At 50.7% G+C, this 230,686-nt stretch carries 192 protein-coding genes and 7 pseudogenes (1 of these 199 only partly in view); 112 read left to right on the top strand and 87 right to left on the bottom strand.

Annotated features, from left to right (window positions below):
• The 4 genes and pseudogenes from AC3G3F_RS03745 to otsA all read left to right on the top strand — a co-directional run.
• Positions 1–31, top strand: partial view of a DJ-1/PfpI family protein gene (locus tag AC3G3F_RS03745; protein WP_023248823.1) — the 3' portion only. Its footprint begins 527 nt before the window's first position; 31 of the gene's 558 nt are visible here — the last part of the coding sequence; its start codon lies beyond the left edge, outside the window; its stop codon occupies positions 29–31.
• 271 nt (positions 32–302) lie between these two features.
• Positions 303–872: pseudogene (locus AC3G3F_RS03750) on the top strand (ABC transporter permease subunit); the annotation flags it as partial.
• A 162-nt stretch (positions 873–1,034) separates the two neighbouring features.
• Positions 1,035–1,838 (top strand): trehalose-phosphatase, encoded by an 804-nt coding sequence (otsB, locus tag AC3G3F_RS03755; protein WP_023248821.1) that lies wholly within the window; start codon positions 1,035–1,037, stop codon positions 1,836–1,838.
• Entirely contained in the window at positions 1,813–3,234 is a 1,422-nt protein-coding gene (gene otsA, locus AC3G3F_RS03760; protein WP_488394465.1) for an alpha,alpha-trehalose-phosphate synthase, read from the top strand. The genes otsB and otsA overlap by 26 nt, the downstream gene beginning before the upstream one ends.
• Before the next feature lie 17 nt (positions 3,235–3,251).
• Here otsA and uspC read toward each other — a convergent pair whose 3' ends face one another.
• Both uspC and AC3G3F_RS03770 read right to left on the bottom strand, forming a co-directional pair.
• The gene (uspC, locus tag AC3G3F_RS03765) at positions 3,252–3,680 is read right to left on the bottom strand and encodes a universal stress protein UspC (protein WP_023248819.1); all 429 of its coding nucleotides are present in this window, start codon (positions 3,678–3,680) and stop codon (positions 3,252–3,254) included.
• Positions 3,677–3,793: a hypothetical protein gene (locus tag AC3G3F_RS03770; RefSeq protein ID WP_044136501.1), complete on the bottom strand. Its 117-nt coding sequence runs from the start codon at positions 3,791–3,793 to the stop codon at positions 3,677–3,679. The genes uspC and AC3G3F_RS03770 overlap by 4 nt, the downstream gene beginning before the upstream one ends.
• A 673-nt stretch (positions 3,794–4,466) precedes the next feature.
• Here AC3G3F_RS03770 and flhD point away from each other — a divergent pair.
• The 15 genes from flhD (at position 4,467) to bglB (ending at position 20,114) form a co-directional block, all read left to right on the top strand.
• Positions 4,467–4,808, top strand: coding sequence for a flagellar transcriptional regulator FlhD (gene flhD, locus AC3G3F_RS03775; RefSeq protein ID WP_001804550.1), 342 nt, complete (start codon positions 4,467–4,469; stop codon positions 4,806–4,808).
• Positions 4,805–5,389: a flagellar transcriptional regulator FlhC gene (gene flhC / locus AC3G3F_RS03780; protein ID WP_000605987.1), complete on the top strand. Its 585-nt coding sequence runs from the start codon at positions 4,805–4,807 to the stop codon at positions 5,387–5,389. Before flhD ends, flhC begins: the two co-directional genes overlap by 4 nt.
• Before the next feature lie 124 nt (positions 5,390–5,513).
• Positions 5,514–6,401, top strand: a complete 888-nt coding sequence (gene motA / locus AC3G3F_RS03785; protein ID WP_000906315.1) for a flagellar motor stator protein MotA — start codon at positions 5,514–5,516, stop codon at positions 6,399–6,401.
• Positions 6,398–7,327, top strand: a complete 930-nt coding sequence (motB, locus tag AC3G3F_RS03790) for a flagellar motor protein MotB (protein WP_023248818.1) — start codon at positions 6,398–6,400, stop codon at positions 7,325–7,327. Before motA ends, motB begins: the two co-directional genes overlap by 4 nt.
• A 4-nt stretch (positions 7,328–7,331) precedes the next feature.
• Positions 7,332–9,347, top strand: coding sequence for a chemotaxis protein CheA (gene cheA / locus AC3G3F_RS03795; protein WP_023248817.1), 2,016 nt, complete (start codon positions 7,332–7,334; stop codon positions 9,345–9,347).
• Positions 9,348–9,367: 20 nt separating this feature from the next.
• Positions 9,368–9,871 (top strand): chemotaxis protein CheW, encoded by a 504-nt coding sequence (cheW, locus tag AC3G3F_RS03800; protein WP_000147290.1) that lies wholly within the window; start codon positions 9,368–9,370, stop codon positions 9,869–9,871.
• Positions 9,872–10,108: 237 nt separating this feature from the next.
• Entirely contained in the window at positions 10,109–11,770 is a 1,662-nt protein-coding gene (tar, locus tag AC3G3F_RS03805) for a methyl-accepting chemotaxis protein II (RefSeq protein WP_023248816.1), read from the top strand.
• Positions 11,771–11,931: 161 nt separating this feature from the next.
• A complete protein-coding gene (cheR, locus tag AC3G3F_RS03810) occupies positions 11,932–12,798 on the top strand; it encodes a protein-glutamate O-methyltransferase CheR (protein ID WP_000204357.1) in 867 nt (288 codons plus the stop codon).
• Positions 12,795–13,844 (top strand): protein-glutamate methylesterase/protein glutamine deamidase, encoded by a 1,050-nt coding sequence (gene cheB / locus AC3G3F_RS03815; protein WP_023248815.1) that lies wholly within the window; start codon positions 12,795–12,797, stop codon positions 13,842–13,844. The genes cheR and cheB overlap by 4 nt, the downstream gene beginning before the upstream one ends.
• 17 nt (positions 13,845–13,861) lie before the next feature.
• The gene (cheY, locus tag AC3G3F_RS03820; RefSeq protein WP_000763861.1) at positions 13,862–14,251 is read left to right on the top strand and encodes a chemotaxis response regulator CheY; all 390 of its coding nucleotides are present in this window, start codon (positions 13,862–13,864) and stop codon (positions 14,249–14,251) included.
• Positions 14,252–14,261: 10 nt separating this feature from the next.
• Positions 14,262–14,906 (top strand): protein phosphatase CheZ, encoded by a 645-nt coding sequence (cheZ, locus tag AC3G3F_RS03825; RefSeq protein ID WP_023248814.1) that lies wholly within the window; start codon positions 14,262–14,264, stop codon positions 14,904–14,906.
• 193 nt (positions 14,907–15,099) lie between these two features.
• Entirely contained in the window at positions 15,100–16,251 is a 1,152-nt protein-coding gene (gene flhB, locus AC3G3F_RS03830) for a flagellar biosynthesis protein FlhB (RefSeq protein ID WP_053528942.1), read from the top strand.
• Positions 16,244–18,322 (top strand): flagellar biosynthesis protein FlhA, encoded by a 2,079-nt coding sequence (gene flhA, locus AC3G3F_RS03835; RefSeq protein ID WP_023248812.1) that lies wholly within the window; start codon positions 16,244–16,246, stop codon positions 18,320–18,322. The genes flhB and flhA overlap by 8 nt, the downstream gene beginning before the upstream one ends.
• Positions 18,322–18,714: a flagellar protein FlhE gene (flhE, locus tag AC3G3F_RS03840; RefSeq protein ID WP_023248811.1), complete on the top strand. Its 393-nt coding sequence runs from the start codon at positions 18,322–18,324 to the stop codon at positions 18,712–18,714. Before flhA ends, flhE begins: the two co-directional genes overlap by 1 nt.
• A gap of 260 nt (positions 18,715–18,974) precedes the next feature.
• Positions 18,975–20,114, top strand: coding sequence for a beta-galactosidase BglB (gene bglB, locus AC3G3F_RS03845; protein WP_488394470.1), 1,140 nt, complete (start codon positions 18,975–18,977; stop codon positions 20,112–20,114).
• Between the two features lie 54 nt (positions 20,115–20,168).
• Here bglB and mrdA read toward each other — a convergent pair whose 3' ends face one another.
• Both mrdA and argS read right to left on the bottom strand, forming a co-directional pair.
• Positions 20,169–22,040, bottom strand: coding sequence for a penicillin-binding protein 2 (gene mrdA, locus AC3G3F_RS03850; RefSeq protein WP_053528943.1), 1,872 nt, complete (start codon positions 22,038–22,040; stop codon positions 20,169–20,171).
• Between the two features lie 188 nt (positions 22,041–22,228).
• Positions 22,229–23,962 carry an arginine--tRNA ligase gene (gene argS / locus AC3G3F_RS03855; protein ID WP_114048886.1) on the bottom strand — a complete coding sequence of 578 codons (1,734 nt, stop codon included), beginning with the start codon at positions 23,960–23,962 and terminating at the stop codon, positions 22,229–22,231.
• A gap of 236 nt (positions 23,963–24,198) precedes the next feature.
• Between argS and AC3G3F_RS03860 the strand changes: the two genes are divergently transcribed.
• Positions 24,199–24,768 carry a VOC family protein gene (locus AC3G3F_RS03860; protein ID WP_053508911.1) on the top strand — a complete coding sequence of 190 codons (570 nt, stop codon included), beginning with the start codon at positions 24,199–24,201 and terminating at the stop codon, positions 24,766–24,768.
• A gap of 19 nt (positions 24,769–24,787) precedes the next feature.
• Positions 24,788–25,534, top strand: coding sequence for a copper homeostasis protein CutC (cutC, locus tag AC3G3F_RS03865; protein WP_023248807.1), 747 nt, complete (start codon positions 24,788–24,790; stop codon positions 25,532–25,534).
• Between the two features lie 305 nt (positions 25,535–25,839).
• Here the strand turns inward: cutC and cmoB are convergent, their stop codons facing one another.
• From cmoB to AC3G3F_RS03890, 5 genes are all read right to left on the bottom strand, one after another.
• A complete protein-coding gene (gene cmoB, locus AC3G3F_RS03870) occupies positions 25,840–26,811 on the bottom strand; it encodes a tRNA 5-methoxyuridine(34)/uridine 5-oxyacetic acid(34) synthase CmoB (RefSeq protein WP_070802194.1) in 972 nt (323 codons plus the stop codon).
• A complete protein-coding gene (gene cmoA / locus AC3G3F_RS03875; RefSeq protein WP_023248805.1) occupies positions 26,808–27,551 on the bottom strand; it encodes a carboxy-S-adenosyl-L-methionine synthase CmoA in 744 nt (247 codons plus the stop codon). Before cmoA ends, cmoB begins: the two co-directional genes overlap by 4 nt.
• Positions 27,552–27,591: 40 nt before the next feature.
• Entirely contained in the window at positions 27,592–27,987 is a 396-nt protein-coding gene (locus AC3G3F_RS03880; protein WP_023248804.1) for an MAPEG family protein, read from the bottom strand.
• A 252-nt stretch (positions 27,988–28,239) separates the two neighbouring features.
• Positions 28,240–29,058, bottom strand: coding sequence for a DUF72 domain-containing protein (locus AC3G3F_RS03885; protein ID WP_063390543.1), 819 nt, complete (start codon positions 29,056–29,058; stop codon positions 28,240–28,242).
• Positions 29,055–29,621 carry a hydrolase gene (locus AC3G3F_RS03890; protein ID WP_488394474.1) on the bottom strand — a complete coding sequence of 189 codons (567 nt, stop codon included), beginning with the start codon at positions 29,619–29,621 and terminating at the stop codon, positions 29,055–29,057. The genes AC3G3F_RS03885 and AC3G3F_RS03890 overlap by 4 nt, the downstream gene beginning before the upstream one ends.
• A gap of 324 nt (positions 29,622–29,945) precedes the next feature.
• Here AC3G3F_RS03890 and aspS point away from each other — a divergent pair, with 324 nt between their 5' ends.
• From aspS to ruvB, 6 genes are all read left to right on the top strand, one after another.
• A complete protein-coding gene (aspS, locus tag AC3G3F_RS03895) occupies positions 29,946–31,718 on the top strand; it encodes an aspartate--tRNA ligase (protein WP_053508916.1) in 1,773 nt (590 codons plus the stop codon).
• Between the two features lie 102 nt (positions 31,719–31,820).
• Positions 31,821–32,273, top strand: coding sequence for a dihydroneopterin triphosphate diphosphatase (nudB, locus tag AC3G3F_RS03900; RefSeq protein ID WP_053508919.1), 453 nt, complete (start codon positions 31,821–31,823; stop codon positions 32,271–32,273).
• A 29-nt stretch (positions 32,274–32,302) separates the two neighbouring features.
• The gene (locus AC3G3F_RS03905; RefSeq protein WP_488394476.1) at positions 32,303–33,046 is read left to right on the top strand and encodes a YebC/PmpR family DNA-binding transcriptional regulator; all 744 of its coding nucleotides are present in this window, start codon (positions 32,303–32,305) and stop codon (positions 33,044–33,046) included.
• Positions 33,047–33,080: 34 nt separating this feature from the next.
• Complete coding sequence (gene ruvC, locus AC3G3F_RS03910) at positions 33,081–33,602, top strand: crossover junction endodeoxyribonuclease RuvC (RefSeq protein WP_023248798.1); 522 nt, start codon at positions 33,081–33,083, stop codon at positions 33,600–33,602.
• 81 nt (positions 33,603–33,683) lie between these two features.
• The gene (ruvA, locus tag AC3G3F_RS03915; protein ID WP_023248797.1) at positions 33,684–34,295 is read left to right on the top strand and encodes a Holliday junction branch migration protein RuvA; all 612 of its coding nucleotides are present in this window, start codon (positions 33,684–33,686) and stop codon (positions 34,293–34,295) included.
• Positions 34,296–34,303: 8 nt separating this feature from the next.
• A complete protein-coding gene (gene ruvB / locus AC3G3F_RS03920) occupies positions 34,304–35,314 on the top strand; it encodes a Holliday junction branch migration DNA helicase RuvB (RefSeq protein WP_000568510.1) in 1,011 nt (336 codons plus the stop codon).
• A 51-nt stretch (positions 35,315–35,365) separates the two neighbouring features.
• On the opposite strand, the gene znuB is transcribed toward ruvB, so the two are convergent.
• Together znuB and znuC are read right to left on the bottom strand one after the other, a co-directional pair.
• Positions 35,366–36,151: a zinc ABC transporter permease subunit ZnuB gene (gene znuB, locus AC3G3F_RS03925; RefSeq protein ID WP_023248795.1), complete on the bottom strand. Its 786-nt coding sequence runs from the start codon at positions 36,149–36,151 to the stop codon at positions 35,366–35,368.
• A complete protein-coding gene (znuC, locus tag AC3G3F_RS03930) occupies positions 36,148–36,903 on the bottom strand; it encodes a zinc ABC transporter ATP-binding protein ZnuC (RefSeq protein ID WP_053508920.1) in 756 nt (251 codons plus the stop codon). The genes znuB and znuC overlap by 4 nt, the downstream gene beginning before the upstream one ends.
• A gap of 78 nt (positions 36,904–36,981) precedes the next feature.
• Here znuC and znuA point away from each other — a divergent pair, with 78 nt between their 5' ends.
• The 5 genes from znuA (at position 36,982) to AC3G3F_RS03955 (ending at position 46,315) form a co-directional block, all read left to right on the top strand.
• On the top strand, positions 36,982–37,926 hold the full coding sequence (gene znuA / locus AC3G3F_RS03935) for a zinc ABC transporter substrate-binding protein ZnuA (RefSeq protein WP_488394480.1): 945 nt from the start codon (positions 36,982–36,984) through the stop codon (positions 37,924–37,926).
• Between the two features lie 15 nt (positions 37,927–37,941).
• Positions 37,942–39,261, top strand: a complete 1,320-nt coding sequence (gene mepM / locus AC3G3F_RS03940; RefSeq protein ID WP_023248792.1) for a murein DD-endopeptidase MepM — start codon at positions 37,942–37,944, stop codon at positions 39,259–39,261.
• Positions 39,262–39,377: 116 nt separating this feature from the next.
• The gene (lpxM, locus tag AC3G3F_RS03945; RefSeq protein ID WP_023248791.1) at positions 39,378–40,349 is read left to right on the top strand and encodes a lauroyl-Kdo(2)-lipid IV(A) myristoyltransferase; all 972 of its coding nucleotides are present in this window, start codon (positions 39,378–39,380) and stop codon (positions 40,347–40,349) included.
• Between the two features lie 527 nt (positions 40,350–40,876).
• Positions 40,877–43,498 (top strand): inverse autotransporter beta domain-containing protein, encoded by a 2,622-nt coding sequence (locus AC3G3F_RS03950; protein ID WP_488394483.1) that lies wholly within the window; start codon positions 40,877–40,879, stop codon positions 43,496–43,498.
• A gap of 3 nt (positions 43,499–43,501) precedes the next feature.
• A complete protein-coding gene (locus tag AC3G3F_RS03955; RefSeq protein ID WP_488394485.1) occupies positions 43,502–46,315 on the top strand; it encodes an Ig-like domain-containing protein in 2,814 nt (937 codons plus the stop codon).
• Positions 46,316–46,804: 489 nt separating this feature from the next.
• Here AC3G3F_RS03955 and pyk read toward each other — a convergent pair whose 3' ends face one another.
• Both pyk and AC3G3F_RS03965 read right to left on the bottom strand, forming a co-directional pair.
• Entirely contained in the window at positions 46,805–48,247 is a 1,443-nt protein-coding gene (gene pyk, locus AC3G3F_RS03960) for a pyruvate kinase (RefSeq protein WP_023246238.1), read from the bottom strand.
• Between the two features lie 123 nt (positions 48,248–48,370).
• Positions 48,371–49,240: a MurR/RpiR family transcriptional regulator gene (locus AC3G3F_RS03965; protein WP_001056723.1), complete on the bottom strand. Its 870-nt coding sequence runs from the start codon at positions 49,238–49,240 to the stop codon at positions 48,371–48,373.
• Between the two features lie 341 nt (positions 49,241–49,581).
• On the opposite strand from AC3G3F_RS03965, the gene zwf reads away from it, so the two are divergent.
• The 3 genes from zwf (at position 49,582) to kdgA (ending at position 53,782) form a co-directional block, all read left to right on the top strand.
• A complete protein-coding gene (gene zwf, locus AC3G3F_RS03970; RefSeq protein ID WP_023246237.1) occupies positions 49,582–51,057 on the top strand; it encodes a glucose-6-phosphate dehydrogenase in 1,476 nt (491 codons plus the stop codon).
• 234 nt (positions 51,058–51,291) lie between these two features.
• Complete coding sequence (gene edd, locus AC3G3F_RS03975; protein ID WP_023246236.1) at positions 51,292–53,103, top strand: phosphogluconate dehydratase; 1,812 nt, start codon at positions 51,292–51,294, stop codon at positions 53,101–53,103.
• Positions 53,104–53,140: 37 nt separating this feature from the next.
• The gene (kdgA, locus tag AC3G3F_RS03980) at positions 53,141–53,782 is read left to right on the top strand and encodes a bifunctional 4-hydroxy-2-oxoglutarate aldolase/2-dehydro-3-deoxy-phosphogluconate aldolase (RefSeq protein WP_053508930.1); all 642 of its coding nucleotides are present in this window, start codon (positions 53,141–53,143) and stop codon (positions 53,780–53,782) included.
• A 97-nt stretch (positions 53,783–53,879) separates the two neighbouring features.
• Here kdgA and purT read toward each other — a convergent pair whose 3' ends face one another.
• Entirely contained in the window at positions 53,880–55,058 is a 1,179-nt protein-coding gene (gene purT, locus AC3G3F_RS03985; protein WP_226295779.1) for a formate-dependent phosphoribosylglycinamide formyltransferase, read from the bottom strand.
• A gap of 130 nt (positions 55,059–55,188) precedes the next feature.
• On the opposite strand from purT, the gene yebG reads away from it, so the two are divergent.
• The 4 genes from yebG to ptrB all read left to right on the top strand — a co-directional run bounded on the left by yebG (position 55,189) and on the right by ptrB (position 58,917).
• The gene (gene yebG, locus AC3G3F_RS03990) at positions 55,189–55,479 is read left to right on the top strand and encodes a DNA damage-inducible protein YebG (RefSeq protein WP_023246234.1); all 291 of its coding nucleotides are present in this window, start codon (positions 55,189–55,191) and stop codon (positions 55,477–55,479) included.
• A 67-nt stretch (positions 55,480–55,546) separates the two neighbouring features.
• Complete coding sequence (gene yebF / locus AC3G3F_RS03995; protein ID WP_053508933.1) at positions 55,547–55,900, top strand: protein YebF; 354 nt, start codon at positions 55,547–55,549, stop codon at positions 55,898–55,900.
• 93 nt (positions 55,901–55,993) lie between these two features.
• Positions 55,994–56,653 (top strand): tellurite resistance TerB family protein, encoded by a 660-nt coding sequence (locus AC3G3F_RS04000; protein ID WP_023178693.1) that lies wholly within the window; start codon positions 55,994–55,996, stop codon positions 56,651–56,653.
• Between the two features lie 212 nt (positions 56,654–56,865).
• Positions 56,866–58,917 carry an oligopeptidase B gene (gene ptrB, locus AC3G3F_RS04005; RefSeq protein ID WP_023246232.1) on the top strand — a complete coding sequence of 684 codons (2,052 nt, stop codon included), beginning with the start codon at positions 56,866–56,868 and terminating at the stop codon, positions 58,915–58,917.
• Positions 58,918–58,955: 38 nt separating this feature from the next.
• Here the strand turns inward: ptrB and exoX are convergent, their stop codons facing one another.
• From exoX to AC3G3F_RS04020, 3 genes are all read right to left on the bottom strand, one after another.
• A complete protein-coding gene (gene exoX, locus AC3G3F_RS04010; protein ID WP_023246231.1) occupies positions 58,956–59,651 on the bottom strand; it encodes an exodeoxyribonuclease X in 696 nt (231 codons plus the stop codon).
• Between the two features lie 23 nt (positions 59,652–59,674).
• The gene (locus AC3G3F_RS04015) at positions 59,675–60,331 is read right to left on the bottom strand and encodes a carbon-nitrogen hydrolase family protein (RefSeq protein WP_023246230.1); all 657 of its coding nucleotides are present in this window, start codon (positions 60,329–60,331) and stop codon (positions 59,675–59,677) included.
• Positions 60,332–60,438: 107 nt separating this feature from the next.
• Positions 60,439–60,669 carry a DNA polymerase III subunit theta gene (locus tag AC3G3F_RS04020; RefSeq protein WP_023246229.1) on the bottom strand — a complete coding sequence of 77 codons (231 nt, stop codon included), beginning with the start codon at positions 60,667–60,669 and terminating at the stop codon, positions 60,439–60,441.
• A 137-nt stretch (positions 60,670–60,806) separates the two neighbouring features.
• Here AC3G3F_RS04020 and yobA point away from each other — a divergent pair, with 137 nt between their 5' ends.
• The 4 genes from yobA to AC3G3F_RS04040 all read left to right on the top strand — a co-directional run bounded on the left by yobA (position 60,807) and on the right by AC3G3F_RS04040 (position 63,860).
• A complete protein-coding gene (gene yobA / locus AC3G3F_RS04025) occupies positions 60,807–61,181 on the top strand; it encodes a CopC domain-containing protein YobA (RefSeq protein WP_023246228.1) in 375 nt (124 codons plus the stop codon).
• Positions 61,182–62,057, top strand: coding sequence for a copper homeostasis membrane protein CopD (copD, locus tag AC3G3F_RS04030; RefSeq protein ID WP_072158693.1), 876 nt, complete (start codon positions 61,182–61,184; stop codon positions 62,055–62,057).
• A 16-nt stretch (positions 62,058–62,073) separates the two neighbouring features.
• On the top strand, positions 62,074–62,424 hold the full coding sequence (locus AC3G3F_RS04035) for a YebY family protein (RefSeq protein WP_023246226.1): 351 nt from the start codon (positions 62,074–62,076) through the stop codon (positions 62,422–62,424).
• Between the two features lie 971 nt (positions 62,425–63,395).
• Positions 63,396–63,860, top strand: a complete 465-nt coding sequence (locus AC3G3F_RS04040; protein ID WP_053528959.1) for a helix-turn-helix domain-containing protein — start codon at positions 63,396–63,398, stop codon at positions 63,858–63,860.
• Positions 63,861–64,339: 479 nt separating this feature from the next.
• On the opposite strand, the gene AC3G3F_RS04045 is transcribed toward AC3G3F_RS04040, so the two are convergent.
• Positions 64,340–64,789: a hypothetical protein gene (locus AC3G3F_RS04045; protein ID WP_023245926.1), complete on the bottom strand. Its 450-nt coding sequence runs from the start codon at positions 64,787–64,789 to the stop codon at positions 64,340–64,342.
• Between the two features lie 969 nt (positions 64,790–65,758).
• Here AC3G3F_RS04045 and AC3G3F_RS04050 point away from each other — a divergent pair.
• From AC3G3F_RS04050 to AC3G3F_RS04080, 7 genes and pseudogenes are all read left to right on the top strand, one after another.
• Positions 65,759–65,965, top strand: coding sequence for a phage holin (locus AC3G3F_RS04050; RefSeq protein ID WP_053507936.1), 207 nt, complete (start codon positions 65,759–65,761; stop codon positions 65,963–65,965).
• Positions 65,946–66,296: pseudogene (locus AC3G3F_RS04055) on the top strand (lysozyme); the annotation flags it as partial. The gene AC3G3F_RS04050 and the pseudogene AC3G3F_RS04055, both read left to right, overlap by 20 nt.
• Before the next feature lie 49 nt (positions 66,297–66,345).
• On the top strand, positions 66,346–66,567 hold the full coding sequence (locus tag AC3G3F_RS04060) for a DUF6979 family protein (RefSeq protein ID WP_371113465.1): 222 nt from the start codon (positions 66,346–66,348) through the stop codon (positions 66,565–66,567).
• 814 nt (positions 66,568–67,381) lie between these two features.
• Entirely contained in the window at positions 67,382–67,801 is a 420-nt protein-coding gene (locus tag AC3G3F_RS04065; protein WP_023245929.1) for a subtilase family AB5 toxin binding subunit, read from the top strand.
• A gap of 117 nt (positions 67,802–67,918) precedes the next feature.
• A complete protein-coding gene (locus AC3G3F_RS04070; protein ID WP_220652646.1) occupies positions 67,919–68,377 on the top strand; it encodes a subtilase cytotoxin subunit B in 459 nt (152 codons plus the stop codon).
• Entirely contained in the window at positions 68,374–69,105 is a 732-nt protein-coding gene (artA, locus tag AC3G3F_RS04075) for a pertussis-like toxin subunit ArtA (RefSeq protein ID WP_488394491.1), read from the top strand. The genes AC3G3F_RS04070 and artA overlap by 4 nt, the downstream gene beginning before the upstream one ends.
• A 196-nt stretch (positions 69,106–69,301) precedes the next feature.
• Positions 69,302–69,844: a glycoside hydrolase family 108 protein gene (locus tag AC3G3F_RS04080; protein WP_053507860.1), complete on the top strand. Its 543-nt coding sequence runs from the start codon at positions 69,302–69,304 to the stop codon at positions 69,842–69,844.
• A 177-nt stretch (positions 69,845–70,021) separates the two neighbouring features.
• On the opposite strand, the gene AC3G3F_RS04085 is transcribed toward AC3G3F_RS04080, so the two are convergent.
• The 9 genes and pseudogenes from AC3G3F_RS04085 to AC3G3F_RS04125 form a co-directional block, all read right to left on the bottom strand.
• A complete protein-coding gene (locus tag AC3G3F_RS04085) occupies positions 70,022–70,399 on the bottom strand; it encodes a DUF1353 domain-containing protein (protein ID WP_053507861.1) in 378 nt (125 codons plus the stop codon).
• Positions 70,400–70,557: 158 nt separating this feature from the next.
• Positions 70,558–71,370 (bottom strand): cytolethal distending toxin subunit B family protein, encoded by an 813-nt coding sequence (cdtB, locus tag AC3G3F_RS04090; RefSeq protein ID WP_053529091.1) that lies wholly within the window; start codon positions 71,368–71,370, stop codon positions 70,558–70,560.
• Between the two features lie 716 nt (positions 71,371–72,086).
• Positions 72,087–72,221: pseudogene (locus AC3G3F_RS04095) on the bottom strand (DinI-like family protein); the annotation flags it as partial.
• Between the two features lie 516 nt (positions 72,222–72,737).
• Entirely contained in the window at positions 72,738–73,544 is an 807-nt protein-coding gene (locus AC3G3F_RS04100) for a transcriptional regulator (protein WP_070789210.1), read from the bottom strand.
• The gene (locus AC3G3F_RS04105) at positions 73,531–74,040 is read right to left on the bottom strand and encodes a CaiF/GrlA family transcriptional regulator (protein ID WP_023247746.1); all 510 of its coding nucleotides are present in this window, start codon (positions 74,038–74,040) and stop codon (positions 73,531–73,533) included. The genes AC3G3F_RS04100 and AC3G3F_RS04105 overlap by 14 nt, the downstream gene beginning before the upstream one ends.
• Before the next feature lie 126 nt (positions 74,041–74,166).
• Positions 74,167–75,357, bottom strand: coding sequence for a fimbrial protein (locus AC3G3F_RS04110; RefSeq protein WP_488394494.1), 1,191 nt, complete (start codon positions 75,355–75,357; stop codon positions 74,167–74,169).
• Entirely contained in the window at positions 75,350–76,102 is a 753-nt protein-coding gene (locus AC3G3F_RS04115) for a fimbria/pilus periplasmic chaperone (protein WP_024149646.1), read from the bottom strand. Before AC3G3F_RS04115 ends, AC3G3F_RS04110 begins: the two co-directional genes overlap by 8 nt.
• 60 nt (positions 76,103–76,162) lie before the next feature.
• A complete protein-coding gene (gene stdB / locus AC3G3F_RS04120; protein ID WP_488394496.1) occupies positions 76,163–78,646 on the bottom strand; it encodes a fimbrial outer membrane usher protein StdB in 2,484 nt (827 codons plus the stop codon).
• A gap of 188 nt (positions 78,647–78,834) precedes the next feature.
• Positions 78,835–79,344, bottom strand: a complete 510-nt coding sequence (locus AC3G3F_RS04125) for a fimbrial protein (RefSeq protein WP_232471740.1) — start codon at positions 79,342–79,344, stop codon at positions 78,835–78,837.
• Here AC3G3F_RS04125 and AC3G3F_RS04130 point away from each other — a divergent pair.
• On the top strand, positions 79,322–79,654 hold the full coding sequence (locus AC3G3F_RS04130) for a hypothetical protein (protein WP_226311980.1): 333 nt from the start codon (positions 79,322–79,324) through the stop codon (positions 79,652–79,654). The two genes, AC3G3F_RS04125 and AC3G3F_RS04130, sit on opposite strands and share 23 nt — an antisense overlap.
• A 777-nt stretch (positions 79,655–80,431) precedes the next feature.
• A complete protein-coding gene (locus AC3G3F_RS04135; protein WP_053528964.1) occupies positions 80,432–81,175 on the top strand; it encodes a CZB domain-containing protein in 744 nt (247 codons plus the stop codon).
• Between the two features lie 147 nt (positions 81,176–81,322).
• On the opposite strand, the gene AC3G3F_RS04140 is transcribed toward AC3G3F_RS04135, so the two are convergent.
• From AC3G3F_RS04140 to AC3G3F_RS04150, 3 genes are all read right to left on the bottom strand, one after another.
• The gene (locus AC3G3F_RS04140; RefSeq protein WP_079836761.1) at positions 81,323–82,321 is read right to left on the bottom strand and encodes a hypothetical protein; all 999 of its coding nucleotides are present in this window, start codon (positions 82,319–82,321) and stop codon (positions 81,323–81,325) included.
• 116 nt (positions 82,322–82,437) lie between these two features.
• A complete protein-coding gene (locus AC3G3F_RS04145) occupies positions 82,438–82,938 on the bottom strand; it encodes a hypothetical protein (RefSeq protein WP_488394499.1) in 501 nt (166 codons plus the stop codon).
• A gap of 325 nt (positions 82,939–83,263) precedes the next feature.
• The gene (locus AC3G3F_RS04150; RefSeq protein WP_070801324.1) at positions 83,264–83,659 is read right to left on the bottom strand and encodes a DUF1398 domain-containing protein; all 396 of its coding nucleotides are present in this window, start codon (positions 83,657–83,659) and stop codon (positions 83,264–83,266) included.
• A gap of 691 nt (positions 83,660–84,350) precedes the next feature.
• Between AC3G3F_RS04150 and sopE2 the strand changes: the two genes are divergently transcribed.
• The 3 genes from sopE2 (at position 84,351) to pphA (ending at position 86,396) form a co-directional block, all read left to right on the top strand.
• Positions 84,351–85,073 (top strand): type III secretion system guanine nucleotide exchange factor SopE2, encoded by a 723-nt coding sequence (gene sopE2 / locus AC3G3F_RS04155; protein WP_070801323.1) that lies wholly within the window; start codon positions 84,351–84,353, stop codon positions 85,071–85,073.
• 285 nt (positions 85,074–85,358) lie between these two features.
• On the top strand, positions 85,359–85,523 hold the full coding sequence (locus AC3G3F_RS04160; RefSeq protein WP_023247734.1) for a hypothetical protein: 165 nt from the start codon (positions 85,359–85,361) through the stop codon (positions 85,521–85,523).
• A gap of 222 nt (positions 85,524–85,745) precedes the next feature.
• Positions 85,746–86,396: a protein-serine/threonine phosphatase gene (pphA, locus tag AC3G3F_RS04165; protein WP_488394501.1), complete on the top strand. Its 651-nt coding sequence runs from the start codon at positions 85,746–85,748 to the stop codon at positions 86,394–86,396.
• A 27-nt stretch (positions 86,397–86,423) separates the two neighbouring features.
• Here the strand turns inward: pphA and AC3G3F_RS04170 are convergent, their stop codons facing one another.
• The 5 genes from AC3G3F_RS04170 to yebS form a co-directional block, all read right to left on the bottom strand.
• Positions 86,424–86,615 carry a YdfD/YebW family protein gene (locus AC3G3F_RS04170; protein WP_000457838.1) on the bottom strand — a complete coding sequence of 64 codons (192 nt, stop codon included), beginning with the start codon at positions 86,613–86,615 and terminating at the stop codon, positions 86,424–86,426.
• Between the two features lie 110 nt (positions 86,616–86,725).
• A complete protein-coding gene (locus AC3G3F_RS04175) occupies positions 86,726–86,962 on the bottom strand; it encodes a YebV family protein (protein ID WP_024149645.1) in 237 nt (78 codons plus the stop codon).
• Positions 86,963–87,079: 117 nt separating this feature from the next.
• Positions 87,080–88,519 carry a 16S rRNA (cytosine(1407)-C(5))-methyltransferase RsmF gene (gene rsmF / locus AC3G3F_RS04180; protein ID WP_488394502.1) on the bottom strand — a complete coding sequence of 480 codons (1,440 nt, stop codon included), beginning with the start codon at positions 88,517–88,519 and terminating at the stop codon, positions 87,080–87,082.
• 77 nt (positions 88,520–88,596) lie between these two features.
• The gene (locus AC3G3F_RS04185; RefSeq protein WP_488394504.1) at positions 88,597–91,230 is read right to left on the bottom strand and encodes a PqiB family protein; all 2,634 of its coding nucleotides are present in this window, start codon (positions 91,228–91,230) and stop codon (positions 88,597–88,599) included.
• Positions 91,199–92,482 (bottom strand): membrane integrity lipid transport subunit YebS, encoded by a 1,284-nt coding sequence (yebS, locus tag AC3G3F_RS04190; RefSeq protein ID WP_070801320.1) that lies wholly within the window; start codon positions 92,480–92,482, stop codon positions 91,199–91,201. Before yebS ends, AC3G3F_RS04185 begins: the two co-directional genes overlap by 32 nt.
• A gap of 128 nt (positions 92,483–92,610) precedes the next feature.
• Here yebS and AC3G3F_RS04195 point away from each other — a divergent pair, with 128 nt between their 5' ends.
• The 4 genes from AC3G3F_RS04195 (at position 92,611) to htpX (ending at position 97,035) form a co-directional block, all read left to right on the top strand.
• A complete protein-coding gene (locus AC3G3F_RS04195) occupies positions 92,611–93,108 on the top strand; it encodes a GAF domain-containing protein (RefSeq protein ID WP_001518229.1) in 498 nt (165 codons plus the stop codon).
• Positions 93,109–93,205: 97 nt separating this feature from the next.
• Positions 93,206–93,892 (top strand): RNA chaperone ProQ, encoded by a 687-nt coding sequence (gene proQ / locus AC3G3F_RS04200; RefSeq protein ID WP_000431401.1) that lies wholly within the window; start codon positions 93,206–93,208, stop codon positions 93,890–93,892.
• Positions 93,893–93,911: 19 nt separating this feature from the next.
• The gene (prc, locus tag AC3G3F_RS04205) at positions 93,912–95,960 is read left to right on the top strand and encodes a carboxy terminal-processing peptidase (protein ID WP_023247728.1); all 2,049 of its coding nucleotides are present in this window, start codon (positions 93,912–93,914) and stop codon (positions 95,958–95,960) included.
• Positions 95,961–96,153: 193 nt separating this feature from the next.
• Positions 96,154–97,035 (top strand): protease HtpX, encoded by an 882-nt coding sequence (gene htpX / locus AC3G3F_RS04210; protein ID WP_000984496.1) that lies wholly within the window; start codon positions 96,154–96,156, stop codon positions 97,033–97,035.
• Positions 97,036–97,129: 94 nt separating this feature from the next.
• Here the strand turns inward: htpX and AC3G3F_RS04215 are convergent, their stop codons facing one another.
• From AC3G3F_RS04215 to AC3G3F_RS04225, 3 genes are all read right to left on the bottom strand, one after another.
• Positions 97,130–104,578 (bottom strand): DUF8038 domain-containing protein, encoded by a 7,449-nt coding sequence (locus AC3G3F_RS04215; RefSeq protein WP_488394507.1) that lies wholly within the window; start codon positions 104,576–104,578, stop codon positions 97,130–97,132.
• Between the two features lie 339 nt (positions 104,579–104,917).
• Positions 104,918–105,046, bottom strand: a complete 129-nt coding sequence (locus AC3G3F_RS04220) for a hypothetical protein (protein ID WP_254888655.1) — start codon at positions 105,044–105,046, stop codon at positions 104,918–104,920.
• A 397-nt stretch (positions 105,047–105,443) separates the two neighbouring features.
• The gene (locus AC3G3F_RS04225) at positions 105,444–106,817 is read right to left on the bottom strand and encodes an MFS transporter (protein ID WP_053528970.1); all 1,374 of its coding nucleotides are present in this window, start codon (positions 106,815–106,817) and stop codon (positions 105,444–105,446) included.
• Between the two features lie 175 nt (positions 106,818–106,992).
• Here AC3G3F_RS04225 and kdgR point away from each other — a divergent pair, with 175 nt between their 5' ends.
• Positions 106,993–107,784, top strand: a complete 792-nt coding sequence (gene kdgR / locus AC3G3F_RS04230; protein WP_023247723.1) for a DNA-binding transcriptional regulator KdgR — start codon at positions 106,993–106,995, stop codon at positions 107,782–107,784.
• Positions 107,785–107,994: 210 nt separating this feature from the next.
• On the opposite strand, the gene AC3G3F_RS04235 is transcribed toward kdgR, so the two are convergent.
• On the bottom strand, positions 107,995–108,234 hold the full coding sequence (locus tag AC3G3F_RS04235; protein ID WP_023247722.1) for a YobH family protein: 240 nt from the start codon (positions 108,232–108,234) through the stop codon (positions 107,995–107,997).
• 157 nt (positions 108,235–108,391) lie between these two features.
• On the opposite strand from AC3G3F_RS04235, the gene mgrB reads away from it, so the two are divergent.
• The 6 genes from mgrB to rlmA all read left to right on the top strand — a co-directional run bounded on the left by mgrB (position 108,392) and on the right by rlmA (position 112,751).
• Positions 108,392–108,535 carry a PhoP/PhoQ regulatory lipoprotein MgrB gene (gene mgrB / locus AC3G3F_RS04240; RefSeq protein ID WP_303071969.1) on the top strand — a complete coding sequence of 48 codons (144 nt, stop codon included), beginning with the start codon at positions 108,392–108,394 and terminating at the stop codon, positions 108,533–108,535.
• A 70-nt stretch (positions 108,536–108,605) separates the two neighbouring features.
• Positions 108,606–108,893: a YebO family protein gene (locus tag AC3G3F_RS04245; protein ID WP_023247721.1), complete on the top strand. Its 288-nt coding sequence runs from the start codon at positions 108,606–108,608 to the stop codon at positions 108,891–108,893.
• A 650-nt stretch (positions 108,894–109,543) separates the two neighbouring features.
• A complete protein-coding gene (locus AC3G3F_RS04250) occupies positions 109,544–109,687 on the top strand; it encodes a DUF2627 domain-containing protein (RefSeq protein WP_001537930.1) in 144 nt (47 codons plus the stop codon).
• Between the two features lie 12 nt (positions 109,688–109,699).
• Positions 109,700–109,909, top strand: coding sequence for a transcription antiterminator/RNA stability regulator CspE (cspE, locus tag AC3G3F_RS04255; protein WP_001062678.1), 210 nt, complete (start codon positions 109,700–109,702; stop codon positions 109,907–109,909).
• A 220-nt stretch (positions 109,910–110,129) separates the two neighbouring features.
• Positions 110,130–111,875: a peptidoglycan glycosyltransferase FtsI gene (gene ftsI, locus AC3G3F_RS04260; RefSeq protein WP_023247720.1), complete on the top strand. Its 1,746-nt coding sequence runs from the start codon at positions 110,130–110,132 to the stop codon at positions 111,873–111,875.
• Positions 111,876–111,941: 66 nt separating this feature from the next.
• On the top strand, positions 111,942–112,751 hold the full coding sequence (gene rlmA, locus AC3G3F_RS04265) for a 23S rRNA (guanine(745)-N(1))-methyltransferase (protein WP_023247719.1): 810 nt from the start codon (positions 111,942–111,944) through the stop codon (positions 112,749–112,751).
• On the opposite strand, the gene mntP is transcribed toward rlmA, so the two are convergent.
• The 5 genes from mntP to manX form a co-directional block, all read right to left on the bottom strand.
• Positions 112,748–113,314, bottom strand: a complete 567-nt coding sequence (gene mntP, locus AC3G3F_RS04270) for a manganese efflux pump MntP (protein WP_023247718.1) — start codon at positions 113,312–113,314, stop codon at positions 112,748–112,750. The two genes, rlmA and mntP, sit on opposite strands and share 4 nt — an antisense overlap.
• Positions 113,315–113,723: 409 nt before the next feature.
• On the bottom strand, positions 113,724–114,182 hold the full coding sequence (locus AC3G3F_RS04275) for a DUF986 family protein (protein ID WP_053507876.1): 459 nt from the start codon (positions 114,180–114,182) through the stop codon (positions 113,724–113,726).
• Between the two features lie 58 nt (positions 114,183–114,240).
• On the bottom strand, positions 114,241–115,092 hold the full coding sequence (locus AC3G3F_RS04280; RefSeq protein ID WP_024149642.1) for a PTS mannose transporter subunit IID: 852 nt from the start codon (positions 115,090–115,092) through the stop codon (positions 114,241–114,243).
• A 12-nt stretch (positions 115,093–115,104) separates the two neighbouring features.
• On the bottom strand, positions 115,105–115,905 hold the full coding sequence (gene manY, locus AC3G3F_RS04285) for a PTS mannose transporter subunit IIC (RefSeq protein ID WP_000406918.1): 801 nt from the start codon (positions 115,903–115,905) through the stop codon (positions 115,105–115,107).
• A gap of 52 nt (positions 115,906–115,957) precedes the next feature.
• Positions 115,958–116,926, bottom strand: coding sequence for a PTS mannose transporter subunit IIAB (gene manX, locus AC3G3F_RS04290; RefSeq protein ID WP_000150521.1), 969 nt, complete (start codon positions 116,924–116,926; stop codon positions 115,958–115,960).
• A gap of 316 nt (positions 116,927–117,242) precedes the next feature.
• On the opposite strand from manX, the gene AC3G3F_RS04295 reads away from it, so the two are divergent.
• Positions 117,243–117,410, top strand: a complete 168-nt coding sequence (locus AC3G3F_RS04295) for a protein YoaL (RefSeq protein WP_374956703.1) — start codon at positions 117,243–117,245, stop codon at positions 117,408–117,410.
• A complete protein-coding gene (yoaE, locus tag AC3G3F_RS04300) occupies positions 117,398–118,957 on the top strand; it encodes a CNNM family cation transport protein YoaE (RefSeq protein ID WP_023247715.1) in 1,560 nt (519 codons plus the stop codon). The genes AC3G3F_RS04295 and yoaE overlap by 13 nt, the downstream gene beginning before the upstream one ends.
• A gap of 21 nt (positions 118,958–118,978) precedes the next feature.
• Here yoaE and AC3G3F_RS04305 read toward each other — a convergent pair whose 3' ends face one another.
• The 4 genes from AC3G3F_RS04305 to pabB form a co-directional block, all read right to left on the bottom strand.
• Complete coding sequence (locus AC3G3F_RS04305) at positions 118,979–120,580, bottom strand: EAL domain-containing protein (RefSeq protein ID WP_488394511.1); 1,602 nt, start codon at positions 120,578–120,580, stop codon at positions 118,979–118,981.
• Between the two features lie 137 nt (positions 120,581–120,717).
• Positions 120,718–122,082, bottom strand: a complete 1,365-nt coding sequence (gene sdaA, locus AC3G3F_RS04310) for an L-serine ammonia-lyase (RefSeq protein WP_023185515.1) — start codon at positions 122,080–122,082, stop codon at positions 120,718–120,720.
• A 275-nt stretch (positions 122,083–122,357) separates the two neighbouring features.
• A complete protein-coding gene (locus AC3G3F_RS04315; protein ID WP_023247713.1) occupies positions 122,358–122,936 on the bottom strand; it encodes a CoA pyrophosphatase in 579 nt (192 codons plus the stop codon).
• A gap of 3 nt (positions 122,937–122,939) precedes the next feature.
• Positions 122,940–124,304, bottom strand: coding sequence for an aminodeoxychorismate synthase component 1 (pabB, locus tag AC3G3F_RS04320; RefSeq protein WP_072158641.1), 1,365 nt, complete (start codon positions 124,302–124,304; stop codon positions 122,940–122,942).
• Positions 124,305–124,384: 80 nt separating this feature from the next.
• Between pabB and AC3G3F_RS04325 the strand changes: the two genes are divergently transcribed.
• Positions 124,385–124,564, top strand: a complete 180-nt coding sequence (locus tag AC3G3F_RS04325; RefSeq protein WP_000457328.1) for a YoaH family protein — start codon at positions 124,385–124,387, stop codon at positions 124,562–124,564.
• Positions 124,565–124,569: 5 nt separating this feature from the next.
• On the opposite strand, the gene AC3G3F_RS04330 is transcribed toward AC3G3F_RS04325, so the two are convergent.
• Positions 124,570–124,914, bottom strand: a complete 345-nt coding sequence (locus AC3G3F_RS04330) for a RidA family protein (RefSeq protein WP_000029548.1) — start codon at positions 124,912–124,914, stop codon at positions 124,570–124,572.
• Between the two features lie 130 nt (positions 124,915–125,044).
• On the opposite strand from AC3G3F_RS04330, the gene yoaA reads away from it, so the two are divergent.
• The 5 genes from yoaA (at position 125,045) to rnd (ending at position 131,451) form a co-directional block, all read left to right on the top strand.
• A complete protein-coding gene (gene yoaA / locus AC3G3F_RS04335; protein WP_000128801.1) occupies positions 125,045–126,955 on the top strand; it encodes a DNA repair helicase YoaA in 1,911 nt (636 codons plus the stop codon).
• A 57-nt stretch (positions 126,956–127,012) separates the two neighbouring features.
• Positions 127,013–127,708 (top strand): tRNA (adenosine(37)-N6)-threonylcarbamoyltransferase complex dimerization subunit type 1 TsaB, encoded by a 696-nt coding sequence (gene tsaB, locus AC3G3F_RS04340; protein ID WP_023247711.1) that lies wholly within the window; start codon positions 127,013–127,015, stop codon positions 127,706–127,708.
• 71 nt (positions 127,709–127,779) lie between these two features.
• Positions 127,780–128,361 (top strand): Slp family lipoprotein, encoded by a 582-nt coding sequence (locus AC3G3F_RS04345; protein WP_000290594.1) that lies wholly within the window; start codon positions 127,780–127,782, stop codon positions 128,359–128,361.
• Positions 128,362–128,565: 204 nt separating this feature from the next.
• The gene (gene fadD / locus AC3G3F_RS04350) at positions 128,566–130,251 is read left to right on the top strand and encodes a long-chain-fatty-acid--CoA ligase FadD (RefSeq protein WP_023247710.1); all 1,686 of its coding nucleotides are present in this window, start codon (positions 128,566–128,568) and stop codon (positions 130,249–130,251) included.
• Between the two features lie 72 nt (positions 130,252–130,323).
• Entirely contained in the window at positions 130,324–131,451 is a 1,128-nt protein-coding gene (gene rnd, locus AC3G3F_RS04355; protein ID WP_023247709.1) for a ribonuclease D, read from the top strand.
• 121 nt (positions 131,452–131,572) lie between these two features.
• Here rnd and minE read toward each other — a convergent pair whose 3' ends face one another.
• The 3 genes from minE to minC are packed head-to-tail and all read right to left on the bottom strand — an operon-like array spanning position 131,573 to position 133,386.
• Positions 131,573–131,839, bottom strand: a complete 267-nt coding sequence (gene minE / locus AC3G3F_RS04360; RefSeq protein ID WP_001185666.1) for a cell division topological specificity factor MinE — start codon at positions 131,837–131,839, stop codon at positions 131,573–131,575.
• A gap of 3 nt (positions 131,840–131,842) precedes the next feature.
• Positions 131,843–132,655, bottom strand: coding sequence for a septum site-determining protein MinD (gene minD / locus AC3G3F_RS04365; protein ID WP_023247708.1), 813 nt, complete (start codon positions 132,653–132,655; stop codon positions 131,843–131,845).
• Positions 132,656–132,678: 23 nt separating this feature from the next.
• Positions 132,679–133,386: a septum site-determining protein MinC gene (gene minC, locus AC3G3F_RS04370; protein ID WP_000072523.1), complete on the bottom strand. Its 708-nt coding sequence runs from the start codon at positions 133,384–133,386 to the stop codon at positions 132,679–132,681.
• Between the two features lie 125 nt (positions 133,387–133,511).
• Here minC and AC3G3F_RS04375 point away from each other — a divergent pair, with 125 nt between their 5' ends.
• From AC3G3F_RS04375 to AC3G3F_RS04395, 5 genes are all read left to right on the top strand, one after another.
• Positions 133,512–133,805 (top strand): YcgL domain-containing protein, encoded by a 294-nt coding sequence (locus AC3G3F_RS04375; RefSeq protein ID WP_001525604.1) that lies wholly within the window; start codon positions 133,512–133,514, stop codon positions 133,803–133,805.
• 49 nt (positions 133,806–133,854) lie between these two features.
• On the top strand, positions 133,855–134,514 hold the full coding sequence (locus tag AC3G3F_RS04380) for a fumarylacetoacetate hydrolase family protein (RefSeq protein WP_023247707.1): 660 nt from the start codon (positions 133,855–133,857) through the stop codon (positions 134,512–134,514).
• Between the two features lie 92 nt (positions 134,515–134,606).
• The gene (ycgN, locus tag AC3G3F_RS04385; protein ID WP_001285703.1) at positions 134,607–135,053 is read left to right on the top strand and encodes a cysteine cluster protein YcgN; all 447 of its coding nucleotides are present in this window, start codon (positions 134,607–134,609) and stop codon (positions 135,051–135,053) included.
• Between the two features lie 350 nt (positions 135,054–135,403).
• On the top strand, positions 135,404–135,541 hold the full coding sequence (locus AC3G3F_RS04390) for a hypothetical protein (RefSeq protein WP_001519337.1): 138 nt from the start codon (positions 135,404–135,406) through the stop codon (positions 135,539–135,541).
• A gap of 212 nt (positions 135,542–135,753) precedes the next feature.
• Positions 135,754–135,927, top strand: a complete 174-nt coding sequence (locus AC3G3F_RS04395; protein ID WP_023247706.1) for a GnsA/GnsB family addiction module toxin — start codon at positions 135,754–135,756, stop codon at positions 135,925–135,927.
• Between the two features lie 71 nt (positions 135,928–135,998).
• On the opposite strand, the gene AC3G3F_RS04400 is transcribed toward AC3G3F_RS04395, so the two are convergent.
• From AC3G3F_RS04400 to nhaB, 3 genes are all read right to left on the bottom strand, one after another.
• Positions 135,999–136,340, bottom strand: coding sequence for a TehB family protein (locus AC3G3F_RS04400; protein WP_079795913.1), 342 nt, complete (start codon positions 136,338–136,340; stop codon positions 135,999–136,001).
• A gap of 108 nt (positions 136,341–136,448) precedes the next feature.
• Positions 136,449–136,979, bottom strand: a complete 531-nt coding sequence (gene dsbB / locus AC3G3F_RS04405; protein ID WP_000943479.1) for a disulfide bond formation protein DsbB — start codon at positions 136,977–136,979, stop codon at positions 136,449–136,451.
• Between the two features lie 141 nt (positions 136,980–137,120).
• The gene (gene nhaB / locus AC3G3F_RS04410) at positions 137,121–138,665 is read right to left on the bottom strand and encodes a Na(+)/H(+) antiporter NhaB (protein WP_023247703.1); all 1,545 of its coding nucleotides are present in this window, start codon (positions 138,663–138,665) and stop codon (positions 137,121–137,123) included.
• Positions 138,666–138,883: 218 nt separating this feature from the next.
• Here nhaB and fadR point away from each other — a divergent pair, with 218 nt between their 5' ends.
• Positions 138,884–139,603 carry a fatty acid metabolism transcriptional regulator FadR gene (gene fadR / locus AC3G3F_RS04415; RefSeq protein ID WP_023247702.1) on the top strand — a complete coding sequence of 240 codons (720 nt, stop codon included), beginning with the start codon at positions 138,884–138,886 and terminating at the stop codon, positions 139,601–139,603.
• 46 nt (positions 139,604–139,649) lie between these two features.
• Here fadR and AC3G3F_RS04420 read toward each other — a convergent pair whose 3' ends face one another.
• Positions 139,650–141,182 carry a SpoVR family protein gene (locus tag AC3G3F_RS04420; RefSeq protein WP_053528975.1) on the bottom strand — a complete coding sequence of 511 codons (1,533 nt, stop codon included), beginning with the start codon at positions 141,180–141,182 and terminating at the stop codon, positions 139,650–139,652.
• A 322-nt stretch (positions 141,183–141,504) separates the two neighbouring features.
• Between AC3G3F_RS04420 and AC3G3F_RS04425 the strand changes: the two genes are divergently transcribed.
• From AC3G3F_RS04425 to AC3G3F_RS04435, 3 genes and pseudogenes are all read left to right on the top strand, one after another.
• Positions 141,505–142,803 carry a D-amino acid dehydrogenase gene (locus tag AC3G3F_RS04425; RefSeq protein ID WP_023247700.1) on the top strand — a complete coding sequence of 433 codons (1,299 nt, stop codon included), beginning with the start codon at positions 141,505–141,507 and terminating at the stop codon, positions 142,801–142,803.
• A gap of 13 nt (positions 142,804–142,816) precedes the next feature.
• Positions 142,817–143,887 carry a catabolic alanine racemase DadX gene (gene dadX, locus AC3G3F_RS04430; protein WP_053507883.1) on the top strand — a complete coding sequence of 357 codons (1,071 nt, stop codon included), beginning with the start codon at positions 142,817–142,819 and terminating at the stop codon, positions 143,885–143,887.
• 18 nt (positions 143,888–143,905) lie between these two features.
• Positions 143,906–144,013: pseudogene (locus tag AC3G3F_RS04435) on the top strand (hypothetical protein); the annotation flags it as partial.
• On the opposite strand, the pseudogene AC3G3F_RS04440 reads toward AC3G3F_RS04435, so the two are convergent.
• Both AC3G3F_RS04440 and ldcA read right to left on the bottom strand, forming a co-directional pair.
• A pseudogene (locus AC3G3F_RS04440) lies at positions 143,969–145,684 on the bottom strand (potassium/proton antiporter); the annotation flags it as partial. The pseudogenes AC3G3F_RS04435 and AC3G3F_RS04440 overlap by 45 nt on opposite strands.
• 95 nt (positions 145,685–145,779) lie before the next feature.
• Positions 145,780–146,694 (bottom strand): muramoyltetrapeptide carboxypeptidase, encoded by a 915-nt coding sequence (gene ldcA, locus AC3G3F_RS04445; RefSeq protein WP_053507885.1) that lies wholly within the window; start codon positions 146,692–146,694, stop codon positions 145,780–145,782.
• A gap of 238 nt (positions 146,695–146,932) precedes the next feature.
• Between ldcA and emtA the strand changes: the two genes are divergently transcribed.
• On the top strand, positions 146,933–147,544 hold the full coding sequence (emtA, locus tag AC3G3F_RS04450; protein ID WP_023247696.1) for a membrane-bound lytic murein transglycosylase EmtA: 612 nt from the start codon (positions 146,933–146,935) through the stop codon (positions 147,542–147,544).
• Between the two features lie 13 nt (positions 147,545–147,557).
• On the opposite strand, the gene ycgR is transcribed toward emtA, so the two are convergent.
• The gene (gene ycgR / locus AC3G3F_RS04455) at positions 147,558–148,292 is read right to left on the bottom strand and encodes a flagellar brake protein YcgR (RefSeq protein WP_488394518.1); all 735 of its coding nucleotides are present in this window, start codon (positions 148,290–148,292) and stop codon (positions 147,558–147,560) included.
• Positions 148,293–148,460: 168 nt separating this feature from the next.
• On the opposite strand from ycgR, the gene AC3G3F_RS04460 reads away from it, so the two are divergent.
• Positions 148,461–148,715: a GlsB/YeaQ/YmgE family stress response membrane protein gene (locus AC3G3F_RS04460; RefSeq protein WP_053507886.1), complete on the top strand. Its 255-nt coding sequence runs from the start codon at positions 148,461–148,463 to the stop codon at positions 148,713–148,715.
• Between the two features lie 62 nt (positions 148,716–148,777).
• On the opposite strand, the gene AC3G3F_RS04465 is transcribed toward AC3G3F_RS04460, so the two are convergent.
• The 11 genes from AC3G3F_RS04465 to hyaA form a co-directional block, all read right to left on the bottom strand.
• Positions 148,778–150,490 carry an alpha,alpha-trehalase gene (locus AC3G3F_RS04465; protein WP_023247693.1) on the bottom strand — a complete coding sequence of 571 codons (1,713 nt, stop codon included), beginning with the start codon at positions 150,488–150,490 and terminating at the stop codon, positions 148,778–148,780.
• A 212-nt stretch (positions 150,491–150,702) separates the two neighbouring features.
• The gene (locus tag AC3G3F_RS04470) at positions 150,703–151,977 is read right to left on the bottom strand and encodes a Glu/Leu/Phe/Val family dehydrogenase (protein ID WP_001664093.1); all 1,275 of its coding nucleotides are present in this window, start codon (positions 151,975–151,977) and stop codon (positions 150,703–150,705) included.
• A 394-nt stretch (positions 151,978–152,371) separates the two neighbouring features.
• Positions 152,372–152,461 carry a cytochrome bd-II oxidase subunit CbdX gene (cbdX, locus tag AC3G3F_RS04475; protein WP_023247692.1) on the bottom strand — a complete coding sequence of 30 codons (90 nt, stop codon included), beginning with the start codon at positions 152,459–152,461 and terminating at the stop codon, positions 152,372–152,374.
• 12 nt (positions 152,462–152,473) lie between these two features.
• Entirely contained in the window at positions 152,474–153,610 is a 1,137-nt protein-coding gene (gene appB, locus AC3G3F_RS04480) for a cytochrome d ubiquinol oxidase subunit II (RefSeq protein ID WP_088733903.1), read from the bottom strand.
• Between the two features lie 11 nt (positions 153,611–153,621).
• Positions 153,622–155,166, bottom strand: coding sequence for a cytochrome bd-II oxidase subunit 1 (gene appC / locus AC3G3F_RS04485; RefSeq protein ID WP_053507889.1), 1,545 nt, complete (start codon positions 155,164–155,166; stop codon positions 153,622–153,624).
• 74 nt (positions 155,167–155,240) lie between these two features.
• Complete coding sequence (locus tag AC3G3F_RS04490; protein ID WP_088733904.1) at positions 155,241–156,089, bottom strand: hydrogenase expression/formation protein; 849 nt, start codon at positions 156,087–156,089, stop codon at positions 155,241–155,243.
• Positions 156,086–156,490 carry a hydrogenase-1 operon protein HyaE gene (gene hyaE / locus AC3G3F_RS04495; protein ID WP_023247688.1) on the bottom strand — a complete coding sequence of 135 codons (405 nt, stop codon included), beginning with the start codon at positions 156,488–156,490 and terminating at the stop codon, positions 156,086–156,088. Before hyaE ends, AC3G3F_RS04490 begins: the two co-directional genes overlap by 4 nt.
• Positions 156,480–157,076, bottom strand: a complete 597-nt coding sequence (gene hyaD / locus AC3G3F_RS04500; RefSeq protein WP_000993796.1) for a hydrogenase 1 maturation protease — start codon at positions 157,074–157,076, stop codon at positions 156,480–156,482. The genes hyaE and hyaD overlap by 11 nt, the downstream gene beginning before the upstream one ends.
• Complete coding sequence (gene hyaC / locus AC3G3F_RS04505) at positions 157,073–157,804, bottom strand: Ni/Fe-hydrogenase b-type cytochrome subunit (RefSeq protein WP_000147066.1); 732 nt, start codon at positions 157,802–157,804, stop codon at positions 157,073–157,075. The genes hyaD and hyaC overlap by 4 nt, the downstream gene beginning before the upstream one ends.
• Positions 157,805–157,822: 18 nt before the next feature.
• Positions 157,823–159,616 carry a Ni/Fe-hydrogenase large subunit gene (gene hyaB, locus AC3G3F_RS04510; RefSeq protein WP_053507891.1) on the bottom strand — a complete coding sequence of 598 codons (1,794 nt, stop codon included), beginning with the start codon at positions 159,614–159,616 and terminating at the stop codon, positions 157,823–157,825.
• Positions 159,613–160,731, bottom strand: coding sequence for a hydrogenase 1 small subunit (gene hyaA, locus AC3G3F_RS04515; protein WP_001058306.1), 1,119 nt, complete (start codon positions 160,729–160,731; stop codon positions 159,613–159,615). The genes hyaB and hyaA overlap by 4 nt, the downstream gene beginning before the upstream one ends.
• A gap of 495 nt (positions 160,732–161,226) precedes the next feature.
• Here hyaA and AC3G3F_RS04520 point away from each other — a divergent pair, with 495 nt between their 5' ends.
• On the top strand, positions 161,227–162,492 hold the full coding sequence (locus tag AC3G3F_RS04520; RefSeq protein ID WP_080168671.1) for a DUF4427 domain-containing protein: 1,266 nt from the start codon (positions 161,227–161,229) through the stop codon (positions 162,490–162,492).
• A 266-nt stretch (positions 162,493–162,758) separates the two neighbouring features.
• Here the strand turns inward: AC3G3F_RS04520 and AC3G3F_RS04525 are convergent, their stop codons facing one another.
• Both AC3G3F_RS04525 and AC3G3F_RS04530 read right to left on the bottom strand, forming a co-directional pair.
• The gene (locus AC3G3F_RS04525; protein WP_226302676.1) at positions 162,759–163,475 is read right to left on the bottom strand and encodes an oligogalacturonate-specific porin KdgM family protein; all 717 of its coding nucleotides are present in this window, start codon (positions 163,473–163,475) and stop codon (positions 162,759–162,761) included.
• 32 nt (positions 163,476–163,507) lie between these two features.
• Positions 163,508–165,067, bottom strand: coding sequence for a sulfatase family protein (locus AC3G3F_RS04530; protein WP_024149640.1), 1,560 nt, complete (start codon positions 165,065–165,067; stop codon positions 163,508–163,510).
• A gap of 699 nt (positions 165,068–165,766) precedes the next feature.
• Here AC3G3F_RS04530 and agaR point away from each other — a divergent pair.
• The 12 genes and pseudogenes from agaR (at position 165,767) to AC3G3F_RS04590 (ending at position 178,341) form a co-directional block, all read left to right on the top strand.
• The gene (gene agaR / locus AC3G3F_RS04535; protein WP_023247681.1) at positions 165,767–166,543 is read left to right on the top strand and encodes a transcriptional repressor AgaR; all 777 of its coding nucleotides are present in this window, start codon (positions 165,767–165,769) and stop codon (positions 166,541–166,543) included.
• A gap of 48 nt (positions 166,544–166,591) precedes the next feature.
• Positions 166,592–166,696, top strand: a pseudogene (locus AC3G3F_RS04540) (class II D-tagatose-bisphosphate aldolase non-catalytic subunit); the annotation flags it as partial.
• A 336-nt stretch (positions 166,697–167,032) separates the two neighbouring features.
• On the top strand, positions 167,033–167,530 hold the full coding sequence (gene agaV, locus AC3G3F_RS04545; protein ID WP_023247680.1) for a PTS N-acetylgalactosamine transporter subunit IIB: 498 nt from the start codon (positions 167,033–167,035) through the stop codon (positions 167,528–167,530).
• Between the two features lie 47 nt (positions 167,531–167,577).
• Complete coding sequence (gene agaW / locus AC3G3F_RS04550) at positions 167,578–168,348, top strand: PTS N-acetylgalactosamine transporter subunit IIC (RefSeq protein ID WP_023247679.1); 771 nt, start codon at positions 167,578–167,580, stop codon at positions 168,346–168,348.
• Positions 168,338–169,228, top strand: coding sequence for a PTS system mannose/fructose/sorbose family transporter subunit IID (locus AC3G3F_RS04555; protein WP_023247678.1), 891 nt, complete (start codon positions 168,338–168,340; stop codon positions 169,226–169,228). The genes agaW and AC3G3F_RS04555 overlap by 11 nt, the downstream gene beginning before the upstream one ends.
• Positions 169,229–169,329: 101 nt before the next feature.
• Positions 169,330–169,770 carry a PTS galactosamine/N-acetylgalactosamine transporter subunit IIA gene (agaF, locus tag AC3G3F_RS04560; protein ID WP_053507896.1) on the top strand — a complete coding sequence of 147 codons (441 nt, stop codon included), beginning with the start codon at positions 169,330–169,332 and terminating at the stop codon, positions 169,768–169,770.
• Entirely contained in the window at positions 169,754–169,903 is a 150-nt protein-coding gene (locus AC3G3F_RS04565; protein ID WP_023247676.1) for a hypothetical protein, read from the top strand. Before agaF ends, AC3G3F_RS04565 begins: the two co-directional genes overlap by 17 nt.
• Positions 169,896–170,954, top strand: a complete 1,059-nt coding sequence (locus AC3G3F_RS04570; protein ID WP_023247675.1) for a glycoside hydrolase family 88/105 protein — start codon at positions 169,896–169,898, stop codon at positions 170,952–170,954. The genes AC3G3F_RS04565 and AC3G3F_RS04570 overlap by 8 nt, the downstream gene beginning before the upstream one ends.
• 337 nt (positions 170,955–171,291) lie before the next feature.
• Positions 171,292–172,518 carry an anaerobic sulfatase maturase gene (locus AC3G3F_RS04575; RefSeq protein ID WP_198387314.1) on the top strand — a complete coding sequence of 409 codons (1,227 nt, stop codon included), beginning with the start codon at positions 171,292–171,294 and terminating at the stop codon, positions 172,516–172,518.
• Between the two features lie 13 nt (positions 172,519–172,531).
• On the top strand, positions 172,532–174,157 hold the full coding sequence (locus AC3G3F_RS04580) for a sulfatase family protein (RefSeq protein WP_023247673.1): 1,626 nt from the start codon (positions 172,532–172,534) through the stop codon (positions 174,155–174,157).
• Positions 174,158–174,345: 188 nt separating this feature from the next.
• On the top strand, positions 174,346–175,827 hold the full coding sequence (locus AC3G3F_RS04585) for a DUF2264 domain-containing protein (RefSeq protein ID WP_023247672.1): 1,482 nt from the start codon (positions 174,346–174,348) through the stop codon (positions 175,825–175,827).
• A 765-nt stretch (positions 175,828–176,592) separates the two neighbouring features.
• Complete coding sequence (locus AC3G3F_RS04590) at positions 176,593–178,341, top strand: patatin-like phospholipase family protein (protein ID WP_023247671.1); 1,749 nt, start codon at positions 176,593–176,595, stop codon at positions 178,339–178,341.
• Between the two features lie 493 nt (positions 178,342–178,834).
• On the opposite strand, the gene fyuA is transcribed toward AC3G3F_RS04590, so the two are convergent.
• From fyuA to ybtA, 7 genes are all read right to left on the bottom strand, one after another.
• On the bottom strand, positions 178,835–180,856 hold the full coding sequence (fyuA, locus tag AC3G3F_RS04595) for a siderophore yersiniabactin receptor FyuA (RefSeq protein WP_053507900.1): 2,022 nt from the start codon (positions 180,854–180,856) through the stop codon (positions 178,835–178,837).
• A gap of 130 nt (positions 180,857–180,986) precedes the next feature.
• The gene (gene ybtE, locus AC3G3F_RS04600) at positions 180,987–182,564 is read right to left on the bottom strand and encodes a yersiniabactin biosynthesis salycil-AMP ligase YbtE (protein ID WP_023247669.1); all 1,578 of its coding nucleotides are present in this window, start codon (positions 182,562–182,564) and stop codon (positions 180,987–180,989) included.
• 3 nt (positions 182,565–182,567) lie between these two features.
• The gene (ybtT, locus tag AC3G3F_RS04605) at positions 182,568–183,371 is read right to left on the bottom strand and encodes a yersiniabactin biosynthesis thioesterase YbtT (RefSeq protein WP_488394528.1); all 804 of its coding nucleotides are present in this window, start codon (positions 183,369–183,371) and stop codon (positions 182,568–182,570) included.
• Positions 183,368–184,468 carry a yersiniabactin biosynthesis oxidoreductase YbtU gene (ybtU, locus tag AC3G3F_RS04610; RefSeq protein WP_070801300.1) on the bottom strand — a complete coding sequence of 367 codons (1,101 nt, stop codon included), beginning with the start codon at positions 184,466–184,468 and terminating at the stop codon, positions 183,368–183,370. The genes ybtT and ybtU overlap by 4 nt, the downstream gene beginning before the upstream one ends.
• Entirely contained in the window at positions 184,465–193,956 is a 9,492-nt protein-coding gene (gene irp1 / locus AC3G3F_RS04615; protein ID WP_488394530.1) for a yersiniabactin polyketide synthase HMWP1, read from the bottom strand. The genes ybtU and irp1 overlap by 4 nt, the downstream gene beginning before the upstream one ends.
• Before the next feature lie 87 nt (positions 193,957–194,043).
• Complete coding sequence (gene irp2 / locus AC3G3F_RS04620; protein WP_488394532.1) at positions 194,044–200,151, bottom strand: yersiniabactin non-ribosomal peptide synthetase HMWP2; 6,108 nt, start codon at positions 200,149–200,151, stop codon at positions 194,044–194,046.
• Positions 200,152–200,341: 190 nt separating this feature from the next.
• On the bottom strand, positions 200,342–201,301 hold the full coding sequence (gene ybtA, locus AC3G3F_RS04625; protein ID WP_114048850.1) for a yersiniabactin transcriptional regulator YbtA: 960 nt from the start codon (positions 201,299–201,301) through the stop codon (positions 200,342–200,344).
• A gap of 461 nt (positions 201,302–201,762) precedes the next feature.
• Between ybtA and ybtP the strand changes: the two genes are divergently transcribed.
• From ybtP to AC3G3F_RS04650, 5 genes and pseudogenes are all read left to right on the top strand, one after another.
• Positions 201,763–203,475: a yersiniabactin ABC transporter ATP-binding/permease protein YbtP gene (gene ybtP / locus AC3G3F_RS04630; RefSeq protein ID WP_070789048.1), complete on the top strand. Its 1,713-nt coding sequence runs from the start codon at positions 201,763–201,765 to the stop codon at positions 203,473–203,475.
• A complete protein-coding gene (gene ybtQ / locus AC3G3F_RS04635; RefSeq protein WP_053507907.1) occupies positions 203,462–205,264 on the top strand; it encodes a yersiniabactin ABC transporter ATP-binding/permease protein YbtQ in 1,803 nt (600 codons plus the stop codon). The genes ybtP and ybtQ overlap by 14 nt, the downstream gene beginning before the upstream one ends.
• Positions 205,257–206,537 (top strand): yersiniabactin-associated zinc MFS transporter YbtX, encoded by a 1,281-nt coding sequence (gene ybtX / locus AC3G3F_RS04640; RefSeq protein ID WP_488394534.1) that lies wholly within the window; start codon positions 205,257–205,259, stop codon positions 206,535–206,537. Before ybtQ ends, ybtX begins: the two co-directional genes overlap by 8 nt.
• Before the next feature lie 27 nt (positions 206,538–206,564).
• Entirely contained in the window at positions 206,565–207,881 is a 1,317-nt protein-coding gene (gene ybtS / locus AC3G3F_RS04645) for a yersiniabactin biosynthesis salicylate synthase Irp9/YbtS (protein ID WP_023247659.1), read from the top strand.
• Between the two features lie 480 nt (positions 207,882–208,361).
• Positions 208,362–208,525: pseudogene (locus AC3G3F_RS04650) on the top strand (phage integrase central domain-containing protein); the annotation flags it as partial.
• 103 nt (positions 208,526–208,628) lie between these two features.
• Here AC3G3F_RS04650 and AC3G3F_RS04655 read toward each other — a convergent pair.
• Both AC3G3F_RS04655 and AC3G3F_RS04660 read right to left on the bottom strand, forming a co-directional pair.
• A complete protein-coding gene (locus AC3G3F_RS04655) occupies positions 208,629–211,643 on the bottom strand; it encodes a DEAD/DEAH box helicase (RefSeq protein WP_488394537.1) in 3,015 nt (1,004 codons plus the stop codon).
• 55 nt (positions 211,644–211,698) lie between these two features.
• Positions 211,699–215,730 carry a helix-turn-helix domain-containing protein gene (locus AC3G3F_RS04660; RefSeq protein WP_488394539.1) on the bottom strand — a complete coding sequence of 1,344 codons (4,032 nt, stop codon included), beginning with the start codon at positions 215,728–215,730 and terminating at the stop codon, positions 211,699–211,701.
• A 631-nt stretch (positions 215,731–216,361) separates the two neighbouring features.
• Between AC3G3F_RS04660 and AC3G3F_RS04665 the strand changes: the two genes are divergently transcribed.
• Complete coding sequence (locus tag AC3G3F_RS04665; protein WP_488394541.1) at positions 216,362–221,545, top strand: NACHT domain-containing protein; 5,184 nt, start codon at positions 216,362–216,364, stop codon at positions 221,543–221,545.
• 187 nt (positions 221,546–221,732) lie between these two features.
• On the opposite strand, the gene AC3G3F_RS04670 is transcribed toward AC3G3F_RS04665, so the two are convergent.
• From AC3G3F_RS04670 to AC3G3F_RS04685, 4 genes are read right to left on the bottom strand one after another with little or no spacing between them, the layout of a single operon-like run.
• Positions 221,733–222,068: a hypothetical protein gene (locus AC3G3F_RS04670; RefSeq protein ID WP_001543668.1), complete on the bottom strand. Its 336-nt coding sequence runs from the start codon at positions 222,066–222,068 to the stop codon at positions 221,733–221,735.
• A gap of 30 nt (positions 222,069–222,098) precedes the next feature.
• Positions 222,099–222,458 (bottom strand): acyl-CoA dehydrogenase, encoded by a 360-nt coding sequence (locus AC3G3F_RS04675; RefSeq protein ID WP_488394543.1) that lies wholly within the window; start codon positions 222,456–222,458, stop codon positions 222,099–222,101.
• A gap of 14 nt (positions 222,459–222,472) precedes the next feature.
• Complete coding sequence (locus tag AC3G3F_RS04680; RefSeq protein ID WP_488394545.1) at positions 222,473–223,000, bottom strand: hypothetical protein; 528 nt, start codon at positions 222,998–223,000, stop codon at positions 222,473–222,475.
• A gap of 11 nt (positions 223,001–223,011) precedes the next feature.
• Entirely contained in the window at positions 223,012–223,209 is a 198-nt protein-coding gene (locus AC3G3F_RS04685) for a helix-turn-helix domain-containing protein (RefSeq protein WP_488394547.1), read from the bottom strand.
• Here AC3G3F_RS04685 and AC3G3F_RS04690 point away from each other — a divergent pair.
• The 6 genes from AC3G3F_RS04690 (at position 223,137) to AC3G3F_RS04715 (ending at position 226,649) form a co-directional block, all read left to right on the top strand.
• Positions 223,137–223,289, top strand: a complete 153-nt coding sequence (locus tag AC3G3F_RS04690) for a hypothetical protein (RefSeq protein ID WP_488394549.1) — start codon at positions 223,137–223,139, stop codon at positions 223,287–223,289. The genes AC3G3F_RS04685 and AC3G3F_RS04690 overlap by 73 nt on opposite strands.
• 113 nt (positions 223,290–223,402) lie before the next feature.
• A complete protein-coding gene (locus tag AC3G3F_RS04695) occupies positions 223,403–223,891 on the top strand; it encodes a hypothetical protein (RefSeq protein ID WP_181856183.1) in 489 nt (162 codons plus the stop codon).
• Between the two features lie 354 nt (positions 223,892–224,245).
• Positions 224,246–224,638: a DUF2787 family protein gene (locus tag AC3G3F_RS04700; RefSeq protein WP_488394661.1), complete on the top strand. Its 393-nt coding sequence runs from the start codon at positions 224,246–224,248 to the stop codon at positions 224,636–224,638.
• Between the two features lie 119 nt (positions 224,639–224,757).
• Positions 224,758–225,219 carry a hypothetical protein gene (locus AC3G3F_RS04705; RefSeq protein ID WP_114847925.1) on the top strand — a complete coding sequence of 154 codons (462 nt, stop codon included), beginning with the start codon at positions 224,758–224,760 and terminating at the stop codon, positions 225,217–225,219.
• A 1-nt stretch (position 225,220) separates the two neighbouring features.
• Complete coding sequence (gene radC, locus AC3G3F_RS04710) at positions 225,221–225,673, top strand: RadC family protein (protein ID WP_407131125.1); 453 nt, start codon at positions 225,221–225,223, stop codon at positions 225,671–225,673.
• A 46-nt stretch (positions 225,674–225,719) separates the two neighbouring features.
• On the top strand, positions 225,720–226,649 hold the full coding sequence (locus AC3G3F_RS04715; protein ID WP_488394551.1) for a tyrosine-type recombinase/integrase: 930 nt from the start codon (positions 225,720–225,722) through the stop codon (positions 226,647–226,649).
• A 102-nt stretch (positions 226,650–226,751) separates the two neighbouring features.
• On the opposite strand, the gene AC3G3F_RS04720 is transcribed toward AC3G3F_RS04715, so the two are convergent.
• Entirely contained in the window at positions 226,752–228,041 is a 1,290-nt protein-coding gene (locus tag AC3G3F_RS04720) for an HNH endonuclease (protein ID WP_241176864.1), read from the bottom strand.
• Positions 228,042–228,279: 238 nt separating this feature from the next.
• The gene (locus AC3G3F_RS04725; RefSeq protein ID WP_241176865.1) at positions 228,280–228,780 is read right to left on the bottom strand and encodes a hypothetical protein; all 501 of its coding nucleotides are present in this window, start codon (positions 228,778–228,780) and stop codon (positions 228,280–228,282) included.
• A 217-nt stretch (positions 228,781–228,997) separates the two neighbouring features.
• Between AC3G3F_RS04725 and AC3G3F_RS04730 the strand changes: the two genes are divergently transcribed.
• Positions 228,998–229,183 (top strand): helix-turn-helix transcriptional regulator, encoded by a 186-nt coding sequence (locus AC3G3F_RS04730; protein ID WP_154188293.1) that lies wholly within the window; start codon positions 228,998–229,000, stop codon positions 229,181–229,183.
• 186 nt (positions 229,184–229,369) lie between these two features.
• Complete coding sequence (locus AC3G3F_RS04735) at positions 229,370–230,590, top strand: hypothetical protein (RefSeq protein ID WP_241176866.1); 1,221 nt, start codon at positions 229,370–229,372, stop codon at positions 230,588–230,590.
• Positions 230,591–230,686: the final 96 nt, after the last annotated feature.

Raw genomic sequence — 230,686 nt, forward strand, 5'->3', positions numbered from 1 at the left:
ACAAGCCGGACATATCTATTATTCCTGGTAATCGTTATTTGCCCAGAGACGTAAGGATTAGCTGGCAGATGTGATGCTGGCTTTCCTGCCACTTGTCTGACAAACCTGATCTGGTTTATGTTATTTTCCGCTGAATTTATGTACGCAATTACTGTAATTCAGCGCTGTGCTGCTCTCCTGTGGGGAATCAAGTTCCCACTAAAACTATTCCAGCCATCAGTATTTATCTAACAAGAATCGCTCGATTTTACCCTACATAAAAGAATGCTAAAGCTGGAGTTAACCATGCACAAATTTACTAAGGTGTTGGCGCCGGGCTGCTGCTGGGCGTACTGTGCGGACTGGTCAGTGGCTTTGTGATTGCGCATCTGGAAATTGCCGCACTCGCCACAATGCAGATTGTGCGCAGTCTGGCTTATATCATCTCCGAGGGTAAATCGGTAGGCATTGAAGACGAGCTTTTCTGAACAAAACACTTTCGGGCGTAACACGCTGACGATAGGCGGCAATGAGGAGGCCGCACGGCTGGCCGGCGTACCGGTTGTACGTACCAAAATTATCATTTTTATTCTCTCTGGCCTGGTGTCGGCGGGTATCATTCTGGCTTCGCGTATGACCAGCGGTCAGCCAATGACCTCCCTGGATTATGAGTTAATCATTATTTCTGTGTGCGTATTAGGGGGGCATCCCTGAAAGGCGGTCTCGGAAAAATCTCATATGTGGTGGCGGGGTTACTGATATTAGGGACGGTGGAGAACGCGATGAACCTGCTCAACATTTCACCCTTTGCGCAGTATGTGGTTCGCGGCTTAATCCTTCTGGCAGCAGTCATTTTCGACCATTATAAGCAAAAAGCGAAGGGTACGATTTGATGAATTAACATTCAACTAAACAGTATAGCCCCACGCCATCGCTAACCGCTACCCCGGCTGGCGATGGCCTTTCTAAATGGCGAGCAGCGTCACACTGTCTATACTTACATGACTAATGAGACCGTTTGTGAGTCTCAATATGATGATAAGGAGGAGACCAGGGTGGCAGAACCGTTAACCGTATCCCCCGAACTCACTGCGAACTATGCGTATTTTTTTGACCTTGATGGCACATTGGCAGAGATAAAGCCTCATCCCGATCAGGTAGCGGTACCGCATAAAATCCTTCAGTTGTTAGACCGTCTCGCGGCGCACAACGCAGGGGCACTGGCATTGATTTCAGGGCGTTCAATGACCGAGCTGGATGCTTTGGCGAAACCTTTTCGCTTTCCGCTTGCTGGCGTTCACGGGGCAGAGCGCCGTGATATCAATGGTAAAACCCATATCGTACGCCTTCCTGAATCGGTAGTCCGCGAGGTAGAGGCGTTATTACGTTCGATGCTAGTGGCGCTGCCCGGGGCGGAGCTGGAGACGAAGGGCATGGCGTTTGCGCTGCACTACCGTCAGGCTCCTGAACATGAAGCGGCACTGCTGGCGCTTGCGCAACACGTTACGCAGCACTGGCCACAACTGGCGTTGCAGCCCGGTAAATGCGTAGTGGAAATCAAACCTAAAGGAACCAACAAAGGCGAAGCGATTGCCGCCTTTATGCAGGAAGCCCCCTTTGCGGGACGGATTCCCGTTTTTGTGGGAGACGATTTGACCGACGAGGCTGGCTTTGGCGTGGTGAATCACGCTGGCGGAATTTCCGTAAAAGTGGGCGTCGGGGCAACCCAGGCGGCATGGCGACTGGAAAGCGTACCCGATGTCTGGCGCTGGCTGGAGCAAATCAATTATCCACAACAAGAACAACAAGTAATGAATAACAGGAGAGATGGCTATGAGTCGTTTAGTCGTAGTATCTAATCGAATTGCCCCCCCGGATAATAAAGGCGGCGCCGGCGGCCTCGCCGTTGGCGTGCTTGGCGCGCTAAAAGCGGCTGGCGGGTTGTGGTTCGGCTGGAGTGGCGAGACAGGTAACGAGGATGAGCCATTAAAAAAGGTGACAAAAGGTAATATTACCTGGGCATCGTTTAACCTGAGTGAACAAGATTACGAAGATTATTACTGTCAATTTTCCAATGCGGTTCTCTGGCCTGCGTTCCACTATCGTCTGGATCTGGTGCAGTTTCAGCGTCCTGCATGGGAAGGCTACATGCGGGTTAATGCGTTATTAGCGGATAAGTTATTGCCTCTCGTTAAAGAGGACGACATCATTTGGGTGCATGACTACCACTTATTACCGTTTGCCAGCGAACTGCGTAAACGCGGCGTGAACAACCGAATTGGTTTTTTCCTGCATATTCCATTCCCGACCCCGGAGATTTTTAACGCCTTACCACCGTATGATGAACTGCTGGAGCAGTTGTGTGACTTTGATCTGCTAGGGTTCCAGACGGAAAATGATCGCCTGGCTTTTCTGGATAGCCTTTCAAGTCAGACACGAGTTACGACTCGCAGTGGCAAGCAGCATATCGCGTGGGGTAAAGACTTCCAGACAGAAGTGTATCCTATCGGTATTGAACCCGATGAGATTGCCCTACAGGCTGCCGGTCCGTTGCCGCCTAAACTGGCGCAGCTCAAAGCGGAACTGAAAAATGTGAAGAATATTTTTTCCGTTGAGCGACTGGATTATTCGAAAGGGTTGCCGGAACGCTTTCTGGCGTATGAAGCGCTACTGGAAAACTATCCGCAGCACCGGGGAAAAATTCGTTACACCCAAATCGCGCCTACATCACGCGGCGAAGTACAGGCATATCAGGATATTCGCCACCAGCTTGAGACGGAAGCAGGCCGTATTAATGGGAAATATGGACAACTGGGCTGGACGCCGCTCTATTATCTGAATCAGCATTTCGACCGTAAGCTATTAATGAAGATATTCCGTTATTCAGATGTTGGGCTCGTCACCCCGCTGCGTGATGGGATGAACCTGGTGGCGAAAGAGTTTGTCGCCGCGCAGGACCCCGCTAACCCTGGCGTATTGGTACTGTCGCAGTTTGCCGGCGCGGCGAATGAACTGACGTCAGCGCTTATCGTCAATCCTTACGATCGGGATGACGTAGCGGCGGCGCTTAATCGCGCTTTAACGATGCCGCTTGCCGAGCGTATTTCGCGTCATGCGGAAATGCTTGACGTAATCGTTAAAAATGACATTAGCCGCTGGCAGGAGCGTTTTATTCATGACCTAAAGGAGGTCACGCCGCGCAGCGCGGAGCGTCAACAGCAGAATAAAGTAGCGACGTTCCCTAAGCTGGCCTGATATATCGCGAGCGGCGACTAGTCACCCGCTAACGGCACCAGCAATACATCTACCTGGCTGGCGCTAACCACACTTTTTGCTGAGCAGGACGCTCGCGAAAAGAAGCTGTGGTTATGGTTGCCGCAAATGACCAGATCAACATGGTGTTTGCGGCACACATCCAAAATATGCTGGCTTAGCTCACCATAGGTGATGAAGGTTTGTTCAATCGGATAATCCGCTCTCTCACCCAGCATCTTAAGAAAATTCTCAGTCTCCTCATGCATAACCGCGCGTAAATCCTCCATCATAGGCGCGGCGAATTGGTTATACAGCTCAGGATCGGAAGCAAGGGTAATCAGACTTACTTTCGCCTGAACTGGACGGGCGATAGAAACGGCTTTAGCCAGTAGCTGGTGACTTTCCGGGGTGACGGCAACAGCGACAAGAATATGGGTGTAGCTCATAACTCGCTCCTTAATTGCAAGAATATGAGGTTGTCCTTTAGCTTTACTCTGTTTATCTCATTTCTGCAATGTGGTAATACCACAATAATGTGAAGGGCATCATAATTAATCATTAATTATTCTTATGAAAAGAATAGCGTTATAAGATGCTTTTTACACACCATCAAGATACTTTGATTGAGCCGATGAATAATAAAAGCTAAAAGTTAAATTAATTGAGCTTGTTTTTAATGTGACAGGGCTTGTGCTGGGGTATGATTAATTAATAACATTTAATATTTAACCTGCTGTTTACTAAAGGTAAAATAAAATCGTTTCTATAATAGAAATAATAGCGTGTTATCTATTACCCTGCCGTTATTTTAACACAGAGAAACAAAAAATAATTTGGTGTTGACGTCCCTCTATTCATCAGTGTGGAATAGAAAAAGTGAACATTAGGTGATTAAATAAACAAAATAAAAGCCATGCTGATGGTTTTATCGTAAGTATTCCGCTAAAATATGTGATCTACATCACATATTTTCTAAAATCGCTGTCCCGCTCCGTTGTATGTGACGAAGCTGACGAGTAGAGTTGCGTCGAATTAGGAAAAATCTTAGGCATTTGTAAAAATTGATGTAAACGTGTAAGGCGAATCCCGGCGGGAGGCTGTGTTATACGTCACAATGTCTGAGCACTGCTATGCATTTGACCTTTTTGCTTCTTTTACCGGGCCTTCCCGGCGACATCACGGGGTGCGGCTACGCCGCACAAAAATAAAGTTGGTTATTCTGGATGGGAACAATGCATACATCCGAGTTGCTAAAACACATTTATGACATCAATTTGTCATATTTACTCCTTGCACAGCGTTTGATCGTCCAGGACAAAGCATCTGCGATGTTCCGCCTCGGTATCAACGAAGAGATGGCAAACACACTGGGCGCGTTGACCCTGCCGCAGATGGTCAAACTGGCTGAGACGAATCAGCTAGTTTGTCATTTCCGGTTTGACGATCATCAGACGATCACCCGTTTGACTCAGGATTCGCGCGTCGACGATTTACAGCAGATTCACACAGGTATCATGCTTTCAACGCGTCTGCTCAATGAAGCGGACGATACGGCGCGTAAGAAAAGGGCGTGATAATGAGTGAAAAAAGCATTGTTCAGGAAGCTCGCGATATCCAGTTGGCGATGGAGTTGATCAATCTTGGCGCTCGCCTGCAAATGCTGGAAAGCGAAACACAGCTCAGCCGTGGTCGCCTCATCAGGCTGTACAAAGAGTTACGCGGTAGTCCGCCGCCTAAAGGGATGCTGCCATTTTCGACAGACTGGTTTATGACCTGGGAGCAAAATATTCACGCTTCCATGTTCTGCAATGCCTGGCAATTTTTACTTAAAACTGGCTTATGTAGCGGTGTGGATGCGGTGATTAAAGCTTATCGGCTTTATCTTGAGCAGTGTCCGCAACCGCCTGAAGGGCCGTTGTTGGCGCTGACCCGCGCATGGACTCTGGTGCGTTTTGTTGAAAGCGGATTGCTCGAATTGTCGAGCTGCAACTGCTGCGGCGGAAACTTTATCACCCATGCGCATCAGCCCGTGGGTAGCTTTGCGTGTAGTTTGTGCCAGCCGCCATCCCGCGCAGTAAAAAGACGTAAACTTTCCCGAGATGCTGCCGATATTATTCCACAACTGCTGGATGAACAGATCGAACAGGCTGTTTAACCGAAACGGTGTGGACAAACACTCCAGCAGCGGTAAGTCATTACCGCTGCTTTTTTTTGCCTTACCTTCGCGTTAATCGCCCGACTGCGCATCCTGTCATAGTCAACAGCGGAAGGATGATGTCGTGCTTATCTTATTAGGTTACCTGGTGGTTATCGGTACAGTTTTCGGCGGTTATGTCATGACCGGCGGACACCTTGGGGCACTCTATCAACCCGCTGAACTGGTCATCATTGGTGGCGCGGGGATAGGGGCGTTCATTGTCGGCAACAACGGGAAGGCCATCAAGGGCACAATGAAAGCGATCCCGTTGTTGTTTCGTCGTTCGAAATACACGAAAACCATGTACATGGATCTGCTGGCGTTGCTCTATCGCCTGATGGCCAAATCACGCCAGCAGGGTATGTTCTCCCTTGAGCGCGACATTGAAAATCCGAAAGAGAGTGAAATCTTCGCCAGTTATCCGCGTATTCTGGCTGATGCGGTGATGCTTGATTTTATTGTCGATTATCTGCGTCTGATCATCAGCGGCAACATGAATACGTTCGAAATTGAAGCGTTGATGGATGAAGAGATTGAAACCCATGAAAGCGAGGCGGAGGTCCCTGCCAACAGTTTGGCGATGGTGGGGGATTCACTGCCTGCCTTTGGTATCGTAGCGGCGGTAATGGGGGTGGTTCACGCTCTGGCTTCAGCCGATCGCCCTGCAGCGGAGTTGGGGGCGCTGATTGCCCATGCCATGGTAGGAACGTTCCTCGGTATTTTACTGGCTTATGGATTCATTTCACCGTTAGCTACCGTTTTGCGCCAGAAGAGCGCCGAAACCACCAAGATGATGCAGTGCGTAAAAATCACACTGCTGTCTAATCTGAACGGCTATGCGCCGCCGATTGCCGTGGAATTTGGACGTAAAACGCTTTATTCCAGTGAGCGTCCGTCGTTTATCGAGCTGGAAGAACATGTTCGCGCGGTGAGAAACCCAAACCAGCAGCAGACGACTGAGGAAGCATGAAAAATCAGGCTCATCCCATTGTCGTCGTAAAACGCCGCAAGCACAAACCGCATGGCGGCGGGGCTCACGGTTCCTGGAAGATTGCCTACGCCGATTTTATGACGGCGATGATGGCTTTTTTTCTGGTGATGTGGCTGATTTCCATCTCCAGCCCTAAAGAATTAATTCAGATTGCCGAATATTTTCGTACGCCGTTGGCCACCGCGGTAACGGGCGGTAAGCGGATTGCCAATAGCGAGAGCCCGATACCAGGCGGCGGCGATGATTACACCCAACAGCAGGGTGAAGTGGAAAAGCAACCGAATATCGACGAACTGAAAAAACGGATGGAGCAGAGTCGGTTAAACAAACTGCGCGGCGATCTGGATCAACTGATCGAATCCGATCCCAAGCTGCGCGCGTTACGTCCGCATCTGAAGATTGATTTAGTTCAGGAGGGGTTACGCATCCAGATTATCGACAGCCAGAACCGTCCGATGTTTAAAACTGGCAGCGCCGAAGTTGAGCCGTATATGCGCGATATCCTGCGCGCGATTGCGCCAGTGTTAAACGGTATTCCTAACCGAATTAGCCTGGCGGGCCATACCGATGACTTTCCCTACGCGAACGGCGAAAAAGGCTATAGCAACTGGGAGTTATCTGCCGACCGCGCCAATGCCTCGCGTCGTGAACTGGTTGCTGGCGGGCTGGATAACGGAAAAGTATTACGGGTGGTTGGCATGGCCGCCACGATGCGGCTGAGCGATCGCGGTCCTGATGACGCCATCAATCGCCGTATAAGCCTGCTGGTGTTAAACAAACAGGCGGAACAGGCCATTTTGCATGAAAACGCTGAAAGCCAGAATGAGCCGGTAAGTGTATTACAACAGCCTGCGGCAGTCCCGCCGGCAAGCGTACCCACATCGCCACAAGCCGAACCGAGGTGATAGCGTGAGCATGGATATTAGCGATTTTTATCAGACATTTTTTGATGAAGCTGACGAGCTGTTGGCAGATATGGAGCAGCATCTGCTGGATTTGGCGCCGGAATCCCCGGACGCTGAACAACTGAACGCCATTTTTCGCGCGGCGCACTCTATTAAAGGCGGCGCGGGCACATTCGGCTTCACTATTCTGCAGGAAACCACGCATTTAATGGAAAACCTGCTGGATGAAGCCCGACGCGGTGAAATGCAGCTCAATACCGACATTATCAACCTGTTTTTGGAAACGAAAGATATTATGCAGGAACAGCTCGACGCCTATAAAAACTCCGAAGAGCCGGATGCCGCAAGCTTCGAATATATCTGCAATGCGCTACGCCAGTTGGCACTGGAAGCGAAAGGCGAAACCGCGCCGGCGGTCGTAGAACCCGCGGCATTAAGCGCCGCGATCCAGGAAGAGAACGTAGCCGAAACCGAAACGCCTTGTGACGAGAGTAAACTGCGCATTGTACTTTCGCGGTTGAAAGCCAGTGAGGTCGATCTGCTTGAAGAAGAGTTGGGTAATCTGGCTACTCTGACGGATGTCGTCAAGGGGGCGGATTCACTGTCGGCGACTCTGGATGGCAGTGTTGCGGAAGATGACATTGTCGCAGTGCTCTGTTTTGTCATCGAGGCCGATCAGATCGCTTTTGAAAAAGTTGTCGCCGCGCCGGTTGCAAAAGTGCAAGAGAACATCGAGGTGGCGCCGGTAGCACCTCCGGCGGTGGTTGCGCCTGCCGCCAAAAGCGCGGCGCATGAACATCATGCGGGGCGCGAAAAACCTGCGCGTGAACGCGAGTCCACCAGTATTCGCGTGGCGGTAGAGAAAGTGGATCAGCTCATAAACCTGGTCGGCGAGTTAGTGATTACCCAGTCAATGTTGGCCCAGCGTTCTAATGAGCTGGACCCGGTAAACCACGGCGATCTCATTACCAGTATGGGACAGTTACAACGTAACGCCCGCGACTTACAAGAGTCGGTGATGTCGATTCGCATGATGCCTATGGAGTACGTCTTCAGCCGTTTCCCGCGTCTGGTACGCGATTTAGCGGGCAAACTGGGCAAGCAGGTAGAGTTGACGCTGGTGGGGAGCTCCACTGAACTTGATAAAAGCCTGATCGAACGCATTATCGACCCGCTGACGCACCTGGTGCGCAACAGTCTCGACCACGGGATTGAAATGCCGGAAAAACGCCTTGAGGCCGGAAAAAATGTTGTCGGCAACCTGATTCTCTCGGCAGAACATCAGGGCGGGAATATTTGTATTGAAGTAACCGATGACGGCGCGGGACTTAACCGTGAGCGTATCCTGGCGAAGGCCATTTCGCAGGGCATGGCGGTGAACGAAAACATGACCGACGATGAAGTGGGCATGCTGATTTTCGCGCCGGGATTCTCAACTGCGGAACAGGTCACGGATGTCTCCGGTCGCGGCGTTGGCATGGATGTCGTGAAACGTAACATTCAGGAGATGGGCGGTCACGTTGAGATCCAGTCAAAACAGGGCTCCGGCACCACGATTCGTATTCTGCTACCGCTGACGCTGGCAATCCTCGATGGCATGTCGGTTCGCGTAGCGGGGGAAGTTTTTATCCTGCCGTTGAATGCGGTGATGGAGTCGTTGCAACCGCGTGAAGAAGATCTTCATCCGCTGGCGGGCGGCGAACGAGTTCTGGAAGTCCGCGGCGAGTATTTGCCGCTGGTCGAATTGTGGAAAGTATTTGACGTGGAAGGGGCGAAAACCGAAGCCACGCAGGGCATTGTTGTGATTCTGCAAAGCGCGGGACGCCGTTACGCGCTGCTGGTCGATCAGCTCATCGGCCAGCACCAGGTGGTGGTTAAAAACCTGGAAAGCAACTATCGCAAGGTACCGGGTATTTCCGCCGCGACGATCCTGGGCGATGGTAGCGTCGCGCTGATTGTTGATGTTTCCGCATTGCAGGGTTTAAACCGCGAACAACGTATGGCGATCACAGCCGCCTGATTGAGTGAGAAGGGAATAATATGACCGGTATGAGTAATGTAAGCAAACTGGCCGGCGAGCCGTCAGGTCAGGAATTCCTGGTGTTTACACTGGGAGATGAAGAGTACGGTATCGATATCCTGAAAGTGCAGGAGATCCGTGGCTATGACCAGGTGACGCGCATCGCCAATACACCGGCCTTTATTAAAGGGGTGACTAACCTACGCGGCGTGATTGTACCCATTGTTGATCTGCGCGTGAAATTCTGCGAAGGCGACGTGGAGTATGATGACAATACGGTAGTGATCGTACTGAATCTGGGGCAACGTGTCGTCGGGATCGTGGTGGACGGCGTGTCTGACGTACTGTCGTTAACGGCGGAACAAATCCGTCCGGCGCCAGAATTTGCCGTGACTTTGTCAACGGAGTATTTGACGGGGTTGGGCGCGCTCGGCGAGCGTATGCTGATTCTGGTGAATATCGAAAAACTGCTTAACAGCGAAGAGATGGCGCTGCTGGATATCGCAGCATCACACGTCGCGTAATGACGTTGCCGGATGGCGTTGCGCCATCCGGCAATATTAACCGTTATGCTTCCACCTGCGGTATATTGCCTCTTCATCGCCCACGCCCAGAACTCCTGCATTTTGCGTCAGCATCGCCGCCGCGACACCGGTATGGTCAATATCGCCTTCCGGGATAACGTTTTTCCTTTTCGCAAATGTAAAGTTATCACCGCAGGTGCCGATAACGTTGATAACTCGTTATCAGGAAGGTGCCTTATGTTTAACCGTATCCGCGTTGTCACAATGCTGATGATGGTGCTGGGGGTTTTCGCACTGCTACAGCTTGTTTCCGGTGGTTTGCTGTTTTCTTCATTACAGCATAACCAGCAGGGTTTTGTTATTTCTAACGAATTACGCCAGCAGCAAAGTGAACTCACGTCGACATGGGACTTAATGCTGCAAACGCGCATTAACCTGAGCCGCTCCGCCGCACGCATGATGATGGACGCCTCTAACCAGCAGAGCAGCGCCAAAAAGGATTTACTCCAGAACGCAAAAACGACCCTCGCACAGGCGGCGACGCACTACACCAATTTCAAAAACATAACTCCATTGCCTGCGATGGCGGAGGCCAGCGCCAACGTCGATGAAAAATATCAGCGTTATCAGGCCGCATTAACCGAACTTATCCAGTTCCTGGATAACGGTAATATGGAGGCCTACTTCGCCCAGCCAACCCAGGGAATGCAAAACGCGTTGGGTGAAGCACTGGGCAACTACGCCCGGGTGAGCGAAAACCTGTACCGCCAGACATTTGAGCAAAGCGCTCATGACTACCGTTTTGCGCAATGGCAACTGGGGATTCTCGCGGTTGTGCTGGTGCTGATTTTGGTGGTGGTTTGGTACGGCATTCGTCATGCCCTGCTTAACCCATTAGTGCGAGTGATTGCCCATATCCGTGAAATTGCCAGCGGCGATCTGACGAAAACGCTCACCGTCTCAGGGCGTAATGAAATCGGCGAACTGGCGGGGACGGTTGATCATATGCAACGCTCGCTGATTAACACCGTGACGCAGGTTCGCGAAGGTTCGGATGCGATTTATTCCGGCACCAGCGAAATTGCCGCCGGTAATACTGATCTCTCTTCTCGTACCGAACAGCAGGCTTCCGCGCTGGAAGAGACGGCCGCCAGCATGGAACAACTGACGGCTACCGTGAAGCAAAACGCCGATAACGCTCGTCAGGCTTCGCAACTGGCGCAAAGCGCCTCCGATACCGCGCGTCATGGCGGTAAAGTTGTCGATGGCGTGGTGAACACCATGCACGAAATTGCCGACAGTTCGAAAAAGATCGCTGACATTATCAGCGTTATCGACGGTATTGCTTTCCAGACCAACATTCTGGCGCTGAACGCGGCGGTAGAAGCGGCGCGCGCGGGCGAGCAGGGCCGTGGTTTTGCGGTAGTGGCAGGCGAGGTACGTAATCTGGCCAGCCGCAGCGCCCAGGCGGCGAAAGAAATAAAAGCGTTGATTGAAGATTCCGTCTCGCGTGTCGATACCGGTTCTGTGCTGGTGGAAAGCGCCGGGGAAACCATGACTGACATCGTCAATGCCGTTACGCGCGTCACGGATATCATGGGCGAAATCGCTTCCGCCTCGGATGAGCAAAGCCGGGGTATCGATCAGGTCGCTTTGGCCGTTTCCGAAATGGATCGCGTAACGCAACAGAACGCCTCTCTGGTTCAGGAGTCTGCGGCGGCGGCCGCCGCGCTGGAAGAGCAGGCCAGCCGTCTTACCCAGGCGGTATCGGCTTTCCGCCTGGCGTCGCGACCGCTGGTGGCAAATAAACATGAGACGCGTCCGTCAGTGGACGTTCAGTCTGGCAATACGCCGCGGCCGTTAGCCGCCGGGGATGATGCGAACTGGGAAACCTTCTGATCGACATACGCTGTGTGCTATCGGTTATCGATTAATTTGCGAACCTGCCGATACTTTTCGACTGGTTCGCGATAGATAAAAGCAAAAAATGTGTAATACGGGAAGCATGGCGCTGCCGCAGGGCGCGCCCGTTGTATTTTGAATGTGATTAAGAAGGCGCTATGACATCATCTCTGCCCTCCGGGCAAACGTCATTATTGTTACAGATGACACAGCGCCTCGCGCTGTCCGACGCGCATTTTCGTCGGATATGTCAATTAATCTACCAGCGCGCAGGGATCGTGCTGGCCGACCATAAGCGGGATATGGTTTATAACCGCCTGGTCCGTCGGCTGCGTACCCTGGGACTGGATGATTTTGGCCGTTATCTCAGTATGCTGGAGGCTAACCAAAACAGCGCTGAGTGGCAGGCTTTTATCAACGCTCTGACCACCAACCTGACCGCTTTTTTTCGGGAGGCGCACCATTTTCCGATCCTTGCGGAACATGCGCGTCGCCGCCACGGCGAGTACCGCGTCTGGAGTGCGGCGGCATCGACGGGAGAAGAACCTTACAGCATCGCCATTACGCTGGCGGATGCGTTGGGGATGGCTCCCGGTCGCTGGAAAGTGTTCGCCAGCGATATTGATACTGAAGTGCTGGAAAAAGCGAGAAGCGGTATTTATCGCCTCAGCGAACTGAAAACGTTATCGCCGCAGCAGTTACAGCGTTACTTCATGCGCGGTACGGGGCCGCATGACGGATTGGTGCGCGTGCGTCAGGAACTGGCCAATTATGTTGAATTTTCCTCCCTTAATTTGCTGGAAAAGCAGTACAACATACCCGGCCCCTTTGACGCGATATTTTGCCGTAACGTCATGATCTATTTTGATAAAACGACACAGCAGGACATTCTGCGCCGTTTTGTTCCACTCCTTAAACCTGACGGACTGTTGTTTGCCGGTCACTCAGAAAACTTTAGCAACCTCGTGCGCGAGTTTAGCCTGCGCGGACAGACGGTGTATGCGCTAAGTAAGGATAAAGCATGAGTAAAATCAGGGTATTGTCGGTTGATGATTCTGCGCTGATGCGTCAAATCATGACTGAAATTATTAATAGCCATAGCGATATGGAGATGGTGGCGACCGCGCCGGACCCGTTGGTCGCCAGGGATCTCATCAAAAAATTTAATCCGGACGTATTGACGCTGGACGTTGAGATGCCGCGTATGGATGGCCTCGATTTCCTTGAAAAACTGATGCGTCTGCGTCCGATGCCGGTGGTGATGGTCTCCTCGCTGACCGGTAAAGGTTCCGAGGTGACGCTGCGGGCGCTGGAGTTGGGGGCCATCGATTTTGTCACTAAACCGCAGCTTGGCATTCGTGAAGGTATGCTGGCGTATAGCGAGATGATCGCTGAAAAAGTGCGTACCGCCGCGCGAGCCCGCATCGCCGCGCATAAACCGATGACGGCCCCGGCAACTTTAAAAGCCGGTCCGCTGCTCAGTTCGGAGAAACTGATTGCTATCGGCGCTTCAACGGGCGGTACTGAAGCTATCCGCCATGTGCTGCAACCGCTGCCGCTTTCCAGTCCGGCAGTGATTATTACGCAGCATATGCCGCCTGGCTTTACCCGCTCGTTTGCCGAGCGCCTGAATAAACTCTGTCAAATCAGCGTCAAGGAGGCCGAGGATGGCGAACGCGTATTGCCAGGTCATGCCTACATTGCGCCCGGCGACAAGCACATGGAGCTGGCGCGTAGCGGGGCGAATTATCAAATCAAAATTCATGACGGCCCGCCGGTGAACCGGCATCGGCCTTCCGTGGATGTGCTGTTTCATTCGGTGGCGAAACACGCGGGGCGCAACGCCGTAGGCGTCATTCTTACGGGGATGGGCAACGATGGCGCCGCCGGAATGTTAGCGATGTACCAGGCAGGTGCCTGGACCATTGCGCAAAACGAAGCAAGTTGTGTGGTGTTCGGCATGCCGCGCGAGGCCATCAATATGGGTGGCGTAAGCGAAGTGGTCGATCTTAGCCAGGTAAGCCAGCAAATGCTGGCGAAAATCAGTGCCGGACAGGCGATACGTATTTGAACCAGGAGTAGTATTTTATGGCGGATAAAGAGCTTAAATTTTTGGTTGTGGATGACTTTTCGACCATGCGTCGTATCGTGCGCAACCTTTTAAAAGAGCTTGGATTTAACAATGTGGAAGAGGCCGAAGACGGCGTCGATGCGCTGAATAAGCTCCAGGCGGGCGGCTTTGGTTTCATTATCTCCGACTGGAACATGCCGAACATGGATGGTCTGGAGCTGCTGAAAACCATTCGCGCCGATAGCGCCATGTCGGCGTTACCCGTGTTGATGGTAACGGCGGAAGCCAAGAAAGAGAATATTATCGCCGCCGCGCAGGCTGGCGCCAGCGGTTATGTCGTAAAACCGTTTACGGCAGCGACTCTGGAAGAGAAGCTAAACAAAATCTTTGAGAAACTGGGCATGTGAGGATGCGATGATGATGCAACCATCTATCAAGCCTGTTGATGAAGGCTCAGCAGGAGACATCATTGCGCGCATCGGTAGTCTGACCCGAATGCTGCGCGACAGCCTGCGCGAACTGGGGCTGGACCAGGCGATTGCCGAAGCGGCGGAGGCGATACCCGATGCGCGCGACCGTCTGGATTACGTCGTCCAGATGACGGCGCAGGCGGCGGAACGCGCGCTAAACAGCGTAGAGGCCTCGCAGCCGCATCAGGATGCGATGGAAAAAGAGGCGAAAGCGCTGACACAACGTTGGGACGAGTGGTTTGAAAATCCGATCGAGCTTTCCGACGCCCGTGAGCTGGTGACAGATACGCGCCAGTTTCTCAAGGATGTCCCGGGCCATACCAGCTTTACGAATGCGCAACTGCTGGACATCATGATGGCGCAAGATTTCCAGGACCTGACGGGGCAGGTGATCAAACGCATGATGGACGTGATTCAGGAGATTGAGCGCCAGTTGTTAATGGTGCTGCTGGAAAACATCCCGGAACAGGGCGCGCGCCCAAAACGCGAGAACGAAAGCTTGCTCAACGGCCCGCAGGTGGATACCTCGAAAGCTGGCGTAGTCGCCAGCCAGGATCAGGTGGACGACCTACTGGACAGCCTTGGGTTTTAAGCCTTTTTGACCTGATGGCGCTGCGCTTATCGGGTCTGAATCCGTCAACCAGGCCGGATACGATACCTTCTTATCGTATCCGGTTATCCATATTAACGCCATAAACCCCGCCTTTTTTACCGCTTACTCTGCCCATTGGCGTAAAGCGGTTCTGGCATCATTCTCGCTTATCAATTTATCCAGGGTTTGCTGCGTGGCAGAAGAGAGCGACGACGACAAAACAGAAGCCCCCACACCCCACCGACTTGAAAAAGCGCGGGAAGAAGGGCAGATCCCCCGATCCAGAGAACTGACCTCACTGCTGATATTGCTGGTGGGCGTTTGCATTATCTGGTTCGGCGGCGAGTCGTTGGCGCGGCAACTGGCGGGAATGCTCTCAGCAGGCCTGCACTTCGATCACCGTATGGTGAACGATCCTAACCTGATCCTGGGACAGATAATTTTGCTGATTAAAGCGGCGATGATGGCGCTGCTACCGCTCATCGCGGGCGTGGTGCTGGTGGCGCTTATCTCGCCGGTTATGCTTGGCGGTCTGATTTTTAGCGGTAAGTCACTACAGCCCAAATTTTCTAAATTAAACCCACTACCGGGAATTAAGCGTATGTTCTCGGCGCAGACCGGCGCGGAGCTGCTAAAAGCGGTGTTGAAATCCACGCTGGTAGGCTGCGTTACCGGATTTTATCTCTGGCATAACTGGCCGCAAATGATGCGCCTGATGGCGGAGTCGCCAATTACCGCAATGGGGAATGCACTGGATCTGGTCGGACTCTGCGCGTTACTGGTGGTACTGGGCGTGATCCCGATGGTGGGATTTGACGTTTTTTTCCAGATCTTTAGCCACCTGAAAAAATTGCGCATGTCACGTAAAGATATTCGCGACGAATTTAAAGAGAGCGAAGGCGATCCGCACGTTAAGGGCAAAATTCGCCAGATGCAGCGCGCCGCCGCACAGCGCCGCATGATGAACGATGTGCCGAAAGCGGACGTCATTGTCACCAACCCGACGCACTATTCCGTGGCGCTGCAGTATGACGAAAACAAAATGAGCGCGCCGAAAGTGGTCGCGAAGGGGGCCGGGTTGATAGCGCTGCGCATTCGCGAAATAGGCGCTGAACACCGGGTTCCCACTTTAGAAGCGCCGCCGCTGGCGCGGGCATTATATCGCCACGCCGAAATCGGTCAGCAAATTCCCGGACAGCTATATGCTGCCGTTGCGGAAGTGTTGGCCTGGGTCTGGCAGCTTAAACGCTGGCGGCTTGCGGGCGGGCAACGTCCTCCACAACCTGAGAATCTTCCAGTGCCAGAAGCGCTGGATTTTATGAACGAGAAGACTACTGATGGCTAATCTGGTCGCGATGCTGCGCCTGCCCAGCAACCTGAAATCAACGCAATGGCAAATTCTCGCCGGGCCGATCCTCATTCTGCTGATTTTGTCGATGATGGTGCTGCCGCTGCCTGCTTTTATCCTCGACTTACTGTTTACCTTTAATATTGCGCTATCGATCATGGTGCTGCTGGTGGCGATGTTTACCCAGCGTACTCTGGATTTTGCCGCGTTTCCGACCATCCTGCTGTTTACCACGCTATTGCGTCTGGCGCTTAACGTGGCCTCAACGCGTATTATTTTGATGGAGGGACATACCGGCGCGGCGGCGGCGGGAAAGGTGGTGGAGGCGTTCGGTCATTTCCTGGTCGGCGGTAATTTCGCGATCGGGATTGTGGTCTTTATCATTCTTGTCATTATCAACTTCATGGTCATCACCAAAGGCGCCGGACGTATTGCCGAAGTCGGCGCGCGCTTTGTACTGGACGGTATGCCCGGTAAGCAAATGGCGATTGATGCCGATCTTAATGCCGGTCTGATTGGTGAAGACGAGGCCAAAAAGCGGCGTTCGGAAGTCACTCAGGAAGCCGATTTCTACGGCTCGATGGACGGGGCGAGTAAATTTGTACGTGGCGACGCCATCGCCGGTATTCTCATCATGGTGATTAACGTGGTCGGCGGGTTGCTGGTCGGCGTATTGCAGCATGGAATGAGCGTGAGCAGCGCGGCGGAAAGCTATACCCTGCTGACCATTGGCGACGGCCTGGTCGCCCAGATCCCGGCGCTGGTCATCTCCACGGCGGCGGGTGTCATTGTAACCCGCGTCAGTACCGATCAGGATGTCGGCGAGCAGATGGTCGGCCAACTGTTCAGTAACCCAAGAGTAATGCTGCTTGCAGCGGCGGTACTGGGGCTGCTTGGCATGGTGCCTGGAATGCCTAACCTGGTATTTTTACTCTTTACCGCCGCCTTGCTCGGCCTGGCATGGTGGCTGCGCGGGCGCGAAGAAAAAGCGCCTGAGGAGCCGCAGCCGGTAAAAATGCCGGAGAATAACTCGGTGGTCGAAGCCACCTGGAATGACGTACAGCTTGAGGATTCACTGGGAATGGAAGTCGGTTACCGCCTGATTCCGATGGTGGATTTTCAACAGGATGGAGAATTACTCGGACGTATTCGCAGCATTCGTAAGAAATTCGCGCAGGATATGGGGTTTCTGCCACCGGTTGTCCATATTCGCGACAATATGGATTTACAGCCTGCGCGTTACCGTATTTTGATGAAAGGGGTAGAGATCGGCAGCGGGGACGCTTATCCGGGACGCTGGTTGGCTATTAACCCCGGCACGGCGGCGGGAACACTACCGGGCGAGAAAACCGTCGATCCAGCTTTTGGCCTTGATGCCATCTGGATTGAAAGCGCCCTGAAAGAGCAGGCGCAAATTCAGGGCTTTACCGTAGTTGAAGCCAGTACTGTTGTGGCGACGCACCTTAACCACTTGATTGGCCAATTCTCCGCCGAACTGTTTGGCCGCCAGGAAGCGCAGCAACTGTTGGATCGTGTCTCTCAGGAGATGCCTAAACTCACAGAAGATCTGGTCCCCGGCGTCGTGACCCTTACGACCTTACACAAAGTCCTGCAAAACTTACTGGCGGAAAAAGTCCCGATTCGCGATATGCGAACCATTCTTGAAACGTTGGCGGAACATGCGCCGTTACAAAGCGATCCGCATGAATTAACCGCCGTGGTACGCGTGGCATTAGGACGGGCTATTACGCAACAGTGGTTCCCCGGTAATGAAGAAGTGCAGGTGATTGGCCTGGATACCGCGCTGGAACGTTTGCTGCTTCAGGCATTGCAGGGCGGCGGCGGTCTTGAACCGGGTTTGGCGGATCGCCTGCTGGCGCAGACGCAAGAGGCGCTTTCTCGCCAGGAGATGCTTGGCGCGCCGCCAGTATTGCTGGTTAACCATGCGCTACGTCCATTATTGTCCCGCTTTTTGCGACGCAGTTTACCGCAGTTGGTGGTGTTATCGAACCTTGAGCTTTCCGATAACCGTCATATCCGCATGACAGCGACCATTGGAGGAAAATAATGCGTAAGTGGCTGGCGTTGCTGCTCTTTCCCCTGACGGTTCAGGCCGCAGGCGAAGGCGCGTGGCAGGATAGCGGTATGGGCGTAACCTTAAATTACCGGGGCGTTTCCGTATCGTCTTCGCCGCTGTCGGCGCGTCAGCCGGTTTCCGGTTTGATGACGCTGGTCGTCTGGCGTTATGAACTGAATGGCCCGACACCCGCGGGATTACGGGTACGTTTATGTTCCCAGTCCCGTTGCGTAGAACTTGATGGTCAGAGTGGCACGACCCACGGTTTTGCTCATGTTCCCGCAGTCGAACCGCTCCGCTTTGTCTGGGAAGTCCCCGGCGGCGGCCGACTCATCCCCGCGTTAAAAGTGCGGAGCAATCAGGTGATTGTTAACTACCGCTAACCGCCCATCTTTTCACCAGGCAGCAGGAATACTGCTGCCTGTTTCGCATGTTTGACTCTCCTTTTTTTATAAACAGAAACGCTGTTTTATAAATTGGTGACGTAGGTTGCCGGACTCTTTGTGTTTTTGCCATTTATGCCCTGGCAATGGCAGAAACAAAAAGGTTTCCGCCCAGCTTAGCTTTTACTGTGGCGAATCGACTGCGTCGGCGATAAAACTGCACGCAGCGCTGAATTCGACATTAAACAGAGGGTAAGTAAATGATGGTTTATCCAGTCAAACACAGTCCGTTATTGCGTCAGCCTGAGCATTTTATCGCCAGAGATGAACTAAAAGCCTTGATTCAAAAGGTGACGCATAACCTGGTCAATATTAAAGATGAGACGGGCGAATTTTTATTGCGACTGGACGATGGACGCGTGATCGATACTAAAGGTTGGGCAGGATGGGAGTGGACGCACGGTGTGGGTCTGTACGGAATGTATCACTATTATCAACAGACCGGCGACCAGACGATGCGTAAGATCATTGATGACTGGTTTGCCGATCGTTTTGCGGAAGGCGCGACGACGAAAAACGTTAATACGATGGCGCCGTTTTTAACGCTGGCGTATCGCTATGAAGAGACGCGTAATCCAGCGTATTTACCGTGGCTGGAAACGTGGGCCGAATGGGCGATGAATGAAATGCCCCGTACCGATCACGGCGGGATGCAGCACACCACGCTGGCGGAGGAAAATCATCAGCAGATGTGGGACGACACGCTAATGATGACGGTGCTGCCGCTGGCGAAAATCGGTAAACTGTTGAACCGACCGGAATACATGGAAGAGGCAACCTATCAGTTCCTGCTACATGTGCAGAATTTGATGGATAAAGAGACGGGGTTGTGGTTCCACGGCTGGAGCTATGACGGTCATCATAACTTCGCTAACGCTCGCTGGGCGCGTGGCAACAGTTGGCTGACCATTGTGATCCCGGATTTTCTTGAACTGCTGAATTTGCCGGAAAATAATGCCGTGCGCCGTTATCTGGTCCAGGTACTGAATGCGCAGATCGCCGCGCTGGCGAAATGTCAGGATGAAAGCGGTTTGTGGCATACGCTGCTTGACGATCCGCACTCTTATCTTGAGGCGTCGGCGACGGCGGGTTTTGCCTACGGTATTCTTAAAGCGGTGCGCAAACGCTATGTCGAGCGGCACTATGCGCTGGTGGCGGAAAAAGCCATTCGGGGGATAGTGAAACATATCTCGCCGGAAGGCGAACTGCGACAAACTTCATTTGGCACTGGCATGGGTCACGATCTCGATTTTTACCGCCATATTCCGTTGACCTCTATGCCTTACGGGCAGGCGATGGCCATGCTGTGTTTGACGGAATACCTGCGTAACTATTTCTGATTTATACGCATATTCCGGCCGTATCCTTGTCTGATGGCGCTTCGCTTATTTGATTTATGGAGCCTGGCCCGGCTGCGTGGTATTAGCCTGCGGATCAAACAGATGGTCAAGGATTTTTCGCATGACGGGCGCGGCGGTAACACCGTCGCTTCCGCCGTTTTCCAGAATCAAGGCAATAGCGACCTTAGGGTTTTTATATGGCGCAAAAGCAGTATAAAACACATGATCGCGAAGGCGAATGGGGATCATTTTCGCGTTGTAGGTCTGATTTTCTTTCAGGCTAAACACCTGCGACGTGCCGCTTTTCGCCGCAATGCCGTAGGGCGCGGTGTGAAAGAACTTATAGCCCGTTCCGTTGGGTGCATTCGCCATGCCATACATCGCCTGGCGCACCAGTCCCCAGTATGGCGAAGCCGGATCGGCTATCTGTGACGATGTACCAGAAGGACGATACGGAACCACCGTTTTGCCGCTCTCTTCATTGAGTAACAGGTGAGGGGCGATCACCTTGCCGTTGTTGATGAGCGCTACCATCGCTTTTACCATCTGGATGGGGGTGGCAATCCAGTAACCCTGGCCGATGCCGACAGAGATGGTATCGCCCTGATACCAGGCTTTTTTATGGACCCGCTGTTTCCATGCGCGGCTGGGAAGCAGTCCGTCATACTCTTCATTAAGATCGATGCCCGTCGGTTTGCCATAGCCGAACTGAGACAACATCGTGTCGATACGGTCAATACCCATCATATAAGCGACCTGATAGAAAAAGGTATCCGCAGATTCCTCAATCGCTTTAGTGACATCCAGCATACCGTGTCCGGTTTTTTTCCAGTCCCGGTAATGTCGCTGCGTGCCGGGAAGCGTCCAGGTTGGCGCGCCAAAGAAGGTGGTTTGCGGCGTAATAATCCCGCTTAACAGCGCGGACATCGCCATATAGGGTTTAACCGTTGATGCCGGAGGATAAAGCCCTTGCGTCACGCGGTTGATCAGCGGCAGATTTTTATCGTGCAGCAGTTTGCCGTAATCCTGATAGCTAATACCTTTTACAAAGGGGTTCGGGTCGTAGCTGGGCATAGATACCATCGCCAGCACTGAACCATCGTGCGGATCTTCAACCAGTACGGCAGCACGCTGCCCGGCCAGCAAACTTTCAATGTACTCTTGTAAATGGAGATCCAGCGTCAGGTGAATGTTCTTACCCGCGATGGGGGGAACGTCTTTCAGCAGGCGGACAATACGCCCGTGATTATCAACCTCGACCTCCTGATAGCCAGTTTTACCGTGAAGATCGTTTTCGTAGTAACGCTCAATTCCCTGCTTACCGATGTTATGGTCCGCCGCGTAATTCTCCGCCAGCCCTTTTTGGTCCAGCGCTTTAAGGTCGTTGTCGTTTATCTTTGACACGTAACCGAGAACATGCGCCAGCTCGGCGCCGTAAGGATACTGCCGATCCTGATAGCTATTGATCGTGACGCCGTTGAAATGGAACTGATTGACCGCAAAGCGTGCGATTTCAACATCCGTTAGCGCGTTTTTGAGCACTACCGGACGGTAGCGGCTACTTGATTTTAGCGCATGGCGGAAGTCGGCGATATCATCGGGAGAGAGATCAACAATAGGGGTGAGCTGTTTTAGCAGCGCATCCATATCGGCAATTTTATAGGGCGTAACCGCGATATCATACCAGGTCACGTTACGTACCAGCGGAATACCGTTACGATCGTAAATGATGCCGCGCGTTGGCGCGACGGGCAGCATCTTGATATCGTTCTCATTCGAACGGGTGGTGTAGTAGTGGTGCTGGCGGATTTGCAAGTTATAGAGATTGAAGATCAGGATACCAAAGCAGACAACCACTACGCCAAACGCCACGATTACACGTCTCAGGAAGAGTTTCTCTTCCGCATCAAAGTCTTTAAAAGTCATTACCTGTACCTGAACAATCCGCCGCCTAATGATACGGGGCGGTCAGCGCCAGCACAGGTAAAAGATGTTCCATCTCTCTATAGAAATGTGTCATTCCTTGTGATTTGTTACAGATATACCGCAGTGGCAATAAAAAGGCCTGAGTCCGCTACCCGGAGCCAGGCCTGATGATGTTAACGACGGCGCGTTTACATGCGTTCTACGGTTTCGATACCTAACGTATCCAGACCCAGTTTCAGGGTCTTCGCCGTCAGTTGCGCTAGCTTCAGACGGCTATTGCGAACCGCGTCATTCTCTGCGCTGAGAATGGGGCAGTGCTCGTAGAAGCCGGAGAACAGCCCGGCGACGTCATACAGATAAGCGCACATGACGTGCGGCGTACCTTCACGCGCGACCACCGTCAGGGTCTCTTCAAACTGCAGCAGACGGGCAGCCAGTTGCGCTTCGCGATCTTCGCTGATGATAACCGGCGCGCTCGCCAGCGCCTGCTCGTCGATGTCCGCTTTACGGAAAACAGACAGCACACGCGTATAGGCATACTGCATATAAGGTGCGGTATTGCCTTCGAAAGCCAACATATTATCCCAGTCGAAGATATAGTCAGTGGTGCGGTTTTTCGACAGATCGGCGTATTTCACCGCGCCAATACCGACTGCGTTAGCCAGTTTTTCCAGCTCGTCAGCCGGCATATCCGGGTTCTTCTCCGCCACCAGACGACGCGCGCGCTCCAGCGCCTCATCCAGCAGATCCGCCAGTTTCACCGTACCGCCCGCGCGAGTTTTAAACGGTTTGCCGTCTTTACCCAGCATCATGCCGAACATGTGGTGTTCCAGCGGAACGGAATCTGGTACATAACCGGCTTTGCGCACAATGGTCCAGGCTTGCATCAGGTGCTGGTGCTGACGGGAGTCAATGTAGTAGAGCACGCGGTCGGCGTGCAGCGTTTCGTAACGGTATTTGGCGCAGGCGATATCGGTAGTGGTATACAGATAACCGCCATCTTTCTTCTGAATGATGACGCCCATTGGGTCGCCTTCCTTGTTTTTAAACTCATCAAGGAAAACCACCGTTGCGCCTTCGCTTTCAACCGCCAGACCTTTGGCTTTCAGATCGGCGACAATGCCCGGCAGCATTGGATTATACAGACTTTCGCCCATCACATCGTCACGCGTCAGGGTGACGTTCAGGCGATCATAGGTGATCTGGTTTTGCGTCATCGTGATATCAACCAGCTTACGCCACATCTCACGGAAATAGGCATCACCGCTCTGCAATTTTACGACGTAGTTACGCGCGCGCTCGGCAAACGCTTCATCTTCGTCATAATGCTTTTTCGCATCGCGGTAAAATCCTTCGAGATCCGCCAGCGCCATGTCGCCCGCGTTTTCCTGCTGCTGTTTTTCCAGCCAGGCGATAAGCATACCGAACTGGGTGCCCCAGTCGCCGACGTGGTTAGCGCGAATAACATGATGGCCCAGAAACTCCAGCGTGCGCACTGCCGCATCGCCGATAATCGTAGAGCGTAGATGACCGACGTGCATCTCTTTCGCGACGTTGGGCGCAGAATAGTCGACGACAATCGTCTGACGAGTCGGCTGAGAAACGCCCAGACGATCGGAGGCCAGCGCTTGTTGCACCTGTTCAGCGAGAAAAGCCGGCTCGAGGAAAATATTGATAAAGCCAGGGCCGGCGATTTCAACCTTGCTGGCGATGCCGCTGAGATCCAGATGAGTCAGCACCTGCTCTGCAAGTTGTCGGGGGGCCATACCCAGTTTTTTCGCAACTGCCATCATGCCGTTGGCCTGATAGTCGCCGAACTGAACTTTGGCTGACTGACGAACCTGGGGCTCGCAATCTGCAGGCGCGCCTGCAGCAATCATGGCCTGACTAACTTTTTGTGAGAGAAGAGCCTGAATATTCACCGGAATACCTTACGTTTATGAAGCGGGCTGTATTGCCCGCGCCAGTTTAAGAATTAGGGCGGGAGTATACTGCAAATGCCCGTTGGCGTCAGCATTGCGCGCGCGGCGCGTCGCCTGAAATATACGCAACAATAATCTGCATAAGCATTCAATAAACGCCCAATCAAATCAAAGGTTGGTTGACGGGACGCAACAGCGTAAATTAGCGGTTTTCACAGCAAGAAGAGCGTCCTGATATGGCGAACTGGCAAAACATTGACGAACTGCATGATATTTCCGCAGATTTACCGCGATTCACTCTGGCGTTCAGAGAACTTTCCACTCGTCTTGGTCTGGATATTAGCGCCCTTGAGGCCGATCACATTTCCTTGCGCTGTCACCAGAATACGACGGCAGAGCGTTGGCGTCGCGGATTTGAACAATGCGGTGAGTTACTGTCGGAAAATATCATCAACGGCAGGCCGATTTGTCTGTTTAAACTGCATGAACCGGTATGTGTGGAACACTGGCGGTTTTCTGTCATTGAATTACCGTGGCCGGGAGAAAAACGCTATCCGCACGAAGGGTGGGAGCATATTGAAATCGTGCTGCCCGGCGAGCCGGAGACCTTGAACGCGAGGGCCCTGGCGTTGTTGTCGGATGAGGGACTTAGTCAGCCGGGGATCGTGGTTAAAACCAGTACGCCGCAGGGCGAGCATGAACGTTTGCCAAACCCTACGCTGGCCGTGACCGATGGCCGCGTCACGGTAAAATTTCATCCGTGGTCGATTGAAGCGATCGTCGCCAGTGAACAGGCTGCCCATTAACCTGCCGACAGGAGTGAATATGGCGTTACTTGAGATCTGTTGTTACAGCATGGAATGCGCGCTCACCGCGCAGCGAAACGGCGCGGATCGTATCGAACTGTGCGCTGCGCCGAAAGAAGGGGGGCTTACGCCTTCGCTGGGCGTCTTACGCAGCGTGCGCGAGCATATTACGATTCCCGTACATCCGATTATTCGTCCTCGCGGCGGGGATTTTTATTACACTGACGGCGAATTTGCCGCCATGCTGGAAGATATTCGCCTCGTCAGAGAGTTGGGTTTTCCCGGGCTGGTTACTGGCGTGTTAACCCTTGACGGGGATGTCGATATGTTGCGAATGGAAAAAATAATGGCGGCGGCCGGACCGCTGGCGGTGACATTCCACCGCGCCTTTGATATGTGCGCTAATTCCTTCAATGCGCTAAAGAATCTGGCTGACGCAGGCGTAGCAAGAGTGCTGACCTCCGGGCAAAAATCCGATGCGGCGCAAGGTTTATCAATAATTATGGAACTTATTGCACAGAGGGATGCTCCAATCATTATGGCTGGTGCGGGGGTTCGTGCAAATAACCTGCAGAATTTCCTCGATGCCGGAGTACGGGAAGTACACAGTTCCGCCGGAGTCTTACTGCCTTCGCCGATGCGCTATCGCAATCAGGGGTTATCGATGTCTGCCGATATTCAGGCGGACGAGTATTCCCGCTATAGGGTAGAGGGGGCGGCGGTCGCTGAAATGAAAGGAATCATGGTTCGCCATCAGGCCAAATGATTTTTACCGTTGCATCATGTCGCCCAATATGATGCTTGCTCGTACCAGGCCCCTGCAATTTCAACAGGGGCCTTTTTTTATCCTTCTCCTGCATATTTCGGTCTGCTACTGCGTTGGCAATAACTCGGCCCATCCCTGGGCCTCGCCCTTGCGGGCGCTGTGAACAGCGTTCAAATTCGTTCCAGACGAATTTGTCCTCGCGCACCCCGGTCACGTAGTGATCTACGCTCCCGGGGATTTGCTGCGTCGCCGCCTTGTCGCAAACCGAACTATTTTGGAGAAAATGTGCCACCAGTCAAAAATGACTAGGGTTTACGTGCAATCAATACCGCACGTAATGGGGCGGGATAGCCTTCTACCGTTTTACTGTGATCGTTCGGGTCAAGAAAATCGGCCAGCGATTCGGTTATCATCCACTCGGTGCGGCGCTGCTCTTCGGTGGTGGTGACGCAAACGTCAGCGATACGCACATCAATAAAGCCACATTTTTCCAGCCATTTTTTTAATGCCGGCGCGGAAGGAATAAAATAGACGTTACGCATCTGGGCATAGCGATCTCCGGGCACCAGAACGGTATTTTCATCGCCGTCGACGACCAGCGTTTCCAGTACCAGTTCACCCTCGTTGACTAACTGATCTTTTAACTGCCACAGATGCTCCAGCGGCGAGCGACGGTGATAAAGCACCCCCATCGAGAAGACGGTATCAAATGCTCTCAGCGCCGGGAGTTGTTCAATGCCCAACGGCAGCAGATGCGCGCGCTGATCGTTACCCAACAGTTTACGCACCGCCTCAAACTGGCAGAGGAAAAGCTGCGTAGGATCGATGCCGACCGCCAGATGTGCGCCTGCGCCAATCATCCGCCACAGGTGATAGCCGCTGCCGCAGCCGACATCAAGGATCGTCCGGCCGGTTAAATCTGACAAATGCGGCAGTACGCGATCCCACTTCCAGTCGGAACGCCATTCGGTATCAATATTGACGCCATAAAGCGAGAACGGGCCTTTACGCCACGGCATCAGATTACGCAGCAACGTATCAATACGCTTTAGCTGACCTTCGCTGAGCGGCGTTTCGCTTTCCGCCGTGACGCTGTGCAGTAAGTCCAGCCGCCAGGGCGTAATTTCCGGTAAAAATTCTACCGCGTTCGACCACTGTTTAAACAAGCCATGCTGCTGCTCGCGTTGCCAGGCGGCAATCTGCGCTGGTAATGTTTCCAGCCAGTGGGAGAGATGATTTTTAGCAATGAGCTGATAAAAGTTACCAAACTCGATCATGCGGCAACTCCGGCTTTTAACGCGACAAGCGACCCAAAATTAAAGCACTGGAACCACAGTTCGCTGTGTTCGAAACCCGCCTTACGCAGGCGCGCTTTATGCGTTTCCACCGAGTCGGTGAGCATCACGTTTTCCAGCATACTGCGCTTCTGGCTGATCTCCAGTTCGCTGTACCCATTCGCGCGTTTAAAATCGTGGTGCATGTTGAATAACAGCTCGCCCACTTTAGCGTCTTCAAAGCTAAATTTTTCCGACAGCACCAGCGCGCCGCCGGGATTTAACCCCTGGTAAATCTTATCCAGCAATGCCTGGCGTTCGGCAGGTTCAAGGAATTGCAGGGTAAAATTCAGCACCACCAGCGAGGCGTTTTCAATAGTGATATCGCGGATATCGCCTTCAACTACGTCAACCGGCGTAGGCGCTTTATACGCATCAATATGGCGGCGGCAGCGTTCAATCATGGCCGGGGAGTTATCGACGGCGATAATCCGACAATGCTCATGGCGGATATTGCGCCGAACAGACAGCGTCGCGGCGCCCAGCGAGCAGCCCAGATCGTAGACCTGCGTGTTCGGCTGCACAAAGCGTTCAGCCAACATACCGATCATAGAGATGATGTTAGAGTAGCCGGGCACCGACCGTTGAATCATGTCGGGGAAAACTTCGGCTACTCGTTCATCAAAAGTCCAGTCGCCGAGACGGGCGATAGGCGCAGAAAAAAGCGTGTCGCGGTGAGACATAACGTATACATCCGGGAAAAATAAAGGCGCGTATTGTGCGCTAATACAGGGAGAAAACCAACTCCCAGGGCATATACCACAGGTTTGCCAGCACCATCAGCAACAATGCACACCAGGTCGCGCTCATCCCCGCCCGCCGCCAGCGGAACAGGCGGTGGTGGAAGCCGTAATAATGCATCAGCCGACCGGCGATTAAAATGATGCCGCAGATATGCACCATCCACGTTTCGGCGCCGTTCATTTCCATAAACAGCAGCAGTACCAGCGCGACGGGAATATATTCCACCGCATTACCATGAATACGGATAGCGCTTTGCAGCTCGCTAAAACCGCCGTCGCCATAGGCGACACGGTACTGCATTCGCAAGCGAACGACATCAAAAGAGAACTTCATTAATAATAACGCACCCAAAACGGCATAAAGCGCGCTTACCATACAAACTCCCTTTACTTTTCATACTTCAAGTTGCATGTGCGTTGGCTGTAGATACTTGACTCATCTCTGGGTCTCGCCCCATACGGGGCCGCTGCAAGCCGCGTTCAAATCTGCTCCCGGCAGATTTGTCGTTCACTCCAGTCACTTATTGAATGTAAGCTCCCGGGGATTCTCTCCCTTGCCATCTTCCTGCAACTCGAATTATTTAGAGTAAGTAATGGCTGATGGCATTGCCTATGATAGGGGGCATTTTCAGAAAAGAGAAGATTGCTGTGGAATGGACGGAGCAGTGCCGATTTCCGGTAAGACGCTGCGTAAATCATGCCAAAGCGTATTCACCAGTTCCGGCGCCTGCGCGATATCCGGAGTATGTAAAAACAGAAAAGGCGTGGTGGTCTGCCGCCACTGCGGGAGTTTCTGCAACCAGGCGGCGAAAAACTGACGGTTTTGCGCCATATTATCGCTACCGATAAAACGCACCATCGGATGGCTGGCCGTCACGACCGCATGTACCGGGACTTTGGGTTTTTTCCGCTGCGCGTCGCGGACGGCCTCGCTGTGGGGATGGGCGGCATGTACCGGACGACTATCCAGGATCACGCGGTTTACGCCGCGCTCGTGTAACCCGCGATTGAACCGCTGTTCATCCTCACCTTTGTCAAAAAAACACGGATGACGAACTTCTACGCCATAGGTAAACGTGGCGGGGAGCGCATCAAGAAATTGCCATAAGGCGGGGAGATCTCGCGGTCCAAAGACGGCAGGCAACTGAAGCCAGTATTGGCCAATGCGCGTTTCCAACGGTGCCAGACGGGTAAAAAATTCCTGCACCAGATCGTCGCAATGACGCAGAGCGGCCTGGTGAGAAATGGTCGCGGGAAATTTGAAACAAAAACGAAAATCATCCGTAGTTTGCGCATACCAGCGATCAACAATTTCCGCTTTCGGCAGCGCGTAAAGCGTGGTGTTGCCCTCCACGCAGTTAAAGTGGCGGGCATACTCTTCCAGACTGGTGATGCCGAGCCGCGCCCATTTCGGGTGCGACCATTGCGGCAAGCCAATGTAGATCATAAGGCGTTTAAAATATCCTCTATGCTACGTACCCGGCCAATACGCGGGAAAATATGCGTCATACTGCTCTGATGCTGCTCACTGCTGGCGGCGCTACAGGCATCTTCGGCAATAATAAGGTTAAATCCCAACTCCCAGGCGTTACGCGCTGTGGATTCGACGCCGATATTGGTTGAGATCCCGCACAATATGATGGTGTCGATACCCCGGCGGCGAAGTTGTAATTCCAGATCGGTGCCGTAAAACGCGCCCCACTGGCGTTTAGTCACTTCCAGATCGCTGTCAGTTTTACCCAATGCCGTAGGCCAGGTCCACCAGTTTTCCGGCAACGCGTGCGCAGGCGTTGAAGCATCAACCGGCTGTTTTAACGCCTCGGCATAATCCTCAGACCATCCGACGCGTACCATGACCACTGGCGAGCCGTTGGCGCGACACTTTTCCGCCAGCCGCGCGGCGCGGGCGACCACCTCGTTTGCCGTGTACGGGCCGCCGGCAAACGGAAGAATTCCTTCCTGTAAATCAATAACTACCAGGGCGGTTGTGGTCGCGTTGAGTTTCAGCATGATAATCACTCTCCTAAAAATAGCGGATTTCGCTATACCTTAAGCACGATTAAAGAGGAAAGCGGCGACAAATATTGTTAATTTTTGTGAGCATACGCAATACCCGCGTGAAAAACCCGGGTACAGTCAGTATGAACCAGGCGTCGATACCGCATGAAACGGGCAAGTTATCGCTCCCATGCTGGATTGACTCTTATCGTGCGGCAGAATTTCCAGTATAATAGCCGCCTTTTTTCATCCAGTTGTGACATACAGCTAAAGCTGCGACTTCGTCGCCTGCATGGCAGGCAACAATCCGCCTGCGGCTAAGTTAAGGGATATCTCATGCGTACAGAATATTGCGGACAGCTACGTCTGTCCCACGTGGGGCAGCAGGTGACTCTGTGTGGTTGGGTCAACCGTCGTCGTGATCTTGGTAGCCTGATCTTTATCGATATGCGCGACCGCGAAGGTATTGTGCAGGTGTTCTTCGATCCGGATCGTGCGGACGCGTTAAAGCTGGCCTCTGAACTGCGTAATGAGTTCTGCATTCAGGTTACGGGCACCGTGCGTGCGCGTGACGCGAAAAACGTCAATGCGGATATGGCGACCGGCGAAATTGAAGTGCTGGCGTCCTCTCTCACTATCATCAACCGCGCAGACTCACTGCCGCTTGACGCTAACCACGTTAATACCGAAGAGGCGCGTCTCAAGTACCGCTATCTGGATTTGCGTCGTCCGGAAATGGCGCAGCGCCTGAAAACTCGCGCCAAAATTACCAGCCTGGTGCGTCGTTTTATGGACGATCACGGTTTCCTTGATATTGAAACGCCGATGCTGACCAAAGCCACGCCGGAAGGCGCGCGCGACTATCTGGTGCCTTCGCGCGTTCATAAAGGTAAATTCTACGCGCTGCCGCAGTCGCCGCAACTGTTTAAACAGCTCCTGATGATGTCCGGTTTCGACCGTTACTATCAGATAGTCAAATGCTTCCGTGATGAAGACTTACGTGCTGACCGCCAGCCTGAATTTACTCAGATCGACGTCGAGACCTCCTTCATGACCGCGCCGCAGGTGCGCGAAGTGATGGAAGCGTTGGTGCGCCATTTGTGGCTGGAAGTGAAAGGCGTGGATCTGGGGGATTTCCCGGTCATGACATTTGCAGAGGCGGAACGTCGTTACGGCTCTGACAAACCAGACCTGCGTAACCCGATGGAGCTGGTGGATGTCGCTGACCTGCTGAAATCGGTAGAGTTCGCGGTCTTCGCGGGCCCGGCTAACGATCCGAAAGGCCGTGTGGCTGCGCTGCGTGTGCCGGGCGGCGCACAGCTTAGCCGTAAGCAGATCGACGATTACGGTAACTTTGTTAAGATCTACGGCGCGAAAGGCCTGGCGTATATCAAAGTTAACGAGCGCGCGAAAGGTCTGGACGGGATCAACAGCCCGGTGGCCAAGTTCCTGACCGCCGACATCGTAGACGCTATCCTTGAACGTACTGGTGCGCAGGACGGGGATATGGTTTTCTTCGGCGCAGATAACAAAAAAGTGGTTGCCGATGCGCTGGGCGCGTTGCGTCTGAAACTGGGCAAAGACCTGAGCCTGACCGACGAAGACAAGTGGGCGCCGCTGTGGGTGATTGACTTCCCGATGTTTGAAGACGACGGCGAAGGCGGTTTGACCGCGATGCACCATCCGTTCACCGCCCCGCGCGACATGACGGCGTCTGAACTGAAAACTGCGCCGGAAGAAGCCGTCGCTAACGCTTACGATATGGTGATTAACGGCTACGAAGTGGGCGGCGGTTCGGTGCGTATTCACAACGGTGAAATGCAGCAAACCGTATTTGGTATTCTCGGTATCAATGAGCAGGAGCAGCGCGAGAAGTTCGGCTTCCTGCTGGATGCGTTAAAATACGGTACGCCGCCGCACGCGGGCCTGGCGTTTGGTCTGGACCGTCTGACCATGCTGTTGACCGGCACCGACAATATTCGTGATGTTATCGCCTTCCCGAAAACGACCGCCGCCGCGTGTCTGATGACCGAAGCGCCAAGTTTCGCCAACCAGGCGGCGTTGACGGAGTTGGGTATTCAGGTTGTGAAGAAAGCTGAGAATAACTGATATGAACAATGTACACGACATCATTCGCGCGATATCGCGGCGGTCCACAAGGGCGAGTCTCATCAATGAGCGGCTTCACCTAACAGCCAACAACGAGGCCGCGTGAAGGATAAAGTGTACAAGCGCCCCGTTTCGGTCCTGGTGATTATCTTCGCGCAAGATACGAAACGGGTGCTGATGTTGCAGCGACGCGACGACCCGGATTTCTGGCAGTCGGTGACGGGCAGTGTGGAAGAAGGGGAGACCGCGTTGCAGGCCGCCGTGCGTGAAGTCAAAGAGGAGGTCACGATTGATGTTGCGGCAGAGCAACTGACCTTAATCGACTGCCAACGTACGGTGGAGTTTGAGATTTTTTCACATTTACGTCATCGCTATGCGCCGGGCGTCATGCACAATACAGAATCCTGGTTCTGCCTTGCCCTACCGCATGAGCGTCAGGTGATATTCACAGAACATCTGACGTACCAGTGGCTTGATGCGCCTGACGCGGCGGCGCTTACCAAGTCCTGGAGTAATCGGCAAGCGATTGAAGAGTTTGTCATTAACGTCGCCTGAAAAGGCGCGCTTTTTTTGAGGAAATATTTATGGCAGGTCATAGTAAATGGGCCAACACCAGACATCGTAAAGCTGCGCAGGATGCCAAGCGCGGTAAAATCTTCACTAAAATTATTCGTGAACTGGTAACGGCAGCTAAATTGGGCGGCGGCGATCCGGATGCCAACCCGCGTCTGCGCGCGGCCGTGGATAAAGCTCTGGCCAACAACATGACCCGCGACACTCTGAACCGCGCCATCGCTCGCGGCGTCGGCGGCGATGATGATGCGAACATGGAAACCATCATCTATGAAGGTTACGGTCCTGGCGGCACGGCCATTATGATTGAGTGTCTGAGTGACAATCGTAACCGTACCGTAGCGGAAGTGCGTCATGCTTTCAGCAAGTGCGGCGGTAATCTGGGTACGGACGGCTCAGTGGCGTACCTGTTCAGTAAGAAAGGGGTCATCTCCTTTGAGAAAGGTGATGAAGACACCATCATGGAAGCCGCTCTGGAAGCTGGCGCGGAAGATGTTGTGACCTATGATGATGGCGCGATTGATGTTTACACTGCCTGGGAAGTGATGGGCAAAGTGCGTGACGCGCTGGAAGCGGCGGGTCTGAAAGCGGACAGCGCCGAAGTGTCCATGATCCCGTCAACCAAAGCGGATATGGATGAGGAAACCGCGCCGAAACTGCTGCGTCTGATTGATATGCTGGAAGACTGTGATGATGTTCAGGAAGTCTACCATAACGGTGAGATCTCTGATGAGGTTGCCGCTACCTTAGAATGAGGTGGTTGAATCCGAACATAACAGGAGATGCGTGATGGCTATTATTCTCGGCATTGACCCGGGGTCGCGCATCACCGGTTATGGCGTTATTCGTCAGATCGGCAGGCAACTGACCTATCTGGGCAGCGGATGTATTCGCACTAAAGTCGATGATCTGCCGTCTCGTTTGAAGCTCATATACGCAGGCGTGACGGAAATCATTACGCAGTTCCAGCCGGACTATTTCGCTATCGAACAGGTGTTTATGGCGAAGAATGCCGATTCAGCCCTCAAATTGGGACAGGCGCGCGGCGTAGCAATTGTCGCCGCGGTCAACCAGGAACTGCCGGTGTTTGAATACGCGGCGCGTCAGGTGAAGCAAACCGTCGTCGGTATTGGTAGCGCGGAGAAAAGCCAGGTGCAGCATATGGTGCGAACGTTGCTGAAGCTCCCCGCTAACCCGCAGGCAGACGCCGCAGATGCGCTGGCTATCGCGATTACGCATTGCCACGTTAGCCAGAACGCGATGCAAATGAGCGAGAGCCGACTCAATCTGGCGCGGGGAAGGTTGCGATAATGACAAATGAGGCTGGATATCTATCCAGCCTTTTTTTATGATACGGCTTTACCTTTTCAGCCCTTTACGCAGGAGCGTCATGTGATTGGCAGACTCAGAGGCATTATTCTCGAAAAACAACCCCCGATTGTGCTGCTGGAGACAGGGGGTGTAGGCTATGAAGTGCATATGCCCATGACCTGTTTCTATGAGCTCCCGGAATCCGGAAAGGAAGCGACTGTCTTTACCCATTTTGTGGTGCGTGAAGATGCGCAGTTGCTGTACGGATTCAACAATAAGCAAGAGCGCACGCTGTTTAAAGAGCTAATCAAAACAAATGGCGTCGGGCCTAAGCTGGCGCTGGCGATCCTCTCCGGCATGTCGGCGCAACAGTTCGTCAATGCGGTTGAACGTGAAGATCCTGCGGCGCTGGTGAAATTACCCGGCATCGGTAAAAAAACCGCTGAACGATTGATTGTGGAAATGAAAGACCGCTTTAAAGGGCTACATGGCGATCTCTTTACGCCAGCGGTCGATCTGGTATTGACGTCGCCAGCCAGCCCGACAACGGACGATGCTGAGCAAGAAGCGGTTGCTGCGCTGGTGGCGCTGGGTTATAAACCGCAAGAAGCCAGTCGGATGGTGAGCAAAATCGCTCGTCCGGACGCAAGCAGTGAAACACTGATTCGCGACGCGTTACGCGCCGCGTTATGAGGTAAAGGATGATAGAAGCAGATCGCCTGATTTCAGCAGGCGCCACGATCGCAGAGGAAGTTGCCGATCGCGCCATTCGCCCTAAGTTATTGGCGGAGTATGTCGGTCAACCGCAGGTGCGCTCCCAGATGGAGATCTTTATTCAGGCGGCAAAACTGCGCGGCGACGCATTAGATCACTTGCTGATTTTCGGTCCGCCAGGGTTAGGTAAAACGACTCTGGCGAATATCGTGGCCAATGAAATGGGCGTTAATCTGCGTACCACATCCGGCCCGGTGCTGGAAAAAGCGGGCGATCTGGCGGCCATGCTCACCAATCTTGAACCGCATGATGTGCTGTTTATTGATGAGATTCATCGGCTTTCACCGGTGGTGGAAGAGGTGCTCTACCCGGCGATGGAAGATTACCAGTTGGATATCATGATTGGCGAAGGGCCAGCCGCGCGGTCGATTAAAATCGACCTGCCGCCGTTTACGCTCATTGGCGCGACGACGCGAGCAGGTTCGCTGACCTCGCCGCTACGCGACCGTTTTGGTATCGTGCAGCGCCTGGAGTTCTATCAGGTGCCCGATCTGCAGCACATTGTCGGGCGCAGCGCCCGGCACATGGGGCTTGAGATGAGCGATGACGGCGCGCTGGAAGTGGCGCGTCGGGCGCGCGGTACGCCGCGTATAGCCAACCGTCTGCTCAGACGTGTGCGTGATTTCGCCGAGGTGAAGCATGACGGGGCTATTTCTGCGGAAATTGCCGCGCAGGCGCTGGATATGTTGAACGTCGATGCGGAAGGGTTTGACTATATGGATCGCAAACTGCTGCTGGCGGTTATTGATAAATTCTTCGGTGGTCCGGTGGGACTGGATAACCTTGCGGCGGCGATTGGCGAAGAGCGTGAAACCATTGAAGATGTGCTGGAGCCGTATTTGATTCAGCAGGGCTTTTTACAGCGCACGCCACGCGGCAGAATGGCAACAGTGCGTGCGTGGAACCACTTTGGTATTACGCCGCCGGAAATGCCTTAAGCTTGATTATGCCGGATGGCGGTGTTGAACTGCGCCACCCGGTAACATCCCCTAGCTCGCCTGTTTTTTCATCATGCTGAAGATAAACAGCATGGCTGCGCACAATACCACTGACGGACCTGCTGGCGTATCATAGAACGCGGAGAAGGTCAGTCCGCCCGTTACGGCGATCATTCCTGTTACCACCGCTACACCCGCCATCTGCTCCGGCGTACGGGCAAAGCGACGCGCGGTTGCGGCGGGGATAATCAGTAGTGATGTAATGATCAGTGCCCCGACAAACTTCATCGCTACGCCGATGGTTAACGCCGTTACCAGCATCAATAGCAGCTTCACGCGCTGTAACTTCACGCCATCGACAAAGGCAAGATCCGGGCTGATAGTCATCGACAGCAAGTTGCGCCACTGCCAGAAGAGAATAGCCAGCACAATAACTACGCCAATGGCGATCGAGATAAGATCTTCCGGCGTGACGGCCAGCAAATCGCCAAACAGATAAGCCATTAAATCAACGCGAACATTGGACATCAGGCTGACAACGACCAGTCCTAAAGACAGAGCGCTATGCGCCATAATGCCCAGTAAGGTATCAATCGCGAGGTGAGGGCGTTTCTCCAGCCATACCAGACCGGCGGCCAGCAGCAGCGTAACGGCGATTACCGCATAAAAGGGGTTAACGTCCAGCAACAGGCCAAACGCCACGCCCAGAAGCGACGCGTGAGCCAGTGTATCGCCAAAGTAGGACATCCGACGCCAGACCACGAATGAGCCCAACGGACCTGCGGCGCAGGCCAACATCATTCCGGCTAGCCAGCCGGGCAGTAATAATTCAATCATGAGTGACCATTTCCCCGGCGCAGTACAATACGGCCCTGTAAATCATGGCGATGATTATGATGATGGCGATAAATCCCCAGTTGCTCTGCACCGCGCGGACCAAACATAGAGATAAATTCCGGATGCATAGACACCACTTCCGGCGTGCCGGAACAGCAAATATGATGGTTCAGGCATAACACCTCATCTGTTTTTGCCATTACCAGATGTAGATCATGCGACACCATTAGCACGGCGCAATCGAGTTCGCGGCGCAACTGATCGATAAGGTCGTATAACGCGACCTGGCCGTTGACATCCACGCCTTGCGTCGGCTCATCAAGTACCAGCAACTGCGGCCGGTTAAGCAGAGCGCGGGCCAGCAGTACGCGCTGTGTCTCGCCGCCGGAGAGTTTTTGCATGGGTGCGTCAATCAGATGTCCGGCCTGAACACGTTTAAGCGCCGGAAGAATATCCGTTTTTTGTGTGCCGGGACGTAAACGTAAAAATCGGTTTACCGTCAGCGGAAGCGTGGTATCGAGATAGAGCTTTTGTGGGACATAGCCGATACGGAGTTGTCCGTTGCGCTTGATCACTCCTTCATCAGGAGCTACCAGTCCTAAAACCACGCGCACAAGCGTTGACTTCCCCGCGCCGTTAGGACCGAGAAGCGTTAAAATTTTTCCGGGGCTCAATTCAAGCGACACGTCAGAGAGGACGCGGCGTTGACCAAATGAGACCGAGACGTTTTCCAGTGAAACTAAACTTGTCATGTCAATTTTAGGCTTGCAGAAGTGATAGGATGTTATAATATCACATTTCACACATTCATTACGATGATTGGTCGCATTATGTTACAGAAAAATACGCTTCTTTTCGCAGCATTATCCGCCGCGCTTTGGGGGAGTGCAACCCAGGCTGCCGACGCCGCCGTTGTCGCTTCGCTTAAACCGCTTGGGTTTATCGCTTCCGCCATTGCTGACGGCGTTACGGATACGCAAGTCTTACTTCCGGATGGGGCTTCCGAGCATGATTATTCATTGCGTCCATCAGACGTAAAACGCTTACAGGGCGCGGACTTAGTCGTCTGGGTTGGCCCGGAAATGGAAGCCTTTATGGATAAGTCGGTCAGGAATATTCCTGGTAATAAGCAGGTTACCATTGCGCAACTTGCCGATGTGAAGCCATTACTCATGAAGGGCGCGGATGATGATGAGGATGAACATGCGCACGCTGATGCCGATGATGAAAAAGGTGACGTACATCACCATCACGGCGAATATAACATGCATCTTTGGCTTTCCCCAGAGATAGCGCGGGCTACAGCGGTTGCAATCCATGAAAAATTAGTGGAACTTATGCCGCAAAGTCGAGCCAAACTCGACGCCAACCTGAAGGATTTTGAGGCACAATTAGCCGCAACCGATAAACAGGTCGGTAACGAGCTCGCGCCGCTCAAGGGGAAAGGGTATTTCGTTTTTCATGACGCCTACGGTTACTACGAAAAACACTACGGACTCACCCCACTCGGTCACTTTACCGTGAACCCTGAGATACAACCTGGCGCGCAGCGTTTACATGAAATAAGAACACAGTTGGTTGAGCAAAAAGCAACCTGCGTTTTTGCTGAGCCACAATTCAGGCCAGCGGTCGTGGAAGCCGTGGCGAGAGGGACATCCGTTCGAATGGGAACACTGGACCCCCTCGGGACGAACATTAAACTGGGTAAAACAAGCTATTCAGCGTTTTTAAGCCAATTAGCCAACCAGTATGCGAGCTGCCTGAAAGGAGATTAATGAGGAAGTGAATACGTGCAACAGATAGCCCGCTCTGTCGCCCTGGCATTTAATAATCTGCCCCGACCCCATCGCGTTATGTTGGGGTCACTTACCGTTCTGACACTGGCCGTCGCCGTATGGCGGCCATATGTCTACCACCCGGAATCCGCGCCAATCGTTAAAACTATTGAACTGGAGAAAAGCGAGATTCGTTCCCTCTTACCTGAGGCCAGTGAACCCATCGATCAGGCCGCCCAGGAAGATGAAGCTATTCCTCAGGATGAGCTGGACGATAAAACCTCAGGCGAAGTCGGCGTCCATGAATACGTCGTCTCTACAGGCGATACGCTAAGCAGCATTCTGAATCAGTACGGCATCGATATGGCCGATATTAGTCGACTTGCCGCTTCTGATAAGGAGCTGCGAAATCTGAAAATTGGTCAACAACTCTCATGGACACTGACCGCCGATGGCGATTTACAGCGTCTGACATGGGAAGTCTCCCGCCGTGAAACGCGTACCTACGATCGCACTGCAAACGGTTTCAAAATGAGCAGTGAAATGCAGCAGGGGGACTGGGTCAACAGCCTGCTGAAAGGCACGGTAGGTGGTAGCTTTGTCGCCAGCGCGAAAGAGGCAGGTTTAACCAGTAGCGAAATCAGCGCAGTGATAAAAGCGATGCAGTGGCAGATGGATTTTCGGAAGCTGAAAAAGGGCGATGAATTTTCGGTTCTGATGTCGCGTGAGATGCTGGACGGCAAGCGCGAGCAGAGTCAGTTGTTGGGCGTGCGTATGCGTTCCGATGGCAAAGATTACTACGCCATTCGCGCCGCTGACGGTAAATTCTATGACCGTAACGGTGTCGGCCTGGCGAAAGGCTTTTTACGATTCCCGACCGCAAAACAGTTCCGCATCTCCTCCAACTTTAATCCGCGTCGTCTGAACCCGGTTACTGGACGCGTTGCGCCGCATCGTGGCGTTGACTTTGCGATGCCGCAGGGGACGCCGGTGCTGTCGGTGGGGGATGGCGAGGTAGTGGTTGCTAAACGTAGCGGCGCTGCCGGTTACTACATCGCGATTCGTCATGGACGCACCTACACCACGCGCTATATGCACCTGCGTAAGCTGCTGGTGAAACCGGGGCAAAAAGTGAAACGTGGCGATCGTATTGCGCTTTCTGGTAATACCGGGCGTTCCACAGGGCCGCATCTGCATTATGAGGTATGGATCAACCAGCAGGCCGTTAACCCTCTAACAGCAAAATTGCCGCGTACGGAAGGTCTGACGGGATCAGATCGTCGTGAATACCTGGCGCAGGTGAAAGAGGTTCTGCCGCAACTGCGTTTCGATTAACAAATGTGCTGACAGAGCCGGTACGCGATGTGTACCGGCTTTTTTGTTTTGTGTGAGGCGCAGACGCCGCTACACTATTCACAATTCCTTTTCGCGTCAGCAGACCCTGGAACAGCATGAAAACCCAAAAAAATAATAGAGAATATATCCCTGAATTTGAAAAATCCTTTCGCTATCCGCAGTATTGGGGCGCCTGGTTGGGCGCTGCGGCAATGGCGGGGATCGCATTAACCCCGGCATCATTTCGCGACCCTTTGCTGGCGACGCTGGGGCGTTTTGCCGGACGTATGGGAAAGAGCTCCCGTCGCCGGGCGCTGATTAATCTGTCATTGTGCTTTCCGCAGCGTAGCGAAGTTGAGCGCGAAGCAATTGTCGATGAAATGTTCGCCACCGCGCCGCAGGCGATGGCGATGATGGCTGAGCTGGCGATGCGCGGTCCGAAAAAAATTCAACAGCGTGTTGACTGGGAAGGTCTGGAAATCATTGAGGAGATGCGGCGTAACGACGAGAAAGTCATTTTCCTTGTGCCGCATGGCTGGGGTGTGGATATTCCGGCCATGCTGATGGCCTCGCAAGGGCAAAAAATGGCGGCGATGTTTCATAACCAGGGTAACCCTGTTTTTGACTATATCTGGAACACGGTGCGTCGGCGTTTCGGCGGACGTTTACATGCGCGTAATGACGGGATTAAACCCTTCATTCAGTCTGTTCGCCAGGGCTACTGGGGTTACTACCTACCGGACCAGGATCACGGCCCGGAGCATAGTGAATTCGTTGATTTCTTTGCAACGTACAAAGCGACGCTGCCTGCGATTGGTCGGCTGATGAAAGTGTGTCGCGCACGCGTGATACCGCTTTTCCCGGTTTATAATGGTAAAACGCATCGCCTGACCATCCAGATTCGCCCGCCAATGGACGATCTTCTCACCGCTGACGATCACACTATCGCCAGACGAATGAACGAAGAGGTCGAAATTTTTGTTGGCCCGCATCCGGAACAGTACACCTGGATTCTGAAATTGCTCAAAACTCGAAAGCCGGGCGAGATCCAGCCGTATAAGCGTAAAGATCTTTATCCCATCAAATAAATAAAGCCTCTCGTAAGAGAGGCTTTATATTGTGTATACCCCGTCCTGAATAGCGTTGGCACATTTTGCTTATACACGTGATGAACCAATAAGTTAACGCACACAACACGATGACTCACTGTTGTTTAAACCGGTCGTCGTTGAACAGGTCGAAAAAGGCGAAATGACATACCGCCAGCGGCAGCATACAAACGAACGCGTCGCTAAAACTGAAGGTTAATGGAAGGCTTACTATAATAATTATGGATAATCAATAAATTACCCATAATAGAAAATAAAATAGCTCTCTTGAAGAATATTATTTTTTGTCTCTTCATAGCGAATGCCGGATCTATTATTAATTATGGGGGCAGCTATAAATCTCCTTCTTTTAGATCATTTAAATAATGTAACTGTTTGTTATTTTATGATGTTAGAAAAACTAAATTTATAAATAAGAAATCATAAAACTGCTTCCTGAAAAAATATTAATATACTCTCAAGTGGTTTTTATTCTACCTCGTCATTAACCTAAAAGGACTTTGGCTATGCGTTTTTCCACTCGATTTACGGCCTGCATACAAATATGTGTTCATATAATATTTTTATTTATTAACTCTTTTGTATTTTCATTCCCGATCAGAGCGGAAACTACCCCCCCGTCAGCGCCACAGACAACGGTCACAGCGGCATCAAACACGGCGAAAGAAGACGATGCAGGTAAGAATCTCGCGAATGTGCTTTCCAGCACTGGTGCTATGTTGAATCAGGATAACAAAACGGATGCATTAATCAATTCTGCGATTAATAATGGATCTGCTTACGCCACTAATGCAGTACAAAACTGGCTTCAGCAATTTGGTACGGCGAGGGTAAATCTGGGTCTCGATAACGATCTGTCGCTGGAAAGTGCTAGCCTGGATATACTGTTGCCGCTTTATGATGACAAGAAACACAACCTGTTATTTACACAATTAGGCGGAAGACGCGATGACGATCGTAATATTATCAACGCAGGCGTGGGCTACCGCTATTTCGCCGACCACTGGATGTGGGGCGTTAACGCATTTTATGATCAGCAAATCTCCAGTGTTACCCACCAGCGTCTGGGTTTCGGCGGCGAGCTTGGCTGGGATTATTTCAAGCTGAGCGCCAACGCCTATCAGCGTCTTTCTGGCTGGAAAGATTCGAAAGACCATACTGATTACGAAGAACGTGTCGCCAACGGCTATGATGTGCGAGCCGAAGGCTATTTACCAGCATATCCGCAGCTAGGCGCTCAGTTGATTTGGGAGCAGTATTATGGCGATGGCGTTGCTCTGTTTGGCGATAGCGACGACGACCGTCAACGTGATCCTTATGCTTTGACCGCAGGCGTTAATTACACCCCGGTTCCGCTGTTTTCCGTTGGCTTAAATCAAAAAATGGGGAAAGGCAATCATAACGATACTCAAATTGAGATGGCGGTTAACTGGATGCTCGGCTCGCCGCTCAATGCTCAGCTCGACGCCGATAATGTCAAAAACCGCCGCACACTTCTCGGCAGTCGCCTTGATTTGGTTAATCGCAATAACACTATCGTGCTGGAATACCGCAAGAAAGAGTTAATTTCGCTGAAAGTGCCGGAAAAAATGACCGGCGTGGAAGATGAAACCCTGCCTGTCAACGTAACTGTGAAGAGTAAATATCCTCTCGATCATATCACCTGGCAGGATGATAGCCTGATACAGAACGGCGGCAACATCACCGAGGAAAATGGGACGTGGACGGTTACGATGCCGCACTACGTGCAAAATGGTGCCGAGAAGAATATGTATGTTGTCGCCGCCACGGCATACGACAACCAGGGTAATAAATCTGACGTCAGCCATATGACTGTCGCCGTGAGCGGCTTTAACCCTAATGACATTGTTACCGCAACCACAGCGGCCAGCACAACTCTGCCGGCAGACGGCGTCAGCACCACGCAGGTGAGCGTTACTGTTACGTCCGGTAGCGGGCAAAAAATTACCGGCCTCGCCAGTAGCCTTAGCGCCCAGCTCATTCGTAACACGCAGATTCAGGGGGCATCGGCGGCCTCGCCGGTAGCGGAAAAAATCAGCGAGTTTAAAGAGCAATCGCCGGGCGTGTACGTCAGTACCTTCACCGCAGGCACCCAGCCTGGCGCGGTTATCGTTCAGCCTCTCTACAATCAGACGACCAAGCTCAACACAACCACCATTAACCTTACGGCAGTGAAAGACACCGCGCATTTCGCCACACTTGATGCGTCCAAAACCACAGCGCTGGCGAATAGTCAGGATGCGATTTCAATGACTGCGCACGTGGTGGATGCGATGAATAATCCTGTTCAGGGCGTGACCGTGCACTGGGAAAGCGACAATGCTGGCGCGATGCTAAACACACCATCAAGCACAACGGATAGCCAGGGTAATGCCGTCGCCTCTGTCACCAGCGGTCAAATCATAAGCACAACGGTGAGTGTAACGCTGGATAACGGCGAATCCATGCAGAGTAAAACGCTGCAGTTTACGGCCGACGCCAGCAGCGCAAAAGTCATAAAAATTGATGCCGATAAAACCCTTGCTCTCGCCGATAATCAGGACGCTATCACCGTCAGCGCGATGGTCACTGATGCCAGCCAGCACCCGCTGGTGAACCAGCCCGTTAACTGGGCGATCGATTCGGCCAGCGGCAGCGCTCACCTGGCGGATAAACAGAGTAATACCGATGAAAATGGCATCGCCACTGTCACGCTGAAATCAGCGAAAGCCGGACAGGGCATCGTTTCGGCCTCAACAGGCGACAGCGAAGCGTTAAAAACAGATACGCTAACCTTCCTGCCAGACGTTAAAACCGCGACATTGAGCAGCGTAACGGTCAGCAAAACGTCAGCTCTCGCGAACGGGCACGATCCTGTGACGTTCAACGTAAAGGTTGAAGATGCCAATAAAAATCCATTAAAAGGAATACAAATTAGCTGGGCAACCAGCAGTACCCAGGCCAGTCTGTCCGCCACCTCCACCAGCACGGACGCGCAGGGGGAAGCGACAGTAGATCTGACTTCCACCGCCGTAGAAAACGTGACGGTGACCGCGACACTGGGAGAACAATCGCAAACTTCGCCCACGGTTAATTTCCTCGCCGATGACGCCACAGCATCCGTTTAGTCAGTGAATGCCGACAAAACCCAGGCGGTTGCTAACCAAAACGACCGGATTACGCTGACAGCTCACGTTATCGATGCCAATGAGCACCCTGTCGCTAACAGCGCAATTGAATGGAAAATCGTGGAAGGACAAGGCACGCTGAGCACCACGCAAAACAGCACCGACCAGCAAGGTGATGCCATTGTAACGCTGGTCTCATCCGTGCAGGGTAAGGTCGTCGTCTCAGCCAGCGCCGCAACCGGCGGGGCGGTTAATTCGCCCGACCTTCTGTTTACCGCAGATACCGCAACAGCCAAAGTGACTGACATTACTGTAGATAAATCGACGGCTATCGCCAATGGTAAAGACCAGATTACCTACACCGCCACCGTGACGGATGCAAAAGGCAATCCAGTTAAGGAACAGGACGTTAACTGGAAGGTAACGCCTGCCACGGCAAAACTGTCTGCAGTAACGACCCAAACGGACGTGAACGGAACCACTACGGTGACGGTGACAACGCTGAAAGCAGGTGACGTAAACGTCACCGCCCAGGCAACTACGGGCGCGGCGTGGAATGCGCCGGTAACCACATTTACCGGTGATACCGCTACCGCACAGATAGAAAACATCACCGTGAGTAAAACTACCGCCATCGCCAATGGCGTGGATAGCATTACCTATACCGGCACCGTTATCGATGCCAACAGCAATCCTGTTGCAGGTGTTACTGCAAAATGGTCGGTCAGCCCGGCTACGGGCAAGCTGTCAGCCACCACCAGCACCTCTGACATCGCAGGTAAAGTGACCGTCGCCTTAACATCTACCGAGGTAGAAAATTACGTGGTGACCGCAGAAGTCAATGGTAACCCTGAAAACGCCGAAACCGTTAACTTTACCGCTGACGCCGGATCGGCCGCCATCCGAACGCTTACGGCAAATAAAACGGACGATATCGCCGCAGGAAGAGACACTATCACTCTTACCGCAACGGTACAGGATGCGTCGGGGCACCCTATTGCGAACGCTAACGTGAACTGGTCATCCGATAATACTTCGGGCAACTTCAGCGAAACCACCACGGCCACGGATGCCCAGGGTCAGGCGATTGTCACCTTTAGTGGCACACTCGCACAGGTCACAACTGTGACGGCGAGTAGCGTGAATGACAGTGAGAAAACCATTCAGCTCAACATCGTACCGGATCAGTTGAGCGCGAAAGTGGTCTCGATCACCTCTCCGGAACATGACTACGATGCCATAGCCAATGGAATGGACGCGATTAACTTAACGGCCACCGTGAAGGATCAATACGGCAACGTCATCAATCAGGGCGACGTAGCCTGGAGTCTTGACCCGGCGAGTTCTGCACAGCTCTCTGCCGACACCGTACCCACCAATGCCGAGGGCAAATCTACCGTATCCGTTACTTCAGAGAATATTGTCTCATGCAAAGCGGTCGCCACGTTCAATGGCATCAGTACACACTCGGTAACGATGCGTTTTATCGCTGACAGCACGACAGAGAAGCTCTCGCAAATCACTGCCAGCAAAACGACGGATATCGTCGCCGGAAAAGACGTCATCACGCTTCAGGCCGCCGTCACCGACGGGAATAACAATCCCGTCGCTAACGCGACGGTAAATTGGGGGACTGATAGCAGCGGAGGGGCATTCCAGCCAGCCGACAGCAGCGTCACCGACAGCAATGGTTTAGCCAGTGTGACTTACACAGATACCAAAGCCGGTACAACGACTGTCGGGGCGGGTATCAACGATTCTCAGAAAGAATTACAGTTGAACGTTATCGGTGATGTTGACACCGCAACGCTCTCAAACATTAAGGCCGATAAAACCCAGGCCGTAGCGGACAACACCGACACGGTCACCTGGTCCGTTACCGTGAAGGACGGTTACGGCAACGTTCTGCCGTCAACGGCGATTAACTGGAGCAGCGACGACCCGGATCTGACGCTTACGGCCAATAGTAGCGTAACCAACGAGCAGGGTATTGCCTCCATTTCAGGCCATACGTTGAAAGCACGTGATGCGGTGGTGACAGCAACCGTTCCAGGTAATGGCAAAACGCTGTCAGCCGCTAAAGTGACCTTTATTGGCGACGCGAAAACGGCAACGCTGCTTTCACTGACAGTGGATAAAACCGACGCACTCGCTAATGGCTCTGATACTGTTACCTATACCACTCAAATTGAGGATGTGAACCATAACAGTGTGCCTAATGCTGCCATTAACTGGCAGACCACGCTGAACAAGCTGTCAGCGTCAACAACCAATACTAACAGTTCTGGCGTCGCCACAGTGAAACTAAGTGGTAATGATGTTGGTCAGGCCACGGTAACAGCATCGATCAATACGTCGTCATTAAAAAATGACCAGGTGAAGTTTATCAACACCATTGAAGATACATGGTACGTCACAACGGATTCATCAACCTATACGTCTTCGGCAATCAAAGGTTATCCCGATTTAGGTTTTGTCACCTCTGCGCCCACAACGGGCCCGACAGAACTGGACTGGGCGCCTTCTGGCAATTATTCTAAAGTCTCAACGCCCGTGACGCTGGTAGATAACAGTGGGCAGCAGTATACGGTTAATCTCAAAGGCTATCGTCAATCGGATTGTTCACAACGTCCTCTTAACGCTGCCGTGGGATGTAGCAGCTCAGGCGGGTACCGGGCCGGATTTATATGGAGCCGCAGCGATAATCAGGCTATCCCACCGGGTCATTACTCTGGACTGATCCATTTCTACGGACAAGACTGGCATACCAGTTGGGCGTTTGAATACCGATTAACGTTGGATTTAACTATTAACTGACAGCGAATAAAAAAGCGAGCCACAAGGTTCGCTTTTTTATATCCGTTGCCCCGCCCTGAATAACGTTGACACATTTAACGTATAGACAGATGAAAGTTTGATGAATCAAAAAGTTAAACGCACACGGCGCGATCACTCTCTATCCTTTAAACTGGCTGTCGTTGAGCAGGTCGGAAAAGGCGAAATGACATACTGCCAGGCGCAAAACCGCGGGCAACCATACTGTGCTGAACTGGCTGAACAAACGGTTAACCCGACTGGCTCACGTCCTCTTCACTCAGAAAGTGCGGAACCAGAAGATAGAGAACAGGCAAGAAGGATGGTCAGGGAGTCGGTAGAAATTTACAACACATAGCGGCTTCATCTGTCGCTACAATACAAAACGCCCGATGAGGTTCATCGGGCGTTATAAGACTGAAAAGTGTCAACCTATTCCAGGACTCGTCAGTAATACCTGATGGCGCAACGCTTATCAGGCCTGGGTGAGTTTTACTCAACGGTCAAAATACGCGTGGTATTGGTCGAACCTACGGTGCTCATTACATCGCCCTGGGTCACGATCACCAGGTCGCCGGAAACCAGATACCCTTTATCGCGCAGCAGATTAACAGCTTCATGCGCCGCGACAACGCCATCAGCCGCGCTGTCAAAATGCACCGGCGTTACGCCGCGGTAGAGCGCGGTCAGGTTCAGCGTGCGTTCATGGCGTGACATGGCGAAAATCGGCAGGCCGGAGCTGATACGGGAAGTCATCAGCGCGGTACGACCGGATTCCGTCATGGTGATGATCGCGGTAACGCCTTTCAGATGGTTTGCCGCATACATCGCAGACATGGCAATGGCTTCTTCGACATTGTCGAACTGCACGTCGAGACGGTGTTTAGACACATTGATGCTGGGGATTTTTTCTGCGCCCAGGCAGACACGCGCCATTGCGGCAACGGTTTCAGACGGATACTGACCGGCTGCGGTTTCGGCAGACAACATAACCGCATCAGTGCCATCCAGTACGGCGTTCGCCACGTCCATCACTTCTGCACGGGTTGGCATTGGGTTAGTGATCATCGATTCCATCATCTGGGTTGCAGTGATGACTGCGCGGTTCAGTTGACGCGCACGGCGAATCAGCGCTTTCTGTATTCCGACCAGTTCCGGATCGCCGATTTCAACGCCCAGGTCGCCACGAGCGACCATCACCACGTCAGATGCCAGAATGATGTCGTCCATGGCGTTTTCATCGCATACCGCTTCGGCGCGTTCGACCTTAGCCACGATTTTCGCGTCGCAGCCGGCGTCGCGTGCCAGTCGGCGTGCATAGTTCAGATCTTCGCCGCAGCGCGGGAAGGAGACGGCCAGATAGTCAACGCCTATCAGCGCAGCGGTCTGAATATCGGCTTTGTCTTTTTCGGTCAGTGCTTCGGCAGAAAGCCCGCCGCCGAGCTTGTTAATGCCTTTATTGTTAGACAGCGGGCCGCCGACGGTGACTTCGGTAAAGACTTTCATGCCCTGGACTTCAAGCACTTTCAGCTGCACGCGACCATCATCAAGCAGCAGGATATCGCCGGGAACGACGTCTGCCGGCAATCCTTTGTAATCAATGCCGACTTTTTCTTTGTCGCCTTCGCCTTTACCCAGGTTCGCGTCTAACAGAAATTTGTCCCCAATGTTGAGGAACACTTTGCCTTCTTTGAAGGTGGAAACGCGAATTTTTGGCCCTTGCAGGTCGCCTAAAATAGCCACATGACGCCCCAGTCTGGCGGCAATCTCACGGACTTTATCAGCACGCATTTTATGATCTTCCGGCGAGCCGTGAGAGAAGTTCATACGTACTACGTTTGCGCCCGCGGCGATAACCTTCTCAAGGTTGTTATCGCGGTCAGTTGCCGGGCCTAACGTGGTAACGATTTTGGTTCTGCGAAGCCTTCTGGACATGTAATACTCCGTTGACTAAAACAACTTGGTGTTGCGTGAACATTGATCCGGTCGTTCTGAAACCTTAACGGTATAAAATGAACGTCCCCGGATGACGAAAAGGGTAGAACATTGTTATTGCTTTTAGCGGTCATCACTCCTGGTGAGTAATTCTTTATCAAAACGCGATTCCTTGAGCGCTTCCTTGACACGCTTCAAGTTATCTCTGAATTTTGCCCCACGGCGCAAAGTAAATCCCGTTGCCAGCACATCTATCACGGTCAGCTGAGCAAGTCGAGAGACCATAGGCATATAAATGTCTGTATCTTCCGGTACATCGAGGGTAATGGCCAGCGTGGCTTCGCGCGCCAGCGGGGTTCCAGCGGAAGTCAGGGCGATCACCATCGCATCGTTTTCCCGCGCCAACTGCGCCAGCTCCACCAGGCTCTTGGTTCTGCCAGTATGAGAAATAAGCACGACGACGTCATCATCGCTACAATTCATACAGCTCATTCGTTGCAGCACGATATCGTCGGAGTAAATCACCGGTACATTGAAGCGAAAAAACTTGTTCATGGCGTCATGTGCGACCGCGGCGGAGGAACCAAGACCGAAAAAGGCGATTTTTTTTGCCTGGGTCAGTAAATCGACCGCGCGGTTGACGGCCGATTTATCCAGCGACTGGCGAACATGGTCGAGGCTGGCCATGGCGGACTCGAAGATTTTTCCTGTATAGGCCTCAACGCTGTCATCTTCATCCACATTGCGATTAACATAGGGGGTGCCATTTGCCAGACTTTGCGCCAGATGCAGTTTAAAATCAGGAAAGCCGCGGGTATTCATACTGCGACAGAAGCGGTTCACCGTCGGCTCGCTAACGTTGGCTTCCTGGGCCAGCATGGCAATGCTTAAGTGAATCGATCTGCCGGGGGCGGCCAGAATAACATCGGCGACTTTTCGTTCAGATTTGCTTAAATGTTCCAGTTGAGACTGGACTTTTTCCAGCATATTCATGATTAGCAAGGCTCATGGGTATTAGCGATTTCAATGATGCGCGAAACCGAGCGCGTTTTGTTAGATATTACCCCTGGCGACTGCCGAAGGGAGCAAAATGGTTAAAAAAGGTGTCGTTTTTTTTCATTACATGATCGATGTCGGATTTTAGGTTCCGGCTTGTGTGGAAAAACGACAATTTTATTAGGCGTTTTGCCGATTATATTGCCAGTCAAACGTCAGTTCACCCATGAAAAGGCGTTTACGGTTTCCGTAATCTCGTAAAAGCAGTACAGTGCTGTGTAATAAAATTACAACGATCTCCTGGCTAAAGTACCAGGAGATTAACTGAGGAGAATGACATGGCGGTAACGCAAACAGCCCAGGCATGTGACCTGGTCATTTTCGGCGCGAAAGGCGACCTGGCGCGCCGGAAACTGCTGCCTTCCCTGTATCAGCTTGAGAAAGCCGGCCAGATCCATCCGGATACCCGTATTATTGGGGTAGGGCGCGCGGACTGGGATAAAGAAGCCTATACCCACGTCGTGCGTGAAGCGCTGGAAACCTTCATGAAGGAAAAAATCGATGAAGGATTGTGGGATACGCTGAGCGGCCGTCTGGATTTTTGTAATCTTGACGTTAACGATACGCCTGCGTTTAGTCGCCTGGGCGATATGCTGGATCAAAAAAACCGCACCACCATTAACTATTTTGCGATGCCGCCCAGCACCTTTGGCGCTATTTGTAAAGGGTTAGGGGAAGCTAAACTCAACGCCAAACCGGCGCGCGTCGTGATGGAAAAACCGTTGGGTACTTCACTGGCAACCTCGCGCGAGATTAATGATCAGGTTGGCGAATACTTTGAAGAGTGTCAGGTGTACCGTATTGACCACTATCTGGGCAAAGAAACGGTTCTCAACCTGCTGGCGCTGCGTTTTGCCAACTCGTTATTCGTTAATAACTGGGATAACCGCACTATCGATCATGTTGAGATTACCGTAGCGGAAGAGGTGGGGATTGAAGGGCGCTGGGGATACTTTGACCAGGCCGGCCAGATGCGCGATATGATCCAGAACCACTTGCTGCAAATTCTCTGCATGATTGCCATGTCACCGCCGTCTGACCTGAGCGCCGACAGCATTCGTGATGAAAAAGTGAAAGTGCTGAAATCGCTGCGTCGTATCGATCGCTCCAACGTGCGCGAAAAAACGGTTCGTGGTCAATACACCGCTGGTTTTGCGCAGGGTAAAAAGGTGCCGGGCTATCTGGAGGAAGAGGGGGCGAATAAAAGCAGCAACACCGAAACTTTCGTCGCGATCCGCGTTGACATTGATAACTGGCGTTGGGCGGGCGTACCATTCTATCTGCGTACCGGTAAGCGCCTGCCAACCAAGTGCTCTGAAGTCGTGGTTTATTTCAAGACGCCTGAACTGAACCTCTTTAAAGAGTCCTGGCAAGACCTGCCGCAGAACAAACTGACGATTCGCCTGCAGCCGGATGAGGGCGTAGATATTCAGGTGCTTAACAAAGTGCCGGGGCTGGATCATAAGCATAACCTGCAAATCACGAAGCTTGATCTGAGCTACTCCGAGACCTTCAATCAGACGCACCTGGCGGATGCATATGAGCGCCTGCTGCTGGAGACGATGCGTGGCATTCAGGCACTGTTTGTCCGCCGTGACGAAGTGGAAGAAGCCTGGAAGTGGGTGGATTCCATTACCGAAGCATGGGCGATGGACAACGATGCGCCGAAGCCGTATCAGGCGGGCACCTGGGGACCGGTAGCGTCCGTGGCGATGATTACCCGTGACGGTCGTTCATGGAATGAGTTTGAGTAACTTTGCCACTTACTCTTAGGTGTTATTTTACCGGTAACATGATCTAACACAGATTGTAGAATCATTTTTGCACTTTTAAGCCTCGTGTGGATTCACCCGCGAGGCTTTTTTTATTACACTGCCTGAAACGATTTTGCCCCATTATCGCCGGACATCATGTAGTTCGCTGTCTTTCCACATTGATGAAACACATAGTAAACCCGGTAGTCGGACAGCTAAATTTCAGGAGCCTCTATGAATCCTAATTTGTTACGCGTAACACAGCGAATTGTTGAACGCTCGCAGCAGACCCGAAAAGCCTATCTTGCCCGTATTGAGCAGGCGAAAACCGCCACGGTTCACCGCTCTCAATTGGCCTGTGGCAACCTGGCGCATGGCTTCGCCGCCTGTCAGCCAGAGGACAAAGCCTCGCTGAAAAGTATGTTGCGCAATAATATCGCCATCATTACTTCCTACAATGACATGCTCTCTGCGCATCAACCGTATGAACATTATCCGGAGATCATTCGCCAGGCGCTGCATTCCGTGAACGCGGTAGGTCAGGTCGCAGGCGGCGTACCGGCAATGTGCGATGGCGTTACGCAAGGGCAGGACGGCATGGAGTTGTCATTACTCAGCCGCGAAGTGATAGCGATGTCGGCGGCGGTAGGGCTCTCTCACAATATGTTCGACGGCGCGTTATTCCTCGGCGTATGCGACAAAATCGTCCCGGGGCTGGCGATGGCAGCGCTCTCTTTTGGTCATTTACCCGCGATTTTTGTTCCGTCAGGCCCGATGGCGAGCGGCCTGGCGAATAAAGAAAAAGTCCGTATTCGTCAGCTATATGCGGAAGGAAAAGTAGACAGAATGGCGCTGCTGGAGTCGGAAGCCGCCTCTTACCATGCGCCGGGCACCTGTACATTTTACGGCACCGCCAACACCAACCAGATGGTGGTGGAGTTTATGGGGATGCAGTTGCCGGGTTCTTCGTTTGTGCATCCGGATGCGCCGCTGCGCGAGGCATTGACTGCCGCTGCCGCACGTCAGGTAACTCGTCTTACCGGCAATGGCAATACGTGGATGCCGCTCGGTAAAATGATCGACGAGAAAGTCGTGGTGAACGGCATTGTCGCGCTGTTGGCTACCGGCGGCTCCACCAACCACACCATGCATCTGGTTGCGATGGCGCGCGCGGCGGGAATTCTGATCAACTGGGATGACTTCTCGGATTTGTCGGAAGTGGTACCGTTGATGGCGCGCCTGTATCCGAACGGCCCGGCGGACATTAACCACTTCCAGGCGGCGGGCGGCGTACCGGTATTGGTACGCGAGTTGCTCAATGCCGGATTGCTGCACGAAGACGTTAACACTGTCGCAGGCTTCGGCCTGAAACGCTATACGCTGGAACCCTGGCTCAACAACGGCGAGCTGGACTGGCGTGAAGGCGCGGAAACGTCACTGGATAGCGATGTGATTGCCTCTTTTGATAAGCCATTCTCTCCCCACGGCGGCACTAAGGTACTGAGCGGTAATCTGGGACGCGCAGTGATGAAGACGTCTGCGGTACCGGTTGAAAATCAGATCATTGAAGCGCCTGCCGTGGTATTTGAAAGTCAGCATGATGTGCTGCCTGCGTTCGACGCGGGTCTGCTTGACCGGGATTGTGTCGTTGTCGTGCGTCATCAGGGACCAAAAGCGAATGGAATGCCAGAATTACATAAACTCATGCCGCCACTTGGTGTATTATTGGACCGCTGTTTCAAAATCGCGTTAGTTACAGATGGACGACTTTCAGGCGCTTCGGGTAAAGTGCCTTCAGCTATCCACGTAACGCCGGAAGCCTACGATGGCGGCTTACTGGCAAAAGTGCGCGATGGCGACATCATTCGCGTGAATGGACAGACAGGTGAGTTAACTCTGCTGGTCGACGAGGCAGAACTTGCCGTTCGCCAGCCTCATATTCCGGACCTGCGCGCGTCGCGCGTCGGAACGGGACGTGAGTTGTTCGGCGCGCTGCGCGAGAAGCTGTCGGGTGCGGAGCAAGGCGCAACCTGTATCACTTTTTAAGATGACACATTTGTAATCAGGCGAGAGAAGAATTCCGATGAAAAACTGGAAAACAAGTGCAGAAGCAATCCTGACCACCGGCCCGGTTGTCCCGGTCATTGTAGTCAATAAACTGGAGCACGCGGTGCCAATGGCTAAAGCGCTGGTGGCCGGGGGCGTTCGCGTTCTGGAAGTGACCTTACGTACGGCGTGCGCGATGGATGCTATTCGCGCTATCGCTAAAGAAGTGCCGGAAGCGATTGTCGGCGCCGGAACCGTTCTCAATCCGCAACAGTTGGCGGAGGTGACGGAAGCGGGCGCGCAGTTTGCGATTAGCCCGGGATTGACTGAGCCACTGTTGAAAGCCGCAACGGAAGGTACGATTCCATTGATCCCCGGTATTAGCACCGTTTCCGAACTGATGCTGGGCATGGACTATGGTCTGAAAGAGTTCAAATTCTTCCCGGCGGAAGCGAATGGCGGCACCAAAGCGTTACAGGCGATTGCCGGTCCGTTCTCTCAGGTACGTTTCTGCCCAACCGGCGGCATCTCTCCGGCAAACTATCGTGACTATCTGGCGCTGAAAAGCGTGTTGTGCATCGGCGGCTCCTGGCTGGTGCCGGCCGACGCGCTGGAAGCGGGTGATTACGATCGCATCACCAAACTGGCGCGTGAAGCGCTAGAAGGCGCAAAGCAGTAAGCCGTTAAATGCCCGATGACGCTTGCTTATCGGGCCTATGAGTTGCGAACTGTAGGCCTGATAAGACGCGCTAGCGTCGCCATCAGGCTATGGCGCATTAGCCTTTTACTATCACGCGGCTGACGGCCTTTTGCGCTCTTATCACCGCCTCTTCAACGTTTTCACCTGTCGCTAACGCTACGCCAAGACGACGGGCACCGTCGATCTCTGGCTTACCAAATAGCCGCACCTGCACTCCTGCCCCTACCGCCGCGTGTACATTATCAAACGTCACATTCTGACTGGTAAGCTGCGGCAGAATCACGGCTGAGGCCGCGGGGCCATATTGGCGAATAGCGCCTACCGGCAGCCCTAAAAAGGCGCGTACATGCAGCGCAAACTCAGAAAGATCCTGAGAAATCAACGTCACCATTCCGGTATCGTGCGGGCGAGGGGAGACTTCGCTGAAAATAACTTCATCGCCACAGACGAAAAGTTCAACGCCGAACAGACCATGACCGCCTAACGCCAGCACCACATGACGGGCAATCTCTTGCGCCCGCTTCAGTGCCAGTTCGCTCATCTGCTGTGGCTGCCAGGATTCGCGATAGTCGCCATCTTGCTGACGATGACCGACCGGCGCACAGAAATGTACGCCATCGACGGCGCTAACGGTGAGCAACGTAATTTCAAAATCAAATTTAACCACGCCTTCCACAATCACGCGACCCGTGCCAGCGCGTCCGCCCTGTTGAGCATACTCCCATGCCTGCGCGAGCTGTTCGGCTGAGCGGATAAAACTTTGGCCTTTGCCGGAAGAGCTCATAACCGGTTTGACGATGCAAGGAAAACCCATTGCGGCTACCGCATCATGAAAACTGGCCTCACTGTCGGCAAAACGATACGCAGATGTCGGCAGACCTAATTCTTCTGCGGCCAGGCGACGAATCCCTTCGCGGTTCATCGTTAACTGCGTAGCACGGGCGCAGGGCACAACATTCAGCCCTTCGTCTTCCAGCTCACACAGCGTATCGGTGGCGATCGCTTCTATTTCTGGCACGATATAATGCGGTTTTTCCACTGTAATCACATGACGTAGCGCCTCGCCGTCCAGCATATTAATGACGTGTGAACGGTGAGCCACATGCATGGCGGGAGCGTCAGGATAGCGATCGACGGCGATAACCTCGATTCCCAGGCGTTGGCATTCAATCGCCACCTCTTTTCCCAATTCTCCTGCACCTAATAACATCACCCGCGTTGCTGCCGGACGCAGCGCTGTGCCTAATAGCGTCATATTTCTGTCCCCTGATTTACCTGCGCGCAGTATATACGAAAACGTTTGCGTCTGTCTTTTCGAATAGATTGCTTTTCTTGCTGTCTCACAATATACTGTATATAAACACAGTTAACTAAGGGGCTGCAAAATGGCGGTTGAAGTTAAATACGTAGTCATTCGCGAGGGTGAGGAGAAGATGTCATTTACCAGTAAAAAGGAAGCCGACGCCTGGGACAAAATGCTCGATACTGCCGATCTTCTTGATACCTGGCTTGAGCAGTCGCCAGTCGTGCTGGAAGATGGGCAGCGCGAAGCGCTGTCGCTGTGGCTGGCGGAACATAAAGAGGTGTTAAGCACCATCCTGAAAACCGGTAAGTTGCCTTCTCCGCAGGCGGTTGAAAAGCACGCCGTGAGTAAAACGAAAAAGCAAGCCGCGTGAACCCACACTTGCGCTCCCGGCGTTTTGTACCATGCTTTTCCTGAACCATTGTGCTAAGGAGAAAAGTATGAATAAAAGAGGAGCGTTGTTGAGCCTGCTGTTGCTATCCGCCAGCGTATCGGCATTTGCGGCATCCACCGAGAGTAAATCGGTTAAGTTTCCGCAGTGCGAAGGGCTGGATGCCGCCGGGATTGCGGCAAGCGTGAAGCGCGACTACCAGCAAAATCGTATCGTGCGGTGGGCAGACGACCAAAAAAAGGTCGGGCAGGCTGACCCGGTCGCGTGGGTTAATGTGCAGGACGTTGTCGGTCAAAATGATAAATGGAATGTTCCACTTACCGTTCGCGGTAAAAGTGCCGACATTCATTATCAGGTCATCGTTGATTGCAAAGCTGGTACGGCGGAATATAAGCCTCGTTAGTAGCGTAATTTGCGCTTCTTTTGCCGGAACAGACAATTCCTGACATCCCCTCAGGTACGCTTGACCATTATTGGTCTGTATTTGAGGGGTACTATGGCTAACTGGTTGAACCAATTACAATCACTTCTTGGGCAAAAAGGCGCTTCCGCCTCGTCTTCCGGTGAACAGGGGCTAAATAAATTGCTGGTTCCCGGCGCGCTGGGCGGTCTGGCGGGACTGTTGGTCGCCAATAAGTCTTCGCGCAAATTATTAACCAAATATGGTACTGGCGCTTTGCTGGTGGGCGGTGGCGCGGTGGCGGGTTCCGTATTGTGGAATAAGTACAAAGATAAAGTACGCGCTGCGCACCAGGGAGAGCCGCAATTCGGCAGCCAAAGTACGCCGCTGGATGTTCGCACTGAGCGACTGATCCTGGCGCTGGTTTTTGCTGCAAAAAGCGACGGGCATATTGATGCCAAAGAACGCGCGGCGATTGAGCACCAACTGCGAGAATCAGGTGTGGAAGAGCAAGGGCGTGTGTTTATCGAGAAAGCTATCGAGCAGCCGCTTGATCCACAACGTCTGGCGCAGGGCGTTCGCAATGAAGAAGAAGCCCTTGAAGTCTACTTCCTGAGCTGCGCCGCCATTGATATTGACCACTTTATGGAACGTAGCTACCTGAATGCTTTAGGAGACGCGCTAAAAATTCCTCAGGATGTTCGGGACGGTATCGAGCAGGACTTGCAGCAGCAAAAACAGGCGCTACCTGGCTGATAACCTGCCATTAAGTAACATGTTTCGCTTGCATCATGCGTGTCTTTTGCCACCCTTATAGGATGGATAGTTTACGTCATTCATGTTGCAGGGTAGCGGCGAAGCAGTGACATCTCAGGCGCTTACCAAGGTGAGTGACCGGGATGACTATGCTAAGTCGCTGTGTTTGCCGCGTGATATATAACAAATATTAACGCAAAAGAAAAAACGACATGTTGCCAAAAGCCAATCGAATTCCCTATGCCATGACCGTACATGGCGACACGCGCATTGATAATTATTACTGGCTGCGAGATGACACTCGCTCGCAGCCGGAAGTCCTTGATTACCTGCATCGGGAAAATGAGTATGGCCGGAAGGTCATGACCTCTCAGCAGGCGTTACAGGACCGCATTCTAAAAGAAATTATCGATCGCATCCCGCCCAAAGAAGTCTCCGCCCCGTATGTGAAAAACGGCTATCGCTACCGTTATGTCTATGAACCCGGCTGCGAATATGCCATCTATCAACGACAATCGGCGTTAAGCGAAGAGTGGGATGGATGGGAAACCTTGCTTGATGCGAACCAGCGAGCCGCACACAGCGAATTTTATACGCTCGGCGGACTTGCCATTACGCCGGATAATACCATCATGGCGCTGGCAGAAGATTATTTATCCCGCCGTCAGTATGGGTTGCGTTTTCGTAACCTCGAAAGCGGTAACTGGTATCCGGAACTGCTGGATAACGTTGCGCCTGAATTCGTCTGGGCCAATGATTCCCTGACCCTTTACTATGTGCGTAAACATAAGAAGACCTTGCTGCCCTATCAGGTTTGGCGGCACACGATTGGCACTCCGTCGTCGCAAGATGAGCTGGTATATGAAGAGAAAGACGATACCTTTTATGTCAGCCTGCATAAAACCACTTCGCAACATTATGTGGTGATTCATCTTGCCAGCGCCACCACCAGCGAAGTGCTATTACTTGACGCGGAACTGGCCGATGCCGAGCCGTTTTCATTCTTACCGCGCCGCAAAGATCACGAATATAGTCTCGATCACTATCAGCACAAATTTTACCTGCGCTCTAACCGGAACGGTAAAAACTTTGGGTTGTACCGTACCCGCGTACGCAATGAAAACGCCTGGGAAGAGCTGATCCCTCCGCGCGAGCATATTATGCTGGAAGGGTTTACCCTATTTACCGACTGGTTAGTGGTAGAAGAGCGTCAACGTGGCTTAACCAGCCTGCGGCAAATTAACCGTAAAACCCGTGAAGTGATAGGCATCGCCTTTGACGATCCGGCTTACGTGACGTGGCTTGCCTATAATCCTGAACCTGAGACCTCCCGGCTGCGTTACGGCTATTCTTCAATGACGACGCCAGATACCTTGTTTGAACTGGATATGGATACTGGAGAGCGACGGGTACTTAAACAGACGGAAGTGCCTGGGTTTGATTCTGGCTGTTATCGGAGCGAACACCTGTGGATCACCGCGCGCGACGGCGTCGAAGTGCCGGTATCGCTGGTTTATCATCAGAAGTATTTTCGTAAAGGGCAAAATCCGCTTCTGGTTTACGGCTACGGATCTTACGGTTCCAGTATTGACGCAGACTTCAGCAGCAGTCGACTGAGCTTGCTGGATCGTGGCTTTGTTTACGCTATCGTACACGTTCGCGGTGGCGGCGAGCTGGGGCAGCAGTGGTATGAGGATGGCAAGTTCCTCAAAAAGCGGAATACCTTTAATGACTATCTTGATGCCTGCGATGCCTTATTAAAACTGGGCTACGGTTCGCCTTCGCTGTGTTACGGGATGGGCGGGAGCGCGGGCGGAATGCTAATGGGCGTCGCTATCAACGAGCGTCCCGAGCTTTTCCACGGCGTTATTGCTCAGGTACCGTTTGTTGATGTATTGACCACGATGCTGGATGAGTCTATCCCATTAACGACAGGAGAGTTTGAAGAGTGGGGGAACCCGCAGGACATTGAGTATTATGACTATATGAAAAGCTATAGTCCCTATGACAATGTTAAAGCGCAGGACTATCCGCACCTGCTGGTGACAACCGGATTGCACGATTCTCAGGTGCAATACTGGGAACCGGCGAAGTGGGTGGCAAAATTACGCGAGCTAAAAACGAACGATCATCTGTTGCTATTATGTACCGATATGGACTCCGGCCACGGTGGTAAGTCGGGGCGGTTTAAATCCTATGAAGGCGTCGCGCTGGAGTTCGCCTTTTTAATCGGCCTGGCGCAGGGAACCTTATATAGCGCGTAAACGCGCGTCTCGTAACGGCTTGTGAGTGTCGTTGGCTATTATGGTGTCCCATTGCCGCGTTGCTCGCCAGCCTGAACATCCTCCAGATAGTGTTTAAGCGTCAGGCGAAGTTCCGGGCTCATATTATCAAGGTTATTAAAAAGCCAGCGCAAATAACCCGGGTCGCGTTTTGCGACTTCAGATACCGCCTTACCGCGGTATTTACCGAACGGGAAAGTGGTTAACAGCGCAGGACGGCCCGTGATATTGACCATCTCTTCCGCGGTCCAGCCGGTGGTTCGCATAATATCAATCAGCAAGGCAGCGGTGATATAGCAATCATAAAGCGCCCGGTGATGATGCAGCCCCGGCGGCGTTTGTACGCTTAACTTGCGTGATTTATAGAGTGCCATATTGCTGTATTTTATTCCCGGCCACAGGCGTCGCGACAACTTCATGGTACAGATCCACTCACCCGGCAATTCTGGTAATACGCGTCTGTCGAAACTGGCATTGTGGGCGACATACCACTGACTACCGTAATAAAGTGGTATGACATCTTCAATCCACGGTTTATCAGCGACCATGGCTTCGGTAATGCGATGTATCGCCATCGCCTGCGGCGTAATAGGGCGATCGGGACGTATCAGGTGACTCATGGGATTGACAATGTTGCCATCAATGACATCAACAGAGGCTATCTCTACGATCCCGCCCTGCAGCCCGCAGGTTTCCGTGTCTATTATCCGCAACATGATTCATTCCTCACCGAAAGACCTTAGCGTAATGGAATGATATCGCCTTGCCAACCCTCCGTTGTGCGCAGACCTGTCAGTAATAACGGACCGCTATCGGCACGAACAATAAGTTGCCCGCTTTCATCCCACAGCGAGCTACTGCCACAGGCATTGGCCATCAGTACGGCCAACGCATATTTATGCGAAAAACGTTGTAAGCGTGCTGTAGAAGCATGTAGCTCAGGATCGTTAAGGCATTGACTGGTTGTGAATAACGTAAATGACGGGTCTATATCAACCCCTTCGGGCTGCTCATCCACCACGTTGATAGCGCTTCGCTGCCTGGCAATACAGGCCCCATGACTTTTGTGAAACACGAGCGGCGACGTTATCCACGGGGCAAAAATGGCGATGCCTTTTACGAAGCGGCAATTATGCTCGACAGGCATGCCCACAATGATAGTCATACGGTGGGTATTGGCCGCATGAGTGAGCGGCTGTAAAAGCGCCTCATCAGGCGGGGCGGGCAATGGTTTATTTCTTTCGTCGCATCCTAATAGCGACAGTGACGGAAAGACCAGTAGTTCGCACTGTTGACGAGCTGCAAGCTCAATATATTCCAGATGATGGGCGACATGTTCCGCCGGCGAGGCGTTCACGGGCGCATATTGCGCAGCGGCAATTTTCCAGGATGACATAATGACTTCCTTTTCATAGTCTCTACAGCCATTCTAAAAAGCATAGGTTAAGAATCGCCTTATAATGTAGTCAACTGCATGTAAGGAAGTGTAACGTTATATAATTTTTATTTAACCCTGGGTTCGTAGGGTAGCCGGGATAGGGATACGGAAGCCAGACGGTGGGCAATCAGCCGCTCGCGAAACCAGGCGCGTAGATGCTCTGGCTGTTCACGTTCAACCGCTTCCGCTACAACCGGCATATTATAGCGCTCTTTAAATGCCACCCCGGCTGCCGCCAGGTCCACATTGACTTTATCCATTTCTGCTTGTTCAAGCTGAGCCAGATTCGTTTTCATACGCGTCTCCTTTTTTGTTGCCGCCAGAAGGTACTAAGAGTCCGTGGTAATGGCAAGATGGAAATGATCATCCTCGACTCATTGATTGTTGAAGGTTATTCTCTGTAACGTAGGCATAACAAAAAGGAATAGTGAATATGGCTTTTTCTGCACCATCGCGACGTTTAGCTTTACTTTTATTGGCATCGACATTTGCGACGCCAGCGGCCTGGGCGCATGCGCACCTGACGCATCAATACCCGGCGGCGAATGCTGCCGTCACGGCTGCGCCACAGGCGCTGACCCTGAACTTTTCTGAGGGGATTGAGCCCGGATTCAGCGGCGCAACAATTACCGGCCCTCAGCAAGAGTCCATCAAAACGCGACCGGCAAAGCGAAACGAACAGGATAAAACGCAGTTAATTATCCCGCTCGAGCAGCCGCTAAAACCCGGCACTTACACGGTAGACTGGCATGTTGTGTCGGTGGATGGGCATAAAACAAAAGGGAAATACACCTTCAGCGTGAAATAAATGATGCTGACATTCGTCTGGATAACTCTCCGATTTATTCATTTTACCAGTTTGATGCTGGTCTACGGCTGTGCGCTTTACGGCGCCTGGCTGGCGCCAGCATCAATTCGTCGTTTAATGACGTGTCGATTTTTACATCTGCAACGACATGCCGCCGCCTGGAGTGTTATCAGCGCGGCTTTTATGCTGGCGATTCAGGGCGGGCTGATGGGCGGCGGCTGGCCCGATGTGTTTTCCGTCTCGGTGTGGAGCGCGGTACTGCAAACCCGTTTTGGCGCGGTCTGGATATGGCAAATTATCCTCGCGTTGGTCACGCTGGTGATGGTGGTCATTGCGCCGGTAAAAATGCAGCGACGGCTTCTTATTCTGACCGTTGCTCAGTTTATTCTGTTGGCAGGCGTTGGACATGCGACGATGCGCGACGGCGTACCGGGAACATTACAGCAAATTAACCATGCGCTGCATTTACTCTGCGCTGCATCCTGGTTTGGCGGGCTGTTGCCAGTGGTTTATTGTATGCGCATGGCTCAAGGACGCTGGCGTCAGCAGGCCATTAGCGCCATGATGCGTTTTTCTCGTTATGGTCACTTTTTTGTGGCGGGCGTATTGCTCACAGGCATTAGCAACACGCTATTTATCACGGGATTTACTGCCATCTGGCAGACCACCTATGGACAGTTGCTTTTGTTAAAATGTGCGCTGGTAGTGCTTATGGTGGCAATTGCGCTGACGAATCGGTATGTTCTCGTACCACGTATGCGACAGGAAAATCCCCGGGCTGACATATGGTTTGTCAGGATGACGCAAATTGAATGGGGAGTCGGAGGCATAGTCCTGGCGATCGTCAGCCTGTTTGCAACCCTCGAACCTTTCTGATGGACTGGCATAACGAATGAAAAAAATTCTACTCCCGCTGCTTCTGCTGGCAACTTCAGGCGTTGCGCTGGCGGCGCCGCAGGTGATTACCGTAAGTCGTTTTGAAGTAGGAAAAGACAAGTGGGCGTTTAATCGGGAAGAGGTCATGTTGACCTGTCGGCCAGGCCAGGCGCTCTATGCGATCAACCCCAGTACGCTGGTGCAGTATCCCTTGAATGACATTGCCGAACAGCAAGTGGCGGAAGGTAAAACGCGCGCTCAGCCTATTGCCGTCATTCAAATGGATAACCCGGCGAAGCCCGGTGAGAAAATGAGTCTGGCGCCGTTTATCGAACGTGCGGAAAAGCTTTGTGATCCATCCAAATAGCTGACTGATTTTTAATAAAAAACCGTAAACCTTCACGAAAAGGGTTACGGTTTTTTTATCTCTGATGACAAACATGGCGGCAGATTTTTTCAATCACCTTCGTCACAAACTGGAAAACCTGGCGTCGTCATCTATTCTTAAAGGGCAAGGCGACTTAGCCTGCATTAATGCCAACTTTTAGCGCACGGCTCTCTCCCAAGAGCCATTTCCCTGGACCGAATACAGGAATCGTATTCGGTCTCTTTTTGTTTTTAAATCAATAGCTTACAACGCTGAATCCGAAATTTTTCCGAATTACTGTATTCTGGCCTTTTTGGTTATATCACATCCAAATCCAGTTTAACATTTCTTTTACAGCAAAATCAGAGCATCACGTAAGCTTTATTATCGCGTTCATCGAGATAGAGTTTCGTGGTGTTCTCTGAGGTGTGGCCCAGGAGTTTTTGGGTGAATTCCTCGCGAGCTGTCAGAACGTGAAATTCGGCGTCTTATGGCGACTGCAGAGGGCTTTATTGAGGGGGAAAAGAAAAGTATTAGTACGGGCCGCAAAAAGTGCGCTACGCTGGTATGAGTTGAATTTCTGACCTCAACGAAGATCCCCCAGATCATAGGGGCTTGTTTCTTGCCACTTTCAGAGGAAAGTTAATAAAACAGCGTGTTCGTTACGAAAAAACGCTATGCAATTTTCACTCTGTTCTATGCATTTTTTATTCAGTTTGTTTTGACCATATAGCCATCGAAAATAACCATCTCATGGTCGTTTCAACGTGGACGGGACCCGTCTTGTTACTGCAAGTTTAAAATGTCACCCGATTCCACAAAGTAGAAATGTCACTTACCGACTGTAACTAACTGATATTAAAATTGTCATACTGGTGTCGTGTTCGTGTCATGATGATGTCGTTGCCATAAACGGTCAGCACTGCAACAATAATCAAACCGTGATTATTTATTTCAGAGGGTATGCCATTATGGAAAGCAGAGTGAAACAACTAAGACTGGAAAGAGCCTGGTCTCAAGAAAGACTGGCTGAGTTATCATCGCTCAGCACAAGGACTATTCAGCGAATAGAAAATAATGAAGTGCCAAGTTTAGAAACACTTAGCGCATTAGCTTCCGTGTTTAATGTCAGTGTATCTGAACTTACTTCTGAGCCGCTGCCGGAAAGTATAGAGTTAGATAGTCGAATCGCAGAAGCTAAAAAACGAGTAAAAGATGAAGCTAAGTTATTAAAAAGTATAATAGTAGCTATCATTGTATGTGCAATAATGTATTTTCTTAATTATATATATGCGCCGCATAGTGATTGGCCTGTTTGGGTTATGGCTATTTGGGGCGGTCTTTTGATAGTGAAAGTATTCAAACTATTTCTTTTAGATAAGTTGCTCTTTAAATGGCAAAAAAATAGATTAATGTCTCTTACCAGAAAAAATTAGCACTGGTTTATTGGAGTCTGCCTCCTGTTTGCTAATATTGTTGATAACAGACAGGCAGGGAGATTCTATTTGTGTAAACTAGCGCTAACTTCCTCTTTGTTCAAATAATGCAATGTCGCCATTTTGGTATACTGGGGTATCAGGAATAGAATTAGCGATGTTAGATTTAGACTGTCTTCTTCCGGTTAGAGCAACTAGCTGTAACGACTCGCAATAATTCCATTTTTCAGCTCGGATTAAATGCAAATGGGCTCGCAATCAGCCATACGGACTCGCAATCCATTTTGGCTGGCTCACAATAACTGTAAATGAAAAAATTTCTCATTTGTGTCTGGATGTCGGATTTCGTTCTCACTTAGCGTGAGTCCACGTCCGATTTCAGTTGCAGTTATTGTGAACCAAAATTTGCGCTGTCTGCGAGTCGTTACAAGATAGCCGCCGGGCTGGACACCATGACGGTACTAGGTAGCGTTACGCGCTTAGAAACCGAAATTTTTGAACATATCATTACTACTCATATCGTTAGCAGGCGCACGGTTCATCGACTCCATCTGCTTGATCAACCCCAGGCTGGCACCAACAGGCCCTCCGACGCTGAAACCGACGCTACTGGAGCGGGTTTTGCTGGTGCTACTGCTGTGGGTTTGGCTACGGGTGTTACAGTTGCTTTGGTGTGTCCGTGTGAGACCATTTTTGCTGAGCTGGCTATCTTCACTTTGGGTGCAGTTTCCCTGTGACTGGCTGTGACTGTCTCCTGTGGTGTGGTTGCGGCTATCCGTGTGCCACTCGCTATAGCCTCCCGCTGGCGCGATGATGCCGACCGATGTGCCGTGGGTGGCATAGGGTGGCATGGCCATGCCACTACAGCCACCGAGCAGCAACGCGGTGCCGACGATAAAAATGATCTTACCCAGAGCGGTGTTTTTCATTGTTCCTACCTATTTCTCGTTAGTTATTTCTATGCCCTGCCCTGGCAGGGCTCGTTATTATTCATTCTTCAATTGGGAGATCAAGTTATTTTAATTAAATTGGTATTATTCTTAATGGTGTTCCTTATGGAAAAGATTAATTTGCAATGCAAATAAAGTTATATCGAATTGTCCTTTCGGGGTCATGTATTCAATCCGGTGATTATCGTTTAGAATACCGATTCTTATCGCAGGATTTATGATGGCTAAAGTCGATATGAAGTACCCGTTTTGCGCGTAAACCACACCCGTTAAAAATCATGGCTCGGGGAGTCGTAAATGGTTGCTGATACGGATAATCGTGCGAGTCACGGTGCGTAACCAGCCAAAGACTCACCGGGAGACGCCCGGCACCACAACAACCAACCGCCACTGGCTCATCCTGACAGATTAGCAGCCTTCTAAACTGTAGATACGAGGTTCGACTTCATATACCCCGTTGTTGTCCCGCTGGTCACGCGGCGGCGGTGGCTCATTGTTACAGGGCAAATTTCAGGCAGAAAAAACCCGCCAAGGGAAGAGGCGGGCAGTAAATACTGAATTTGAAATAAACAAGGAGTACATCATCACTTTTAGCAGGAGAACCGCACAATTGACTGGATCGTGCAGTTTTCTAACCTTGCCTGATTCTTATGGTTAAGTTAAACAGATAAATCCTAAACTAGTAAACCATGTAAATTATCATGTTATGGTAATGATGTTGCGGTGAATCCCGTTAGCACGGGGCAAACTGATCATATACTTCTGTTAACCAATGTCGCAGCAGACACCATAGCGGGTCATGGCAGGTCAACCAAAGGCTCACCGGGTAGCGCCCGGCACTGCAATACTCACTCATTATTTAAATCAAAGGCTACTTCGGTAGCCTTTTCTTTTTCCACTCACCCGATACCCGGATAGTTAGTCTCCCGGACAGGGGAAGTTATGATAATGGACAAAATGACCACGGGAGTGTCATACGGCGTGTCTTTTGCCACAACGCTTTATTCCGTCCTCGACTCATTTACTCCTGATGAATGGGCGGCAATTGGAATTCTTAGTGGCGTTATTTTTGGTACGCTGACATTTCTAACGAATTTTTATTTTCAGTGGCGGCGGTTAAAGATTCAGGAGGGGGATGGTAGTTCTAAAGAATAAAGTAAAAGCCCTTCTGGCTGGTGGCGCGGGGGCAATAGTGATAGCGGCGGCGCTTCTTGACGATCTGGAAGGCAGGCGCCACGAACCCTATCGCGATGTGGCAGTCGTACTCACAGTCTGCGACGGGCATACGGGAAAAGACATCGTTCCAGGCAAGTACTACACCGATGCGGAATGTGATGCGCTACTGAATAAAGACCTTGCACTGGTCGCAGCCCGCATTGATCCACTGATTAAGGTCAGTATCCCCGAAAGCGAAAGGGCGGCGTTCTACTCCTTTGCATACAACGTTGGTACTGGTGCATTTGCCAAATTCTCCCTGCTGAAAAGAAAGTGAATCTTCAAGAAAGAAGGGATGCCCGAGAGCAACATTTCTCACCCTGGCTGATTGCGGCTATCTACAGGGCATAGAAGCACGGCATGAGGAGAAAAAAGGAGGAAAGCTGTACCAGAGAGCAATCCAGGTTGCTAATCTGATATTAGATTTACCTACAATCAGCAAAGCCGAGTTGGTGGACAAAACTTGCTACAAAGACAGGCAAGGATCTTATGACATTGTCATAGCACTTGCTCAAGGTAGATTACTTCAACATCCAGAGTAAGTTCCTGGCTTGTCTGGTACCTAAAGGCCTCGGATTTAGTGTGACTTTTTCTTATCCACTTCATCGCGCACTCACCACGTATTTCAACCCCGAGACCATTCACAAAAGCGACCGCTGAGAACGCCATCGCAGCATGGTGCGCTCGGGTGTGGCTGTTTTGGTGAGACAGTGCTCTCTTTTTTGAAGGTAATCACCATGCAATATCCAATCGTAATTGTTAATGGCGTAACCGGGAGTACAGGGAGAAGACAGAGAGTAAATGGTGAACATCCGGCATGGATGCCGGGTGTGGTCAGGCGCGCCCTGTCAGTGTCGTCCGGCAAATGCGACTGGCATGGGTTAGTTTTATTACCCACCCCACAGAAATGAACTGGTAACACGCCAGATCCCGCCAGAATGCAGTATTCAGTGCCTCGGCATAATGTCCGTCACAGGCACTTTTTTCGAACGCTAAAATGAAATATATAGATTTCGGTTTGTATGAGTACTTAATAATTAAAATGTTAGACGATTGTCATAAGTACTCATCATTACCAGAGGTTAATTTGTTTTATTATTATTATGAAGATAAAAGTGTTGGTGGTGATATTTTTTAATAATGGAAATAGATCTGGCTTATTATTAGCTGTTAAAGTTTCATGTGCGGATAGTATAGTATGAATGGTTATTCTTGACATGAGAAGAGAGGAGTCTGTGCTAGTGACTCTTTGTTGAAGTAAGTTATGATAGTTTTGTTTAACTCTAATAGAGCACGGTAGATACACAATGAATAAATGCAAGCTTCGTTCTGTTTATAAAGGTGTGAGGTGTTAATATGAAAAAGATTTTTTCTGTCTGTGCTTTGTTAATTACAGCATGGCCTTTGAGTTCGTGGGCTGAATGGACAGGAGATAGTTCTATAAACTATTATTCTGATGAAGTTATCTCTGATTTTCATGTCGGTCAGTTTAACCGCAGTGCATATTTTTGCATAAAAACAGTTAAAAAATCAGGAGAAGGGACACCGATTATAGCATGTGCACTTTCACATGATTCTAAATGGATACCTTCATTTAATATTATGTTAGAACAGGCAAGGAATTTTTATATTACAGGGCACTCTATAAGAGTGTATGTTCAACCAAATGTCTGGAGCAATAAATCCTTTATAGAAGCGTTATCATCCAATGCACTTGTTGGACTTTCTTCATGTAGTACATCTGAATGTTTCGGACCTGTGAAGCCGAAGATGTAAAGTGAGTTCCTGGCTATTAAGAATGCCATCATATACGAATTTAAACTGATATAATAGTTTATTCGTAATAGTAATTCCTGCTTTTAAATATTTTTGGCTAAGCTAAGAGGAAGTATTATGAAAAAAATCACCTCTGTTTGTGCGTTATTAAGCCTCATTTGTTCTTTCAACGCCAGCGCTGAGTGGACGGGAGATTACGAAAATATTGGTTATTTTTCACACGAAGTTATCAGTGAGTTCCATGTTGGCCAGATCGATGGGGGCGCTTATTTTTGCATAAAAGCGGTTAAAGCCGATGGTAGTCGTAGTACTCCTCTTATTGCATGCTCAGTATCAAATGAGAGTGTATGGGCTCCTTCTTTTAAAGTACTCCTAGAACAAGCAAGGTATTTTTACGTCACCGAACAATCTGTAAGGATTTATTATGATCATAATGTCTGGACAAATCAACCCTTTGTAAATACATTTTCAACAAATGCCCTCGTGGGATTATCGTCATGCAGCGCAGCAACCGACTGCTTTGGCCCTGGTAAGCCTAAGAGTAAGAGTAAGAGTAAGAGGGATGTGGAACAATGAAAAAGTTAATATTACTGACCTTAATAATAGCCAGTTTTGATATCTATGCGATAGATTTTGTTTATCGTGTAGATCCAAATCCACCGGATGTTATTTTTCGTGATGGGTTCTCTCTACTTGGATATAATCGGGACCTACAGCAATTGATCAGTGGAAGATCGTGTGCTGGTGGAAGTAGTGACAGTCGTTATATTGTAACGACATCAGATATTAATAAAACATACGCTATAGCCAGAGCGTACTATTCTCATTCAAAATTCAAGGGTAATCTGTACAGATATAAAATTCGCGCAGACAATAATTTCTACAGTTTGACTCCATCCGTCAACTACCTGGAATCGCAAGGCGGTCACTTTAATGCTTATGAAAAAAGCATGATACGATTACAAAGTGAGTATGTTTCCACATTGTCTATTTTGCCGGAAAATATTCAAAAGGCTGTGGCGCTCGTTTATGATAGTTCAACAGGTCAGATAAAGGATGGTACAAGTACAATAAATACCGATTATGTAAGTATAAGCAGTGTGTCGAATCCAGGAGTGATACCTTTTCTCCCCGAGCCGCAGGCTAATACACAGCAACGGATTGATGCATTTGGCTCGTTAATAAGTTCATGCTTTTCAATTTATAGCGTGTGTCAGACACATAGAGGTCAAAAAACTGAAATGTACAAAATGCCATTTTATGATGCAAGGCCAGTAATACAATTTATCATTTCAGGTAATTGAGGGTTAAAGTATGCTGCAAATTAAATTGAACAGACCACTGTCAGTAGTCTGTTCAATGCTGTTAATAGTTCCTGATTTCTGAACAGATTTATTATTAAAGATTAATGTTCATATGATAATGATGACACTATTCCTGCTGGTATTATAAAACATGGAAATCGGGTGATGTACTTTATTAATATTGAGAAGAGCTATCATGACTAAAGATGAAGTCTTTGCGTCTATCCTCGATAGAGAGGGCGGTTACGTTAATCATCCTGACGACAGAGGCGGTCCAACTAACTGGGGGATCACCCTGATGAGGGCGCGAGCTAATGGCTACATGGGCGATATGCGAAATCTTACTCGTGATCAAGCGTTAAAAATTCTTGAGGCTGATTACTGGTACGGTCCGCGGTTCGATCAAGTCGCCATGATATCTCACTCTGTCGCTGCTGAGCTTTGTGATACGGGTGTGAATATGGGGCCATTAATCCCGATTAAGTGGTTCCAGCGTTGGCTGAATGTCTTTAATAATCAACAAAGATTTTATCCGGATTTGATAGTGGATAGTCAGATTGGTTCGCGTACCCTATCGGCGTTGAGATTTTTCCTCTCTATCCGGGGAAGTGAAGGTGAAATGATACTTATTCTTGCGCTAAATTGTAGTCAGGGGCAACGCTATCTGGAACTGGCTGAACAGCGTCAGGCTAATGAATCATTTATTTACGGATGGATGAAAGAACGTGTTAAACTGTAGTTTTCATTAATCTGCAATATGGCTATTTGCGATGGATGCATCAATACGATTTGTGTCACTGTCGATGGAACAGTAAAGCCGTTAAGAATCATAATTGCTATTTTAAAGCATGGAGGCTTTCCATGCTTTTTTAATAACCCATCCATTTTGTTAATTTTGAAAGTCAGCCTGAGAAAGTTAATCAGACTGTGAAGTATGAGAGTCATAATATTTCCATCCAAACATCCTTACAGCAAGATACATTAATGTTCGTTTCCATTTTGGCACACCGAGTACTGTCATTCCATCCAGAAATATTAAATCGGATTCTTTTCTGTCGCGTAGTGAATAGTGGTACAGGTAGTCGTGAATGATTGCTGCTTTGGCATATTCTCCATCCGGTGGTAACAGTGACCAGAAAATACGCGGAACAGTGGCTAGATCGGTAATAAAACCGACTGGCACTTCAATTACATCATTTTTATCTTCACTGAGATAAAATCGGAATGGTTCGTAAACCCGCCATCTATAATGACCTAACATTTCCATTATTGCTGGAGTAGTAAAACAACTCATAATTTTACCTGTTATTAATCCCATGTACTGTATTATCAGGGAATACATATCGCAAAACTCTATACTGGGGAGAATTGACTATTCCTGCTGTTTACTATCTGCTAATAGATATCATGCTTAATAATATGAAAAATACATCGTTTTTGTGGATGAGTCTCTTATCCACAATGCTGTGCTTCAAACGCCACAGGATAATGATCAGAAGCGAGTTGAGGATTACGTAATGCTTCAACCCTTTGTGAATAAGGTGCTCGATCGACAATGACCCCATAATCTAAAATATTACCGCCAATTTGCGTGGGTTCTGTAGGTGCAATTATGGTTACAAGTCGTTCCAGATGCTCAGTCATCAGGTCACTTTCAAGTCTGTCTGGGGCGCGATTAAAATCTCCGCCAAGCAACCAGGATAAATGCCGCATCTGAGGTGTTCTAAAAAAATTATAGGTAACCCTGACAATAGCTGCAGCATCCGGACCTCCACTAGCCAGTGCGTGCGTCGTCAGAAAAACATCATTACCCAGTCCGATGCCAATGATGGGGCGAGATGCGACAGTTGTCGGACGCAAGACATAAACATTATCCGCTCTTCGTCTGGTAACTATTGCCAGATTCACACGGCGTGCTCCAACATCAATAGGCGAGTAGTAAATATATCTTATATCCTGACGTCTGGTGGTTCCGAGATTCCAGGTGTACTCATCAATGGGAATACCCACTCCAAAAGGCTGAATATGTCGTCCGGTACGAACCGCTGAGGTGGGAATAGCACCGGCCTCCTGGACCATAAGGATATCCACACCGGCAGTACCACTTAAAAGCTGTCTGACATTGATATTCCATTTACTTTCTGTAGATGCTGAAGATCCCTGAAGATTCCAGGTCATAACTCTGTAGTCGCTGATATTCGCGTAGGCAAAAGAAATATAGCTGCAGATAAGCATTATCAGAAGGTGAAAAAAATTCTTTTTCATCATCTACTCCCCTGTTGATTCGCTGAATTATTGACTGTTTGTTTAAATTGAATGAGATAAAAATGCGTAGATCTTGATTGTTTCATTAGTATTCGCCAGTATCATATTCGTTTTTAGAGATGTTATTCTTTACCAGGATGATAATTATATCCATAATATTATCCGTTCACAGTATTGCTGTTGATTGTATCCTGGCAATGTATGCTTCATGTTCCATACATTGCATAGGGTAGTATTCAAAGTACATCATGAAACGTAAATAAAACCGAAATAGATGTCTGATATAGAAGTAAATTTATATTTATTTAACGAAGTCAATCCTTTGTTACGGTGAGTAGAGTCAGACGATTATATGAATAAAGTGCATGAAATTTAAACTTCATGCTGCTGAATTTTTCATAATTGTATCTTGATGATTTAGTTGCATAGAGAGAAGTGCCATCCGTTCCGGTTATTCGGCCTGGATGTAGATTGGTGACGCTCAGTTTTCATTATCAGAAGACAGTGCTGATTAACGTGACGTGGGATTATCGTTCATTATGATAATGTCCATATGAGTATGTGAGTTTGATAGTGCTCTGGAGGAAGAAGCTGAATACCACAGCTCATACTATGTGGGGCGTGAGCGGTAGATTGATACTTGTTCTACTGAACAATCGCCAGTTACCGTGGCTGTTACTAGTACAATACGAAAGTACAAGAGAATCCGAAACCCGCTACTTATTTGTTACTTCAAACATTTCCTCCAGCATACGGTTTAGTTTTTCACGATCGCTTTTGCTGGCGTCGCTATTCAAGCCATTCGTCTACATGGGCTTAACCTTCACTTTAGCATCGGGAAATATCTGGTGCTGGGGGTTCCCCAGAGGAGGAGGGAGATGTATTTGGTCGTGCGGATTTTGGGGCGGGAAAATGACAAACAAAACGGTCAGAAATACGTCCCAATTAAAACGTAAAGAATGATAACTAATTGAATTTATGAGAACGTAACATAACGTATTTTAGTCGTTAAAAATACTCAATTATTATGTAGTGGTCTGAATTTAAATGGGAATTTTAATGTTGACTTATTGTAGAAATCATATTTGGTCTCTTTTTATTTGTCTTTGAAATCGAAGGCGTGTTTGCCGTTACTCGACACATCCCTGTTCGGCTTTTTTCCTTATACCACGACAAAATTCTATTTAACATTTTTAAATTAAAAAAGCAGGGCATTAATAGATTATCTCAGTGGCCATTCTCGAACCCGACTCGGTTGCGGGAGCCGGGGATACGGCTATGCGCGGCCGAACAGATTGCCTGAGGCGTTGCGTGAATGGATTATTTATCATTTCATGAGCCGAGCAATACTCCGTCTGGCGCCATCATCAGAATGAGTGTGGTGCGAAATCATTCTGCTGGTCAGGGAATACGGTTTCTGCCGGAGCCATAAAAACTGTTTTTTGCATATTCATACAGAACCGGGTGCCGTACAACAGTTCACGTAACCGATTTCTCATGCCTAATTTCACCAGTAACCGATACTTGTCTTGCCAGATTTGTCTTTCTCTTGCATTCAGCCGTCCACAGAGCGCTGACAGCCTTCCCCGGCCACGATAAACCTCCTCAAGCAGACGCTGCTGGGCCGGACTCACTCCACATGCCAGAATTTCCCTGTGCATCAGCAGTGACATGTAGGTCATCAGCCGCTTTGGGCTGTTGAATATCTGGGGGACTTCCAGAAAACCTGTCACCAGGGTCGGATATAACAGAAAATCGTCCAGCTTTTTCGTCACTTGACAACGCGTTCCGCCATACCATTGCTCTTCTTGTTTAACCCGTATAAGCATCTCCGTTAGTTCCTGCTGCTGAATTGCCGGGATATCCCCATATACCTTTAGTACCAACTGGTCACTAAAAAACAGTTCATCACTGATGACCAGGACCGGGTGATCCAGGATCGCTTGTTTCAGAGCGTAAAACAAAAAAAGATGTTCACGAGGGCGCAGACACAATACTAAGGTTGCTTCCGGTTTCCGGTGCAGTTGCTGCAACAGAACTGGCAGCGTGTACGTAATTACATACTCACACGTAGATAGTACTGACCTGACCAGATGCGCCACGGCGGTTGTTACCGGCCAGCAGTCACCATGCACGATGATCTGCCGAACCGGCATCCGGTTATTTCCTGTCATCTTCATCTTTCTCCTTTTTCAGGATTTTCCCCGCATTTCTGTTACTGCACAGCTGGTTCCACAACACATTCGCCATCGTCTTGTCGGCATTCCCGACCCTGCGCCGGGATACCGGTGGCGTTACGAGCCGTTCACGGCGAGCTGGATTGGGATTGTTAAGAACACGAATAATATAAATCTCATAGCGTAGCGCTTTATTAGGCAGAGTCTGATGGCGGCAGACACAGACTACCCGCGAAGCTTTACTTCGCAGATAGGCAATCAGGTAACTGGCCCGTCTGGCAGTAATATGAAACGCCTCTGATATCTGGTTGCGTTGGACCCAGTCCTGCTGCTGTTGGCACCAGTGCGCGACGATGATATATAAGGGCTCGCTGGCATACTGGCGGACGCTCTCTGGAATAAAGCAAGCGTCATGGTTTGACTGACCGGGATAATGCATATCGTTACCGGGCGTCAGGTACCGCTTTTTTGCGTGTGTGTTATCAGGGCACATAAAAACCTCGTCATCATAATTAACGAAAAAAGAAAGGCCTGAGGTATCATTAAATATTATTAATATGTTTATTATTTTTATGACGGTGTTCAGTCGATGGATTATTATGCTCTCCACCGGAAATAATCAGTAATATTCCACCTTAACGAGAACCTGTGCGTTGTATTTTCCGGTTAATGCCGGTTCTCCTGTGGCGGACAGTTTGACGTTATATATTTTTTTAGCATTAAAATTTCCATTACTGAATTCACCTAGTTTATTGCCAGGTAGTGACTGGGCATCAGGTGAAATGATTTCACCAAACTTAACCGGGTGATTATCCGGGTCAGTTATTGTCAGTTTCAGGCCATTTTTTGTTAGTGTGTCTTGCTTATACAGAAGAATGGAATTCCCTGAAATATATCCTCCACCCTGCAGTGTAAAAGAGACCTTTAAAGGGAGGTCCAGATAATATGTCTGTGCCCCTGTCAGTTGGGGGGTATAGCCGCCAAGGAGATTTCCGAACTGCCCGCTGTTACAGTTTGGGTTTACATCTGCAGTGACAGTAAAGTTATCTCTCCGGGAAAAAGAACTGTCCACATCTGTTGTCATTACCGGTCCAAAGTTAATGTTATTTTTATCCAGTTGGAACCTCACAAAACATGTCGGGACATACTGTAATCTTATTGCCGGAGAAATCAGTAATGGACCACTGCCATAATTATAATAAGGTTTCAGTCTGAAAGCAGACAGCGATGGTATCGCATAAAACCCGGGGCGGGTACTTTGTGATGGATTTCTTGACAGGGTTGCATTGATGGTCATCGTTCTCTCACCGGTACCGTCATTACCCTTATAAGAATCGCCGATCGCTACATATTCAGGGTATATCCCCCCCCCCGGGGCGGGAAAAGTCCAATGACCTACGGCCCCTCCGGAGCTATCAGTAATCGTCATTTTCAGTGTCAGCCCAAGTGATTTCAGTGAGCTAATTAAATTATGCGCATCGGCAAGAGAGACTATAGCCACTGTGTGATTGTTACTGTCCGGTACGCTACATTTATACTTAACGGTGACCGACGGGATGGGAGGAATGTCGACCATACCGGGCTGAATAGTGACAGAGGCCGGCAACTTTAGTTGTATATCTCCCTGGCTATTGTTCCAGTCTGTACATTGCGCTGTAGACGGAACAGGCTCTGCCGCGCTGGCAAATCCCGGCAACATGACAGAACAGTGCAGCGCCAGACATAAAAACCACCGTCCGGACCGGAGCAGCCGGCATAACATATTCCTGCCGCCACGTCTCCTGTTTTCTCCGTACATCACCTTATTCATTGATACGCTCCTGATAAGTACATCTTCCTGACGTGCAGATGAAGCGGTTCATCCGCAGCCCGCCATAGTCATCCACATTGCCCACCATTATCTGGCCAGTTCCGGCAGGCAGGACGGCATTCACCGGCAGCGATGAAAACGGGGCCACCATCGTGCCTTCCTTAAAGCCCGCCAGTTTCTGTTTCGGACTTTGTCCCAGCCAGACAAGCGTGATGTAATACGGCGTCGGATTTTTCAGCGTCAGCGACCCGCCGGCGGACTGTACCAGCAGCATCTTCTCCGGCGAGGCGTTCCCCTCCGCCGCCAGCGTGGCCGGGCGCAGGAACAGCTTCAACTGGCTCTGGGTGGCAAGCTGCAGGATATTTTTGTTTTTGTCCTCCGGCGCCGGTGGGATTTCCCTGACGTTAAAATAAAACAGGCTCTCCCGGTCTGCCGGCAGCGGGGCGGTGCCTGCATTCTCCACCCGCATTATCCTGACCCGGGATTTTTTTCCCGCATCGATGCGCTGCAGCGGCGGCAGCGCTATCAGTATATTTGTCGCTTTTCCCAGGCTGTCCTCCATCCATGACTGCGCCAGATAGGGGGCGTCGGGACTGTCGTTACTCAGCCCGACGGAGACGGCTTTTGCATCGCTGCTCATGATGATACGGGTGCGGTCAACATTGATGGCCGCCTGGCCAGTACCGGGCCCGGCAAGGACAAGGACCAGGCCGGCAATGAGCATCGCTGTCTGTCTGTTGTTCACCTTTTCTCTCCGTAAGAATAATGTTGTACGTCTGCTGTGTTGCACGCCTGTCGCAGGCCGTCACCGGCAGGGAAGCAGCAGGGCTCCCCGGCTGAGATTCGCGTTCTCCGGCAGGGACAGCCGGCACTGCGGCCTGCCGCCCCATGTCACGACCAGAGCATTCCGCTCTGAAGCATCAATGCCCGTCAGGTAGACCAGCCCGTTATCACCCGCCATCCCCGCCGTTTTACCGGTTTTCTCCGACACGACCTGCGCGCCGAATGGCGGACTTGTGCCGTCAGCCAGCCGGATATGCCCGAATATCTGTTCTCCCTGGCTGACGTCTATCTTCCTGTAACCGACGGCCCCTTCCGTCAGTACCTGGCTGATCACCGGGTCAGCCACATCCACGCCGTCCGGCAACGCGGACACATCCACGGAGACGTCGCCCGGGCGATAGCTGCTGCCCGCGCTCACCACGGCCACCCCGAAGTGGTTGGTCACGCCGCTGTTGCCGTTAACCGGCACTCCGGACACGTCTCCGGTATCAATCATCATCCGCGGCTCATTCCCGGCCATTGACTGGCTGAACGCAGCGCCATGTGCCGTGGCGGTCAGTGAGCCATACCAGTTCAGCCCCAGACTGCGGTACTGACCGGGCTGCAGGGTGGCATCCGCGCTGGCCTGGCCCCACGGCAGACGGCTCTGGATACTCCCGCTGAAGCTGTCACTGCTGTTGCTGTCATACCGGTTATGGCCGGCGCTGATATTCCATGAGGTATCCGGGTTATGGAAATCGCTGTAATTCACGGTCTGCAGCATACTGCCCTGGTTATCCTTCTGCAGGCTGTAACTCACCTGGCGACTGTCCCCCCAGGGGACACTGACCTGGAAATAAACCTGGTTTTGTGTCCGGTTGTACGCCGACTGGTTACGGGACAGTGACAGTGACAGGTTAATGCCGTGTACGGGCCCCATATTCATCGACTTACTGAGCGACAGGGTCCAGTTATTGTTTGAATCAGCATTCCAGTAACTGAGACGGCTCAGGGAAAGCGAGGCATTCATGTTCAGGGCTGACAGATACTGATTCCAGCTTACGGAGTAGCTCTGCTTTTCATCCTGAAGATACTCCCCGTCATACACGGAACGCGCCAGATACTCCTGCAGGGACAGAAAATGCCGGTCAGAGAAACGGTATCCGACGAACGCCAGCGTGCTGCCGGTACTGTTAAACGTTTTGGTGTAGTTAACCCGGTAGCTGTAACCGGACTGGATCTGCCCGTGCGGGAGCTGTGCATCCGAGCGGGTGACATCCACCGATACCGCGCCGTAGAGCCCCATGTTCTGCGCCGCACCCAGGGCGACGGACTGGTAATCGCCGGTGGAGGCAATCACGCCGCCGTACAGCGAGGTGTTATTAAATGCTCCCCAGGTGGCCTCGCCGAGCAGAAAGTCGGGACTGACCGTGCTGTTGTTATGCGTCCCGCCGTACAGCGGACGTCCGGCGGCCACCTTGTAGCGAACCTGCCCCTGACGGGCCATAAAAGGCACGCTGGCCGTGTTGACCTGCCAGGCCCGGACGCTGCCGTCGCTTTCGCGCACCGTTACGTCAAGATTGCCGCTGATGTTCTGGCTCAGGTCCGGCAGTACGAACGGTCCGGGAGACACCCGGGTCTGGTACAGCATGCGGCCGTTCTGGCTGACGGTCACCTGCGCGTTACTGTTCGCAATGCCGCTGATTTGCGGGGCATATCCCTGCAGGGAGGACGGCAGCATGCGCTCATCGCTGGCCAGGGTGAGTCCGGCAAAGCGGAAGGAGTCAAAAATGGCGGAGCTGAGATACGTCTGTCCCAGCGTCAGTTTCGAGCGCAGTGAGGGCAGCGCCCGGAACAGATACGTCTGCGGCAGGTAAAAATCAGACTGCACGCTGCCGTTTCCGCTGTCATAGCGGTTGTACTGGTAATCGCTGCGCAGGCGCCAGGCGCCGAGGTTAAACCCGGCGGTGCCGTACAGACTGTAACTGGTGGAGGTCTCACCCTGATGCGGCATGTACCGGTTGGCCATCAGGTTATAGTCCAGCAGGGCCGCCGTGACGCCCTCGCTCCAGCGGGCCGGGGGCACCCAGTCCGGGTCCTGGTATTCCATCCACGCCTGGGGCAGGGTGACGGACAGGGACTGGTTGTCCGGTGAATACTGTACCCTGCTGTCCGCTGTGCTCAGGTTAAGGCACTGACCGTCCGTCCCTTCCACCGGGATAAGCTGACGGCGGTTCTCCTCTTTCAGCCCGAGCATGTCTGTCAGTGCCGGGGTGATGCAGAAGCGTGAGCGCCCGTCGCCGGTCTCCACCACACTGACGTTGTACTGGCTGCGGATGAGTCTGTCGTTCAGGTAAATATCAAGCAGGTAATCTCCCGGTGCAACGTAGCCATCCCGGCTGAAGGCGGATAAATCCACGCTGCTGTGGTCACTGTTTTTAAGAAAACCGGCGCTGAACTGTGTCGCCCCTGCCGGTAACGTCAGTATATTCAGGGTAATCAGCAGTGCCGGCCGGGTTATTTTCATGGTATGTGTCGCTGTCCGTGTTACCTGAATAAATTAAAATCCGTTGCTGCTGATATAAACCGCTCCGTGAAATATCAGCCCGCCACTGAAGAAAGAAAATAAACAGTTCCGGTGCCCGGACATGCCGGATAAATAAACAGCGAAACTGTTTATTACTGTCTGAAATAAATACCGGCCTGCGGACCGTATCAGAAATATTTCAGTTTATAGGTGACTGTGGCGCTGACAGCGCCCTGGGAGGCTGCTCCGCCAACGGTTATCATACGGGCAAAGAAATTCAGCTTATTGGTTGCCGAAGAGGTATCCAGTGTAATATCACCTGTTGTAGGTGTCGTCTTGCTCAGGTCCACAGGATTAACGCCATCACCTTTCAGGAGCTGAATAGCTACATTAGCGGCAGGGGAGTTTGCGGTATTTGCTATTTCTCCTTTAGTCAAATCGCCGCCCGGTGGGGGCATAACACCAGGGAATGTTACGGCCACTTTTGAATAGTTACCTGTCGTGCCATCTGTCGGTGGCGTGTCAGGGGCTGCCTCAAATGAACATCCGGTCAGACTTATGGTAACAGGAACCGAACTGGAGTACTTGTCTGCTGCTGATAGTGATTTCATACTGACCTGACCCAGGTCCACTTTGATGTTCTGGCTGTCCGGCACAATGCTGCACGGCGCATCAATGACTGAGCCACTGAAGGTCATTGTCCCTCCGCCAGCGTCAGTGGTGGCAATAGCACCAGCAGCAAAAGCCGAAGTGGCGCACATCATACCGGCAGCCGTCATGGCAAGTATTATTTTATTACACATAGATAATATGTCCTTTGAGCAAATGAGAATTATTGAGCACAGGCTGAAAACAGGTCTGAAAATATTAATGAGAAGCGTTCAGGTAAAGCAGGTATTAATAATAGATGCCAGGAGACAACCAACATGTCTGAACCGATCTCAGGATGCTGCTATTTCAGCTAATGCCTGGATAGTTATAAGAAAAGTCTCATTTAAATTAAAATAATAAAAATAGATCGATACGATCGATGTTTATGATCGTGATTTAAGAATAATCATCAGGGAAACACTTTTTAAAAGAATTATTAGCATGGGGAATGCCTTGCCTGTAGATATTCACTGTGGTTATGAAATATTTTGTAATATTATAGATGAAATGTATCTTTTGTTTTGTGGGGGAACTAAATATCATGAATGATAATTTCAAAAATGCGTTCAAATAGTCGCGATTAACAGGATTAAATCCTGTTGTAGCGGCAAGTATCAGATCATTAACTCCAATGCGTTAAGTTTATGAATATTTATAAACTGTCCTGGTGTAAATTCGATAAAGATTAATCGGCAAAGCGACATATTTCTTTAATTGTGATGCCTGTCACGATATGCCGCTATTTTCCTCGCTGCACTCAACGCAGTATGAAACTACAACAGCTAACATTGTGTAGTTGTCAGGAGGTCAGAAGACTGGAACGTTACCCTTTGTTTATCCGACCTCTTTTTATCCATCCTGAATAATCGGGTACCTAAATGTGATGGCATTGGCAGGTATAAGGTCTGATGCTTTGTCGTCTGGTGAGGTTAATGCTCGCTATAATCGAATTTATCGATCGTTATGATCGATAAATTCGCTTTAAAGTTATAACCTGCTGTCTCTAATCTGTATCTGTCGTACGAACGTGAGCTTTTTCATAGAGGAAATTGCAGAATCCCGAACTGATGTTTCTCATCAGTAAGCGATATGTGGATTATCCCATGATGACACCGCTGTAGTGGAGTAGTGGAAATGCCCGATACTATAAAAAGAATGCAGTACATTTACCGTCTTCAGCAGAGTAAGTTAACCAGTCTTAGCTACCTGACCGATGGACTTGGCAGCGTTCGTGAAAATCTGGAGCACTTATGCTCAGCTCATCGGCTATTGGCCGGAGAGCTACAGGACAGCGCCAACCGGAGTAGGTTGGTTATCAGGCGTCTTGAGCACTGGAATGCTAAAGAAACAAAATATGCCGACTCTGAAAGGACTCCTCTGTCCCCAGTGAGAAGAAAATCGTTATTGCAGCAGTTGAGAGAATTTCATACCACTGCCTCTTCAGTTGCCGAAAGGATTCATACATTTTCGGTTGAGCAGCGTTATGCTGCTGAATTACTCGACTTGTCGGTTATCACAATAAAGCATTTCTTATGGCGCGAGCGAGTATTTATGGCGATTATTCTTGGCGGAGATGATAACGCGTCGCTGAAATTGATGAGCGCTGAAAAGTGTCATCTGGGCCTGTGGTATAATGGACGAGGTAAAAAAGCGTACTCACATTTACCGATATTCCGTTCGCTTGGGGAGATACATTCTCGCTATCATGAAATGATAAATAAAATAATTGATAAGGGGGTTGAGGGAACGGAGTTTAATCAATTGTCCAGCGACCTTGCACAACTAGAGGTACTCAGTCAGCAGCTTGTCGGCGGCATTGTCCGGATACAAAAACATATTGCGCTGTTACATAAACTGCAAACTGAACTGAGCGTATAATACGGGATACTTACAGCAGCCGGACAGACTGCCTGAAGCGTTACTTGAACATTCTTGTACGGGATTCAAGTGCGCCACAGGTTTCGGCATTATTTGTTTTTAGCTTGAGTGGTCTCAGGCATGGATAGCGTACGTTTCCATTATTCATTACTTAAAACGTAGTGGGGGTCTTGAAGGTGGCGCGCTATCACCATACGCTGCATTAAACCGTTGGGTGGCTTCTGCAAGACGCGCCGTTTCTGCGTCAGCCATACAGCGTGCTGTAAGAGTAAAGTCTTCCAGATCAGGGATTGCCCCAGCTGAGTTTTTATTCGCTTTTACCTCAGCTAACCTTTCATCCAGCGTTGTAAAATCAATATTCTGGTCTTTTGTATAAAGTAATAACTCGTATTCCCGACAGAGATCGGTGAAAGTACCTTCAACTTCCATAACTTGTAACCCATTAGTTATCTGTGATTTTTTTTGTTCGTCGCCTGATTCTTGCGAGATACTAAATTCAATTTCCGACCCTCCGATTAACGTTACTTTTGCCCCTGTCATTTCCATGGATATAGCCTTGCTAAGTGCATTATGTATATTGAGAATATTATTCTCATATAAATTTTCATATTGTCCGGTGACCGGCGAAAAGTTAATGACTGGCGCAATTGTGCAGGCTCGCATCTGTAAAAAGAAGTCCAGCGGCTGATATTGACTGCTAATGTTATACAGACCAGGCGCACTATTAAACTCCTGACCTAGCTTCATACAGATATCGCTAAACGTTCCTGGGATTTCTTCTGTATGCTCACCATCTGATATCCTTACAGAGGATTCACTAACGTGCTCATGGTTAATTTGTTCTAATGTTAAAATTCTATTGTCCTGGAGTTTAATCTCGGCAACGTTATTCCCCGTCACTATAGCTACCGCAATCCCATTATGAATATTCTCGGCATTAGCGCAATAATCATTAATTTTATCACGAACGTTGCAATAATTTTCAATTAGTCGGATAATACCATATCCAATTCCCAGAGTGAGTGCTCCAACGATTCCTTTGGCGATTTTAGTGGCAAGTTTATTTTCATAATTTCCTGCAGCTTCATGCAGTTGTGTATTTGCGGTAAACGCCCTGGCATAGGTTTTCGCTGAATTGATGTGCATCGGTACTCCCCTATTTATATATATTAACTGATTACTGTAGTTATCAGTATAAAATTACGGATTGATTATGAGTGAAAGGGAGCCTGTAAACTTTCAAATAACGCTCAGAGAGTTTTTTAGCCGTTGAACCAATCATTTTCTTCAATAGGGGGCAGGGGCTGGGGTTTCGTCGCGCCACTCAAAAATGCACATAGTTTTTCACCCGCCGTCAATGGCTCAATGGGGGTTTTCCCGAGGGCGGTCCGGGTCATGACTATGGCAGGACCAATAAGCATGGACCACACTTCGCTCGCGTCTTGCTCAAGAGATGTGATGCTAAGAAACAAAGATTTATCTGAAGGAAAGCGGTGCCGGGTATTAAAAAGTTTCAACCAGGCGCGGGATTGCCAGTCGGCCTGTGTTGATCGTGTGCCGAAGCGGAATACTATTTTTAGTACGGAGATACCCACAATGCTTAGCCCCAGTATAAAGGGACTCCCGACGTTTACGATGACGCTGACCCCGAAAAGAACGAGAGCAAATGACAGCACGTTATCCACTCTCCGGGTAAAGGTGCTGTACAGCTTTTCCAGATAGTACCGGTAAAGAATTTGATAACTGATTTCATCCTTGCTCATACATCTCCAGATGGCTTTTCGATTACGCTCCGGTACGCACCCGAAGCCTGACAGATTCGGCAATTATGCCATACTTCCCGGAGGGTATTAATTAGACAGGGTATAAATAGCATGCAAATATTTTGAGTTTTTACTCAAAATCACTTTGAAAATCATTTTGCCTGATGTAAGCCATTCAGTTGTAGAGGGGACGTATAAAAAGTTGCCGCGCAGTCTGAACTGAACAGGCGCCATCGCAGCCAGACTCTCACCGTTGTTTCTAATTGACAACCTGTATTCGCAGCACGGCAGATGTCACGACTGACTCTATTAGTACCGCTGTCGGTTAAAGCGTCGTGATCACATTTTCTATATATAATAATTTGTTGTCTTTCGACCAGTATTGTCGAGTTTTTTGGTTTAACTCAACAATCCATTTAAAAACGCCTGCTGTTGCCAGATCATTACAGTACTTTTCATAGGAGTGTCCTCCAGAAAAATGTTTAGCGGAAGTGAATTTTATTAATTCTGCATTCGTTGTTGAACTGACTTTAGTTAGCTTTCTATTGCTTTTAACCGAAATAAAGTGACCGGTATGGGTAATGATTTTAACATTACCGGTAGCAACAAAATAGATATAATAAGCAATATTATTGTGTTCCAGATCGATTAAAAATGCGTTGAAATTTGCATCCCTTCTGACGCGCTCGAAATAATTATTAAGTATAAGCTGTAATTCCATTTGTTAACCTATTGTAAGTTATAATGCTATATGTTGTGCTAGAGTATTGTTGCTTTAAAAATAACCGTACAAAGATGTTACCAAAAAGCAATAATAATCGTCTGGTATCATATAATTTACGTTATGATTGGAATAGTGTTTCAATTGTTACTGATTATTTCTTGTTGAGTGTTTTTTGGACCGCTACTAGATTAGCCCATTCATATAAATTTGTAGTTCTTCCGATCGACATGAAAATCAAAATAAATAAATTATTAAAAAAATCAGTAGGTTAGGTGTGTTTTTGATGGTGTTTTCTGTGGCCGAAAGATATGGGGGGGTAACTTTATTGGTTCTGAAAAAGTGGATAATTCACCGACAGAAAAATCGGTGGGCAGTCTATGTATAAGGTAAAACCGTAACGGTATCAGCATGAATAATAATATTCATGAATGTCTCGTGTGATGCAGAAGATGAATTGGGGTTACGTTTTCCCTGTTCAGGCTTGTCCTGGTAAAAATGAGATTGGATAAAAGCTGATCACGTTTTGCCGAAAAAACATGCTAAGTGATAGAGTGCCAAAATTCACCAGGTAAATAAAATTTATAAAAATCAACATGTAAAGAGGATTGTGTCGGAAGTGGTTATTTTTTGAAAGCAAGGAACCTAAACAAGGTGTAGCTATGCATACATATTCAAAAGGAGAACTACCGTGACTAACATAACACTATCCCCCCAGCTTTGTAGAATTCATAAAAGTGACGTTGAACCAGTAAAAGAAAAAACAACGGAGAAGAGCGCGTTTGCAAAAAGTATTACCGCTGTTAGAAATAGCTTTATCAGACTATCTACGAGTCTGTCAGAGCATTTTAGCTTGCACAAGCAAACAGAAACACCGACTGCCCATTTTCATCGTGGGAACGCTTCTGAGGGACGCTCAGTATTAACCAATAAAATTGTTAAAGATTTTATGCTGCAAAAACTCAATAGTCTGGATATCAAAGGGAATGCGAGTAAAGATCCGGCCTATGCTCGTCAGACATGCGAAGCCATATTATCATCGGTGTACAGTAATCATAAAGATCAATGTTGTAAATTACTCGTCAATAAAGGGGGCAGTATTACGCCCTTTCTGAAAGAGATAGGAGAGGCTGCGCAAAATGCGGGGCTACCTGGAGAGATAAAAAATGGCGTATTTACTCCAGCTGGGGCAGGGACGAATCCTTTTGTCGTTCCTCTCATCTCTTCAGCGAGCACTAAATATCCGCATATGTTTACAAATTATAATCAGCAGGTGTCTTTTAAAGCATATGCTGAGAAGATCATTATGAAAGAAGTTACGTCGCTGTTTAATGAGAGATCGATGCAGACGCCACAACAATTTCAGTTAACAGTGGAAAATATTGCGAATAAGTATCTTCAGAATGCCTCCTGAAGATAGCAAACATAGTGCTACTGTTAAGCATGTGAATTGATAGCAGATTTTCTTAAACTGTATACTCATTTTTATGGCGACGCTGTTAACAAAAGGTCGCCATCTTTATTTTAATATAAAAATCAAAAGGATATCCTTAAAACTTAAAAATAATTGTTATTACTCTAAATACCTGCATAACCAGACAGCTTTTTTTGTAACGCCACGTGCTGTTAAGTCTATGATACCCGCACACGGATGATGTCTCGATAAGGATTAATGGTCTGTTAACTGTCAGGAGAGGTTATGCCGCCTTTAAAAAAAATTGTGCTGCTCCTGTTTTTGGGGGCGATGCTAGCCACGGTAACGACACCTGCATTGGCACTGATGTGTCTTGCAAGTCACTCAGCTAAAGAGTGTGCTGAAGTCTGTGGTGTCGATATGTGGTTTATGTTTTTGCCATGTTTTTGAGGAGGAGAAATATTGAATGTGAACAGGCGATATTGAGTAACTCGCTGCGCCAGGGGATAACGCTCCCTGGCGCAGTCAGTTATATTTTATTCCGCTGATAACAATGAATTTATTCTCTACTGTTAAAATACGCTATTTACAACAGAGGATATTTACTAAGCAAAACAACCTATACGCGCTATCCTTTTATATCCGTCCAGGATAATGAACGACAGGAAAAACATGATGTGGCCTGAAGAAATTTATCAGCGAATAGAGGGGAAGGATTGGCGGCATATCTGGGTTGTCGGCGATATCCACGGCTGTTTTTCAATGTTAATGAAAAAGTTACGTGAGTGTCGATTTGATCCGCAACAAGACTTGTTAGTTTCTGTGGGCGATATTATTGATAGAGGGCCAGACAGCCTGCGCTGCCTGGCCTTACTGCGTGAGTCATGGATGAGGGCGGTTCGCGGCAATCATGAACAAATGGCGCTGGATGCGCGGACTTCATCGCAGTCAACGCTGTGGTTTATGAATGGTGGCGACTGGTTTACCCGCCTGACGACTGAACACGCTGCGCAAGCTGAAATGCTTTTTACCCTTTGCCAGTGGCTGCCCTGGATACTGGAAGTTCGCTGCCGCCATAGCACGCATGTGATCGCCCATGCTGATTATCCGTCGTCAACCTATCAATGGCAAAAAAAGGTCGATTTACATCAGGTTCTCTGGAGCCGCGAACGGCTTATGAATAAACGTGGCGGGATCAGCGGCGCCGATCATTTTTGGTTTGGCCATACGCCGCTGTGTCGGCGTATGGATTTTGGCAACGTACACTATATTGATACGGGCGCAGTATTTGGCGGACAATTGACGTTAGCGCAGATGCAATAGCGGCATTTGGAGAGGTCAATGTCGGGGTTAAAAATCGCTATATTGCTGCGCAGGTCGCCAGAAGCCGTCGATAAAATCCTCCACCGGAAAACAGCCACCGTGGCGAATACGTTGATCGTCCATCGAATAAAGACATTGCTGCTCGGTATCGTAGATGTCCACAACGATATCCTCGCATCCTCCATCCAGGTAACACACAAAAAGTACCAGCGCGAACATTCCATCCTCAATGTTAACTACTTTACACGATAGTGTAGGAGAGGTTAGCGCAAGGGGGAAATGAGAAAAGGAAGAATAAATAACCCGCCTGGCGACGGGTTCTTTTTGAGTCAGGCAAGACGCATGACCCAGGCATCAGATTTAGGATCGTAATGATTACGGAACAAAACGGAATGTTCCCCGTTAAGAAGGGCGGGAACGCTGGTTTCGGCGTCCCAGGCGTCAAGCTGCATACATAAATCCGGATCGGATTTACAGGGGATAGTTAACGTTCGCTCTCCCGGCGATTCGCCATGTAACTCGGCATCGTCGATTTCAAAAGCGCCAATGCGCACACTGGTTTTCATCATCGTGCTCTCCGTTAATACGCTAATTGTGGTACGACCAGTTTAGTCGTCCATTTTTCAGCGTAGTCAACGTGCGCAAAAGCGCCAGTCAAAAAGTGCGGTTTTTTTGTGCGCCCTTTAGCGGTTACCGGTAAAGAGTTTACCATCTCGTACCAGTTCACGCGGGTAGCTGTTCTTTATTCGTGAGCCGATACGTTTTGCCAGACCGAGCGGCTGATGCTGGAACGTCACCAGTATATCATCAGCGGCAGGGGGTGTTTGCGGATAAATATCCCGACCGCGATACCACTCCTCTGCCTCTTGCGGGGAAAGTTCGAACGCGTGAGCATGATTCCGACTGGCAAGGGCTATCGTTGCCTCATGTTGCCAGCGATAGTCTTTATTATGACTTTCGGCCAGCTTAATGCCGAGCCGGGAAAAACGGACTTTTCCGATCAGGGGTTCAATCGCAGCCGGGAACAGCCAGACCTCTTTTTCACGCTGCCAAAGATGGAGATTTTCATCCCAGATCAGTCCGACGGCGTTGGCCACCTGGGTAACGTGTAATGCTTCGCGGCCTTTGAGGGGGGTAAAAGGAAACTTCCCCACTTTATACGTCGGCGCGGGCATGGCTGGAAGGGATGAAATTTTACGCAGACGTGCGACAAAGAACCCTTCGCAGTCGTAAATTTGTGGGAAAACGTGCAAGAAGCCTTCCGGCGTGAGGGCGCGGTCAGCCTCAGGAAACAGATCATCCAGTGGCAAAAATTCAACGGCATCGGCGTAGGTCTCTTTCAGCCAGAGGCAGACCGCTTCGTTTTCCTGGCGATTTAACGTGCAGGTGGAGTAGACCAGCGTGCCGCCGGGCCGTAAAGCATGAAAGGCACTGTCGAGCAGTTCCCGCTGTGTAGCAGCGATATCCAGATTGCTTTCTGGCGACCAGTTTTTTAGCGCATCAGGATCTTTACGTACTACGCCTTCGCCAGAGCAGGGCGCATCCAGCAGGATAGCGTCAAACATCTCCGGCAATGCGGCGCCAAATACGCGGCCATCGAAATGCGTCAGCACGGTATTGGCGATTCCACATCGGCTGATGTTAGCGTGCAGAACTTTGACGCGGCTGGCCGAAAATTCGTTGGCCAGAATGGCGCCGTGGTTCCCCATGCGGGCAGCGATTTGCGTGGTTTTGGAGCCTGGCGCCGCCGCCATATCCATGACCCGCTGCGGATGATTATTACCGGCGAACAGCGCCGCGACCGGTAGCATCGAGCTGGCCTCCTGAATGTAAAACAGGCCGCTTAAATGCTCAGCGGTACTGCCCAACGGCAAAGCTTCTTCATCATCGCGCTCGATCCAGAATCCTTCCTCACACCACGGGATTGGCGTGAGCGACCAGCCGTAGGGCGCGGTTAAGGCGAGGAAATCAGCCACGGATATTTTAAGTGTATTGATGCGTATACTGCGGCGCAACGGGCGTTGGCAGGCCGAAATAAACTCATCAAAAGAGAGCGTGGAAGGCATTGTTTCACGCATTTGCCTCAGAAAAGCGTCGGGAAAATAGACAGTGTGTTGAGCCACAGGTGTATCGCCGGCAAAAAAACAGGCGCGCAGTGTAGCATAAAACGCTCCGGCGCGAGTACGCCGGAGCCTGGTGTTTAACGTGGCAGGGCGGTGCCCCATTCACGCCACTCTTTCGGTTCGCTCTCTTGTAACAGGAAGTGCTTACCGGCCTGCGCTTTCGGCGCCAGCGGCGTACCTGGCGGAGTGGCGAAGGCGATACCACCGCGGATGAATTGATTAAATGTCCCTGTTTTCACCACGCCGCCTGTCAGACCAAAGTCGAGACTATAGCCGGAGGCGAGCCAGAACACGGAATTATTGCGCACCAGATGTTGGTAACGCTTACTGATGCGCAGGGTGATCATCACGCGATCGGAGAGCGACCCCAGGGACATTCCGGTGACGGTTCCCACTTCGATACCGCGGAACAGAACCGGTGTGCCGATATTAAGCGAGCCTGCTTCTGACGCCTCCACGACGATGCTTAATCCATCCAGGTAGCGCGAGTCGGTGATGGTCGCTTCCTGTAGCTCAAAGTCGCGCCGCGCCGCGCCGCGTCCTGGCTCAACGTTAATATAGGGCTGGAGAATCGTATCCAGATGCTCGACGCCCGCCGCAGAAATTTGTGGCGTAATAACGGAAAAACGCGTCCCGGCGCGGGCAAATGTCTGTACGTACTCCGGATAAAGTACGGCTTTTGCCTGCACTTCATTACGCGCGGTGATCAATTCCAGCGTCTGGATCTGACCGATATCGATACCGAGGTAACGAATTGGCATTCCCTCCGCCAGTTTTCCGGCGTCGAACGCGTGCAGCGTAATTTGTCCGCCTACTGCGCGGGCGGAAGTTTCTGAAGCATAAAGAATACGTTTATCGCCTTTGCGCCGACTGGCGCTGGCGCCGCTCAGGTTATCAAAACTAATGGCGCCTTTCAGCGCGCGAGAGAGTGGAGAGGCCTGCACCGTTAGGCCGCTACCGTTAAGTTGCACCTTCGCGCCGCCTTCCGCCCAGAACACACTATTGCTGGTCAACAGGTGGCGATACTCCGGCTTAATATGCAGGTCGATGTCAAAGGTATTGGCGCGTGGTCGGACAGTGATGACTTCGCCTACTTCAAATTTTCGATACAGCACGACGGAACCGGCCTGAACATCCGGCAATGTTTCGGCAGTCAGCGTCAGGGTGGTAGTGGGTAAGTCACTGAGGCTATTTTCCAGCGCTTTCTCCAGGTTAGCATAGAGCGGGTAGGTGGATTTCATCTTCCCGCCTGTACCTGGCAAAATGCGAATCCCGCCGTCAATCCACTCGCTGGCGCTGGCACCGAGAAACTCTACGCCGTCAAGGCCGACTTTGACATCCACCCGGCTGTTGACCACGAATTTACTGTCGCCCTGTACCAAATCCCGGTGCTGCGATTCAATCGCGACGGTGAATGACACCCCTTTACTGGATAAGTTGCGCTCAATGATCTGGCCAATTTTTACGCCATGTAAAATTAACGGCTGTCCCGGTTCGATGCCGTAGCTTTCCGGGGCCGTCAGCGTCAGGATTAAGGCATTCGCCTCATGCAGTAAGGCTTCTTCACCCGGCACTACCATAAATTCACTGCGCGGTTCGCCGTCGCCCGGCACCAGCTCGAAGGTTTTTCCGGTTAACAACGAACTGATATTCGCGTCGCTTAGCGACAGCCTGGGATTGCGTAACTCAATACGCGTATTTTCCCGCATCAGCGGAACAACGCTGGGATCGACGGTCATCTCTCCGGTAACTTTACCGCCAGGGTTGAGCGTCAGTTTAGAAAGCTCTCCCACCTCCAGTCCCTGGTACATTAGCGGCGTAGATTCCGCTTTCAGTCCGTCCCCGCTGGGTAGCTCAAGTTTAACTATTACCCCTCGTTGGCTATGGGCTAAATCTTTATATAAGCCGAACGTGTCATCCTGGGCGGCGGGTTTGGAATTGTCCGGCGAGTCAAACGCAATCGCGCCATTGACCAGGGCCGCGAGGCTTTCCAGTTTCACTTTCGCGCCGCTCAGGCTCAGATCGGCGTCAACGCCGGAGACATTCCAGAAACGGCTGCCTTTCTTCACCAGATCGGTAAACCGTCGTTCAATCAGAACGTCAATCGTGACGCCCTGTTTGTTAGGGTTAATCGAATAGTCATACACCCGTCCGACAGGGATTTTACGGAAATAGACCAGTGAACCGCTATTGAGCGAACCAAGATCCGGCGCATGGAGATGAATCATCAGATCGCCATTGCTAAGCCGGTATTTAGGCTGTGTATCCAGGGCGACGAAATGATCTCTGGGCTTACCTTTACCTGGCATCATACCGATGTAATTCCCGCCGACCAGCGCATCCAGGCCGGAAACGCCCGCCAGCGAGGCTTTGGGCGTCACCAACCAGAATTGCGTCTCTTCGCGCAACGCATCCTCCATATCTGATTTGATGCTAACGCGAACTTCAATTTTGCGCAGATCTTTGCTCAGGCTGACATCTTCCACGGTGCCGACTTCTACTCCCTGGTAACGAACGGGAGTACGACCCGGTACGATACCGTCCGCCGACATAAAATCGATAGTCACGCTATTGCCGCGATCCTGGTAGCTATCCCATACTAACCACCCTGCGATCATTAGCGCGATAAGCGGCAGCAGCCAGAAAGGTGAAATACGGCGTTTGGTTTTAATTTGCGCTTCAGTCTTCGAAGCGGGCGTTTCCTGGCTCATGTGCATCCCAAAGTAAGCGGCTATCCAGCCATTCCACTGCAAGAATAGTCAAAATTACCGCTGCGCCGAAATAAAACGCAGCCGGTCCCATTGTAAAAGCCAGAATCTGATCGCGATTAATCAGAGACATGGTTAACGAGATAACGAAAAGATCCAGCATCGACCAGCGGCCTATCCATGTCACCAGACGCAGCAACAAAATTCGTGTTCGCAGCCCCTGTTCGCATTTGAAATGGATACTCAGCAGTAACGTAAACATCACGATGACTTTGGTAAACGGCACCAAAATACTGGCGATAAAAACCACGGCGGCGACGGCGATATTGCTGCTGGCGAGCGACATAATACCCGACAGGATAGTATCTTCCTGACGCCCGCCATTAATATAAATCACTGAGATAGGCAGCAGATTTGCCGGCAGCAAAAAGACAATAGACGCCAGCAATGCCGCCCAACACTTTTGCACGCTCTGCTTTCTGCGTAACCGTAGCGGAATATGGCAACGCGGACAGCGCCCTTTAGCATCCGGATAGCCGCTAAAGTGGCAGCCAAGACAGACGCGTAATCTTTCGTCCGCACGTTGGGCAGGGCGCTGCGGATAAAATCGTTCCCATAGTTGCTCCACATTCAGATGAATCATAGTCAGAATGCTAAGAACCACCAACGAGACGAACGCTAAAAGCCCGATGCCCGGCTGCAGAAAGGCATAGTCCTGTACTTTGATAGAAGCAACGCCAATACCGACCAGATAGATATCCAGCATCACCCACTCTTTCAGTTTTTCCAGCATCAGCAGGACCGGGCGCAGATTCATGCCGAGGAGGCTGCCAAACCACAGGTAAGCGATTGAAAAAACGAGAATAAGCGGCGCACCCACCACGCAAAAGAGCACCATTGCGGCGGTTAACGGATCGCCCTGCTGCGTCATTTGCCAGATGCCGTGCATAACATTGGCATCAATGCGTACGCCCAACAGGTAGATGTGGAGTAGCGGCTCGCTCCAGGCAAACGGCATCAGTAACAGCATGGTTACCGCCATCGCGGTCAGCCGCGTCAGCGACCAGTCGCGACCATCGCGAATTTTGGCCTGGCAACGAGGACAATAAGCGCTTTGATGAGCGCTCATCTCCGGTAAGCTGAACAGCATGTCGCATTCAGGGCAGCGCTGATAGTGGCTGCGCGGCAGCGCTTCGCTAATTGACCAGATCGTTAGCTTTTTTGTTGGCGTGACGTGTGAGGTGTTCAGAGCCATGTATCGTGAATCAAAGTGTTAGAATAATGTAATCTTAACTCATGACAGGAATAATCTTGAGCAAGAACGCATTTAATGCTTATTTTAATAGCCTGTGTTGAGGAGTAAGACCACGAAGTGATTATATAATGAGCAAAACAGAGCTATACGCGGCGTTAAACCGTGATTTTCAGTCGTTAATGGCAGGTGAAACCAGTTTTCTGGCCACGCTGGCGAATACCAGCGCGCTACTGTTCGAACGCCTTACTGAGGTGAACTGGGCAGGATTTTATCTCCTCGAAGGTGATACGCTGGTGTTGGGGCCGTTTCAGGGGAGAATCGCCTGTGTGCGGATTCCGGTTGGTCGCGGCGTGTGCGGCGCAGCGGTAGCGCAGAATAAGGTTCAGCGTATTGATGATGTTCATGCGTTTGACGGTCATATTGCCTGTGATGCCGCCAGCAACGCCGAAATTGTGCTGCCTGTCACGGTTGGCGAACGGATTATCGGCGTGCTGGATATAGATAGCACGGCGTTTGGCCGTTTTACCGAAGAAGATGAACATGGCCTGCGTACGCTAGTCGCACAGCTTGAAACCGTGCTTGCAACGACGGATTACAAAAAATTCTTTGCGAGCGTCGCAGGATAATCAACGGATAACGTAGCAATTACTGATGGCGTCATTATAATGACGCCTGTTCATGCCTGCGGCTTGTTGGCTACGTCCGTTGTAATCAGGAAATTTCATGGAAAATCAACCTAAGTTGAATAGCAGTAAAGAAGTTATCGCGTTTCTGGCCGAGCGTTTTCCTCACTGTTTTAGTGCGGAAGGCGAAGCTCGCCCGCTGAAAATTGGTATTTTTCAGGATCTGGTAGAGCGAGTTGGGGGCGAAATGAACCTCAGCAAAACGCAACTTCGTTCCGCTTTACGTCTTTATACTTCAAGCTGGCGTTACCTGTACGGCGTTAAGCCAGGCGCAACGCGCGTCGATCTTGATGGCAATCCGTGCGGCGAGCTGGAAGAACAGCATGTCGAACATGCTCGTAAGCAGCTTGAAGAAGCTAAAGCCCGGGTTCAGGCGCAGCGCGCAGAGCAGCAAGCGAAAAAACGCGAAGCTGCCGCGGCGGCAGGCGAAAAAGAAGACGCGCCGCGACGCGAGCGTAAACCTCGCCCGGTAGCGCGTCGTAAAGAAGGCGCTGAACGTAAGCCTCGCGCTGATAAACCGACGACGAAAGCGCCGCGTGCGCCTCGCGAAGAGAAGCACACGCCGGTTTCTGATATTTCAGTATTGACCGTAGGGCAGTCCCTCAAGGTGAAAGCGGGTAATAATGCGATGGATGCCACCGTATTAGAAATCACCAAAGATGGTGTCCGTGTACAGCTGAATTCGGGTATGTCTTTGATTGTACGCGCAGAACACCTGGTGTTCTGAAACGGAGGCCAGGCCTGGCATGAACACTTTTTTTAGGCTTACCGCGTTAGCTGGCCTGCTTGCATTAGCAGGTCAGTCCTTCGCCGTGGAAGATATTACGCGAGCCGATCAAATTCCCGTATTGAAGGAAGAGACGCAACATGCGACGGTGAGCGAGCGCGTAACGTCGCGTTTTACCCGCTCCCACTATCGCCAGTTCGATCTGGATCAGGCATTTTCGGCAAAGATTTTTGATCGCTATCTGAATCTCCTCGACTATAGCCATAACGTTTTGTTGGCGAGCGATGTCGAGCAGTTTGCGAAAAAGAAAACCGTGTTAGGCGATGAGCTGCGCACGGGTAAGCTGGATGTTTTTTACGATCTCTACAATCTGGCGCAAAAGCGCCGGTTTGAACGTTACCAGTACGCGCTAAAAGTGCTGGAACGGCCAATGGATTTCACCGGAAACGATACGTTTAACCTGGACCGCAGTAAAGCGCCCTGGCCGAAAGATGAGGCTGAGCTAAATGCGCTGTGGGATGGGAAAGTGAAATTCGATGAGCTTAGTCTGAAACTCACTGGCAAGAGCGACAAAGAAATTCGCGAAACCCTGACGCGTCGCTACAAATTTGCTATTCGCCGTCTGGCGCAGACTAACAGTGAAGATGTGTTCTCGCTGGCGATGACCGCTTTTGCGCGTGAAATCGACCCGCATACGAATTATCTTTCACCCCGCAATACCGAGCAGTTTAATACCGAAATGAGTCTGTCTCTGGAAGGTATCGGCGCGGTGCTGCAAATGGATGACGATTACACCGTCATTAACTCATTGGTTGCCGGCGGCCCGGCCGCGAAGAGCAAGTCGATTAGCGTCGGCGATCGTATCGTTGGCGTAGGACAGACCGGAAAACCGATGGTCGACGTGATCGGCTGGCGTCTTGACGATGTAGTGGCGCTGATCAAAGGGCCAAAAGGCAGTAAGGTCCGTCTGGAAATTCTGCCGGCTGGGAAAGGGACGAAAACCCGTATTGTTACGCTGACGCGTGAACGGATTCGTCTTGAAGATCGCGCGGTTAAAATGTCGGTGAAAACCGTTGGCAAAGAGAAAGTTGGCGTACTGGATATTCCTGGCTTCTATGTTGGCTTGACCGATGATGTCAAAGTTCAGCTTCAGAAATTGGAAAAACAGAACGTTAACAGCATTGTTATCGATCTGCGTTCAAACGGTGGCGGGGCTCTGACGGAAGCCGTTTCGCTTTCCGGTCTGTTTATCCCTTCCGGTCCGATAGTGCAGGTACGCGACAATAACGGCAAGGTGCGTGAGGATAGCGACACCGACGGCGTGGTCTACTATAAAGGCCCGCTGGTGGTGCTGGTCGATCGCTTCAGCGCCTCGGCATCGGAAATCTTCGCCGCCGCGATGCAGGACTATGGTCGCGCGCTGATTGTCGGTGAGCCGACCTTCGGCAAAGGGACGGTACAGCAATATCGTTCGTTAAATCGAATTTACGATCAGATGCTTCGCCCGGAATGGCCTGCGTTGGGCTCGGTGCAGTACACCATTCAGAAGTTTTACCGTGTCAACGGCGGCAGTACGCAGCGCAAAGGGGTCACGCCGGATATCATCATGCCGACAGGCAATGAAGAAACGGAAACCGGAGAAAAATTTGAAGATAACGCCTTACCGTGGGATAGCATTGATGCGGCTAAGTACGCGAAATCGGGTGATTTAACTCCGTTTGGTCCGGAATTATTGAAAGAACACAACGCGCGTATCGCCAAAGATCCTGAGTTCCAGTACATCATGAAGGATATCGCACGTTTCAATGCCATGAAGGATAAACGTAACATTGTCTCCCTGAATTATGCGCAGCGTGAGAAAGAGAACAATGAAGAAGACGCTATGCGTCTGGCGCGTATCAATGATCGGTTTAAACGCGAGGGTAAACCGTTGCTGAAGAAACTGGACGATCTGCCGAAGGATTACCAGGAGCCAGACCCGTACCTTGATGAAACGGTGAAGATTGCTCTGGACCTGGCGCATCTTGAAAAAGAAAAACCAACAGAGCAGGCGGCAGCCAGTAAGTAACGCTAAACAGGCACAAGAAATTGTGCCTGTTTTTTTTAACAAGCGCAGAAAGTCGTCAGTATAATGCTACAAAATGTAAAGTTGTGTTTTTCTCGTGACTTACAGCCTGATGATGCTTGAAAATAGTCATAAGACCCATACGATGTGGGTAATCGCATAGTGCGCTTTGTTAAATTGAGGTTAAAAGAAAATTATGATGCGAATCGCGCTCTTCCTGCTGACGAACCTGGCCGTGATGGTCGTTTTCGGGCTGGTTCTGAGCCTGACGGGGATACAGTCGAGCAGCGTACAAGGCTTGCTGATCATGGCGCTGCTGTTTGGTTTTGGCGGTTCTTTTATTTCATTGCTGATGTCCAAATGGATGGCGTTAAAATCCGTAGGAGGGGAAGTTATTGAACAGCCTCGCAATGAAAGAGAACGCTGGTTGATGAACACCGTAGCAACGCAAGCGCGCCAGGCCGGTATCGCCATGCCGCAGGTTGCTATCTACCATGCGCCGGACATTAACGCGTTTGCGACGGGCGCACGCCGTGACGCCTCATTGGTCGCTGTGAGTACCGGTCTGTTGCAAAACATGAGCCCTGACGAAGCAGAAGCCGTCATTGCCCATGAAATCAGCCATATTGCCAATGGCGATATGGTGACAATGACGTTGATTCAGGGGGTGGTAAACACCTTCGTTATCTTTATTTCGCGTATTATCGCGCAAATTGCTGCTGGCTTTCTGGGCGGCAACCGTGATGAGGGCGAAGGGAGTAACGGCAATCCGCTAATTTATTTCGCCGTTGCGATGGTGCTGGAACTGGTTTTCGGTATTCTGGCGAGTATTATTACCATGTGGTTCTCCCGTTATCGCGAGTTCCATGCCGATGCGGGATCGGCGAAGCTGGTTGGTCGCGAAAAAATGATTGCCGCGTTGCAGCGCCTGAAAACCAGCTATGAGCCGCAAGAGGCGACCAGCATGATGGCGTTTTGTATTAACGGTAAATCAAAATCGTTAAGTGAGCTGTTTATGACCCACCCGCCGTTAGATAAGCGTATCGAAGCGTTGCGCAGTGGGGAATACCTGAAGTAATCTGCGGCAAATGAAAAGAGAAAGCGCGTCGACAGACGCGCTTTTTTTATCGGGTTCGGTGACCGCCTGGACGGTCACTTCTGAGAAAAGGCATTTACACAGAATCCGGTACAAGCTCAAAACGCTTGAGTGCTGCAGCACGTTTTTCTGCCTGTGTCGGTTCTTTCATGTTTTGCATCCGCTTCAATTTTTCCTCATCGTCCTCATTTTTTAACGCCTTATAAGCATCCTTCTCTTTCTGTTCTTTTTCCTTCTCTTCCTCTATTTTCTTCTCTTCTTCCCTGGCCTTGTCTAAGGCCTTCTCATGCTTTTCAGCCCTTTCTTCTTCTATTTCACTTCGCTTCGCATCGACTGCATCATGAATTTCACTATTAGCTTTTATGACCGTAGTATCTGTTGAGTCCTTAGATTGCATTTTATCTGAAAATATAACCGCATCAACCAGAGCGGCCTCATGCTTTATGATAGTGGCAAACTGCGATGTTTCAACAATAGCTTTAGCACTGTCTTCAATATGTTTTATAGCGGAATTAAAGCCATCTTTATATCGGCTTCGGATATCTTCAGGGAGCGATGTGAGCGTATTAGCGCTAATTATTTTGCTTTCCCAACGGGAGTGGGTTTCGTTATTTTCACTTTCCGATTTTAATTTTACAGTATTATGTACTTTATTCAAAAGATGTGTGTCATTCAAAATTTTATTCATGTGGACCTCTTCTTTACCAAGAGCAGGTTCATTCCATTGATAATGTGCTTTGGTCTCCACTGCATCGTTAGATACCATACTATTATTTTTAACTTCCCGTTCCCATTCAATATATTCCGCATTTAATTTTTGTATCGCGTCTCTAACTAACGCTTTTTCGTTGATAGATTTCTGGTTTATACCCTCAACATATCCATCAAAAGTAAAATTAGGCGTTTGGGCTTTATTCCTCTCCACTTCAAATTTTTTCTTAATCTCATCTTCAGTTATTGATTTATCATATTGAAAATATTGAAACGATTGTGGTTTAGACATCGGTAGAACATTCTCTTTCATTTTTTTTTCATTAATCAGAGCTGGAGAGTAAGGTTTGTCTTGTAATTTTTTTACATCTTTTTTGTCAATGGCATACGTGGATGAAATAGCGTGATAACTTAACGCGCCATTGGTAGTAACTGCTTGAGCCACTCTGGACTCTCGCTCATGCTCTATAGGTTGTAAATAGTTAAGGTCAGGTTTAAGCTTTTCAGTAGTGAGAGGGTTCTCTACAAGAGAATTCGTTACTTTAACTCTTTCATTTCCAGTATCCACCGAAGCATTAACATTATTTTGTATGCCATTAGGTAGAGACATTGTGTTCAGAGAATTTGCATGCGATACAATTGTTGGAACACGAATTCCTCCGGTTTCTCCTGTAATTTTAGTTCGGTCACTATCTTCCAGACTGTTTCTCGTACTATTCTTTAGCGTTTTACTGAATGATTGTTGTGCTCGTTCACTTTGTGCAGGAAAAATATTCTCGTCGGAAAATATCTTAATATCTCTTGTATGCGGATATTTATGATTAAGACGGAGACGTTTATTTTTGCTAATCCAGGCATTAGTCTGGCCTGTTTTATTTCGATACTGGTCAATATACAATTCCTCCGTTGTATATTGACCATCTGCATTTATACCCGATACATCCTTACTCGCATCAATTAATTTGGATACTCTCGCACAATCCTCAACAGAAAGTTCGCTGTTGGGCATCATTGGCTCTTTGTGTTCAGAAGCATGATCACCGACGATAACATCCTGAATTAAAAGGTTGAATGCTGGGCTGGATGAAATATAACTCGCATAACGAGGAACGACCATCCGTTCTTCTTGCTCATCCCACGTTTGCATAAAAGGAAGCAAATTCGCATGACTGGAAATTATCTGCCGAAGAACGGGAATATAATCCTGCTCTCTTTCCCTAAAAAACTGTTCCGCCAGTTCACTGGCAATTTTGTCAACGATCTCTTTAGATGGATTCTTAGCTTCGTTACGTAATTTGTCGGCCTGGTCAATGGCTTCGAAATTACCGGGGTAACGACTCAATATATCATTCGCTGCATCAAGGTACTGCTGAGAGATGATTGTTATTACCTCTTTTTTAACTTGTTGAATAATTGCAGATTTAACTATGCTGATAGCTTCTTGCTCAATCCTGTAGATGCGCTCAGGCTCAATAATACTGGTATGGAAGTATTTTTGTGCAAATCGTAATAAGCCCAGAGAGGTTATCTCTGTACTGTGTGGTTGTCTATTTTCAGGCTCCATACGAATAGACTTATTTATGCGGTGTGACGTTCTGAGCACTTTTTTCCTGAAGTCGAGACGTCTTTTTTTCTGTTCAGAATCGAACTCCATGGAGGTAGGCGTTAATTCACGATGATGCAACAGAGAGATGAATTTTTTATAATCACGCCGCTGTTTTTTACTGACAAGTTTTTTAAACACATCCATATTCAGCCATTTCTGACGAAGTTGAGATTTCATCTCCCCAACCACACGTTTGAATTCCTCGTCAGTATTGGTTTTACTTTTCGCAATGAAATCGATGGCGTAATCCAACAGAGAAACATAAGAACTGAAAAGCTGCTCGCCATCTTTGCTATCGATAATTCTTTTAATAAAAAACGAATTCTTATCAGCAAGAAAGTTGAAAATAGTCATGATGCCGTCACTACTTATTTTATTTTTGTTGGATGCAACTTGTAGTAGTCCAAGATATGTTGTCATCACGCCATAATTTTTTTCTAACCTCAACATCTTCTGGATAATATCCTTCCTTAACATGACAGATAGTATTTTTTCTTGTATATCATTATTGTCCACATGGAAAATTCGTGTAGATAAATAAAGAAATTCGTAAAAATCAAGATCGCCATGTTTTGATTCGCTTTGTCCGGTAATTCTGGACATCAATACATCCAGATATGATAATTCATGATTATCAATACCAGATCTTTCCTCAATTAGCTTATCTATTACTTGTGGATTTATTTCAATATAATCAGAGAGCAACTTCGCGATCTGTTCTTCAGGTTTCAAATGGGCCAGAGTTTTTCCTGTCTTTTTGCGAAGTGCATCTGTTAATTCGCTATGTAACTTATCGGGTAATGCCGAGAGTAAAGCAGTAAAAAATGGTGCAGGCTTATAATCAGTATCTTTAGCATGCTGAGGAATATATCCTTCAGCAGTTTCAATGAGCTGTACTTTATCCTGATAATTTCCACCAACACTACGTACTACGTCATTATTACTAATGATAATATTACAATGCAAAATACGTCCAATCAATGATGGTGCATACTGGCGCATCTCTTCAGACCAAAAATCATTTAGCAAAAGATCTGTTCGTAACAAATTACGTTGAGTTGAGATAATATCATTACGAAGCCAATCGCTTTCTTTTACCAGTGTAGCAGAAGTATAAAACTGACTCAGTGCCAATTGCTCCTTTTCTTTCCTCGCTTGTAAACTTTGAGCCAACGTTTGAGGCGTTCGGATATTATTATGCTCAATACTCGCCAGAGGTTTTCTGACATCCCCATCAGCAAAAAGACGTGAAAACAAGGCCCCTAAAGATATGTATTGAGACGTTGTCACATCCGGAGCGACGTTTTTATGCTGTTCAATTTCATTACGAAGCCTGGTGGAATTGCTATATCGTAATATTTGGCTCCGTTCGGGTAAAAACTGTCGTGGTAGTTGTCTCTTATGGTCAGAAACAGGGCGTCTGAAGATGGTTTTATAAGCATTGTAACCATATGGATGGATAAGGCCTCGAATAGACTTTAACGACCCAATCATTTCATTACTATAGGTATTGGATAAAAGAATTTCTTTTATCTTATCAAGTGTCATATTTTCCGATTTATTCGTGGCATGGTACAATGCACTCCATATTGAGTGCATCCAGGGAGCAGAATTCCGCTGTAAAGCGATACGAATCACAGAAAATAGTTCATCCGGATTAACCAACGTATGAACAATTTTTTCTGCCATTTTCGGTTCCAGTAACGCGCTTCGACTCACGGTATCCAGAATACTCGCATAAAGCGCCATTGATTTATCATCCATTCCTGATAACGCTCCTGGCTTCATCAGTGGAGGCAGCAATAGTCTGATATAATAGTTAAATTTTTCCTTATCCTGACTATTTTCCGCATCAAGTAGGTACCCTACCACCTTAGACATCCGGGTTTCAGCATCAGGGATGAGCGCCAGTTCCCGAACTGTCTTTGACAGGGGGGACATATTTTCAACGTGCGTTAAGACACAGAACGCTATTCTGGCATATTTATCATTTAACCTGACACATTCCAGTCCAGCTTTGCTTGCTCTTAACTCTTCACGAGAGGGCAGAAGTTCAAGAGGCGGCAGATTTGCAGAAAATGAATCTTTGTGAACTGAAGAGGAAAATATTTTCTCATAGGCATTGACTTTTTTCTGCCTGAATGAAAAACCTATTTTGCCGACTGATGTATCGTGCCACAATCGGGATAGTAATATTTTTCTGATATTGTTTATACCCTCTACAGGATCCAATGCCTGAGCGGTATGCACCATGACACTCCACAACCGGGGTTTCCATTCATGCAGTGAATCATCACGATGATTGGTTGAGAAATGACCATCTATGAGAAGCGTAGTAACAATTGATGGCATTTTTTCATCTGAATGACGATGGAGCAATGCATCAAGACATTGTTGCAACGTCTCCGGCGTGAGATTGCCACTCGTCACAACCCGATCCAACATTTCGCAATAGCGATCCATCAGTGGAAAAGATTCGCGCGCCATCTTTTTTAAATCATAAGGATGGATATCAAAAAGTGAAGCGGCTAATAAATTGTACTCATCTCTCTTCCCCTCATGATCTAAATAAGACAACTCACTGTCTAGTTTCTCCAGTCTGGATTCCATCTGTCTTGCTATTTCATATCCGGTTACGCCAAAAGATTCCTGGTTCATTAAACGCAGTGATTGCTGCCGGTAATGACTTAAAATATCTTTTGCGTTTATCATTCCATCGACACGGGCAGGCAGCATGCCATCTCTTTCGGCTTCAGCAAGCACTGTCTCTGTCATAAGTTTACCGGCATAAGCAGCATGTAATGTCAATTTTTTGGCTTCAGGAAGACGTTTGGTTAAAGTTTTAACTTTTTGATCGTGTGCCGGTCGTTTTTTTAGCTGTACCTTATTTATCGATAATTTAATACCCTCATCATGTTCATATCCAACATTACGGGTGATAGTACCAGTATAATGAGTTGGTAAGTTCTGCTGAGCCTCATCCATTTGAGAATCATTAGCCGGGATGAACGAGCGTAAACCGGGGATTAAATGCCACAAAGATGGATCTCGAAGAATCTGATCGGCAATACGATGTCTTAAGTTCTGGATAGCTAAATCAATGAATGGCGTACCTGTTATCTTGATTTTCTGCTCTGCCGTTAATGCGTTATAAATTGCATGATAAAAACAATTTCCACCAGGAGGAATATCAATTATTTTGTTATCTGCAGTCAAAAGATCATAGTGGTCGCCATAATTAATAAGGTTTATTTCATGCCGGATAGACTGTTCTGTATTTTCTGGGTAACTAACGCAGTGATTATACTCACCTGACTCCAGCGATGGCGTAAATATATTAAGTTGTAAGCCTGTCTCCTGAAAATCTGGTAACTTCATCATCACATGGGGAATAAAATCACCTGCATCTGGAGTCCATGCGAGATTTTTCCTGATTTCCCTATCGATATAATTTCGTATTGACATTAAATCATCATTGGGTAGGATATTGTAATCTTCAACAATAAAAGCTGATTTATTATCTCCACGTATAGGCATCTGCCTGTCAATTGGTAAGTCTGATGTCTGAAGAGAATACTCATAAATAGAATCATCACGTGAAAAATAACTTCTTCGGCATGAACCAAGGATTATCCTTTTATATTGAGGGTTAGTAATCTGGATCACTCTTAAGAGTTCCTCCAGGGTTGTTACTTTATATTTTTCATCAAAAATACCTACTTTCGGTGCAATAGTCAGCATATCCATTTTATCAGGACAACTAATACGGTTTTCTAAAACAGAAAGTTGGCACAATGTCTGATCCACATCGTCGGAAGTAGAACTCAAAAGATAATTCACAACTTTCCCTGTTTCGTTTGTTCCCGCCGTTTTTTCATTATATTCTGAGTAAACAATACCGGGTCTCATAGCATCAGGCGCTGCCAGCCTGGAATAAATCTGGCAAGATTTACCGGTAGCGCCTAATGCTCTTTCTGTTATACCAACATGATTACCATCCTTCGATCCAGGTCCTTCTGTAAGGATAGTATCGTGTGGTGCTAAAAAATTCAGTTCTAAATTCTTAGGGATAGTTATTGTCTTAGTGAAACCTCGAGCAATAGCTTCTGGTTTCAGCATTGTGCCAGACTTCATATTCATGTATGTACCATGTACATCAACAAATAATATATCAGTTGGGCTGTTTTTAACACGAGTCAACAAAATACCTGTAGGTAACATTTCTGTTACGATATGACTAGCCAGATCCGGATGTAATTTAGTGAGTTCTGCAAACCGTTTTTGTTGATACCAGCGAACCCGTTTATTATGCTCTTCTTTCCTTCTTATTTCTTCTGCATCAGGAACACGAGGGGGAGAGGGGCAAGGCGAAGAACAAGGCGAAGAGGAAGAAGATGAAGTATATATGTCATCGTCATCGTCAGGTTTTATATCGCTGAGTTTTTCCGGCAAATTCTGTGCTGAGAATTCATATACAATAGTAGGGATATTAGCTTGTTGTGCCGATGTCCCCGGTACATCAACATCCATCATTTGTTCTGATGAAAGTTTTTCTCCCTCTGAATTATGTGTTAAATGCTCACATGGCAAATTACAGGGATGGTTAAAGCCATACTCTTTTTTTAAATTAGTTTCCAAATCACGTGTTGTAATGAAGTGAAAGCCAATGTTTTGGTTAAGATAATCCTGTAGGTTTCTAAGTTTCTGGTCATCTAATATATGAACATTCAGTCCCCCTTTTTGTAAAGGGAGAGAATGCATCCCTTTGTTTAATATTGCATCTATTGTCAGATTATTATTATGTAGAAATATAATTTCGCCATTTATAGTTTTATGCACATAGGCTGTGTGAAATATTTTACCACTTCTTAAATTCCTGAAATTTATTATTCCAGAGTCGACAATATGATCCTTGCTGATATGCATGAAGTAATTCCCTACAGTAATCCCCATAATTTTTTGATAGTTTTCAGAATAATTACCAGGAATAGATGAAAGGATATCTTCTGTTTCTTTGGATATCGTCCCGGCGACAACGCCAGCATTCACAGCCAGCCGGTAGCAGACTGGAATTGCAGGTCTTTCTTCTAACCTTACATTATCTATTTTTATTAATAATTGTTCTGTAGTAAGTGCTGTTATCGCGGAGGGGGCGCCATGCATTACATTTTGACTTTCAATACTATTGATAGCGGTTATTTGCGGCATGTATTCAAACCTTTTTATTGATATTTTCAATATTAATATTAGTGAGCTAAAGTCCGCAGGTGGCTGGCGGGCCCTCTGTACTGCTTAGCTTACTGAATGTCTTCTGACGGCTGATGCGGCACTTCCTTCAACCACTGATTAAGGTCGGCTTCGGTTTAAGTCCTTTAGTCAGTTCAGCAGCGAGCGCTTTGAGTTTATTTTCGTCCATAATTGCCTGTCTGCGTTGTTGGAATAAACATATCACTAACAGGTAATTACACAATTTTAATTCCCGTCTTATTTTAGATTAAGGGCGGCGATATTCACATCTCTTCCCTGCAATAATACGCTCCTGCCTTTTCAACTATTCCTGTGCTGGCTCGCCTCCTGTTCATTCGGGGCATACCACACTTCTTTCAGTGCCGTTTTCATCACATCGACTGTATTTAATGGCTGACTGGCTTCCAGTAACGCAGTGTTCATGTCCATATAGCTATTCACGCCGACAGGGTGGAGGTGTATCGCTGACGCTCAGGCAGCCAGTTGATTTTTTCGGTCATAATGCCGCAGGATGAGCAGCGTAAGCGGCGAACGGGTACATCCAGCGAGACCTTCTAACTGAGCAGGTACGTCGCAGGGAAGTATCATGAATATGCGGAGCGATAATATGGGGTTAGGGAAGTCAGAGGCTGGAGGCGAATGAGCCGTGTATCGGGAGTAATTTTAGTGCAGGAAGAGACACTGAACCCTTTCCAGAAAGAGAAGTCAGGCTAGCATTCATAGTAACGGCAGTTTTGAAAGTTCAGGGGGTGTTCTGGCGAATACAAACCTAAACGTTCTGACTGCCGTTTTCTATTGGTTCACGCTAACCTGCGATGAACCTTTTTTATCCCTTGATCCGGGGGTGGGTGATCCGAAGTCCACTGACGATGGCGGCAAGGGTCGCCAGAAAGCCCGCCGCCAGCAGCGACACGTGGGTTCCGCTGTCACCAAACTGGTTCAACATCAGCGCTACCAGTGCGGCACCAGTACTTTGGCCTAACAGTCGCGCCGTGCCCAGCATCCCACTGGCGCCACCGCTGCGCTCACGCGGCGCGGAAGTAATAATGGTGTGATTATTCGGCGACTGGAACAGGCCAAACCCTGCGCCGCAAAGGATCATCGGCCAGATAATATTCACATCGGAGGGGGAGTCTGGCAACATGACCAGAGCAAACAATCCGGCTGCCATTATCACCATTCCCAGCGCCCCCAGCAAACCGGCATGAAAACGTTCTATCAGGTATCCGGCCAGCGGCGCCATCACCATCGTTGCCAGCGGCCAGGGCGTCAACAACAGGCCGGTTTCTACTTCGCTACGGCCCAGCACGGTTTGCAGGTAAAAAGGTAGCGAGACCATGGCCAACATTTGCGCGCAGAACGAGCAAATTGACGTGCCGATTGAGAGCGAAAAGAGCGGGATGCGTAACAAGTCAATGGGTAACAAGGGGACGGTCAAAGAAAGCTGGCGGCGAACGAAGAAAAAACCAACCACGACTAGGACGAGCAGCTCTGCGCCAATCAACGCTAGCGACTGTCCCTGAGCAAAGCCGCTCAACGCAGTAATCAGCAGGCCGAATGTGAGCGCATTCATTACCGCGCTCGGTAAGTCAAAGCGAGGCTTAGCGTCATGGGCGATGTTTGCCGGTAAAAAGCGTATAGCCAGAATTAAGGCGATGATACCTAATGGGACATTAATCAGAAACAGCCATTTCCATGATGAGATGGACAGGATCGCCGCGGCGATTGTTGGACCAGCGGCGGAAGAGACAGCGACGATAAAAGAGTTAATTCCCATGCCTCGTCCCAGATGACGCTGGGGGTAGATAAGTCGAATCAGCGCCGTGTTTACACTCATTAGCGCCGCGCCGCCAAACCCCTGCGCAATGCGCGCCAGCGTGAGCATTTGCAGCGAGTCTGAAAGCGCGCAAAACAATGATGAAAGCAGAAATACCACTAAACCACATTTATAGATCCGGCGATAACCAAACATGTCGCCTAAAAAAGACAGGGAAAGTAGTGAGACGACAATCGCGATTTGGTACGCATTGACAATCCAGATAGAGCTGGCAGGGGAGGCGTGTAGATCAGTCGCAATAGTTGGCAGCGCGACATTAGCGATTGCGCCATCCAGAACCGCCATCGAAATACCGATAATAATCGTCAGGATAGCACCGTATCTCTGCGGGAGGGGCAGGCCGTCGGCCCGTGTTTTTTCCATAAGTATTTTGTAATAATGATAATTATGAGCTGAATAATAATTTTAGCATCAATATTGAGGTGTTATGTCGCAGATTTGTAACGAAGTAAGCAAAGATGGATTGCGGGCGACCTGGCGTGAAATTATAATAAAAACTCGTTCTGAATTTTATAAAACACTCGTAATGAGGTGATAAATGGCAAACGCAGATCTGGATAAACAGCCTGATTCTGTATCTTCTGTGCTGAAGGTTTTCGGCATTCTGCAGGCGCTGGGTGAAGAGCGTGAAATAGGGATTACCGAGCTATCGCAGCGCGTCATGATGTCGAAAAGCACCGTTTATCGCTTTTTGCAAACCATGAAAACGCTGGGCTACGTGGCTCAGGAGGGGGAGTCTGAAAAATACTCTCTGACGTTAAAGCTGTTTGAACTGGGCGCGCGAGCCTTGCAAAATGTTGATTTGATCCGCAGTGCGGACATTCAGATGCGCGAACTGTCTCGTCTGACGAAAGAAACTATCCATCTTGGCGCGTTGGATGAAGACAGTATTGTCTATATCCATAAAATTGACTCTATGTACAATCTACGGATGTACTCACGCATTGGTCGTCGTAATCCGCTGTACAGTACGGCCATCGGTAAAGTGCTTCTGGCCTGGCGCGATCGCGATGAGGTTAAGCAGATTCTCGACGGCGTAGAGTATAAACAAAGCACCGGACGAACCATTACCAGTACTGAAGCGTTGCTGCCGCTGTTGGATAAAGTACGTGCGCAAGGCTACGGTGAAGATAATGAAGAACAGGAAGAAGGGTTACGTTGTATCGGCGTACCGGTATTCGACCGTTTTGGCGTGGTAATCGCAGGGTTAAGCATTTCGTTCCCGACGCTGCGCTTTTCAGAAGAGCGCCTACAGGAATATGTGGCTATGTTACACGCCGCCGCGCGTAAAATTTCTGAACAAATGGGTTACAACGATTATCCCTTCTAAGCAACGTTATTAGCATGACGTTAAAAAAAGCAGCCGCGAAAAATGTAGCTGCTTTTTTTATAACATCTGGTGAGATGGAATGGTCAAAGAGGATAATGACTGTCGGCTTATTTAACGGTTATTAAAACATTATTTAACGACGCTTATAAACAACAGCTAATATAGGGTAATCATCCGTGATAGTTTCGCTGTGAAATTATTTATTATCGCTTAGCCATTATCCACGACAGTGGCGCTTTTTCTGAAAAGGGGACAGTCAGAAAAGCCAATGATGCCGCTATTGGTATGGACATATTGCGCCGTGGTGGTGCCACGTGCAGTCAGGTAATGGCACTGCAGGCCTAGCCCCGCAGCGTTCACTTTACTTCCCACCAGTACGCCATAGCCGCTCAGCAGCAGGCCTATCCACACCAGGGCAAACAATACAATTGCGCGAATGATCAAACGCATTACTACCTCTTTTCTTTTTTAGTTAGAATAAGAGTAGCGTGTACATTGATTGAAACAAGTGAATCATTCCTAAAAACATATAATGCCGCTACAGTTACTCCTGGTTTAGGTAACCCATGATAATTTAGCGACATAAGATGTAAGATCGGAGAGTGGAGTGAAAAAATTTCGATGGGTCGTTCTCGGCATCGTGGTGGTGGTATGCCTGTTGCTGTCGGCGCAGGTGTTTAATATCATGTGCGATCAGGATGTACAATTTTTCAGCGGTATTTGCGCCATCAATAAATTTATTCCCTGGTAAACGTTTTATACCAGAGATTTCCTTCCCGTGTAGCAGTGGTAGAATGACGTCTCTACATTGAGGTGGTGAAATGAACGATGTTTTAAACTCTGGTGCGTTTTCTCTTGCATCTTTAATAGTATCAATGGTGGTTCTGGTGGTCGGGCTGGCGATCTGGTTCTTTGTCAACCGGGCAAGTTCCCGCGCTAACGAGCAGATAGAATTGCTCGAAGCGTTATTGGATCAACAGAAGCGGCAAAACGCGTTGTTGCGCCGCCTTTGTGAAGCAAACGAACCAGAAAAAGACGCTGAACCCGCAATAGCGGCAAGCGAGCGGAAGGAGGATGAGGACATCATCCGTCTGGTTGCTGAACGATAACGCTTACCGGGGCGCAAGCAGCCAGATGCCATACGCCCCATTCCCCCTTCGGATTTGTCAGTGTTGCCGCTTGTAACTGACAATACAGTATCAACGCCTTAGATAATATATGGCTTTATATGAAACATAGTTTTATATCTATAACAAATGTGTATATGTCAATTTTGTGATATCGATCATTGTCTATTAAAAGCGAAACGTTTCTCTCTCTTTTTGTGGATTGTCATTGTTTGTTCATTATTTTAAGACATCCTGTAAAGGCGAGAAATTTCACAGGAAGCAGTGTCGAATACCTCTTTTCTTTTCTATTATTTTGATTAAAAGGTGTTTTTTAGCATTGTGATAATTTATGCATTAATCTGCATAAAAAGTGATATAAAAGATACAGCTTTTAAATGTGATTTGATGTACTGGAAGAAGCGAACTTATTGAGCTATGGTAAAAAAGTGGCAGTTCAGCAATGACGTTGTCAGGAAGTCCGCCAATTTGCAAGGATATATTTTCAGCAGTTTTGTTGCATAAACGTGCTGTCAATTTGTGAAGGTTCTCGTAATTTGTGCGACGGATCGAGACACGTTTAAAAATGGCTTGCCATAATTAACGTTGTATGTGATAACAGGCTTTGGGTTAAACGAGGTACAGTTCTGTTTATGTGTGGCATTTTCAGTAAAGAAGTCCTGAGTAAACACGTTGACGTTGAATACCGCTTCTCTGCCGAACCTTATATTAGTGCCTCAAGCAGTAATGTCTCAGTTTTATCTATGTTATGCCTGCGGGCAAAGAAAACACTCTAAGGAATTTTGCAAATGGCAAAGATTAAAGGTCAAGTTAAGTGGTTCAACGAGTCCAAAGGTTTTGGCTTCATTACTCCGGCTGATGGCAGCAAAGATGTGTTCGTACACTTCTCCGCTATCCAGGGCAATGGCTTCAAAACTCTGGCTGAAGGCCAGAACGTTGAGTTCGAAATTCAGGACGGCCAGAAAGGTCCGGCTGCTGTTAACGTAACAGCTATCTGATCGACCCCACTGATTTGATGCGGTTTGTCGCGTCAGCCTCAGATATAAAGCCTCGCTAAAAGCGGGGCTTTTTAATTCAATATCCTTCAAAATGTGTCTGAATGCGCTCTCGTTAGCGATTTGTTGCAAAGGCGCGATATTATTAGCATTGTTTTTTCTGGTTTTTCCTGCCGTTTCCCGTTAAATCAATCACCTGAAAAATGATTCGGCTGGAGATCAGGTGAAAAAGAAAAGCGACGGCGATACCCGTAATTTTACGCCCATACGTTTTGCACTACTTTGCACTGCCATTCTGCTCAGTATGGCATTGCTGTTAGGGCGGGTGGCATGGTTGCAAATTGTTACGCCGTCGAAACTGGTGAAACAAGAAGATATGCGCTCGCTTCGTGAAGTGACGACGGCTTCTCCACGCGGCATGATCATCGACAGAGAAGGGCGCCCCTTAGCGGTGAGCGTTCCGGTTAATGCTGTCTGGGCCGATCCGAAAACTATCATAAGCAAAGGCGGAGTTGGCTACAATGAGCGCTGGCAGGCGCTGGCCAGCGCGCTACATCTGTCGCTCAGTACGCTTGCTGAACGGGTAAACAGCAACCCGGCAGGCCGTTTTATCTACCTGGCGCGCCAGGTTTCACCTCAGCAAGCCGAATGGATAGATAAACTGAATCTACCGGGCATTAACCTGCGGGAAGAGTCGCGCCGTTTTTACCCCGCCGGGCATGTAGCGGCCAATTTGATCGGCTTTACCAATATCGACGGGCAGGGAATAGAAGGTATTGAAAAGAGCTTTAACGCGCAACTGACGGGAAAACCGGGCTCCCGACTGGTGCGTAAAGATAAGTTTGGCCACGTTATAGAGAATATTACGGAAGTGAATCCGGTTCCTGCTCATGAACTTCAGCTTAGCATTGATGAACGTCTGCAAACGGTTACCGAAGATGCGCTGGATAACGCCGTCACCTGGAATAAAGCGGAATCCGGCGCTGCCGTATTGATTAACATCCCAACGGGTGAAATCCTCTCGATGGCGAGCTACCCGGATTTCAACCCCAACAACCGTGAAGGCGCGCAGTTGGATGATTTTCGTAACCGCGCCATCAGCGACACCTTCGAACCCGGTTCTACCGTGAAGCCATTGGTCATTATGACTGCATTACAGCAGGGCATCGTGCAACCGGACAGTGTTATCGATACCCATCCCTTTATTCTCGATGGACACCGTATCCGCGACGTCGGTTACTATCCTGAACTGACATTAACCGGCATTTTGCAAAAATCCAGTGATACCGGCGTTTCTCACCTTTCTCTGGCGATGCCGGTACAGAAATTAATGGATACTTATAAAAGCTTTGGTTTCGGCGTGCCTACCGGACTTGGTCTCACCGGAGAGAGCAGCGGGTTATTACCGAAACGCCGTTACTGGAGTGATTTGGATCGCGCTACCTTCGCCTTTGGCTATGGATTAATGGTGACGCCGCTGCAACTGGCGCACGTTTATGCCACGATTGGCAGCTTTGGTATTTATCGTCCGTTATCGATCACCAAAGTTGATCCGCCCGTGATTGGCACGCGGGTAATGTCGGAAGAACTGGTGCACGAGGTGGAACATATGATGGAGAGCGTCGCGTTGCCTGGCGGCGGCGGAACAAAAGCCGCAGTAAGAGACTACCGTATTGCGGTCAAAACCGGGACGGCGAAAAAAATTGGCGATGATGGTAAATACGTTGATAAGTATGTGGCATATACCGCAGGCGTAGCCCCGGCAAGCAATCCCAGATTTGCGCTGGTGGTGGTGATTAATAATCCGCAAAATGGGGCTTATTATGGCGGCGCGGTATCTGCGCCTGTATTCAGCCAGATCATGGGCGATGTATTGCGGCTGGAAAATGTTGAGCCAGACGGCATGCCAGCCGATTCAGATCACCTTCTGGTGATGCATGGCAGCCACGTTGCGGTTCCAGGCTCGTAAAGGATTTTCCCGAGGCGCAATTCGCGTTACACTTGCGCCCTTTAGCGCCCCCAGTCCGGAGTTGTCATGTCGTTTACCTGTCCGCTTTGCCATCAGCCGCTTACGCAGATTAATAACAGCTTTATGTGCCCACAGCGCCATCAGTTTGATGTGGCGAAAGAGGGCTATATCAATCTGCTGCCGGTACAGCATAAACGTTCACGCGATCCGGGCGACAGCGCCGAAATGATGCAGGCGAGGAGAGCGTTTCTTGATGCAGGCCATTATCAGCCGTTGCGCGATGCAGTGATTAACCTGTTGCGCGAGCGGCTGGATAAGTCGGCCACGGCGATTCTGGATATCGGCTGCGGCGAAGGGTATTACACCCATGCTTTTGCAGAGGCGTTGCCGGGAATCACCACGTTTGGACTGGACGTTGCTAAAACGGCGATCAAAGCGGCGGCGAAGCGCTATTCGCAGGTGAAGTTTTGTGTGGCGTCAAGCCATCGACTGCCCTTTGCCAATGCGTCAATGGATGCGGTGATCAGAATCTACGCCCCGTGTAAGGCGCAGGAATTGGCGCGTGTAGTGAAACCTGGTGGTTGGGTCGTTACCGCGACGCCGGGACCGCATCATCTGATGGAACTAAAAGGACTCATTTATGATGAGGTGCGTTTACATGCGCCGCATACCGAGCAGCTCGACGGATTCACATTGCAGCAGAGTACCCGCCTTGCTTATCACATGCAGCTCAACGCCGAAGCGGCTGTAGCACTGTTGCAAATGACGCCATTCGCCTGGCGAGCCAGACCGGAAGTGTGGGAACAACTGGCCGTCAGCGCCGGGCTTAGCTGCCAGACGGATTTCAACCTTCATCTCTGGCAGCGTGACAGTTAACCGTGAAAATGCGTCCAGAGGATCTGGACGCCAATCCCTATCAGTACGACCCCGCCGAGAATTTCAGCACGCTTACCCAGCATTGGGCCGATAAAGCGACCGATCATCATTCCGAGGGTGGACATGATAAGCGTGGCGCAACCGATAGCCAATGCGGTAGCGATGATGTTCACCTGCAAAAACGCCAGACCGACGCCAACCGCCATAGCATCGAGGCTTGTCGCGATAGCCGTCGTGACTAATAGCCAAAAGCTGTGGCGACGTAGCGGTGTTTCATCTTCATCACTACCGCCGCGGATACCTTCGATGATCATGCGTCCGCCCAGAAAGATCAGCAGAACAAAGGCTATCCAGTGGTTCCATTCCAGAACGAATTTACTCGCCAACATCCCCAACCCCCAGCCGATCAACGGGGTCAGCGTTTCAACCGCGCCAAAGATAAGGCCGGTACGCAACGCTTCTGAAAATTTGGGTTTATGGAGGGTGGCGCCTTTGCCAATCGATGCCGCGAAAGCATCCATCGACATGCCGAAAGCAAGAAGAACAGTAGCAGTAAAGTGCATGACAGCGTCCTGACCGGGGTATCCATTAAACACATCACCGCCCCCAGCAAACATGCATGTCGCCATCCTGTGACGAAATACACAGCAGTTGATGCGCCTATGGTCTCGCCTGACCAGCGGCGGCTGGTCCGTACGCGCCACGTTTTGCAACGAGTATGTTGACGCGTACATTTCCGGAGTCCGGAAATCGGCTACTCCCCAATTGACGGCGCAACATTAACATATTTTTAGAATATAAAACAACAGCGATAAAATATTATTTGCCTTTCAATTGAAAACGATTTTCATTTAGATTTATTCATCAATAAAACGTTAAATTAAATAACAATTGGTCAATAGAAAATATAGCCTTAGCTATATTATGATTCGAAATAAAATTCGAAAAACATAGTTGAGGCTATATCTTAACTTATTGAGTTGCAACGAGAAGCTTATATATTTTTTCCAGATCGTCGATATTGCGTACACGGATAAGCAAACGTCGTTGTTCTAAATGCATCACCAGTACGCCGTCCTCCGATAAATTCATCTCTTTAATACGGTTATATTCTATCCAGACATTGGCGAAGAAAAAACCACGTTGTTTAAAGATGATCCGTGGCGTGCGGATCCAGAATATATAAAACCCCATTAATGCCAGCGCGCTTAGTAACCATGTGGTCATCTGCGCTCCGTGACTGGTCACGTTGTTATAGATAAGGATGGCGACCAGCCCAACAAAGATAACGCTGTCTACGCGACCACGGCGAAGCAGGGCTATAGAAAGCAGAGTGGGGCCATTGCGACGGGGCATGATGAACTGATCGTAGAGAGCATAAGCCAATAATGCGGCAATAAAGAGAATCAGCACCAGGTCCGTGATAGTCATTTATCCTCCAGAGAAATAAAAAAACGGGGCCGTTTGGCCCCGGTAGTGTACAACAGCCTTACTGGCCCAGCAGTCCGACGGAGTAGCCGGCGATGCCGATGATGAAGAAGCCCACGATAATCCACAGCGGGTTAACTTTCTTACGTAGCAGCCACATACAGGCAAAGGTCAACAGTAGTGGGACCAGACCCGGCATCAGCTGGTCGAGAATGGTTTGCACGGTGGTAACACGTGTCTGACCATCCTGACCGGTAATGGTGGAGACCACCAGCGGGATATTCACATGCGTCCACTTGTTAACCAGCGCCCCCATGACAAACAGGCCGAGAATTGACGCCCCCTCAGTCAGTTTTTGCAGGAAGCCGCCGCCCATATCTTTAACGATATCGACGCCCTTGCGGTAGCCATAAGCCACGCCATAATAACGGGTCGCCAGGCGCACCAGGTTAAACAGGATGAAAAACAGCAGCGGACCAAGCAGGCTGCCGCTCATGGCGATACCAGCACCCAGCGCCGCGAATACCGGACGGACGGTACCCCAGAAGATAGGGTCGCCGACGCCTGCCAACGGTCCCATCAGACCGACTTTGATACCGTTGATGGCACCATCGTCAATCTCCGCGCCGTTCGCACGCTTTTCTTCCATTGCCAGGGTCACGCCCAGTACCGGCGCCGCAACGTAAGGATGAGTGTTAAAGAACTCCAGATGACGCTTAATCGCCTGTTTACGCGCGTCATTATTCTCCGGATACAGGCGACGAATCGCCGGCACCATAGAGAAACAGAAGCCCAGCGCTTGCATACGTTCGAAGTTCCATGACCCCTGGAACAGGTTAGAACGAAGGAATACGCCGCGAATATCGCTCGGAGTGAGTTTTTTCTCGGTGGTAGTTTTAGTCATATCAACCATTTCGCTCACCTGTTAGTCCAGTTCGTTATCAAGATCGTTATTGCCAGCCGCCGCTGCAGGCGCGCCCGCTACACGGTTGTATTTCGGGCTCAGTTGGATGTAAAGAATAGCCATCACTGCGCCGATGACACCCAGTGCGACCAGGTTGAAATTTGTGAAAGCCGCGGTGACGAAACCGAGGTAGAAGAACGGCATCAGGTAGCCTGCGCGCATCATGTTGATAACCATCGCATAACCAACCACGACGATCATGCCGCCGGCGATGTTCAGACCGCCTGTGACAACTTCAGGAATCGCGTTCAGCATCCCCTGTACTTCGCTGGTGCCTACGGAGATGGCAACGATAACCGCCGGGATAGCGATACGCATTGCCTGCAGGAACAGGGAGGAAACGTGTAGCCAGGAGAGCGCCGTCAGGTTGCCGTTTTCAGCCGCCTTGTCCGCCGCGTGCTGGAATGCCACGGTGATGGTACGTACGATAATGGTCAGTACCTGGCCTGCCGCCGCCAGCGGAATCGCCAGCGCGATACCGGCGCCAATGCTTTGGTGCCCGGCGATAACCAGAACGGTAGAGATGATGGACGCCAGTGCGGCATCAGGCGCAACGGCGGCACCGATGTTCATCCAGCCCAGAGCGATCATTTCCAGAGTACCGCCGATGATAATACCGGTTTTCATGTCCCCCAGAACGGCGCCGATTAAGGTACAGGCGATCAGCGGACGGTGGAACTGAAATTCATCAAGTACCGACTCCATACCCGCGATACATGCGACGATGAACACCAGCACAATCTGAAGAGTGGTAATCTCCATTGTACTTCTCCTATTGCTATCTTAAGTGTGAAAGCTAATTAAATGCCGGCGGTTATTTCGCCACTTTGGCAATTAAATCCATCATTTTCAGTTTCGGATCGGTGGAAACTTTACGCACCTCAAGCTCGATGCCGCGCTCGTTGAGCTTTTTAAAAGCTTCGATATCCTTTTCATCGACGGAAACGGCGTTGTTCACCTGCGTTTTACCTTGACGATAGGCCATACCGCCAATGTTCACGGAAGTGACTTTCACGCCGCCCTCAACGATGCGCTCGACGTCGGTAGGATTGGTAAAGAGAAGCATCACGCGTTCGCCGGCGTATTTCGGGTTATTGTAGACGCGAATCATCTTCGCAACGTCAACCACATGCGCTGTAACGCCCGGCGGCGCAACCTGAGTCAGCAGCGTTTTACGTACGGTATCCGCTGCGACTTCATCGCTCACGACAATAATACGGCTGACATTGGTCTCTTTAGTCCAGCGGGTAGCGACCTGACCGTGAATGAGGCGGTCATCGATACGGGCAAGCCCGATAACCATATAATCATTCGGGCCCATCGGTTTTGCCGGCGCGGCAGCTTTTGGCGCGGCGGCGACTGGTGCTGGCGCGGCTTTTTCTACCGGTTTCGCTTTCAGCGCTTTTACGCCTTCGCGACCGGTTTCTACTGCCAGTGCGACCAGCTCGTCAAAGCTCGGATCGTCATCACGAGCCATAAACGTTTCGACCAGCATCGGGATGTTGACGCCGGCAATAACTTCATAGCGCTCTTTATCGACGACAATGCGGCTGGCAGCGTTAAACGGACTGCCTCCCCATGTATCGACGAGAAATAGCACGCCTTTACTGGTATCGAGTTTAGCCAACTGAGCGTTGTACTTTTCGATCAGCGTTTCGGCATTTTCGCCTGGAACGAAATCGATCCAGCCGACGTTTTCCTGTTCGCCTAACAGCATTTCGGCTGTTTTAAGTAACTGCTCTGCAGCCCAACCATGTGTGCCTATCACAATAGCAATGGTCACTTGCTACCTCCTTTATTATTGTCAACACATCAACTTGACAGATGTATTTTTGCATCGCCGTCCGCAATCGAATCGATTCAGATCCGGGTTACAACGAAAAACGCATGATTTTCGTGAATTATTTTAGATATCGAAAAAAATATTTTGTGTGATGGAGATCCGTAATTTTGTTTTCGATAATGAGAAATTTCGAAGTGTAAAATATCCTGGTTACATCTCTTTGCAAAGGAAGGTAAATCTTTGCCAAAAACCAGTTGTCTCTGTTATGTTTAGCTTCCGTTTAATTAGAATGGGGTATAGGGCAGCAGCCCGTTGTATGGATCGTCACCGACGTCATTTCACTTTTTGGCCGTTTTGCGCCTGTCAATCTGGCATATCTTGCCATAACCTTACTTTGTTTATTGCGTTACCGCCTGCATCCTTTGAGATGTTGTGGGCGCCGTTTAGTCATTCCTTAAGCAGGAGCTTGTCATGGAATTATTAATGGATCCCTCAATTTGGGTGGGTTTACTCACGCTCGTCGTCCTTGAAATTGTCCTGGGCATCGATAACCTGGTGTTTATCGCGATTCTGGCCGATAAATTGCCGCCAAAGCAGCGTGACAAAGCGCGTCTTATCGGGCTGTCGTTGGCGCTGATTATGCGTCTGGCGCTGCTGTCCATAATTTCGTGGCTGGTGACCTTAACAAAGCCGCTCTTTACCGTCTGGGATTTTACCTTCTCCGGTCGCGATTTAATTATGCTACTGGGCGGGATATTCCTGCTATTTAAAGCGACCACCGAGCTGCATGAGCGTCTGGAAAACCGCGAGCATGACGCCGGACACGGTAAAGGTTATGCGAGCTTCTGGGTCGTGGTCACGCAGATTGTCATCCTGGACGCGGTCTTCTCGCTGGACGCCGTGATTACGGCGGTAGGTATGGTGAACCATCTGCCGGTTATGATGGCGGCGGTGGTGATTGCGATGGCGGTGATGCTACTGGCGTCAAAACCGCTGACCCGTTTTGTCAACCAGCATCCGACGGTGGTGGTGCTCTGTCTGAGCTTCCTGCTGATGATCGGTTTGAGCCTGGTGGCGGAAGGGTTTGGTTTCCATATTCCGAAAGGCTACCTGTACGCGGCAATTGGTTTCTCGATCATTATCGAGGTGTTTAACCAGATTGCGCGCCGCAACTTTATTCGTCATCAGTCCACGTTGCCGCTGCGCGCGCGTACTGCGGACGCTATCCTGCGTCTGATGGGCGGTAAACGCCAGGCGAGTACGCAACATGAGACAGATAGCCCGGTCGCGATGTCGGTGTCGGAAGGCGCCTTCGCCGAAGAAGAGCGCTACATGATTAACGGTGTACTGACTCTGGCGTCGCGTTCCCTGCGCGGCATTATGACGCCGCGAGGCGAAATTAGTTGGGTGGATGCGAATCTCAGCGTAGCTGAAATCCGTCAGCAGTTGCTCTCTTCTCCGCATAGCCTGTTCCCGGTATGTCGGGGCGAGCTGGATGAAATTATCGGTATCGTTCGCGCGAAAGAGTTGCTAGTGGCGCTGGAAGAGGGCGCGGATGTGGCGGCTATCGCCGCGTCTTCTCCGGCGATAGTGGTGCCGGAAACGCTTGATCCTATCAATCTGTTAGGCGTTCTGCGTCGCGCGCGCGGCAGTTTCGTTATCGTCACTAACGAGTTCGGCGTGGTGCAGGGGCTGGTTACGCCGCTGGATGTGCTGGAAGCGATTGCCGGTGAGTTCCCGGATGCCGATGAAACGCCGGAAATCGTTGCCGATGCCGAGGGCTGGATAGTGAAGGGCGGCACCGATCTTCATGCGCTACAGCAGGCGCTGGAAGTTGACCATCTGGTGAACGAAGAGGGCGATATTGCGACGGTCGCGGGGTTAGTGATCGCCGCTAATGGCCATATTCCTCGTGTAGGCGATGTCATTGATGTTCCGCCGTTGCGGATCACCATTGTCGAGGCCAACGACTATCGTGTAGATCTGGTTCGGATTGTTAAAGAACAGCCTGTCCGTGACGAAGAGGAATAACGTCACACGCAGGAATCAAGTCTATAGATGCGGCATAGCGGGCATAACCTGTCCGTTATGCCGGGCGGGGGGCGGCGCGCTGCCCGCCAGCCACTGTGGAAATTCGCTAATTGGCATCGGCTTCGCATAGAGATAGCCCTGTAACATTTGTACGCCATGCAGGCGCAAATGTTGTGCCTGCGTCTGGTTTTCGACCCCTTCCGCAACCAGTTCAATATTCAGTCTTTGCCCCAGCGCGATGATAATATCGGTCACGGTTGAATTTACCGCATCGGTGCCGATGGCGGCGGTGAAGGATTTATCGATTTTCAAAATATCCGGACGCAGCTTTTCCAGCCAGGAGAGCGAGCTGTTTCCTGTGCCAAAATCATCGATGGCTAGCTTCACGCCTTTACGATGCAGCTCTCGCATCAGGCGGTAATCAACGTCAAGTAACGCGTCGCGTTCCGTGAGCTCCAGCACCAGTTGCTGAACAGGTTCCGCACTAAACCAGTACTGATTAAGATCCCTGAGAAGCACGCCGTGCCGGAAATGGCTTGCCGCAACATTGATGCCGATATGAAACTGGTGGCTTATGGGGAAGTAGTACCGTTGCCGAATGGTTTCCGCAATCACATAGCGGGTAAGTGGCGCTATCAGGTTATGTTCCTCGGCGATAGGAATAAAAACATCCGGTGAGATCCAGCCCTGGCGCGGGTTGTTCCAGCGTAACAGGATCTCAACGCCGGTACACTGCTGCGTACGGGCATTGAGCAACGGCTGGCAAAATAGCTCAAACTCACGTTCGGCGAGGGCCAGATTAATCTCCCAGGAAAAACTCATTCTGCTGGCCGTCGCCAGCCAGGCGATATAACCGATCAACAGGCTAAGCAATACGGCCAGCGGTAACTGCGTCGGTAGATGCTTGAACGCCAGTTCGCCTGCCGACGGTCCGCTGACGCTGATAGTAAAAGGAAAGTGCTGCGATGAGAGCTGGTAACGCTCTTCATCTTTTTTTAATTCCGGGAGAGTATCGACCACGCCCCGACCATATAACAGGTGCCGTTTGCCGACCGTCAGGCTGGCGCTGGTAATCTGCGGCTGCTGCGGTTCAAGTAGCATGGTTGTCAGCAAGCCAATATTTACAATTTCCATCACGCCATCCTGGCCATCGGCGGAGGCGGGATACCACTGAATGAGAATCGGGCTTCCCTTGAGTAATGATTGATCCGTGGAAAGCAGCAGTAGATCGCTGGCTGCGGGAAGATCGGGCTGAAGCTGGCGCATGGGGACGTTACGGGCACCAAAAATACTTGAGCAGTAGAGTATTCCTTCTTTCACCAGCCCGATAGAACGGATGGTTTGCAGGCGGGCGGCTTGCTTACGCAACGGCAGATGCGCGGTCGCGCACGGAAGTTCAAGCAATGGTAGCAGCACGTTTCGTCCGACCTGGAGGGGATGCAAAACATTATCCAGCGCATCAACGGCATGATTCGCGAACGCGACCGTGCGATGATGATTTAAGTTCCGCTCCGAAATAAATCGGATGCTCAGCGTAAGAATGAGCGTGGTCAGTGCACAAATCGTGCAAACAATGAAACGATTACGGCGATAATGATTGATGATCCGTTGTGCTGTTTGCATGCGGGCCGCCCAATAAGCGTTGGCGACAAAAGCCAACCGCGACACAGCAAGTGTAGTGGGGAAACGTGGAGTCGACGAGGAAGAGATAAAAATTTCGCCCATCCGTAGCAGATGGGCGAAGGGAGGGGAAACGGCGTTTAATCACACTGGACTTTAATGGCCAACCCGCCGCGTGACGTTTCGCGGTATTTTGCGTTCATGTCTTTTCCGGTTTCGTACATCGTTTCGATGACTTTATCCAACGAGACGCGCGGCGCGCTGGTTCGACGCATGGCCATACGCGCAGCGTTGATCGCTTTAACCGAAGCAATGGCGTTACGCTCAATACACGGCACCTGAACCTGACCAGCAACCGGGTCGCAGGTTAGCCCCAGGTTATGCTCCATGCCGATTTCAGCAGCAACGCAAACCTGTTCCGGGCTGGCGCCCAACAGTTCAGCAAGGCCTGCCGCCGCCATCGAACAGGCGACGCCGACTTCGCCCTGACAGCCGACTTCGGCGCCGGAAATAGACGCGTTCATCTTATACAGTGCGCCAATAGCGCCTGCCGCCAGGAAGTAGCGGGTGTAAATATCCGGACTGACAGACTCAATAAAATGGTCGTAGTATGCCAGCACCGCAGGAACGATGCCGCACGCGCCGTTGGTTGGCGCCGTCACGACGCGGCCGCCAGCGGCGTTCTCTTCGTTCACTGCCAGGGCAAACATGTTCACCCAGTCAATGACGTTCATCGGATCGCTGGAAAGTTTATCGCTGGAAACCAGCATACGACGCAACGCGGAGGCACGACGCGGTACGCGCAGCGGCCCCGGCAGAACGCCTTCGGTATTCATACCGCGATCAATACAGGCCTGCATGGTTTGCCAGACGTGACCGAAATACTCTTCAATCTCTTTCTTGCTGTGCAGCGCCAGTTCGTTTTGCATCACCATGCCGGAGAGTGAAAGGCCGGTGCTGTTGCAATACTCCAGCATTTCTTTCGCCGATTTAAACGGATAAGGCACAGTAACCTCATTCGTCGCTTCCTGACCGAAATGCGCTTCATCAACGATAAAGCCGCCGCCGATGGAATAGTACGTCTTGCTATAAATGACCGTGTCGTCATGCCAGGCGTGGATCTGCATCCCGTTTTCATGTAGCGGCAAATTGCCATTATGAAAACGCATTCCGTCATCTTTCGGGAAATCGACTTCCTGACGTCCCTGGGCCAGCAACAGACGCTCGCGCGTTTCGACGTCGCGAATAAAACCGGGGATACTATCAATATCCACGGTAGCGGGTTCATTACCCGCCAATCCCATAATAATGGCGATATCAGTATGATGACCTTTTCCCGTCAGCGACAGCGAGCCGTAGACATCGACAGCGACGCGGGTAACGTTATCCAATAATCCTTTTTCGACCAGGTCATCGACGAACTGTTTACCGGCCTTCATCGGGCCAACAGTGTGGGAAGAGGAGGGACCAATCCCTACCTTAAACATGTCGAATAGGCTAATCACGATAATACTCCTGACAGGGCAACCGGGGCTTCCGGTTACGATGTTATAACTGCGCATAGTGTAAGAGGGAACGCCGCTATCAGCTTAACTATTCACATGAATTAAACTAATGAATAACTGCGTTTTTACTAATATTGCTGCAGTAATCTCAAGTCGTGTCTTGCGCGCGTAAAGTTAAGTATATACACGTTATCCCTCAGGCTGCCTCTGTGGAGGCTGCGAGTGGGATGCGCTCGCTTGCCGCCTTGAAGCAACTTGAATGACTTTGTATATAGTCAGGGCTTCACGCCGATTTGCAGCGCCAGCTCACGAAGAATGTTTGCGGTCATGCCCCAGACGAAATAATGCTCATACCAGGAGAGCCATACGCGGTGCGAAGTGCCGCGACGGTAAACATCGAGCGGATGATATCGACCCAGTTGCAACGCTTGCGCCAGCGGCATTTCAAACACCGCAGACACTTCGTCTTCACTTGCGTGCCAGGGAAGGTTGGGGGGAATAATGCCGACCACTGGTGTGACCTGAAAACCGGTCACGCTGTCTACCGGTGGTAAAACGCCAATCACTTCCACGGCTTGTGGCGGGATGGCGACTTCCTCCTGCGCTTCGCGAAGCGCTGCGGCGATAAGCGAAGCATCAGTACTGTCCACGGCCCCGCCGGGAAAGGCGACCTGTCCGGCGTGTTTGCGCAAATGAATAGCCCGCTGGGTCAACAGCAGCCCCGGCTGGGGGCGGCGAACCACAGGGATCAGTACGGCGGCCTGACGTTGATTTAACGTTTCATGAGTCATCTGCGGGCGCAAAAGCTGAAAGCGCGATAAGAAATGATCGAGCGTCAGACGGCTGGTATCCACGTATTAGTTCTCCAGTGGGTGCAGGATACGATTAACTTTATCAAAAGTTTCCTGATATTCCGCTTCTTCCTTGCTATCGGCCACGATACCGCCTCCGGCTGAGCAATAGAGTTGGCCCTGTGTCGCCGTGACGGTGCGGATGGTAATACTGGTATCCATGTTGCCGCAGAAACTCAGATAACCGATGCTACCGCACCAGGCGTTGCGTCGCTGCGGCTCCAGTTCGTCAATAATTTCCATCGCCCGCACTTTAGGCGCGCCGGTAATGGAGCCACCGGGGAAGGCGGCGCGCAGCAGGTCGGTGGCATGAAGCGAGTCCGGTAAACGGGCGGTAATGGTGCTGACCAGATGGTGAACGGCAGGAAATGGTTCGACGACGAACAGTTCCGGCACCTTCACCGAACCCGGCACGGCGACCCGGCCAATGTCGTTACGCATCAAATCGACGATCATCAAATTTTCGGCGCGATCTTTCATTGAGTTGGCCAGTTTCTGCGCTTGCTGATGATCCGCCTGCGGATCGTTAAGCCGTGGGAGCGTACCTTTGATCGGGCGCGTCTGGATATGACCGTTCTCCAGTTGGATAAAACGCTCGGGAGAAAGACTCAATATGGCGCCGTCATGCAGACGAAGAAAGGCGCTAAACGGAGCGCGATTTGCGCGGTTAAGGCGTTCGAAAGCCTGCCACTCATCACCTTCGTAGCTCGCCTGAAAACGTTGGGAAAGATTGACCTGATAACAGTCCCCGCTGTGCAACCAGGCCCGCACCTGACGAAATTTTTCGCCGTACTCGCAACGCGTCATATTGGACTGCCAGGCTGAGGTAAGCGTAAAGGGCGTTCGGGTCGGTGCGCGCTGGCTGGTGAGCCAGCGATATCGGGCGTCTGCATCGTGATAGCTTATCAGCGACACCACCTGTTTTTGGTGATCGACAATCAACGCCCAGTCGTAAATGCCAATTGCCATATCCGGTAAAGCGATATCGTGTGCGGCAGTATCGGGCAGAGTTTCGAAACGCCGCCCTAAATCGTAACCAAACAGACCCAGCGCGCCACCCTGAAAGGGTAAGTCAGGGTCAGGCTGAGGATGGAAAGGCAGCGCCTCTAGCTGTGTCTGCAAAACGTGTAACGGATCGTCGAGAGTGACGGTGGTCGTGCGCGCAGTACATACCGTGGTGTCCTGTGCGCGCGTGGTCAGCATGGTGACAGGATCGGCGACCAGAATATCAAAACGGTTATAGGGATGAATGGCATCACCGGAATGCAGCAGCATCGCCCAGGGCAAATGGTTTACGGGCGCAAAATAGTGTTCAGCGGCGTCCGGACGCCAGGGTAAGGTAATAACAGTGGGAGATAACGTCTTCATCATTCCTGACTCGTTACAACACTACTGGCTTACCGCCGGGTAGCGTGAAATAATTAGCGCTAACAATTTAGCAGGAGTTAATCATGTTTGCAGGTTTACCTTCACTCAGTCATGAACAACAGCAAAAAGCCGTAGAACGTATCCAGGAATTGATGTCACAAGGTATGAGCAGCGGAGAAGCAATTGCCCAGGTCGCGGGCGAACTTCGCGCCAACCATACCGGTGAACGGATAGTGGCGCGTTTTGAGGATGAAGACGAATAACCGGCTTATACCGCCGCGACAATCTTAATCTCAACTTTATATTTCGGGTTCATCAGCCCGGCCTGTACGGTACAGCGTACCGGCGCATGACCTGCGACGACCCACGCATCCCACGCCTTATTCATGGCGGCAAAATCCGCTTTATCGCTCAGAAAAATAGTGGCATCCAGAATACGTGACTTACTGGAGCCCTGTTTTTCCAGCACAGCATCAATCTGCGCCAGAGTATTCGCCGTTTGCTCAAAAGCATCGGCGTCCAGGTTTTCCGGCACGCCGGTATACCACAGCGTATTATTGTGGATCACTACGTCTGACCAACGATCTTCGGCATCAATACGCACGATAGACATTATTTATTCCTCATTTGCTTTCCACTTGAATGGCGCAAGACTGCCACAATGTGGCGCCGCCGTCACCTCTGTAACTGGCGTAAGCCTCTCCACCCTGACATAATCCCTGTGCAAATTAACAGGGGGCAGTGTGACGGACGATTTTGCAGCAGATGGCCAACTGGCTAAAGCGATAACCGGTTTTAAACCACGCGAACCACAGCGACAAATGGCGGTTGCCGTAACACAAGCGATTGAAAATGCGCAGCCTCTGGTCGTTGAAGCCGGCACCGGAACCGGGAAGACCTATGCTTACCTCGCTCCGGCGTTGCGCGCCGGGAAAAAAGTCATTATTTCGACCGGGTCGAAAGCGTTGCAGGATCAACTCTACAGCCGCGATCTGCCGACGGTAGCAAAAGCGTTGGCGTTTACCGGTAAGACGGCCCTGTTGAAAGGACGTTCAAACTACCTCTGCCTGGAGCGGCTGGAACAACAAGCGCTGGCGGGCGGCGATTTACCGGTACAAACGTTAAGCGACGTGATATTGCTGCGCTCCTGGTCAAATCAGACGCGGGATGGCGATATCAGCACCTGCGTCAGCGTGGCGGAGGATTCCCAGGCCTGGCCGCTGGTCACCAGTACCAACGACAACTGCCTTGGCAGCGATTGTCCGCTCTACAAAGAATGCTTTGTGGTGAAAGCGCGTAAAAAGGCGATGGACGCGGATGTGGTGATTGTAAACCACCACCTTTTTCTTGCGGATATGGTGGTTAAAGAGAGCGGATTTGGCGAACTCATCCCTCAGGCTGAAGTAATGATCTTCGATGAAGCCCACCAACTGCCTGACATCGCCAGCCAGTATTTCGGACAATCGCTCTCCAGCCGCCAGTTACTGGATTTAGCAAAAGACATCACCATTGCCTACCGGACGGAACTGAAAGACACTCAACAGTTGCAAAAATGCGCCGATCGCCTTGCCCAGAGCGCGCAGGATTTTCGTCTGCAACTGGGGGAGCCTGGCTACCGGGGGAATTTGCGTGAACTGTTAGCCGACCCACGTATCCAACGGGCATTTTTACTGCTGGATGATACGCTGGAGCTTTGTTACGACGTGGCGAAGCTGTCGCTCGGCCGTTCGGCGCTGCTGGATGCGGCTTTTGAACGCGCCACGCTATATCGTTCACGGCTGAAACGCTTAAAAGAGATCAATCAGCCGGGATACAGCTACTGGTATGAGTGCACCTCTCGGCACTTCACCCTGGCGCTGACGCCGCTCACCGTGGCGGACAAATTCAAAGAGGTGATGGAACAGAAGCCCGGTAGCTGGATTTTTACCTCAGCCACGTTGTCGGTAAATGATGATCTCCACCATTTTACCGCCCGTCTGGGAATTGAGCAGGCAGAATCCATGCTGCTGCCCAGCCCATTCGACTATACGCGCCAGGCGTTACTCTGCGTACCGCGTAACCTGCCGCAAACCAACCAGCCCGGCGCGGCGCGACAGTTGGCGGCCATGCTAAGGCCGATTATCGAAGCCAATAACGGGCGATGTTTTATGCTATGCACCTCGCACGCCATGATGCGCGATCTGGCGGAGCAGTTTCGCGCCACCATGACGCTGCCAGTATTGTTGCAAGGGGAAACCAGTAAAGGCCAACTGTTACAGCAATTTGTTAGCGCGGGCAACGCGCTGCTCGTCGCCACCAGCAGCTTCTGGGAAGGGGTGGACGTGCGCGGCGATACGTTATCTTTAGTGATTATCGACAAATTGCCGTTTACCTCCCCGGACGACCCGCTGTTAAAAGCGCGAATGGAAGACTGTCGTTTGCGCGGCGGCGATCCGTTTGACGAGGTTCAACTGCCCGATGCGGTGATTACGCTGAAGCAGGGGGTGGGGCGGCTGATTCGCGATGCGGACGATCGCGGGGTGTTAGTGATTTGTGATAACCGGCTGGTGATGCGGCCCTATGGTGCCACGTTTCTCGCCAGCCTGCCTCCTGCGCCGCGCACGCGTGATATCGCCCGTGCTGTTCGCTTTCTTGCGATTCCATCCGCCGAGTAATTTGTTACGGAGTATGGTAAGATGCGCGCTATTTTATTGATCTAAGCACGAAACCTCATGCGAATTCTGGCTATCGATACCGCCACAGAGGCCTGTTCTGTCGCCCTGTGGAACAACGGTACTATCAATGCTCACTTTGAGCTTTGTCCACGAGAACACACTCAACGTATCCTGCCCATGGTGCAGGAGATTCTGGCCGCCAGCGGTGCCTCGCTCAATGAGATAGATGCGCTGGCGTTTGGGCGCGGTCCGGGCAGCTTTACCGGCGTGCGTATCGGCATTGGAATTGCGCAAGGGCTGGCGTTAGGGGCAAATCTGCCAATGATCGGTGTTTCGACGCTTGCCACGATGGCGCAGGGCGCGTGGCGTAAAACCGGCGCGACCCGCGTACTCGCCGCGATTGACGCGCGAATGGGCGAGGTGTACTGGGCGGAATACCAGCGTGATGCGCAGGGCGTCTGGCAGGGCGAAGAGACGGAAGCGGTGCTGAAACCGGAACGGGTCGGCGAGCGGTTGAAACAGCTTTCCGGCGAGTGGGCGACGGTAGGAACGGGTTGGTCCGCATGGCCCGATCTGGCGAAGGAGTGTGGCCTGGCGCTTTACGATGGTGAGGTGTCGCTCCCGGCAGCGGAAGATATGTTGCCCATCGCCAGTCAAAAACTGGCGGCAGGAGAGACCGTTGTCGTGGAACATGCCGAGCCGGTTTATTTGCGTAACGAAGTGGCGTGGAAGAAACTTCCCGGCAAAGAATGACTCTCACTACTATTACCCCCCATACTTTATGCTGTGGGGTGGAATAGACGTCGAGAAAAAGGAGTCGCATCATGGCGGTTCAAAAACGGTTAATAAAAGGGGCGCTGGCGTGCGCTTTTGCGCTTATGCTGAGCGGTTGCGTGACTATCCCGGATGCCATTAAAGGTTCGAGTCCGACGCCGCAGCAGGATTTGGTACGGGTCATGAATGCGCCGCAGCTCTATATCGGGCAAGAGGCGCGTTTCGGCGGTAAAGTTGTGGCGGTACAAAATCAGCAGGGAAAAACCCGGCTTGAAATCGCTACCGTACCGCTCGACAGCGGCGCGCGTCCTGTTCTGGGCGAAGCCTCGCGCGGCAGAATTTTTGCAGATGTGAATGGTTTTCTGGACCCGGTGGACTTCCGTGGCCAGTTAGTTACCGTTGTCGGCCCGATAACCGGAACGGTTGACGGCAAAATCGGTAATACGCCGTATAAATTTATGCTGATGCAGGCTACCGGCTATAAACGCTGGCATCTTGTTCAGCAGGTCGTCATGCCTCCACAGCCGATCGATCCGTGGTTTTACGGCGGACGCGCCTGGCCTTATGGCTATGGTGGTTGGGGATGGTATAACCCTGGACCCGCAGAGGTTCAGACGATAGTAACAGAGTAACTCTTTGTTTTATCAATGAAAGAAACAGCGGCTGGGCCGCTGTTTCTGCATTCATAGAGACATAATAAAAATAAATAGTGACGCGCTTCGCAACCTTTCAGTTGCGTAATTAATAAACTGGTACGCTGAGTTAATATAATGTTAACGACTTGTTTATTAACTGGGGTTGTGATGACGACGAACACTCATTTTAGAGGTGATGCATTGAAGAAGGTTTGGCTTAACCGTTATCCCGCTGATGTTCCGGCGGAGATCAACCCTGACCGTTATCAATCCCTGGTTGAACTGTTTGAACATGCGGCGACGCGCTATGCCGATCAGCCTGCGTTCGTCAATATGGGGGAGGTAATGACCTTCCGCAAATTAGAAGAACGTAGTCGGGCATTTGCGGCTTATTTACAACAAGGGCTGGGACTCAAAAAAGGCGACCGTGTTGCGCTGATGATGCCAAACCTGTTGCAGTATCCCGTCGCGCTATTTGGTATCTTACGCGCCGGCATGATTGTGGTGAACGTTAACCCGCTTTACACGCCGCGCGAACTTGAGCATCAGCTTAACGATAGCGGCGCGGCGGCCATTGTTATTGTTTCTAACTTTGCCCATACGCTGGAAAAAGTGGTCGAGAAAACGTCGGTACAGCACGTTATTCTGACGCGGATGGGCGACCAGCTTTCTACCGCTAAAGGTACGGTTGTTAACTTTGTCGTGAAATACATCAAGCGTCTGGTGCCGAAATACCACTTGCCAGACGCAATCTCGTTTCGCAGCGCGCTACAGCATGGCTACCGTATGCAGTACGTAAAACCGGAGGTTGTCGCCGAAGATCTGGCTTTCCTGCAATATACCGGCGGTACGACGGGCGTGGCGAAAGGCGCGATGCTGACTCATCGCAATATGCTGGCGAATCTGGAGCAGGTGAAAGCGACCTATGGGCCGTTGCTTCATCCGGGGAAAGAGCTGGTGGTGACCGCGCTGCCGCTGTATCACATTTTTGCCTTAACCATGAATTGTCTGCTCTTTATTGAGCTGGGCGGGCAAAACCTGCTGATTACCAATCCGCGTGATATCCCCGGCCTGGTCAAGGAGCTGGCGAAATATCCATTTACGGCGATGACCGGCGTTAACACGCTGTTCAACGCCTTGCTCAATAATAAAGAGTTTCAGCAGTTGGATTTTTCCTCGCTGCATTTGTCAGCCGGCGGCGGGATGCCGGTGCAAAACGCCGTTGCGGAACGTTGGGTTAAACTGACCGGGCAATACCTGCTGGAAGGCTACGGGCTGACCGAGTGCGCCCCGTTGGTGAGCGTCAACCCGCATGATATTGATTATCATAGCGGCAGTATCGGCCTGCCGGTACCGTCAACAGAAGCCAAACTGGTGGATGACGATGACAATGAAGTCGCGCCGGGTGAGGCCGGAGAGCTTTGCGTGAAAGGCCCGCAGGTTATGTTGGGATACTGGCAGCGTCCTGACGCGACGGATGAAATCATTAAAGATGGCTGGCTGCATACAGGCGATATTGCGGTTATGGATGAAGAAGGCTTTCTGCGGATTGTCGATCGCAAGAAAGATATGATTCTGGTTTCCGGTTTTAACGTTTATCCAAACGAAATTGAAGATGTGGTGATGCAGCATTCTGGCGTGCAGGAGGTTGCAGCGGTTGGCGTGCCTTCCGGCAGTAGCGGCGAAGCGGTGAAGATTTTTGTGGTTAAGAAAGATCCCGCATTGACTGACGATGCGCTGATTACCTTCTGCCGTCGCCATCTGACCGGATATAAAGTGCCCAAACAGGTGGAGTTTCGCGAGGAGTTGCCAAAATCTAACGTTGGGAAAATTTTACGACGAGAACTGCGTGACGAAGCCCGTGGCAAAGTAGACAATAAAGCCTGAGCGTTAAGTCAGCTAACGAGAGACGCCGGTTAAACCGGCGTTTTTTTTGGCGCGAACCAAAGAGAACACGATTTGAATTACCAAATGATTGAAACGGACGATGCGCTGGCGAGCCTGTGTGAGGCTGTCCGCGCATGTCCGGCTATTGCTTTAGATACTGAATTTGTCCGTACCCGTACCTATTACCCACAGTTAGGATTGATCCAGCTATTTGATGGGACAAATGTCGCCCTGATCGATCCGCTCGGCATCAGCGACTGGTCGCCGTTAAAAGCAGTGCTGCGCGATACGGGAATCACCAAATTTCTGCACGCGGGCAGCGAAGATCTGGAAGTATTTCTTAATGCGTTTGGTGAACTGCCGGCACCTCTGATTGATACGCAAATTCTGGCGGCGTTTTGCGGGCGTCCGCTGTCGTGGGGGTTTGCGTCGATGGTGGAAGAGTATACGGGCGTGGCGCTGGATAAAAGCGAGTCTCGTACCGACTGGTTAGCCCGGCCTTTAAGCGAACGTCAGTGTGAATACGCGGCGGCGGATGTCTGGTATCTGTTACCGATCGCTAAAAAGCTGATGATTGAAACTGAAGCCGCAGGATGGTTGCCTGCCGCGCTTAATGAGTGCCGATTGATGCAGCAGCGTCGTCAGGAGATTCAGGCGCCGGAAGAAGCATGGCGGGATATCACCAATGCCTGGCAACTGCGTACCCGCCAGTTAGCCTGTCTACAACTTTTAGCTGACTGGCGTCTGCGTAAGGCACGTGAGCGCGATATGGCGGTGAACTTCGTTGTGCGTGAGGAAAACCTGTGGGCGGTCGCGCGTTATATGCCGGGCAGTCTCGGTGAGCTGGATAGCCTGGGCCTTTCCGGCAGTGAGATTCGTTTTCACGGCAAAACGTTGATATCGCTGGTGGCGAAAGCGCAGGCGCTACCGGAAGAGGCATTGCCGGAACCGCTGTTGAATCTGATGGACATGCCGGGCTATCGCAAAGCGTTTAAGGCCATCAAAGTGCTGGTGGCGGAGGTAAGCGCGGCGCATCACGTCAGCGGCGAGCTACTGGCATCGCGTCGGCAGATTAATCAGTTGCTTAACTGGCACTGGAAATTAAAACCGCAAAATGGGCAACCGGAATTGATTTCCGGCTGGCGCGCCGAACTGATGGCGGAGAAGTTAACTCTTCTGTTGCAGGAGTATCCGCGTTAACGACGGTAATTGTCAGGAAAACGGCCAGTGAAATAAATGTCCGTATCCGGAGTAATGCAAAAAAATAAAAAAGGCAGATTCTTCTGCCTTTTTTAATCCAGGAATTTTCCCATAAAAGAGCTTATTTTGACTCTTCGGCTTCCGGCAGCGTTACGTTAAGTTCAAGGATGGAGATATCGCCATCTTTTTGCTCAAGCTGGACGGTAACCATTTCCGGATCGATTTGTACGTATTTACAAATGACCTCAAGAATATCTTTGCGTAACTGCGGTAAATAATGCGGTTCGGCATCGCTACGGCGACGTTCCGCGACAATGATTTGCAACCGCTCTTTTGCAATATTAGCGGTACTCTTTTTCCGCGAGAGAAAAAAATCCAGTAATGCCATAATTTATCCTCCGAACAGGCGTTTGAGGAAACCTTTCTTCTCTTCTTCAATGAAGCGGAAAGGACGTTCTTCTCCCAACAGACGATCTACGGTATCTGCATAGGCTTTACCCGCATCCGCAGTGGCGTCAAGAATCACCGGTTCGCCCTGGTTAGATGCGCGCAGTACGGATTGATCTTCCGGGATCACCCCGACGAGTTTAATACGCAGAATCTCCAGTACATCTTCCATGCTGAGCATGTCGCCTTTATTTACGCGGCCTGGATTGTAGCGCGTCAACAGGAGATGTTCTTTAATCGGCTCTTCGCCATTTTCTGCGCGACGAGATTTCGATGCCAGAATACCCAGAATACGGTCCGAGTCACGAACAGAAGAGACTTCCGGGTTGGTCGTGATGATCGCTTCATCGGCAAAATAGAGCGCCATCAGCGCCCCGGTTTCGATACCCGCCGGCGAGTCGCAAACGATGAACTCAAAGTCCATCGCTCTCAGTGAGTCCAATACTTTAGCGACGCCTTCGCGCGTCAGCGCGTCTTTATCCCGAGTCTGCGACGCCGGAAGAATGAAGAGATTTTCAGTACGCTTATCTTTGATCAGCGCCTGATTCAGTGTCGCATCGCCCTGAATGACGTTTACAAAATCGTAAACGACACGACGTTCGCACCCCATAATCAGATCGAGGTTACGCAGTCCGATATCAAAATCAATGACGACAGTTTTCTTTCCCTTCTGGGCCAAACCTGTAGCGATGGCCGCGCTGGAGGTGGTTTTGCCAACGCCCCCTTTACCCGAAGTAACAACAATAATGCGTGCCATAAAAATTCCTTGTTAAAAAGGGATCAATTCAACGGTTGAACTGTCAAAGCGTTGTCTGCTAAACGCAGGCGCGCCGCTTTGCCATAAAATTCTGCCGGGATTTTATCACTCAGCCAGTAAACACCTGCGATAGAGACCAGTTCTGCCGTCAGATGGGTACAAAAAATTTGCGCTTCCCGATCGCCGCTCGCCCCTGCCAGCGCGCGACCTCTCATCATGCCATAGACATGGATATTGCCGTCAGCGATAAGCTCTGCGCCAGCGCTGACGTGACTTGTAACAATCAGATCACATTGTGGAGCATAAATGCGCTGACCGGAACGAACCGGAACATCAATTAATCGCGTTTTTGTGATGGGATTAGCGTTTTGCGGCGGCTCGCTGGGCGTTGCCGGCTCAACGGGCGCCGGTCGAACCGCTTTCTCTTTACCTTCGGTCAGTAAAGGAAGACCCATCCGATCGATTTCTGCTTTCAGGCTGGCGTCTTTACAGCCGCTCACGCCGATAATGCGTAAGCCAGTTGAGGTCACGATCTTATGCAGTTCCGGCCAGTTTACCGGGCTTTCAAGACCGCTAACGTTAATAACGACAGGGGCGTGTTTTAAAAACGCAGGAGCCTGCGCTATTTTGTCTTCTAACGCCTGACGAATAACCTCTGGTTCCGCTTCATGCAAATGAACCACTGATAAGGTGAAGCTACTGCCTTTAAGCTCGATTGGCGTGTTTGACATCCTGGCCTTACTCAATTTGCTATTTATCATCTCCGATACGGAGTGATATTCCGAAGTCCAGAAGGCATGTTATAGTCAGTATTATATTGAGGCAAGTCACCATCCCGTTAATTCAGAGTAAAAGTATGTTTTGTGTGATCTATAGAAGTAGCAAGCGCGATCAAACCTATTTGTATGTCGAAAAAAAAGACGATTTTTCGCGGGTGCCTGAAGCGTTGATGAAAGGATTCGGTCAGCCGCAGTTAGCGATGATGCTGCCGCTTGATGGACGTAAAAAATTAGTCAATGCTGAGCTCGAAAAAGTAAAACAGGCGTTAAGCGAGCAGGGCTATTATTTACAATTGCCGCCGCCGCCGGAAGATTTGCTGAAACAACATCTTTCTTCGGTAGGACAAAATACGTCGCCCGCTGACCGTTAAACGGTATTCGGCGCCGCGCCTGAATTCCATCATGATCTTAGGGGAAAATATGTATCAACATCGTAACTGGCAAGGCGCCTTGCTTGATTACCCGGTAAGTAAAGTGGTCTGCGTGGGCAGTAATTACGCAAATCACATCAAGGAGATGGGCAGCGCGACGCCGGAAGAACCCGTGCTTTTTATCAAGCCGGAAACCGCATTGTGTGATATTCGCCAGCCGCTGGCGATTCCGGCGGATATGGGCGCTGTTCATCATGAAGTTGAACTTGCTGTGCTGATTGGCGCAACGCTCCGCCAGGCGACCGAAGATCATGTACGTAAAGCGATAGCCGGTTATGGCGTGGCGCTTGATTTAACCCTGCGCGATATTCAGGGGAAAATGAAAAAGGCCGGACAGCCCTGGGAAAAAGCCAAAGGTTTTGATAACGCATGTCCGATTTCAGGCTTCATCCCTGTCGCGGCCTTCAGCGGCGATCCGCAAAATACGGTTATCGGACTTAACGTTAATGGCGAGGTTCGCCAGCAAGGGTCGACCGCGGATATGATTCATCCTATTGTGCCTCTTATCGCCTATATGAGCCGCTATTTTACGCTCAAAGCCGGGGACGTGGTGCTAACCGGCACGCCGGCAGGCGTGGGGCCATTATTAAGCGGCGATGAGCTGGACATTCGTTTTAATGGCGAAACGTTGTCTACCCGCGTTCTGTAAAATCTGCTTGCCGCCTTCAGCGGCGGTAAAACTTGCATCTGCAGGCCAGACTGGTTATAAGGTGCAGCTTTAGTGCAATGGCGGATACTTTAATGAGCGATACACCTTTCTGGCAACGTAAAACCCTGGATGAAATGACCGATGCCGAGTGGGAGTCGCTGTGCGATGGCTGCGGTCAATGCTGCCTGCATAAGCTGATGGATGAAGATACAGATGAAATCTACTTCACCAACGTGGCGTGCAGGCAATTAAATATCAAAACGTGCCAGTGCCGTCATTATGAGCGCCGTTTTGAATTTGAACCCGACTGTATCAAACTCACTCGCGAAAACTTGCCAGACTTTGAATGGTTGCCGATGACCTGCGCCTACCGTTTGTTAGCGGAAGGTAAGCCCTTGCCGACGTGGCATCCGCTGCTTACTGGATCGAAAGCCGCTATGCATGGCGAGCGAATTTCTGTCCGTCATATCGCGGTTAAAGAATCTGAAGTGCGGGACTGGCAGGATCATATTTTAAACAAACCGTCGTGGGCAGAATAAGTCTTCGGCAAAACGGCTGATTGTTTACAATTCTTTAATTTACGCCGGGCGGCCCCTGAAAACAGGAATTGTGTGCAAATTCCGTCACCTGGCGTTATCACCACCTCTTAATCGTCTCCGATACTCCTTGCCGCTGCGCTCGCGCACGTATGGCGGCGACCCTATACTTTCAAAGCAGTATATCGCTGCCTATCCTGAGGAGTTACCCATGAATAACCAACCGTTGCGTGTTTCGAAGGATCAGCCCAGGAAGCCTGATAAGACACCCGAAGACGAAGGAAAAAATCCAAAGAAAAATCAAAAGTAGTGATATAGGGTATCTTTAATAACTATGGTTCGTTGGAGGCTTTATGTCTGAACGTCCTGATTTAGTCGATCCATTACCAGAAGATGAACCGCTTCCTGGTGAAAATATTCCGGATACGCCAGAGGGAGACGATCCTCTCGACCCGGATACCCAAAATGAGGTTGAAGATCCTCGTAGATAGCGTCTTGTGCTATTAACCAACCGCCTGATGCAGTTGCCTGACTTTAGTGGGCAGCCTATACCAGGCGGTTTTTTTGCGTCATCCAAAGCGAAACATCCTGATAACCCTCAGAAAGATAGCCTATAATTTTTTGTACGTTAAAATAGTAGCGCGTCCATGACGACACTGTCTTATTTGCGCTTAGCCGTTTGCGAGTTCAAAGGAGGAAATCAATGAACAGCGAAGAGTTGACACGTAAAGCAGAAGAAGAAATCGCGGCACTCATTACCAAAAAGGTCGCCGAACTACGGAAGAAAACCGGGCAAGAGGTTTCCGAAATAGAGTTTGCGCCGCGAGAAACGATGAAAGGGCTTGAAGGGTACAACGTTAAAATTAAACTACTCTAGCGTTTAATCCGCGTTATTAACAACCGGGCTACTGGGCGGAACGCTGCCCAGTGGTGATCGGTTTACCAATATCAGGCTTTTTTCTGTTGATACAGTTCTTCGCCCTGATGGTCTTCCTCCACCCAAAAATGAATGTTGAACCGCGCATCATCGCTCAGTTCTACCCGATGCCAGTATTGCGGCGGGCTGGTGGCGAATTGTCCGGCATTAATCACTACTTTCACTTCTGGTTCTGTCGCGGCTTCATTCGCAAAGCCATAGTAGGTCACGGTGCCTTCCATCACGCAAAGTTGTCCGAAAACGCCTGCCGCTGTGTTGTGATGAGAGAGTAATGCCGCCGGAACATTCTCTTTGGTGAAAAAGGGCGTGGAGCGTTTAACTTTCCAGCTTGCCGGGATGCGTAAGTGGGACATAAGACATCTCCCTGGTGTGTCGTTTAAAAGATACATTAAACATACACCTTTAAATGACTGGCAAACAACGCATCGGGCAAAAAAAACGCTCCCGAAGGAGCGTGTGTATCAACGACCGAACAGGTCGCGTTTTTTAGGCTTAAACGCCTGGGCTATGACGACGGCTATCGCCACCACAAGATAGGCGGCAAAGATCCCTAACAGCCATTGCGGCATCTCCAGCGTTAAAAACGACCACTGGCGCTCGGCGCAATCGCCGGATGCCACAAACACCTGCGGCAGCCATTTACCCAACGGCAACCAGTCTGGAAAGCGCGCCATAAAATCACAGGTCATGAACGGCGAGGGGTGCAACTGAATCATCGTATGTTCATACGCCAGTTGTAGACCCCGCCAGGCGCTGTAAATCCAGATAACCATTGCCACGTATCGCAGCGGCGTTTTCGGCGCTATTGCGCCGACCAGACCCGCGCCCATCACGCCAAACAGGGCGCAACGTTCGTAAATACATAGCACGCAAGGTTTAAGTAACATGACGTGCTGGAACCATAACGCCACCATTTCCAGCGCCAGGGCGGTTAACGCCATCAGTAACCAGGCGCCCCGACCCCGTGAGCACTGGTTTAAAAATCGCAACATAATAATTTCCCTGCAACATGCGTAGAGACCGCAGTGTAAACCAATTCAATTCGTGCGCCACTAGCGGGAAATGAAATAATGTGTAATTGGATAATTATCAGGCAAAAAGCGAAACCGGGCAGTGTATTGCCCGGTCAAACGTTACGAAAGCGTTGCTAACCATCCTGCCTGGGTCATCCATTCGGTGACCGGCGCAAGAGTGAATTCGACGCACAGTAGCCCTACCAGCGTCAGTACGATAGTGTACGGTAACGCCATCCAGACCATACGGCCATAGGAGAGACGGATTAACGGCGCCAGCGCGGAGGTCAGCAGAAATAAGAATGCCGCCTGACCATTTGGCGTCGCTACCGATGGCAGGTTAGTACCGGTATTGATGGCTACGGCTAACAGCTCAAACTGTTTTAAGCTGATGGCGCCGTTTTCCATTGCCGCCTTCGCTTCGTTGATATAAATGGTGCCAACAAAGACGTTATCCGAGATAGAGGACAACAGGCCGTTAAAGAGATAGAACAGCGTTAGCTGCGCGTGTTCAGAGGCTTGCAAAACGAACTGAATAATCGGCGCGAAAAGATGTTGATCGATAATAACCGCCACAATTGAGAAGAAAACGGTTAACAGCGCAGTGAACGGCAGCGACTCGGTAAACGCTTTGCCGATGGCGTGTTCATCGGTTACACCCGTTAACGCGGTGGTCAGAATAATTACCGACAGACCAATCAGTCCCACCTCCGCGAGATGGAGGGCGAGGGCGGTAACCAGCCAGACGCCAATAATCGCCTGGACTATTAGCTTAATTTTATCCTGGCGGGTGCGCTGCTTACGGCTTTGGTCGTCGAATTGCTGCAAGACGCCGCGGACTTTCTCCGGCAATGTTTCGCCATAGCCAAACCAGCGCATCTTCTCGACCAGCATACAGGTTAACAGCCCACATACCAGTACAGGGACGGTGACAGGCGACATCCGCAAAAAGAAGTCGCCGAAATGCCAGCCAGCCGCTTTAGAAATGATCAAGTTTTGCGGCTCCCCGACCATGGTCATGACGCCGCCCAGCGCCGTACCCACGCCCGCATGCATCATCAGGCTACGCAAGAAGCCGCGGAATTGTTCCAGCACCGTTTTGGAATGCTGCTCAATATGGCTGTCATCCAGCATATCGTTCTCTTCGCCGCGCGATGAGGCCACACGATGGTAAATCCCGTAAAAACCGACGGCGACGCTGATCACTACCGCGACGACGGTAAGTGCATCAAGGAAAGCCGACAAGAACGCGGCGGCGACGCAAAAAGCCAGCGACAGGACCATCTTCGAGCGGATACTGAGTAACAGACGGGTAAAAATAAACAGCAGTAACTGCTTCATAAAATAGATACCCGCCACCATAAACATCAGCAGCAGCAAGACTTCCAGGTTGGCGGCAACCTCTTCACGCACATGGGCGGCGCTGGTCATGCCGATGATGACGGCTTCAATGGCCAGTAACCCGCCGGGCAGCAGGGGGTAACACTTTAACGCCATCGCCAGGGTGAAGATAAACTCTGCCACCAACAGCCAACCGGCAACAAAGGAATCAGCGAAGAAAATGAATGGGTTGATAATTAAAAAGACCAGTAGTGCCAGTTTGTACCAGTCAGGCGACTGGCCTAAAAAGTTGCGCCACATGGCGCGACCCCAGGAGATCTCCATGAAAGTTTCCCTTACCTAAAAAATAAAATAGCGTTTTTATGTTTAAACACAGAGAGTAGCGAGCGCGGCGAATGCAAGCAAGTCCTTAACGATATTGGCAGGCGATATCAGAAATGGTGTCTTGATCCCCTTTTTCTTCATCGCGTCCGCTATCAGGTGCTACGCCCGTCTGGTATGATGAGTGTAACTATGTTTTGCTGTGTAATGGAAATCTCACTATGGTCATTAAGGCGCAGAGCCCGGCGGGTTTCGCGGAAGAGTATATTATTGAAAGTATCTGGAATAACCGCTTTCCTCCCGGCACGATCTTACCGGCAGAACGAGAACTCTCCGAACTGATCGGCGTGACGCGCACGACATTACGCGAGGTATTACAGCGGCTGGCGCGAGATGGCTGGCTGACCATTCAGCATGGCAAACCGACAAAGGTCAATAATTTTTGGGAAACGTCAGGGTTGAATATCCTTGAAACGCTGGCCCGTCTTGACCATGAAAGTGTTCCACAACTGATCGACAATTTGTTGTCGGTGCGTACCAATATTTCTACTATCTTTATTCGTACTGCGTTGCGTCAACACCCGGATAAGGCGCAGGAAGTGCTGGCCACTGCGCACGAAGTGGCCGATCATGCCGATGCATTCGCCGATCTGGACTATAACATCTTTCGTGGTCTGGCATTCGCCTCTGGCAATCCTATCTACGGCTTGATCCTGAACGGCATGAAAGGGTTATACACCCGCATTGGTCGCCACTATTTCGCCAATCCGGAAGCGCGCAGTCTGGCATTGGGCTTCTATCATAAATTATCGTTGTTATGCGAGCAGGGCGCGCACGACCAGGTGTATGAAACGGTGCGGCGTTACGGACATGACAGCGGCGAGATTTGGCATCGGATGCAGAAAAATCTGCCCGGCGATTTAGCGATTCAGGGACGATAATCCAGCGATGCCCGGTAGGCGCAAACGCTACCGGGCAGCATCACAATTACAGAGTGTTCATGCGCGGCGGGCAACGTTCAAGCAGTTCTACGCTGCCATCCTCATTTTGTTGCTCCAGCATTACATCAAAGCCCCATAACCGATGCACATGTTTCAGCACCTCTTTGCGGCCTTTATCCAGCGGCGCGCGGTTATGCGGGATATACCGTAACGTCAGCGATCTGTCGCCGCGTAAATCGACATTCCAGACCTGAATATTCGGCTCCAGGTTGCTCAGATTATACTGTGACGACAGTTTTGAGCGAATCTCCCGATAACCTTCTTCGTTATGAATGGCGGAGATCTCCAGATAATTATGCCTGTCATCATCAAGTACCGTGAAGAAACGGAAATCACGCATCACCTTTGGCGACAGGAACTGGCTGATAAAGCTTTCATCTTTAAAATCGCGCATGGCGAAGTGCAGCGTTTCCAGCCAGTCGGAACCGGCAATATCTGGAAACCAGTATTTATCTTCATCCGTGGGCGACTGACAAATACGCTTGATATCCTGGAACATGGCAAAGCCGAGCGCATAGGGGTTAATTCCGCTATACCAGGGGCTATTATAGGGCGGCTGGAATACTACATTGGTGTGGCTGTGTAAAAACTCCAGCATAAAGCGTTCCGTCACTTTGCCTTCATCATACAGATGATTCAGGATGGTGTAATGCCAGAAGGTCGCCCAGCCTTCGTTCATGACCTGCGTCTGTTTCTGCGGATAAAAATACTGGCTGACTTTACGCACAATGCGCAGAATTTCGCGTTGCCACGGCTCCAGCAACGGGGCGTTTTTCTCCATAAAATAGAGCAGGTTTTCCTGCGGTTCAGAGGGAAAACGGCGTGCTTCGGCGACAGTTTTCTCTTCCTCGCGTTTTGGCAGCGTGCGCCACAGCATATTCACCTGGCTTTGTAGATACTCTTCCCGGCTTTTTTGTCGCGCTTTCTCTTCCTGCAATGAGATTTTCTGCGGGCGCTTATAGCGATCGACGCCGTAATTCATCAGCGCGTGGCAGGAGTCGAGCAGTTTTTCTACTTCATCCACTCCGTAGCGTTCTTCACAGCGGGTAATGTAATTACGGGCGAAAATCAGGTAATCGACGATAGAGCTGGCATCCGTCCAGCTTCGGAATAGATAATTATTTTTAAAAAAGGAGTTGTGTCCGTAACAGGCGTGCGCCATTACCAGCGCCTGCATGGTGATGGTGTTCTCCTCCATCAGATAGGCAATACAGGGATTAGAGTTGATCACAATTTCATAAGCCAGTCCTTGTTGACCATGCTTATACAGGCGTTCAGTCTCAATGAACTTTTTGCCAAACGACCAGTGCGGATAGTTGATCGGCATTCCGACGCTGGAGTACGCGTCCATCATCTGTTCGGAAGTGATGACTTCAATTTGGTGCGGGTAAGTATCCAGTTTGTAGAGTTTCGCCACGCGGTCTATCTCTGCCAGATAGACATCCAGCAGATCAAATGTCCAGTCGGGTCCATCGCTCAAACGTGTGGTGTCCTTGTTCATCGAATCAATCGTAACCATTCGCGCACCCTCATTGTTGGCGACGCTCTCTGTATGGAGCGCCTCCTTTCAAGCATAGAACACCATGTTAAAAAACGACTTGATCGCGAAAATTTTTCTTTGCGATTTCCGCCACTCTGAACGGCAAAAAAGCGGGCATTGGCATCATTTTATGCTGTATAGAAATGAGGCGTAGCAGGAGATCCCAAACCAGTGGGATCGCTTGCCTTTAGGGTATATGTGAAGCACGTCACCATAAAAAAGTCATATGTTGAATAATATTTTCATCTGGGTTATCAAGATGTAATCAGAAGATTATTCTTTTACTATTAACGGAGTGGCTATGCGAGTTGTCATCCTGGGGAGTGGCGTAGTTGGCGTGACCAGCGCCTGGTATTTAAGTCAGGCGGGACATGATGTCACCGTCATCGATCGCGAATCCGGCCCGGCGCAAGAAACCAGCGCGGCGAATGCCGGACAAATTTCACCGGGATATGCGGCGCCGTGGGCGGCACCTGGCGTACCGCTGAAGGCGATAAAATGGATGTTCCAGCGCCATGCGCCGCTGGCGGTGCGTCTGGATGGCACCCCGTCTCAACTGAAGTGGATGTGGCAAATGCTGCGTAACTGCGATACCCGGCATTACATGGAAAATAAAGGCCGCATGGTGCGTCTGGCGGAATATAGCCGCGACTGTCTGAAAACGCTACGCGCCGCGACCGGTATCGAATATGAAGGCCGCCAGGGGGGAACGCTACAGCTCTTCCGCACCGCGCAACAGTATGAGAACGCCACCCGTGATATCGCGGTGCTGGAAGATGCTGGGGTGCCGTATCAGCTCCTGGAATCCAGCCGACTGGCGGAAGTTGAGCCCGCTCTGGCTGAGGTTGCGCATAAATTGACCGGCGGACTGCGCTTGCCGAATGATGAAACCGGGGACTGTCAGCTCTTTACCCAGCGTCTGGCGCACATGGCGGAGCAGGCAGGCGTAACCTTTCGCTTTAATACTCCCGTGGAAAAATTACTGTACGAAAATGAACAGATTTACGGCGTGAAATGCGCCGATGAGATCATTAAAGCAGATGCGTATGTCATGGCGTTTGGATCGTATTCGACGGCGATGCTTAAAGGTATTGTTGATATTCCGGTATATCCGCTGAAAGGCTATTCATTAACCATTCCAATCGTCGAGCCAGACGGCGCGCCAGTATCGACGATTCTTGATGAAACCTACAAAATCGCCATTACGCGTTTTGATAAGCGTATTCGCGTGGGGGGAATGGCGGAAATCGTGGGCTTTAATACCGACTTACTGCAACCGCGCCGCGAGACGCTGGAGATGGTTGTGCGCGATCTCTTTCCGCGCGGTGGCCATATTGAGCAGGCCACATTCTGGACCGGCCTGCGGCCCATGACGCCGGACGGCACGCCGGTAGTGGGACGCACCCGTTATAAAAATCTGTGGCTTAATACCGGACACGGCACGTTAGGCTGGACGATGGCCTGCGGTTCAGGCCAGTTGTTAAGCGATATCTTGTCGGGTCGTACGCCAGCGATACCCTACGACGATCTGAGCGTTGCGCGATACCGTTCCGATTTTACGCCCACCCGTCCGCAACGTTTGCATAGCGCGCATAACTGATAAAGGAAGTGAAATGACCCGCCCTATACAGGCCAACCTTGATTTACAGGTAATGAAACAAAATTTGGCTATTGTGCGCCGGGCGGCCCCAGAGGCGCGCGTCTGGTCGGTAGTGAAAGCCAACGCCTACGGCCACGGTATTGAACGCGTCTGGAGCGCGTTGAGCGCCACAGATGGTTTCGCTATGCTCAACCTTGAAGAGGCGATTACCCTACGTGAGCGCGGGTGGAAAGGGCCGATATTGATGCTGGAGGGTTTTTTCCATGCGCAAGACCTGGAGGCGTATGACACTTATCGGCTGACCACCTGCATCCACAGTAACTGGCAGTTGAAAGCGCTGCAAAATGCGCGGCTTAACGCGCCGCTGGATATCTATGTCAAAGTTAACAGCGGCATGAACCGACTCGGTTTTCAGCCTGAGCGGGCGCAGACCGTCTGGCAGCAATTGCGGGCAATGCGCAATGTCGGTGAAATGACAATGATGTCACATTTTGCCCAGGCCGATCATCCGGAAGGTATCGGGGAGGCGATGAGGCGTATTGCGCTGGCGACGGAAGGCCTTCAGTGTTCATACTCGTTATCAAATTCGGCAGCGACGCTGTGGCATCCCCAGGCGCATTATGACTGGGTCAGGCCAGGCATTATTTTGTACGGCGCGTCGCCGTCAGGACAGTGGCGGGATATTGCCGATACCGGACTAAAACCCGTGATGACGTTGAGTAGCGAAATTATTGGCGTGCAGACGCTGAGCGCGGGTGAAAGGGTAGGCTATGGCGGGGGGTATTCTGTGACTCAGGAACAACGCATTGGCATCGTAGCGGCGGGTTATGCCGATGGCTATCCACGCCATGCGCCGACCGGGACGCCTGTGCTGGTGGACGGTATCCGTACCAGAACAGTAGGCACCGTTTCAATGGATATGCTGGCGGTGGATTTGACGCCGTGTCCGCAGGCGGGGATCGGCACGCCGGTTGAATTATGGGGCAAAGAAATTAAGGTCGATGATGTCGCTGCTGCGGCAGGCACTCTGGGCTATGAGCTACTGTGCGCCGTAGCGCTGCGCGTGCCTTTTGTGACAACGTAACGTTACTCAAACTAAGATATCGACCGGTTCACCTGGTGGGCCGGTCGACGTTTTCAGGCGACCTTATTCTGCTTCGTCTTCGGCGACGCGTACCCCAATCTTGCGTACCACGTTATCTTCTTTTTCAGCTACCGTCCAAATCATGCCGCCAAACTCCACCTGATCGCCGACGACCGGCGCGGCGCCCAGCAGTTGCTGTATGATTTCACCCAGGGTTTGTTGTTTATCCCGGTATTCCGTTCCTTCTTCCAGCCCGTAGATAAGCGCCACGTCGGCGAATTTCGCACTCGCTTCGAGGATAAAATCGCCAAAGAAACGCTGATCTAACGAAACTGGCGGCGACTGGCTAAACAATTTGCCCAGCGCTGGCAGATCGCGCTCCCGGCCAATCACGCATAGTACGTCGCCTTCCCGCAGGCGAGTACTGCCAGTGGGATGAAACAGTTCATTATTGCGAAATAGCGCGGCAATGCGGGTTTCGTTCGGCATATGCAGGTCGCGCAACGCCGCGCCGACGCACCATTTGTCCGCGCTCAACTGATAGATGAATTGCTCCCACGGATTATCAGGATGGATGTCAAGCCCCACGCGCGATACTGGCCAGCCAACCGGAGGCACGACCACTTTGGCTCTTTTCGCCGCCCATGACAGCGATGTTCCCTGCAGGAGCAGCGACACCAGTACCACAAAGAAAGCGACATTAAAGAACAGGCGAGCGTTTTCAAGCCCGGCCATCATCGGGAAAACGGCGAGAATAATCGGCACCGCGCCGCGCAGTCCGACCCAACTGATGAAAATGCGTTCCCGAAGATTGAAGCCGCGAAATGGCAGCAGGCCGGTAAACACCGACAGTGGGCGGGCGAAGAAAATCATCCAGATAGAGAGAATGAGCGCAGGGACGGCAATCGGCCATAGATCGGAAGGCGTCACCAGCAGCCCCAGTACCAGGAACATCGCGATCTGCGCCAGCCAGGCCAGTCCGTCAAAGTTTTGCAGAATGCCGTAACGGTTGCGAATCGGGCGGTTTCCTAACAGGAATCCGCACAGATAGACCGCGAGAATACCGCTGCCTTCAAGCGCGGTCGTCAAGGCAAAAATCAGAATACCGCCGCTGAGCGCCAACATCGGATACAGGCCGCTGGGCAGGGAAATTCGATTAATCATCTGTTGTAACAGATAACCCCCGCCCAGGCCAAAAACAATACCGAGACCGAACTGCTGGATAATATGGACGGCAAACATCCAGTCCAGACCGGTTTCATGTTTCTGGATCATCTCAATTAATGTAATGGTCAGAAAAACGGCCATCGGATCGTTACTACCCGACTCGATCTCCAGCGTGGAGCCTACACGTTCGTTTAGCCCTTTACCGCCAAGCAGAGAAAAGACCGCCGCAGCGTCAGTGGAACCGACTATTGCGCCAATGAGCAGACCTTCGATAAGATCCAGATGAAACAGCCAGGCGGCCATCATACCTGTTAGCCCCGACGTGATCAGCACGCCGAGCGTCGCCAGCGACAGCGCGGGGCCCAGCGCTACCCGGAAAGAGCTGGCCTGAGTGCGCATTCCGCCATCGAGTAAAATAATCGCCAGCGCCAGGTTACTGACCATATAAGCGAAAGGATAATTATCGAAAGGAATACCGCCGATGCCATCCACACCGGCTAACATCCCAATGGCGAGGAAGATGACCAGAATCGGGATACCTAGCCGCGATGAGAATGAACTTAACAGGATACTGCTGGTTACAAGGATGGAACCTAAAATAAATAGACTAATAATTGTTGCAGCATCCAACGTTTTCTATCTCCTGACTTACGCGACTTCGTATTATTTAACATTAACATAATAACGGCCGGGACAGCGTTTTACTTAGCCTGTAGGCGGTTTTTTTACAATTGCAGCGTAGGATGACCGGATAAAGTGAGTTGAGTACCCTGGCGCGTATTTTTAAGCGTAGCGTTTGCCCCGATAGGGAGCGTCACTGTACGCTGTTCATGCCCGAAGTCGAGACCGGTAATCAGCGGAACGGACAGACGGGAACGTAAAAACGCGTAGACGCTCTCCAGAGAATAGCCCGCGTCATACTCGTTGGGCGTCGCACCGCTAAAGCTGCCGAGAATGATGGCGCTCTGACGGTTTAAAATTCCGGCGTACTCCAGTTGCAAAAGCATACGCTCGACCCGGAAAGGATGCTCATTGACATCTTCCAGCACTAAAATTCCTTTATCGATAGTCGGCATCCAGGGCGTACCGATAAGGGAAATCAACATCGCCAGATTTCCGCCCCATAAGGTGCCTTGTACGTCGCACTGAGGGCCGTCGCCTTGCCACTCTACGGTAAATTGCGCCTTGCGTAGCGCCAGCCAGAAATGTTGCTCGGTGAACGTATTCAGCGTTTCGGCGCCAAAATTTGCCGCCAGCATAGGACCGCTAAAGGTGATGACATTGGCCTGCGCCAGGAGTCCAGCCTGAATCGCCGTAAAATCGCTATGACCGCAAATGAGTAAGGGGGCGCGCTGTTGCCGGGAGGCGATCGCTTGCCAGTCAATACGGTCCAGTAAGCGGCTGGCACCATAGCCACCGCGCACCGGCATGACAATCGTATCCGGCGTGGCCAGAGAGGCCAGCGAATTAACGTCGGCCAACCGTTCCGCGTCCGTACCGGCAAAACGCTGATAGCGGCGGCGAATCACCTCGTCATTCTCCACCTGATGACCTGCGTCGGTCAGGCGCTGAACGCCGCGTAACGCGGCCTGTTGGTTAATACAGTAGCCCGAGGGGGCGATTAAATGAAACAGAGACATGGCAATTCCTTGCTGACAATAGAATGCAAATGTATATCATGCCGCATATATTAGGCGATGTCCCTCGTTGTGCAGCGTTTCTGTATGACGCAATGAGGGCGGCAGCCTGAGTGCCTGGCCGGGGTGGTTTCGTCCCTGGCCGACAAGAGGTTAATGAGCGCGCCAGACCTGTGTGACAGGGCGATGGTCAGCGGACATTGCGCCTCAGCGACAAGTTCCGGCTATAAGGATAGATGACGTGAAATTAAGATGGTTTGCTTTTTTGGTAGTAATACTGGCTGGCTGTAGCTCAAAACAGGATTACAGGAATCCGCCGTGGAATGCCGAAGTGCCTGTAAAGCGTGCGATGCAGTGGATGCCCATCAGTGAAAAAGCCGGAGCGGCATGGGGGGTTGATCCGCATTTAATCACCGCGATTATCGCTATTGAATCCGGCGGCAACCCTAATGCGGTCAGTAAGTCCAATGCGATTGGCCTGATGCAGCTAAAGGCGTCGACCTCCGGGCGCGACGTTTACCGTCGTATGGGCTGGCGTGGCGAACCGACCACCGGCGAGCTGAAAAACCCTGAGCGTAACATCTCAATGGGCGCGGCGTATCTGAGCATTCTGGAAAATGGGCCGCTGGCCGGCATCAAAGATCCGCAGGTGATGCAATATGCGCTGGTCGTCTCTTATGCTAACGGTGCAGGCGCGTTATTGCGTACTTTTTCATCCGACAGGAAGAAGGCGATAGAAAAAATTAACGATCTGGATGCGGACGAGTTTTTTGAACATGTTGTTGATAATCATCCCGCGCCGCAGGCGCCGCGCTATATCTGGAAGCTTCAGCAGGCGCTGGACGCCATGTAGTTTAGCGTGAAGATTATTCTCGTACTTTATTCGCTCTTTCTCGGGCGTCGCGCTCAAGCGAAAAAATAATCCGCTGTAACTCCCGCTCCACCGCCGGGCTAACGTTAAGGAAACGAAAGCTCAGGCGGGGAGTGGTGATCGTTTCATTTTTCCCATCAATCACTTTACGTTCGCTGATGGCGATAAGCTGGGCGTCAACGTGAAAAATCCCCCATTGCCCCATGTTCAGTTCAACCTGCGAAAAGCGTGCGCCTTCCGTTAATCCGTCGGGGATGGCGGATTCCAGTAGCGCGCCCATGCCGCCAAGAGAAAGATCAAACAGGCGAAAACGTAACGTATGGGTGTCCGGTAGCGTGGTGACGCCGTAGTAAGGCGGATACAGCGGTGCGCCAATGCGAAAATACTCCCGGCGCTGGACAAACCACAGTGAGGACGGCAGGGGCGTGATAAAGGCCGGAAGCTGCTGATAGTGACCTGCGACGAGCTGCGGCAACGTGAACTCGACTTTTGCGCCCTGCGTTTCTGCGATAATGGCTACCTGCCCGGCGCGTAATACGGAGCTATTTTCATATTCCTGGCTGCCGTAATCCATGATGAGTTTTTCCGGGTCTACCGCCAAAATTTTACTGATGAATTGCCCCTTCGCCCATGAAATACGCAGTGGAACCTGATTTTTATTTAAATCCCGTAGCACGCCTAATATCGCTAATGGATTTTTTTTCAGGAACTGCTCATTGTAACCACTCACACGAAATAACCCCTGATACACAGACTATCGTTGGGTTATCGGCATCTGTTGAAAGAACTTAATAGCGATAAATAAATTTTTACGCCCACGAGATAAATCAATGTTCAGAAGTGCGGCGTCCGACTTTGCCTATACTTAAAACGTTTTTACTGGAAAGAGGATCTGCAAATGGGAATTATCGCCTGGATTATTTTTGGTTTGATTGCCGGCGTTATCGCCAAATTGCTTATGCCGGGGCGCGATGGCGGGGGATTTATCCTGACCTGTATTCTCGGTATCGTCGGGGCGGTCGTTGGCGGATGGCTGGCGACGATGTTTGGTATTGGCGGCAGTATCAGCGGCTTTGATCTGCACAGTTTCCTGGTCGCCGTGGTAGGCGCGATCGTGGTGCTGGTGATTTTCCGCCTCCTGCGACGCGGCTAACCGCTGCAGAACGTTTAAGCGTTGACCCGGTCAGTGCCGGGTCAACCTACTATAAACGCGCGTTACTGCGTCGCCGCGGACGACGTTTTTGTTGGCGTCGCGCTTAACGATGCCGGACGAGTAGACGGTACGCTATCACACGGTTTTTCCTGCGGACAAATCAGATCGAGCATTTTCAGCGTCACGCCGTTGGTCCAGCCAAAGCCGTCCTGAAGGGGATATTCGCCGCCGCCTCCGCCGGTTCCGGTACTGCTGACGTCATATTTTTCGACCAGTTTTTTCTCGCGATCGTAGGTATGCTGCACATTGGTTAAAAAGCGCCAGGTCACTTCCATTGCCACGTTATCCTGCCCATAATTTTGCAATCCTTCGGTGGCGACCCATTGTAACGGCGCCCAGCCGTTTGGCGCATCCCACTGCTGTCCGCTTTTCACCGAGGTGGTAGCCAGACCGCCAGGCTGTAGCAGATGTGCCTGGGCCGCTGCCGCCACTTTCGCGGCGCGCTCTTTCGCGGCGGCGTTTACATAGAGCGGGAACAGTGCGGCAGCGGTGAGTTGGTTACGGATTTTATTACTCTTCAGATCGTAGTCGGCATACCAGCCTTCTTTGTTATTCCACAGATGCATTTCAATGGCTTTTTGCCGCGCGTTGGCCAGCGCGTCATAGTGCGAGGCTTTGGCCTGATCGCCCGCCGCAGCGCTGGCGCGGGCGAGGGTTTTCTCCAGCTTATACAGCAGAGCGTTAAGATCGACAGGGACAATCGTGGTGGTTCGGATGGTACTGAGCTGCTGCGGATTATCCATCCAGCGGGAGCTGAAATCCCAGCCAGAGGCGGCGGCAGAGCGGAGGTCTCGATAGATCTCCGTTGCCGGGCGGTTGGGGTTGCTTTTGGCGGTAGCGATATCTTCAACCCAGGATTCAGGGCGGGGCGTATCCCGATCGTCCCAGTAGCGGTTGAGAACGCTGCCGTCCTCCAGTTTGACGACGCGTTGGTTTTGTTGCCCTGGCTGCAATGTCTCAACGCCTTCCATCCAGTAGGCGTACTCTTTTTGTAGCTGCGGCAGGTATTCTTTCAGCGCATCGTTACCTTCATGTTGCGCCAGTAACTCAACCATAAACGCAAAGAAAGGCGGCTGCGAACGACTCAGGTAGTAGGTACGGTTGCCGTTAGGAATATGCCCCCAGGCGTCAATTTCGTAACCAAAGTTCGCCACCATATCCGCAACTTTATCCCAGTGCCCGCTTTCCGCCAGCCCCAGCATCGTAAAGTAGCTATCCCAGTAGTAAATTTCTCTGAATCGCCCACCCGGTACGACATAGGACTCAGGCAACGGCAAGAGCGAGTCCCACTTTTCGACGTTTTTAGTTGAACGGGTCAGCACCGGCCACAGGCCATCAATATGTTCACGCAATGACTGCCCGGCAGGCGGGACATATTTTTCACCCGCTTTCGGCAGGGTGAAGTTAACATCAACAAAATGACGCAAATCGAAGCCGGACAGGTTCCGCTGCATACGATAATCCGCAAGAATCATGAGCGGATCGCTATTAGGTATGGCGTCAGCAAAGGTTTTCTGATCGGGGAAGAGTTTTGCATTCTGGACATCATTAAAGAGCGGGCCAAGCAAAATATCCGGCGGCGGTGGAGTTTCGGTGTCGGAAGAAGAGTCTGCGGCCGTCGCCGAAAACGATGCAAATGTCAGCAGCGTCCCTGCCAGCGCCAGTTTTATGGCTTTTTCCAGCAGAACAGAACGGCGAATCTCGGGGGGTATCATCAAGTTATCTCCTTAGCGGTGAGCCAAAGCCAACGGCATTTACCATGACAAAACCTTAGCCTACGATGACCAGATACGCGTGATTGAACCGCTATTTTGCGAACAAATAGACATTTTATTCAGACAGAATTTATCGACGCGCGCGTGGAAAATGGGGTATACAGAAAAAAATCCACGCCGGGACGTGGATTTTAGCGCAATGACTTGTAGCCTTAACCCGGATAGATACCGCGATCTTTACGGGCCAACAGAATGCGCTCACAGGCGACAATATAGGCTGCGGTTCGCAGAGAGCAGGATTTCTCAGCCGCTTTCTCCCAGACATGGACGATCGCGTCGGTCATGATTTTGTCCATGCGCGCGTTGATCTCTTCTTCGCTCCAGAAGAAGCTGGCCATATCTTGTACCCATTCGAAGTAGCTGACGGTTACGCCGCCGGCGTTACAGACCACGTCAGGCACCACAAGGATACCACGGCTGGCCAGAACATCATCAGCATCCGGATAGGTCGGGCCGTTTGCCCCTTCCAGCACCAGCTTACAAGTCAGGGCTTCCGCGCGCTGACGGGTTATCTGACCTTCAAGCGCCGCCGGGATCAGGATATCCATCTCCAGACGCCAGAACGCATCGCTGGCGATAGTTTCTGCGCCCGGGAAACCGGCTATCTGTTTGTGTTCTATCTGCCATGCCGTGAGCGCCTTCATGTCAATACCGGTGGCGTTAAACAGGGTCGCGGTATGATCCTGAATCGCTACGACACGGGCGCCAGCGCCGGCAAACAGACGCGCAGCTTCGCTGCCGACGTTACCAAAACCCTGAACCGCAACGCGAGCGCCTTCAACGGCGATATTTGCCCGACGCGCGACTTCCAGGCCGCTGACGAAAACGCCGCGCCCCGTCGCTTTTTCACGGCCCAGCGAACCACCGAGATGGATAGGTTTACCGGTGACGACGCCAGTGACCGTAGTGCCGTGATTCATGGAATACGTATCCATCATCCAGGCCATCACTTTACCGTTGGTGCCGACATCCGGCGCAGGAATATCTTTCTGTGGCCCGATGATAATGCCGATCTCGCTGGTATAGCGGCGGGTCAAACGCTCCAGTTCACCTTCCGACAGCGAGAACGGATCGACGCGGATGCCGCCTTTGGCGCCGCCATACGGCAGGTTTAGCGCCGCACATTTGATGGTCATCCATGCTGACAGGGCCATCACTTCATTGAGATCAACGTCAGGATGGTAGCGAACACCGCCTTTACCCGGACCTCGGGAGAGGTTGTGCTGCACGCGATATCCTTCGAAATGACGAATAGTACCATCATCCATTTGCACCGGAATATCGACGATCAGAGCGCGTTTCGGGTGGCGCAGAGTATCCACCCAGGGGGATAACTCGCCCAGATAAGGGGCCACACGCTCGATTTGTTGCAGGTAGGTATTCCAGGCAGATGTGCTGCTATCTGAAGCGTAAGATAACTTATCCATGATAAACCTTAGTGATAAAAGTAATATGTTCTTTAATTGACCGTGGTACATAGTAGATCACACCATGTAGCGATAAATTTAACACTTTTTTAAACAATTGACTCAGATCAAAAACGGCAGGCGGTTGGATTTTCGCTATGATTTTGGGTGGGAAGTGGTTAATTATCCGGGATAAGAGGTGATATGTTGCTAACTATGCGATTAATTGCTTAAATATGCACAATGTGTTAAAGGCGGCTATTTGTCATAATTATGACGCACCTCTAAAAGTAAACGTTATGATAACGACATGTATCAATGTTATGTCGTCCTGTCGGCGGGGAAACGTCTTCGCCAGGCGCGTAAAAAGATAAAAATAACCGGAGTCAGACGACGCTGGCCCCGGTTTACCTCTTTATTGTTGACGCGATTCAAGCCATATCAGCGCCAGCGTCGACAGTGAGCACATCAGCAGAATGCCGACAAACCACAGTAAATACCACATCGCTCCCGCTCCCTAATAAAGTTCATGATCGTTGCGGCGGAGGGTCTCCAGGTTGATACGCCCCAACATTTTGTAATAGCTCCACAGCGTATAGAGCAGTACGATCGGCAGAAAAATCAGCACAATCACCAGCATGATTTCGAGCGTCATCTGGCTGGAGGTGCTGTCCCACACCGTCAGGCTGGAGAGAGGACTAACACTCGACGGCATCACAAAAGGAAATAGCGTTATTCCGGCGGTAAAGATGACGCAGGCCTGGGTCAGGGAAGCGAACAGAAATCCACGAATAGTCCGACCGCGAAGGCAGGCATAGAAGGCCAGAATCGGCAGTAGCATACCGAGCAACGGGATGATGAGCAGTAGCGGCGAGCGTATAAAGTGATTCATCCAGGCGCCAGGGAGTATCGCCACGCCTTTTAAGAGCGGATTGGAAGGACCGTTGACATCTTGCGCGAGTAAGACAAAGCCATCAATGCCGGCCCACAGCCAGTACCCGGCCAGCAGGAAGCAGAGCACGACCAGCAGTGCGCTGTGGCGGGTGGCCGACAGCGCCCGTTGACAAATAACGCCCTCTGTTTTCAACTGTAACCAGACGCCTCCTTGCATCACCACCAATGACAGACTCAATAATCCACACAGTAGGGCAAAGGGCGAGAGTAACTGCCAGAAGGTGCCAAAATAGTCAACATGAAGCTGCGGCGTGAAGGCAAACGGCACGCCTAAAAACAGGTTGCCGAACGCGATGCCGAATACTAGCGGAGGAACCAGACTGCCGATAACCAGACCGGTATCCCACAGTGCACGCCAGCGGGCATTGGCGATTTTACCCCGATAATCAAAGGCCAGCGGGCGAAAGAAGAGGGCACACAGCACCAGGATCATCGCCACATAAAAACCGGAAAACGCGGCGGCATAGACCCGTGGCCAGGCGGCGAATAATGCCCCGCCCGCGAGGATCAACCATACCTGGTTTCCTTCCCAGTGGGCACCCACGCTATTGATCAATACCCGGCGTTCGTCATCGTTGCGCGCTATCAGCGGGAGCAGGCAACCGACACCCATATCAAACCCGTCAGTTACCATAAATGCCACCAGGATGACGCCGATCAGCAGCCACCAAATGAACCGCAACGTTTCATAATCCAACATGATTGTCTCCTTTATCCCTGTTGTTGCGCTTGTTGTTGACGTTGCATGGCGCTCGGCCCAAGACGCGCGTACTTCTGCATCAGATAGACTTCCGCGATTAAAAACAGGGTGTAAAGTCCGAGGATAAGCCCCATTGAGAAGGCCAACTGGCCTGGCGTCAGCGTGGAGTGAGCGTACCAGGTCGGCAGAATGTCCTGAATCGCCCAGGGCTGACGGCCAAACTCCGTCATAAACCAACCGGCTTCAATGGCAATCCACGGTAACGGCAGGCTCCAGAGCGCCATACGCAATACCCAGCGATGCTGGTCGATACGCATTCGCAGAGTCTGTATCAACGCAATCAACATCACCACTAACAGCAGCGAACCGCAGCCGACCATAATACGGAAACTCCAGAACACCGGCGCCACTTGAGGAATAGCGCCACGCTGGGCCGCGCGATACTGCTCCGGTGTTACATGGTTCATATCCGGGGCATATTTCGCCAGCAGAATGCCGTACCCCAGATCGCCCTCAACGGCGTGAAAAGCATTCAGTACCTGCGGCGAGCGATTGCCTTGCGCTATCTCCTGCATGAGTAGCCAGGCCTCCCGGCCACGCTTCAGGCGCGGCAGAGTGTCGTCCATCAGGTTTTTTAATCCCGGAACCGGCGTATCCAACGAATGGGTGGCCAGAATACCCAGCAGAGCAGGGATCTTCACGGCAAATGCATTACGCTCCTGTTCCTGCTGCGGCCAGGCAATCAGATGAAACGGCGCGGGCGCGGGTTCGGTTTGCCATTCGCCTTCCATCGCCGCCAGTTTCACCGGCTGAACCCGGGCGACCTCGTAGGCCGAACTGTCCCCCAGTTGCAGGGTTCCCAGAATGGCCAGGGTGCCGAATACTGAGCCGATAGCAAACGAGCGTAAGGCCACCTCACGCTCGCGACCACGTAGCAGATACCAGGCGCTGATGGACATAATAAACATGGCGCCGGTGACATAACCGGACATAACGGTATGGACAAATTTCACCTGGCTCACCGGGTTAAAGACCAGATCGCTGAAGCTGCTCATTTCCATCCGTAACGTATCGATGTTGAAGTGAGCGCCGGTAGGATGCTGCATCCAGCCATTGGCGTTCAGAATCCATAATGCTGAAATATTGGAGCCGAAGGCCACCAGCCAGGTGACCAGCAGGTGTTGGTATTTATTCAGCCGCTGCCAGCCGAAAAAGAACAGGCCGACAAAAGTAGATTCGAGAAAGAAGGCCAGTAACGCTTCCATCGCCAGCGGCGCGCCGAAAATATCGCCCACATAGTTGGAATAGAGCGACCAGTTAGTCCCGAACTGAAACTCCATGGTCAGGCCGGTAGCCACACCGAGAGCAAAATTGATCCCGAAGAGCTTGCCCCAGAAACGCGTCATATCGCGGTAGACGGTTTTCCCTGTGACCACATAGATCGTCTCCATGACGGCCAGCAAAAAAATCAGCCCAAGCGTAAGGGGAACAAATAAAAAGTGATACAGCGCGGTCAGTGCAAACTGCCAGCGCGATAAGTCAATGACATCCCACATGCTAACTCCTGTAGGCAGAAAGAGAGTAAAAAGCTAATCAGTACCGGACACCGGTTACGTTCCTGTTGAGAGCGTTAGCGCGTCTCCAGCCATCGGCAGACTTCATCCAGGCGCTGGCGCGAATCGGCCAGATCTTCCGGGGCCGCCAGTACCAGCTCCGGCAAAGGACAAATCTCATAGCTGTCGAGCAACAGCCCTTTAAGGGCGTCCAGACAGCGCACATGCCAGAGATGGCGCAATGCCGTGGCGTTGATTTGACTTTCGCCATACCCGGAGATGCGAATCTGGATGTTCCCGTGTCCGCATAAGCGCGCCAGAAAAAGACGATCGGCCTCGCTGAGCGGCAGTTGGGTCAAATTGATACTGTGGGGTTGCATCGCCGGATCGCGTACGTGCGCCAATAATTCATGGGCCAGCGGCAGTCCATTCATCAGACCGGCGACAGGCGGAGGCAGCAGAGTGTCGTCAGGCAGCGTATCGGCAGTAGCCACTTGCCACAATGTCAGGGGCGCGCTACCCGCTTCCAGACGATCCGTCAGCAGACGTCGGTTGTGCAGATGGCGTACCCGCCAAAGGCCGCAGAAGATGGTCTCCTGGATCTCGCTTTCACTCCCGTCCGGATGCTGAATGCGTACCGAGACTTCGCCTTCGCCCAATAGCGTATTGAGGAATGAGAGATCATCGGCATTCAGGGGAGATAACTCCCATCCCAGCACGTCACCGACTTCCGGGATGCGCCGGGAAAGCTGACCTCGTAGATCGGTCAGCAATGCCATCACCGCCGGGCTGTGAGCGCAGTGCTCGAGCGCCGCCATACTTGGGTCGCCATTGACCTGACAGGTGAGCGGTAAGGGATTCATTGAGAAACTGGCGTCATCAGGCTGCGTACCCGGCCCCAGCAGATGAAAAAAGGCGTTGCTCATTGTGCCGCCTCCTGCGCTGCGGGAGTGTCAACTATCGAACGCATCAGAGTGAGCAGTTCAGCCCAGGGATGAATACCGCTGAGCGCGCCGCGTAGCTCGCCGTCTGTAAAAACCAACGTCGCCGGAAACTGACGTACATTAAAGCGATCGCCGATAGCTTCGCTTTGTTCAAGGTCGGCCACCGCCACCTGCCAGTCAAACTGCGGGAACTCGCGCAGGAGTTCGGCGATCATCACCGGGTTATCGCTGACTTCCGGCGTACGCCGCGGATCGCGACTTAACAGGATGACGCCATCTCCAACCTGTTTGATCCAGTCGTCTACCGTGGAAGCCTCTACCGGTTGCCATCCCCGGGTTAACAGGCGTTGCCATAGCGCAGAAAATGGGGTGTCATTCGCCACTTCTCTTACCCTCCAGACGTGTCTGATACTGACGTATGCGCACTCCTTCATAGTTTTCCATCGACAGGCATTCATAGTTCAGGCAGCGTGCGGCTTCGTTTGCCTGCGGTACGATCCCCCAGGCGGCCAGTTGTTCCAGGGCGGCCTGTTCCGCCGCCGGTAGCTGGGCGCGAGCTATTTCGGTCAGGCTACCGCCGTAGTCGTCCAGTAGCGCCGGTTGCAGGCCGACTAGCGCAATGTGACAGGGTAGATGGCCGCGGATGTCGGCTAGCGCCAGGACTTCGGAAAAACTGTTTTGATGCAGGCTCATTTTTTTGGCGCTGAGATACGCCGGGATTTTCTCGCCGGCATAGGTTCGCAGACTGCCCGGCGCCAGGCCGTAATCGATCGCGTCAAGGAGCAGGAGATGGCTGGCTTGCTCAACGTAACCCAACAGGTTTAGCCCTTGCGTACCGCCGTCAACAATGTCTACCTCTTCAGGCCAGTGATACCGGGCATACAAACGCTCCGCGACCCGGATACCGAATCCTTCATCGGCCCACAGCAGGTTTCCTAATCCCATCACCACTACGCGTTGCGCATTCATGAGGTCTCCTTGTCGTGCGGTTTGGGGAATTTGTGGCTGCGGTAGCCATTGATCATGGTGGAGATCACCGTATCGTCGGACATAATGTCTTCCCGGATAGCGAGGTAAACGTGCCCGACGATGAAGGCGGCAATCAGCCACATGCCCAGTCGGTGCCAACTGTGAATATCGATGGAGTTGCCGCCGGTCCAGTAGAAAAATTCAACCACATAGCGGAACGGCGCAAAGATGGCGTATTGGCTATGCTCGCCAAACAGAGCGAAACCGGTGAGGATCATAAATACCGACAACAGGAAATAGCCGAACATCGCGGCCTGCGCGACAGGGTTATGTCCGATGTCGCTCCCCGGTTTTTTCTCCAGAAATAGATACCAGCGAACCACGGAGAAAGCGCCTTGCCACCAACTGCGACGCCAGACCGGGACGATAAACAGCTCTCGCGAATAGCGGTTGCCGACACAGGCCCAATAAATTCGCCCCAGCAGTAACACGGTAAAGATCATCGCGGCGGCAAAGTGGATCAGCCGGATATAGCCCATGTAAAACAGATAGGTCGCCTCGCCACTCACCGACGGCAGAGGTCGGCCAATGAAGTAGCCTGTTACCATCAGTACCAACATGCAGGCCACCGTTAGCCAGTGCCACAGGCGTACCGGCGCTTCAAACACATAGTGGCTGACGACAGTATCACGCGCCTCCCCGACGCGTGGAGATTGCTTTCCAGTCATCGTTCTTTTCCTTAACGCTTAGCGTACCTGGACGGCAATCAGTTCGCTGCCGTCGTCGCCAAGCACGTGGGTTGAACAGGCGAGGCAGGGGTCGAAGCTGTGCAGCGTCCTCAGGATTTCTAACGGTTGGTCGGGAATCGCCATTTGCGTTCCCATCAATGCCGCTTCATAGGCACCGATCTGTTTTTTAGGATCGCGCGGGCTGGCGTTCCAGGTGGTGGGGACCACGCACTGATAGAGTTCGATCTTCTGATCGCGTATTGACGCCCAGTGTCCCAACGCTCCGCGAGGCGCTTCGGTAAAACCGATGCCGCGGCAGTGCTGCGGCCAACTGGCCGGTTCCCATTTCTCGGTATTGGCGGTGGCCAGGTCGCCGTTTTTCAGGTTGGTCATAAGCCTGTCGAAAAAATACTGCAGCTTACTGACGGCCCATTGCGCTTCATGCGCGCGGCATAAAATACGGCCAAGCGTAGACTGGATACCGGAGAGCGGCAGTTTAAGGGCGGACATCATGCGATCCACCGACTCTATGGTGGCGGCATCCCCTTTGTGATAGGCAATTAGCGTTCGGGCAAGCGGGCCGACTTCCATGGCATGGCCACGCCAGCGCGGTGCTTTAATCCAGGAGTAGCGTTCCTGCTCGTTGAGCTGCTGGATATGCGTATCGCTGCCTTTGACATCGCCTGGGTTGTACCAGGGATCGGTAATGCCGTCAAAAGGATGACGACCCAGTTGATCGTCCGGATAGCGGTACCAGGCGTGATCCACAAACTCCTGTATCTGTTGCGGATCGGCCAAATCTACCGGCATGACATTTTTAAAATCGCCATTGACCACTGCGCCGCCCGGCATTAACAGGCTTTGCTGGCTGAAGTCGTTGGCAATGTCCGGAAACGCGCCGTAGCTCAGAACGCATTTATCCGACAGTCCGATGCCAATTTGACTCCATGCTTTATTGAACTGGCCGATAGCCAGCGCGTCCGGAACCATCACGTTGTTAATGAAGTCGGCAGTGCGGGTGATGATCGACTGCACCAGGTTGAGGCGCTCCATATTGATAGCCCCGACCGCGCCGCTTTGATCGAGATTGATCGCGCATGGCATACCGCCGACGATCCAGTTAGGGTGGGGGTTCTTACCGCCAAATATGGTATGGATTTTGACGATCTCGCGCTGGAAGTCGAGGGCTTCAAGATAGTGGGCAAAGCCCATCAGGTTAGCCTCTGGCGACAGTTTGTACTGTGGATGTCCCCAGTAACCGTTACGGAATATCCCAAGCTGGCCGCCGTCGACAAATTTCTTCAACCGATTTTGTACGTCAAAGAAGTAGCCCGGCGATGACATCGGCCAGGCGGAAAGGCTTTGCGCCAACTGCGAGGTGGCGCGCGGATCGGCTTTCAGCGCATTCAGAACATCAATCCAGTCCATCCCGGCTAACTGATAAAAATGGACCAGATGATCGTGACACCACAACGTAGCCAGCATGATGTTACGTATAATATTGGCGTTATCCGGCACCTGGATACCGATCGCATCTTCGATAGCGTACACCGACGCCAAAGCATGTACCCCGGTACATACACCACAAATACGTTCAACAAACGCCCAGGCGTCACGTGGGTCACGGCCTTGCAGAATGATCTCCAGACCGCGGAACATCGTGCCGCAGGAAACGGCATTGGTGATGACATTTTGCTCATCAATGTTCACTTCGCAGCGCATATGTCCTTCGATGCGGGTAATCGGGTCCACGATCAGACGACGGCCGGCGTTGTTAACGGTATAACCCTGGGTTTGATACTGGTTACTCATGCCTGCTTATCCTCATTGTCCGGCTGTTGTTCGGCTTGCGCTAACTGTTGTTTGTGGCGTTTACGTTGGTTGAGCGCGCTGGCGACCGCGTGACCGCCAACGCCCGCAGCGACTACGCCCAGCGCGGTCAGACCCACCGTATCGGCGGTTGAGTGGGTACCCATCTGGGGAATATCCACCACGCGGCTATAAAACGAGCCGCGATCCCAGAAACCATTTTCTGAACATCCCAGACATCCGTGGCCGGACTGGATAGGAAAGGAGACGCCGCCATTCCAGCGTGTGGAGGAGCAGGCGTTATAGGTGGTTGGCCCTTTACAGCCCATCTTGTACAGACAGTATCCCTTGCGGGCGGCGTCATCATCCCAGCTCTCGACAAATTCACCGGCGTCAAAATGGGCGCGGCGGTAGCATTTATCGTGGATACGCTGACCGTAGAACATCAGTGGACGGCCCATGCGATCGAGTTCCGGCAGACGATCAAACGTCACTATATAGGTAATAATGGCGCTCATGACATCCGGGATTGGCGGACATCCAGGGACTTTCACGATCGGCTTGTCGGTAATCACTTTGTCGATAGGCGTTGCCTGGGTCGGATTGGGACGGGCGGCCTGGACGCAACCCCAGGAGGCGCAGTTTCCCCATGCGATAATAGCACTGGCGCCAGCGGCGGCTTTCTTTAGTTTTTCAATGAACGGGCGGCCGCCGCTGATACAGAACATCCCTTGCTCTCCTAACGGCGGATTGCCTTCCACCGCCAGAATGTATTTCCCGGCGTAGCGAGTGGTAATATCGTCAAAGACTTCTTCGGCTTGTGCTCCGGCGGCGGCCATCAGGGTGTCGTCATAATCGAGGGAAATCAGCGAGAGGATCACATCTTTGGCTAGCGGGTGCGAGGAACGGATAAAGGATTCGGTACAGCAGGTGCATTCCAGTCCATGAATCCAGACAACCGGAATCCGTGGTTTATTCTCCAGCGCCCAGGCAATCTTTGGCGTCATTCCGGCGCCCAGTCCCAGCGACGTGGCGGCAAGGCTACAGAATTTGAGAAAGCTGCGTCGGGTCACTCCCTTACGACGCATGGCTTGATAAAAGGTCTCCTCGTTATTCATAACGCGTATTTTTTCTCCTTTTTGCACCACGCTCCGCCAGGGGCATAAGGCGCTTTTGCGGGTCCGTCGACGTTCTGCCAGCAAGGTAAATCATCGTGTTACGCGCGAGCGCGAAAACAATCCCGATTCACTTTGCACTGGCGTATATCGCCAGAAATAATGTGAAAAAAGCGTATCTGATTGACCGGGATAAACAATGCAAAGAGTATGGGTATAGCTTATTGCGGTATATTTATGCCCATTATCGTTTTTTCGGCGAAAGGGCGGCGGCAGGGAAGGACGGTTGAGCTTATCCCGGGATGAGGTTTTCAGCGAGGAACCTCGGGTGGATTCAGCCAGGCCTCGCCATTTCAGGGATACGTAAGTTGATGCAAAAGGAGGGGGAGATCTGATGTAATCGTTAAAAGAAGCGTACTTCGTGATGATTTTTATATAAAATAGTGGTGCTGGTTTTAAAGGAATGCAAAAAATAGAATGTTTGAATGAGGAACCTCTATGAAAAACAACATCAGATTTGACTTGTCCGATTATTTGATTCATTTTTTTCGGGATGTTGATTTAGAGACCGGTAGCCATATTTATTTGCCTGAGCACTGTGGTTTTAATAATCAGCACCATTCACGTTTCATTGATGCTAAATATTTACTTAGATTATCTTTACGTAGTCATAAAATTTTCTCGTCCTGGTCATACCGAAATGGGCAACGAACCGTATATGGTGACTCCCCGGTTGTATGCTTTACAGATATGCCGATTGCAGCTTATTTAGAAACTGGGTTGCGCCGATTGGAACGAAATGAAAAAATCGGTTTATATGCAATCGTTTTACCTAAAGAGCAAATGTTTAATTATGGGGCAAGACCAGTAATATATGGATTGGATCAGCATAACAATGCTCGATGCTCGCAAGGCAGAAACGGGGAACGTATCCTTGATGAATCTGTTCTCCCTTTGATTGAACAATATAGATATGTTACTTATGTTCCAGGTAAGATTGACTGGTCACATGAACGCGAATGGCGATGGCCATATCGTGGAGATATTAAAAGTTTCCTTAATCATATTGAAGAGTATGGTATTCCGGAAGACATTGAAAGTACTCCAGGCTTTGATTTTAAATCAAGTAAAATAAAGGGCGCGGGAATAATAGTTCCATTAGCGGAAGATATCCCTACCGTAGCTCATGATATTTTAACCTTAATTGATCGAGGTGTAATTGGGAGGGACACCTTCAGATTTATTATCGCTATTGATAATTTACAGTCATGGTCTCAGATTTCAGAACCAGATAATTTGCTTTCTTATATTAATGATAATACATTCGAATTCGAAGCTTTTTTTAATTTATCTGAATCCAAAGTGAAAAACTATGCTGATTCTATTTATAATTATGTAAATGAATTGTATTCGAAAAAGGATTTCTTAAATGATAGTTATGCAATGGAATTTGGAAATGCCTGGGTCTGGATTCATGATAACCAATGCCAGGTGGTACGGGCGTTACTGCAAACTGGAATGATCAAGGTGAATAAAGAAGGAAGGTACTTATTAGATGTTAATTTGGCTTCTGTTGATTGGCCATTAAGAAGAAAAGAAGCTTTCGCAAGTCATGTCGCTGGATGGCTCAAGCATCGTTTTGGTATCGAAGCGGGAAGGTATTCTGTTTGGGGAAAAGATGATTATGATGCTGTCCCAAGTTATGAGACGCCACTAAAGGACCAGTATCCTTTTTATAATCATACAATGAATGTCGACTGGTAATTAAGAAAAGAACTTACTTTTTTAGATTTGCGTGAAATTTAACTCTTTGATTTTTAATGTAATATTAAAAAATAGACACTAATATAAAAGAGATTGTACTTAAGATTGTGTATCTGTACTAATTTTAGACCAGGATCAATATTTTATGACACTCGCTCAGTTGTGGCAGGAAGAATGGGATAACCGATCGCCAGTTAACCCTTCTCCCACACTCTCCACAGCCGAGCGTTGTACTTATTATCTGAATTCTTGAGAACGTTTAACGGTTACCATGTATATTTGATACCTACACGATAGCGTGTTTGTCGCTCACTGGTATAACGATTCTCTTTAATGTTTCCAATTTCAATAAAAGGGCGCCAGTTCTTATCAAGAGAATACATGAGCCTAATGTTATGCTGATAATCCCATTTGCGATTGTTATAAAGAGGTAACGCATTGGAATCCATTTCCCAAAAAATATCGAACTGATACAGAAAATCCCAGCGATCATACTTATAACCAATGAAACTATCAAACTCCTGAATTTTAGAATGATAGCTATTTCCATCGGCTCCGACCATACCATAATCCCATAATTTCCATTTATAACGGCCTTGCAAACGAAAACCATTGTCAAAGGTATAGTTTAGACGAACATAAGGAATATAAACTAAACCATCAGAGTTATAGTCCAAAGAAAGGCCTGCTAAGCCGACGGTATTCTTATTTAAGTTAGTGTAATAGAAGGCTGATAGCTCAGAGCCATTTAATTGCATCTCGTCATAAGGATTCTCATCTTTATTGTTGTAACGAGCATCAAACTCTAAGCCAATATTTTCCCCTGTGTCGAGGTAGACTTTAAAGCGGTCACCATGTTTTTTAACACCATCACGATAATCATGACGATATTCAATTGTTGTTTTATAATCATTTGCTAATGCCTGTTCTGTAAAAAAAAGACATGAGGAGGCCACGATAAATTTAATAAACGTATTCATCATTATCCTTTGATATATGAAATAAAATTTAATTATTAAATATAAGCGTTTACTGCCTTGGCTGAAACTTCGGTTGGGCGCCAAACATCACCTGAATGTTCCAACCATGGAATCAGCTCTTCTGTAATCAGTTTATTCACCAGAGGCATATTGTCTGATGCGATGTTTTTCATCTGATAGGGATCATTTTTATTATCATGTAAAATATAGGTAAGTGGTTTGCCTATTTTACGGTCAATAACCAGTGTATAACGGTCGGTTCGTACACCGCGTCTACCGTAAGATTGTCCGCCGTAAGGCATAAATGTATAGAATTGTGAGGTTGGACGTTTATCGCCACCATGTCCCATAAGAGTCTTTGAGAAATCAGTACCCTCAACGTTATCTGGAATGTGCTCACCCAAGCCCATCAATCCTAGTAATGTCGGATAAATATCGGGGGCAGAGAAAAGCAAATCATCCTGACAAGCGGGTAGTTTACCGGGCCAGCGGAACATCATTGGAATACGCATAGCCTCTTCATAATGCACATTTTTAGTGGGTTGACCATTCGAACCCATACAACACCCGTGATCGGAGAAGAAGACAACCAGCGTATCTTTATCCAGTTTCAGGCGCTCCAACTCAGCCAGAATACGTCCAAATTGTTCATCGACACCATTAATCATTGCCATATATTCTTTGAAATATTCAGGTCCATAGCCTTCCTGATACGTTTTGTCCCATACTACGTTAGGGCGTTTATTCAAAGTGCGGGATGTCTGATTTTTAAAGCGATCAAGATATTTTTGTGGTACTTGATCGTACGGCGAATGTGGCGGATTCATTGAAACGACCAGCGCAAAAGGTTCGTTGTTATTACGATATTTGCCCCCTTCATTGCGTAGATATTTGATGGCCATATCTGCTTCATGTTCTGGGCTCCATTGGTTTATTTTCAACGGCTTATCACGAGGCGTATCATTGCTCCAATAAATTGGGTTGAGGTGCAAGTCGTAAGTGCCATAGCTGTACCAGAAATCGAAACCGTGGCGTTTTTCTGGTGGTGTCCAGTCATTCCAGTAACGTCCTTCTATTGGGTTATTGTAGCCTGGCACGAAAGGTGCTTCTGGCGCATCAAGGTGCCATTTACCAATGTACCCCATGCTAAACCCTTGTTTCTTAAGAATGTCAGACCAGGTTATGGCTTCTTTTTTGAGCTCAATACCAAAATCTTTCCCTCCAAAATTACCGTTTGCGCCAGTATGACAGTTGCCTTGTAACCCATTGCGATATGGGTATTGGCCGGTCATTAACATACCGCGGAAAGGTGTACATAGCGGGTAGTTCGAAACCGCTTGCCTCAATACGACACTCTGACTCGCAAATCGATCAATAAAGGGTGTAATAGATTGATCCTGACCCATAAAGCCCAGCGACTGTGCCCGCATTTCATCAGGAAAGACGATTAACAAATTAGGCTTCTTGGTTATTTTTTTAGTTGTGGCAACTGTATCGGTAGTGTGTGTAACACTTAAACCGGCAGCTGCTGCTGTTGCGCCTAATGCGCTTGAAGCTGCGAGTCCTTTGAGCAAGTTTCTTCTTGTGACTGACATGTTCTTTACTCCAGATGGATATAGGTCGTTTGTCTTTCAGTTATTGTTTTCATTTTCTTACGATATTATTTAATCGTAAGAAAACAAAATGAAAAGTCTGAGTTTGTGATCAAGGTGAAAGTTTTTGCCAAAAATGGTCAACGATTCACCATGCATTTTTTGGCTTCTTTTTGAGCATGAGTGTAGTTTTTTTTGTTAGAAATTTTTTTTATATGATTGATTTTCATTAACTATTTTTGTTTTTTTCAAAGATTTTACCCTTTAATAGTTGCGTTCTTTTTTCAGCGTAAATAATGGTATTTTCATTTTTTGCTACATTATCCATTGGTGCTATTTGGAATTTCGTTAAAAATCATCTTGTTCCAGGTAACGAACTTTTGTGTTTTTGTTACCGTAAATCTGCTCTTTATCAGTAAAAATATCAGAATTAACTTATTGTTTATATTGCTTTTTGTTGTGGTTGTGACGGAATTGCATCTTTGATCAGATATCGTGGTAGCCGTGCTATTGGAAAGTATGTTAGCTGGCTATATGATAGGGGCCTACGTGTAAGGTTTTGCAAACATATGGTCAAACTGACGAAACTTTGTGAAAGAGATCATAACTTTTGTTTTTTCTGTTTGAAAGTAAACGTAAGTATATTAATCTTAATTCGAGCCCAAACGAATGGTATTTGTTTGGTTTCGTAAGGAGACAGAAGTGAAGGCAGCAATCGAAAGGCGTATGGAAATCCTTGAGGTGATAACCCGGCAGGGGAAAGCTCGTGTCGAAAACTTAGCCGAAAGATTCAATGTCTCAAGTGTCACCATTCGTAGTGACCTGAGTTTTTTAGAAAAAAACGGATATATCGTCAGATCGCACGGTTCGGCTATCCCGAACGTCGGCGTAATTGCTGAACTTACTGTTAATGAAAAGAGTCGTCGTAATTCTGACGTAAAATCCCTGATTGGGCGGGCTGCTGCAAAATTGATTAACAATGGTGATACGGTCATTCTGGATTCGGGAACCACCACGCGTGAAATCGCTGCCAATTTAAAATCAGTAGAAAACGTGGTGGTCATGACAAATGGGCTGGATGTGGCTGTGGAGTTAGCGTCAGCGCCTGGAGTGGAGGTCCTCATTTCCGGTGGTGTGCTACGTAAGAGTGCGATGTCTTTCTCTGGTTCTCAAGCTGAAGCCAGCCTGAAAAACGTGCGTTTTGACAAGGTTTTTCTGGGGGTTGATGGCTTTGACTTGCGAGTGGGTATCACGACACATAATGAGCAGGAAGCCAGTCTTAACCGCTTAATGTGTGATATTTCGGAGCAAGTGATTGCGGTTGCTGACTCTACGAAGTTTGGGAAACGCAGTTGCCATATGATCCGTGAATTTGGTGATATTGATGTGTTGGTGACGGATTCTAATATCCCCGAAGAGTATGTGCAACGCTTGCGGGATATGCGAATCGAAGTCATTATCGCTGAAAAAGAGAAGTAACGCTTTACTCCATAGTGACATTATTAATGTTAATTGTGGAGTAAATTAATGCCTTCGTTAGAAAAGCTTGTTCAGTGCCACAGGGCTGGGGAACAAATTGGAATTTATTCTGTTTGTTCTGCCCATCCTCTTGTTATTGGGGCTACACTGGCGACAAATAGTCGATGAAGGTGACGTAATATTTACAATTCCGCTCGAAAAAGTTGAAACATCTGCCTGTTAGTGGGGTAACGTAATAAATTAAGCAACAATCAACTTACCGGGAGAAAAAGTGGATTGCGGAAAACAATAATACTGCAAGTAACTATTTATGGCAGAAGCTATTAATTATAGTGAATACCCTCATTATTTACTGAGTATGGTATTCCCGTTTCTTATTGTTTAGTTTTTAAAATAATACACTGAATAACCAAATGCTGACGGAAAAGCTAACCGTATGGCACAAGCTATAACGCTTTATGTTTTAAAATAAAATACAGGAATATTTTTATGACTCAGCCAAATATCGTCTGGACTCGTATCGATGAGCGTTTACTTCACGGACAAATCCGCATTACCTGGGGAAAACATACAGAGGCTAATCTGATTCTGGTCGCTAATGATGATGCCGCCGAAGGCCCAAATGCTGCTTTCATGCAGGCGGGAATGAAAGCTTCTGCGGGCGGTGAATATGCCGTACGTTTCTTCAGTATTCAGAAAACCATTGACGTGATCCATAAAGCCTCCCCACAGCAGAAAGTATTCATTCTGTGTAATAACCCAACGGATGTTGCACGTCTGGTTGAAGGTGGTGTGCCAATTAAACATTGCAATGTGGGCAATATGCATTTCCATGAAGGTAAACGTCAAATAGCCAAAACGGTTTCTGTCGATGAAAAAGATCTCGATGCTTTCAGACGCATTCTCGCCTGCGGTGTAACTTGTACCGTGCAGAACACACCAGACCAGACTCCGGTCAATGTCATAGAACTAGCCGCCAGTGCATGAGTTCATGACGTATCGCATCACGACATACGGCAATAAAGGAAGAAATTATGCTGTTTGAAGCTACTTTAGTTGCAATCTGGGCCTTCTTGTGCGGTATCGACAAGTACGACGTAGCCCTGAATATTCACCGTCCTTTAATTACCGGCCCGGTTGTAGGCCTGATTATGGGCGATATGGAAGTGGGATTGATCGCTGGTGCTACTCTGGAGTTGGCCTGGCTAGGTCTGGTGCCTAATGCTGGCGCACAGCCACCTGATGTGACCATGGGGACGATTGCTGCTGTCGCTTTTGCGGTTATGACAGGGCAGTCACCGGAAGTTGCTATGGGCGTCGGTATGCCAATCGCTGTTCTGATGCAGATGATTGTTATCGGATTCTTTGCAATGACCGCCTTCACAATGGGGAAAGCAGATAGATGTGCTGAACAAGCTGATATGGCAGGGATCTCCCGCTTATTGGTGGGAACATTGATTACGCGTTCCATGCTCTATTTCATTATTGCCTTCGTGACGGTTTATTTCGGTGAGCATGCTGCTGCCTGGATTGATGAAAACACGCCAACGGTCTTGTTAGAAGGTCTGGGGATTGGGGCGAAGATGGTACCGGCAATAGGTTTTGCTATGTTGTTGAAAATCATGTGGTCGAAAGAAGTGGCAGGGGTGTTCTTTATCGGTTTCGTGATGACTACTTATCTGAAGCTGCCAATTATGGCCGTGGCAATTCTGGGCGCATCCATTGCCCTTCTGTACTACTTCTTTAGTGGAAAAAACAGCAATAACGATACCAAACAAGCAGAGGATTTCGAAGATGGCATCTGATATCACCGCAGACAAAGGCCGCGTAGCGGAAGCCAAAACAAGCAGCCTGATAGATAACGTTGATGCTTATCAGGATACCGAGGTTCGTAAAGTGATTTCCCGTAAGGACCTATGGAAGTGTGCGATCCGCGGGCTGTTTATGGAAGGTAACTTCAATTTTGAACGCATGCAGGGGGGCGGTTTTGCGTATTCGATTATCCCGGCATTACAAAAAATCCACGGTAATAACCGTGCGGACCTGGCGAAATCACTGAAGAACCATTTGCAGTTCTTCAATGCCAGTCCAAAACTGTTCACCTTCCTGCTGGGGACAGCGGTTGCTATGGAAGAGAACAAAGAAAAACCGTCGACGATTAACGTCATGAAAGTTGCGGGAATGGGGCCGACCGGTGGTATTGGTGATGCTATAGACCATATGACGCTGATGCCATTGACGTTGGCTCTGGGGGCATCGATTGCGATTGAAGGGTCGATCGCGGGACCATTTGTGTTCTTTATACTGTATCAAATTGTCCATTTTTTGGTCTATTTCGGTTTGATGTTTATGGGCTATCGCGCGGGCACAGCGGCGATGGTGAACATGAGTGATGCCACAGAGAAGTTGGCAAAAGCCGCCAACATCATGGGGATCTTTGTTATCGGAGCGTTATGCGCCACCTTTATCAGGCTACAGACCACTGCGGCAATCGATCTTGGTGGCAAGACAGTGGAGTTACAAACTGCCCTGTTTGACAAGATCATGCCGAATTTGCTCCCGCTGGCGTTAGTGTTCTTTATGTTCAAAATGGTGAAGGGAACAGGCTTTTGGGCAAAACCCCCGGTTCTCATTTTTTCGACACTGGCTGCGGGAGTTATCGGCCATCTGTTGGGCATTGTGTAATGAATTGATTCGTGTCGCCGTATCCGCCTGTGGGCAATCGCAGCATGCGGATATGGTGTAAGTAATATGCATTCAGGATTATTAGGGTAAGGACGTTGTAAATGATTGGGATTGTTGTCTCTGGCCATATTCATTTTGCTTCCGGTATGGAATCAGCGGTACGAGCAATAGCCGGTGAACAGCCGCAAATGGTTTTCGTCGATTTCGTGGAAAATCTGTCTACAGACATGCTGGAAGAAGAATTACGCAACGCTGCTGATCGGGTTGATAGTGGTGATGGCGTACTGTTTTTAACCGACATTCCCGGAGGGTCGCCGTGTAACCGTGCGCTAAATATCCTGATGAGTGGTCGCAATGCTGAGCTACTGGCTGGGGTTAATTTACCGATGATCGCTAACGCGGCTTTTGAGCGTGATGGCGTATCGTTAGCTGAACTGGTGGACATTCTGATGGATATTGGCGCTACCAGCGTACAGAACATGCGTACTGAACTGGCTGCCGCACTGGTTGTTGATAACAGTGATAATGAAAGTGGGCTCTGATGTGTTGTTGCATCTGCTGACGCCGCAAGGCGTTGATGCGGATGCCACTGCTATTGATTATGTCACCGGTTACATGCGGGTTGTTAATGACAGCCCGGCCTGTGACACAAGGGAGAAGATTCACCATGAGTAACATGGTACAGCAGACTCGCGCTCAGCAGGCGAGTGAAACGATGAAGCGCGTATACCGTTATCAGGCAACGCATCAGACTCGTAGCGTGATCCGCCGGAGCGGTAAAGTCCGTTTTATCAAAGATACCGATTGGGAACGTGGCGTATTTTGGTCTTGTGTGGCGGCCGCCTGGCTGGCAACAGGTGATCAGGAATATCTGGATGGCGTGATGAATTATACGCTGCACACGGGGTTCCGTCCCGGGCCAAACTTACGTTTCGCTGACGATCTAATCTGTTGTCAGGCATATCTGGATGTTTGGCCGGTGATAGCTATCCCGGAAGCTTTGGAACCCACGATTAAGGCCATTTCTGCCATCGTCAACGAACCTAAACCCGGACGTGAAGACTGGTGGTGGTGCGATGCGTTATTTATGGCGCCCGCAACGTTTGCTGCATTAAGTAAATGTACACATGATCCTCGTTATCTGGCCTATATGGATCAGGCTTTCTGGGATGCCGTGGAGCATTTGCGCGATCCTGAAACGGGACTGTTTTATCGTGATCATCGTTATATTCCTGATGGTAACGGCAGTGAATTGCGTGAAGAAAATGGTCAAAAAGTATTCTGGAGCCGAGGTATTGGTTGGGTGTTAGCGGCTATCCCACGTTTACTGGCGCGCATGCCAGAAGATTATGCGGGTCGTCAGCGCTATCTTAATCTCTTTATTGATCTTGCAGATAAAGTGATCCGTTATCAGCATGAGGATGGTTTATGGCGTACCAGTTTGCTTGATCCCCATCGTTTTCCGGCGCCGGAAAGTAGCGCGACAGCATTGTTTTGTTATGGGCTGTGTTGGGGGGTGAATCAGGGTGTGCTGCCAGTTGAAATTTATCTGCCAGTCGTCGAAAAGGCCTGGGATGCTTTGCAGGGCTGTATTCACGATAATGGTATGATCGGTTGGGTTCAATTGCCGGCGTTCAACCCACGTGATGTAAAGTTTGAGCACAATATTGACTATGGCGCCGGGGCATATTTATTAGCGGCAACCGAAGTGATGCGCTTGAAGTAAGGTATAACGAGCCTGTCTCTGATGTGAATCGTGATGAGAGCAAAAGAGACAAAACTTGCGCGTATTTTACGGTCTGTAGTGAATAATGAAATCGAACAGGTGGAATCCGCATCGTACCGTTTATCTGCGGTCAGATAGGGACCGTTAGCGTGTGTTCTATTTCGTCTGGCTAATTTATCGTTCTTCGACGAAGCGTGTTTTAATGCTTACCTTTCGTTTATTTTTGTTTTGCTTTCGTTTTATTTCATTTTTGTGATTTTGCGCATTTCAGCGGTCGTTTTATTTAGGTAAATTAGCCGATATCGTTTCATTTTTTCGGAACTCGTTTTCAATGAATATGTCACCGACTCAACGAGCCTACTTTCACATGATGGCAAAACCTGTCAGCTATCGTTGCAACCTGCATTGTGAATACTGTTTTTATCTTGAAAAGGAGACGATGCTGAATGCGCGGAAAAGCCCGGAGCAGACAATGAGCGACAGTATGTTGCGCCGCTATATCCGTGATTACTTACGTTCCCATGCCGGCGATACGGTGGATTTTGCCTGGCAAGGGGGTGAACCTACGCTGGCTGGATTAGATTTTTATCGTAAGGCTGTGGCATACCAACAGCAATATGCTGAGGGGAAAACGGTTACCAATAGTTTTCAAACCAATGCAATTGCTATTAATCGTCAATGGGCAGACTTTTTTGCCGAAAATCGTTTTCTGATTGGTGTCTCTGTCGACGGAATAGCAGAGATACATGATAAATACCGTATTGCTGTTAATGGTCAGCCAACCTTTGAGCGTGTCAAAAAATCTATTGCGTTGCTACGTGAATACAACGTGGATTTTAATACACTAACAGTCGTGAACGATCAAAACTATGATAAAGGACGGGAGACTTACCAGGCGCTCAAAGCATTAGGTTCCACTTTTTTACAGTTTATTCCCATCGTAGAAGTTGATGCCCGTTGTTTGACTCCTGCAAAGGGTCATTACTCACCACCAGCAGATGCCGTGTTATCACCTTTTAGCGTTCCGGCAGATGGTTACGGGCATTTTATGAATGCGGTATTTGATGCCTGGGTGAAAGAAGATGTTGGTTCAATCTATATACGTGAGTTTGACAGTTTACTGGGCACCTGGATGGGATATCCGGCATCAACCTGTGTGCAAGCTACTACGTGCGGTCAGGCGCTGATCATTGAAACTAACGGCGATATTTACAGCTGCGATCACTATGTCTATCCGGCTTATTTGTTAGGTAATATTGCTAACACATCGCTGGTAAAATTGGCTACATCACGCCAGCAACAGCGTTTTGGGAATGCAAAACAGGAAAAATTGACCCAAATGTGTCAGCAGTGCGAGGTCAAAGCTCTGTGTCAGGGAGGATGTCCGAAACATCGTATCGTCCCACAAGCGGGAGAAAAGCATAAGCACAATTATCTGTGCGCTTCTTACAAGCATTTCTTCTATCACACCGCACCAGTCATGCAGGCCATGAGCAAGATTATTCAGAGTGGCGGCGTGGCGGCTGACATTATGCCGTTACTGAATAAATTTAATAGCCATTAAGGAGTGAATGACAATGAAGTTATCCGCAGGAAGAAAAACCCTGTTAGCTGGCCTGATTGCCACGGTGTGTTCCACTATAGCATCCAATGTATTGGCTGCACCGACATCCGTTGTCTCAGGTAATGAAAAACCTAATGTGCTGTTAGTCATCATGGATGATCTGGGCACTGGTCAATTAGATTTCACTTTGAATAATTTGGATAAAAAAGTATTAAGTCAGCGTTCGGTTCCCGTGCGATATCAGGGGGATTTGGACAAAATGATTGATGCGGCACAACGGGCGATGCCTAATGTGGCGCAACTGGCACAAAACGGGGTCAAAATGACCAATGCGTTTGTGGCTCATCCGGTGTGCGGACCATCACGTGCGGGAATTTATACTGGTCGTTATCCGACTAGTTTCGGTACTTACAGTAATGATGATGCTATTAAAGGGATTCCATTGGACATCAAATTGCTGCCAGCGCTGTTTCAAGAAAATGGATATGCTACGGCTAACATTGGTAAATGGCATAATTCACGCATTGACAAAAAGAATTATGTTGCTGATGACGTTAAAACCCGTGATTATCATGACAATATGATTTCTGTCAGCGAACCTGGTTATGAGCCCGAAAAGCGCGGTTTTGATTATTCTTATAGTTATTACGCGTCTGGCGCAGCGCTATGGAATTCCCCGGCTATTTGGCGCAATAGCCAGAATATTTCTGCACCAGGTTATCTGACGCATCATCTTACTGACGAAACACTAAAATTTATTGATCGGGCAGGTCAAAAGCCTTTCTTTATCAGTCTGGCATATAGCGTCCCTCATATCCCGTTAGAGCAAGCGTCTCCAGCCAAATATATGGAGAGATTTAATACAGGTAATGTGGAAGCAGATAAATATTTTGCGGCAATCAATGCTGCTGATGAAGGCATTGGCAAAATAATAAATTACTTGAAAGAAAAAAATGAACTGGAAAACACACTCATTTTTTTCATTTCTGATAACGGTGCTGTAAATGAATCTCCAATGCCAATGAATGGTATGGATCGCGGTTATAAAGGTCAGATGTATAATGGCGGGGTACATATTCCGTTTGTGGCATATTGGCCAAAAAAGATCCCTGCGGGTACACAAAGCGATACGTTGATCAGCGCATTAGACATTTTACCTACCGCATTACACGCGGCAGGGATTACTATTCCTGATGAAATGAATGTCGATGGTAAAGATATTATGCCGGTACTGGCGGGTAAAACGAAGACTTCTCCACATCAATATCTGTACTGGGCTGGACCGGGAGCGAAACATTACAGTGAAGAAAATCAACCTTTCTGGTACGGCTACTGGAAGTGGATAACTTATAATAATCCGTCAGCCCCTAAAAATCCCAATTTAGAAAAACTTTCAAAAGCCTCATGGGCAATCCGTGATCAAGAGTGGACTCTTTATTTTTACGATGATGGAACTAATACTCCGAAATTATTTAATGACAAGCAAGATCCAATGGAATCGAAGGATCTGGCTGCTCAATTTCCTGAACGCGTCAAAGTAATGAAAACTGCTTTTTATGAGTGGATCAAAGATAAGCCGAAACCTGTCGCATGGGGGCAAGATCGTTTCCATATATTAGAAGAATCAGCGAAAAAATAAACGACTAATCGTCAGAGGGAAGGACATCAAGTTCTAAACTCTGATGATTTTTATTTGCCCATTTTCAGGTAGTTGAGAAAAGCTATTCCTGGAGAGTGTATCTCGTGATGCATGAGACTCGAATAATGCTAAGTTAAAAAGCAGTCTTGTCATTAATATCTTTATAATATTTTTCAGGTATGTTGACCATGAGTGTGGAAATTAGTGCTAAACCCCGCCCGATAATTCCTTATGAACATCCCGATGCAGCGATGTATTGCCTGTTATTTAAACAACACATCATTCGGCAATGGTACAAAAAATGCCCCTATGACATTCACGACACGCGGTTACAGAAGCTGTTTCAGGATTCTCAGGTTTCGTTGCAATATCAGTGTGATTATTTAGTCCGTTATGTAGCAGAGGCTTTTGATCATTATGCTGTTTGGGGACATACCCATGCCTATTATCCGGGACGCCCCAGCCAGCAAAACGCGCGTACTGATGCCTTAGAAGGCGTGAGTCGGGTGTTACCTACGCTGGCAGTGTGGTTACGAAATCAACCTGCCGGAGAGGGGCGTATGGATGATCTGAAGGGGGGAACGTTGAATATTACGGCGATCATCACTGAGGCGTTCTTAGCGGGAACCGATCCCACGCATCCAGGTTACTGGGGAAAGCTTCATGATTATGATCAGCGTATTTGTGAAAGTGCCGATTTGGCTCTGGCATTATGGCTATGTCGTGAAACAGTTTGGGAGCGGTTAACCTCCGCTCAACAGCAGCAAATTACTTGCTGGTTTAATCAGGTTAATGGTTTACAAACGGTTGATAATAACTGGCACCTTTTTCCGTTAACCGTGCAATTTGTAATGCGTGCCTTGAATGGCTCTGGGGATGTTAGCGACGAAAAATATGAACGTATAAAAGAATTCCATGTAGGTGGCGGTTGGTTTCGGGATGGGGCGCATGGTAATTACGATTATTACAATGCCTGGGGATTTCACTATTCCTTATATTGGCTTGACCAAATCAATCCTGAATATGATCCACAATTTATTCGATCCTGTATGGCGGAGTTTGTTACGACTTATCGTTATTTGATGACGCCGCAGGGCATTCCTTTTTTTGGTCGCAGTGCCTGTTATCGCCTGGCTGTTTCTGCCCCATTACTGGCGGTAGCCAGTCATTCAAAAGATGCGTTACATATAGGGGAGGCGAAGCGTGCTCTGGAAACAACACTGCGTTATTTTATTGGCAATGGGGCGATGCGTTTTGGTGTTCCAACGCAGGGATTATTTGCAGATGACGAGCGATTGGTGGACAACTACAGTGGACCTGCCAGTAGTTTTTGGTCATTACGTGCCCTGAATATTGCTCTGTATTGTGCATCCGATATTAATTTATGGTCGTGTGAAAGTCGTCAATTACCTGTAGAACTCCAGGATTTTAGTTTCACTATTGAGCCTGTAAATCTGTTTGTGATGGGAACTTGCGAAACGAAAGAGGTGGTGGCTACGTTCCGTAGTGATTATACCCAGGAGCAATCCCCATTAACGCGTGGCCTTACCACGCCATCAAGGTCCGCACGTTTTAAAGAGTGGCTTACAGGGCGCGCTGAACGGCCTAAAAATAATTTATTGCGCAAAGGTGTGACAAGTTACAGTTCTAAAATGACGGCCTTTTTTTAGTGGTATTTATACTCGTCATATTTTGCATCATAGCGGACGGATACCGCGGGGCGGGGCTGGAGACGTCTTCAAGGTATGAATCGTGCCGGGAATAATACTACGCTGCTTGCCATATTCACTGGCGTACTCCGTTTAGCTGCATTTCTACGATGTCATCTGAGATACTATGAAAGATAAAATTCACGCAATTGCGTGGATTTTATCGCTTTTTACGACTCTTGTGAGATTCAACGAAACCTCATGAGACAGCAGATTTTATTCGACGCTGAGCCGTGATTTTTTAATTATCATATTGATATTTAATATTTATATTTTTTAATGTTATTTTTATACTCATGTTTGTACTCACTTTTGTTGATGCTGTTAACTGATGCTAGTTATCACAGCAACAGTCAATTCTTGTTCACCAGGATTGTGTGGTACTGTTTTTTCTCTATATTTAGATGCTCATCCCCGAACTGCTGCAGACACAGTTGGTCATTCGTCAGTCCACGTGACTCTATGGTAAGGAGGAGGACGGCATGAATACTCAGTTAATCATGCAGCTAAATATGCTGGCAGAAAACGATGAGGCGGGATATGTGGTACTGAATTTGGCGAGTGAGAAAGTATTAAATAGCGATGTGTTGATTAGCTAATTGATCGTACAATCTTTTTTTTCGATATGTACGCGTAATGCGTAAATAATGCTTCTTCTACGTGGAAGGGGAATGTCTACCAGTCTGACAGTACGACCATGCGTTGTACCTGAGCTCAGGGAAGGTCATGAAAGTCTCAGTTTCATTATTCGCATTTTTGTTTGCATCTGCAATTTTCCTTACGGGGTGTGGACCAACAATATCCGGTAAGCCTGCCGCACGTATTTCGGGTGATTTACCCTTGGTACAACAGCCAATCTGTTCCGCCGATGGGTCGGGGAAGCGTACGGCATTTTTTATGACGATCTCTGGCGGTGGTTCTCGTTCGGCAATCTTCGGGGCGCGAGTCTTATCGGAACTTAAGCATGTTGACGGCGAGGATCTCACTCATCATATCAATGTGATCTCTTCTGTTTCTGGAGGTTCACTGGCGGCGGCGCTGTATGGAATCTCGGAAGACGTGGGGCAGGGTGAGGTGTGGCGTCCGGTTTGGAATGATAATCTGATACGCGAACGCCTGGACGCTAACCTGAGGTTGAGTGCTGCTGCAAAGTTAGCCAATCCAATATTTCTCGGCAGCTATATTTTTGGTCACCAAACCCGGACGGATGCTCTGTTCGCCGTTCTGGATTCAGATGTCTTCAATGTGCCCGGAGAACGCCGTACGCTCACGTTGGGGGATATGAATCCCACGCGCCCTCAAATCATCATTAACTCAACAATCGCCACCCGGGATGATTCTGATGCATTTCGCCCCCGTCCATTCGGTAGCCTTTTTACTTTTACGGAGACGAATCTTGGCTCAATCGGTGTTGATTATCAAAGCATGCCTATTTCCCGGGCTGTCGCCGCCTCTGCAGCCTTCCCTGGCATGATGTCGCCGGTCGTATTAAATCGTTTTCAACGAGGCACTGATGAGACGGAAGCCGGCATACCAAAGTATGTTCATCTGATTGACGGTGGTGCTTCGGATAACCTGGGGTTGCTGGCGGTGAAAAGAGCGCTCATCGAAGATTCTCACCGGATACTAACACAATGCGATCAGGTGATTGTGTTAACAGTGGATGCCTTTGGTATTCAGGGTAACCATAGGGACGATACCCCGTATATGCGCTCACCGATGGGGCTGGTTATTGATACTAATACGTTACTCACTGCTTTTGATTCACTCCTGGCTGTAAGCAGGACCCGGGCACTGGCGGAGTTCAGGTCGCGAATTTTTGTACCGCCCGCCGATAGCGAGCAGTGCCGTAAAGATGGGCTACCTGACAACATTTGTGCAGGTGGAGTTCGCGCGAACTGGGATGAAATAAACACACTGCTTAAGCAGAAGCTATTTTTTGTCCATCTTTCGTTTGATAGTGAGGAAATAGCCGGGCCGCCACCGCCCATCTATTTCTGTGAATCAATTGATAAAAACGGCCAGTCTTCAGGATGTGACTACCCACCTATTGATTGGACCACACATCACAATGAAGTAAAAGCGCTTCAAAGGCGGTTGAAACTGATTCCAACTACCTTCGGGCTGCCACAAGACGATGTCGCCGATATTACCGCTTTTACGAAACTTCTTTTTTGGCCAGCGAATAGGTGTTTGATGCATATGCGTGACATGCTTGTCAGAGGCGTTCAGCATACGGATGTCTTTTACAAGGACGCGACTAACTCATGTGATGAAACGACATCAGTCACTAAAACACAAATGTTGCGTCTAAGGGAATATAGTGACGTAATCGGTGACAGGATCTTTGACAACAGTAATCAAAAACGGAATGCGTCACGCTCCGAAAAACCTCTGACATCGGAACAACGAGAGGTGTTCTGGAATGAGACGTTATTTTATTATGGCTGGAACGGTCGTATGTACATGCAGTAAATGTTGAGTTCTCTTATACCGCTGCCTGTGCCACTGTCGCTGCAGGATGGTGTCTATTGCAGGCCTGTGAGCCGGAGGTTGTAAGCCCTGAATGTCGGGGCGATGACATTGCAACCCTGGCGGAGTTGTAAAGGAGGGGAGGGCTCTGCATCGGCAAGCTTTAGGTATAAAGTTTTTTTCCAAAGCGCGTTAGAAATTCTGTGTCATTCCCGTAATATACGTCAAAAAAGGAATGACACATGCATCATCCCTTCGATTTTGACAAAGCGCTTAGGGCTTTATAACCGATCAGATATTAACAGAAAAGAATGGTAACTTAACGCTAATAAACAATGAGTTAACTCAATGGTCGCAGAACTTGACTCTCATCTGGCTGCTGATGTGGGGTCAGTCCACATAGACGAAGAGGCAGGGGGGGAACCTGGGCGGAGCTGCCCTGGGCGGGATAAGCGCATCAGGGATGCCGTGACGGCATCCCTGTTTATTTAAAGGATCAGAAGAAATCAATTCGCGTATTGATACCGACGGTGCGCCCCATATTCACCTGCGCGACGGCGCTGCTGCCGTTCATGTAGCCATAGGTACGGTAACGACGGTCGAACAGGTTATCGACATAGATGGAAATGTTCATCCGTTCAGTCGCCTGCCAGCCCAGGCTGCTGTCCAGGGTGGCATAGGTGCCTTGCCGCAACTGGTTGTCGCCATCGAAATAATGCGGCCCGACCAGATTAACCGCCAGTCGGGGCATCAGTGCGCCATAGCGCGTATCAATCACGCCGTTCACACTGCTTCCCGCGCCATAACGTGGTACGAACGGCACCCGGTTGCCGTGATACAACTCACTGTCATTGGTGAATTCGGAACGGATCATGTTGCCATTGATATCCCATGACCAGCCTGGCGCAAACCGCCACTTCGCTTCAAGCTCAACGCCGGTGGCGTCGGCTTTACCCGCATTGCTTAATGTCTGCATCCCGACCGGGCCAGAGTAGAGCTGCATGTCTTTGGTGTGGGTATAAAACGTCGCGGCTTGCAGCGTGACGTCAGCAGTTTCGTAGCGAGTGCCAAGTTCATAGTTGATGGATTTCTCGGCGACGAACGGTTTGGCATCAAGACCCGCAGTAGGCACGATGTTGTACCCGGAAGGTTTATATCCCTGGGCTACACGGGTATACACTCTCCAGTCGTCGGTCAGCATATAGCCTGCGGATAGCTGTCCGAGCACCTGATTGTCATTGCTCTTACCCTGGTCGCCAAACGGATTGCCGCGCATGCTGCCGTGATATTGTGTACTGGATTTATCATGCGAGAAGCGCACGCCGCCGCCGATATCAAAACGATCGGTTAAATGCCAGGTCAGGTCACTGTATGCGGCCAGCGTTTCAGCGGTGGTATAGCCGGCGCTGGTCAGATAACGCATGGTAGGCATGTCGTAAGTTGCCTGCATTTGCTCGCGCGTGTTCTGGCGATAGAGGCCAAACACCATATCAACGGTACGCGCATCGCCCAGGGTTGCGGCGCGCAGCTCCTGGACATCCTGATTCCAGCGCTGAGGCATATTGACGATTAACGAACCGGAAGGGAAGGTGCGCGAATAATGCTGCTGCTGCCAGGCGCTGATCAGGTTGAAAACCCAGTCGTCGGTGGTGTATTTCCCACTCAGGGTCTGGCTGTCAGTGCAGCGCCGCATGTACGGGTCTGGTAAACCATCGCTGATCGACAGCTTACGGCCCTTAATATCATTCCATCCCACATAGGCGTCCTGGGTGGCACGGGTACATTCGCGTGAGGCGGCAAAGCCTATTTCCCAGGGCTGATCGTCCGGCGCCAGACGCAGTTTCACGTTCCCTATGCTGGCGCGGGTGCCGCCTAAATCATCGCTTCCCGTCGCGGGGTTAATCATGTCGCCGTCATCAACCTGGCGTAATAGGGTGACGCTGCCGTACAGCAGGCCATCCTGAATGGGGCCGCTCAGGTTGAATTTACTTCGATAACTGTCGCGGCTGCTGACGCCGCCTTCAATATAGCCGCGCGGCGTGTTGTCCGGCTGCCGGGTGACGATGTTGATGATCCCGCCCTGAGCGCTTTTGCCATATAACGTTCCCTGTGGGCCACGCAGCAACTCCACGCTTTGCACATCGGTAAGCGCCTGGATGGTGTTGGTAGAAAGCTGAGGGACGCCATCGACATACAGGGTGACGGCGGGGTTATAGAAGTCCTGCGCCGAAGAGACGCCGCGTAGCGAGATTGTCGAAAAAAGCATGTTGCCGCTATTTTCAATATTGAGCCCAGGCAAGACTTTGGGGAGTTTGTCGCTGGCGGTAACGCCGGCGTCGCTTAACTCCGGCGCGCTGACAACGGTAGACGAGACATTGTTGGCTGATGCCGAGCGGGAAGATTGTTTACTGGCGGTAACCACCAGCGTGCTTTCGTCTTGCTGTGAAGTCTGGGCATTAGCAATGGCGGGGAGCAATAATCCCCCCAAGGCCAGAGGATAAAGCCGTGTCATTTTCATTGTTGTGAGTCCCTGTAAGACGGCGAAACGCCAAAAATACCGACAATGGTGAATTGAAAATGATAACTATTTCTAATAGTGGTGCTACCCGAAACGGATTTATTTCAACCTGTTTCGGGTCGGTTTGCGCTTATTGGGCGGAATGGCGATAACGGTCGATGGCGAGAGCCGTCAGGCGTTTTTTGTCTATCTTGCCGACGGCGGTGAGTGGCCAGTGGGCCAGAAACTCGATTTGGTCAGGAATTTTCCACGTGCTGAGCCCCATACGGGTCAGTTGTTGACGCAACTGCTGATAGTCAGTTGGCACCTGCTGCGCGATGATAAACGCGCAAATCCGCTCACCAAGCAGCGTGTCCGGCGCGGCGACTACCGCGCAATCTTGCACTTCCGCTAAACGCATCAGTGCCGACTCCACTTCAGCCGCGGCTATTTTTTCTCCGGCGCGGTTGATCTGCTCTTTTATGCGCCCCTCAACGTGCAGGTTCCCCGCCTCATCCAGCCTGACATTGTCGCCTGTGCGGTAAAACCCTTGCGCGGTAAAGGCCTGCGCGTTGTGGGCAGGGGCGCGGTAATAACCTGAAATGGTATAAGGGCCGCGCGTTAACAATTGCCCTGTTTCGCCCGGCGCGACGTCGTTCTCGTCTTGATCAACGATGCGGATTTCATCCAGAGGGGACAACGGGCGCCCCTGGCTGTGGAGAATAGTGGTATGCGGATCGTCCAGCCGGGTAAAGCAGAGCAGGCCTTCCGCCATACCGAAGACCTGTTGCAGGGTACAGTCAAAGGTGGCGATAACCTGCTCAGCAAGCGTCGGGTCGAGCCGGGCGCCGCCTGCCTGAATGACGCGCAGCGACGAGAGGTCGCTGTCTTCCCACTCCCTGGCCTGCACCCATAATTGCGCCAGCGCCGGAACCAGGGCGACGTGAGTCACGCCTTCCTGCGCGATTAACGGCATCACCTCATCACAGCTGGCGCTGTCGGTCAGCACCACTTTTCCGCCGCAGGCAAGCGTACCCAGAATGCCGGGGCAGGCCAGTGGAAAGTTATGCGCCACCGGGAGGACGGCGAGATATACGCTCTGTTGACTGATGCTGCACAGTTCAGCAGAAGCGCTGAAGTTATAGCTATAGTCGGCGTGTCGGCGAGGGATGAGTTTGGGCGTGCCGGTTGTGCCGCCAGAAAGTAGCAGCAACGCGGTGGCGGAAACATCAGGCTGCGGCCACGCCTGCTGCTCACCGTGAAGGGAGAAGAGCGGCGTAAAATCGTTGCTCACGGTCTCTCCAGCGACCAGAACATGACGCAAGCAGGCGTGTTTGTGCGCCATCTGTCGGGCCAGCTCTGCGTGGTTTTCCCCGTGAATAACGTAAGCGACGGGTTGCGCCAGCTCAACCAGCGCGTCGATATCCAGCGCCCGTTGGGAGGGCATCGCCAGCACGGGGATAACGCCCAGTCTTAACAAGGCGAACAGCAGGGTAACAAACGCGTTGTCGTTGGGAAGCTGCACAATCACATGCTCCCCCGAACGCAAACCCAGTGATGACAGACCTGCGGCAAGTTCGTCGACCCGTGCATCAAGCGCGCTGTAGGTTAACGACCCCTTTGCATCAACGACGGCAATTCGCGAGGCATAACGGGCCGCCCAGTGGCGCAACTGTTCGGCAATGGGTAAGGGATACTGTTCAATCAGAGATTCAAAGGAAGAATTCATGCGTCACCTTTCTGAAGTGCTGGGCTGTTTTTGCAAAGCGGTCATTGCAGAAAATGCATGGGGAAAATGGCGGATAATCTGCGTAAAAAAGGACCGGGCTTGTTGAATGGGATAGAAATGATCGCCGTCAATCACCACCGGGCCTGTAACGTGGCTCAGCCACTGACGCCAGGCATCGACCTGCTGCCAGGAGGCTTCGCGATCGTGGCTACCGCACAATAACAGCGCAGGCGTGCGCAGCGGCGGACAGACGTCGGGCGAGTCGTAGTGATAGCTCTCGGTGGCGTCAAAATCAGCGCGCAGAAGAGGAAGAAACAGCGACATTAATTCCTGGTTTTCCCGCAGTTCAGGAGAACATCCGCCAATGTCTATCAGTTCAGCGATAAAGTCGGCATCATCGCGATGGCTGAGCTGGCGTTCAGAATGCAGATGCGGGGCATGGCACCCGGAAATAATCAGTCCTTGCGGCGCATGCCCCCGTTGCTCCAGAAGTCGGCAGGTTTCAAACGCCACCTGCGCCCCCATGCTGTGCCCGGCGAGTAAAAGCGGCGTGTCAGGCGATACGGATGCTTCCAGCTCGTTCGCCAGCAGTGCCGCCAGTTGTGTAATGTTTCTGAGCGGTTCCAGATGGCGAAGGCGATCGCGCCCCGGCCAGATCACCAGAGAAAGCGCGCAATCAGCCAGTTGCTCAGCTTGCCAGTGGCGAAACGCGCTACTGCTGCCGCCAGCGAAAGGGCACATGACCAGATGCGCAGTATTGCCGTTCCGGGCGGGCCACAGCGGGATGCACATTGCAGATTGCGTCACAGCGCCTCCTTATCATCATCGTTGTAGAAACCGGCTAACCGGTCGTGGTGCGGCGGCGTCAGGCGTCTGATCTCCGCATTGCCGGTCTGACGTAGAATCTGCTGCCATAAACGTGATAACGCGATCTGATGTACGCTTTGGCAGGCCGCTGGTGGATGTTCGCCCGCCAGATGGCTGCGCAACTGGTGTAGCAACCAACTGACACCCTCCGGCCCGACGGTTTCGCAGCAGTCACGCCAGCTCAGGGGGGCCGCGCTGCGCGTCAGACCCGGCGGATCGCGCAGGATTTCCGGTCTGCGATAGAGACTGTGAGCGTTCTCCTGATGGTCTGCGACAAACAGGCTGGATGACCAGATGACGGGGCCGTAGCTCGCTTCCAGCGAAAGATGACCTTCCGGCCAGCCCAGCAGCAGGCGGTGCATGATAAGGCTATGCATATCTGGATCGTCAGGATCGAGATAGCGCTGAAGCAGCAGGCAGGCTTCTCCCTTCGGCCAGAAGAGTCTCAGACAGTGAAAATCGCTAAAGCTGCCAACCACGTCGCACTCCACGGCGACGGCATCAACGCCCAGAGCCAGCAACAACAAATCCAGCGTGGAGTAGAGCAACTGACGGCTGGTGGTGGCGTGGACTACCGGCGGCGTTTTAGCCAGGCAGCGACGCAGTTGCTGCGCATCGCGAAGCCATGTGCGTCCCGCGCGCGTATGCGGATAAAATGTGTTTACCCAATAGCAGCAACCCTGTTCCTGCGCCAGCGTTTGTAAGGAACTGATGTCATCCGGGTGGAGGGGATGCTCCTGAATGACGTGTACGCCGCGCGCCAGAAAGTGTCTGGCAAGCTGCGTACCGGTTCCTCCGGCGACGGTCGAACGCACGACAATACAGGCGATATCCGGCATTCTGGTTATCTGTTCCGGCGAGGTATACAGCGGAATGCCAAACGCATGGGCCAGCTCTCTTGAACGGGCGCTTCCTTGCGCCAGCAGGCCAACCAGTTCCAGCCCCTCCGGGGGCTGCATAAAGGCATTCAGGTACATTTCGCCAAATTTGGCGCCCACAATCAGTACGCGTTGTTTTGGGGAGGCGGACGACATCATAACGTGTTCTCCGGTTGCGTTGAGGTTGCGCAAAGCCAGCGCGTAATGTGTTGCGCACAAGCCTGAACGTGGGGGGCTTCCATCATGATTTGCCAGTGGCTGGCTTCAATCACATAGCCGTCGGCGTTGTTTATCCAGCCCTGCCACTCGGTTTCTGCTGGCGTCCAGCGCGCGGGTCTCCCGGCGGCATACACCATGAGACAGGGGACCGGAACGCTTTCGCCCGGCGTATGCTCAGTCAGTAAACGCAGCAGATGCGCGATGTTGTCGAGCCACGTTTCTGCCGCTTGCAGCGTCAGGTTTTGCGACACCATACCGGCCGTTTTAGCGAGACCGATAAAGTCAGCAAGCTGGCTGTTGGGCGTCTGCTGGTCGAAATGTTCGGGTAGCGCCAGAGGCGTTTGTTCTTCGGCTAACAGGCGCAGCAGGGCCGCCCGGTTGTCGCAACAGAAATCCTGTCGGCACACGGGATCGATTAACACCATGCGAACCTGCTCGCCTTTGGCGTACAGGCGCTGTGCGGCACCCGCCGCGAGAAACGCGCCATACGACCAACCCGCCAGCACATAAGGGCCGTGAGGCTGCTGGCGACGGATGCACCCGACATACTCATCGATCATCTGGTCAAGCGTGGCAAAGCGCAGCGGCGATTTTGCTTGCAGGCCGAAAACGCGCCTGTTCAGCGCGCTGGCGAGCGGTAGCCAGGCGCTGATATCGCCGTCCGAAGCGTGGAAGACAAACAGGGTTTCCTCGCCGTCGCCCTGACAAAGGGGAACCGGGTTGTCCTCTCCTGACGTAGCCGTCTGTAGATGGGCGCAGAAGTCGCTCAGCGTCGAATGGCTGAACAGATCCTGAAGGTTAGCCCTGGCAATCCCTCTCCGGTTTAGCTGCGCGACCATCCTTGTCGCCATCAGGCTGTCGCCGCCCAGTTCGAAAAAGTCGTGATGCCTTGCCACGGGGCGAGACAGCAGCGATTGCCAGAGTTCAGCCACCTGTTTTTCCAGCGCCGGATTCCCCCCGGCAACTGGCGTGGGTTTGGGTGGCTCAATCAGCGCATCAGACGGGGCATGCTGCGGCGTAAATAACGTTTCTCTTTGCCGGATCTGTAAAACGGGCAGACCGATGCCAAAGCGCTGCTGTAAATAGCGGCTCACGGCTTCTTTATTCGGGCGATTTACGCCAGGCGAACGCGCCAGCAGCAGATGCTGGCGCAGCGGCGACGATTCCTGCGTGGGCCACGCCAGCTCGTTTGCAAACCCGGCCTGAACGAGAACCTCCTGCCATGCGGAGCGGGTGAGCATCGGTTTCTCATCCCGGCGGCGGAAATCGCGGTATCCGCTTAATCCCTCAATAAAGCCCACGCTCGCCAGTTGGAATACGCTGTTTCGCTCCGTCGCTTCAACGATCAGCAAACGTCCGCCGGCTTTCAGCAACAGTTTTAATCTGCGCAACGTCTGGACGACATGGCTGGCGTCGTGGAGCACATTGACGGCAACGATCAGGTCGTAACCCGCCTCCGGGTGGGCGGTGAAATCCAGCGGCTGGTTGATGTCGAATAAGGCATAAGACACCCGCGATTCATCATGGAAACGGGCTCTGGCGTCATTGAGGAACTGTGCGGAGACGTCCGTGAAGTGGTACGACTGCCGCGTGTTCCGCGTGGCCTTCAGTACCGGCGCGGTAGTGGCTGCGGTTCCGGCGCCAACCTCCAGAATCCGTTCTGCGCCGCACAAGGCGGCAATCTGCGCGATATAGCGATTCAGACAGGCGCTGGCGGGGTTGTCGCGATACAGCGCGTCGGTCACGCGATGCTGCTCGTTGAACAGCAATTCCAGCGGTGAACACTGCCCGGAGAAGAGGGCGTCGTGCCGGGCGATGCAGGTTTCCAGATACTGCGCCAACGCCTGGCTCCATTGGCTTTGCGGGCACGCTTCCTGAGGCTCAGGAATCTCGCTGAGCGGAATGCGGCAGCGCCAGCTTTCACCCTCGCGGATTAACCACTCTCTTTCCGTCAGACACTGTAGCCACTGGCGCAGCAGACGCTGGTGAGATGCTTGCGCGGACAGCGCCTGTACTATTGCGCTAAAGCGATGGGCGATCTCCGGCGTGGTAAACAGGCTGTGACGATTTAGCGTAGCCGCGATCCCCTGTAGCGCACGCGCCTCCAGCCAGCGCCAGGTCGCCTCCAGTTCATCAAGCTGCACCTGCGCAGGCAACGGCAGCGCCAGTTGGGCGAGATCGTGCTCATCGGGCGTCGCCGCTGATGGCGACGGATCATCGGCCATCACGATATCCAGCGTCAACGCGCCTTGTTCGGCTATTTCCGCTCTGGTCTGCCGGATGCCGGGGTATTCGAGCGTCGCCTGCTCAATATCCCGCAGGTCGTAGTCTGTCTGTGCGTTCAGCGGCCAGCGTCGACGGGGAATGTGCCCGGCGATGCCGCTGGCGAGAGTCTTCAGGCTTTCAGGAGCGGCAATGACGGCTTGCAGGATGGCGCAATAGTCATTAAACATTGCCTCGGCAGCGCCGGGTTCCAGCACGTTGTCCATGCAGTACCAGCTAAACATCAACTCGCCGTCGCTCTCCATGACCTGATGATCCAGCCAGACCTGCGGCGTTTGCGTGAACACATAGCAGGGTTCGCCGAACAGATGGCTCATTGCCTGATCGATAGTCATGCCTTCCAGCGTCATCCCCAGCATACTGGTAAACACCACCGGCATCAGCGGTTGACGTTGTGACCCGCGCAGGCGGCCCAGCTCACGGATCACCTCAACACCGTTCATTTCACTGTGCGCCATGTTTTGCCAGAGGCACTGTTGGGTCTGTTGCATCTGCTCTTGCAACGTCACCGGCGTTGAGAAGTTAAAATCAACCAGCGTGACGGAGGTAAAATCACCAATCAACTGGTTGATTTGCGGATGGATCGGCTGACGATTGAAGAAAGTCAGGTTCAGCGTAAATGCCGTGGTGCGGCTCCAGCGCTCAAGGGTGGCGGCAAACAACGTGAGCAGCGCGGCAGACGGTGTGACGCCTTGCTGCTGCCAGCGTTGTTTCACGGCCTGCCATTCTTTCTTGCCGATCGTCGATTTGAAAGTGGTGAAGTGTGGCGTTTCCGGGGGTGTTTCAACCACCGGCAGCTCTGGCGCTAAGGGCAGTTGCGGCAGTTTTTCCTGCCAGTAATCCCAGGCATTGTGCCATGCCGATGTCTGTCGGCGCGCCTGTTCAGCCATCACATAATCACGGAAGGTGATATCGAGCGGCGCCAGTGTTTCGCCGCGCCAGACTTGCGCCAGATCGTCCATCATGACTTTAAAACTCTGCACATCAAACTGCAAAAGGTCGAGGTTCATGTGCAGGCGGTAATGGCAATCGTCGATTTCGCTGACCACCAGCTCAAAAAGAGGCCACTGGTCGGCAGGCAAAACGCGATAGCTCAGTTCATGCCGCCGTTTTTCCAGCGCTATACGCTGTTCTTCCGGGGAAAGCGCGCGCAGATCGTCGCGTGGGATGTGATACTCAGGCGTTGTCGCCAGGACTCGCTGCTGCCCGTCGGCATCAACCACCATACGCAACATATCGTGGCGAGCGATGAGCTGGTTCCATGCTTTCTCCAGTATAGCGAGATCAAACTCATCGTGGCGTTTATCCCACTCAAACAGGACGTGACAGGCGACGCCGCCATAGCCAATGAGGTGGGTTCGCCCCAGCCAGTAGGCGTGCTGAATGGGCGTCAATGGGAAGGGCGCATAACGCTCGTCGGCGTCGTGCCGCAACACTTCCGGCAGCGAAGCGGCAGGCGTCGTCTCTGGCTTAGAACAGATAAGCTGCGTGAGTCCATGAGGAGACAGATCCTGCCACGCCCGTTCCGCATTGATGCGTACGCCCAGGTAGTGCTGAATATCGCTACTGAGTTCAAGGAAGAGCAGCGAGTCCATGCCGAGTTGTAACAGATCCTGGTTTGGGCGCAGTGATGCCGGATCGCTCAGCCTTAGCTGAACCGCAATCCGCTTTTTCAGCCATGCCATCACCGCCGTTTCATCGCTCAGGCTGCCGTTAAAGGCGTTGTCATCAGCAGGAGGAATGACAGGTGTGGCGGCTTTTTCTGTGGCGCTGATGTTAAACAGAGCCTGTTGTAACGGGGGCATTTTGTCGGTAAAAACGCGCATCGCCAGTCGCCACGGGGTGCCGCGCATCACCGCCTGTTCCAGGTGCCAGCAGCCTTCGGCATCGCTTAACGCGCCCATACCGCGGTTGGCGAGCGTCGCCAGCATTTCCGGCGTGGCCGCCCGACCGCTTTCTCCCCATGCGCCCCAGGCGACAGAGAGCGTTTTCGGCGCATCAAGGGTGGAAAACTGCTGGGCCAGCCCGTCCAGGTAGCCGCAGGCCAGCGCATGGGCGCTCTGACCCGGCGCGCCGAGGGTGGCGGCAGCGGAAGAGTAGAGAATAAGATAGCGTCCGTCGTGGTTGCGCAGGGTTTGCAACAGTTGGTTTGCCGCCTGCGCTTTTACCGTAAAAACGGCGGCCAGCTGGTGGTCATCAAGCTCCTGCAAGGGCGCGTCAGCCAATACGCCAGCGGCATGAATCGCTCCGGCAATGCCGCCGTTGGCCGCCAGATCGTCAAGAACCGTGGCCAGTTGCCCGGCATCGCCCACATCACAACGGCAGACGCGCGTCTGCCCGCCCTCCACATCGCGTAGCCATGACTCATCCACGCGCGGTGCCAGCAGGGCGATGCGTCGCGCCCCTTTTTCTCTGAGCCAGTTCACGGCAAGGCGGCCTAATCCGCCAAACGCTCCGGTCACCAGATGCCAGCGGTTATCGCCGGTAAACACGTTTGCCGGTAATTCGGCGGCGCATCCCGTATTGGGCGCCAGTGAAGGGAGCCAGAGGGTGTTACCCCGCGCGGCAAGCCAGCGCTGTGATAGTGAGACTGCGCTCAACCCTTGATGTAGCGTTTCCCACGGGGTGTTTTCGGCGAGATCGATGGCGGCAATCAACCGTTCCGGCTGTTCGTTGGCCGCGACGCGAAGCAAGGCCCATAGCGCGTGATGGGACGCAGAGAGCGCTTCATTTTCCTCGACTCGCCACGCGCGGCGAGTGACCACAATCAATCCGGCTGCGCTGGCGGTGAGCGCTGCTATCACTTTCTCCGCTAAGGCCAGCGTATCCTCGCTCTCCTCAACAATCATCAGTCGCGAAGAGGCGTGCGGATCGTGAATGATGCCGTATTGCGCCAGCTCGTCGCGGCGCGCAAGCATACCGGCGCTGAAGTTGAAGGTAAGCGGATGGTCAACGCTGGCGATGTTGAGGGGCGTCCAGCGCCATTGATAATGCGTTTGCGGTGAAGGAAGAGGCGCGGCGGGCGATAGCGGCAGCCACTTACCATCAGGATGACGGGCTTCAACGCGCATCTGACCGCGGGAAAAGGCTTCGTTTTGCCAGCTTAAGCGAACCTCCCCCAGCCACTCCGGGGCGGCGGCGAGGGGCGGTTCCACAGACAGAGCGTCGCCATGACGCTGTGAGAGCAGACTCCAGGCCTCCTGCCAGCGGGCGTTAAACTGTTCAGGCTGACCTGCGCAATCAGACCAGTCGGCAAGATAGTCACCGTTATCCGTCAGCGCCTGCCCCAACACGGGTTCTGATGGTGCGGTGAATGTTACGGCACTAACCGCCTGACCGGGCAGCGTGGCGAGAATGATATGTTCGCTCATCCCGGCGGTCGGGCTGTCGTCCTGCGGTAGCCACGCCACTTTGCTGAATCCGGCGTGGCGGCACTGTTGCTGCCACTGAGCGGTGGTGAGGAATAGCTCACCTTCGCGGGCGTCGAGATCCTGTAGCGGAAGAACCAGCGGGCCGAAAACGAAATCAAACAGACGCATTGGCTGGGTGATTTCGCGCATCAGCAGACGCCCGCCCGGCTTGAGCAGGGGGCGCAGATTATCGAGCGTGCGGCCAATATGGCGGGTGGCGTGAATCACGTTCGCCGCCACAATGAGATCGTAAGACTGTGCCTGGAAACCCTGCGATTGCGCCTCTTTTTCGAGATCCAGCTCGCTATACTTCACAAAATCATAGTCGGCGAATTTCTGCTGGGCGCGGCGGGTGAACAGCGCCGAGATATCGGTGAAATGGTACTCCAGCGCCGGAACGCCGCTGAGTTCCGGCAGCAGCCACGCGGTGGTGCCGCCGGTTCCGCCGCCAACTTCAAGAATACGCAATGGCTGGCGGGGCTGACGCGTCTGGACAATGCCGCGTAATACCCCAGCGGCGATTTGGTTGAAATAGCGACCAAAGCTGAATTCCTGATACAACACCTCCACGCCGTCAGAGGCGCTTTGCGGGAAGATAATCGCCACCGGTTCTTCCGCGCCGCTCATCATTTCATATAACCGATCGCCGGCACGGGCGATGGTGTCGGGAATAGCCTGAAAACCTTCACAATAACCGGCAAGTTCCGTCAGCAGTGATTCCCGCTGTTGATGTTCAATGGGGCGGGCGCGAGCGTATCGCCCGTCGGTGCAGCGGTAATCGCCGTCGACCACGCAGTTATTCAGCAGGCGCTGGAGTAGCTGCTGGTAGCGGGGCAGCAGACGTCCACGGCGCATGATGGTCATGGCGTCCACACCGTTTTCAATGGCATCGTCGGTACAGCGTTGTACCAGTTGATCGACGTAGATGGCGTGCAGTCGCGTGGCGCACTGTTTAAGCGCTTCCAGACGGGGGAGATCGAGCGCTGTCGCGGCGCGACTCGCCACCTCCAGCCCGGCAGACAGCGCTGCGTCGGCAGGCTCGCAGGCCGGGGAGACGCGCTCTTTCCAGTAACGCTCAGTATCAAACGGATAACATGGCGCAGCGATACGTTGTCCATCGCCCGCCAGTAGGTCGGCCCACGGTAGGGCGACGCCGGCAGCGTAAAGCTGGAGCAGGGCCTGATTGAGGACATCGCTCGCCTCTTTGTTACGCCGGGCGCTGGCTATCCAGTATGCGTTATCGCGGTATTCGCGCTGCCCGGAAGCAACCAACTGGGCATCGGGTCCCATCTCCAGAAAAACGCGGGCGCCGAGCTGATGCGCCATCTGGATACTCTGGATAAAACGCACCGGCTGACGCATGTGTCGGCGCCAGTAATCCGCCTGGTTGAGCGTTGACTCATCAATGACGTCGGCGGTGAGCGTGGAAATAATCGGTATTTGCCCCGGCTCTGCGTGCAGCCCCGCGCAGGCGGCCTGGAACCGATCGAGTATCGGTTCCAGTAAAGCGGAGTGCGCCGCGCCGGTTACGCTCAGGCGACGATAGTCAATGTCATGCTGCGAGAGCGTGGCGCAAAATATCGCGAGACGGGCTTCCGGCCCGGAAAATACCGTATGTTGCGTACCGTTGTTGGCGGCGAGATCCAGCTCAAACTGACGAGCCAGCGGCATCAGCGTGTCTTCGTCTGCAAATACCGCCACCATTGCGCCGCTTGCGCACTGCTGCATCAGTGCGCCGCGTCGACAAACCAGTGGCATGACCTGTTCAATCGTATAGTGTCCGCAGACGACGGCAGCGGCAAATTCACCGACGGAATGCCCAATGGCGAAATCTGGCTTCAGTCCTTCAGCGCGCCAGTGCGCCGCCATCGCGATTTCAAACGCGACAATCGCTGGCTGCGCCCAGGCCATATTGTCCAGTTGCGCCGAATCGGGGTTAAACATCGCTTCGCGCAGTGACGGCGTGAGCATTTCGCTACAGGCGGAAAAACAGCGATCCAGCGTGTCGGCAAACGCCGTTGAGTGCCGGTACATTGTCTGACCCATCGTGCGCCAGTGCGAGCCCTGGCCGGTAAACAGCCACACCTGCTTGCCGCTGGCACCGTGGCCGCTGTAAACCAGCGCCCCCGATTTCTCACCGGCCCAGGCGCTGAGCGCCGAAGCGGTTTCACGGTTTAATGGCGCTGCCAGGCGGAAGGGAAGATCGAGACGGCGCGCGTGCAGGGCCGTGAAGGCCAGAGAGCTGGCATCCGCATTATTCCTTAGCGCTCCGGCATAATCCGTCGCCAGCCGCCGCAACGCGCTGTCGCTGGCGGCGCTGAGCAGCAACGCGGTACTTTTTCTGCCGCCATCCGTATTGGGGAGGCGCGCGTTGAGCGCGTCAGGCAGCGAGGCGACGATCATATGGCAGTTGGTGCCGCCAATACCAAAGGAGGAGACGCCCGCATAACGCATTTCGTCCTGCCACGCCTGCGCTGACACCGGTATGGTAAAGGGGCTCTCTTCAAGTTTCAGCGCCGGGTTGGGGGTGTGAAAATTCAGTAAGGGTGGAATTTGTCCGCGGCTGACTGCCAGAACGGTTTTTAGCAGTCCGGCAATGCCCGCCGCGGTATCCAGATGCCCCATATTACTTTTCACGGAACCGAGCGCACAGCGCTGATCCTGCGGGCGAGGCGCATAGACGTTGCGTAACGCTTCAATTTCAATCGCGTCGCCCAACGGTGTGCCGGTGCCGTGGGTTTCAATGTAACCTACCTGCCTGTCGTCGATGGCCGCCAGCATTAACGCCTCTTCGATGACCGCCTGTTGCCCTGCGACGGAAGGGGCGGTATAGCCGACCTTTCTGTTGCCGTCGTTGTTGACCGCGCTGGAGAGGATCACCGAGATAATCGGATCGCCTGACAGTAGCGCATCTCTCAGGCGACGTAACACCACGCAGCCGAGACCGTTACCGGCCCAGGTGCCCTCAGCCGAGGCGTCAAAGGGACGACAGTGACCATCAGGAGAGAAAATCATTCCGGGCTGGTAGCGATAGCCTGCCTGCTGGGGGAAAGAGAGCGCCACGCCGCCGGCAACCGCCATATCGGATTCGCCTGCGCGCAGGCTTTCACAGGCCAGATGCACGGCAACCAGCGAGCTGGAGCAGGCGGTCTGTACCGATAACGCCGGGCCGTGCAGGTTGAGTTTGTACGCGGCGCGGGTGGCAATATAGTCTTTATCATTGCCCATCAGAGATTGCAGACCCTTTACCTGCGCGACTTCTGTCACGTTCAATGCTTCGCGACCGGGGTAGGTACTCATCCGGGAAGAGGCGAAAACACCGGTCTTATGGGGGACGGCGCCGGGGGCATAACCGGCATGTTCCAGCGCATGCCAGACCGCCTGCAAAAACAGGCGCTGCTGCGGGTCCATCGACTCCGCTTCCTGTCGCGAATAGCCAAACAGGGTGGCGTCGAAGCAGTCGGCGTTGTCTAACACCGTACCGATATTGACATAATGAGGATCGTCAATAGTGGCGGCATCCAGACCGACGGCCAGAAGCTCTTCGCGCGTAAAGCGTCGGCTGCATTCACGACCTTCCAGCAGGTTTTGCCAGAACGTTTCGCCATCCGGCGATTCAGGAAAATGGCAGGCGTAGCCGATAACCGCGACAGGTTCGCAGTCCGGGTAGTGTTGAGCGATCGATGCATCAATGGAATCTGCTGTCGGCGCAGAAGAGAAGCGCAAGTTATCCATAATCGGTCTCGTTTCCTAAGATTCACAAAGTCAATGGAACGCCATGCGTCCGCGATGGCGTTTTGGGGAAAATCAGTTTGCTTCGCGCTATATCCGCCGCTGACGACGGCGAACAGGGCGAGGATGTTTTGTTTTTTCCACCGTGGCGACGCCGGCCAGATAATCGGCCAGGGCGGCAGGAGAAGGGTGGGTGAAGAGGTCAAGCAACGTCAGGGTGGAAAATTCGTGACGTTGTAACAAAACGTGTAGTTGCACCAGATTCAGTGACGTTGCGCCCGCCTCAAAGAAGTTTTCTGCGGGCGTGACAGACTCGCCAACCACCTCGCGGAAGGCGTCGCAAATCAGGCTGACGGTGCTCTCGTCCGCCGCAATGTGTGGCTGAGAGTGCTCAGGGCATACGCGCGGTGAGCGATCTGCGCATTGCCCTGCGTATTTAACGGGAGGCACCAGCGCGGCGAGCGGCAGTTGCCAGCCGCTTTCATCCTCGGCCATTCGGTTTAGCAATGCGCAATACTGTTCAAACTGGCGCTCCACCTGCCCGGCAGGAAACAGCGCGGCGACAAAATCCCAGTTAAAGCGCAGTTCGCCTTCGGATTCATAAACCTGGTGATCGAGCCAGACCTGCGGCGTCTGGGAGATGCCCCAGACCGGTTTGAGCAGATTACACCGGGCGAGGAAGTTATCCTGCTCAAAGCCCAGCGCGCTGGTAAAGACGACGGGCATCGGAATGGCTGGCACGTTTTGCCGTTGCGCCAGTTGACGCATCACGCGGATGGCTGACACATCGCGGTGGTTGAGGTTCTGGCTCAGCCGCTGCTGTAGTGACTGCGCGGTGTGCAGCCAGCTTTCGCCGGGATGCCAGCTCAGCAGCATCAGCGAGGTGAAATCGCCCAGAATCTGGTTGATTTGCGGGTGCAGCGGCCGCCTGTCGAAAAGCGTAAGGTTAAGCGTGAACTCAGGCTGCGCACTCCATGCAGAGAGAACCGTTGACCACACCGATAACAGTACGGCCGACGGGGTGAGATGGGCGTCAGCCGCCCGTTTTTTCAGGCGATGCCAGCGCGTGCTGTCCAGCGCGCCGTTCAGGCGGGTGAAGCGCGGTGTTTCAACCTCCTGAGGCAAGCAGCGCAGCGGCAACGCAGGTGCCGGAGGAATATCATCAAGCTGCGCCTGCCACCATGCCAGAGAATCTGGATTGGGCGACTGTAGCGAGGGTTGTTGCAGATAATCCCTGAAGGTGACGGGCAGCGGCGGAGGCAACTGCTGCGGGTAGCGGTAGCCGTGCTCCAGCTCCGCCAGCAGGATCTGCATGCTCAGACCGTCAAGCAACAGGTTATCCAGACACAGCCACAGGCGGGCGGGCATCCCGTCCACGTATCCGACCTGGAGATCGAATACCGGCCACACTTCGGGGTTGAGTACCTGATGCGCCAGTTTTTCGCGCACCCGCAACGCCTCTTCAGGCGTATGGAGGGTGTGTGCGGTTATCACCCAGTGGGGCGTCTGTTCGAGCACCTGTTGCTGTCCATCACGTACGACGGCTCGAAGCATATCGTGGCGGGCGATTAATCGGTTCCAGACCGTCTCCAGCCGGGTGAGGTCCAGATCGGCAATTTCAAATTCAACAAAGAAATGTGAGCCGACGCCGCCCAGGGCAAAGCCCGGCTGACGCCCCACCAGGTAAGCCTGCTGCACGTCGGTAAGCGCAAAGGGCTGGTAGCGATCTTCAGGGGTGTGGACGAATGGTTGTTCGACCGGAACGTCGATTTTACGCAGCGTGGCGGCAAAATCCGCCAGCCGGGGATGATTAAACAGGTCGCTTAATTGCGCTTCATAACCTGCCTGATGAAGTTGTCCGGTCAGACGGGTCGCCAGCAGGCTATCGCCGCCTTGCTGGAAGAAGTCGGTTTCTCTGGTGACATTGCCAGTCGATAAGAGTTGCTGCCAGAGGGCGGCAACCTGTTTTTCAATGTCGCCCTGGGGTAAATCCGCTTCGGCCTGGTTTTCCGCTTCAGGAGTATGACGACGCTTCAGCGCCTGATAGTCAATCTTCCCGTTAGCCGTCAGCGGTAAGGCGTCGAGGAAGACGATCCGTTGCGGCACCATCCACCCCGGCAGGCGTCCGGCGAGGGCAGCCTGAAGTTGACGGGGATCGCGGCGCACCTGGCTATCGGGACATTGTACGAGGAAGCGTTGTAACCCCGCGACCTCATCGCCATGCTGACAGTTGAAGGCGGCTGCGCTAAATAACGCCGCCCAGTCGGCACTGTTATGCAGCAGGGCCTCCGGCTGTCCATCGGTTAACAGGAGCGTGCTGAGCAAGGCGGACGGCGTTAACTGGCGAAACTCCATCACGTAGAGCAGCGCGCCGGGAACGGCAAGCTGTTGTAATGTCGCAAGGAGCCCGGGATCTTCCGGCAGCAGACGATGCAGGGCGTTATTAAGCCAGATAATGTCCGCCGAGTGAGCGTGCGCCGCCAGCGTGTCTGCATTCCAGGGGGACAGACGGGCACCAGGCCAGGGGACGAGCCTCTGCCGGGCGCTCAGGAGCATCTCCTGGCTCTGCTCAAGCCCGACATACTCAACCTGTCCGGCGTTGAGCTGTACTAACAGCGATTCTGCGGCGCGGCCGGTGCGGGTTCCCACCTCAAGCAGGCGTACCGGGCGCTGTAAGCGCTGTGCAAGCTGTTGGCAAATTGTCGCCAGTTCCTGAATATATGGGGCGCTGGCCGGATGGTTGAAGGCCAGGCTTTCCGGCGACCACTGCACGTCGTTCAGTAACGACAGTTCGTCGCGGGTGCCGCGAAGAATTTGCGATAACGTTAAATCATGTCCGCTGAAATTCGGGTGCTCATCCTTTCGTTCTTCACCAGCGCAGACCTGATAACCTTCAGCAGCGGGCTTCAGTCGCCGTTGCGTCACCAGAAATGCTAACCAGCGTTCCACCACGGCCTGCCAGCGCGGCTGGATAGCGAGTGAGTTCATCAGGGGGAGAGGATCGGTGCCAGCGGTGTGACCCGGCTTCAGTTTTAACAGGCGATGCTGAAGGAAATCGGCTACCTGTTCTGCGGAGATCTCTGGCGAGATAGCACAACAGGGCAACGTTCCCGCAAGCGTGTGCCACGCCTGCGGCAGTGCCGGGTCCCGATGATCGGTAACGCAAAAAGCCTCGCCCTGAGGAACCACGTATGCCGCCAGCGTTTTTTCTTTTTCGCCGATCGCCAGAACGGTTGCTTGTTTCACCCCCGCCAACTGGCTGAGTGCGCTTTCGATTTCGCCCAGCTCGATGCGATATCCTCCGACTTTGACCTGCTTGTCGCGACGACCGAGGAACTCTATTGTGCCGTCTGGCCAGTAGCAGCCGAGATCGCCGGTGCGATACCAGCGCTCGTCCGGGTGCGTCAAAAATTGCTGCTCGCTGCGCAGGGGATCGTTGAAATAGCCTTCCGCGACGCCGATGCCGCCAATCCATAATTCGCCCGGCACCCAGTCAGGGCAGTCCCGGCGCCGTTCATCCACCACCCGGTAGCGTTGGTTGGTTAGCGGGAAACCGTAAGGGATGGAACGCCAGTGGGCGGGGACGTCGTGAATTTCGCAGGCGTTAGACCAGATAGACGCCTCGGTAGCGCCGCCCATCGCGATAAATTGTCCTTGTGGCCGGAAGGCCCGATAACGGGTGGGGAGGTCAAGCCCGATCCAGTCGCCGGAAAGCATCACTGCGCGCAGATTTTCCGGCGTGGCGTCGGCGAAACCTTCACACCAGGTCAGCAGCATATCGAACAGCGCCGGGACGCTGTTCCAGAGCGTGACCTGATGGCGCTGGATCAGCTCACACCATGCATGAGGATCGCGCCGTTGATTTTCCATCACCATCACCAGCGCGCCGCCCGCGCGCAGTACGCCAAAAATGTCGTAAACCGATAAATCAAAATGCAGGGCGGAGAGGGCCAGCACCCTGTCACCGGGGCCAACCTGATAGCGGGTATTGATATCGCAACAGGTGTTGAGCGCTCCCCGGTGAGAAATGACCACCCCTTTTGGCGTGCCGGTAGAGCCGGAGGTGTAGATAATGTAGGCCGGTTGCGTGGGGGCGCGTACCACCGGGTTGGCGATCGGCTCCGCCTCAATGGCCTGCTGCCAGGCAAGGACGGGAATATCGTCTGACCAGGCGCTGGCGTCGTGCTGGCAAATGAGCACCAGCCGGACGCTGGCGTCAGCGTAGATTTTCTCGCGCCGTGCGGCAGGCTGGTCCAGCGAAACCGGAACGTAAACCGCCCCGGCCAGCAGGGCGGCCAGAACCGCAACAAGTTGTCCTGCGCCTTTCGACATCGTGATAGCCACATTATCGCCGGGCTGAACCCCGCACTCGATTAACCTGCCCGCGCAACGGCGGGCATAGTCTGTCAGCTCATAATAATTCCACTGATAACGCATGTCCGTTACCGCCAGCGCCTGCGGCTGTTGCAGAGCGATACGAAAAATGCCTTCATGCAGCAAGCCTTCGGGAATGGGGGCACCGGTGGCGTTGACCCGTTCGCGTATCGCGCGCTGGCGGGCGGGCATCATATCTGCAAACGGCTTTTGCCAGGCGCTTTCGTCATCGCAGAGTTGGTTAATCAACTGGCAGTAGGCGTCGAACAACGTTTCGACTAACGCCGGAGGGAACAGCGCGTCATTGCTGTCCCATTGCAGCCAGACCTCGCCGTGATGCTCGAACGCCAGATGATCTATCCAGACCTGCGGCGTTTGCGAGATGCCCCATCCCGGCTCGCCCAACGGCGATTCTGCGCGGCTGCTGTAGAGGGAACGTCCCAGATTGCTGGTAAATACCACCGGGGCACCGTGGGGGTAGCGCTGCTGGCGTTTGAGTTCACGGAGTAATTCGACGCCGGACCAGTGGCGATGCTCCCAGTCCTCCGTAAACGTGAGCTGGTTTTTACGCGCCAGGTTGCTAACGGTATCGCCATCGCAGGCGGTATCCAGCAGAAGAATATTGGTGAAATCGGCAAGCATCGCGCCAACTGCCGGGTGCAGCGGCTGGCGGTCGAATAAGGTGATGTTAAGCAGCAGACGCGTCAGGCCGCCCCAGCGAGCCAGCACGGCAGAAAAACAGGTCGCCAGCGCCATTGTCGGCGTCACGCCATACTCGCCGGCCCGGTTGCTAAAGGCGTGCCAGCGTGTTGCCGGGACAATCATGCGGCGCCGGGTATTACGGACTTCGCGCAGTGTGGCGGGTTCGCAGGCCAGCGGCAAGACGGGTGCGGGGGGAAGCGTCGATGCTTTCGCCAGCCAGTAAGCGCGTGCGTTGTCTCTCAGTGGTTGATTGATCTTCTGCTGGTGCAGCAAATACGAACGGAAATCATAGCGGGTGTCGATAGCCGACAGCGATTCTCCGGCCAGCAGGGCGTTAAGCTCATCGAAGAAAAGCGTAAAGCTGGAGGCATCCATAATCAGCAGGTCAATATTGACATGGAGGCGGTGGCGATTGTCCGGCAAGAGCGTCAACTGAAAATCAAACGTTTCGCCGATTTCCACGCGTAAAAGACGGTGGCTCAGGCGCTGGCGCAGTACTTCCAGATAGGCCTGACGGCTTTCAGCGTCGTTATGGCGTAAATCATGAACGGTGACGCCGTTCCAGTAAGGTTGCGGTAGCCAGACCTGCTGCCCGTCGGGGCGAAAGGCGATATGCAGCATTGGGTGGCGTTGCAGCAAGGTCGTGATGGCCTGTTCCAGTTGCAACGCCGTCAGACAATGGCCTTCAAACTCCTGATACAGGTGGCAACCCACGCCGCCAAGCGTCTGCCCCGGCATGCGGCCCGTCAGGTAGGCGTGCTGTACCGGCGTCAATGGGAAGGGGGTACTTTCGGTCATATTCGGCCAGGATGATTCGTCGGGCAGCGTTTCTTCTTCCGCGTTCTCCGGCGACCGGCTGAGCATTAACTGGTTCCATGCCGCCAGCGTGGGGGCGGCATACAGCTCGCGAAGGGTAAGGCGGTAGCCATTTTTACGAAACCAGTGTAACCATCTCATCAACCTTATGGAATCCAGGCCGGCCTGGATCAGATTGCTCTCTTCATGTAACTGCTGCGGCGTTAAATTCAGTTCCTGTATAAGCCGCTCGCGTAATTGTTGGTAATCAGCCGCGTGGCGGTTGTCCGGTAACAGCGAATCCTGAGATGGTGCGCCAGAAATCATTCTTCCTCCTGATGGCACGTCTTACCGAAAAGCATTGTTAATATGAGAATAATAATTATTAACAATTGGGCGCTACCCGAAACGGGTTTATTTATGCCCGTTTCGGGTTGGTAACAGGCGGAAAGAACAGAGGCCCGGATGGGGTATCCGGGCCTCTGTCTGGGAGGCGTTTATGGGGGCGCGACCCAGGTTACATCACGCGTTTAAAGGTCGAAGGGGTTACGCCAAACTGTTTCTGGAAGGCGGTAGAGAAATGGCTGGCGTTGGCATAGCCCAGATCGGCCGCCACCGTCATGACGGAGGTATTGCCGTTGGCCAGGCGTCTTCTGGCTTCCTGCATTCGTTCAGCCTGAAACAGGCCATAGACGCTGTTGTTGAACAGAACGCGGAAGCCTCGCTTAATTTTGAGAACGCTCAGACCGGACTCTCTGGCCAGCTCCGCGACGCCCGGCGCTTGCGTCAGATCAGCCAGCAGCAGATCCTTCGCCCGCAGCAGTTTCTGGCGTTCCATCGGGTTGAAGTGGCAGGAGAGGCAACTGGCGTCTTCGCGATGTTCATCCAGCACCAGACTGAGCATGACCAGACTTTGCCCCTGCAACCATAGCGTCGACGGCTTTTGTTCATGGCTGAAGCCGCCGTGCATGCGCATCAGCGCGTGACGCAAAGTCTGAGCCGTTAAGTGGGTTTCAGCATTACAACGCTGCTGCTGGCAACAGCATTGGGAGTCGATCTTATTCTTAATGACCGCGTTAATATCCGGCACCCACAGCGCGAGGGTTTCAGGGCTGAAGGAAAGGGTAATGCTCTCGAATCGGCCACAATAGGAGGCGCTGCCGCGGCAGCCTGGTGTATGGGTAATGTAATGGCGATTGCGCGCAAGCTCCCAGTCGGTGTGGCGCCTGAGTCCCTGAATTGCAAAGCGTGATGTGCCTTCCAGGATGCACGAGAAGTTAATCCTGCCCAGATCGTCGTGTAGCTGCAACGTCTCAGGCCGCGCAAAATGGCCCCTCCAGAGCAAAATATCCATACCTTCCTGCAACGAACAGCGCAGCAGTTCACACTGAGCAGGAATATTGCCATCGTTTGCAGGTTTCCCAACCACCAACTGGTGAATAGAGATTTCAGATTGCGTTTGCGGTGACTCCGTCATGACCTGGTTATCTCCCTGTGGCTTAGACCAATGCGGGCATATACCCGTCATATTTCAAGTTGCATGTGCGTTGGCTACGGGTTACTCGGCCCATCCCTGGGCCTCGCCCGCCCTTACGGGCCGCCGCAAGCGGCGTTCAAATCTGCTCCAGACAGATTTGTCACTCACCCCAGTCACTTACTTCTGTAAGCTCCTGGGGCTTCCCTCGCTTACCGCCTTCCTGCAACTCGAACTATTTAGGGTATAAATAGAACCGAATGGGGTAGAAGAGTTATTGATAATGCTTATTATTCACATTAATTCTCAGAACGCCACCCTGAATTGTCGTTTTTGGCGTCCGTAAAAATTCATCAGGAAATTCAGTCACTCCCATGTCATCTCAATCATCCAACACTGAATCGCTGTCCCGATTTCCTCTCTGGCAGGTGATTACACCGGTTCGCCGGAAGGTTATTTTAGCTATGGCGCTGGCGGGGCTGGCGGCATTAACCAGCCTGGGAGCGCTCCTTTTTCTGGCGTGGAGCCTGCGCGACCTTCGCGCGACGCCTGACGCTATTCCGGCCTGGCCGCTGGGCGGCGTGATCGGCTGCGTGGTCTTAACTTTTGTTCTGCGCTTGCAGGCGTTCAACACCTCTCATTACGCGGCTTTTCATCTGGAGAATATTCTGCGCAGCAGGTTAGCCCGTAAAGCATTGCAGCTTCCGCCTGGCGTGTTACAGCAAATGGGGAGTGGGTCAGTGGCGAAAGTGATGCTGGATGACGTGAAGTCACTGCATATCTTTGTGGCCGACAGCACGCCGCTCTATGCCCGCGCGATCATCATGCCACTGGCGACAATCGTTATCTTGTTCTGGCTGGACTGGCGGCTGGCAATCGCGACGCTGGGGGTACTGGCGTTTGGCTCGGTTGTTCTCGTGCTTGCCCGCCAGCGTTCGGAAGATATGGCTCAGCGTTATCATAAGGCGCGCGAGCAGGTCAGTGCGGCGGTTATTGAGTTCGTGCAGGCCATGCCCGTGGTGAGAACGTTTGATAGCGGCAGCACCAGTTTTTTGCGCTATCAACGCGCCCTTGAAGAGTGGGTCGATGTGCTCAAAACCTGGTATCGCAAAGCCGGTTTTTCAGCGCGTTTTTCCTTCTCGATTCTGAATCCTCTCCCGACCCTGGTTGTCCTGATCTGGTCGGGGTACGGCCTGTTGCACTATGGCAGTCTCGATTTTACTGCGTGGGTGGCCGTTTTACTGTTGGGCAGCGGGATGGCCGAAGCCGTGATGCCAATGATGATGCTCAATAACCTGGTCGCGCAAACGCGTTTAAGCATTCAGCGTATTTATCAGGTACTCGCGATGCCGGAGTTATCGCTGCCGCTGTCCGACCAGCAGCCGAAAGAGGCGAGCATTACCTTTGAGCAGGTGAGCTTTCATTATCCGCAAGCGCGTACTGGCGCCGCGTTGCAGGAGGTAAGCTTTCATGTGCCTGCCGGGCAAATTGTGGCGCTGGTCGGGCCAAGCGGCGCCGGAAAAAGCACCGTGGCGCGCTTGCTGCTGCGTTACGCCGATCCAGACAAAGGCCATATCCGTATTGGCGGCGTGGATCTGCGCGATATGCAGACGGACACCCTGATGAAGCAACTCTCGTTTGTGTTTCAGGACAACTTCCTTTTTGCCGACACGATAGCCAATAACATTCGTCTGGGCGCGCCGGATACGCCGCTGGAGGCGGTAATAGCGGCGGCCAGAGTGGCGCAGGCCCATGATTTTATTAGCGTGTTGCCAGAAGGTTACAACACGAGAGTCGGGGAACGCGGGGTATTTCTCTCCGGTGGCCAGCGGCAGCGCATCACTATTGCCCGGGCGATTTTGCAGGATCGCCCCATCCTGGTGCTCGATGAGGCGACGGCGTTTGCTGACCCGGAAAACGAAGCGGCGCTTATCAAGGCGCTCGCGGCGGCCATGCGCGGCCGGACGGTCATCATGGTCGCGCATCGTCTTTCAATGGTGACTCAGGCCGATGTGATATTGCTGTTTTCCGACGGACAGCTCAGGGAAATGGGGAACCATACGCAACTGTTGGCGCAGGGCGGCCTGTATCAACGGCTCTGGCAACACTATCAGCAGGCGCAGCATTGGGTGCCGGGTGGAACACAGGAAGAGGTGGTGGAAAATGAAAGACAATAATCCTGCGGATAACCTGGCCTGGCGCGTCATCTGGCGCCAGCTTATCTCCAGCGTTGGCAGTCAGGCCAGGATGCTGAGGCGCAGTATGCTGGCGCTGTTGCTGGCAGCATTCATGCAGGGGATTGCCTTTGCCTGTCTTTATCCGATCATTGATGCGCTGTTACGGGGAGACGCGCCGCAACTCCTTAACTGGGCTGTGGCCTTCAGCGTTGCCACTATTGTGACGCTGGCGCTACGCTGGTATGGCCTGGGCTTTGAATACCGTGGTCATCTGGCGCAGGCCACCCATGAGTTGCGCCTGCGACTTGGCGAGCAATTACGCCGCGTGCCGCTGGAGAAGCTCCAGCGCGGCAGGGCGGGCGAGATGAATGCCTTGCTGCTGGGCAGCGTGGATGAAAACCTCAATTATGTTATTGCGATAGCCAATATTTTGCTGCTCACCATTATCACGCCGCTGACGGCGTCGCTGGCGACATTGTGGATAGACTGGCGGCTGGGGCTGGTGATGTTGCTGATCTTCCCTCTGCTGGTGCCGTTTTATTACTGGCGCCGCCCGGCGATGCGGCGACAAATGCAGACGCTGGGGGAAGCGCACCAGCGACTGAGTGGCGATATCGTTGAATTTGCTCAGGGGATGATGGTATTGCGCACCTGCGGCAGCGATGCCGATAAAAGCCGGGCGCTGTTGGCGCATTTCAATGCGCTGGAAAACTTGCAGACCCGCACTCACCGTCAGGGCGCTGGCGCGACGATGCTGATCGCCAGCGTCGTGGAGTTGGGCCTACAGGTGGTGGTGTTATCCGGGATCGTCTGGGTGGTGACGGGCACTCTGAATCTCGCCTTTCTGATTGCCGCCGTTGCGATGATTATGCGCTTCGCAGAACCGATGGCGATGTTTATCAGCTACACCTCGGTTGTGGAACTGATCGCCAGCGCCCTGCAACGGATTGAGCAGTTTATGGCGATAGCACCGCTTCCCGTCGCAGCGCAAAACGAGATGCCGGAACGTTACGATATCCGCTTTGACAACGTCAGCTATCGCTACGAAGAAGGCGACGGTCACGCGCTTAATAATGTTTCTTTGACGTTCCCGGCAGCCAGTATGAGCGCGCTGGTGGGTGCCTCCGGCGCAGGCAAAACCACGGTCACTAAACTGTTAATGCGCTATGCCGATCCGCAGCAAGGGCAGATTTCTATTGGCGGCGTCGATATTCGCCGCCTGACGCCGGAACAGCTCAATAGCCTGATTTCTGTTGTTTTCCAGGATGTCTGGCTGTTTGATGACACGCTGCTGGCGAATATCCGTATCGCGCGCCCACAGGCGACGCGACAGGAGGTGGAAGAGGCCGCCCGCGCGGCGCAGTGCCTTGAGTTTATTTCCCGTCTTCCGCAAGGCTGGCTGACGCCATTGGGGGAGATGGGTGGCCAGCTATCGGGCGGCGAGCGCCAGCGGATTTCCATTGCCAGAGCGTTATTGAAAAACGCGCCGGTCGTCATTCTCGATGAACCGACCGCCGCGCTGGATATTGAAAGCGAGCTGGCAGTGCAAAAAGCGATCGATAACCTGGTTCACAACCGGACGGTGATTATCATCGCCCACCGTTTATCCACCATCGCCGGGGCCGGAAACATTCTGGTGATGGAAGAGGGACAGGTGGTTGAGCAGGGTACTCATGCGCAATTGCTCTCCCGTCATGGACGTTATCAGGCGCTGTGGCAGGCGCAAATGGCCGCGCGCGCGTGGCGCGACGAAGGGGTTTCCGCGTCTGGAGAGTGGGTGCATGAGTGATGTTCAGTCGAATGTTAAACCGCTGACGTTGACGACCGGGCGGGTGATTTTTGCTATTGCCGGCGTCTATGTGACGCAGAGCCTGGTATCGGCGCTGTCTATGCAGTCCTTACCCGCGTTGGTGCGCGTTGCTGGCGGTTCGCTGGCGCTTGCCGGTGCGACAACCCTGTTTATGCTGCCCTGGGCGCTGAAGTTTATTTGGGCGCCGTGGATCGAACGCTGGCGGCTTCCGCCCGGTAGCCCGGAACGCCGTTCCCGCATGTTAATCCTGCGTGGTCAGGTCGCGTTAGCGGCGATCCTGACGATTACCGCAGCGATTGGCTGGTTTGGGCGAGAAGGGGGATTTCCCGATACGCAAATCGTCGCGTTATTTGTTCTGTTTATGGTGGCAGGCACGGTCGCCTCCACCATTGATATCGCCAGCGACGGCTTTTGCGTCGATCAACTGACCCGCGCGGGTTACGGCTGGGGAAACAGCGTGCAGGTCGGCGGCAGCTATCTGGGAATGATGTGCGGCGGCGGGGTGTTCCTGATGCTGTCGGCAGCATCCGGCTGGCCTGTCGCCATGCTGATGATGGCGGTGCTGATTATGGCGCTGTCACTCCCGCTGTGGCGCATTACGGAGCCGACGCGAACAGAGACTATCCCGCATGTTCCGGCGTTAGGTTATGCGCTAAGGAGGAAACAGGCGCGCCTGGGCTTATTGCTGGTATTGATGCTGAATTCAGGCATGCGGTTTGTGCTGCCTCTTCTGGCGCCGCTGTTGTTGGATCATGGGTTAAGCATGTCCGCGTTGGGCGCGCTGTTTAGCGGCGGCAATATTGCAGCGGGCATAGCAGGAACGCTGGCCGGTGGATTGCTGATGAAATACACCTCACCCGGCAGAGCGCTGTTGACGGCTTATGGCGTCCAGGGGATCGCGCTGCTGGCGGTGGTGATGACGCTCATGATGGCGCCGGGTCATCTGTTGCCGCCGATTCTCCAGTGTCTGGTCATTGTCCAGTCCATTTCGCTGGCCTGCGCGCTGGTCTGTCTTTACGCCACGCTGATGTCGCTTTCATCGCCTTTGCAGGCCGGTGTCGACTTCACCCTCTTTCAATGTACTGACGCGGCAATCGCCATTCTGGCAGGCGTTATCGGTGGCGTTGTTGCTCAACATTTTGGCTATGCGGCCTGCTTCCTGTTTGCCGGGGCATTCACGTTGTTGGCGGCGTGGGTTGCTTATATCCGGCTGCATTCGGCAAGAGAACTGATGACAAGCGCAATTGATTGATCCGGGAATAACACAGAGAGGTAAGGGATGAAAATCAGTGAATTTTTACACCTGGCGTTACCAGAGGAACAATGGCTGCCGACGATTTCTGGCGTTTTACGCCAGTTCGCAGAAGAAGAGTGTTATGTCTATGAGCGCCAACCCTGTTGGTATTTAGGCAAAGGGTGCCAGGCACGGTTGCACATTAATGCCGATGGAACGCAGGCGACATTTATTGATGATACCGGGGAGCAAAAATGGGCGGTGGATTCCATTGCCGACTGCGCGCGTCGTTTTATGGCGCATCCTCAGGTGAAAGGACGTCGGGTATATGGACAGGTTGGGTTCAACTTTGCGGCGCATGCGCGGGGGATTGCCTTTAACGCCGGGGAGTGGCCGCTACTGACGTTAACCGTTCCCCGTGAAGAACTTATTTTTGAAAAGGGAAATGTCACCGTTTATGCGGACTCCGCCGACGGGTGCCGACGTCTGTGCGAGTGGGTGAAAGAGGCCGGTACAACGACGCAGAACGCACCACTGGCGGTGGATACCGCTCTCAATGGTGAGGCGTATAAACAACAGGTTGCACGCGCCGTTGCGGAGCTCCGCCGTGGCGAGTATGTCAAAGTGATTGTCTCGCGCGCTATTCCCCTGCCATCGAGGATTGATATGCCCGCCACGCTGTTATACGGGCGGCAGGCAAACACGCCTACGCGTTCGTTTATGTTCCGTCAGGAAGGACGCGAAGCGCTGGGCTTTAGCCCGGAACTGGTGATGTCAGTGACGGGCAATAAAGTGGTTACTGAACCGCTTGCGGGCACCCGCGATCGCATGGGAAACCCGGAGCATAATAAGGCGAAAGAGGCAGAACTGCTGCACGACAGTAAAGAGGTGCTTGAGCATATCCTTTCTGTCAAAGAAGCTATCGTCGAACTGGAGGCCGTTTGCCAGCCGGGCAGCGTGGTGGTTGAAGATTTAATGTCGGTTCGCCAGCGCGGCAGCGTTCAGCATCTGGGGTCTGGCGTGAGCGGTCAGCTTGCGGAAAACAAGGATGCCTGGGATGCGTTTACCGTGCTGTTTCCGTCTATTACCGCCTCAGGCATCCCTAAAAATGCTGCTCTGAACGCGATTATGCAAATTGAGAAGACGCCGCGAGAGCTTTATTCCGGCGCAATCCTGCTGTTGGACGATACGCGCTTCGACGCGGCGCTAGTTCTGCGTTCCGTATTTCAGGACAGCCAGCGCTGCTGGATACAGGCGGGGGCGGGAATCATCGCGCAATCTACGCCGGAACGCGAACTGACGGAAACCCGGGAAAAATTAGCGAGCATTGCGCCCTATTTAATAGCGGCAGAGCAGGGGTAGTCAGGCGAGATTGTCCGCCCTGGGAGTCAGTGGCTGGTTATTTAATGTGAAGTGCAGCGTTATAACAAAAATCCACGCAATTGCGTGGATTTAATTGGTTTTTGCGAGCGTTATGAGATTCAGCGAAACCTCATGAGACAGCAAATTTTATTTAGACGTTGAATCGTGACTTTTATTGTATTTCATTGATATTTAATGTTTTAATTTCTACTGCTCTTTAATTATACTCATTATTGTACTCATTTTGGAATTGGCTCGCTTTCGAAATGGACAGTTCGTATGTTCGACTCCATAATCGGCACCATTTCAAACTTTTGCCAAGTCTACCGAAACCAACTCAAAGCCCGTATACGGCTAGTTTCTAGCCCGTACCTTATCTTTTGGTATCAACTGGAATCAAATCACAGTTGGGGGCATAAGTGGGGGGCAATCTGTGTTCGGTCCAGGGATATGCCCTAATGAAGTGTAAGTATCCCGGTAAGCCGTGGTGCGACAGAGAAACCAAGAAGGTTCGCCATTGCTCCAGTGAAGTCTTTCATTACGCCATAGTTACCAGCCGTACGGAATACAATCCCGCAGCGGATCTAACCAGCGTGATGTCAGGACATGAATCAAAACATTATCCCTTCCTTATTGTTGTGGAGTCAGAGAGTAAATGGCATTTATTAGTCATTAAAAAAATAATCAGTTGAATTGGTTATCCATGACTTCCCCGACACACTTAAATGTGTCGGGGAAGTGAGTTTGTTATGATGTGAATATTTTTATATCTACACCCATCTCGTCAGCACTACTTAACCAATCTTCGATTAGTTGAAAAGCTTGTATTGTTTCAGATTGCTGGTCAGTATCTTTTGACATCTCTTCAATGAAATGTTTTTTCGAAAAAGAGTTGCCCATTACTATCCATATTTCTTTATTGCACAGTGGTGATTTTCTTCTATTAGATATTAACTCCCAGGTTTTTTCCTTAAGTTTATTTTCTTTATTAGGGATCTTTCCAATTTCGTTAAAGGCTAATCTAAAACGAGACTCAAGTTTATGTTTGGCTTTATGGGATGGCCATGCTTTATCCCAAATAGAGTAGTTTCCTGGGGTATTAGCATCTGAGTGTGAAATCAGATAGGTTAAGTTTTTAATTGCTTGACTTCCGACCTCTGCTATCGCTCCTGCTGAGGATTTTGGAGAGCTGAATGATTTCCCACATTTTACATGAATGAAACATAATTTATCCGGTGATGATACGATAAAATCACATGGTTCTGTATCCATGTCAGTGCAAAGAACGAGATCGCAATTTGGAATATAAGGATGAAAGGGGCCCAATTGTGGAAGAGTAGCATTGCTATTTGAGTGGTTTTTTAATTGATCAATTAAATAAAATATAGAATTCTTATCAAAGCTTGTGCTTGTAGTATTAATATACATATCTTTTTCATCATACTTTCCTTTTTCTTTAAGACCCTTTGAAAGCAGGGCTGGAATGCTTATGAGTGAACGTCCCGCCCAACTTTCCTCAGCAGTAATACCTTTTTCAAAAGGAAGTGAAAATTTATAAAATTTCGACGCACTATATGTTGTTCCATCTAAAAAAAGAATTCTAAAATAGTCATTATTTAAATAAGAAATTATTTTATTGAAATCATCATAATTGTTAGTAGTTGTCAAAAGGTAACTATGTTTATCTTCTTCATACTGAATTTGTATTTTAAATGGTTTTGAACCAACAAATAACTCCGCACCTTCACTTTCTGAATATTGAAGGTAATAGTAGTCCGGTAGGAAATTCTTTTCGGAAATTAATTCGGTATCGAAATCTGATAAATCTAGAATAATTGAAACTATATCGGAATTGGGTTTTTCATTGATGGGTTGCGAGAATGACTTTATTAATCGGCCATTATTAGTTGCTTCTTTTGCTGTTCCTAAATCAATTTTCTCAATCCATTCAGATAGTTCTTCTATACTAAAATTCCTTTCCATTTGGTCAGAGACACGACCAGACCTAGCCCCTATATAGAAACTACTGTCATTTTTCCCTTGTTCATCCTTATTAACTACTTTCAATGTTGTTAGTGCGTACATGGCATTGCGCTGAGTGCTATTTATATTTTCTAGGTTTTTACCTTTTAAGGACATCGCTTCAGGTCTATTTTTTGCAGTACCTATAGCCCTTGAGTGAGCTTCTTTTATTTCACGGACTTTAGTGGCTGCAGCTAATGCTGTTAATCTATTAATATTTATAGGGTTTGCAAGATTTAAGTCGATTCTATTTGCATACTTGGCACCAGCGCTGTCAAAGATAGCTATGCTATTAGATAACTCTTTGATTATTATTATTTCTAGCTTTGGTTCAAAAAATAATTTATCAGAAAGATACCTGGAGCTATTGAATGATATATATAGATACATGAATACATTATGGTCATTTTTTATTTCTTTAACAAGTGAACCTTGTGTATGCAGTTCCCAATATATTTTATCCAAAAGAAGGGGGGTTGAGTAATTAGGCCCTTTTTCTATAAAGCAAACGGATGCCAATGGTATTGAAATATCATTGGCATTTATGGATTGCAAGTCCAATCGTTCTCTGAAACGACTAGAGAAGTAGCTGTATTCAGGGAAGTTATCAAGAAATCCTTTTATCAGGTTAGTTGTGCTTAGCGATTTTATAAATCCTTTTGAACCGCTAGGTGTTGATATGTAGTCATCAAATATACGGTAACTTTGCCACATTCTTTCATTGGATGAACTAGCTAGATCTATTATCATCGGTTCTATTGAATTGTAATTCCTAACAACTCTCCCAATAGTTTGAACCAATTCTCTACCACTTCCAACTTGATAGGTTAAAACTAGTAATTTTGCTTCAGGCAAATCTACACCTTCATCAAGTTTATGTTGATGAATTAGAACTCTTATGTCGTCAGATTTTAATGCGGAATTTATTGATTTAAATTTACCGCTAACTTCATCATTTCTAAATGTCTCATGTATACTTACTGTTTTGAATTTTTTAGAAATTGATTCGTGGTATCGAGATATATCATAGGCATCTTTACATTTTATTATGCATTTTATATTTTCATTTTTTTCTAGAAAAACCTGTACTTCTTGAAGCATTTTCTCCATTGAATTCACTTGAATGAAATTTGGCTCAGTAATTATTTTATCAGAAATAGCCTGTTTAAATGTAAAGATAAAATAATCATCTAAGTCAACGTTTAATTCGAAAAGATCATTCCTATATGGTGTTGCCGTTATTACAACTTTTATTGCATCTGATTGTCGTACGATTTCTCGCCATACAGGAGATGGTTCAGAATGACCTTCATCAATAATAATAAGATCAAAGAAACTTTGTGTCTCATCTAGGTCTTCTGGTGATAACATTGATAGTTTTTGAAATGTTGATATATATATACCTTCTTCATTTAAATTATTAATGTTTTTAAAGGTATTCTTTAATTTTATATCTGGATCGTTTAACGTCACTCTAAAAAATCTACTTGATACTTCTCTATAGAGCTGTTCCTTAACTGCTCTCCTATGACAGATAATTAAAATATTTCGCTCTTTACTTAGATGTGATATTAAACTTATGACACCTGTTTTACCCGCTCCCGTTGGCAAGTTAATTAAGCATGCCTTATCACGAATATTTCTTTTCTTAAATTTAAAAAATTTCCCCACAGCTTCTTCTTGACATTTCCTTATTTTTCCTGTAGAGGCTTTTAAGTATTTTAATAAATTTCTTTGCATGTAATCTCCTTTGCATATTTAAAAAACTCAATAAATACAATTATGATAAAAGGGTTTATAACCAATCACCTTGGTCCGCACTGTGATCTTCTCTAATTGCATCTTGTTGATAGCTTATAGCAATGCGGTCTAAGCAAGCTGCGGTTCGAGGCCATTCAAATCTAAGATCATCAGCATCTTGTTTATAGCGTTCTACTAATATTCGTTCTTGCCCCCCACCATCATGTGGCATGCGTACAGTTACGCCACGGCGGTTGTAAACACCAACTTCAAAACCACTCTCCATTGCTCGACTTCTAGCAAACTCAAGAACTTCGCGAATTGCTTCTGGCGGCCACGTTTCATTTTTTTTTCTTTTTGCGGCAGAGAGAATCATGCCAATCGTGTCATCACCTATGTCACCACGACCTGCAGACTTCAGTAATTGACGAGCTTGCTTGACCCACGACATCAATACATAAGAGTCAATAGTCCCGTTCTCATCGGTCCCGGGTACAATTGCCCAATCATGCAAAACTTGATATGCCTGGCTTGCTAGATCACGGGCCTGCTTAGGATTTGCTGGTTCAGATTCAACTACACCACTATCTTCTTCAGGTAGATAGAGTAATTTCATTAGCGAGGTAAAAAACACAGGGTCTTTAGCAAGAGCCTGATGTAAGTTTCTGGCTGGATGTCGTGAATACCGTAAAACTTGAAAATAAATCCATTCGAGCCTCACAAGTTCTTCTTTTGAAGTCTTTACATCACTCTCCAGGTAATCTAGGAGAATACCAATATAATAGCTCGACATCGTATTATCATTATTGGAAGAGTCTTTAGTGCTTGCAGCGGTATGCATTACTCTAATAATAACTGAGCCCTCTGGTTCTATTTTTATATTATTAGCAAGCCACGCAAGAGCATCGTGACTTCGGTCTGCCAGAAGTAAATGATCAATGACATACTCAAGCTCTAAATCTGCAGAAAGCCTAAATGTAGGGATCGTCTTCCAATATATTGTACTAATATTAACTGGTCTCGATTCTATTTTCAGCCAAAGTGACATTACAGGTGGTAATACTTGGGCAATGCGTACTTCCGCTAACTCCCCCCAATTATCAGTTATAGCTTGTTCCCATATTTCTTGAACCCAAGTTTCGCTTTCTGAGCCTTTCGTGGCTTTGAGTCCATAAAGAATTCCCAAACCAATATTTGCTATATCTGAATCACCAGACATTAGCGCTTTTTTCATTAGAAAATGTTTATGCCCACACTTTGTTGAGGATCGCGCTAAAGCAAGACCAAAATCGTAGTGCAGCGTAATTGTTGAAGAGAAATGAAATATTTGTTCAATTTCAAGTTCTGCAAGTAAGAACTCTACTGCTTCCAATTGTCTCTCTTCGAGTCTATTTCGTTGTGTTTGCCAATCATAATTTTCGCCTAACTCATTGGCCCCTGCACAAAATAGCCAGCGAAAACGTTCCTCGACATTTTCTGGTGTTAGTGAAAGAAATATAGCATCCAACGGTGCTAATTCTTCTTCAGACAGAGCCCATGGAGCATCTTTGAAGCCACGGTTTCTCTGTAAAAAATGCCGTAACTCATTCCACAACCTTTCTTTTTTATCAGAAGATGTGAGGTTAAGGGAGTAATCAGCTAATTGCTTAGCTGCTGAAAATTTCCAGTTTGAATCAAAATTCCCCCAAAGGTGGAAAAGTTCAAACCACCGTTCGCACCTCCCATTTATATGCATTAATAATCTTTCACCGATTTCACATGCTGCTGTTGCAACAGAGGACCAGGTAATAGACTCCGGCTCATTAGGAGTGAAATCACGCCAATTTGGCATAGAAGAAGGTTCTGAAGTATCGTGTGAACGAGGTGCTAATGCGAGCAATAACTTCCAACCAGCAATTGGATGCAGCGATATGATCCGATCAATGACCTTAATACGTTGTGATGAATTAGCATAAGTTTGTGGTGACCAACTAACAAAAATCCGCCTTAAAGAAACTGCTGGACGGTTTCCCCATCGACCTCCGGGATCAACATCATCTAACCAAGCCAGTAAAAGTGCAGATTGCATTAGATAACGTGGGCTACGCGCTAACATCTCTAATGCCCATAACAAATTTGAAAGATACTCTGTGGGTTGCATTATCCCTTCATCACTTCGGAATAATGACAAAATCTGCGGTGAATCGCCTTCCAACCCAGCTTCTACAGCGTCTAGAAATACCGTTGGGGCTGCTTCTGCAAGATTATGGAAATCCTGAGACAAAGACCACCAAAGTGGCTCAGTTGCATTATTAAGCAACTTATACACCGCACTATTCACATGAGAAGATACATCCGTAATAAGCGTTGCTACCTCTGGGAAAACAGCCAAGGCAATCATCGATTCTGTTAAGCCACGTCTGATGCTACCTGATGGTTTCCCTACGCTATTATCTTCATAGAAGGTATCGGCATTAGGTTGAGTCTCAAAATAGGGATCAATGGCGCTCACCACCGAATGGAATGTATTCTCAAAGCGCTTTAGTTGGTGGGAAGTTAGCTGATTACCTACTTGAGTCCAAAGATCTCGTAATGAAACTACTCTCCAAAGATTACCAGAGCGAATTAATGGACCACCAAAAGTGGATGCTAACGGTGCCAAGATTTCTTCTACCTGCTCATAAGAGCAACCAGCTAACTCACTAATAATTTTTTGATCTTGAGATGAGGTTTCATCCCAGCTCCCCGCGAACATTGCGGCAATAAGCTCAGATGAAACATGTTCAGCCCATTGTGGTTTATAGTTTGGGGCTATGGGCATTAAGCGCCTTAAGACCGTAATACTGCGGCCTGATGCGTGGGCATAACGATGAGCATCCTCCTCATTTAATCCAGCATGAGTTAATGCTATTTTTAGCTCAAATCTCCATGGGCGGGGGAGGCGTATTGAATGACCGGATAGATGAGACACATCTGAGCCATAGATAGCGTAGACATGGTGACCATTATTAACAAGAGATTGCGCAATCCCCGGTTCTGAAATAGTGAGAACAATGATTAATGGCGTGCCTAAACCAGCTAATTGCCGGGCTGTTGTTGCGTTGTCAACTACGACACATTTGCTCCAATAGAACAGCTTATGCTCTTCAGGCAGAGGACTTATAGATGCATAAAGAAAAGCTAGTGCTTCATCGGGAGCTTCGGCTTGCACTGAGAGTTGTTGCGGTGAATCTCTTAACCACCTAAGGACTTTTGTTTGTTCTTCATCACGTCCGGCCAAGATAACATCGGGAGTGAGAGGTGTTCTCGTTGCGTGAATCCACTCGCTCCATGACTCTTCAATATTACGTAATCCCTGTGGCCGATGACCTATTTTTACTGACAACCACTGAGCGACCGCAGGATAAATTTCTAACCAATGGACAAGATCATCAGCATCAATGGCACAGACATTCAGCCAAATATTGAGAGCTTTTTTCTCCTCTACCCACTTATTTTTACCAGGAAAGCGTTGTGGAGTAACGAATACATACGTTGTTTTATCTGGACTATACCCGAGTGGATTCCCAGATCTTTTATTAAAATCTTCTTCTGCCTTAGCGCGGATAGAGGTACGTTGAGCACCAATTTCCCAAACAGAATCACCCTCAGGAACGAAGCCCAAACCCAAACTCGTTTTACACTCACCATCCCAACCAGGATATTGCACACTCTCATCTGATGGGAAATGAACTTTTGCGGCAGGACCTACTGTTGCAAAAATTAAACGTCGTAATAATTCAGGAATACCACTCTGACCATCTCTCCGTTCACCCCACTGTGAAAGGTGAGTTGCATTAATCCAGCGCATCAAAGAACCAGGTTTTACATTTTCAGGTGGCTGCAGCATACCCCTTTCAACTACCCCACCAGCTATAAACTGCAAACCTTCCGCTTCTAAGGCATCACGGATAGCTTGGGCATTATTTGCTACTGGAGTACGAAAGCCACGCTCAAAATCCGCAAGTGTAGATGTTGCCACATTTGCTTTGGAGGCCAGTTCTTGTTGAGACCAAGCGAGAAGAGCTCTTGCAGCTTTAACTTGCTCTGGTAAAAGGAGCTCATTCATTACAAAACCTCATATTTTTAATATGACATCACAATATCTGTCTAAAAGATGAGCGTCAATGCACAATCGGGTGGATGTATACCAGACCGGTTACAACTTGGATTTGGGGCCATCTAAACATGACGAAGACCGCGTGGGTGGACTCCAACTATAGGGCAGGATCGTCTACCGGGGCGGGGTCAGTCCAACACTAGGGCTGATTTGCCTACAAGCTCATGGGCACTCCACATCCTGCGTATAGCAGCTAGCGTAGCAATGGTCGCCAGCTCAAGAAAACGGGGCATGCTTATCGAACTTTATCACGACCGTGGAAATGTTTAAGCCGATCTTAGATTTCCGGATTCCGTGGCATGGAATGCCAAGGTTCAGCTAGTAAGATTGCTATATGGTCGTGTATACGAGTGTCTATCGCTATCGGTGCTCCTTGAGCACGAGACCATTTTCGATATTACAAGAGCCAAGATTTGGAGAGCTGGTTAGCAAGATCATTAAGGATGTTTGAATCTTTGTTTGGAAGAGAATTTAGTTCACATCGATTGGGTAAAAAATATAATGTCGATGGGTATGCCAATAGTTAAAGGCTGGGTCAGCGCAAGATAAACAATGGGCGACAGCTTCGAAAGGAAGAAGCATGAGAGAACAGCACACGTTACCTGAGGATAAAAGCCCAGGGACAAGCACGCTTGCCAGTGGGCCTGCAGGTACTCATTTTGAGGCCCAAGTTGCGGCGTCGTACATGCTAGCCATGCTCGCTGGTGCCCCTGCGCGTGGCCTTCCCGGTGCGTCAATAGATCGAGTAGCCTTGCAACAGGCCAACGCGGGGTATCCGCTTGATGACGTGATCATTCACGGGCATGACAACATTTCCGGGAAAGTGGCTGTTCTCGAAGTTCAGGTTAAGCGGTCTATCACCTTCGCTGCTTCCGATCCGGTCTTTCGTAAAGTCGTGGGCCAAATCGTCAAAGCTTCTCAACGACCTGATTTTTCAACCCAGCGATACGAGTTAGCGATCGCGACAACTAAAGGGTCTCGCAAGATAGATGGAGCATATCAAGACGTACTCACACTAGCCCGCCAAATTAGCGACGCAACTACGTTCGTCGCACAAATTGATCTGGCTGGTGTAGCGAACGACGATATGCGCTCATTCGTCAAGACGTTCAAAACCCATTTACTTGATGAAGGTTCGCCTGACGACAATGAAACTGTTTGGTTTTTGCTGCGTCGGATCCAAATTTTGACCTTCGATTTTACGGCACCCGGCTCTGCATCGCATGACTTGGCACTGGAACGGGCCCTTCGTATCCTCCATGCTGATGACGGATCGCGTGTTGGGGCCTTTTGGGGCAGTCTTATTGAACTTTCAATCGATGTGGCAAAAAGCGGTGGAGACAAAACCCGCGACACAGCACTAGTGACACTTGCACAATTTGGCTATCGGTTCTTAGGTGAGCGACGCCACATGGCGGCCCGTGCTGCATTGACTGAGTCTTCACGTTTGGCTCTTGCTGATATTCGTAATCGAGTTGGTAAAGCAGTCCTTGCTAGGCAGGAGCGTGTTGCCGCTATACATGCAGCACTGGGGCTTGGGCGCTATGTAGAGATCCGTGGAGATGCAGGGGTCGGAAAATCAGGGATCCTACGGCAGATGGCCGAAGCTATGCAAACTGAGGGGCCGGTCATTGTACTCAGCCCAGGGCGATGCGTTCCCCGTGGGTGGGTGGCATGGCGTGCACAGCTAGGCTTCGACGGTACGCTACGTGAGTTACTTGTCGAGCTTGCAAACGACGGTGGAGCCACGATATATATCGATAACCTCGATTTTTTCAATGCAGAAGAGAGGCTCACCGTTGTCGATATTGTCAGCGAAGCGTCTATCGTTCCAGGCTTGGTCATTATAGCGACAGCGCGGCTTGAGTTTGGGCTCGATGAGCCCAATTGGCTACCAAAAGATGCACTAGCGCGTTTGGGACTAACTGAACCAATCATTATCGATGAGCTGAATAAGGCAGAAGTCGAACAGCTAAAAGCGATTGATCCTTCTCTTGCGCCCCTTCTCACCGAAGGTCATCCCGCACGTCAGGTCGCGAGGAACTTATTTCGCCTCTCACGTCTAGCAAGCCAGACCGCATCTGAGCCGATGCCCCGTACCGAAGTAGATATGGCCGAGCAATGGTGGATTAATGCGGATGGTACACGTGATGCCGGTTGGCGTGATCGTTCTCGTCTACTGCAGGACTTGGCTTTTCAGATTTTGTCTGGTGCCGACTTTCTCGATATAAAATGTCACAGTGCTATCCCGATCGATGCCTTAGAGTCCAGTGGCACGCTGCGAAATCTAAGCACCGACCTCGTCGCATTTCGCCACGATGTACTGCGAGAGTGGGCGATCGCGAATGCCATTCACTCTGACCCAAGGCTTATTGACGGTTTACAACTAGATCGGCCGGCAACCGCGATGTTTGCTCGTGGAATTGAGTTGGCAGCTCGTATGGCGGTCGAGCGGGCGGTTGATGGTGTGAAGTGGCTCGCGATTGTTGAGCGTTTAAGCCAGGTGGGAGTGCATCAGTCTTGGCGCCGAGCTGCGTTGCTCGCATTAGTTCGGTCAGAGGCTGCGGAAACACTTCTCAGTCGAGCATCACCTGAGCTTCTTGCCAATAGGGCCGCATTGTTGCGGGAACTCATCCGAATCGTCATGGCTGTCGATGTACTTCCGGCTGCAAAAGTCTTTGCTGCTGCGGGAGTGGACCCAGCACTGATACCCCCATCAGTCAATATCCCACGCGGTCCAGCATGGATAGCGTTGATTACCTGGCTGTTGGACACTGCGGAAATAGCTCCAATTGAAGCTATTCCCGACATCGTCCAGCTATACACAGCATTTTCCATTGGTACACTTGGCATTACCGATATCACGGCCCTTACAACACGACAGATATACGGTTGGCTACGGCTGTTAGAGCCAAGAAACGAGATGCTTTTGCCGGGTGAAGAGCCTTTGTTCAGGGGGCACCTTGATCGGAATGGTACTCAGTCTCTTAAATCTGACCTTCGCGATGCGTTCATCATATTTGCACGTACAACACCGGAATTGGCTGCCGAATACCTGACAGCAGTGGGAAGTTGCGAACACAACGAATATATTGTGCGCAGTATCTTGAAGATGCGCGGCACGTTGGCACAAGCAGCCCCAGTTGAACTGGCCAATTTAACCGCACAGGCGTTGATCTCGGGCCCCCGGGGACGCAAGCGCCACTTCGGCACGGAACGCGAAGAGGCGTTTACCTATCTCGATCACGTATTCCTTCCGGTATCCCCGGCCCAAGGCCCATTTCTCGATTTATTGATTAACTCACCCAAGAACGGCTTGGCTCTGATCCATCGCTTGGTTACACACGCAGTCGCACATGAGAGCCAAGGAGCCGATTCTGGGATAAATGGATTCAAGCTGGTCTTGCCGAAGGGTGTGCGCACGTTCCCATGGAGTCAGACTTACTTCTGGTCACGCAACAGTAATTTCTACGCCGTTACATCCTCGCTTATGGCACTTGAAGCGTGGGCTCATCGCCGCGTAGATGCAGGTGAAGCATTTGAAGATGTACTAACAGATGTTCTTGGTCCGCCAGGCTCATGCGCTGCGTACTTATTGGTGGGAGTTGATCTCATCATCTCGCATTGGCCCAAATCGCTTAGGATAGCCACGGCTTTTCTCAGCTGTCCCGAACTGCTGTGCTTAGATCGCATACGTCAGGTGCATGATAGAGTCGAAATACCCGAATTCTTCGATCTCAACACTTCGCGTAGCGAGTCGCAAGGTAATATGATTGCGGCTGATCTTCAGCGTCGCTCATCCAGACGGACTACTCTTGACGAACTGATTGGTTCTTTCACGTTTCAAGCATCTTTGGAACAACGTACCGCGCTGAGGATGCTGCTGGTGAGCGAGGCTGCTCGTTTAGGCGAACCCGTCGCGAGCTCTAATCTCAGAAGCCCGGAATTTATGGTTCGGTATGCGCTGAATCTATCAGATGCCACAAATTGGCAAGAATTTGAAATGACTCTCAAGGACGGTTCATCCACGACTGCGCGCAAGTATGTATCACCTCCGGCAGAGCAAACCCATCTACAGGCTTTGCGCGATGCCGCAACCGAGCGAGAGTCAGATTTCGCCACATGCTCTGTGTTGACACTCGCGATCGACGATCCATCTCAGTTACTGCCGGAAGGTCGAATAGTGGCTGTAGCTTGGGCACGACGTTTGGCGATGGCTACGACAGACATTGAATCCGACGACGATGACGACGAGCGTTGGATGCAAGAAGAAGCGTTTGTGGCGGCCGCCATGATCGTGATGCGGGATGGTAATGATGCCTTGTATGCTGAACACGGAGAATGGGCTCGGTCGCAACTGGGCAAGACGCTTGTGGCGCTTAACGACAATCCTGTGCGTCAGATGCGAGGGGGCCTTCGCTTCAATCCGACTGCAATCGCCTATGCTGGATTGATTCACGCCTTGCGACATCGATCAACAACAGAAGATGTGCGGTCACTTCTTGAGGTAGCGGCTAGGGGAAATCACGCTGCCGCGCACGGCTTAGGGACGTCCGTCTCAGTCCTCGCGGCCGTCGATAGTCGTCTTCCGAGATCTATTCTCCGATGTGCATTCAGCGCTTGTGTTGTTGAGGAGCGGGTTTGGGATGCGTCGGAGGAAGAAGTAGAAGCTCGTAAAGCGCGCAGCCACGAACGAGCACGGGCAGCCGTTGCCGCCGAGATCTCATGGCTTAACAGCGATGGGACGGAGCCATTGTGGCCAGTTTTTCCAGAAGAGCGCGCACGGCCGGGAAGGCGACTACGCTTGCGAGAAGTTAGCATGGCTGCATCAAAGCAGCCAGAAGTGTCAATTGCCTCACCAAAAGTGCATGCAGATCATCAGGGGGCGGCACTCTGGCTACGCCAAGTGAATATTGTCTCCGAGGATGCTGCGCTGTCCTGGCTCAGCGAAGTCGTGAAATCCTACATGCCGTGGACGATCGTCGCAAATGGAGCAAACCTAGACGACGGAGATGAAACGGATCAGCCTCCATCTGAATGGAACAATACATTCTTTGATTTGGCTGCGCGTTGCGTTGTCGGGCTATCGTCGTCTGAAGTCATTGAGTTAGTCGTACAGCACATAATTACTCTCCCAGACCAGAATTTCTACGACGTACTCGTCGATTTTTTGCGCAGCTTCGATGTGGTTTACTTTGGTGGCAATAGTATTCCGACGCAGATTGCCATAGATGTTCGCAAAGTACTTGTTGATCATATGCTCACCACGCGTGGATGGGGGCGTCTCAACCGGAGCAGGGACTTGTCAATCGAAATGCACCTTGGCCCGGCAATCGCAGTTTTGTTTTTCAACGACCAAATGTTTGGGAAGGGATCGAAATGCTATCTACTTGAGAAGGGAATGGATCGAATTGGTCCTTTTTTACCTGTTCTGGATAAATTAGTCAGCAAAGGGCCGTCACCGTTCGTCGCATTGTTGTTACTCAACTTACTTGAGGTTGCGCCCCGGGCTGAACAACTGAATATGCTCGTCGGGGCTGTAAGTGTATGGCTTGAGGTCTATCCTGATTTCCAACAACTATGGATTGACTACGGCGTGGGCCGCCGATGGTGCTTGGTGATGGAGTCTATACTGGGGCGTAGCCCTTGTAGTTTCAGTAACAGCGCGCCGCTGCGGCCTGCCATCGATAACTTCGTCGCATCACTTGTCGCGCTCGGTGTACCCGAGGCCGCACGGCTGGAGGAGGAACTTGGCAAGCTTTGAATTACTAACGGTTAATCGGTGTGCTCTTGACCGCTTGCTGTGATGCAGAAGTGCTCCAGTTTCCATGATGAGGTAAATCGAAATTTCTTATATTACTTGAATAATTTGATATTCCAATTTCTATAGAAAATTTTAAAGCCCGCGCCATATTAAATAATGGTGCGAGCAGATTATACAAGTCTTATGATTATAAGCCTGATACGTTTATATAGAACTGACCTTTACCTTCATCAGTTTTCTGAATCCGATAGGTGATTGGTAGGGAATTTTGCAGGTCAGGTTTTGTGAACGTTAAATCAGCCGCACACTGATAAACATCAAGCCCTGATTCATGGCTTATTGTTCTGACATTTTCAACAGAAATCCGCACATCCTTATCCAGTGTCATGCCCTTCTCGATAGTCTTTCTTGCAATATCCACGACCAGGTTTTTTGCATCATCACTACTACATTTTGGCGTTTTCTCGCCGCAGCCAGCCAGCAAACCAGCAGCAATTAATACCAGAAGCATTGTTCTTTTCATCTAAAGTTCCTTCGTTAATTAATGATACTTTTATTTCTTATTAAATAGACCATCTATTGTGCCTGCCGCAGAAGCCCCGCAGTATCCTTCGCAGCCACGAGTCATAACGCTGGTCTTGCCGTTATTCAGTTCACTGATTATTACGACACACTGGCTGGCATTGTCATTCCATATCCATCGATGCTTCTGGCTTTCTCCGGCAGCTATTTGCTGTGCTGTTCCCTCTATATTGCATACGCCCGAACCATCCCCCGTTGAGGCATTAATGTTGAACTCAGCATTACCCTTTCCCGGATTCAGGGTTAGAACCGCTCCGGGTTTTACGTACTGCGCTGCTGCTACAGGTAGCGTTATGGCTGCCATCAATAAGGCCAACAGTTTTCTGTTCATTAATTAATTCCCTGTTAAGTGATACGGATGTTTTTGGCGATTTTCCCTAGTGCAAGCGGTCTGCGTTTTTCCACAAAGAAATAAACGACATTGAATGCGGACTTGCGATGATTCCCTCGACCGAGAGAGGGCCAGTTGCGGAAAGATTCGATCTGTTCTTCTGAGTAGGGCGTGTCAGAGAAGTCAAACAGCACAAGCAAGGCTTTGCCGTCGTGCTTCATCAATTTCTTTACTTCTGTACTGTTGACGGTCGCGGAGACATTGGAACGTGCCGCAGTTGGTTTACGTACTGCAAACTCAACGGCTACATCATCAATGACAAAATCAATGTAACCATGCCCGGATACAGTTCCTGGCAGCTTGCTTTTTACTTCCGGTGAGACATTATCTGCAAACCAACCCAGCAAATAGCAACGTACCAGAGGCAGTAATTCCCGCTCGCTACATTCGTTCAGACGCAGGGTTTTGACGAACTCCTTGCGATAAAGAGAACTGAAAAAATACTCAAAGCATTCTGTTATTTCAGTGATGGTGGTTGCCATGGCTGCATTCTTTACCTGCTATTAGATCCATTTTTAAGGGCATACCTTTCCGGCCATAATGTTTCCGGTGTCGTATCCAGAGCCCCGGCAATAATGCGCTCAGCTCTGGGGTAATGACGCTCTAAGGCATTATTTAATGTACGTGGCGCAAGGCCATGACTGCGTGAAAGTGACGCCAGCGTTAACCCTCGCTTGTGAAGTGCTGCCACAATATCGGCACGATGCCAGTTCCCTGAACTTCCTTTGCTTTGCTTTTTCTGCGATGCTGTTGAGTTACGCACAGTATTAACTCCATGGAATCAGTACATGGATATTAAATGCGAATAAAAGATACCTTTCAAGTTCTTTTGGTATCTATTTATGGGTTTTCATATTAACGCATTGATATCTGGTGAAATTTATATGAGCAGCAAGAAAGCAGTATCGTCTATACCGACCCATCCTGAAGCTTCTGTTGAAGAGGGAAAAGACTGGCTGACAGCAGAGGAATTCACTCATATTGAGGGGATGCCGGGCACTGCGCGTGGCGCCAGGATGCGCCTGGAGAAGCTGGCATCTCTGCACCCGGAAATACGTCGTAAAAGGACTGCCGGGAAAGGCGTGGTTTACCATATCAGCGCAGCCACAATGTCGCTTGATGATGAGAGAAACAGGGCTAAGGGTGAAGCGTTTACTCTCACCGACAGCGATCGCCAGCTTAGCCTCTGGATACAGTTGTATCGCAATATGTCGCCAGCTTCGCGGGCGCAACTGATGGAGCAGGCCCTTAGGATGGTAAAAGATGATCTGATGTCTAAGGGGCCTGAAGTTTCTGAGCTGGCGGTACAAATCATGAAGCTGCCCGAAGATAAGCGTAAGAGCCTCTTTGAAAAGCTGAATGGGAAGGTGTGATAACGTCAGTTTTCCGCCATGCCAGACAGAAGGAACCACCCCGGAATCCTGACCTGTCTGACATGGCAGAATGGAAAGTATGCCATCACTTAATAATGAATAAAAACCTATTGTCAGTTATTTCATTTCTGAACTACATATTAGTTTCTCGTTGTTACTATTTGCATTGAAATCATATTTTTGATATAATACTATTGCTGATGAACTATATTTTACCCAGTCAGTACGTTGTCATGCACTTACCATTTATTCGGTGATTAAACCCCACCTGTGCTGGTGCAGACATAACGTCTTATCATAATATGTTGAACAGGAAAATCACTGATGAATATTCTCCATCAGGAAGGGCTAGTTATGCCCGTCGATCAGGAATTAATAAGTATCATAATAAATGAAACGGGAAATCCACTGCCGCATAAAGCCAAAATCACAGCCCTCAGTCTGTTATTTAAAGACCTGACTTACAGCGCCGAAAAGGGCGGTTATCATCCCGTCGAAATACGGCTTATTTCTCGCAATGACGAATTGTATTTCGATTACATCACCGACTTCAGTTACATGGGAGTGGTGTCCCCCGAACTGGAAAAGGAAATTGATATCAGCTGGAGTCAGCAATATGTCTTTCTGGCTCATGTTGGTGACCTGCCTGTTAACGCCGGAAGGGAGCTGTTTGAACTCTGGCAATCCAACTTTATTCAGTATCATGCCATGAACGTCTACACCATTACCGTCCTGTGGGAAAGCTAATCCCTCTGCACTAACTATCACTACTTTATGGGGAATTATCTGTGAGAACTGACAGAGGGATACGTGCGTCTCAACAGGGCGAACTGGACTGTCTTTGCGGTGCTTATTGCGTGGTTAACATGCTGAGCTGGCTGTTTGACGGCAGGGTGAAACGACGCCCGTTAATGAACCGGCTTATTCAGACTTATCAGCAGCGCTGGCCTTTGCAGGAATGGCTGACTGAAGGGATTGAAGAAGACCGTTTAGACTGGCTGATAGCTCAGGTGTTGCAGAAAGGACATTACAGCCGCCAGTTCCCGGTTCAAATCACCAGACCCTTTGCCGGGAAGCGGGGATTATCAGACGGGCGGCTTTTCAGGGAAATGCAGCGGTTTCTGGACGTCACTGACTATTCCCGCCTGATTATGCTCAGCGACCAGTTTCACTGGTCCCTTCTGGTCAAAATGGATGAAGAAACGCTCTGCTTCTTCGACAGCAACGGGCGAACCACCATGCCACGTAAAGCTTTCTCCCTGCGTACTGGCGTAACCCGCCGCCAGCTGTTTCCCGACGCCATTTACTTCATTGAACGGGAGTTCTGAAATGACCATGTTTACCCAACGTGAAACCCTTATCCTCGACCAGGCGCGTGACATTATCAGTAGATACTACCAGCGTGGGGTTCAGCTCTGCTCCCCTGATGATGTCCGGCGGTGTGTGATGGTTGAGCTGGCCCCGCTTGAACATGAAGAGTTTGGCATCATCCTGCTCGATAATCAGAATCAGCTGCTGCACCGTGAAATCCTGTTCAGGGGTACGTTAAACTCGGTCAGCGTTCACCCCCGTGAAGTTATCAAACGCGTACTGAAACATAACGCCGCCGCAGCCATCCTTGTCCACAACCACCCCAGCGGCGAGCCTGAACCCAGCCGTTGCGATATCAAGTTGACTAAAAAACTACAGGAGTTGCTGGAAATGCTGGATGTGCGGTTGCTTGACCACTTTATCGTGGCAGGGACTGAAACGGTGTCGATGGCTGAACGGGGGCTGGTGTGATGCTGAAAGTTACCTGGTTTAATGTACGTTATTGCGGGTTAGGCGCATGAACAGGACAGTGTTACGCCAGGTCGTTTCGGTGGTACAAACAACCGTGTTTGATGCGTATATTGGCGGTCTGGCACCATCGGGTCGGCGGGGTATCACCAGTCTGTTGAACCGCAGTGCCCGCATACTCAAACGTGGTGCGGATGCAGCAGATTATCCGTGGGAACAACTCAACTACGCCGCCGTCGCTAAAGTGCGCGCGGCACTGCTGGATGACGGTTACGCCGTGTCGTCGGTCAATATGGCGTTATCAGCATTGCGGGGTGTGGCGCAGACAGCCTTTAACCTCAATTGTATGGATGCCGAAGCGCTGGCACGTATACGGTCAGTGAAGCGTGTGAGCGGCGATATCCAGCGTAAGGGAAGGGCGCTGGACAAGCAGGAAATCAGAGCACTGATTCAGGCCGCAAAACAGCATCCGCAACCGGTACGGCGCTACCGTGATGCCGCTATTGTGCTGATGCTTTGCGGAACGGGGCTGCGGGCCGGGGAACTGGTTAAACTTGAGCGCCGGGACTATGACAACGGCATCCTGACGGTGAGACAGGGGAAGGGGCGTAAATACCGTGAAATTCATGTGGCGGATGCAGTGGATAAGGCCATCCGCGCATGGGTTAAAGTCAGCGCAAACGAAGCTGAAAACGCACTGTTCAGCCGTATTCAGCGCAACGGGAAGACCGCCACCCAACCTCTGACAACAACCGGATTAACGGGTATCCTGGCTGAGTTACAGCAAACGGCAGGCATAGCACGTTTTACTCCGCATGATATGCGGCGCACCTTCATCACCCGTTTACTGGAGCAGGGCGTGGATATCAATACCGTACGCCAGTTGGCAGGCCACAGCGACATATCCACGACAACCCGATACGACTATCGTAATGAGGACATGAAAATCAGTGCCAGCAAAGGGATTAATTGCTTTTAACAATTAATCTATTTTCTTTACTGATTTCGATCGTTAGCAATCTTCATTCTACACTGTTAATGCACTGGGCGCAGGTCGGTTGATTCATTTTCTGTTTTGCATTTATGAATCCCCATTCTTATAAACACACTCTCGATGATAACGCATATAAGATTGCTGTAATTTATTCAGTGTCCCAATGTTAACAGGTAATTTTATTTTCCATACAGACAAAACGTTCATGACAATTTCATCGGTAAAAAGTAAGTCGCCGTCGTCATTGAATGAAATCCAACCCTGGTCAAATAATCGATCAAGATGTGGAGACATCCAAAGACCGTTGTTTCCATCTAGACATTCATTATGTGTATCGCAATCTCGCCATGGCTTAATGTGGCTTGCCGTCAGAAATCTTGTATCTTGAACTCCAGTGATTCTGCATCTTTTTTCCACTTCAGAAAGTTTTCGACGGTAAATGCCATGTCCTTGGCGCGCGTAGATCATTTGTTCTTTTATCTTTTTATTTATTTTCTTATCATTATTAATGGCGTTAACACGGGCCTCCTCTTTCTTGATTATCTGGGGGACTATATCTAGGGCAGATGATTTCTTTTTGATGTGCCATATGTCGTGTAATGGGGCTTGGTAAAAATCGATTTTCGTGGTTCCCAGTATCTGTTCTTGCTGCTTACGGATAGCTAGTAACCTTCTGTCAATCTTCCATAGTTCCATTTTGCGCAAATTTTTTACAGCGACATTATCAAAAGTACTAACAATTTTCAGACGATGCTCACCACTAGTAATACGCTCGAAGTCATCAGGAAATAAGAGATATAACAGAATGTGTCGAAATTGCCTGCGTCTACTCTCTGGTGTCTTTTCAAGCCAGAATGCCAGCTCCCATCCATCGTTTAGCACCTTATTTCTTGCTGCTAACGGAAGTGAAAGCAACTTTCCCGTTATCTCAATTAAATAGGATAACTCCCGCCACCGGTTAGTATTATAACCAATGCTAGTATTGGCATAGCCAGCCAGAGTTTCATCAGATAGAAGGTTATGCCCTTTATTGAAAGGTGAGCCGGACCACTCCCATACCTGAGCAACATTCTCGATTTTTGTTCTTTCAGTGATGTTTATGGATGGTAATAACAGAACCCACATCATTTCTGCGACGAGGCAAATAACATCAGGATAATTAACACCAAGTTGGCCTTTTAACTTTTCAAAAAAGTCTTTATTGCTCTCATCTGGATTGTTAACATATAGTTCTAATAAAATGTTTGCATTTTTGGTAGTCCACAGTTTTTTCTTGCTAAAAATAGATCTGTTTTTTAAAAGACACTCATTTTTCCAATGCGCTACTGCACGAAGTAAGGGGGGAAGGTTAAGAACTTCACCAATGTATTGGCTCATAAATGGCTCCTCTAGCAGACATTCCATGAGAACATACAGCGCGACATTTTGCCAGAGGATTGGAAGCGCAACTCTAAAGAGTGTGACATGGGGGCAATATCGTAGTGCAAACAAAATGTGACTACCCGAAAGGATGTAATATCGTTACAAGTGACGCTAAAGTAATCTTGTACGCATTCATTTCTCGTTTTTATTACCATTTATCTTGGTGGTGAGCTGCTAGGATGTATACGTAACTTCATTCATTTTGTTTGTTTTCGATTTTTACCAAAAGCCTCAGGACTCTCGCCGGGTTTAGCATCTTTTCTACGTCCTTCTCTGTCCATGCTTTAGGGTCCATTTTTTGGTCTGTCAGGACATCTGCAATAGCGCCAGGCCTGTCAAATCCTCTGGCGATCATGGTCTCCCTGATGGTTTCGTTATCCTTGCCTCTCATTTTCAAACGATGAACATGTTTGAAAACTCGAATCAGCTCCTTAGCTGGAGCAGTTCGAGGATTGAATACATAAACAATGTAATGAGCATCAATCAGCCTGGCCAGTACATCACTGAAGCGCCGACCTGTCCCTGATTTCCTTGTAAGCATGTCCTCATGATCATAGAACACACATAACTCCCGCAACCTCGCCTTAACCTGTTCATTCATATTGATCGTGAAAGCACTTCCAATCTCCTCTTCAAGGTTTTCCCGACTGGCTAAAACCCGGATCACGGCATCGCTTGTTTCCTTATTTCTCACTAGACCCCCCATGTTGTAATCAACCATTCATACAGAAAAGCAACAGTTGCTTTGTTAAGGGATTAAGCCTGAACTGATCCACAAAAGCAACGGTTGCAAGTTTAATTTTTCGATTATGCAACAGTTGCTTTTGGTGTTTTTGACCAAAATAGGGGTGGAAATGATGGTTGTAAAAGCCTGTTCGCATCAGCCGATGCGTAACTTAAACAGGTGCGCTATGACCACAATTCGTATCATCAAAGTTCCGGAAGTTCTTGAACGTTGCGCCATGAGCAGGGCTTCACTCTACAGAATGCTCCAGCGTAATGAATTTCCCCGGCAGGTTCGTATAGGTATCCGCTCTATAGGATTCTACGAGCACGAAGTTAACCAGTGGCTGACTGACCGCCAGCGTGTTCAGTAAGTGCATGAACGTCTAACAGCACGTTATTCACGCACGTATAACCATGAACAGAGAACATATCAGCCAATGCTGACACTGGTTTAACTAATCGATCGATTCATCACAGTTACTACTGATAGCTGATAGCTGATGGGATGCTGGTGCTCTCTGTTCCTCAATCGGGTTAGTCCCTGATACGGAACACCAATGAAAAAGAACAAGTTACTTAACAAGAAGAATGTTGAATTTAGTCCATCAGGTAAGATTTGCGACAGTCTTGAGGGACATGAGATGAAGCTGCGTATCGACTGGCTTTCAATAGTATCCCGCTTCCACAGTGAGGAAGAGAAAACTGCATTTGTTCAGAAGTTGCAGTCTTTACCGGAACGGGAGTGGAAAAACTATGTTGTGCAGGAGAAATCTCCTCGGAACGCAACGGGGACATGTCACCCTTACAAGTATGGTTTGTGCATTTCACGTAATGAACCTAATGCACCAATGCTGGCATATCTCATGTGGGGGCCAAAAGCACTAGGAACTGGTGGGTTCAGTATCCAGTTTCATCCCCAACACATGAGGGGTAAACGGATGGATCTACTGCTTAAATGGTTGAGTGACCGTCTCGGTGACACTTTCAATCATCTGCTGGCGCGAGCATGGGTCACCCGGCTTGATATCGCTCTGGATATCTATGGGTGCAAGTTGAATGACTATCTTTGGGGGTTAAAAAAGTCATCGATTTATAAAGACTACGATAATGATAAAGGGTTGCCGGGGCTATCCCTTGGGGCGTTTGACTCGAAACTGTCAGTGTTAATCTATGGCAAGATTGATGTTGCGCACTTTAAGCGGATTGCATTCCCTGAGCGCGCAGGATATGTGAATGAAAAAGGGAGGCGTAAACGGGAGTATTTCCTTGAAATTGACAAGGAAAAACATCCGCAGTTTCTACGTGTTGAAGTGCGTATACAACCTGAGTCTACTGGCCCCGGTAAGCGAGGATGCAAGCAAAAAGCGCTGATGTTGTCGGACCTCTCAAAGCTCAAACATCCCTTTGAGCGTCTGTTGGTGTATAAGCGCAAACTGGAGGGGGAACTAATGAATGCTGTTTTTACCAATGACCGCCCTAAAACTAATGGGATCAAAGCATGGACAAATGCATCGAGCGATGGCGATTCAAAGGGACGTCTGGCCCGTAAATTCACCAAACTCCTGTACCTTAATGAGGTAGAGCTGTTTAACAAGCATGACGTCTGGTCTTTTTGGCCTGTCTGCATAGCTAAGCTGGGGCAGGCTATTGGTGGATTAAAGTCAGAATTTGCGACCGGGGAAGAGATGGCTGTCAGCCAGCTTGTTGAAGATACACGCAAACGAAAGCGCAAAACGCGGCGTCATAAACGTCAGGAACAGGAACATCCAAAACGGTAGTTCAAGCATTAACCATTGATGGCGGTCTTTTTGGCCGCCATATCTTTGGCTTTTATACTCGGTGAGAAGGTTCTTCATCCCTCTTGTGTCGCTGAA

Source organism: Salmonella sp. FC25216 (assembly GCF_057751355.1).

Bases quoted from the DNA above. Each gene is read 5' to 3' on its own strand.
- otsA (WP_488394465.1), top strand. From the start codon at position 1,813: ATGAGTCGTTTAGTCGTAGTATCTAATCGAATTGCCCCCCCGGATAAT.
- uspC (WP_023248819.1), bottom strand. From the start codon at position 3,680: ATGAGCTACACCCATATTCTTGTCGCTGTTGCCGTCACCCCGGAAAGT.
- AC3G3F_RS03770 (WP_044136501.1), bottom strand. From the start codon at position 3,793: ATGATTAATTATGATGCCCTTCACATTATTGTGGTATTACCACATTGC.
- flhD (WP_001804550.1), top strand. From the start codon at position 4,467: ATGCATACATCCGAGTTGCTAAAACACATTTATGACATCAATTTGTCA.
- motB (WP_023248818.1), top strand. From the start codon at position 6,398: ATGAAAAATCAGGCTCATCCCATTGTCGTCGTAAAACGCCGCAAGCAC.
- cheW (WP_000147290.1), top strand. From the start codon at position 9,368: ATGACCGGTATGAGTAATGTAAGCAAACTGGCCGGCGAGCCGTCAGGT.
- tar (WP_023248816.1), top strand. From the start codon at position 10,109: ATGTTTAACCGTATCCGCGTTGTCACAATGCTGATGATGGTGCTGGGG.
- cheR (WP_000204357.1), top strand. From the start codon at position 11,932: ATGACATCATCTCTGCCCTCCGGGCAAACGTCATTATTGTTACAGATG.
- cheB (WP_023248815.1), top strand. From the start codon at position 12,795: ATGAGTAAAATCAGGGTATTGTCGGTTGATGATTCTGCGCTGATGCGT.
- cheY (WP_000763861.1), top strand. From the start codon at position 13,862: ATGGCGGATAAAGAGCTTAAATTTTTGGTTGTGGATGACTTTTCGACC.
- cheZ (WP_023248814.1), top strand. From the start codon at position 14,262: ATGATGCAACCATCTATCAAGCCTGTTGATGAAGGCTCAGCAGGAGAC.
- flhA (WP_023248812.1), top strand. From the start codon at position 16,244: ATGGCTAATCTGGTCGCGATGCTGCGCCTGCCCAGCAACCTGAAATCA.
- flhE (WP_023248811.1), top strand. From the start codon at position 18,322: ATGCGTAAGTGGCTGGCGTTGCTGCTCTTTCCCCTGACGGTTCAGGCC.
- bglB (WP_488394470.1), top strand. From the start codon at position 18,975: ATGATGGTTTATCCAGTCAAACACAGTCCGTTATTGCGTCAGCCTGAG.
- mrdA (WP_053528943.1), bottom strand. From the start codon at position 22,040: ATGACTTTTAAAGACTTTGATGCGGAAGAGAAACTCTTCCTGAGACGT.
- AC3G3F_RS03860 (WP_053508911.1), top strand. From the start codon at position 24,199: ATGGCGAACTGGCAAAACATTGACGAACTGCATGATATTTCCGCAGAT.
- cutC (WP_023248807.1), top strand. From the start codon at position 24,788: ATGGCGTTACTTGAGATCTGTTGTTACAGCATGGAATGCGCGCTCACC.
- cmoB (WP_070802194.1), bottom strand. From the start codon at position 26,811: ATGATCGAGTTTGGTAACTTTTATCAGCTCATTGCTAAAAATCATCTC.
- cmoA (WP_023248805.1), bottom strand. From the start codon at position 27,551: ATGTCTCACCGCGACACGCTTTTTTCTGCGCCTATCGCCCGTCTCGGC.
- AC3G3F_RS03880 (WP_023248804.1), bottom strand. From the start codon at position 27,987: ATGGTAAGCGCGCTTTATGCCGTTTTGGGTGCGTTATTATTAATGAAG.
- AC3G3F_RS03885 (WP_063390543.1), bottom strand. From the start codon at position 29,058: ATGATCTACATTGGCTTGCCGCAATGGTCGCACCCGAAATGGGCGCGG.
- AC3G3F_RS03890 (WP_488394474.1), bottom strand. From the start codon at position 29,621: ATGCTGAAACTCAACGCGACCACAACCGCCCTGGTAGTTATTGATTTA.
- aspS (WP_053508916.1), top strand. From the start codon at position 29,946: ATGCGTACAGAATATTGCGGACAGCTACGTCTGTCCCACGTGGGGCAG.
- AC3G3F_RS03905 (WP_488394476.1), top strand. From the start codon at position 32,303: ATGGCAGGTCATAGTAAATGGGCCAACACCAGACATCGTAAAGCTGCG.
- ruvC (WP_023248798.1), top strand. From the start codon at position 33,081: ATGGCTATTATTCTCGGCATTGACCCGGGGTCGCGCATCACCGGTTAT.
- ruvB (WP_000568510.1), top strand. From the start codon at position 34,304: ATGATAGAAGCAGATCGCCTGATTTCAGCAGGCGCCACGATCGCAGAG.
- znuB (WP_023248795.1), bottom strand. From the start codon at position 36,151: ATGATTGAATTATTACTGCCCGGCTGGCTAGCCGGAATGATGTTGGCC.
- znuC (WP_053508920.1), bottom strand. From the start codon at position 36,903: ATGACAAGTTTAGTTTCACTGGAAAACGTCTCGGTCTCATTTGGTCAA.
- znuA (WP_488394480.1), top strand. From the start codon at position 36,982: ATGTTACAGAAAAATACGCTTCTTTTCGCAGCATTATCCGCCGCGCTT.
- lpxM (WP_023248791.1), top strand. From the start codon at position 39,378: ATGAAAACCCAAAAAAATAATAGAGAATATATCCCTGAATTTGAAAAA.
- AC3G3F_RS03950 (WP_488394483.1), top strand. From the start codon at position 40,877: ATGCGTTTTTCCACTCGATTTACGGCCTGCATACAAATATGTGTTCAT.
- pyk (WP_023246238.1), bottom strand. From the start codon at position 48,247: ATGTCCAGAAGGCTTCGCAGAACCAAAATCGTTACCACGTTAGGCCCG.
- AC3G3F_RS03965 (WP_001056723.1), bottom strand. From the start codon at position 49,240: ATGAATATGCTGGAAAAAGTCCAGTCTCAACTGGAACATTTAAGCAAA.
- zwf (WP_023246237.1), top strand. From the start codon at position 49,582: ATGGCGGTAACGCAAACAGCCCAGGCATGTGACCTGGTCATTTTCGGC.
- edd (WP_023246236.1), top strand. From the start codon at position 51,292: ATGAATCCTAATTTGTTACGCGTAACACAGCGAATTGTTGAACGCTCG.
- kdgA (WP_053508930.1), top strand. From the start codon at position 53,141: ATGAAAAACTGGAAAACAAGTGCAGAAGCAATCCTGACCACCGGCCCG.
- purT (WP_226295779.1), bottom strand. From the start codon at position 55,058: ATGACGCTATTAGGCACAGCGCTGCGTCCGGCAGCAACGCGGGTGATG.
- yebG (WP_023246234.1), top strand. From the start codon at position 55,189: ATGGCGGTTGAAGTTAAATACGTAGTCATTCGCGAGGGTGAGGAGAAG.
- yebF (WP_053508933.1), top strand. From the start codon at position 55,547: ATGAATAAAAGAGGAGCGTTGTTGAGCCTGCTGTTGCTATCCGCCAGC.
- AC3G3F_RS04000 (WP_023178693.1), top strand. From the start codon at position 55,994: ATGGCTAACTGGTTGAACCAATTACAATCACTTCTTGGGCAAAAAGGC.
- ptrB (WP_023246232.1), top strand. From the start codon at position 56,866: ATGTTGCCAAAAGCCAATCGAATTCCCTATGCCATGACCGTACATGGC.
- exoX (WP_023246231.1), bottom strand. From the start codon at position 59,651: ATGTTGCGGATAATAGACACGGAAACCTGCGGGCTGCAGGGCGGGATC.
- AC3G3F_RS04015 (WP_023246230.1), bottom strand. From the start codon at position 60,331: ATGTCATCCTGGAAAATTGCCGCTGCGCAATATGCGCCCGTGAACGCC.
- AC3G3F_RS04020 (WP_023246229.1), bottom strand. From the start codon at position 60,669: ATGAAAACGAATCTGGCTCAGCTTGAACAAGCAGAAATGGATAAAGTC.
- yobA (WP_023246228.1), top strand. From the start codon at position 60,807: ATGGCTTTTTCTGCACCATCGCGACGTTTAGCTTTACTTTTATTGGCA.
- copD (WP_072158693.1), top strand. From the start codon at position 61,182: ATGATGCTGACATTCGTCTGGATAACTCTCCGATTTATTCATTTTACC.
- AC3G3F_RS04035 (WP_023246226.1), top strand. From the start codon at position 62,074: ATGAAAAAAATTCTACTCCCGCTGCTTCTGCTGGCAACTTCAGGCGTT.
- AC3G3F_RS04040 (WP_053528959.1), top strand. From the start codon at position 63,396: ATGGAAAGCAGAGTGAAACAACTAAGACTGGAAAGAGCCTGGTCTCAA.
- AC3G3F_RS04045 (WP_023245926.1), bottom strand. From the start codon at position 64,789: ATGAAAAACACCGCTCTGGGTAAGATCATTTTTATCGTCGGCACCGCG.
- AC3G3F_RS04050 (WP_053507936.1), top strand. From the start codon at position 65,759: ATGGACAAAATGACCACGGGAGTGTCATACGGCGTGTCTTTTGCCACA.
- AC3G3F_RS04065 (WP_023245929.1), top strand. From the start codon at position 67,382: ATGAAAAAGATTTTTTCTGTCTGTGCTTTGTTAATTACAGCATGGCCT.
- AC3G3F_RS04070 (WP_220652646.1), top strand. From the start codon at position 67,919: ATGAAAAAAATCACCTCTGTTTGTGCGTTATTAAGCCTCATTTGTTCT.
- artA (WP_488394491.1), top strand. From the start codon at position 68,374: ATGAAAAAGTTAATATTACTGACCTTAATAATAGCCAGTTTTGATATC.
- AC3G3F_RS04080 (WP_053507860.1), top strand. From the start codon at position 69,302: ATGACTAAAGATGAAGTCTTTGCGTCTATCCTCGATAGAGAGGGCGGT.
- AC3G3F_RS04085 (WP_053507861.1), bottom strand. From the start codon at position 70,399: ATGAGTTGTTTTACTACTCCAGCAATAATGGAAATGTTAGGTCATTAT.
- cdtB (WP_053529091.1), bottom strand. From the start codon at position 71,370: ATGAAAAAGAATTTTTTTCACCTTCTGATAATGCTTATCTGCAGCTAT.
- AC3G3F_RS04100 (WP_070789210.1), bottom strand. From the start codon at position 73,544: ATGACAGGAAATAACCGGATGCCGGTTCGGCAGATCATCGTGCATGGT.
- AC3G3F_RS04105 (WP_023247746.1), bottom strand. From the start codon at position 74,040: ATGTGCCCTGATAACACACACGCAAAAAAGCGGTACCTGACGCCCGGT.
- AC3G3F_RS04110 (WP_488394494.1), bottom strand. From the start codon at position 75,357: ATGAATAAGGTGATGTACGGAGAAAACAGGAGACGTGGCGGCAGGAAT.
- stdB (WP_488394496.1), bottom strand. From the start codon at position 78,646: ATGAAAATAACCCGGCCGGCACTGCTGATTACCCTGAATATACTGACG.
- AC3G3F_RS04130 (WP_226311980.1), top strand. From the start codon at position 79,322: ATGACTGAGCCACTGAAGGTCATTGTCCCTCCGCCAGCGTCAGTGGTG.
- AC3G3F_RS04125 (WP_232471740.1), bottom strand. From the start codon at position 79,344: ATGACCTTCAGTGGCTCAGTCATTGATGCGCCGTGCAGCATTGTGCCG.
- AC3G3F_RS04135 (WP_053528964.1), top strand. From the start codon at position 80,432: ATGCCCGATACTATAAAAAGAATGCAGTACATTTACCGTCTTCAGCAG.
- AC3G3F_RS04140 (WP_079836761.1), bottom strand. From the start codon at position 82,321: ATGCACATCAATTCAGCGAAAACCTATGCCAGGGCGTTTACCGCAAAT.
- AC3G3F_RS04145 (WP_488394499.1), bottom strand. From the start codon at position 82,938: ATGAGCAAGGATGAAATCAGTTATCAAATTCTTTACCGGTACTATCTG.
- AC3G3F_RS04150 (WP_070801324.1), bottom strand. From the start codon at position 83,659: ATGGAATTACAGCTTATACTTAATAATTATTTCGAGCGCGTCAGAAGG.
- AC3G3F_RS04160 (WP_023247734.1), top strand. From the start codon at position 85,359: ATGCCGCCTTTAAAAAAAATTGTGCTGCTCCTGTTTTTGGGGGCGATG.
- pphA (WP_488394501.1), top strand. From the start codon at position 85,746: ATGATGTGGCCTGAAGAAATTTATCAGCGAATAGAGGGGAAGGATTGG.
- AC3G3F_RS04170 (WP_000457838.1), bottom strand. From the start codon at position 86,615: ATGTTCGCGCTGGTACTTTTTGTGTGTTACCTGGATGGAGGATGCGAG.
- AC3G3F_RS04175 (WP_024149645.1), bottom strand. From the start codon at position 86,962: ATGAAAACCAGTGTGCGCATTGGCGCTTTTGAAATCGACGATGCCGAG.
- AC3G3F_RS04185 (WP_488394504.1), bottom strand. From the start codon at position 91,230: ATGAGCCAGGAAACGCCCGCTTCGAAGACTGAAGCGCAAATTAAAACC.
- yebS (WP_070801320.1), bottom strand. From the start codon at position 92,482: ATGGCTCTGAACACCTCACACGTCACGCCAACAAAAAAGCTAACGATC.
- AC3G3F_RS04195 (WP_001518229.1), top strand. From the start codon at position 92,611: ATGAGCAAAACAGAGCTATACGCGGCGTTAAACCGTGATTTTCAGTCG.
- proQ (WP_000431401.1), top strand. From the start codon at position 93,206: ATGGAAAATCAACCTAAGTTGAATAGCAGTAAAGAAGTTATCGCGTTT.
- prc (WP_023247728.1), top strand. From the start codon at position 93,912: ATGAACACTTTTTTTAGGCTTACCGCGTTAGCTGGCCTGCTTGCATTA.
- htpX (WP_000984496.1), top strand. From the start codon at position 96,154: ATGATGCGAATCGCGCTCTTCCTGCTGACGAACCTGGCCGTGATGGTC.
- AC3G3F_RS04215 (WP_488394507.1), bottom strand. From the start codon at position 104,578: ATGCCGCAAATAACCGCTATCAATAGTATTGAAAGTCAAAATGTAATG.
- AC3G3F_RS04220 (WP_254888655.1), bottom strand. From the start codon at position 105,046: ATGGACATGAACACTGCGTTACTGGAAGCCAGTCAGCCATTAAATACA.
- AC3G3F_RS04225 (WP_053528970.1), bottom strand. From the start codon at position 106,817: ATGGAAAAAACACGGGCCGACGGCCTGCCCCTCCCGCAGAGATACGGT.
- kdgR (WP_023247723.1), top strand. From the start codon at position 106,993: ATGGCAAACGCAGATCTGGATAAACAGCCTGATTCTGTATCTTCTGTG.
- AC3G3F_RS04235 (WP_023247722.1), bottom strand. From the start codon at position 108,234: ATGCGTTTGATCATTCGCGCAATTGTATTGTTTGCCCTGGTGTGGATA.
- AC3G3F_RS04245 (WP_023247721.1), top strand. From the start codon at position 108,606: ATGAACGATGTTTTAAACTCTGGTGCGTTTTCTCTTGCATCTTTAATA.
- AC3G3F_RS04250 (WP_001537930.1), top strand. From the start codon at position 109,544: ATGTGTGGCATTTTCAGTAAAGAAGTCCTGAGTAAACACGTTGACGTT.
- cspE (WP_001062678.1), top strand. From the start codon at position 109,700: ATGGCAAAGATTAAAGGTCAAGTTAAGTGGTTCAACGAGTCCAAAGGT.
- rlmA (WP_023247719.1), top strand. From the start codon at position 111,942: ATGTCGTTTACCTGTCCGCTTTGCCATCAGCCGCTTACGCAGATTAAT.
- mntP (WP_023247718.1), bottom strand. From the start codon at position 113,314: ATGCACTTTACTGCTACTGTTCTTCTTGCTTTCGGCATGTCGATGGAT.
- AC3G3F_RS04275 (WP_053507876.1), bottom strand. From the start codon at position 114,182: ATGACTATCACGGACCTGGTGCTGATTCTCTTTATTGCCGCATTATTG.
- AC3G3F_RS04280 (WP_024149642.1), bottom strand. From the start codon at position 115,092: ATGGTTGATATGACTAAAACTACCACCGAGAAAAAACTCACTCCGAGC.
- manY (WP_000406918.1), bottom strand. From the start codon at position 115,905: ATGGAGATTACCACTCTTCAGATTGTGCTGGTGTTCATCGTCGCATGT.
- AC3G3F_RS04295 (WP_374956703.1), top strand. From the start codon at position 117,243: ATGGATCGTCACCGACGTCATTTCACTTTTTGGCCGTTTTGCGCCTGT.
- yoaE (WP_023247715.1), top strand. From the start codon at position 117,398: ATGGAATTATTAATGGATCCCTCAATTTGGGTGGGTTTACTCACGCTC.
- AC3G3F_RS04305 (WP_488394511.1), bottom strand. From the start codon at position 120,580: ATGCAAACAGCACAACGGATCATCAATCATTATCGCCGTAATCGTTTC.
- pabB (WP_072158641.1), bottom strand. From the start codon at position 124,304: ATGATGAAGACGTTATCTCCCACTGTTATTACCTTACCCTGGCGTCCG.
- AC3G3F_RS04325 (WP_000457328.1), top strand. From the start codon at position 124,385: ATGTTTGCAGGTTTACCTTCACTCAGTCATGAACAACAGCAAAAAGCC.
- AC3G3F_RS04330 (WP_000029548.1), bottom strand. From the start codon at position 124,914: ATGTCTATCGTGCGTATTGATGCCGAAGATCGTTGGTCAGACGTAGTG.
- tsaB (WP_023247711.1), top strand. From the start codon at position 127,013: ATGCGAATTCTGGCTATCGATACCGCCACAGAGGCCTGTTCTGTCGCC.
- AC3G3F_RS04345 (WP_000290594.1), top strand. From the start codon at position 127,780: ATGGCGGTTCAAAAACGGTTAATAAAAGGGGCGCTGGCGTGCGCTTTT.
- minE (WP_001185666.1), bottom strand. From the start codon at position 131,839: ATGGCATTACTGGATTTTTTTCTCTCGCGGAAAAAGAGTACCGCTAAT.
- minD (WP_023247708.1), bottom strand. From the start codon at position 132,655: ATGGCACGCATTATTGTTGTTACTTCGGGTAAAGGGGGCGTTGGCAAA.
- minC (WP_000072523.1), bottom strand. From the start codon at position 133,386: ATGTCAAACACGCCAATCGAGCTTAAAGGCAGTAGCTTCACCTTATCA.
- AC3G3F_RS04375 (WP_001525604.1), top strand. From the start codon at position 133,512: ATGTTTTGTGTGATCTATAGAAGTAGCAAGCGCGATCAAACCTATTTG.
- AC3G3F_RS04380 (WP_023247707.1), top strand. From the start codon at position 133,855: ATGTATCAACATCGTAACTGGCAAGGCGCCTTGCTTGATTACCCGGTA.
- ycgN (WP_001285703.1), top strand. From the start codon at position 134,607: ATGAGCGATACACCTTTCTGGCAACGTAAAACCCTGGATGAAATGACC.
- AC3G3F_RS04390 (WP_001519337.1), top strand. From the start codon at position 135,404: ATGTCTGAACGTCCTGATTTAGTCGATCCATTACCAGAAGATGAACCG.
- AC3G3F_RS04395 (WP_023247706.1), top strand. From the start codon at position 135,754: ATGAACAGCGAAGAGTTGACACGTAAAGCAGAAGAAGAAATCGCGGCA.
- AC3G3F_RS04400 (WP_079795913.1), bottom strand. From the start codon at position 136,340: ATGTCCCACTTACGCATCCCGGCAAGCTGGAAAGTTAAACGCTCCACG.
- dsbB (WP_000943479.1), bottom strand. From the start codon at position 136,979: ATGTTGCGATTTTTAAACCAGTGCTCACGGGGTCGGGGCGCCTGGTTA.
- nhaB (WP_023247703.1), bottom strand. From the start codon at position 138,665: ATGGAGATCTCCTGGGGTCGCGCCATGTGGCGCAACTTTTTAGGCCAG.
- fadR (WP_023247702.1), top strand. From the start codon at position 138,884: ATGGTCATTAAGGCGCAGAGCCCGGCGGGTTTCGCGGAAGAGTATATT.
- AC3G3F_RS04420 (WP_053528975.1), bottom strand. From the start codon at position 141,182: ATGGTTACGATTGATTCGATGAACAAGGACACCACACGTTTGAGCGAT.
- AC3G3F_RS04425 (WP_023247700.1), top strand. From the start codon at position 141,505: ATGCGAGTTGTCATCCTGGGGAGTGGCGTAGTTGGCGTGACCAGCGCC.
- dadX (WP_053507883.1), top strand. From the start codon at position 142,817: ATGACCCGCCCTATACAGGCCAACCTTGATTTACAGGTAATGAAACAA.
- ldcA (WP_053507885.1), bottom strand. From the start codon at position 146,694: ATGTCTCTGTTTCATTTAATCGCCCCCTCGGGCTACTGTATTAACCAA.
- AC3G3F_RS04460 (WP_053507886.1), top strand. From the start codon at position 148,461: ATGGGAATTATCGCCTGGATTATTTTTGGTTTGATTGCCGGCGTTATC.
- AC3G3F_RS04465 (WP_023247693.1), bottom strand. From the start codon at position 150,490: ATGATACCCCCCGAGATTCGCCGTTCTGTTCTGCTGGAAAAAGCCATA.
- AC3G3F_RS04470 (WP_001664093.1), bottom strand. From the start codon at position 151,977: ATGGATAAGTTATCTTACGCTTCAGATAGCAGCACATCTGCCTGGAAT.
- cbdX (WP_023247692.1), bottom strand. From the start codon at position 152,461: ATGTGGTATTTACTGTGGTTTGTCGGCATTCTGCTGATGTGCTCACTG.
- appB (WP_088733903.1), bottom strand. From the start codon at position 153,610: ATGTTGGATTATGAAACGTTGCGGTTCATTTGGTGGCTGCTGATCGGC.
- appC (WP_053507889.1), bottom strand. From the start codon at position 155,166: ATGTGGGATGTCATTGACTTATCGCGCTGGCAGTTTGCACTGACCGCG.
- AC3G3F_RS04490 (WP_088733904.1), bottom strand. From the start codon at position 156,089: ATGAGCAACGCCTTTTTTCATCTGCTGGGGCCGGGTACGCAGCCTGAT.
- hyaD (WP_000993796.1), bottom strand. From the start codon at position 157,076: ATGAATGCGCAACGCGTAGTGGTGATGGGATTAGGAAACCTGCTGTGG.
- hyaC (WP_000147066.1), bottom strand. From the start codon at position 157,804: ATGACTGGAAAGCAATCTCCACGCGTCGGGGAGGCGCGTGATACTGTC.
- hyaB (WP_053507891.1), bottom strand. From the start codon at position 159,616: ATGAGTAACCAGTATCAAACCCAGGGTTATACCGTTAACAACGCCGGC.
- hyaA (WP_001058306.1), bottom strand. From the start codon at position 160,731: ATGAATAACGAGGAGACCTTTTATCAAGCCATGCGTCGTAAGGGAGTG.
- AC3G3F_RS04520 (WP_080168671.1), top strand. From the start codon at position 161,227: ATGAAAAACAACATCAGATTTGACTTGTCCGATTATTTGATTCATTTT.
- AC3G3F_RS04525 (WP_226302676.1), bottom strand. From the start codon at position 163,475: ATGATGAATACGTTTATTAAATTTATCGTGGCCTCCTCATGTCTTTTT.
- AC3G3F_RS04530 (WP_024149640.1), bottom strand. From the start codon at position 165,067: ATGTCAGTCACAAGAAGAAACTTGCTCAAAGGACTCGCAGCTTCAAGC.
- agaV (WP_023247680.1), top strand. From the start codon at position 167,033: ATGACTCAGCCAAATATCGTCTGGACTCGTATCGATGAGCGTTTACTT.
- agaW (WP_023247679.1), top strand. From the start codon at position 167,578: ATGCTGTTTGAAGCTACTTTAGTTGCAATCTGGGCCTTCTTGTGCGGT.
- AC3G3F_RS04555 (WP_023247678.1), top strand. From the start codon at position 168,338: ATGGCATCTGATATCACCGCAGACAAAGGCCGCGTAGCGGAAGCCAAA.
- agaF (WP_053507896.1), top strand. From the start codon at position 169,330: ATGATTGGGATTGTTGTCTCTGGCCATATTCATTTTGCTTCCGGTATG.
- AC3G3F_RS04565 (WP_023247676.1), top strand. From the start codon at position 169,754: ATGAAAGTGGGCTCTGATGTGTTGTTGCATCTGCTGACGCCGCAAGGC.
- AC3G3F_RS04570 (WP_023247675.1), top strand. From the start codon at position 169,896: ATGAGTAACATGGTACAGCAGACTCGCGCTCAGCAGGCGAGTGAAACG.
- AC3G3F_RS04575 (WP_198387314.1), top strand. From the start codon at position 171,292: ATGTCACCGACTCAACGAGCCTACTTTCACATGATGGCAAAACCTGTC.
- AC3G3F_RS04580 (WP_023247673.1), top strand. From the start codon at position 172,532: ATGAAGTTATCCGCAGGAAGAAAAACCCTGTTAGCTGGCCTGATTGCC.
- AC3G3F_RS04585 (WP_023247672.1), top strand. From the start codon at position 174,346: ATGAGTGTGGAAATTAGTGCTAAACCCCGCCCGATAATTCCTTATGAA.
- AC3G3F_RS04590 (WP_023247671.1), top strand. From the start codon at position 176,593: ATGAAAGTCTCAGTTTCATTATTCGCATTTTTGTTTGCATCTGCAATT.
- fyuA (WP_053507900.1), bottom strand. From the start codon at position 180,856: ATGAAAATGACACGGCTTTATCCTCTGGCCTTGGGGGGATTATTGCTC.
- ybtE (WP_023247669.1), bottom strand. From the start codon at position 182,564: ATGAATTCTTCCTTTGAATCTCTGATTGAACAGTATCCCTTACCCATT.
- ybtU (WP_070801300.1), bottom strand. From the start codon at position 184,468: ATGATGTCGTCCGCCTCCCCAAAACAACGCGTACTGATTGTGGGCGCC.
- irp1 (WP_488394530.1), bottom strand. From the start codon at position 193,956: ATGGATAACTTGCGCTTCTCTTCTGCGCCGACAGCAGATTCCATTGAT.
- irp2 (WP_488394532.1), bottom strand. From the start codon at position 200,151: ATGATTTCTGGCGCACCATCTCAGGATTCGCTGTTACCGGACAACCGC.
- ybtA (WP_114048850.1), bottom strand. From the start codon at position 201,301: ATGACGGAGTCACCGCAAACGCAATCTGAAATCTCTATTCACCAGTTG.
- ybtP (WP_070789048.1), top strand. From the start codon at position 201,763: ATGGCGCTGGCGGGGCTGGCGGCATTAACCAGCCTGGGAGCGCTCCTT.
- ybtQ (WP_053507907.1), top strand. From the start codon at position 203,462: ATGAAAGACAATAATCCTGCGGATAACCTGGCCTGGCGCGTCATCTGG.
- ybtX (WP_488394534.1), top strand. From the start codon at position 205,257: ATGAGTGATGTTCAGTCGAATGTTAAACCGCTGACGTTGACGACCGGG.
- ybtS (WP_023247659.1), top strand. From the start codon at position 206,565: ATGAAAATCAGTGAATTTTTACACCTGGCGTTACCAGAGGAACAATGG.
- AC3G3F_RS04655 (WP_488394537.1), bottom strand. From the start codon at position 211,643: ATGCAAAGAAATTTATTAAAATACTTAAAAGCCTCTACAGGAAAAATA.
- AC3G3F_RS04660 (WP_488394539.1), bottom strand. From the start codon at position 215,730: ATGAATGAGCTCCTTTTACCAGAGCAAGTTAAAGCTGCAAGAGCTCTT.
- AC3G3F_RS04665 (WP_488394541.1), top strand. From the start codon at position 216,362: ATGAGAGAACAGCACACGTTACCTGAGGATAAAAGCCCAGGGACAAGC.
- AC3G3F_RS04670 (WP_001543668.1), bottom strand. From the start codon at position 222,068: ATGAAAAGAACAATGCTTCTGGTATTAATTGCTGCTGGTTTGCTGGCT.
- AC3G3F_RS04675 (WP_488394543.1), bottom strand. From the start codon at position 222,458: ATGAACAGAAAACTGTTGGCCTTATTGATGGCAGCCATAACGCTACCT.
- AC3G3F_RS04680 (WP_488394545.1), bottom strand. From the start codon at position 223,000: ATGGCAACCACCATCACTGAAATAACAGAATGCTTTGAGTATTTTTTC.
- AC3G3F_RS04690 (WP_488394549.1), top strand. From the start codon at position 223,137: ATGTACGTGGCGCAAGGCCATGACTGCGTGAAAGTGACGCCAGCGTTA.
- AC3G3F_RS04695 (WP_181856183.1), top strand. From the start codon at position 223,403: ATGAGCAGCAAGAAAGCAGTATCGTCTATACCGACCCATCCTGAAGCT.
- AC3G3F_RS04700 (WP_488394661.1), top strand. From the start codon at position 224,246: ATGCCCGTCGATCAGGAATTAATAAGTATCATAATAAATGAAACGGGA.
- AC3G3F_RS04705 (WP_114847925.1), top strand. From the start codon at position 224,758: ATGCTGAGCTGGCTGTTTGACGGCAGGGTGAAACGACGCCCGTTAATG.
- radC (WP_407131125.1), top strand. From the start codon at position 225,221: ATGACCATGTTTACCCAACGTGAAACCCTTATCCTCGACCAGGCGCGT.
- AC3G3F_RS04715 (WP_488394551.1), top strand. From the start codon at position 225,720: ATGAACAGGACAGTGTTACGCCAGGTCGTTTCGGTGGTACAAACAACC.
- AC3G3F_RS04720 (WP_241176864.1), bottom strand. From the start codon at position 228,041: ATGAGCCAATACATTGGTGAAGTTCTTAACCTTCCCCCCTTACTTCGT.
- AC3G3F_RS04730 (WP_154188293.1), top strand. From the start codon at position 228,998: ATGACCACAATTCGTATCATCAAAGTTCCGGAAGTTCTTGAACGTTGC.
- AC3G3F_RS04735 (WP_241176866.1), top strand. From the start codon at position 229,370: ATGAAAAAGAACAAGTTACTTAACAAGAAGAATGTTGAATTTAGTCCA.